The 230,686-nt window shown below is 36.0% G+C and carries 216 protein-coding genes, 1 pseudogene and 1 riboswitch (2 of these 218 only partly in view); of the genes and pseudogenes, 150 read left to right on the top strand and 67 right to left on the bottom strand.

The window, feature by feature from the left end; translation table 11 throughout:
• A protein-coding gene (locus tag U8526_RS09850; protein ID WP_334341790.1) for an LVIS_2131 family protein crosses the window boundary here: on the top strand, positions 1 to 412 show its 3' portion. 215 nt of this gene lie to the left of the window's left edge; the window shows 412 of its 627 coding nt (coding positions 216-627); its start codon lies off the left edge, out of view; the stop codon is at positions 410 to 412.
• Between the two features lie 57 nt (positions 413 to 469).
• Here U8526_RS09850 and U8526_RS09845 read toward each other — a convergent pair whose 3' ends face one another.
• Positions 470 to 679 (bottom strand): hypothetical protein, encoded by a 210-nt coding sequence (locus tag U8526_RS09845; protein WP_025085017.1) that lies wholly within the window; start codon positions 677 to 679, stop codon positions 470 to 472.
• Between the two features lie 83 nt (positions 680 to 762).
• On the opposite strand from U8526_RS09845, the gene U8526_RS09840 reads away from it, so the two are divergent.
• The 3 genes from U8526_RS09840 (at position 763) to U8526_RS09830 (ending at position 3,002) form a co-directional block, all read left to right on the top strand.
• Complete coding sequence (locus U8526_RS09840; protein ID WP_334341789.1) at positions 763 to 1,320, top strand: guanylate kinase; 558 nt, start codon at positions 763 to 765, stop codon at positions 1,318 to 1,320.
• Between the two features lie 217 nt (positions 1,321 to 1,537).
• Entirely contained in the window at positions 1,538 to 2,254 is a 717-nt protein-coding gene (locus U8526_RS09835) for a C40 family peptidase (RefSeq protein ID WP_334341788.1), read from the top strand.
• Between the two features lie 94 nt (positions 2,255 to 2,348).
• Positions 2,349 to 3,002 carry a ribose-5-phosphate isomerase A gene (locus tag U8526_RS09830; RefSeq protein ID WP_334341787.1) on the top strand — a complete coding sequence of 218 codons (654 nt, stop codon included), beginning with the start codon at positions 2,349 to 2,351 and terminating at the stop codon, positions 3,000 to 3,002.
• 231 nt (positions 3,003 to 3,233) lie between these two features.
• Here U8526_RS09830 and U8526_RS09825 read toward each other — a convergent pair whose 3' ends face one another.
• The 11 genes from U8526_RS09825 to hflX form a co-directional block, all read right to left on the bottom strand.
• Entirely contained in the window at positions 3,234 to 3,734 is a 501-nt protein-coding gene (locus U8526_RS09825) for a hypothetical protein (protein WP_334341786.1), read from the bottom strand.
• A 21-nt stretch (positions 3,735 to 3,755) separates the two neighbouring features.
• Positions 3,756 to 5,093 (bottom strand): replication-associated recombination protein A, encoded by a 1,338-nt coding sequence (locus U8526_RS09820; RefSeq protein ID WP_334341785.1) that lies wholly within the window; start codon positions 5,091 to 5,093, stop codon positions 3,756 to 3,758.
• Positions 5,093 to 6,418, bottom strand: a complete 1,326-nt coding sequence (locus tag U8526_RS09815) for an MFS transporter (RefSeq protein WP_334341784.1) — start codon at positions 6,416 to 6,418, stop codon at positions 5,093 to 5,095. The genes U8526_RS09820 and U8526_RS09815 overlap by 1 nt, the downstream gene beginning before the upstream one ends.
• Positions 6,419 to 6,426: 8 nt before the next feature.
• Positions 6,427 to 6,939, bottom strand: a complete 513-nt coding sequence (locus U8526_RS09810) for a DUF1440 domain-containing protein (protein WP_334341783.1) — start codon at positions 6,937 to 6,939, stop codon at positions 6,427 to 6,429.
• Positions 6,940 to 7,887: 948 nt separating this feature from the next.
• A complete protein-coding gene (locus U8526_RS09805) occupies positions 7,888 to 9,849 on the bottom strand; it encodes a translation factor GTPase family protein (protein ID WP_334341782.1) in 1,962 nt (653 codons plus the stop codon).
• A gap of 934 nt (positions 9,850 to 10,783) precedes the next feature.
• Positions 10,784 to 11,713, bottom strand: a complete 930-nt coding sequence (locus U8526_RS09800; protein WP_334341781.1) for an ABC transporter ATP-binding protein — start codon at positions 11,711 to 11,713, stop codon at positions 10,784 to 10,786.
• Positions 11,713 to 12,759, bottom strand: a complete 1,047-nt coding sequence (locus U8526_RS09795; protein WP_334341780.1) for an ABC transporter ATP-binding protein — start codon at positions 12,757 to 12,759, stop codon at positions 11,713 to 11,715. The genes U8526_RS09800 and U8526_RS09795 overlap by 1 nt, the downstream gene beginning before the upstream one ends.
• Positions 12,760 to 12,775: 16 nt before the next feature.
• Positions 12,776 to 13,801: an ABC transporter permease gene (locus tag U8526_RS09790; RefSeq protein ID WP_025085029.1), complete on the bottom strand. Its 1,026-nt coding sequence runs from the start codon at positions 13,799 to 13,801 to the stop codon at positions 12,776 to 12,778.
• On the bottom strand, positions 13,801 to 14,733 hold the full coding sequence (opp3b, locus tag U8526_RS09785) for an oligopeptide ABC transporter permease (RefSeq protein WP_334341779.1): 933 nt from the start codon (positions 14,731 to 14,733) through the stop codon (positions 13,801 to 13,803). The genes U8526_RS09790 and opp3b overlap by 1 nt, the downstream gene beginning before the upstream one ends.
• Before the next feature lie 22 nt (positions 14,734 to 14,755).
• The gene (locus U8526_RS09780; RefSeq protein WP_334341778.1) at positions 14,756 to 16,390 is read right to left on the bottom strand and encodes a peptide ABC transporter substrate-binding protein; all 1,635 of its coding nucleotides are present in this window, start codon (positions 16,388 to 16,390) and stop codon (positions 14,756 to 14,758) included.
• 139 nt (positions 16,391 to 16,529) lie between these two features.
• Entirely contained in the window at positions 16,530 to 17,825 is a 1,296-nt protein-coding gene (hflX, locus tag U8526_RS09775; RefSeq protein WP_334341777.1) for a GTPase HflX, read from the bottom strand.
• A 246-nt stretch (positions 17,826 to 18,071) separates the two neighbouring features.
• Between hflX and U8526_RS09770 the strand changes: the two genes are divergently transcribed.
• Positions 18,072 to 18,356 (top strand): bacteriocin immunity protein, encoded by a 285-nt coding sequence (locus U8526_RS09770; RefSeq protein ID WP_334341776.1) that lies wholly within the window; start codon positions 18,072 to 18,074, stop codon positions 18,354 to 18,356.
• Between the two features lie 83 nt (positions 18,357 to 18,439).
• Here the strand turns inward: U8526_RS09770 and U8526_RS09765 are convergent, their stop codons facing one another.
• Positions 18,440 to 18,640 carry a hypothetical protein gene (locus U8526_RS09765; protein WP_334341775.1) on the bottom strand — a complete coding sequence of 67 codons (201 nt, stop codon included), beginning with the start codon at positions 18,638 to 18,640 and terminating at the stop codon, positions 18,440 to 18,442.
• A 118-nt stretch (positions 18,641 to 18,758) separates the two neighbouring features.
• Between U8526_RS09765 and U8526_RS09760 the strand changes: the two genes are divergently transcribed.
• Positions 18,759 to 19,103: a hypothetical protein gene (locus U8526_RS09760; RefSeq protein ID WP_334341774.1), complete on the top strand. Its 345-nt coding sequence runs from the start codon at positions 18,759 to 18,761 to the stop codon at positions 19,101 to 19,103.
• 626 nt (positions 19,104 to 19,729) lie between these two features.
• Here U8526_RS09760 and U8526_RS09755 read toward each other — a convergent pair.
• The 4 genes from U8526_RS09755 to U8526_RS09740 all read right to left on the bottom strand — a co-directional run bounded on the left by U8526_RS09755 (position 19,730) and on the right by U8526_RS09740 (position 23,751).
• The gene (locus U8526_RS09755; protein WP_334341773.1) at positions 19,730 to 20,314 is read right to left on the bottom strand and encodes a hypothetical protein; all 585 of its coding nucleotides are present in this window, start codon (positions 20,312 to 20,314) and stop codon (positions 19,730 to 19,732) included.
• Between the two features lie 133 nt (positions 20,315 to 20,447).
• On the bottom strand, positions 20,448 to 21,194 hold the full coding sequence (locus tag U8526_RS09750) for a response regulator transcription factor (protein ID WP_334341772.1): 747 nt from the start codon (positions 21,192 to 21,194) through the stop codon (positions 20,448 to 20,450).
• A gap of 3 nt (positions 21,195 to 21,197) precedes the next feature.
• A complete protein-coding gene (locus U8526_RS09745; RefSeq protein WP_334341771.1) occupies positions 21,198 to 22,469 on the bottom strand; it encodes a GHKL domain-containing protein in 1,272 nt (423 codons plus the stop codon).
• Positions 22,456 to 23,751, bottom strand: a complete 1,296-nt coding sequence (locus tag U8526_RS09740) for a GHKL domain-containing protein (RefSeq protein WP_334341770.1) — start codon at positions 23,749 to 23,751, stop codon at positions 22,456 to 22,458. The genes U8526_RS09745 and U8526_RS09740 overlap by 14 nt, the downstream gene beginning before the upstream one ends.
• Positions 23,752 to 23,934: 183 nt before the next feature.
• Here U8526_RS09740 and U8526_RS09735 point away from each other — a divergent pair, with 183 nt between their 5' ends.
• Together U8526_RS09735 and U8526_RS09730 are read left to right on the top strand one after the other, a co-directional pair.
• Positions 23,935 to 24,144 carry a hypothetical protein gene (locus tag U8526_RS09735; RefSeq protein WP_334341769.1) on the top strand — a complete coding sequence of 70 codons (210 nt, stop codon included), beginning with the start codon at positions 23,935 to 23,937 and terminating at the stop codon, positions 24,142 to 24,144.
• Between the two features lie 105 nt (positions 24,145 to 24,249).
• A complete protein-coding gene (locus U8526_RS09730) occupies positions 24,250 to 24,945 on the top strand; it encodes a hypothetical protein (RefSeq protein ID WP_334341768.1) in 696 nt (231 codons plus the stop codon).
• Here U8526_RS09730 and U8526_RS09725 read toward each other — a convergent pair.
• Positions 24,935 to 25,516, bottom strand: a complete 582-nt coding sequence (locus U8526_RS09725) for a hypothetical protein (protein WP_334341767.1) — start codon at positions 25,514 to 25,516, stop codon at positions 24,935 to 24,937. The two genes, U8526_RS09730 and U8526_RS09725, sit on opposite strands and share 11 nt — an antisense overlap.
• A 184-nt stretch (positions 25,517 to 25,700) precedes the next feature.
• On the opposite strand from U8526_RS09725, the gene U8526_RS09720 reads away from it, so the two are divergent.
• The 7 genes from U8526_RS09720 to U8526_RS09690 all read left to right on the top strand — a co-directional run bounded on the left by U8526_RS09720 (position 25,701) and on the right by U8526_RS09690 (position 30,552).
• Positions 25,701 to 26,075 carry a GntR family transcriptional regulator gene (locus tag U8526_RS09720; protein WP_334341766.1) on the top strand — a complete coding sequence of 125 codons (375 nt, stop codon included), beginning with the start codon at positions 25,701 to 25,703 and terminating at the stop codon, positions 26,073 to 26,075.
• Positions 26,068 to 26,775 (top strand): ABC transporter ATP-binding protein, encoded by a 708-nt coding sequence (locus tag U8526_RS09715; protein WP_334341765.1) that lies wholly within the window; start codon positions 26,068 to 26,070, stop codon positions 26,773 to 26,775. Before U8526_RS09720 ends, U8526_RS09715 begins: the two co-directional genes overlap by 8 nt.
• On the top strand, positions 26,772 to 27,569 hold the full coding sequence (locus U8526_RS09710; protein ID WP_334341764.1) for a hypothetical protein: 798 nt from the start codon (positions 26,772 to 26,774) through the stop codon (positions 27,567 to 27,569). Before U8526_RS09715 ends, U8526_RS09710 begins: the two co-directional genes overlap by 4 nt.
• 9 nt (positions 27,570 to 27,578) lie before the next feature.
• Positions 27,579 to 28,313 carry a hypothetical protein gene (locus tag U8526_RS09705; protein WP_334341763.1) on the top strand — a complete coding sequence of 245 codons (735 nt, stop codon included), beginning with the start codon at positions 27,579 to 27,581 and terminating at the stop codon, positions 28,311 to 28,313.
• Between the two features lie 329 nt (positions 28,314 to 28,642).
• The gene (locus U8526_RS09700; RefSeq protein WP_334341762.1) at positions 28,643 to 28,849 is read left to right on the top strand and encodes a hypothetical protein; all 207 of its coding nucleotides are present in this window, start codon (positions 28,643 to 28,645) and stop codon (positions 28,847 to 28,849) included.
• Positions 28,850 to 29,007: 158 nt separating this feature from the next.
• A complete protein-coding gene (locus U8526_RS09695) occupies positions 29,008 to 29,601 on the top strand; it encodes a hypothetical protein (protein ID WP_334341761.1) in 594 nt (197 codons plus the stop codon).
• Between the two features lie 69 nt (positions 29,602 to 29,670).
• A complete protein-coding gene (locus U8526_RS09690; protein ID WP_334341760.1) occupies positions 29,671 to 30,552 on the top strand; it encodes a helix-turn-helix domain-containing protein in 882 nt (293 codons plus the stop codon).
• Positions 30,553 to 30,570: 18 nt separating this feature from the next.
• On the opposite strand, the gene U8526_RS09685 is transcribed toward U8526_RS09690, so the two are convergent.
• The 3 genes from U8526_RS09685 to U8526_RS09675 form a co-directional block, all read right to left on the bottom strand.
• On the bottom strand, positions 30,571 to 30,999 hold the full coding sequence (locus U8526_RS09685; protein WP_334341759.1) for a GNAT family N-acetyltransferase: 429 nt from the start codon (positions 30,997 to 30,999) through the stop codon (positions 30,571 to 30,573).
• 63 nt (positions 31,000 to 31,062) lie between these two features.
• Positions 31,063 to 31,344 (bottom strand): LasU family protein, encoded by a 282-nt coding sequence (locus tag U8526_RS09680; protein ID WP_334341758.1) that lies wholly within the window; start codon positions 31,342 to 31,344, stop codon positions 31,063 to 31,065.
• A gap of 75 nt (positions 31,345 to 31,419) precedes the next feature.
• A complete protein-coding gene (locus U8526_RS09675; protein ID WP_334341757.1) occupies positions 31,420 to 31,698 on the bottom strand; it encodes a hypothetical protein in 279 nt (92 codons plus the stop codon).
• A gap of 174 nt (positions 31,699 to 31,872) precedes the next feature.
• Between U8526_RS09675 and U8526_RS09670 the strand changes: the two genes are divergently transcribed.
• Both U8526_RS09670 and U8526_RS09665 read left to right on the top strand, forming a co-directional pair.
• The gene (locus U8526_RS09670; protein ID WP_334341756.1) at positions 31,873 to 32,085 is read left to right on the top strand and encodes a helix-turn-helix transcriptional regulator; all 213 of its coding nucleotides are present in this window, start codon (positions 31,873 to 31,875) and stop codon (positions 32,083 to 32,085) included.
• Entirely contained in the window at positions 32,072 to 32,527 is a 456-nt protein-coding gene (locus U8526_RS09665; protein WP_334341755.1) for a hypothetical protein, read from the top strand. Before U8526_RS09670 ends, U8526_RS09665 begins: the two co-directional genes overlap by 14 nt.
• 134 nt (positions 32,528 to 32,661) lie before the next feature.
• On the opposite strand, the gene U8526_RS09660 is transcribed toward U8526_RS09665, so the two are convergent.
• On the bottom strand, positions 32,662 to 33,609 hold the full coding sequence (locus U8526_RS09660; protein ID WP_334341754.1) for a DHH family phosphoesterase: 948 nt from the start codon (positions 33,607 to 33,609) through the stop codon (positions 32,662 to 32,664).
• Between the two features lie 232 nt (positions 33,610 to 33,841).
• Here U8526_RS09660 and U8526_RS09655 point away from each other — a divergent pair, with 232 nt between their 5' ends.
• From U8526_RS09655 to U8526_RS09590, 14 genes are all read left to right on the top strand, one after another.
• The gene (locus U8526_RS09655; protein WP_334341753.1) at positions 33,842 to 34,594 is read left to right on the top strand and encodes an ABC transporter ATP-binding protein; all 753 of its coding nucleotides are present in this window, start codon (positions 33,842 to 33,844) and stop codon (positions 34,592 to 34,594) included.
• An 11-nt stretch (positions 34,595 to 34,605) separates the two neighbouring features.
• Positions 34,606 to 36,396 (top strand): FtsX-like permease family protein, encoded by a 1,791-nt coding sequence (locus U8526_RS09650; RefSeq protein ID WP_334341752.1) that lies wholly within the window; start codon positions 34,606 to 34,608, stop codon positions 36,394 to 36,396.
• A gap of 442 nt (positions 36,397 to 36,838) precedes the next feature.
• On the top strand, positions 36,839 to 37,573 hold the full coding sequence (locus tag U8526_RS09645; RefSeq protein ID WP_334341751.1) for an amino acid ABC transporter ATP-binding protein: 735 nt from the start codon (positions 36,839 to 36,841) through the stop codon (positions 37,571 to 37,573).
• Positions 37,574 to 37,586: 13 nt separating this feature from the next.
• A complete protein-coding gene (locus U8526_RS09640) occupies positions 37,587 to 38,417 on the top strand; it encodes a glutamate ABC transporter substrate-binding protein (protein ID WP_334341750.1) in 831 nt (276 codons plus the stop codon).
• A complete protein-coding gene (locus U8526_RS09635; RefSeq protein WP_334341749.1) occupies positions 38,410 to 39,048 on the top strand; it encodes an amino acid ABC transporter permease in 639 nt (212 codons plus the stop codon). Before U8526_RS09640 ends, U8526_RS09635 begins: the two co-directional genes overlap by 8 nt.
• 13 nt (positions 39,049 to 39,061) lie before the next feature.
• Positions 39,062 to 39,715: an amino acid ABC transporter permease gene (locus tag U8526_RS09630; RefSeq protein WP_334341748.1), complete on the top strand. Its 654-nt coding sequence runs from the start codon at positions 39,062 to 39,064 to the stop codon at positions 39,713 to 39,715.
• Positions 39,716 to 40,104: 389 nt separating this feature from the next.
• Positions 40,105 to 41,514, top strand: coding sequence for a Na+/H+ antiporter NhaC (gene nhaC, locus U8526_RS09625; RefSeq protein WP_334341747.1), 1,410 nt, complete (start codon positions 40,105 to 40,107; stop codon positions 41,512 to 41,514).
• Positions 41,515 to 41,891: 377 nt separating this feature from the next.
• Positions 41,892 to 42,803, top strand: a complete 912-nt coding sequence (locus U8526_RS09620; RefSeq protein ID WP_334341746.1) for an efflux RND transporter periplasmic adaptor subunit — start codon at positions 41,892 to 41,894, stop codon at positions 42,801 to 42,803.
• A gap of 12 nt (positions 42,804 to 42,815) precedes the next feature.
• Complete coding sequence (locus tag U8526_RS09615; protein WP_334341745.1) at positions 42,816 to 43,490, top strand: ABC transporter ATP-binding protein; 675 nt, start codon at positions 42,816 to 42,818, stop codon at positions 43,488 to 43,490.
• Positions 43,487 to 44,638, top strand: a complete 1,152-nt coding sequence (locus U8526_RS09610) for an ABC transporter permease (RefSeq protein WP_334341744.1) — start codon at positions 43,487 to 43,489, stop codon at positions 44,636 to 44,638. Before U8526_RS09615 ends, U8526_RS09610 begins: the two co-directional genes overlap by 4 nt.
• A 6-nt stretch (positions 44,639 to 44,644) precedes the next feature.
• Positions 44,645 to 45,097: a hypothetical protein gene (locus U8526_RS09605; RefSeq protein ID WP_334341743.1), complete on the top strand. Its 453-nt coding sequence runs from the start codon at positions 44,645 to 44,647 to the stop codon at positions 45,095 to 45,097.
• Positions 45,098 to 45,107: 10 nt separating this feature from the next.
• Positions 45,108 to 45,596: a prolyl-tRNA synthetase associated domain-containing protein gene (locus U8526_RS09600; RefSeq protein WP_334341742.1), complete on the top strand. Its 489-nt coding sequence runs from the start codon at positions 45,108 to 45,110 to the stop codon at positions 45,594 to 45,596.
• Between the two features lie 70 nt (positions 45,597 to 45,666).
• Positions 45,667 to 46,452 (top strand): hypothetical protein, encoded by a 786-nt coding sequence (locus U8526_RS09595; RefSeq protein WP_334341741.1) that lies wholly within the window; start codon positions 45,667 to 45,669, stop codon positions 46,450 to 46,452.
• Positions 46,453 to 46,561: 109 nt separating this feature from the next.
• Complete coding sequence (locus tag U8526_RS09590; protein WP_334341740.1) at positions 46,562 to 47,314, top strand: hypothetical protein; 753 nt, start codon at positions 46,562 to 46,564, stop codon at positions 47,312 to 47,314.
• Positions 47,315 to 47,438: 124 nt separating this feature from the next.
• On the opposite strand, the gene U8526_RS09585 is transcribed toward U8526_RS09590, so the two are convergent.
• The 3 genes from U8526_RS09585 to U8526_RS09575 form a co-directional block, all read right to left on the bottom strand.
• Complete coding sequence (locus U8526_RS09585) at positions 47,439 to 49,136, bottom strand: phosphoenolpyruvate carboxykinase (protein ID WP_334341739.1); 1,698 nt, start codon at positions 49,134 to 49,136, stop codon at positions 47,439 to 47,441.
• A 234-nt stretch (positions 49,137 to 49,370) separates the two neighbouring features.
• Entirely contained in the window at positions 49,371 to 50,030 is a 660-nt protein-coding gene (locus tag U8526_RS09580; RefSeq protein ID WP_334341738.1) for a histidine phosphatase family protein, read from the bottom strand.
• Between the two features lie 39 nt (positions 50,031 to 50,069).
• On the bottom strand, positions 50,070 to 50,720 hold the full coding sequence (locus U8526_RS09575) for a histidine phosphatase family protein (protein ID WP_334341737.1): 651 nt from the start codon (positions 50,718 to 50,720) through the stop codon (positions 50,070 to 50,072).
• Between the two features lie 108 nt (positions 50,721 to 50,828).
• Between U8526_RS09575 and U8526_RS09570 the strand changes: the two genes are divergently transcribed.
• A complete protein-coding gene (locus tag U8526_RS09570; protein WP_334341736.1) occupies positions 50,829 to 51,449 on the top strand; it encodes an NAD(P)-dependent oxidoreductase in 621 nt (206 codons plus the stop codon).
• A 10-nt stretch (positions 51,450 to 51,459) separates the two neighbouring features.
• Positions 51,460 to 51,900, top strand: coding sequence for a flavodoxin domain-containing protein (locus tag U8526_RS09565; RefSeq protein ID WP_334341735.1), 441 nt, complete (start codon positions 51,460 to 51,462; stop codon positions 51,898 to 51,900).
• 82 nt (positions 51,901 to 51,982) lie between these two features.
• Here U8526_RS09565 and U8526_RS09560 read toward each other — a convergent pair whose 3' ends face one another.
• From U8526_RS09560 to U8526_RS09550, 3 genes are read right to left on the bottom strand one after another with little or no spacing between them, the layout of a single operon-like run.
• Complete coding sequence (locus U8526_RS09560) at positions 51,983 to 53,080, bottom strand: SIS domain-containing protein (protein WP_334341734.1); 1,098 nt, start codon at positions 53,078 to 53,080, stop codon at positions 51,983 to 51,985.
• A 13-nt stretch (positions 53,081 to 53,093) separates the two neighbouring features.
• Positions 53,094 to 53,891: an HAD family hydrolase gene (locus tag U8526_RS09555; RefSeq protein ID WP_334341733.1), complete on the bottom strand. Its 798-nt coding sequence runs from the start codon at positions 53,889 to 53,891 to the stop codon at positions 53,094 to 53,096.
• Positions 53,884 to 54,957, bottom strand: coding sequence for a LacI family DNA-binding transcriptional regulator (locus U8526_RS09550; RefSeq protein ID WP_334341732.1), 1,074 nt, complete (start codon positions 54,955 to 54,957; stop codon positions 53,884 to 53,886). Before U8526_RS09550 ends, U8526_RS09555 begins: the two co-directional genes overlap by 8 nt.
• A gap of 173 nt (positions 54,958 to 55,130) precedes the next feature.
• On the opposite strand from U8526_RS09550, the gene U8526_RS09545 reads away from it, so the two are divergent.
• From U8526_RS09545 to U8526_RS09525, 5 genes are all read left to right on the top strand, one after another.
• Positions 55,131 to 56,075, top strand: coding sequence for an ROK family protein (locus U8526_RS09545; RefSeq protein ID WP_334341731.1), 945 nt, complete (start codon positions 55,131 to 55,133; stop codon positions 56,073 to 56,075).
• 12 nt (positions 56,076 to 56,087) lie between these two features.
• The gene (locus U8526_RS09540; RefSeq protein ID WP_334341730.1) at positions 56,088 to 58,463 is read left to right on the top strand and encodes a glycoside hydrolase family 9 protein; all 2,376 of its coding nucleotides are present in this window, start codon (positions 56,088 to 56,090) and stop codon (positions 58,461 to 58,463) included.
• The gene (locus U8526_RS09535) at positions 58,453 to 59,766 is read left to right on the top strand and encodes a PTS sugar transporter subunit IIC (RefSeq protein WP_334341729.1); all 1,314 of its coding nucleotides are present in this window, start codon (positions 58,453 to 58,455) and stop codon (positions 59,764 to 59,766) included. The genes U8526_RS09540 and U8526_RS09535 overlap by 11 nt, the downstream gene beginning before the upstream one ends.
• Positions 59,767 to 59,878: 112 nt before the next feature.
• The gene (locus tag U8526_RS09530) at positions 59,879 to 60,592 is read left to right on the top strand and encodes a sunset domain-containing protein (protein ID WP_334341728.1); all 714 of its coding nucleotides are present in this window, start codon (positions 59,879 to 59,881) and stop codon (positions 60,590 to 60,592) included.
• Positions 60,592 to 61,431 carry a DNA/RNA non-specific endonuclease gene (locus tag U8526_RS09525; RefSeq protein ID WP_334341727.1) on the top strand — a complete coding sequence of 280 codons (840 nt, stop codon included), beginning with the start codon at positions 60,592 to 60,594 and terminating at the stop codon, positions 61,429 to 61,431. Before U8526_RS09530 ends, U8526_RS09525 begins: the two co-directional genes overlap by 1 nt.
• Positions 61,432 to 61,465: 34 nt before the next feature.
• On the opposite strand, the gene U8526_RS09520 is transcribed toward U8526_RS09525, so the two are convergent.
• The gene (locus U8526_RS09520; RefSeq protein WP_334341726.1) at positions 61,466 to 61,870 is read right to left on the bottom strand and encodes a MerR family transcriptional regulator; all 405 of its coding nucleotides are present in this window, start codon (positions 61,868 to 61,870) and stop codon (positions 61,466 to 61,468) included.
• A 290-nt stretch (positions 61,871 to 62,160) separates the two neighbouring features.
• Between U8526_RS09520 and U8526_RS09515 the strand changes: the two genes are divergently transcribed.
• Both U8526_RS09515 and ppk1 read left to right on the top strand, forming a co-directional pair.
• The gene (locus tag U8526_RS09515; protein WP_334341725.1) at positions 62,161 to 63,531 is read left to right on the top strand and encodes a DUF2252 domain-containing protein; all 1,371 of its coding nucleotides are present in this window, start codon (positions 62,161 to 62,163) and stop codon (positions 63,529 to 63,531) included.
• A gap of 7 nt (positions 63,532 to 63,538) precedes the next feature.
• On the top strand, positions 63,539 to 65,542 hold the full coding sequence (gene ppk1, locus U8526_RS09510; RefSeq protein ID WP_334341724.1) for a polyphosphate kinase 1: 2,004 nt from the start codon (positions 63,539 to 63,541) through the stop codon (positions 65,540 to 65,542).
• 344 nt (positions 65,543 to 65,886) lie between these two features.
• On the opposite strand, the gene U8526_RS09505 is transcribed toward ppk1, so the two are convergent.
• Complete coding sequence (locus U8526_RS09505) at positions 65,887 to 66,792, bottom strand: proline-specific peptidase family protein (RefSeq protein WP_334341723.1); 906 nt, start codon at positions 66,790 to 66,792, stop codon at positions 65,887 to 65,889.
• Positions 66,793 to 66,981: 189 nt separating this feature from the next.
• Between U8526_RS09505 and U8526_RS09500 the strand changes: the two genes are divergently transcribed.
• From U8526_RS09500 to U8526_RS09490, 3 genes are all read left to right on the top strand, one after another.
• On the top strand, positions 66,982 to 68,292 hold the full coding sequence (locus tag U8526_RS09500) for an LPXTG cell wall anchor domain-containing protein (protein WP_334341722.1): 1,311 nt from the start codon (positions 66,982 to 66,984) through the stop codon (positions 68,290 to 68,292).
• A 75-nt stretch (positions 68,293 to 68,367) separates the two neighbouring features.
• Positions 68,368 to 69,132, top strand: coding sequence for a threonine/serine ThrE exporter family protein (locus U8526_RS09495; protein ID WP_334341721.1), 765 nt, complete (start codon positions 68,368 to 68,370; stop codon positions 69,130 to 69,132).
• Positions 69,133 to 69,134: 2 nt separating this feature from the next.
• Complete coding sequence (locus tag U8526_RS09490; RefSeq protein ID WP_334341720.1) at positions 69,135 to 69,590, top strand: threonine/serine exporter family protein; 456 nt, start codon at positions 69,135 to 69,137, stop codon at positions 69,588 to 69,590.
• A 486-nt stretch (positions 69,591 to 70,076) separates the two neighbouring features.
• On the opposite strand, the gene U8526_RS09485 is transcribed toward U8526_RS09490, so the two are convergent.
• From U8526_RS09485 to U8526_RS09465, 5 genes are read right to left on the bottom strand one after another with little or no spacing between them, the layout of a single operon-like run.
• Positions 70,077 to 70,496: an Asp23/Gls24 family envelope stress response protein gene (locus U8526_RS09485; RefSeq protein WP_334341719.1), complete on the bottom strand. Its 420-nt coding sequence runs from the start codon at positions 70,494 to 70,496 to the stop codon at positions 70,077 to 70,079.
• 15 nt (positions 70,497 to 70,511) lie between these two features.
• Positions 70,512 to 70,925 (bottom strand): Asp23/Gls24 family envelope stress response protein, encoded by a 414-nt coding sequence (locus U8526_RS09480; RefSeq protein WP_334341718.1) that lies wholly within the window; start codon positions 70,923 to 70,925, stop codon positions 70,512 to 70,514.
• Positions 70,926 to 70,928: 3 nt separating this feature from the next.
• On the bottom strand, positions 70,929 to 71,123 hold the full coding sequence (locus U8526_RS09475; protein WP_334341717.1) for a hypothetical protein: 195 nt from the start codon (positions 71,121 to 71,123) through the stop codon (positions 70,929 to 70,931).
• A gap of 10 nt (positions 71,124 to 71,133) precedes the next feature.
• Positions 71,134 to 71,679, bottom strand: a complete 546-nt coding sequence (gene amaP / locus U8526_RS09470; RefSeq protein ID WP_334341716.1) for an alkaline shock response membrane anchor protein AmaP — start codon at positions 71,677 to 71,679, stop codon at positions 71,134 to 71,136.
• Between the two features lie 10 nt (positions 71,680 to 71,689).
• Complete coding sequence (locus U8526_RS09465; protein ID WP_334341715.1) at positions 71,690 to 71,947, bottom strand: GlsB/YeaQ/YmgE family stress response membrane protein; 258 nt, start codon at positions 71,945 to 71,947, stop codon at positions 71,690 to 71,692.
• A 397-nt stretch (positions 71,948 to 72,344) separates the two neighbouring features.
• Between U8526_RS09465 and U8526_RS09460 the strand changes: the two genes are divergently transcribed.
• The 5 genes from U8526_RS09460 to U8526_RS09440 all read left to right on the top strand — a co-directional run bounded on the left by U8526_RS09460 (position 72,345) and on the right by U8526_RS09440 (position 76,962).
• A complete protein-coding gene (locus tag U8526_RS09460) occupies positions 72,345 to 74,246 on the top strand; it encodes a heavy metal translocating P-type ATPase (RefSeq protein WP_334341714.1) in 1,902 nt (633 codons plus the stop codon).
• Between the two features lie 145 nt (positions 74,247 to 74,391).
• The gene (locus U8526_RS09455) at positions 74,392 to 74,622 is read left to right on the top strand and encodes a heavy-metal-associated domain-containing protein (protein ID WP_025085558.1); all 231 of its coding nucleotides are present in this window, start codon (positions 74,392 to 74,394) and stop codon (positions 74,620 to 74,622) included.
• Positions 74,622 to 75,176, top strand: coding sequence for a ferritin-like domain-containing protein (locus U8526_RS09450; protein WP_334341713.1), 555 nt, complete (start codon positions 74,622 to 74,624; stop codon positions 75,174 to 75,176). Before U8526_RS09455 ends, U8526_RS09450 begins: the two co-directional genes overlap by 1 nt.
• Positions 75,177 to 75,189: 13 nt before the next feature.
• Complete coding sequence (locus tag U8526_RS09445; RefSeq protein ID WP_334341712.1) at positions 75,190 to 75,876, top strand: Crp/Fnr family transcriptional regulator; 687 nt, start codon at positions 75,190 to 75,192, stop codon at positions 75,874 to 75,876.
• 324 nt (positions 75,877 to 76,200) lie between these two features.
• Positions 76,201 to 76,962, top strand: coding sequence for a formate/nitrite transporter family protein (locus tag U8526_RS09440; protein WP_334341711.1), 762 nt, complete (start codon positions 76,201 to 76,203; stop codon positions 76,960 to 76,962).
• A gap of 51 nt (positions 76,963 to 77,013) precedes the next feature.
• Here U8526_RS09440 and U8526_RS09435 read toward each other — a convergent pair whose 3' ends face one another.
• On the bottom strand, positions 77,014 to 79,035 hold the full coding sequence (locus tag U8526_RS09435; RefSeq protein WP_334341710.1) for a urocanate hydratase: 2,022 nt from the start codon (positions 79,033 to 79,035) through the stop codon (positions 77,014 to 77,016).
• Between the two features lie 201 nt (positions 79,036 to 79,236).
• Between U8526_RS09435 and hutI the strand changes: the two genes are divergently transcribed.
• Both hutI and U8526_RS09425 read left to right on the top strand, forming a co-directional pair.
• A complete protein-coding gene (hutI, locus tag U8526_RS09430; protein WP_334341709.1) occupies positions 79,237 to 80,526 on the top strand; it encodes an imidazolonepropionase in 1,290 nt (429 codons plus the stop codon).
• Between the two features lie 426 nt (positions 80,527 to 80,952).
• Positions 80,953 to 83,985, top strand: a complete 3,033-nt coding sequence (locus tag U8526_RS09425; protein ID WP_334341708.1) for an AAA family ATPase — start codon at positions 80,953 to 80,955, stop codon at positions 83,983 to 83,985.
• 216 nt (positions 83,986 to 84,201) lie between these two features.
• On the opposite strand, the gene glmL is transcribed toward U8526_RS09425, so the two are convergent.
• Positions 84,202 to 85,581, bottom strand: coding sequence for a methylaspartate mutase accessory protein GlmL (gene glmL / locus U8526_RS09420; protein ID WP_334341707.1), 1,380 nt, complete (start codon positions 85,579 to 85,581; stop codon positions 84,202 to 84,204).
• A gap of 624 nt (positions 85,582 to 86,205) precedes the next feature.
• On the opposite strand from glmL, the gene ftcD reads away from it, so the two are divergent.
• The 10 genes from ftcD (at position 86,206) to helD (ending at position 98,811) form a co-directional block, all read left to right on the top strand.
• A complete protein-coding gene (gene ftcD, locus U8526_RS09415) occupies positions 86,206 to 87,105 on the top strand; it encodes a glutamate formimidoyltransferase (protein ID WP_334341706.1) in 900 nt (299 codons plus the stop codon).
• 10 nt (positions 87,106 to 87,115) lie between these two features.
• Positions 87,116 to 87,742, top strand: coding sequence for a cyclodeaminase/cyclohydrolase family protein (locus U8526_RS09410; protein WP_334341705.1), 627 nt, complete (start codon positions 87,116 to 87,118; stop codon positions 87,740 to 87,742).
• 15 nt (positions 87,743 to 87,757) lie between these two features.
• Complete coding sequence (locus tag U8526_RS09405) at positions 87,758 to 89,428, top strand: formate--tetrahydrofolate ligase (RefSeq protein WP_334341704.1); 1,671 nt, start codon at positions 87,758 to 87,760, stop codon at positions 89,426 to 89,428.
• Positions 89,397 to 90,035, top strand: a complete 639-nt coding sequence (locus U8526_RS09400; RefSeq protein ID WP_334341703.1) for a HutD family protein — start codon at positions 89,397 to 89,399, stop codon at positions 90,033 to 90,035. Before U8526_RS09405 ends, U8526_RS09400 begins: the two co-directional genes overlap by 32 nt.
• 77 nt (positions 90,036 to 90,112) lie before the next feature.
• Positions 90,113 to 91,453 (top strand): APC family permease, encoded by a 1,341-nt coding sequence (locus U8526_RS09395; RefSeq protein WP_334341804.1) that lies wholly within the window; start codon positions 90,113 to 90,115, stop codon positions 91,451 to 91,453.
• Positions 91,454 to 91,483: 30 nt separating this feature from the next.
• Positions 91,484 to 93,028, top strand: coding sequence for a histidine ammonia-lyase (hutH, locus tag U8526_RS09390; protein WP_334341702.1), 1,545 nt, complete (start codon positions 91,484 to 91,486; stop codon positions 93,026 to 93,028).
• A 426-nt stretch (positions 93,029 to 93,454) separates the two neighbouring features.
• Positions 93,455 to 94,327: a YitT family protein gene (locus U8526_RS09385; protein WP_334341701.1), complete on the top strand. Its 873-nt coding sequence runs from the start codon at positions 93,455 to 93,457 to the stop codon at positions 94,325 to 94,327.
• Between the two features lie 40 nt (positions 94,328 to 94,367).
• Positions 94,368 to 94,464: riboswitch (THF riboswitch) on the top strand.
• 27 nt (positions 94,465 to 94,491) lie between these two features.
• Positions 94,492 to 95,028, top strand: a complete 537-nt coding sequence (locus tag U8526_RS09380; RefSeq protein WP_334341700.1) for a folate family ECF transporter S component — start codon at positions 94,492 to 94,494, stop codon at positions 95,026 to 95,028.
• 15 nt (positions 95,029 to 95,043) lie between these two features.
• Positions 95,044 to 96,330, top strand: a complete 1,287-nt coding sequence (locus U8526_RS09375; RefSeq protein ID WP_334341699.1) for a bifunctional folylpolyglutamate synthase/dihydrofolate synthase — start codon at positions 95,044 to 95,046, stop codon at positions 96,328 to 96,330.
• Between the two features lie 168 nt (positions 96,331 to 96,498).
• A complete protein-coding gene (helD, locus tag U8526_RS09370; RefSeq protein ID WP_334341698.1) occupies positions 96,499 to 98,811 on the top strand; it encodes an RNA polymerase recycling motor HelD in 2,313 nt (770 codons plus the stop codon).
• Between the two features lie 319 nt (positions 98,812 to 99,130).
• Here the strand turns inward: helD and U8526_RS09365 are convergent, their stop codons facing one another.
• On the bottom strand, positions 99,131 to 100,039 hold the full coding sequence (locus tag U8526_RS09365; RefSeq protein WP_334341697.1) for an SDR family oxidoreductase: 909 nt from the start codon (positions 100,037 to 100,039) through the stop codon (positions 99,131 to 99,133).
• A 160-nt stretch (positions 100,040 to 100,199) separates the two neighbouring features.
• Between U8526_RS09365 and U8526_RS09360 the strand changes: the two genes are divergently transcribed.
• The gene (locus U8526_RS09360; protein ID WP_334341696.1) at positions 100,200 to 100,700 is read left to right on the top strand and encodes a TetR family transcriptional regulator; all 501 of its coding nucleotides are present in this window, start codon (positions 100,200 to 100,202) and stop codon (positions 100,698 to 100,700) included.
• 146 nt (positions 100,701 to 100,846) lie between these two features.
• On the opposite strand, the gene U8526_RS09355 is transcribed toward U8526_RS09360, so the two are convergent.
• Positions 100,847 to 101,086: a hypothetical protein gene (locus tag U8526_RS09355; protein WP_334341695.1), complete on the bottom strand. Its 240-nt coding sequence runs from the start codon at positions 101,084 to 101,086 to the stop codon at positions 100,847 to 100,849.
• A 179-nt stretch (positions 101,087 to 101,265) separates the two neighbouring features.
• Between U8526_RS09355 and U8526_RS09350 the strand changes: the two genes are divergently transcribed.
• On the top strand, positions 101,266 to 102,264 hold the full coding sequence (locus U8526_RS09350; protein WP_334341803.1) for a tRNA dihydrouridine synthase: 999 nt from the start codon (positions 101,266 to 101,268) through the stop codon (positions 102,262 to 102,264).
• Positions 102,265 to 102,418: 154 nt separating this feature from the next.
• On the opposite strand, the gene U8526_RS09345 is transcribed toward U8526_RS09350, so the two are convergent.
• Both U8526_RS09345 and U8526_RS09340 read right to left on the bottom strand, forming a co-directional pair.
• The gene (locus tag U8526_RS09345) at positions 102,419 to 103,054 is read right to left on the bottom strand and encodes a GPP34 family phosphoprotein (protein ID WP_334341694.1); all 636 of its coding nucleotides are present in this window, start codon (positions 103,052 to 103,054) and stop codon (positions 102,419 to 102,421) included.
• A gap of 11 nt (positions 103,055 to 103,065) precedes the next feature.
• Positions 103,066 to 103,647: an SGNH/GDSL hydrolase family protein gene (locus U8526_RS09340; protein ID WP_334341693.1), complete on the bottom strand. Its 582-nt coding sequence runs from the start codon at positions 103,645 to 103,647 to the stop codon at positions 103,066 to 103,068.
• Between the two features lie 92 nt (positions 103,648 to 103,739).
• Between U8526_RS09340 and coaA the strand changes: the two genes are divergently transcribed.
• The 7 genes from coaA (at position 103,740) to U8526_RS09305 (ending at position 111,417) form a co-directional block, all read left to right on the top strand.
• Positions 103,740 to 104,666, top strand: coding sequence for a type I pantothenate kinase (gene coaA / locus U8526_RS09335; protein WP_334341692.1), 927 nt, complete (start codon positions 103,740 to 103,742; stop codon positions 104,664 to 104,666).
• Between the two features lie 73 nt (positions 104,667 to 104,739).
• A complete protein-coding gene (guaA, locus tag U8526_RS09330; protein WP_334341691.1) occupies positions 104,740 to 106,290 on the top strand; it encodes a glutamine-hydrolyzing GMP synthase in 1,551 nt (516 codons plus the stop codon).
• A gap of 162 nt (positions 106,291 to 106,452) precedes the next feature.
• Positions 106,453 to 107,376 carry a macro domain-containing protein gene (locus tag U8526_RS09325; RefSeq protein WP_334341690.1) on the top strand — a complete coding sequence of 308 codons (924 nt, stop codon included), beginning with the start codon at positions 106,453 to 106,455 and terminating at the stop codon, positions 107,374 to 107,376.
• A gap of 3 nt (positions 107,377 to 107,379) precedes the next feature.
• On the top strand, positions 107,380 to 108,423 hold the full coding sequence (locus U8526_RS09320) for a DarT ssDNA thymidine ADP-ribosyltransferase family protein (RefSeq protein WP_334341689.1): 1,044 nt from the start codon (positions 107,380 to 107,382) through the stop codon (positions 108,421 to 108,423).
• 103 nt (positions 108,424 to 108,526) lie between these two features.
• Positions 108,527 to 109,318, top strand: coding sequence for a hypothetical protein (locus U8526_RS09315; RefSeq protein WP_334341688.1), 792 nt, complete (start codon positions 108,527 to 108,529; stop codon positions 109,316 to 109,318).
• A gap of 302 nt (positions 109,319 to 109,620) precedes the next feature.
• A complete protein-coding gene (locus U8526_RS09310; protein WP_334341687.1) occupies positions 109,621 to 110,394 on the top strand; it encodes a zinc ribbon domain-containing protein in 774 nt (257 codons plus the stop codon).
• A gap of 138 nt (positions 110,395 to 110,532) precedes the next feature.
• The gene (locus U8526_RS09305; protein WP_334341686.1) at positions 110,533 to 111,417 is read left to right on the top strand and encodes a restriction endonuclease; all 885 of its coding nucleotides are present in this window, start codon (positions 110,533 to 110,535) and stop codon (positions 111,415 to 111,417) included.
• A 96-nt stretch (positions 111,418 to 111,513) separates the two neighbouring features.
• Here U8526_RS09305 and U8526_RS09300 read toward each other — a convergent pair whose 3' ends face one another.
• Positions 111,514 to 111,858 carry a helix-turn-helix domain-containing protein gene (locus U8526_RS09300; protein ID WP_334341685.1) on the bottom strand — a complete coding sequence of 115 codons (345 nt, stop codon included), beginning with the start codon at positions 111,856 to 111,858 and terminating at the stop codon, positions 111,514 to 111,516.
• Positions 111,859 to 112,051: 193 nt separating this feature from the next.
• Here U8526_RS09300 and U8526_RS09295 point away from each other — a divergent pair, with 193 nt between their 5' ends.
• Positions 112,052 to 113,134, top strand: coding sequence for a hypothetical protein (locus U8526_RS09295; RefSeq protein ID WP_334341684.1), 1,083 nt, complete (start codon positions 112,052 to 112,054; stop codon positions 113,132 to 113,134).
• A gap of 121 nt (positions 113,135 to 113,255) precedes the next feature.
• Here the strand turns inward: U8526_RS09295 and U8526_RS09290 are convergent, their stop codons facing one another.
• Both U8526_RS09290 and U8526_RS09285 read right to left on the bottom strand, forming a co-directional pair.
• Positions 113,256 to 114,356, bottom strand: a complete 1,101-nt coding sequence (locus tag U8526_RS09290) for a CAP domain-containing protein (RefSeq protein ID WP_334341683.1) — start codon at positions 114,354 to 114,356, stop codon at positions 113,256 to 113,258.
• A 218-nt stretch (positions 114,357 to 114,574) separates the two neighbouring features.
• On the bottom strand, positions 114,575 to 114,874 hold the full coding sequence (locus tag U8526_RS09285; RefSeq protein ID WP_334341682.1) for a hypothetical protein: 300 nt from the start codon (positions 114,872 to 114,874) through the stop codon (positions 114,575 to 114,577).
• Positions 114,875 to 115,041: 167 nt separating this feature from the next.
• On the opposite strand from U8526_RS09285, the gene U8526_RS09280 reads away from it, so the two are divergent.
• A complete protein-coding gene (locus U8526_RS09280; RefSeq protein ID WP_334341681.1) occupies positions 115,042 to 115,590 on the top strand; it encodes a hypothetical protein in 549 nt (182 codons plus the stop codon).
• Positions 115,591 to 115,899: 309 nt separating this feature from the next.
• Here the strand turns inward: U8526_RS09280 and U8526_RS09275 are convergent, their stop codons facing one another.
• Complete coding sequence (locus U8526_RS09275) at positions 115,900 to 116,367, bottom strand: hypothetical protein (protein ID WP_334341680.1); 468 nt, start codon at positions 116,365 to 116,367, stop codon at positions 115,900 to 115,902.
• A 102-nt stretch (positions 116,368 to 116,469) separates the two neighbouring features.
• Between U8526_RS09275 and U8526_RS09270 the strand changes: the two genes are divergently transcribed.
• Entirely contained in the window at positions 116,470 to 116,976 is a 507-nt protein-coding gene (locus tag U8526_RS09270; protein ID WP_334341679.1) for an AAA family ATPase, read from the top strand.
• An 85-nt stretch (positions 116,977 to 117,061) separates the two neighbouring features.
• Positions 117,062 to 117,601 carry a dihydrofolate reductase family protein gene (locus tag U8526_RS09265; RefSeq protein ID WP_334341678.1) on the top strand — a complete coding sequence of 180 codons (540 nt, stop codon included), beginning with the start codon at positions 117,062 to 117,064 and terminating at the stop codon, positions 117,599 to 117,601.
• A 55-nt stretch (positions 117,602 to 117,656) separates the two neighbouring features.
• Here U8526_RS09265 and U8526_RS09260 read toward each other — a convergent pair whose 3' ends face one another.
• On the bottom strand, positions 117,657 to 118,370 hold the full coding sequence (locus U8526_RS09260; RefSeq protein WP_334341677.1) for a VIT1/CCC1 transporter family protein: 714 nt from the start codon (positions 118,368 to 118,370) through the stop codon (positions 117,657 to 117,659).
• A 618-nt stretch (positions 118,371 to 118,988) separates the two neighbouring features.
• Between U8526_RS09260 and eutM (U8526_RS09255) the strand changes: the two genes are divergently transcribed.
• The 18 genes from eutM (U8526_RS09255) to eutM (U8526_RS09170) are packed head-to-tail and all read left to right on the top strand — an operon-like array spanning position 118,989 to position 133,042.
• Positions 118,989 to 119,273 carry an ethanolamine utilization microcompartment protein EutM gene (gene eutM / locus U8526_RS09255; RefSeq protein WP_334341676.1) on the top strand — a complete coding sequence of 95 codons (285 nt, stop codon included), beginning with the start codon at positions 118,989 to 118,991 and terminating at the stop codon, positions 119,271 to 119,273.
• Positions 119,274 to 119,286: 13 nt separating this feature from the next.
• Entirely contained in the window at positions 119,287 to 120,306 is a 1,020-nt protein-coding gene (locus U8526_RS09250; protein ID WP_334341675.1) for a DMT family transporter, read from the top strand.
• The gene (locus U8526_RS09245) at positions 120,303 to 120,584 is read left to right on the top strand and encodes a hypothetical protein (RefSeq protein ID WP_334341674.1); all 282 of its coding nucleotides are present in this window, start codon (positions 120,303 to 120,305) and stop codon (positions 120,582 to 120,584) included. Before U8526_RS09250 ends, U8526_RS09245 begins: the two co-directional genes overlap by 4 nt.
• 17 nt (positions 120,585 to 120,601) lie before the next feature.
• Positions 120,602 to 120,898: a BMC domain-containing protein gene (locus U8526_RS09240; RefSeq protein WP_025085270.1), complete on the top strand. Its 297-nt coding sequence runs from the start codon at positions 120,602 to 120,604 to the stop codon at positions 120,896 to 120,898.
• A gap of 17 nt (positions 120,899 to 120,915) precedes the next feature.
• On the top strand, positions 120,916 to 121,221 hold the full coding sequence (locus U8526_RS09235; protein ID WP_056951036.1) for a BMC domain-containing protein: 306 nt from the start codon (positions 120,916 to 120,918) through the stop codon (positions 121,219 to 121,221).
• Positions 121,222 to 121,237: 16 nt separating this feature from the next.
• Complete coding sequence (locus tag U8526_RS09230; protein ID WP_334341673.1) at positions 121,238 to 122,665, top strand: aldehyde dehydrogenase family protein; 1,428 nt, start codon at positions 121,238 to 121,240, stop codon at positions 122,663 to 122,665.
• 27 nt (positions 122,666 to 122,692) lie between these two features.
• The gene (gene cutC, locus U8526_RS09225; RefSeq protein ID WP_334341672.1) at positions 122,693 to 125,239 is read left to right on the top strand and encodes a choline trimethylamine-lyase; all 2,547 of its coding nucleotides are present in this window, start codon (positions 122,693 to 122,695) and stop codon (positions 125,237 to 125,239) included.
• Positions 125,240 to 125,262: 23 nt separating this feature from the next.
• Positions 125,263 to 126,213: a choline TMA-lyase-activating enzyme gene (gene cutD, locus U8526_RS09220; protein ID WP_334341671.1), complete on the top strand. Its 951-nt coding sequence runs from the start codon at positions 125,263 to 125,265 to the stop codon at positions 126,211 to 126,213.
• A 24-nt stretch (positions 126,214 to 126,237) separates the two neighbouring features.
• Positions 126,238 to 127,362, top strand: coding sequence for a 1-propanol dehydrogenase PduQ (locus tag U8526_RS09215; protein ID WP_334341670.1), 1,125 nt, complete (start codon positions 126,238 to 126,240; stop codon positions 127,360 to 127,362).
• 4 nt (positions 127,363 to 127,366) lie between these two features.
• The gene (locus U8526_RS09210) at positions 127,367 to 127,882 is read left to right on the top strand and encodes a hypothetical protein (protein ID WP_334341669.1); all 516 of its coding nucleotides are present in this window, start codon (positions 127,367 to 127,369) and stop codon (positions 127,880 to 127,882) included.
• A 2-nt stretch (positions 127,883 to 127,884) separates the two neighbouring features.
• Positions 127,885 to 128,721 (top strand): ethanolamine utilization protein EutJ, encoded by an 837-nt coding sequence (eutJ, locus tag U8526_RS09205; protein ID WP_334341668.1) that lies wholly within the window; start codon positions 127,885 to 127,887, stop codon positions 128,719 to 128,721.
• Between the two features lie 12 nt (positions 128,722 to 128,733).
• Complete coding sequence (locus tag U8526_RS09200; protein ID WP_334341667.1) at positions 128,734 to 129,033, top strand: BMC domain-containing protein; 300 nt, start codon at positions 128,734 to 128,736, stop codon at positions 129,031 to 129,033.
• Positions 129,027 to 129,290 (top strand): EutN/CcmL family microcompartment protein, encoded by a 264-nt coding sequence (locus U8526_RS09195; protein WP_056951051.1) that lies wholly within the window; start codon positions 129,027 to 129,029, stop codon positions 129,288 to 129,290. The genes U8526_RS09200 and U8526_RS09195 overlap by 7 nt, the downstream gene beginning before the upstream one ends.
• Positions 129,291 to 129,305: 15 nt before the next feature.
• Positions 129,306 to 129,893, top strand: a complete 588-nt coding sequence (locus tag U8526_RS09190; RefSeq protein WP_334341666.1) for a hypothetical protein — start codon at positions 129,306 to 129,308, stop codon at positions 129,891 to 129,893.
• A gap of 25 nt (positions 129,894 to 129,918) precedes the next feature.
• On the top strand, positions 129,919 to 130,473 hold the full coding sequence (locus U8526_RS09185; protein ID WP_334341665.1) for a BMC domain-containing protein: 555 nt from the start codon (positions 129,919 to 129,921) through the stop codon (positions 130,471 to 130,473).
• Between the two features lie 21 nt (positions 130,474 to 130,494).
• Entirely contained in the window at positions 130,495 to 132,036 is a 1,542-nt protein-coding gene (locus U8526_RS09180) for an acetaldehyde dehydrogenase (acetylating) (protein WP_334341664.1), read from the top strand.
• Positions 132,037 to 132,044: 8 nt separating this feature from the next.
• Positions 132,045 to 132,728 (top strand): phosphate propanoyltransferase, encoded by a 684-nt coding sequence (locus tag U8526_RS09175; RefSeq protein WP_334341663.1) that lies wholly within the window; start codon positions 132,045 to 132,047, stop codon positions 132,726 to 132,728.
• A 23-nt stretch (positions 132,729 to 132,751) separates the two neighbouring features.
• The gene (eutM, locus tag U8526_RS09170; RefSeq protein ID WP_025085283.1) at positions 132,752 to 133,042 is read left to right on the top strand and encodes an ethanolamine utilization microcompartment protein EutM; all 291 of its coding nucleotides are present in this window, start codon (positions 132,752 to 132,754) and stop codon (positions 133,040 to 133,042) included.
• A gap of 156 nt (positions 133,043 to 133,198) precedes the next feature.
• On the opposite strand, the gene U8526_RS09165 is transcribed toward eutM (U8526_RS09170), so the two are convergent.
• On the bottom strand, positions 133,199 to 134,035 hold the full coding sequence (locus U8526_RS09165) for a MerR family transcriptional regulator (RefSeq protein ID WP_334341662.1): 837 nt from the start codon (positions 134,033 to 134,035) through the stop codon (positions 133,199 to 133,201).
• Positions 134,036 to 134,427: 392 nt separating this feature from the next.
• Here U8526_RS09165 and sufC point away from each other — a divergent pair, with 392 nt between their 5' ends.
• The 9 genes from sufC to U8526_RS09120 all read left to right on the top strand — a co-directional run bounded on the left by sufC (position 134,428) and on the right by U8526_RS09120 (position 143,486).
• Complete coding sequence (sufC, locus tag U8526_RS09160) at positions 134,428 to 135,219, top strand: Fe-S cluster assembly ATPase SufC (protein ID WP_334341661.1); 792 nt, start codon at positions 134,428 to 134,430, stop codon at positions 135,217 to 135,219.
• A gap of 9 nt (positions 135,220 to 135,228) precedes the next feature.
• The gene (gene sufD, locus U8526_RS09155) at positions 135,229 to 136,410 is read left to right on the top strand and encodes a Fe-S cluster assembly protein SufD (protein WP_334341660.1); all 1,182 of its coding nucleotides are present in this window, start codon (positions 135,229 to 135,231) and stop codon (positions 136,408 to 136,410) included.
• On the top strand, positions 136,382 to 137,611 hold the full coding sequence (locus U8526_RS09150; protein WP_334341659.1) for an aminotransferase class V-fold PLP-dependent enzyme: 1,230 nt from the start codon (positions 136,382 to 136,384) through the stop codon (positions 137,609 to 137,611). Before sufD ends, U8526_RS09150 begins: the two co-directional genes overlap by 29 nt.
• A complete protein-coding gene (gene sufU / locus U8526_RS09145) occupies positions 137,608 to 138,054 on the top strand; it encodes a Fe-S cluster assembly sulfur transfer protein SufU (RefSeq protein WP_334341658.1) in 447 nt (148 codons plus the stop codon). The genes U8526_RS09150 and sufU overlap by 4 nt, the downstream gene beginning before the upstream one ends.
• A complete protein-coding gene (gene sufB, locus U8526_RS09140; protein WP_442886227.1) occupies positions 138,047 to 139,438 on the top strand; it encodes a Fe-S cluster assembly protein SufB in 1,392 nt (463 codons plus the stop codon). The genes sufU and sufB overlap by 8 nt, the downstream gene beginning before the upstream one ends.
• Before the next feature lie 11 nt (positions 139,439 to 139,449).
• A complete protein-coding gene (locus tag U8526_RS09135; RefSeq protein WP_334341656.1) occupies positions 139,450 to 139,758 on the top strand; it encodes a metal-sulfur cluster assembly factor in 309 nt (102 codons plus the stop codon).
• A gap of 1,026 nt (positions 139,759 to 140,784) precedes the next feature.
• Positions 140,785 to 141,762 (top strand): inorganic phosphate transporter, encoded by a 978-nt coding sequence (locus U8526_RS09130; protein WP_334341802.1) that lies wholly within the window; start codon positions 140,785 to 140,787, stop codon positions 141,760 to 141,762.
• A 12-nt stretch (positions 141,763 to 141,774) separates the two neighbouring features.
• A complete protein-coding gene (locus U8526_RS09125) occupies positions 141,775 to 142,401 on the top strand; it encodes a DUF47 domain-containing protein (protein ID WP_334341655.1) in 627 nt (208 codons plus the stop codon).
• Between the two features lie 188 nt (positions 142,402 to 142,589).
• Positions 142,590 to 143,486 carry a serine hydrolase gene (locus tag U8526_RS09120; protein WP_334341654.1) on the top strand — a complete coding sequence of 299 codons (897 nt, stop codon included), beginning with the start codon at positions 142,590 to 142,592 and terminating at the stop codon, positions 143,484 to 143,486.
• Between the two features lie 43 nt (positions 143,487 to 143,529).
• Here U8526_RS09120 and U8526_RS09115 read toward each other — a convergent pair whose 3' ends face one another.
• Complete coding sequence (locus U8526_RS09115; RefSeq protein ID WP_334341653.1) at positions 143,530 to 144,231, bottom strand: MgtC/SapB family protein; 702 nt, start codon at positions 144,229 to 144,231, stop codon at positions 143,530 to 143,532.
• Between the two features lie 186 nt (positions 144,232 to 144,417).
• Between U8526_RS09115 and U8526_RS09110 the strand changes: the two genes are divergently transcribed.
• From U8526_RS09110 to U8526_RS09050, 13 genes are all read left to right on the top strand, one after another.
• Entirely contained in the window at positions 144,418 to 144,750 is a 333-nt protein-coding gene (locus U8526_RS09110) for a PTS lactose/cellobiose transporter subunit IIA (RefSeq protein WP_334341652.1), read from the top strand.
• The gene (locus U8526_RS09105) at positions 144,743 to 146,059 is read left to right on the top strand and encodes a PTS sugar transporter subunit IIC (protein ID WP_334341651.1); all 1,317 of its coding nucleotides are present in this window, start codon (positions 144,743 to 144,745) and stop codon (positions 146,057 to 146,059) included. The genes U8526_RS09110 and U8526_RS09105 overlap by 8 nt, the downstream gene beginning before the upstream one ends.
• Before the next feature lie 21 nt (positions 146,060 to 146,080).
• Positions 146,081 to 146,392 (top strand): PTS sugar transporter subunit IIB, encoded by a 312-nt coding sequence (locus U8526_RS09100; RefSeq protein ID WP_334341650.1) that lies wholly within the window; start codon positions 146,081 to 146,083, stop codon positions 146,390 to 146,392.
• A gap of 13 nt (positions 146,393 to 146,405) precedes the next feature.
• Entirely contained in the window at positions 146,406 to 146,669 is a 264-nt protein-coding gene (locus tag U8526_RS09095) for an acylphosphatase (protein WP_334341649.1), read from the top strand.
• A 321-nt stretch (positions 146,670 to 146,990) separates the two neighbouring features.
• Complete coding sequence (locus U8526_RS09090) at positions 146,991 to 147,878, top strand: MurR/RpiR family transcriptional regulator (RefSeq protein WP_334341648.1); 888 nt, start codon at positions 146,991 to 146,993, stop codon at positions 147,876 to 147,878.
• Between the two features lie 3 nt (positions 147,879 to 147,881).
• On the top strand, positions 147,882 to 148,967 hold the full coding sequence (locus U8526_RS09085) for a DUF871 domain-containing protein (RefSeq protein ID WP_334341647.1): 1,086 nt from the start codon (positions 147,882 to 147,884) through the stop codon (positions 148,965 to 148,967).
• A gap of 182 nt (positions 148,968 to 149,149) precedes the next feature.
• Complete coding sequence (locus U8526_RS09080; protein WP_054643007.1) at positions 149,150 to 149,458, top strand: PTS lactose transporter subunit IIB; 309 nt, start codon at positions 149,150 to 149,152, stop codon at positions 149,456 to 149,458.
• Between the two features lie 33 nt (positions 149,459 to 149,491).
• Positions 149,492 to 150,727, top strand: coding sequence for a PTS sugar transporter subunit IIC (locus U8526_RS09075; protein ID WP_334341646.1), 1,236 nt, complete (start codon positions 149,492 to 149,494; stop codon positions 150,725 to 150,727).
• Between the two features lie 26 nt (positions 150,728 to 150,753).
• Positions 150,754 to 151,092 (top strand): PTS lactose/cellobiose transporter subunit IIA, encoded by a 339-nt coding sequence (locus U8526_RS09070; protein ID WP_056951081.1) that lies wholly within the window; start codon positions 150,754 to 150,756, stop codon positions 151,090 to 151,092.
• 11 nt (positions 151,093 to 151,103) lie between these two features.
• Entirely contained in the window at positions 151,104 to 152,558 is a 1,455-nt protein-coding gene (locus U8526_RS09065) for a glycoside hydrolase family 1 protein (RefSeq protein ID WP_334341645.1), read from the top strand.
• 30 nt (positions 152,559 to 152,588) lie between these two features.
• Positions 152,589 to 154,502 carry a BglG family transcription antiterminator gene (locus tag U8526_RS09060; protein ID WP_334341644.1) on the top strand — a complete coding sequence of 638 codons (1,914 nt, stop codon included), beginning with the start codon at positions 152,589 to 152,591 and terminating at the stop codon, positions 154,500 to 154,502.
• Positions 154,503 to 154,698: 196 nt separating this feature from the next.
• Positions 154,699 to 156,117, top strand: a complete 1,419-nt coding sequence (locus tag U8526_RS09055; protein ID WP_334341643.1) for an NAD-dependent succinate-semialdehyde dehydrogenase — start codon at positions 154,699 to 154,701, stop codon at positions 156,115 to 156,117.
• Between the two features lie 186 nt (positions 156,118 to 156,303).
• Entirely contained in the window at positions 156,304 to 157,149 is an 846-nt protein-coding gene (locus tag U8526_RS09050; RefSeq protein ID WP_334341642.1) for an aldo/keto reductase, read from the top strand.
• A gap of 67 nt (positions 157,150 to 157,216) precedes the next feature.
• On the opposite strand, the gene U8526_RS09045 is transcribed toward U8526_RS09050, so the two are convergent.
• A complete protein-coding gene (locus U8526_RS09045; protein ID WP_334341641.1) occupies positions 157,217 to 158,050 on the bottom strand; it encodes a hypothetical protein in 834 nt (277 codons plus the stop codon).
• On the bottom strand, positions 158,043 to 158,378 hold the full coding sequence (locus U8526_RS09040) for a PadR family transcriptional regulator (protein WP_334341640.1): 336 nt from the start codon (positions 158,376 to 158,378) through the stop codon (positions 158,043 to 158,045). Before U8526_RS09040 ends, U8526_RS09045 begins: the two co-directional genes overlap by 8 nt.
• 116 nt (positions 158,379 to 158,494) lie before the next feature.
• On the opposite strand from U8526_RS09040, the gene U8526_RS09035 reads away from it, so the two are divergent.
• Entirely contained in the window at positions 158,495 to 159,622 is a 1,128-nt protein-coding gene (locus U8526_RS09035; RefSeq protein WP_334341639.1) for a DUF389 domain-containing protein, read from the top strand.
• Positions 159,623 to 159,789: 167 nt separating this feature from the next.
• Here the strand turns inward: U8526_RS09035 and celB are convergent, their stop codons facing one another.
• On the bottom strand, positions 159,790 to 161,136 hold the full coding sequence (gene celB, locus U8526_RS09030; protein ID WP_334341638.1) for a PTS cellobiose transporter subunit IIC: 1,347 nt from the start codon (positions 161,134 to 161,136) through the stop codon (positions 159,790 to 159,792).
• Between the two features lie 316 nt (positions 161,137 to 161,452).
• Positions 161,453 to 162,322: an AraC family transcriptional regulator gene (locus U8526_RS09025; protein WP_334341637.1), complete on the bottom strand. Its 870-nt coding sequence runs from the start codon at positions 162,320 to 162,322 to the stop codon at positions 161,453 to 161,455.
• A gap of 99 nt (positions 162,323 to 162,421) precedes the next feature.
• Here U8526_RS09025 and U8526_RS09020 point away from each other — a divergent pair.
• The 3 genes and pseudogenes from U8526_RS09020 (at position 162,422) to U8526_RS09010 (ending at position 173,368) form a co-directional block, all read left to right on the top strand.
• Positions 162,422 to 163,165, top strand: a pseudogene (locus U8526_RS09020) (sulfite exporter TauE/SafE family protein).
• 85 nt (positions 163,166 to 163,250) lie between these two features.
• Positions 163,251 to 163,790 (top strand): dihydrofolate reductase family protein, encoded by a 540-nt coding sequence (locus U8526_RS09015; protein ID WP_334341636.1) that lies wholly within the window; start codon positions 163,251 to 163,253, stop codon positions 163,788 to 163,790.
• Positions 163,791 to 163,990: 200 nt separating this feature from the next.
• Entirely contained in the window at positions 163,991 to 173,368 is a 9,378-nt protein-coding gene (locus tag U8526_RS09010; RefSeq protein ID WP_334341635.1) for a hypothetical protein, read from the top strand.
• A 334-nt stretch (positions 173,369 to 173,702) separates the two neighbouring features.
• On the opposite strand, the gene U8526_RS09005 is transcribed toward U8526_RS09010, so the two are convergent.
• Positions 173,703 to 174,569, bottom strand: a complete 867-nt coding sequence (locus U8526_RS09005; protein WP_334341634.1) for an NmrA family NAD(P)-binding protein — start codon at positions 174,567 to 174,569, stop codon at positions 173,703 to 173,705.
• 147 nt (positions 174,570 to 174,716) lie between these two features.
• Between U8526_RS09005 and U8526_RS09000 the strand changes: the two genes are divergently transcribed.
• Positions 174,717 to 175,004 carry a hypothetical protein gene (locus U8526_RS09000; protein WP_334341633.1) on the top strand — a complete coding sequence of 96 codons (288 nt, stop codon included), beginning with the start codon at positions 174,717 to 174,719 and terminating at the stop codon, positions 175,002 to 175,004.
• A 215-nt stretch (positions 175,005 to 175,219) separates the two neighbouring features.
• Here the strand turns inward: U8526_RS09000 and U8526_RS08995 are convergent, their stop codons facing one another.
• Positions 175,220 to 176,554, bottom strand: a complete 1,335-nt coding sequence (locus U8526_RS08995) for a dihydrolipoyl dehydrogenase family protein (RefSeq protein ID WP_334341632.1) — start codon at positions 176,552 to 176,554, stop codon at positions 175,220 to 175,222.
• A gap of 141 nt (positions 176,555 to 176,695) precedes the next feature.
• On the opposite strand from U8526_RS08995, the gene U8526_RS08990 reads away from it, so the two are divergent.
• Positions 176,696 to 177,445 carry an alpha/beta hydrolase gene (locus tag U8526_RS08990; RefSeq protein WP_334341631.1) on the top strand — a complete coding sequence of 250 codons (750 nt, stop codon included), beginning with the start codon at positions 176,696 to 176,698 and terminating at the stop codon, positions 177,443 to 177,445.
• Between the two features lie 282 nt (positions 177,446 to 177,727).
• Here the strand turns inward: U8526_RS08990 and U8526_RS08985 are convergent, their stop codons facing one another.
• Positions 177,728 to 178,378 (bottom strand): nitroreductase, encoded by a 651-nt coding sequence (locus U8526_RS08985; protein WP_334341630.1) that lies wholly within the window; start codon positions 178,376 to 178,378, stop codon positions 177,728 to 177,730.
• 120 nt (positions 178,379 to 178,498) lie between these two features.
• On the opposite strand from U8526_RS08985, the gene U8526_RS08980 reads away from it, so the two are divergent.
• From U8526_RS08980 to U8526_RS08970, 3 genes are read left to right on the top strand one after another with little or no spacing between them, the layout of a single operon-like run.
• Positions 178,499 to 179,041, top strand: a complete 543-nt coding sequence (locus U8526_RS08980) for a sugar O-acetyltransferase (RefSeq protein ID WP_334341629.1) — start codon at positions 178,499 to 178,501, stop codon at positions 179,039 to 179,041.
• Positions 179,041 to 179,790, top strand: a complete 750-nt coding sequence (locus U8526_RS08975; RefSeq protein WP_334341628.1) for an SDR family oxidoreductase — start codon at positions 179,041 to 179,043, stop codon at positions 179,788 to 179,790. The genes U8526_RS08980 and U8526_RS08975 overlap by 1 nt, the downstream gene beginning before the upstream one ends.
• 44 nt (positions 179,791 to 179,834) lie before the next feature.
• Complete coding sequence (locus tag U8526_RS08970; RefSeq protein WP_334341627.1) at positions 179,835 to 180,701, top strand: aldo/keto reductase; 867 nt, start codon at positions 179,835 to 179,837, stop codon at positions 180,699 to 180,701.
• A gap of 83 nt (positions 180,702 to 180,784) precedes the next feature.
• On the opposite strand, the gene U8526_RS08965 is transcribed toward U8526_RS08970, so the two are convergent.
• Positions 180,785 to 181,186, bottom strand: a complete 402-nt coding sequence (locus U8526_RS08965) for a cupin domain-containing protein (RefSeq protein ID WP_334341626.1) — start codon at positions 181,184 to 181,186, stop codon at positions 180,785 to 180,787.
• Between the two features lie 124 nt (positions 181,187 to 181,310).
• On the opposite strand from U8526_RS08965, the gene U8526_RS08960 reads away from it, so the two are divergent.
• Both U8526_RS08960 and U8526_RS08955 read left to right on the top strand, forming a co-directional pair.
• The gene (locus U8526_RS08960; protein ID WP_334341625.1) at positions 181,311 to 181,970 is read left to right on the top strand and encodes a GNAT family N-acetyltransferase; all 660 of its coding nucleotides are present in this window, start codon (positions 181,311 to 181,313) and stop codon (positions 181,968 to 181,970) included.
• 459 nt (positions 181,971 to 182,429) lie between these two features.
• Positions 182,430 to 191,366, top strand: a complete 8,937-nt coding sequence (locus U8526_RS08955) for a beta strand repeat-containing protein (RefSeq protein ID WP_334341624.1) — start codon at positions 182,430 to 182,432, stop codon at positions 191,364 to 191,366.
• Between the two features lie 399 nt (positions 191,367 to 191,765).
• Here the strand turns inward: U8526_RS08955 and U8526_RS08950 are convergent, their stop codons facing one another.
• A complete protein-coding gene (locus U8526_RS08950) occupies positions 191,766 to 194,519 on the bottom strand; it encodes a cation-translocating P-type ATPase (RefSeq protein ID WP_334341623.1) in 2,754 nt (917 codons plus the stop codon).
• A 338-nt stretch (positions 194,520 to 194,857) separates the two neighbouring features.
• Here U8526_RS08950 and U8526_RS08945 point away from each other — a divergent pair, with 338 nt between their 5' ends.
• The 8 genes from U8526_RS08945 to U8526_RS08910 all read left to right on the top strand — a co-directional run bounded on the left by U8526_RS08945 (position 194,858) and on the right by U8526_RS08910 (position 202,427).
• The gene (locus U8526_RS08945) at positions 194,858 to 196,318 is read left to right on the top strand and encodes a hypothetical protein (protein WP_334341622.1); all 1,461 of its coding nucleotides are present in this window, start codon (positions 194,858 to 194,860) and stop codon (positions 196,316 to 196,318) included.
• A gap of 114 nt (positions 196,319 to 196,432) precedes the next feature.
• Positions 196,433 to 197,302, top strand: a complete 870-nt coding sequence (locus tag U8526_RS08940) for an aldo/keto reductase (RefSeq protein WP_334341621.1) — start codon at positions 196,433 to 196,435, stop codon at positions 197,300 to 197,302.
• Positions 197,303 to 197,508: 206 nt separating this feature from the next.
• Entirely contained in the window at positions 197,509 to 198,012 is a 504-nt protein-coding gene (locus U8526_RS08935) for a cyclophilin-like fold protein (RefSeq protein ID WP_334341620.1), read from the top strand.
• Between the two features lie 4 nt (positions 198,013 to 198,016).
• Entirely contained in the window at positions 198,017 to 198,904 is an 888-nt protein-coding gene (locus U8526_RS08930) for an alpha/beta hydrolase family protein (RefSeq protein WP_334341619.1), read from the top strand.
• 222 nt (positions 198,905 to 199,126) lie between these two features.
• Positions 199,127 to 200,089 carry a zinc-binding alcohol dehydrogenase family protein gene (locus U8526_RS08925; RefSeq protein WP_334341618.1) on the top strand — a complete coding sequence of 321 codons (963 nt, stop codon included), beginning with the start codon at positions 199,127 to 199,129 and terminating at the stop codon, positions 200,087 to 200,089.
• A gap of 83 nt (positions 200,090 to 200,172) precedes the next feature.
• Entirely contained in the window at positions 200,173 to 200,451 is a 279-nt protein-coding gene (locus U8526_RS08920) for a helix-turn-helix domain-containing protein (RefSeq protein ID WP_334341617.1), read from the top strand.
• Positions 200,452 to 200,649: 198 nt separating this feature from the next.
• Positions 200,650 to 201,432 carry an SDR family NAD(P)-dependent oxidoreductase gene (locus U8526_RS08915; protein WP_334341616.1) on the top strand — a complete coding sequence of 261 codons (783 nt, stop codon included), beginning with the start codon at positions 200,650 to 200,652 and terminating at the stop codon, positions 201,430 to 201,432.
• Between the two features lie 11 nt (positions 201,433 to 201,443).
• Positions 201,444 to 202,427 carry a helix-turn-helix domain-containing protein gene (locus U8526_RS08910; RefSeq protein ID WP_334341615.1) on the top strand — a complete coding sequence of 328 codons (984 nt, stop codon included), beginning with the start codon at positions 201,444 to 201,446 and terminating at the stop codon, positions 202,425 to 202,427.
• A gap of 43 nt (positions 202,428 to 202,470) precedes the next feature.
• Here the strand turns inward: U8526_RS08910 and U8526_RS08905 are convergent, their stop codons facing one another.
• The gene (locus U8526_RS08905) at positions 202,471 to 203,352 is read right to left on the bottom strand and encodes a LysR family transcriptional regulator (protein WP_334341614.1); all 882 of its coding nucleotides are present in this window, start codon (positions 203,350 to 203,352) and stop codon (positions 202,471 to 202,473) included.
• A 118-nt stretch (positions 203,353 to 203,470) separates the two neighbouring features.
• Here U8526_RS08905 and U8526_RS08900 point away from each other — a divergent pair, with 118 nt between their 5' ends.
• From U8526_RS08900 to U8526_RS08890, 3 genes are all read left to right on the top strand, one after another.
• On the top strand, positions 203,471 to 204,328 hold the full coding sequence (locus tag U8526_RS08900) for an aldo/keto reductase (protein WP_334341613.1): 858 nt from the start codon (positions 203,471 to 203,473) through the stop codon (positions 204,326 to 204,328).
• Between the two features lie 14 nt (positions 204,329 to 204,342).
• Positions 204,343 to 204,990: an NAD(P)H-binding protein gene (locus tag U8526_RS08895; protein ID WP_334341612.1), complete on the top strand. Its 648-nt coding sequence runs from the start codon at positions 204,343 to 204,345 to the stop codon at positions 204,988 to 204,990.
• 188 nt (positions 204,991 to 205,178) lie between these two features.
• The gene (locus U8526_RS08890) at positions 205,179 to 205,355 is read left to right on the top strand and encodes a hypothetical protein (protein WP_334341611.1); all 177 of its coding nucleotides are present in this window, start codon (positions 205,179 to 205,181) and stop codon (positions 205,353 to 205,355) included.
• Between the two features lie 150 nt (positions 205,356 to 205,505).
• Here U8526_RS08890 and gap read toward each other — a convergent pair whose 3' ends face one another.
• Positions 205,506 to 206,534, bottom strand: a complete 1,029-nt coding sequence (gene gap, locus U8526_RS08885; RefSeq protein WP_334341610.1) for a type I glyceraldehyde-3-phosphate dehydrogenase — start codon at positions 206,532 to 206,534, stop codon at positions 205,506 to 205,508.
• A 124-nt stretch (positions 206,535 to 206,658) separates the two neighbouring features.
• Here gap and U8526_RS08880 point away from each other — a divergent pair, with 124 nt between their 5' ends.
• A complete protein-coding gene (locus tag U8526_RS08880; protein ID WP_334341609.1) occupies positions 206,659 to 207,507 on the top strand; it encodes a LysR family transcriptional regulator in 849 nt (282 codons plus the stop codon).
• Between the two features lie 104 nt (positions 207,508 to 207,611).
• On the opposite strand, the gene U8526_RS08875 is transcribed toward U8526_RS08880, so the two are convergent.
• Positions 207,612 to 207,956 carry a hypothetical protein gene (locus U8526_RS08875; protein WP_334341608.1) on the bottom strand — a complete coding sequence of 115 codons (345 nt, stop codon included), beginning with the start codon at positions 207,954 to 207,956 and terminating at the stop codon, positions 207,612 to 207,614.
• A 209-nt stretch (positions 207,957 to 208,165) separates the two neighbouring features.
• On the opposite strand from U8526_RS08875, the gene U8526_RS08870 reads away from it, so the two are divergent.
• The 3 genes from U8526_RS08870 to U8526_RS08860 all read left to right on the top strand — a co-directional run bounded on the left by U8526_RS08870 (position 208,166) and on the right by U8526_RS08860 (position 209,390).
• Entirely contained in the window at positions 208,166 to 208,672 is a 507-nt protein-coding gene (locus U8526_RS08870; RefSeq protein WP_334341607.1) for a DUF2798 domain-containing protein, read from the top strand.
• A 150-nt stretch (positions 208,673 to 208,822) separates the two neighbouring features.
• Positions 208,823 to 209,050, top strand: a complete 228-nt coding sequence (locus U8526_RS08865) for an antitoxin of toxin-antitoxin stability system (protein ID WP_334341606.1) — start codon at positions 208,823 to 208,825, stop codon at positions 209,048 to 209,050.
• Positions 209,043 to 209,390: a type II toxin-antitoxin system PemK/MazF family toxin gene (locus U8526_RS08860; protein ID WP_334341605.1), complete on the top strand. Its 348-nt coding sequence runs from the start codon at positions 209,043 to 209,045 to the stop codon at positions 209,388 to 209,390. The genes U8526_RS08865 and U8526_RS08860 overlap by 8 nt, the downstream gene beginning before the upstream one ends.
• A gap of 22 nt (positions 209,391 to 209,412) precedes the next feature.
• On the opposite strand, the gene U8526_RS08855 is transcribed toward U8526_RS08860, so the two are convergent.
• Positions 209,413 to 209,826, bottom strand: coding sequence for an Lrp/AsnC family transcriptional regulator (locus U8526_RS08855; protein WP_334341604.1), 414 nt, complete (start codon positions 209,824 to 209,826; stop codon positions 209,413 to 209,415).
• 121 nt (positions 209,827 to 209,947) lie between these two features.
• The gene (locus U8526_RS08850; RefSeq protein ID WP_334341603.1) at positions 209,948 to 210,790 is read right to left on the bottom strand and encodes a LysR family transcriptional regulator; all 843 of its coding nucleotides are present in this window, start codon (positions 210,788 to 210,790) and stop codon (positions 209,948 to 209,950) included.
• Between the two features lie 124 nt (positions 210,791 to 210,914).
• On the opposite strand from U8526_RS08850, the gene U8526_RS08845 reads away from it, so the two are divergent.
• The gene (locus U8526_RS08845) at positions 210,915 to 211,754 is read left to right on the top strand and encodes an alpha/beta fold hydrolase (protein WP_334341602.1); all 840 of its coding nucleotides are present in this window, start codon (positions 210,915 to 210,917) and stop codon (positions 211,752 to 211,754) included.
• A 365-nt stretch (positions 211,755 to 212,119) separates the two neighbouring features.
• Here U8526_RS08845 and U8526_RS08840 read toward each other — a convergent pair whose 3' ends face one another.
• Both U8526_RS08840 and U8526_RS08835 read right to left on the bottom strand, forming a co-directional pair.
• Positions 212,120 to 213,748 (bottom strand): SIR2 family protein, encoded by a 1,629-nt coding sequence (locus U8526_RS08840; protein ID WP_334341601.1) that lies wholly within the window; start codon positions 213,746 to 213,748, stop codon positions 212,120 to 212,122.
• A gap of 61 nt (positions 213,749 to 213,809) precedes the next feature.
• Positions 213,810 to 214,730 carry a helix-turn-helix transcriptional regulator gene (locus U8526_RS08835; protein WP_334341600.1) on the bottom strand — a complete coding sequence of 307 codons (921 nt, stop codon included), beginning with the start codon at positions 214,728 to 214,730 and terminating at the stop codon, positions 213,810 to 213,812.
• Positions 214,731 to 214,811: 81 nt separating this feature from the next.
• Here U8526_RS08835 and U8526_RS08830 point away from each other — a divergent pair, with 81 nt between their 5' ends.
• The 7 genes from U8526_RS08830 (at position 214,812) to U8526_RS08800 (ending at position 220,734) form a co-directional block, all read left to right on the top strand.
• A complete protein-coding gene (locus U8526_RS08830) occupies positions 214,812 to 215,459 on the top strand; it encodes an FMN-dependent NADH-azoreductase (protein WP_334341599.1) in 648 nt (215 codons plus the stop codon).
• A gap of 71 nt (positions 215,460 to 215,530) precedes the next feature.
• Positions 215,531 to 215,764 carry a cytochrome b5 domain-containing protein gene (locus U8526_RS08825; RefSeq protein WP_334341598.1) on the top strand — a complete coding sequence of 78 codons (234 nt, stop codon included), beginning with the start codon at positions 215,531 to 215,533 and terminating at the stop codon, positions 215,762 to 215,764.
• Positions 215,765 to 215,902: 138 nt separating this feature from the next.
• Positions 215,903 to 216,754: an SDR family oxidoreductase gene (locus U8526_RS08820; protein WP_334341597.1), complete on the top strand. Its 852-nt coding sequence runs from the start codon at positions 215,903 to 215,905 to the stop codon at positions 216,752 to 216,754.
• A gap of 21 nt (positions 216,755 to 216,775) precedes the next feature.
• The gene (locus U8526_RS08815) at positions 216,776 to 217,816 is read left to right on the top strand and encodes a zinc-dependent alcohol dehydrogenase family protein (protein ID WP_334341596.1); all 1,041 of its coding nucleotides are present in this window, start codon (positions 216,776 to 216,778) and stop codon (positions 217,814 to 217,816) included.
• A 12-nt stretch (positions 217,817 to 217,828) separates the two neighbouring features.
• Positions 217,829 to 218,425, top strand: coding sequence for an NAD(P)H-binding protein (locus U8526_RS08810; protein ID WP_334341595.1), 597 nt, complete (start codon positions 217,829 to 217,831; stop codon positions 218,423 to 218,425).
• Positions 218,426 to 219,391: 966 nt separating this feature from the next.
• Complete coding sequence (locus tag U8526_RS08805; protein WP_334341594.1) at positions 219,392 to 220,270, top strand: LysR family transcriptional regulator; 879 nt, start codon at positions 219,392 to 219,394, stop codon at positions 220,268 to 220,270.
• A gap of 92 nt (positions 220,271 to 220,362) precedes the next feature.
• A complete protein-coding gene (locus U8526_RS08800) occupies positions 220,363 to 220,734 on the top strand; it encodes a nuclear transport factor 2 family protein (protein ID WP_334341593.1) in 372 nt (123 codons plus the stop codon).
• Positions 220,735 to 220,941: 207 nt separating this feature from the next.
• Here U8526_RS08800 and U8526_RS08795 read toward each other — a convergent pair whose 3' ends face one another.
• Positions 220,942 to 221,400, bottom strand: coding sequence for a nitroreductase family protein (locus U8526_RS08795; RefSeq protein WP_334341592.1), 459 nt, complete (start codon positions 221,398 to 221,400; stop codon positions 220,942 to 220,944).
• Between the two features lie 186 nt (positions 221,401 to 221,586).
• On the opposite strand from U8526_RS08795, the gene U8526_RS08790 reads away from it, so the two are divergent.
• From U8526_RS08790 to U8526_RS08780, 3 genes are all read left to right on the top strand, one after another.
• Positions 221,587 to 224,115: a M1 family metallopeptidase gene (locus U8526_RS08790; RefSeq protein ID WP_334341591.1), complete on the top strand. Its 2,529-nt coding sequence runs from the start codon at positions 221,587 to 221,589 to the stop codon at positions 224,113 to 224,115.
• 201 nt (positions 224,116 to 224,316) lie between these two features.
• Entirely contained in the window at positions 224,317 to 226,668 is a 2,352-nt protein-coding gene (locus U8526_RS08785; protein ID WP_334341590.1) for a hypothetical protein, read from the top strand.
• A gap of 193 nt (positions 226,669 to 226,861) precedes the next feature.
• Positions 226,862 to 229,117 carry a hypothetical protein gene (locus U8526_RS08780; protein WP_334341589.1) on the top strand — a complete coding sequence of 752 codons (2,256 nt, stop codon included), beginning with the start codon at positions 226,862 to 226,864 and terminating at the stop codon, positions 229,115 to 229,117.
• Positions 229,118 to 229,286: 169 nt separating this feature from the next.
• Here the strand turns inward: U8526_RS08780 and U8526_RS08775 are convergent, their stop codons facing one another.
• Together U8526_RS08775 and U8526_RS08770 are read right to left on the bottom strand one after the other, a co-directional pair.
• Positions 229,287 to 229,985, bottom strand: coding sequence for a Bax inhibitor-1/YccA family protein (locus U8526_RS08775; protein ID WP_334341588.1), 699 nt, complete (start codon positions 229,983 to 229,985; stop codon positions 229,287 to 229,289).
• 634 nt (positions 229,986 to 230,619) lie between these two features.
• A protein-coding gene (locus U8526_RS08770) for a PTS sugar transporter subunit IIC (RefSeq protein WP_334341587.1) crosses the window boundary here: on the bottom strand, positions 230,620 to 230,686 show its 3' portion. It continues 1,211 nt past the right edge of the window; 67 of the gene's 1,278 nt are visible here — the last part of the coding sequence; its start codon lies off the right edge, out of view — the gene reads right to left on this strand; the stop codon is at positions 230,620 to 230,622.

The raw sequence follows: 230,686 nt of genomic DNA, 5'->3' as shown, positions 1-230,686 counted from the left end.
TGATTTAAACGATAAGGAGAATATTGCAGTCACCTATAAATACAATCCAATGATCGTTCAAACAACTGATGATGGACAAGGCTACTACGTTAAGATCAATAAGCAGGAGTCAAGTTCATCTACAGATGTTTATCAATATTGGTTGAATAATTCTAAATATACAGTTTCAAGTCAGAATGCTACTATCTCTGACGCAACATTGCCTTTTACCGTTTCGGGGTTACGTTTGAATTGGCCAGTTAAGAAAATTAAGAAATTAGATTCTAAGTACCAAGATGCATACGTCATTACCATGCAAGCTAAGTACAAGAATAATTTCAAGAACGGTCTAGGTTTGAAGGCTAATCGTTATGCTATGGAATACCGTGTATTAAGAGTACCCGCTAGTTCATTCATTAATGTTGAGAAATAAGGGAATAAAAAAAGAAGCTGATTAATTAAAATCAACTTCTTTTTGTTTGAAACATAATTACTTAGCTTTTTTAATCTTCTTGATACTTACAACAATTTTGTTGTTAAGTTCAGTTTTATTAGCATTATCTTTAGGATCATTTTTTACAATTTCCATTAAAGCAGAGTGTTCATAAATCTTTTCAACTTTGCCTTGGAATGGGTAATCCATATCTTCATCAACGGAGCAGTCGTAAACAGTTCCAACCTTTAAATCTTCTATTTTCATATGTAAAATCTCCTCGGATTAATTACTTAACAGACTAGTATATTAATATAGTAGAAGAAATATTTCAAACATAGGGGTTCATAATGGATAAAAAAATTATTGTTATTACCGGTGCAAGCGGTACCGGCAAGACTACCATTAGCAAATATTTGAAAAATACTTATCGTATACCAAGTGTCATCACTCACACTACTAGATTACCACGTGATGGCGAAAAAAACGGTGTAGATTATTATTTTGAAACAGAAGATTCCTTTTTTAGGAATCATTATCTAGAAAAAGTCGAATATAGTGGTCATTGGTATGGATCTTCAGAGGAAAGTCTCAATAAAACTTGGGAAAAATATAATATAGCCAGTATTGTCGTAGATACTCAAGGTGCCATTTCTTATAAGGAAAAATATGGGGAAAAGGCGATTGTGATATTTTTAGAAGTGGACTTCGATACCGTCGCTCAACGATTAAAATTACGCGGGGATGATCAAAAACGTCTAAATATGCGTATAAATAGCGATGAATTCCTCAGAGATTTAAGAATTCCTAAAGAATTAGAGGGAAAATCCTATAAAATTATTAATAATGACATCGAAACGACTAAGAAAAAGGTTGATCAAATACTAAAAAGTAAAAAAGTAAATTAATTTGATTTTTCACAATAGGGCAATAAACATTGATATATCAGTGTTTATTGCCCTATTTTTGTCAAAGATTCCAAAGTGTAACATTCTTATACAATTGTTGTAACAGTTCTGCAATATTCGGGGAGTAATATAGTGGTCGTTGAGTGATAAGAAATTAATAAATTATAAAAATTAAAAACATTTAAAAAAATATACCAATTCATGGGGGATTTCAATTTTGAATACTAACGTTAAAAAAAGTCTAATTTCATTTACAGCTGCTGCAGCAATGGCAGTTACAGGTTTAGGTCTATCAAACGCTTCTTCAGCTAAGGCTGCAACAACTGTCCAAAATGCTCCTTCAGTTGTACGTACAAAGAACAATTCAGCACTATTCAGTACACCATCTACAGATTCAAAGATTGCTAACCGTATTCTTGGATCAAACACAAGCTGGCGTGTAGCTAAGGCTGTTGTAGATGACAACGGTACTACATGGTATCTTGTAGGTAGCAACGAATGGTTAAGAGGTGCTGATGTAACAACTGCTAGTCAAGCAACTACAGAAGCTGCTTCAACAACAAATACTACACAAGCAACAGCTGCTAATGTTATTAGTACTGCTAAGAAATATTTAGGAACACCTTACGTATGGGGTGGTAAGACACCAAGTGGTTTTGACTGCTCAGGTTTCACATCATATGTTTACAACGAAGCAACAGGTAAGAATATTGGTTCATACACAGTAGCTCAAGAAAGTGCCGGTACACAAGAAGCTGTTTCTCAAGCATCAGCCGGAGACCTTCTATTCTGGGGTGGCAGAGGTTCAAGTTATCACGTAGCTATCTACTTAGGTAACAACCAATACATCGCTGCACCACAACCTGGTGAATCTGTAAAGATCTCATCAATCTCAAGTTACTTCATGCCTTCATTCGCTGTTAAGGTTCTATAATTCAAAATTGAATAAACCCTTAAGACCACTTCGGTGGTCTTTTTTTGTATCTACGGATAAAATAATTACAAACTAGTTTTTTGAGGAGAATATAATGGAAAAGTTAATCGAGGAAGCACGAGCTTTAATCAAGCCAAATATGAATGTCAGTTTTGGCGGTGGTAGAACCGTTGGACGTTTAATTAAATCAATAACTGATAAATCAATTAAAGTTTCAAGTCCATCAGAAATGACAAGAGATCTTTGTCGAGAATTGAATATTCCAGTAGTTCCATTGGATCAAGTAGATAAATTTGATTTAGCTTTTGATGGTTGTGATAGTTTGGATGCCGATTTAAACGTTTTAAAGAGTAATGGTGGTATCCATACGTTTGAAAAGTTGTATGCTAATTTGGCTAAAAGATATATTATCTTAGCACCAGAAGCTCGTTCTACCAAAGAACTTAATAACGATATTCCCTTGTGCTTGGAGGTTATGGAACTAGCTATACCTCAAGTAAAAAGTGAAGTTGAAAAATTAGGCGGTAAGATGGAAGTACGCCAATCTAGTGAAATGGCAGGGATAGTTAGGACCGTTAATGGTAATGCACTAGTAGATTGTCATTTCGAAGATTGGAAGAAGATTGATGAAATAGATGCTACATTAGGTCGAATGACGGGTGTTATTGGAACTTCTTATTTCAAGAACTTGGTTACCGACGCTTTGTTATCATCTGGTGATGATGTTATTCATTTACAGAGAAAATAAAAACAGACCCATTAAGTATTTCAAGACATGCAAATATGCTTGAATCTCTTAATGGAGTCTGTTTTTTTGATATATATGTAGTAGAAATGAGTGTTCTTGTTCCACTCTCTAATAAAAACGAGTTCCACAAGTCAGATTCCTGTGTTTTGCCTGACTTCACGAACTGCCTGCTTTGCAGCCAATTCGCAAAGTCCTGCAAATGCTCAGAGTCTAAATGACTTGCTCCACTCTCTAATAATGTATATTCTGTATCCATTCGTTTGGCCCAACTTTACAATAGGATATTCCACGTGGTAGCTGAATTCTTTCATCACTTGCCCATGTACCAGCAGCTAATCGGCGTCCAGTATAGGTAAATTCATAGGTTTTATGATTAAATTTCCAAATATTATGTCCGGTTGAAATAGTGATAGGGCGATTTATACCTTTATTTATTAAAGCCACGTCGTCAGTACTGACCCATTCGTTAGTCGCAACTCGATAATAATGGTCGTTGCCTGAATTCTTGCCTATTTTATCGGTAAGCCAATCAGTTTTGGCTTTAAGTTTACGTTTCTTTATTCGAGAAAAGTCGTAAGTAAAATCATCGTTTTGATCACTTCTGGAAACTAATGTGGTCTTTTTGAATGTATGAACAAAACTAACAGCTTTAACTTCAGTCGGATTAGAAAAGCTAAATATTCCAACTAATAATAAACATAAGCCGAGTAATAAATTACGTCGTTTCATCATATGAAACCCCTCAATTCTGAATTACTCATTATTATCGTGCTCTTGGTGCCATTTTTCAATGTATTCTAAACGTTGCTTAAAGAGACGTTCTTTACCTTGTTCGGTTGGTCGGTAGTATTTACTGTTTTCAACTTCTTTAGGTACGGTCTTCATTGATGTTAACTTGTCGGCGTAGTCATGAGCTAACTCATAATCCTTTCCATAACCGAGGTTCTTCATAAGCTTCGTTGGAGCGTTTCTGATTTGGAGTGGTACTGGAAGATTACCATACTTCTTAACGTCTTTCTGGGCTCTTAATAAAGCCTTATAAGTGGCATTAGATTTGGGAGCGACTGATAAATAAATTACGGTCTCAACTAAGTGAACGTTACATTCAGGCATACCTAGAAATTGGCAGGCTTGAAAGGCATTGATTGCAACGTTTAAAGCATTTGTATCTGCCAAGCCAATATCTTCACTAGCAAAACGAACTAGACGTCGGGCAATGTAAAGAGGGTCTTCGCCGCCTTCGAGCATCCGAGTAACCCAGTAAATAGCTGAATCAGTATCACTGTTGCGCATTGATTTATGTAAAGCAGAAATAATATTATAGTGTTCCTCGCCATTTTTATCGTAACGTAGAGATTTGGTGTTGAGTAATTGACGAATATCTTCCAGGTCTACTTTGGCAACCTTATCATGAACCGTTGAGTTGATAACGGCCATTTCTAGGGTATTCAAAGCTACTCGAGCATCACCGTTAGCGTAATTACCAATCAATTCTAAAGTGTCATCGTCAATTTCAACTTTTAATTTTGGAAAAGCTTTAGGATTGGCGAGAGTTTTTTTCAAGAGATCGACTAAATCATCTTTAGTTAAAGACTTTAAGACGAAAACTTTACATCTCGATAGTAACGCAGAGTTGATTTCAAATGATGGGTTCTCAGTTGTGGCACCAATCAAGGTAATACTGCCTTTTTCGACGAAAGGTAAGAAAGCATCTTGTTGAGCTTTGTTGAAACGATGAATTTCATCAATAAAAACAATAGTCTTTTGACCCATTTCTCGATTCATTTCAGCTTCCTTCATAACCTTCTTAATGTCATTGATACCACTAGTAACAGCACTAAAAGTAATGAAATTAGCCTTTGTCTTCTTGGCAATAATTTCAGCTAGAGTAGTTTTACCCACCCCAGGAGGTCCCCAAAAAATCAAAGAGGGGATTTTATCTTGATCGATGATTTCCTTCAAAATTTTGCCATCACCGATTAAATGTTGTTGACCGACAAAACCCTCTAGTGTAGTTGGGCGAACCCGATTAGCTAGAGGGCTATTGTTGTCATCATTTTTGTTAGTTGCAAAAAGTGATTCTTGTTGCATTATTTACCTTCTTTATTAATAGCTTGTTGAATTTGTTTCTCATTATATCCTAGCAAGATTAAAAACATGATTAAATATAACCCCAATGGGATCAAAGCGTAATTCAAGTTAATTGCTGAGATAGTGGTGGCCGATTGAGCCTTGTTGGAAACGTAGCCTGATAACTCTAAAGATTCAGCGGTAATCAAACCACCCAATCCTAAACCAAGATTAACACCAAAATCGTCAGTTGATGCTAGGACACCTTCAGCTTGAATACCCATTGAAGTACCATAACGAATAGTATCGGCAATCATAATTGAGACTAAGCCGATAATAAATCCGCCACCGATACCATTAATGAAGATACCACTGAAGATGAGGGCCAAATTTTTTGAATAGGCACCAGCAGTGATAATTACCTGACCAATAAAGGCGATAATGATACCTAATAGCATGGTATGTTTTTTACCTAATTTGGCGGAAACAAAGTAAATAGCGACAACGCCAATTAAAGCAGTCAGAGTAAAACTATTAGCGATTGAGACTAGATTTTCATCATGTAAGACGTATTTAAAATAGTAAATAGTCGTTTGATTTTTAATGGAAGTGGTTAGCCAATAAAGAAAGATAACGACAGAAATAACGATCCAGGGTCGATTTTGTTTAAGCATCTTCCAAACTTTAACGAGTGGCTGGTGACTGATACTGTCATCCGTATAACGTTCACGAACATGGAAGAAAGTATTCAAAATCAAAGCCAAGGAGATGATCCCGAAGAGAATGATCGTACCTAAAAATCCCTTTTGTTGGTTACCATTGCCGAAAAGATTAACTAGAGGGATGGTAAAGACGGCCACGATAATTTGGACAGAGCTACCAGAAAACTGTCTGATAACGCCTAAAAGGGTAGTTTCCTGCTCATTATTAGTCATGGTTGGCAAAATGGATGTGATAGGTAGATTAACGGCGGTATAAAAGAATCCTAATCCTAGATAAGTTATATAGGCCCAGATTAATTTTCCAGAATGTGGTAGAAAATTAGGTGTGACGAAAGTTAGGATAGCAAAGATGACGTAGGGAAAGGAGTACCACAGGAAAAATGGTCGACTCTTCCCCCAACGAGAATGGGTGTTGTCAATCAAAATACCGATGATCAGACTTTCAAAAACATCAGCGGCTCTGGCAACGACGAAAAGGATTGCAACTTCGCTAGCTGTCAATCCAAAAACATCAGTGTAAAAGAAGAGTAGATAAGTTGTCATCATTTGAAAGACGAGATTATCTGCGGCATCACTTAGGCCATAGCTGATTCTTTCAGTTATTGAGGTGTCCCATTTATTCAAAGGAGACCCTATTTCTGTGCAGTTAAGCGACGATAAAGTTCACGGCCGACAATATCGTTTGTCCACATCCAAGCAATGTGACCGAGTGCTTCAGAAAGATGTTCTTCAGTAGGTTGGTCTTTAGGACTAGGAACAGTCTTCATCATTGGCATGATACCAATATGAAAGGCTACCCAGATTGCTAGACCAAAGATAGCTCCGGAACCCTTTCTGATAAATGGTTTGTATTGTGATAAAACTTCATAAATAATGGCAAACGATGTGGAGAAACCAAAGTGCATCATGAAACTTGCCCAAGACATTTGGTGACCAGAATAAGTATAAGTGCCACGAGTAATACTTTGAGGAATACCCATTTGTTCCATTAAGGTTTGAGGTGGGTTAACAGCATCACGGGCAGGTGTACGTGGTGGTAAGACGTTTTCCCAACCTAGTTTAACGAATCCAGAAATGATTCCGGCAGCTGTTCCAGCAATAATAGCATCCTTTAAATTAGCTTTTTGTTCTTTACTCAAGTGCATAATTTAGTACCTCGCTTCTATCATTATTTTAATCTCAGTATAAATCAGAGTGAGGATGAATTCAGGTAATAGGTCTTGCCAAAGGTAGTAAAATCAGACGTTTTGGAATATTGAGTCCGTTTGGTCATAAATTCTTCACATATTATTATAAATTAATTCGTAATTTGGCAATCGTATATTCATAAATTCCCGTTATTATTTAAGCATAGTCAAATAACAAAGAGGTGACCGGATGAACAAACAAATTCTTTAGAAATAATCCTTTTTAAATATACTTATTGAAAACATAAAATGAATAGAAATAAACCCCTTATAACTTATATACAAAATTAAAACCCTTATAAATTCAATTAATATATCTCCCCCCTATAAAAGATATATTTACAGATAAACTTGGAAGAAGTGACCGGATGAAATTGGAAGCTAGTTTTACTAATTAGATGATGAATTTAGATTACTCACTTAACAAATAGAATAAACCCTTATATTAATTTAAACCCTATTTTTAAAAGTTTAATCCCCTTATTAAACACAAATAAAACTTTATTTATCTCCCCCCTTAAGATAAAAAGTTAAATAAGATATTTATCCTACATATAAATATCGTAAACAAAAAGCCTGCTTGTTTAGCAGACTTTTTTGTTAGTTGTTAAATCTTGGAATTGTGCTTTAAAATGCCGTCTTCCGCAAAAAATATGTGGGCCGCTGGAACGTAGCGGACGCGACTTGAAGCTAATAATTTTCCACTTCGTGTAAAATTATGGATCTTCAAGCTCGGTCTTCTACTAACCTTGCTTCGCAAGCTAAGTAGAATTTCGCTACTTAGGGCCCACATATTTTTTACTCCAGACTAAATCCTACTTCTTTTGTTAGTAAATCTGGATGAATATTTCTAATTTCGTTACTACAAAGTTAAAAAGTTAAAGATTAAATCATTGGAAAGGAAATCTAAGCAAGTTCATTTCCTTTTTCTAGATTTTCTAATGGATAAGTATAAGGTAGGTGAGCTGTTTGTGGGACTTGGTCCCAAGCTACGGGATAGCCGGCACCGTGGGCACAGAAAACGGAATCGGGGGTATTTTCTAGATCGGAAACGGGATGATATTGTGTTTTTTCTATAATTTCATCGGCGTTGTGGCAAGGGCGATAACCGAGAACGATGCATTCTAGTTGTCCTTGACCATGTGTGTAAGCTCGAACTTGTTTACTGTAGCCTTGCATCTGAGATACTGGAGCAATACCGGTTAAGATATTGGTCTGATTATTGGTTACTTCTGGTGTGTCAAAAGTTCCATTCATCTTTTGAATATCATTCATGGCACGACCTACTTGGTCTTGATCTACTTCTAGTCGGAATTGATACCATGGTTCTAACAATTGGCAACCGTTAAATTGTTTAAGCATCATTAATCCTTGTCTGACAGCTCGCCAAGTTGCTTCACGGAAATCGCCACCGACTGAATGGACATTGCTTGCTCGACCACTGATCAGTGTTATTTTCATGTCAGTGATTGGGGCACCGATTAGGACTCCTAAATGTTCTTTAGCGCCTAAATTAGATAAAACTTGATGTTGCCAATTTTTACCGAGGGTGTCGAGATTACATTGAGAGTCAAAGGTTAATCCGCTACCTGGTTTATCGGGTTCTAATAATAGATGAACTTCGGCGTAATGACGTAGGGGTTCAAAGTGACCGATACCCTCAACTTTTTTAGTGATAGTTTCTTTGTAGAGAATGCTGCCTTGACTGAAATCGACATCTAAATTAAATCTTTGTAGAAGTAATTGTTGAAGGACTTCTAATTGGACTTCACCCATTATTTGTACACGGATTTCTTCAAGTTGATTGGACCAAGTTACACGAAGTTGAGGATCTTCATCTTCTAGTTGTCTCAGAGCAGTTAAACATGTGTGAATATCGTTATCTTTAGGATCAACAGTATAGGTGAGGACTGGTTGAATTGTTGGATCACTGGCGTTAATTTCTTTGCCTAAACCTAATCCAGGAAAAGTTTCAGTTAAACCAGTGACAGCACAGATTCCTCCAGCAGCGACTTCTGGTTGTAATTCAAATTTAGAACCATTGTAGATTCGTACTTGATTGGCTTTTTGATCTTTGAACAAAACATCCTTATTATGTAAAATTCCGCCGGTCACTTTGATCCAAGTTAAGCGTTCGTCGTTTTCATCATGAGAGATTTTAAAAACTTTGGCTCCAAAAGTGTCATCATATGTAGATTCGTTTGTCCAGTTCTCAAAGCCTTGAAGAAACTCATCAATTCCAGAAATTTTCAAAGCTGAACCAAAGTAACAAGGGAAAATTTGACGTTTTTGAATCATGTGACGAACAGTATCGTCCGATAAAGTGCCGGATTCTAAAAATTGATTGAGGATGTCATCGTCTTGAAGGGCAATCTCTTCGTAAATATCATCCGTTAAATCGTTAAAAGCTATACAACCAGGAGAAAGTTTATTCTGTAATTCTTCCAGTACTTGAGTTTGGTTGACACCAGCAGCGTCAATTTTATTAACAAAAATAAAAGTTGGTATCTGATAGTTTTGGAGTAGGTTCCAAAGCGTTTTGGTGTAACCTTGAACACCATCAGTGGCAGATACGACCAAAATAGCATAATCAAGGACACTTAAAACTTGTTCAGTTTGGGATGCAAAGTCGACGTGTCCGGGAGTATCCAAGAGTGTTAATTTCAAATTATCGTATTGTAAGTTAGCTTGATGAGAGAAGATAGTGATACCACGCTTTTTTTCAAGATCATCTGAGTCCAAAAAAGCATCGCCGTTATCGACACGACCGAGTTTACGCAATTGACCAGCTTTGTAGAGTAAAGCCTCAGAAAGAGTAGTCTTGCCGGCATCAACATGTGCCACGATTCCAGTTACAATGTGTTTCATGAATATTTCTCCTCTCAAATTTGGGTTAAGGATGCCCGTCGGCAGTAGAGAATCTGTGGGCCACTGGAACGTGGTGGACACGACTTGAAGCTAATAATTTTACACTTCGTGCAAAATTATGGATCTCCAAGCTCGGTCTTCTGGTAACCTTGCTGCGCAAGCTAACCAGAACTTCACCACTGAGGGCCCACAGATTTTCTACTGTCGACTGTATTTCTGTTTCTATTGTTATTTATTAAAATTGCAGTATTTGAATTGTTTTATGTAATCAAGTAATGATTATGATTTTTGGTTCAGAAAAATTATATAAGTAATGGAATGGGATATTAGTCCGAAACAACAAGCTTAATTGGTCTTAGATGTGAAATTATATTTATCGATTCCTAAAATAGAAAAGAAACCAGATTAAAGAATTCATCTCGGATAAAACAAATGAAGTACTCTCTAGTCCGAATAGTGCCCATAGCGTTCCAACAGCATTCCCAATTTTCGCGGAGGACGGCAGTCACTACACTATAATCAATCAAACAGAACTTATAGTACATTTTACTATCACTTTTGTCTAAAAAAGACGGTTCGTCAAAATTTCTTCACAATTAATTATTATTTAATTCGTAGTTTACTAATCATATATTCATAAATTCTGGGTATTATTTAAGCATAGTCAAAAGCAAAGAGGTGATCGATGATTACAAAACATTCTCCAAGAATTACTAAATTACATAAATAAAAAATTAACGATAAATAATCTTTTTAAACTCTAATCTCCCTAAAAAATAGATATATCTCCTCCCCAAAGATATAAAATTTTACAAATTTAAACAGAAAGAAGAAATTGTTATGAAAAAGACAAATACAAAAAGAGCTCGCCTTATGGCAAGCTCTTTTCTTTATGTAAATAACTTTTAGGATTTGATTTGTCAGATGTTATTTACTAATTCTTTTTAAAACTAGCAGCTTTTTCATCGTTGCAGTATAAGAAGTGTCCGGGAAGTACTTCTTGTAGTCTTTGATCATCTTCAAATGGACGTTTGTGATCGAAATCGATTCTAGTTCTCTTAGTTTCAATTTCAGGATCAGGAACGGGAATAGCTGATAGCAAACTCTGTGTATAAGCATGAAGTGGATTGTTGTAAATTTCATCTGAGTCTGCTAATTCAACGATTTTACCACGATACATAACGGCGATACGGTCTGAAATGTATTTAACCATTGAAAGGTCATGGGCAATAAATAGGTAAGTTAATCCTTGTTTCTTTTGAATGTCTTGCATCAAGTTAACAACTTGGGCTTGGATAGACACATCCAAAGCTGAGATAGGTTCATCAGCGATGATGAATTGAGGATCAACAGCTAAAGCTCTAGCAATACCGATACGTTGTCTCTGTCCACCAGAGAATTCGTAAGGGTAACGAGTCATATGTTCAGGGTTCAAGTTAACCATGTCGAGCAATTCACGGACACGTTTGTCACGTTCGTCGTCATTTTTAACTAGGTGGTGAACATCAAGTCCTTCAGCGATGATATCTTTAACCTTCATTCTAGGATTCAATGAAGCGTATGGATCTTGGAAAATCATCTGCATTTCACGACGGAATTCCTTCATCTTAGGACCGTGACTCTTGATTTTACTAATATCTTGGCCATTGAAAAAGATATGACCGTCAGTTGGATTGTAAAGTCTGATAATACTACGTCCAGTAGTACTCTTACCAGAACCAGATTCACCAACTAGACCAAAGGTTTCACCCTTATAGATATCAAAGGAAACGTCATCAACAGCCTTAACCATGTTAGGTTTGCCAATGTTAAAATACTGTTTTAAATTCTTTACGGATACAATTACTTCTCTTTCGTCAGCCATTATTTCACATTGCCTCCTAACTTCTTAAATTTTTCGAAACGGTTAAGGATACTTGCTGGTGGTGTTACCTTTGGTGCATTTGGATGAAGTAGCCATGTTGCAGCGTAATGGTGCTTTGAAACTTTGAAGAATGGTGGTTGTTCTTCTTCATCAATCTCCATAGCGTAAGCATTACGTGGAGCAAAGGCATCACCCTTTGGTGGATTCAAAAGGTTTGGTGGTGTACCAGGAATAGAATTCAAACGATCGGACTCGTTAGTTTCTAGAGTTGGCATTGAATCTAGTAATCCCCAAGTGTAAGGATGTTGAGGATTGTAGAAAATGTCGTTAACTGAACCGAATTCGACTAAACGTCCGGCGTACATAACGGCGACACGATCAGCGATACCAGCAACAACACCCAAATCATGGGTGATGAAGATGATTGAAGTACCGATCTTTTGTTGTAATTCTTTTAATAGATCAATAATTTGAGCTTGAACAGTAACGTCAAGGGCAGTTGTTGGTTCATCAGCGATTAGGATTTCAGGGTAATCAACGATGGCAATAGCGATAACGATACGTTGTCTTTGACCACCTGAAAATTGATGAGGGTAGTCATTCATTCTGGCTTTAGGATTAGGAATACCTACTAAGCGTAAAACTTCTTCAGCACGCTTGAGAGCATCTTTTTTCGAAACGTTATTGTGGATCAATAGTGGTTCCGCAACTTGCTTACCAATAGTCATAGTGGGATCAAGCGATGTCATAGGATCTTGGAAGATCATAGAAATTTTATTTCCACGGATCTTGTCCATTTGTTTGTCGCTCTTTTGTAAGAGGTCATCTCCATGATAGAGGACTTCCCCTTGTGAGATTGTTCCGTTCTTAGCTAGTAATTGTAGGATCGAACGAACTGTGATGGACTTACCAGAACCAGATTCACCAACAATTGCTAAGGTTTCACCGGCGTTTAAATGGAAGCTAACACCACGGATGGCATGAACGACACCATTATAGGTATCGAAATCAACATGCAAATCTTTTACTTCTAAAATTTTATCCATTGTGATTTCTCCTTAGTTAGTTTTCTGATGATTGTGGGTCAAAGGCATCACGTAGACCATCACCTAGAAGGTTTGTGGCGATCATGATAACACTCAAGATAATAGCCGGAGCCCACATTTGATATGGTAAGAATCTAAAGGCTTTTTGACCATCTGATAGAAGGGTACCTAATGAAGCGTTTGGAGCAGGAATACCAATACCAATGAAACTTAGGAAAGCTTCGAAGAAGATGGCATTTGGAATAGTAAACATTGTTTGAATAATAATTGTTGATGAAAGGTTAGGAATTAAGTGCTTTGTGGCAATCTTCATTGAAGGTTCACCTAAAGTTCTAGCAGCTAAAATATATTCTTGTTCTTTCAATTGGAAGGTTTGCGCCCGGACCAGACGAGCCATCGTGACCCATCCAGTAATAGCAATCGCAATAACGATTGATGTCAAACCTGGTTTTAGGATGATCATCATTAGGATAACAACGATCAAGTTAGGGATAGATGAAACAATTTCAACGATACGTTGCATGAATGTATCAGTTTTGCCACCTTTCCAACCAGAAACGATACCGTAAGGCACACCGATTAGAAGATCAACTAAAGTAGCAAGCACGGCAACAACTAGTGAAAGTCTTGTACCGTAGATAATTCTTGATAGTAAGTCACGTCCAAGGTAATCAGTACCTAGGATGTAGAAAGTACCTTTAGGAGCATCGGCTTGTTTATAAGCGTCAACCATGTGTCCACCCATATTTTGATAACCGTTCATACCAGGGATATTTAGGTTACCCAACTTAGGAGGCAAGTTGGACATTGTAACTTGTTGTGCATTGGGATTATGTGGGGCAATGATTGGAGCCAAGATTGAAATAACAACGATGATTGAAATTAATGCCAAACATACGACAGCTACTTTATCTTTGAACAAACGACGACGAACATCCTGCATATATGTAAGTGAAGGCGTACCAATTTTTTCTTGGTCTTTATTATTTTCGTCGTGAATTAATCTGAATTTTTCCTTAGGAATTTGAGGAATCTGTTCCATTATTCTTTACCTCCGTTTCCTAGTCTGATTCTTGGATCGATGAGACCATAAAGGATATCAACGATTAAGTAAACTATGATCAACAAGAATGAATAGAAGATTGTAAGTCCCATGATTGTAGGGTAGTCATTTGTAGTGATTGATTTAACGAATTGTTCACCGATACCAGGAATTGAGAAGATGTTCTCAACAACCATGGAACCAGTCATAACTGAAACAGCCATAGGTCCGATGATAGTAACAACTGGGATCAATGAGTTACGTAGCGCATGCTTTGCAACAACGCCCCAGTTTGAATTACCTTTTGATTTAGCTAATTCAATGTAGTCACTACTCATAACATCCACCATCTCGGTTCTCATGAATCGAGCAACAGTACCTAATGGTAAAGCTGATAGGGCAAGTGTAGGTAGGATACTTGATTGGAAGTTATCCCAAAGAGCAACTGGGTAGATCTTCCATTTGTAGGCTAGGTAGAACTGAAGTAAAACGGCTAAAACGAAAGATGGAATTGATAGACCTAGGATTGAAATGAATGTTGCAAGTGTATCAACCCATGTGTTTTTACGGATAGCAGCGAGGGCACCAAGAAGGATACCACCGATAGTACCAACGACCATAGCTTGGGCACCAATTTGCATTGATGGAGCAAGTCTTTGACCGATTAATGATGTAACAGGTTCGTTATTGAATTGGAAAGAAGTACCAAGATTACCTTGTAGTAATCCCCCAATGTAACGAATATATTGAACAAATACTGATTGATCCAGTCCATATTGGGCTTTAACGATCTTCAGTTGCTCCGCGGACATACGGTTTTGGTTGGAAAACGGAGTACCAGGAAGCATCTTCATCATGAAGAAAGTTATCGTCGCAATAATGAAAAGGGTCAAGAATAAATAAAGAATTCTTTTGAGAATATATTTAGCCATTATTTAATCTCCCTCAACATAATTATTTTTTGTAGGCTGTAACTAGATTATAACTACCATTTGGTGTGATACGGTAACCCTTAACGTTACTTCTAGTTAAGTTAGCTTGATATGATTGATACAAAGGAATAGCGCCTTGTTCATCAGTTAAGATCTTAGTTGCTTGTAAGAGATCTTGCCATCTAGCTTCTTCGTTTGTAGCATCGGTAGTCTTAGATTTATTGATCAAAGCATCGTATTGAGCATTTGAATACTTACCGTTGTTTTGAACGTTGCCAGTTGTAAAGATATCTAGGAAAGTAACGGGATCTGGGTAATCGGCGTTCCAACCAGTAACAACAATATCGAAGTTACCAGATGTTGATTTATCTAGACGAGACTTAAATGGTACGTTTGATAAAGTGATCTTGATACCTGGCAAATTCTTTTCCATTTGTCCTTGAAGGTATTCGTTTTGTTTCTTGGAATTATCTGTATCATCACCTAGAAGAGTGAAACTAAGGTTCTTTTGACCAGTTTCCTTGATACCTTCCTTCCAAAGTCTTGTGGCTTCTTTAGGATTGTATTCAGTGTATTGATTTGATGATTGAAGCATCTTTTCTTTAGTGAAATCAACTTTAGTTGTTGGGTTGAATGACATACCGACAGGAACAATAGTATGTTCGATACCACCAGTCTTACCAAGAACGTTGTTAGTTAATTGACTACGGTTGATTGACATTGAGATAGCTTGTCTAATTTTGGCATTTCGGAAGAACTTGTATTTCTTTTGGTTCAATTCAAGATAGAAGTTAGCTGTTTGTTTATCCATTGAGAAAGTCTTGTAACTGGATACTTGACGAGCTGTATCTCCACCAAGTTTTTCGTAACGGTTGATTCGGTTAGCATCGTAAAGGTTTAAACCAGTATTGGCATCCTTAACAACGTAATATTTCAAAGTCTTTAATTTAACATTCTTAGCGTTCCAATATTTGTTGTTCTTAACTTCAGTCCAACTATTTTTAGAAACGTTCCAGTTAACTAGTTTGAAAGGTCCGTTGAAGACCATACCAGTACTACTCAAACCATATTGTTTACCAGCTTTTTCAACTGAAGGTTTGTATTGAGGGTAGAAAGTTGAACTTGCCATCAAAGTATTAAAGTATGGAATAGCATTTTCCAAAGTTACTTCAAGTTTATATTTACCTAAAGCTTTAATACCTAAAGTATTTACAGGCTTTTTACCGGCATTGATCTTGTCAGCATTTTTGATACCGGAATAAATATAAGCGTATTGTGAAGCAGTTTTAGGATCAACGGTTCTTCTCCAAGCATAGACAAAATCATTAGCTGTAACGGGTTTGCCGTTTGACCATTGAGTGTGTCTCAAATCGAAAGTATAAGTTTTACCGTTATTAGTTGGTTTAACAACCTTTTTAGCAATTGCAGGTTTTAATTCACTGCCATCGTATCGGTAAAGACCTTCCATTGTGTTTGTTAAGTGTTGAGCACCAATAGCATCAGTGTTCATAGATGAATCCATGGTTGCAATAACATCTCCGGAGTTAATTGCAAGTGTATTTTTACTGTCTTTTTCAGTAGCGGAACCACAACCGCTTAGAACTAATACGAATAGAAATATCGGTAACAATGCAAGTAAATACTTTTTAGATTTCATTGTTTAACCTCCCTAAAATTATTATTCTTAGAATGTACTAATGAACATTAAAAACAAATCGCCCTTAATTAGAAAAATTCTAATGTTTTATAAAATAATAATACATTATGTATAAAAATGCAAAAAAAAATAGAGCCATCTATTTGTGAGATGACTCTATTTCGACGTAATTATTAAATCTTTCTAATTCTTCAGGGCTAAGATTGGCGGTAATTAAAGATCCGTCATTAGTAAACTCTTTTTTGAGTACTTGAGAATTTCTTAAAATTTCTTCTGTAATTTTTTGTTTATCATAAGGAATTAAAAGGGTTGTCTCTTTATAATTAGCGAAAATCTTTTGTTTGATCAATTGAATCAAGGTTTCGATCGACTTGCTATCGAGAGCTGAATAATAAATATTGTCGCCTTCGATAGAAGGGAATTGTTGACCAGGTTTGAGATCAGCTTTGTTGAAAGCATAAATCATTGGTTTATCAACGACGCCAACTTCCTTCAAAGTTTTTTCGGTAACTTCTAGCATATTCTTCCAATGCTCGTCACTGACATCAATGACCTGAATTAAAATATCAGCGTCTTGAGCTTCTTTTAGAGTGGTCTTGAATGATTCAACTAAGTTGTGTGGCAACTTGCTGACAAAGCCAACAGTGTCGGATAAGAGGAAACTAGTATTATCTGCCAAGTCAATACGGCGGACACTAGTATCTAGTGTTGCGAAAAGCATATTTTTTTCGAAAACTTTACGATCGTCAGAATCTTCTTTGTTAAAATTCAATAGTCCGTTCATAGTCGTTGACTTACCAGCATTGGTGTAACCAACTAAAGAAACTAAAGGTAAAGTCGTATTTGTGCGACGTCTGCTTTGAACGTTGACCGTTTTATCGACTGTCTTAAGTTCGTTACGTAAAGCAGTGATACGTTTACGAATAACTCGACGATCAAGTTCCAGTTTTGATTCACCAGCACCACGGTTAGCTAAACCGCCAGAAGCAGATTGTTGATCCAATGGATTACCTGACGGGTGAATTCTTGGAAGTTGATATTGTAGTTTAGCAATTTCGACTTGAAGCTTGGCTTGTTTGGTTTGTGCTCGATTGGAGAAGACTTGAAGGATCAATTCGGTACGATCCATGAAACTCAATTTAGTTTCTTTTTCCAAGTTTCTGATTTGGGATGGTGTTAATTCGTCATTTAAAACGATAATTTGAACGTCATCAGCATTGGCGATTTCTTTGATCTCAGTAACTTTACCAGAACCAAAGTAAGTTGCGCCACTGACAGAATCTGATTTTTGAGTGATCGTGTCAGCAACTTCCATATTGTTAGCTTCGACTAATGAAGCAAGTTCTTGCATTGTGTACTCGAAGTCAGGTTGTAGGTGGCTAACTCCGGCGATAATAACGCGTGTTTTTTCGTATGTTAATTTAGATTCAGTCATAAATCCTCCTGGTGGCACTATTTACCCCAGGGATAATAATGCCTTTTTATTATTTGTGTGCAATGATATTTATTCTTAAGCGCATGATCTCAATACCATCCTTTCAATAAACTGTATAAATAATAACATGTAAGTTGTCTTCACGCTATATAATAGGTAGATAACGTTTACTTAATTAATATTTGAATTAGAAATTGACTATATAGAGTATAATTACAAATATATTTATATTTGGGGGGATTAATTATGAATGCTAATACAGAAGAGTTAATGAAATTAGTTGATGAAGCTGCTCAAGAAGAGGTTGTGAAAAATGATAAGAATCTTTATGCGGCAGTGGTTAAGGCTTATAAAGAATTGAATGAAGATCAGAATATCACGATTATCAGTGGCAATTTAAGTGGGGAAATCAATCGTTATTTGTTAACACATGATTATAAGGCACCAAAATCAGTTGTCGATTTAGGCCAGAAGTTACAGAAGTATGCGGCCAACCGTTGGGGACATGTTAATCCGATTAACTTGGGATAGAAATGAAAACAGCGACTATTAAGTATTCAAGGTATTTTTACATATCCTGAATACTTAATAGTCGCTGTTATTTTCTTCATAAATTATAAACGTAAATCAGTTTTTTTCTTAGGCTTTGGTTTATGGAATAAACTTAGTAAGAAACAAATAATAGCTGAAATAATAAAAATAGCATCGATCAAGCCCCAGATTTGTTTAGTGGAGTGATCGATAAAAATAATTCCGACAATTAAAAGAATAACGCCGTACCAAAAATTCATGGTCTTGTAAAATTGTTTATTCATAAATATCTCCTGAGCAGTAATTAAGGTATACTTTAAATTATACACCATCGGGTAATAGTTAATTTTGGTATCTATTGAAGTGAAAATCGTTTATATTGATTGGTGGGTGAATAAATAAATGGATCATTCAAAACAGAGATTATTGCTTTCATTGTTGGTTGAGTTCAGTAATGCTTTTTCTAAACAGATCAATGAGTCAGCGATTAACCAAAAAATGGAACATTATATTAAGGATACAGTTCGGGGATTTGTTGAAAAACAATATCGTGGAACTATTTTTGATAAAGAGTTTAAAAAGATGGTCGAAGAAGTTAATGATGCTAGAGACAAAAACTTGGTTTTCAATTATTACACTGAAAAACTTTGGAAAGAGATAACGCAGTTATCACAGAAGACAACTAGTTTCTCCAATGCCTATTCGATTATTGATATTCTAGGAAAAAATAAAGATGCTTTCTTCTAATTAGAAATCACGATTCTTGATCAATGTGGTTGAAATATGCCGTCGGTAGTAAAAAATCTGTGGGCCGCTGGAACGTGGTGGACACGACTTAGAGCTAATAATTCCGCACTTTGTGCGTAATCATGGATCTCTAAGCTCGGTCTTATACTAACCTTGCTTCGCAAGCTAAGTATAATTTCACCACAGAGGGCCCACAGATTTTTTACTACCGACTAGATTTTTAGTTCTAATATTATTGAGTAAATTGCAGTATTTAGAGATTTTTTAGTGCTGTGTAATCAAATAGGAATTTTAATTCTTAAATAAAATAACAGCTTCCATTAAGTATTCAAGACATGTAGATGTGCTTGAATTTCTTAATAGAAGCTGTTTTTTGTTTAGTATTTAGATTTTAAAATGATTGATAAACAGCCTGGTTTAGTATGGAGCTACGAGAAAATTGACTTAGCTATGAAATCATTGTTACCGGCTTTGCCGGTTACAATGAGGCCGACTTCGAAGATCCATTATTTTGCACGAAGTGTAAAATAATTAGCTCCGAATCGCGCCCATAGCGTTCCAACAGCATTCCCAATTTTTGTGGAGGACGGGAATTTAGATCCTACCCTCCACTCTGTAATCTGTAATTAGTAGCCTAAACTAACGTTATGATTAGCTTTATTAATAATTTTTGCTGAATCAAGACTGTCGAGAAACTTGTCTAATTTTTCGATAGTCTCTTTTTGGTTGTAAACGAAATCTCTTGAATAATCGAGATTAATTTTTTGTCCGTTATTCAAAACTACATCTAAACTGTTTTGACTTTTGGCAATTGCGATGGAACTAGAGAATAAGCCCAAAGCTCCAGAAAAAGGAACTGCCATGGGTGTAGATGCGGATTTTAAATCACCATTAATAGTAATTGATTGAATATCTTTAATTGAAAATGTTTTTAGCGGACTTGATAAAGGCAATAACATCATCAATAAAACGTTGCCTGGATTGTTAACGTCATTATACTTGACGATTCCATCGTTAACTTGCCAATAATTAAACAATACTGATGAAGCTCTCCAATAGTGGCCTAAAAATACTAGGAGAAAGAATGTTGTTCCAAAAATGAAACCAACGCTGCCAGAGAAAATATCCTTAACCATAACCCCGATTAATAAACCAAGTGCAAGACTCACAATAAGTGGTCTGAAACTAACTTTTTTCCCGAATTTCAACATAATAAACATTCCCTTCAAAATACATTAGATGGTATGAATCTATGACTAAAACTTTGGTACTTTTGATAGTTTAAATATACATCTTTATTGTAATACAAATAAAAAAATATCTTGAACAATAGTAAATTTATTCTTAAAGAGTTTCTTTGATAATACTTTTAAGTTTGCGAGATTTACCAATGGAAAATTTTCTCGTTTCACCATTAGAAAAACCGATCTCTCGAATGGCGAAGTTGATGTGGTGAATGTTTTCAGGATTGATAAGACAAGAGCGACTGATTTTAAATAGAAAATCGTACTTTTGTTCTAAATCGGTTAACTTGCCATAGAATTCGAATTTGCCATTAGTTGAGAAAATGTTGAGGCGATGAGGGATATCAGATGCTTCTACAAAAATAACTTCGGATTTGTCCAAATTATAGACTTGAGTTCCGACTTCAAAAGAGAAGCCACGTTTTTGAACAGTTCGAGTTTCATCAATTAATTGTTGTGCATAGGTTAAAGTGTCGTAAATTTCCTGACGGAATTTCTCTAAAGACTGATCCTTTTCGATGAAGTCGATAGCCGCTACTTTTCGTTTCAAGGTTAAGGGCGCCAGTTCGTCGTGGGTCGTAACAAAGATGATTTTGGCTTGCACATCGACCTTGCGAATCTCTTGTGCTAATTGGATGCCATCAATTTTGTTTTGTAAATCGATATCTAAAAAATAAATACCATTTTCAGGTTCATTTTTCTCAAGATAGAGCAGAACATCATCAGGATTGTTAGCCGTTAATTCGATTTTGAATAAATTGCTGTGAAAAAGGATATAGTTTTTGATCAAAGTGTGAAGCTGCTCAAGTTGGGCGGCGTCATCTTCACAAACAATTATTGGATACATAATTTAATCCTCCTTGGTGATTAAAATAATGTTGAAACGAAACCACTTCTGACTTTGGCTAGATTGAATGAATAAATTAGAATACTTTTTCCTAAGTGCCTTAATATGTAATTTATTGAGGTGCTTTTTCTCTTCTCTGACGGTATCAGGTTGATTATCGATGGAATTGTAGATTAGAAAGGCCAACTGTTGACCTTCTTGGTTAATACTGAGATAGATTTCACCGTTATCTTGTTTTTGCGTGAAGAAAATGGCGTTGTCAATGGCATTGTCGAGTAGATTAATGAAATCAAAAATATTAATAGGTAAGTCGTTTAATTCTTGATTGCAAGTGAAGTGACAGACAATATTCTTTTGGTTGATAGTATTGATTTTGCTGATTAAGAGACTCTTTAAGTAAGAATTGTGAACATTTTTTAAATCTTGAAATAATTCCATCGACAGGTTGCTCAAATAATCATCGGAGTAGTTTTCCAATTTCTTCAGTGCTAGATTCATAGCGTCATAATCTTGTTCATCGACGACAGTTTTCAAACTAAATAGTAAGTTTTTATAGTCGTGTTTGAAATGACGTAATTTTAATTGGTCACTTTCTAACTGATCAGTATAAATTTTAAGATTTTTAACTTGTTCTTCAGCAAATTTATCTTGATAAGCCTTACGATTTCGCACTCGCTGATAGAGGAAAACTATGATAACGAAGATGGATTGAATGACGATGAATAAAAGAGTTATCAAAATAAATATCGGATAAGTGGCGAAACTTTGTACGAGTGTCAGGATGATGTAAAAAATTAAATAGACGTATCCTAAGACGATAGTTGTGAGCGGCGTTTTCGTATCTAAGTGTTTGTTTAGTTTGAAAAAATTATAAATTAATATAAAGATGACTGAAATGACGATGATAGCTAGGTAAATAACCGATAATTGGAGAAAAGATTGAGCATTTAATTTATCCACGGTCACAATGACGGCAAAGACGGTACCAAATAGAAAAATAGCGATAACCTTGACCGCCGCTGTAACGATAAGGATGTTAAGTAAGTAATAGTCAATGTCTTTAGATTTACGCAGATAAAAATAAGTGAATACATCTAGAAATATTTTAGATATTGGAAGCAAAATTTCTATAATTGTGAAACTGAGAATGAAGCTAGGATAAATGATTAATTTTTTCTTATTAGAAAGGCGATTCTGATAAAGATTTCCGAAAAGAAAGAAGAAAAGGAACCAATTGGCAAAGATAGCAAAGAGGCGGGGACTAATGAATGTCATGAATATCACCTCCTAAGGCTAGCAAAGTGATATTCAGATTGAACCAATCATTATTTTTTCGATACTGGACGAATAGATTAGGATACTTCTTTTTAATGTCTTGGACGTTGACCATTCCTAAGCCAGAGTGATTCTTTTTGGTAGTGAATCCTTCTTGCATCATGGTTTGAATCTTAGTTTCAGAATGAATCGTATTATTAATTAAAAAAGATAGTTGTTGCTGCTCTTCAACGATGGCGATTTGGATTTGCGCACCGGTTTGACCCTTAGTGGCTTCAATAGCGTTGTCGATTGAAATACCCAAGAGTCGGACCAGATCAAAAATATTAATATTGACCTCTTTAATAGTATTGCGACATTCAAAGTGACACTTGATATTATTTTGATGGATCAAAGCTAATTTGCTGATAAAAAGACTCTTTAAATAATGGTTCTGTACGTTATTTAAATCTTTGAACAATTGCATGGAAATATTGTCGAAGTAACTGTCGGAATAAACTTCTAGTTTTTCTAAAGCTTGTTTCATAGCGGTATAGTCGCCGTCGGTAGCCACAGATTGAAGAGATGCGATACCGTCTTTATAACTGTGTTCAAATTTGCGTAGATGCAAATGATCTTTTTCGAGTTGATCGGTATACATTTTCAGATTTTTAAGTTGTTCTTTAGTTAATTCACGTTTGTAAGCTAATTGTTGTGTTTGACTAGCCTTACCAAAGAGAACCGCGATGAAAATGCACTGAATGATGATAAAGGTAAAGATACCAATAGTTAAGTCTGAGTATGCTTTGTTTTTTTGAATAAAGTGCATGAATACATAAATTGCGATAAATAAGTAAACTAATAACAAACTGAGTAGAGCTGACTGATCAATCTGCCATTTTTCTTCAATTTCAAAACGTTTATACAAGAAAACAAAGATTATCGCAATAAACATTTTGATCAAAAGGCCAAGGGCCACAAAGAGAAGAACACCTGAGATGGTTCGAGTAGATATTTTGATAAGTATAGTACTGGTTAAAGTTTCATAAATCAGACGGATCAGGGATGTTAACAGAAGGGCATTTATTAAGGCTAAATTCCATTTTTTGTGACGCCAAAGAGTGAGGTAGACGATGGCAAAGGTGATTAAGTATGAATAATCGTTTAAAAAAATTTCAGATAAAAATGAAATTAGAACGAATACTGGTAGATAATATTTTTCTAATTTAAATAGTGAATAGAAAATGCCATAAAAGATTAACCATGCCAGTAATTTCCCTGTATCGTAGATTATTGATTCCACCTCAAATACACCCCCCTTATATCGATATATTAATTATTACATAATATTCAGAGAAACAATTTTTTTGTCACGAAACGGCTGAAATTTATTCATGAACCAAAACTGCCTACTTCAGGATATTATTTACATTCAAGTTCAAAGTGATGCTATATTTTGGTCGAATAAATGAGGGGAAGTAATATTATGGGCTTTACAATAGGAAAATATATAGTCGGTGTCGCGATGATATTACTCGGTATTTATCAGATTTTTAATTCACATAAATACGTTCGTGAGATTCAAAAGGATGGCAATAAAACCACTTCCCATTTTGTTGGTTATGCGGTCTGGTCTAGTTTTGCTTTTGGCCTAATAATCATAGGTATTGGTATGTCGATAATGTCTATGAAGTAGTCGCAATAAAATACGCAACAAAACAATTTTAAGTTGTTTTGTTGCGTATTTTTGTATCTAGAAAAATGTACTTTTGATAGCATAAAAAGAAAAAGGATGAATTTTATGAGTAGGATCTATTTGTTGGTAATCCTGGGTTTATTAGCTCTATCAGGATGTAGCAAACAGGAATCTAACAACGATTTACCCGAGAAAATCAATTTGGAAACCAATGTTAGAACTCGCTTGCAGCAGAACCGATATAATTGGCGTCACCAAGTTAATCAAACTAAGATAATCAATCGTCAATTTTTGGATATAGCGGATGACTACAGTGGAATTACTTTGGAGCAGTTCAAACATCAGAATCGTTACGTAATTAGAGCAACCGTACTGAATTTGCAAAAAATTAAATGGATAGCACCACAGCCAGAGACGAAGCTGACTTTGAAGGTTGATCAGGTTATTAGTGGTAACAAAGGATTGGAAGGTAAGCGTCTCTATTTGAATTTTCCTGGTGGTTTTGGTCGAGAACGTGATATTTATGCGCAGCCAACTAATCCCGATAGTGAAATTTTCTATCATATTCCTAATTCTCCATTGCCAGAAATTGGATCAAAAGTTATTTGCGGATTAATCAGTGATGTTCACCACAACAATGATCGGTTAGATCAGCTTCATATATCTGACGTGGAACATACTTTCTGGGTAAAGAGAAAGGGCAAATACGAATTAAATAATCCCGCTTTTAAAAAAGTTAAGCGTAATTTAGCCATTTTTGAATTAACTACGGAATTTAATGAAGATAGGATTAGTAAATGAGATGTCTAGTTGCTGGAGTCAGGTCGATTTGATTTTCGTGAAAGTCTCGCAAAAAAATTCTCAGTCTACCAGCTGTTTGAGTGGGGTGACGAGCAAAGTCTCTCGACAGATTGAGAGTAATAATCGTGCCATTATTCAGGATCAATTTTAATTTAACGGGATTACGTAACATCGACATCAAATTGTAGAGAAGTCCACGTTCAGAAGAGAGCAACAGGGTAGATGATATTAATTTTTTTATTGGTAGGCCAGTGATCTGAATAGTTTTAACGTCTTTTTTAGCAATGATTTTTAACTTTTCTGTGTGAGGAAAAATCATGATGATTAATCGTTTAAAATAATTACTTTTATCGCTATAACGGATAAATTGGTCCGTCGAATCCCAGTAACTAAAAATGATAGGCAGGATAGTGAAATAGTGTCCAATGAAAATTAACAAAAAGATGATGAATGCGATTCGTAATCCTAATATTCTAGAGATATTCAATCCAAATAAACCACCAATTAAAGTTGCCCAGAAGAGACTGATTAATAGAGGACGGTAAGTTAATTTTTTTCCGAATTTAAGCATAGTAGGTCAGTTCTTTCCAAACTACCCGATCCCAATTTGGTTTTAATTTACCATAATTATTTAACTAAGGTTCTATAAATATTAATGACATTGTGTATAAGAAATTAGTTAAGAAAAGTGGTTGCTTCAGGATGAATATTTCGATACTGTATTAGTGTACTAGTACAGCAAGGATGTGTATCTGATGGAATATATCGAAAACATACCAATTTATTTACAAATTAAGGAATATTTAGAGGAAAAAATCATTACAGAGACTTATCCCTTGGGCGGACAAATACCTTCAGTGAGGCAATTGGCATTTGAATTAGCAGTGAATTCTAACACTGTTCAGAAGGCTCTCAAAGTGATGATTGAGGAGGGAGTCATTATCACGTTACGAGGTAAGGGTAATTTTGTGACTGAAAATGCAGCAATAGTTGAAAGATTAAAAGAAGAAATTGTCAATGAAACCTTTGATTCGGCCTATGACAAACTACATTTATTAAAAATGAATAACCAAGAAATAACCGATAGTTTCTCAAATTATGTGAAACAGAAGGAGAAAAATCATGAGTAATGTACTGACTATTGAGAATCTCACCTATAAAAGAAGTGGTAAGCAAATTCTAGCTGACGTTAATTTGAAACTTGATAGTGGCAAAATCATTGGATTACTTGGAGAAAACGGAGCTGGAAAAACTACTTTAATGCGGGCTATAGCTGGAGTTAATTCAGCTTCAGAAGGCGTTATAACGGTTAATGGCAATACTGATAAAGTGACCATTAAAGAGAATGTCAGTCTGAATGATCATTTGGATGGATTCAAAGTTAACAGTAAAATCAATGAGATCGTACATTTTTATGACGCAGTCTACCAAGATTTCTCAATTGAGAAATATGAGGAAATTGCTAGTTTCCTAGGAGTGGACATGACTGAAAAGCTATCAGCACTGTCTACCGGAACCAGAGGTAAACTGATTGTCGCTTTAACATTAGCCAGATCGGTTAAATTATATTTGTTAGATGAACCTTTGAGTGGAATAGACAGTATTTCCCGTAAAAAAATTATCAGCAGTATCATTCGTTGGAAAGATGACGATGCCACCATTGTTATCAGTGATCATTATGTAACTGCTATTGCCAGTCTATTGGATGAAATTGTAATCATTAAAGATCAACAGATTAGAGAACTTATTCCAGTTGAAAAAATTCAAACTGATTATCATTTGGGGATAGAGGCATATTTTGAAAAAGTCTATACGGGAGAGATTAAATGACGAGAATGCAGACTTTAAATAGCCAGCTCTTTTTCAAGCGTTGGAAAATGGTCAATCTAATATTTTTAATAGATTTGATTGTACTCAGCATGATTATGCTAGTAGATATGATATTCAATAAGTTAGTTTTTAAATCAGCAATGGTTGACCGGTGGTATACGTACTATGTTCTAATAATTTTTATCTCTTATATTGTTTCCTTTATATTGTTGGCAAAAGATAATGAACGGGTACTTTTTAGCAATAAGTATCGAATGATTCCCATTGTGGAATGGAAATTATATTTAAGCAATATTCTAAGTTCTTTCTTAGCAGTACTTTATTTATGGTTCTTAGAAAGTTTAGGTAATACTATTTTTAGGTCCATTCAAGTACATAAATTTATGGTTGGAAACACTCTAAGCAATCTTTTGTACACGAATGATCTTTATAGACAATCTGACTTTGAGATCATTACCACAATGTTTGCCGTCGGATTTTTTTTAATGGTTTTGATCTGGAGCATCATTACATTAGTACACTTTTTAATCAGTTTGATTGCTGAAAGATTTGATTTAAGAAAGAAGAAAGTAATTAGGACTGTGTTGTATATCGTAATTACTTACTTATGCCTTATGATTTTTAATTCCTCAGTCTCAGGCGTTTTTGTTTTGATGTACGGCGATGGCTTTAATGTTTTTGCGAAAATAAATCGCATGTTGTTGACGAGCATTTATATCTTCAGTGGTTGGATCGTAGTTTTGACTGCAATAAATATTTATTTGTTAACAAAACATGTTGAGACGGATTGCTAGGAGGATCAAATGAACAGTACATTAGGATTGAATAAGTATTTGATATGGAACAAATTCAAATTGATGAATTTTATTTTGATAGTTAATGTCATAGAATTAATTTTAATAACGCCCTTAGACTGGGGTGCAATGTTTCGTCCAGGTTATCAGCTAGGAAAAGTTATTTTTAGTTCACTAATAGTTTATCTATTGGGAGTGATATTGCTGATAAGAGAAAATGAGCACGTATATCTTAATGGCAAATATAGTTCAATTCCTGTTACAGAGACAAAAATCTATTTTAGTAATTTGTCGACAACACTTTTAGTTTATTTATATCTTTGGTTTCTAGAAACGGGAATTTTTCTAGCAGCTTTTTGGATTATTGATAGAAAAAGTTTGACTGACCATTTAAAAAGCATTCTAGAAATGAATCAAATTGGACTGATCATTAAAGTTATTATTATGTGCATGTTAGCAATTGTCTTAATTTGGACATTAAGCACTTTTGTTCACTTAACGTCCCAACTTTTACCGTTGCAAAATCCAAAATTAACAATGGTAATTTTTTATTCACTGGTCGGGGTACTAGTTTTCTACATCGGTTACGTTAATTTATGGCAAGCCGATGCTATGAGAGTCGATTGGTATATAGAAGCGAAAAATCACATCTTCATTCAGATGGTCAGCATGGATTTGATTGGGATAGTTGTCTTTACTTTCTGCAATTTATTGATATTGAAAAAATATAGCTCAATAAGATGATTTCACTCAGGATTAGAAACGATAGTGTTGAGGTAATTATTTTATTTTTTCACAGGCGATAGGGTACTATGAAAATAATCTAAGAGAAAGGGAGAAAGACATGTGAAGTTCAATAATGATTTTTATAAAAGTAAATATTTTTGGCTAGGATTAGTTGGAATTTCATTCACTGCAGGTTTTCCATGGAAAAATGTCTGTTCAATACAGGGGATTTTTTACTTAATAATTATTGTTATAGGGGCTACATCGATTATCGGATCAATTTTTAATTTCTCTAGATATTTTTCGTAACGAGAGTATAACGATAAAACTGCAGTAAAATGGAATTAATGAAAGAAGCTGATTCCATGAATGGAAAATTTATTGGTATTTTAGCAATATTAATAGGAATTTGGCAGATAGCTGTCGCTCAAAAAATGTATCAAGATATTAGAAGAAATGTTAAGCAACCTAAAATGACAATCTTTTTTGGAGTGACTGTTTGTTTGATAATTGGCGTTATATTCCTAATGGTCGGGGGATCGCTACTGCGATAAAGGATAAATCTAATAGGCGTGATGAATCTGAAGAGATTCATCACGCTTTTTTGTACTTTGACAACTGATAAGTGCGTGCAAAAAAGGCTAAATCGACAATATAATTTGGGTGCAATCAGGAAATCATTGGGATTAAATTTTGAAAGAAGGTAATTTCTATGATCAAGTTCGGTAAGAGAGTAAATTATAGACCTTTAATAATTAGTTTAGTTTTGGGCCTGTTCCCAGGTTTGATATTCGCTATGGTGGGGTTTGGCAAGATTCCATCTATATTAGTTGGAATTGGTATTTTTCTTGTATTTTTTGTTGGTTATTACTTCAGAATTTTGCCAGTTCTTTTCAATTATTGGGAAGTAGGAAATGGCTATGTTCAATATATCAATTTGAATAAAACGTCAGCACGTTTCAAGGCTTTACTGTTACCATTTTCAGTTCATATGAAGACGATTGATTTTAATTCTATTAAATCGGCAACTATTAAGGGAGACTTATCGAAATTAGAGCAAGAACCGATGGCAATTCCTTACAGTGGATATCTAGCAGTTATTACGGCGGTACTTTCAATTATTCATAATCCTGTCGATATAACTTTTGAATTGACTGATGGAACTTCAATTACTGTCGGTGCTGCTCGTGATATGGTTTATGGAAAAGATAAGGCTATCAAGAAATTAGAGAAAATGCTCAATCAGATGTCTGACGCAAAGATTCAAGTCATTGATCAGACTGATCACAAGGTCAAATTAGTTTAAAGTGTTGATGAAGGTACATTCTCGTATCCTTTATGGTTATAATTCAATTAATAAGAGGGTGTGGGAAAAGTGGAATTAGCCAAAAATATCGTCAAATATCGGAAAAGGAACAAACTGTCCCAAGAACAATTAGCTGAAGCTTTGAATATTTCCAGACAGTCGATTTCTAAGTGGGAAACAGGGGAAAATCTACCTAGCATCGATAATCTGATTTCTCTAAGTGGATTGTTGGATATATCTTTGGATGAATTGATAACAGGTGAACCGTATCTTCATTTTCCATTTGATTATGGAAAGCCAAAAAATCGTTGGCCACAGGTGATTTTAGTTTTGGTGATGGTTCTTGTTGCGACAATAATAACGATACTATTTGGTAAAACTCCCTTAATAGCAACCTTTGATATCATTTTGGGAATTCTAATATCGTACTTTTTCATGACGAGAATGGGTTTCTATGATTATAAAAGGTACTGTGATTATTGGACTCTGGAAAAAAGTGGTATCAGTTATTCGATAGATGATGAGGATGAGATTTCTTTTGGAAAAGATTTTATTATGCCGCTATTGGGACTTTTGAATATCCGCTCAACAAAATTCATTTCTTACAAACAAATTAAGAGTGTGGAAATATACTTGAAACTCTATGAATACGATCCTAGTAAGGAATTGACGTTAATGGGTGGTTCTGGTATCTCAGCTAGTTCAATGGTGGAACAATTCGAATTGAGAATAACGTTGCTAGATGGTAAGAGGGTTAATTTGAATCTCAATCAGTATTATTGGAAAGACAGTAAAGAACGAAAAATGTTAGGAACAATTGTTACTTTCCTTAAACGAAAACATTTTGAATTCATTGATAAACAGGGAATTGCAGATCTTTTGCGAGATGATGAAGGTAGTTTGACCCGTGAACTTTACAAGCAACGTGACGATAAACAAAAAGAGCGCTAATTTATAGCGTTCTTTTTTCTACCACCATTTAATATAATTGATTTCTTTTTTTCTAATTTCATAGCCATGTTTCTCGTAAAAATGATGAGCCGACTCTCTTTCAAAGCCAGACACGAGACGAATGCCCAAGCTGCCTTGAGATTTAGCCCATTTTTCAGCTGCTTCCAATAAAGCCGATCCGATTCCAATGTGCTGATATTGATTATCAACAGCTAAGGTAATAACATTTTTAAGACTTTGATGATAGGTATTTTCGTAGTCCCCCATTTGAATATATCCGACCACTAAATCATCTTTGCAAGCCACGAATAATTTGTTATTAGGTAGAGAAAGAATTTTTTCTATTTGTTTGGTAGTTTCATCTAGTGGAAAATCATATTCCAAACTATCACTGTTGATCCGATGTATTGCTTTGGCATCGTTTATATTTGCTTCTCTGACATCCATTTTTTGGCCTCCCAGCTCTATATGAGGCGATTATATATCAGATGCGGAATTGTAGAAACAAAATTAGTTATGTCCCATCAAATAAATAGCCAAAATGACAAAGAAGGTAGAAACAATACCCAAATACCAAATAAGGAGTGCTTCAGGGAGTGGTAACTTCTTATGAGTTTGCATGCCATTTCGAATGCCTTCTATAAAAAGTGCTACGGGTGAATAGACACAGAGAAGAGTCAGACTAAAGGCAAATAGGTTAACCCAGGCATGTCCGGTATTTTTTTGAATAAGACTGAAGACAAGTAGAGCCATTAATACGATTGTTGGAGTTACTACTAGTACTTTACGCATAGATTTTCCCTCCTATCTTTTTATCTATATTAGGCTCTTATTTCATTTTTTTAGCAATATATTTTTGACGAAAGGTTATACAACCATTAAGTAAGTAGTTAGAGATAGGAATAGAGCTGCGACTATCGCCAAATACCAAATTAGAATGGATTCGGATTTAGACATTAATTGTTTTTTATCTGATCTCGTTCGGATACTTTCTATTACTAAGGTCACGGCCGGATAGATACATAATCCTAATAGTCCTAAAGCAAATGGATAGATCCACGATCGACCACTAGCTCTTAGAATGAGGCTAACAATCATCATGATTAATAAGATAATTGTTGGTGCTATTTCAATAATTTTACGCATGAGGTTCACCCTCTTGAGATAATTATTTATTTTTGCACCGCTATTAAGCATCCAAATGTGTCTTTTATCAAATTATTTTTTCTAGAAAGTGAGTTCTTTTTGTATATTGAATAAAATGTAAAACATGTTATACTAAAAATGTAAAAAGGATTTGACATTTTTACGGAGAATAAAATGAAAAATATTATTAAACAAAAGCGGAAAGAATTGAAATTATCACAAGATGAGTTGAGTAAATTGGCCGGTGTGACTAGACAGACTATTAATGCCATCGAAAATGACAAATATGATCCTTCTTTAAGTTTGGCTTTTCAATTAGCTGCCATTTTACATATTCGAGTTGATGAATTATTCAAATTTGGAGATGAGCGTGATGACCAATACTAGAAAATATTTTCTCAAAAGAGCTTTATTAGTAACTCTTTTAGCAATCTTCTTCTTACTATGGTTATTGTCCAAAGTAACTTTGAATCAAGATTTATCACCAATTTTCTTTATACTGATATTGATACTATTTATCTATCAACAACGTAAATTAGATAAAGATGGTAGTACGAATATTTTTAAAATAGCTCGTGATGGTTTTCCTCAAGGGTTGAAGCATGACGATGAACGTGAAGCCAAGAATGCTTTGACAGCTAGTTTCTTCAGTCAAAGATTTACGGCGGGATTTATTGTTCTAGCTATCGGTATTCCCTTGATTATTACTAGTTATAAGCTAGTAGATACAAGCATTTTCAATATCAATGCTTTTGGTATCTTAGGTGTAGTTACTTTGATAGTCCAAGAGTGGAGTTTTTATTATGAATATAGTCGTTTAGACAAATAGTATGTTGGTTGTTTGGTTTGAGATAAATTATTTGATCTACGACGCTTCGATTCAAAAAGAATTTCAAATTAAAAAGGCAATCTCTGTCAGGTTTTCAATACCTTAATAGAGGTTGTCTTTTTCGTTGTTCAAAACTATGCTTTTAATTTTTCTTTATTGAGATTGTCCATATCAGTTATCAGTTCTTTTACTCTATCAATACTGCCAACATAAACACCACTAGCTAATGGATGACCGCCACCGCCGTATTTTTCAGCCATTCCATTGATCGAAATAGATTTGGAACGTAGGTTAACGCGGAAACGATTTAAATCTTTTTCACTGACGACAATCCAGGTTTTAACTTTGTCGATGCGACCAATCAATGGCACAGCATGATCAATTTCACCATCGTTTAAATTGAATTTATCCAAAGTATCTTTGCGAATAATGATGTAACCAAAGCCGGAATCAGTGATTTTTACGTTGTTGAGGATGTAGGCTTCAAGGCGAGCAACTTCGAGAGACATTTGATCTTCTTGCAAACTGATCTCAGAAATATTGATGCCTGTTTTAGCTAATTTGGCAGAAGTGATGAGAGTGCGATAGCTGGTTTCGCCGTTTAAGAAACGAACAGTGTCACCAATGATTCCAGAATACAATTTGGCAGCAATCTCTTTTGTTAGTTGGAAATTATTTATTTCTTCGGTGAATGAAAAAATCATTTCAGCACAACTGGAGAAAGTATCGTCGACCCAATTCAGGTCACCAAAGGGATCAACATTGGGATGGTGATCTATTTTGATAACTTCAGCGGCATTTTTATAAGCACCGTCATTATCAATTCTTCTAGCGTTAGCTGTATCAACAGTAATTACTAGAGAGTCCTTATAGGTAGAATCCGGAATTGCCTGCATTTGACCGATCCAATTTAATACTGGTAGATCGATTCCGGTCACATAGATGTTTTTTTGCGGGAAGACTTCTTGAAGAATAGCGGCTAAACCAGTCTGTGATCCAATGGCGTCAGGATCTGGATTACGATGTCTGAGAATAATAATAGTATTGTATTGTTCAACTTCTTTTAAAATGTCATTGATCATAAGACTTACTCCCCAACGATGATTAAATTATTTATGGTTAAAACTTACCTAAAACTAACCTGTAAACACTAGATAAGTCAACAAAAAGACACTAGATAAAAATATCTCTAGAAAATACTATATCACTTCACCTAACAACAACTTACAAAAATGTAAGGAAATGTAAGAGGAATCGCACGACCCAAAATACCTGAGCAGTTATGATAGATATATCAAATGGAGGGAAGAACAAATGCAAAAAATTGTCGATGTACAAAACGTTGAAAAGATTTATGGAAAAGCTGGGGAAAAACAATTCAAAGCTTTGTCCGATGTTAATTTTGAAGTTAAGCCTGGCGAATTCGTTGGAATTATGGGCGCTTCAGGTTCAGGTAAAACAACACTCTTAAATATTTTATCTACATTAGATACACCAACAAGTGGTCAAGTTGAGATTGCTGGTGAAGATATTACTAAATTAAATAACAACCAAATGGCTGATTTCCGTTCTAATAAAATTGGTTTCATTTTCCAAGACTTTAACTTACTAGAAAATTTAACAGCCTATGAAAATATTGCTTTGCCACTAGCCTTACAAAATACAGCCACAAAAAAGATTAAGCCAGCTGTTCAAAGTATCGCTGAAAAATTAGGTTTAACTGATATTTTAAATCACTATCCAACTGAATTATCTGGTGGTCAAAAACAAAGAGTTGCGGCCGCTCGTGCCTTAGTTCATGAACCATCAATTGTTTTTGGTGACGAACCTACTGGTGCCTTGGATTCCAAGAGTGCCAGAGCATTATTAGATACTTTAACTAAGATCAACCGTGAAGATAACGTCTCAATTCTACTTGTAACTCATGATCCATTTTCAGCTAGTTTCTGTGACCGTATCTTATTCATCAAAGATGGTGAAATTGGTCAAGAATTAAAGAAGGAAGAGAATTCACGTGCTGAATTTTATCAAGAAATCCTAGATTCACTAGGAACATTTGCAGAATAGGGGAGGAAAACATGTTAAACAAATTAGCTTTGAGCGGAATTAAGCACCGTCTCCGCGACTATACCGTTTTATTTTCAGGTTTGATGATTGCATCGGCTATCTTCTATATGTTCATGTCCCTAGCAACTAATCAGGCTTTTCTTAGTTCTAATTCTCCAGCCGCCGCTACTAGTTTTATCTTCGGTTTTGGAATTGTTTTACTAGCAATTATTACGATCGTTTATGTTAATTACGCTAATACCTTTTTACTAGGTATGCGTCAAAAAGAATATGGGATGTTTATGATGCTTGGTGCCAAGAGTAGTAAAATCTCACGTATGATTTTTGTTGAAACATTTGCCATTGGTGCGATTTCAACATTGATTGGTTCAGCTATCGGTGTTTTAGCTACTGGTTTTGTCGGCCGTTGGTTGATTGGACTTCTTGATATTCAAGTTAAGCATTTTAATAGTTTCTATTTACCAGCTTTACTCTGGACTTTGCTTTTCTTCACAATTATCTTCATGTTTTCCGCTATTAGAAATTCAGTCTCGCTACGTCGTACTAAAGTTCTAACTTTGCTAAATCGTGACAGTCAACCAGTAAAAATTAAACGTAACGGCGTTATGAAAGCAGTACAAGCATTACTTGGTTTAATTTTACTTGCAGTTGGTTACTTCACCATGTACTTTTCTGGTCATAATCCTGGCACTATCTATCTGGGTATTCCAGTTGCCTTGGTAACAATTGTTGGTGGTACTTACTTTACGATCAATGCCTTTGTAACAGCTATTATCATCATGCTAAAGAGAAATACTAAGTATTCACAAAAAGGCTTGAACAATTTTACACTTTCACAGTTAAGTTTCCGTATTAATGACTATACTAAGATTCTCTCAATGGTTTCAATCATGTTTGCCTTAGCTTTAGGTGCTATTACAGTTGGTTTAGGCTTTAATAATCAAATCGACAACATCGTAAATGGTCAAAACTATTATGATGTGCAAGTGACAAATCCTAATGCTGCACAAAAAAAGAATATTAAGGAATTGAGTATTTCTAAAAAGGGTACTTATAACTTTAAATCAGACGGTAAGAATGTTTACTATCGTAGCAGTCAATTCAAGAGTCAACCAATTGGTTATGCCAACATGAATGTTGATACTATGGTATTTAAGCTTTATACTTCATCGGATCCAGCTAAAAACTCAAATGCTAGATATGAGTTGATGAATACACGTCTTCCAAAGTATAGAACGATGGAAGCTCAATTTGTCAGTGATGCTAAATACAGTGCCATTAAAGGCCAGGAATCAACAACCGTTTTAGTTAAAACTACTTCATTCAAGAATAATCTGTCGACAATTAAAAAGATTTCAAAAGATGAAATCAAACGTTTCCCAGAATTAAAGAATGCCGGCGGCGATAAGTATTCTTCATATACACTAATCAATGGTTTCTTCTCAGGACTAGAATTTATGGGCTTCTTTTTAGGAATTGCTTTCTTAGCAATGTTAGCTAGTTGCTTGATGTTCAAGATCCTTTCTGGTGCTAACGGTGACGTTAAACGTTACAACATGCTTTATAAGATTGGTACAAGACAAAAAGTCTTACGTAATACGATCAATAAAGAAATCGGTGTACTCTTTGCAGTACCAGCAATCCTCGGTGTTATCCATGTGTTAATTGGTTTACAGTTATTCGTTAAACTTTTGTATAAACCATATACAAATATCGAGATACCATTCGCAATTTTCCTAGTTCTCTATTTAGGTTATTACTTCTTAACCAGATATCTCTATAAGAAAATTGTTCTCAAATAATAGATTCAGTTCCTTCCGGGGAACTGCGATCGACGGGTATTTACCTTTCGATCGCAGCTTTCCGGAAACGGGAAGCACTTCCCCCAATAAAATAATTTCAATAGTTAGACATGTCTAACCCCTTAATAAAGTAGAATAAGGATCACTCAACAGTTCCTAATCTACGATTCGAAATAACAAAATCACGTTTGTGGTTTTGTTATTTTTTTTGTAATTTTGTTAAAAATTGGCTTGCTCGATAAAAAAATATTTGATTTATTTTATTAATTTTATAATTACGATAACCTTAATCTAATAGCTTTTTGCGACCGTAATTCAAGAGACACCCTGTCTAGCAGTAATTTCACAAAAGAAATAATTGTTGCCAAAATCAAAAATACACATTAAAATTTTCTTAATAAACAAAAAGAAAATTTAACAATAGGGAAAGGGGAACTAGATTATGTCAATGATTGAATTCCGCGATGTGCAAAAATATTATGGAAATTTCCATGCATTAAAAGACGTCAATTTAAAGATTGATAAGGGGGAGACCGTTGTACTAGTTGGTCCCTCTGGATCAGGTAAAAGTACTTTGGCTCGTACAGTCAATGGTCTAGAAACAATTCAAGCAGGACAATTGATTGTTAATGGCCGTGATATTGCTGACAAGAAAACAGATATTAACCGAATTAGAAAAGATGTAGGGATGGTTTTCCAGCATTTCAATCTCTATGCAAATAAAAATGTACTCGAAAATGTAATGTTGGCTCCGAGAATCGTTTTAAAATTGGATGAAAAAGAGAATAAAGAAACGGCGATGGCCTTGTTAGATCGAGTTGGTTTGGCTGATAAGGCTCAGAGTATGCCTTCACAAATTTCTGGTGGTCAAAGACAACGTGTGGCGATTGCTAGATCCTTAGCTATGAAACCTCGTTGTATGTTGTTCGACGAACCCACAAGTGCTCTAGATCCAGAGATGATCGATGACGTATTGGGCGTTATTAAATATGTTACTAGCCAAAGTGATATGACATCTTTGATCGTTACTCACGAAATGGGATTTGCTCAAGAAGTTGCCAACCGCGTTATCTTTATGGACGATGGACAGATTCTTGAAGATGATCCGACAGATATTTTCTTCAAACAACCATCAAATGAACGTGCAAAGAAATTCTTGAGTAAGATCATCCACTAAGGAGGACCCGATAATGAAACGTTTAAAATACTTAACTCTGATTATCACCTCGTTGCTCCTAGTATTGGTCTTGAGTGCCTGTGGTGCTAAGCCACTGTCAGATCAAAATGTTTTAACTAATGCTAAGGAAAGTAAGACGATTACTTGGGGTGTTAAGGCTGATACGAGATTAATAGGTTTGATCGATGTTAAAGACGGTAAAGAAAAAGGATTCGAAATTGATTTAGCCAAGGCTATCACTAAGAAAATGTTAGGCAAGGATGCTCAAGCTAAATTTGTTACCGTAACTTCACAGTCTAGAATTCCATTATTGAAGAATGGTAATATCGACGCTATCATCGCTACAATGACCATAACGCCTGAAAGAGAAAAAACAATTGATTTTTCAAACTCTTATTTCGATGCTGGTCAATCAATTTTAGTTAATGAGAACTCTTCAGTTAAGAGCGTTCAGGATTTGAATAATAAAACTATCATCGGTGTAGTTGGCTCTAACTCCGTTGAAAATGTTAAAAAATTTGCTCCAAAAGCCAGGGTGTTACAACTGCCAGATTATGCTCAAGCATTGACAGCTTTAAAATCTGGCCAAGGGGACGCCTTAACAACTGATAATGTCATCCTAGCTGGTATGGCAGTTAATAATCCAGGTTATGTTTTAAGAGGTGAGCCTTTTACTACAGAACCATATGGTATCGGTGTAAACAAAGGTCAAACAGAGTTTAGAAAAGCTATTAATAAAGCTTTAAGTGAGGTAGAAAAAGACGGCACATACAATAAATTGATCATCAAGTGGTTCGGTAATGTGCCAGGATTCAATTACAAGGAGGTGCTACGCAATGATTAATCTTTTAACTAATAATTGGGACGCCTTTATCACAGGATTTGGTTGGACGATTCTATCCAGTATATTAGCTCTGTTTTTCAGTTTAATTATTGGATCTCTAGTAGCCATCCTTGAGGTGTTGCCTAATAAGTTTTTACGAATTATCGGTAAAATTTATGTTGAGATTTTTCGTAATATTCCGTTGCTAGTTATTACAATGTTCTTCTATCTGGTTGTACCGTTATACGTAGTGAAAATAAATGGTTTCACGGCAGGAACAATTGGTCTAACAATTTATACATCAGCCTTTATCGCTGAAACGGTTAGAGCTGGTATCAATTCTGTTGATGTTGGTCAGATGGAAGCCGCTCGATCACAAGGGATGACTTTCTGGCAATCGATGCGTTATATCGTTTTACCACAAGCTTTCAAACTGGTTATTCCACCGTTGGGTAATCAATTCGTTAACTTGGTTAAGAATTCTTCGATTTTAGCTTTCGTAGCTGGATTTGATCTAATGTACCAAGGAAATGCAATTGCATCACAAACTTTTGATACGATCAATACTTATTTGATTGTTGGTTTGTTCTACCTAATTATCACAATGCCTATTAGTTACTACATGCAATATCTTGAAAGAAAGTTAGCTTAGGAGGGGAAAAATTATGCAAAATTGGATAAATGCTTATTCATGGATCAACATCAGATTTCTTCTCCAAGGTTTGGAAGTCACGATTTTGATCTCCGTTATATCGGTGTTACTAAGTTTTGTCATTGGATCAATCTTAGGAATTATTCGTTATTCAAAGATTCGCTATATCTCAAATATTGTCGGAGTGGTGATTGATGTAATTCGTAATTTACCATTACTTTTGATTATCTTCTTCGTTTACTTTGGCCTACCTGCCTTTGGATTCAAGCCGGACACGATTCCTGCAGCTATCTTGGCAATGACAGCCTTTGAATCAATGATGATTGCTGAAATCATTCGTTCAGGTATTATGGCAGTCGATGTTGGTCAAATGGAAGCTTCTAGATCAGTAGGGATGACTTATATTCAAGCCATGTGGCATATCGTTTTACCTCAAGCTTATAAGAAAATGATTCCTGCATTGGTAAGTCAATTCATCTCCTTGATCAAGGATACTTCTTTGGCAACAATCATTGTGGTACCAGAGTTAACACAACACGGACAAGTGGTTTATGGACAAAATCCAAACTACATTATTCCGGTCTTTGTCATGATGGCCCTGATGTATTTTGTGGTTTGTTACGCCTTGTCGCTGTTATCCAAATATATCGATCACAAATTAGCTTAAATTATTTTATTAGTTGACAGAATAAAAAAAGCCGTTTATAGTGAGTGTCAATCAAATAAACAAATATAAGTGTCTGAAGCAAGTAGTAATGTATCTGGGCGTAAGAAAGCCGGTGGTTGATGCGAACCGGTCAGGGTGCAGTTATGAAATACCAGGCATGACTTGGTTTTCCAAGCGGAAAAAGAGATCCGTTATTCTCAAGAGTGGAGAAGCTTTTTTTGAATACTTCTCAAGCTGGGTGGTACCACGGTAAATCGTCCCTGTTGCATTGTTGCAGCAGGGACTTTTTTTATACCAAGGGGTAAGTAAAATGATAATAAATACATGCGGGGGCAATCCTCGATATTAATTCTTCAAGTAAAATCAGACAAAATTTGGAGGAATTAATTATGAGTAAAAAGAGTATAAGTTTTAGAGAAGCCATCATCATGTTGGCTGTAATGTTAGTTATTTTGGGAGTAGGTGTTATCAAATTTGGACTTTCACCACAGACTCCCGTTCTAGTAGTAATCGCCTTGTTAGTTTTATGGAGCAAACTTCGTGGCAGTAGTTGGGATGATATTTCTGACGGAATCATCAGCGGCGTTAAAAATGGTATTATACCAATCTTTATTTTTATCCTGATCGGTGCTTTGATCGGTACTTGGATCGCAGCTGGTATTATTCCATCAATGATGGTCGCAGGATTCCACATGATCTCCGTACGTTGGTTTATTCCATCAGTATTTCTAGTTTGTGCTTTGATCGGTACCTCTATCGGTAGTGCTTTTACCATTATTTCTACAATTGGAATTGCTCTTTTCGGTATGGGACAAACTTTAGGGATGAATCCTGCTTTAGTAGCTGGGGCCATCATTTCTGGAGCAATTTTCGGAGATAAGACGTCACCACTTTCCGATTCAACTAATTTAGCCGCCGCTATTGCAGAAGATGATCTTTTCGCCCACATCAAGAATTTAATGTGGACGACAATTCCAGCATTCATTATTTCTTTAGTACTATACGCAATCGTTGGTAATAGTGGAACTAATGCAGGAATGGGCAAGATCAATACAACTTTAAATGTTTTAAACAGTAATTTCGTAATTTCATGGTGGGCCATTCTACCAGTCGCATTGTTATTCATCTGTGCCATTATGAAAATTCCCGCTATCGCTACATTGCTTTTGAACGTTACTGTAACGGTAGGAATGATTTTCATTGAAAAACCTAATACACCGGTAAAAGATATTGCCGGATTTATCGAAAATGGATTCGTATCTAAAACAGGTAATGCCAGTGTCGATGCTTTATTAACCCGTGGAGGAATTACTTCCATGATGGGTACAGTTTCATTGATTTTCCTAACCTTGTCGTTAGGTGGCTTATTAATGAAGTTTAATGTTATTCAAACAGCCATGGAACCATTAGCAGAACGTCTCAAGACACCAGGCTCAGTAGTAACCGCAACAATTCTTTCCGGAATTGGCGTTAATATCTTCGTTGGTGAACAATACTTATCAGTTATTTTACCTGGTAAAGCCTTCAAAGGAACTTTCAATAAACGTGGATTAGATAACTTAGCACTAAGTCGTGTACTAGAAGATGGTGGTACCGTAATTAACTACTTAATTCCATGGGGCGTTGCCGGTGCCTTTGCAGCCAATACCTTAGGAGTACCAACATTGTCATTCTTACCATTCTGTTTCTTCAGTCTACTTTCACCAATTCTTTCTATTATCAGCGGATTTACAGGAATTGGTTTGAGAAAGTTACCTGAAAGCGAAAAGGCGAGCAGTGACAAAGTAGCTACAGCTTAATAATGGTGGTATTCGGATTAATTCACAAAAATTAACGGTTGATGATGAGATTGGTCGTTTAAAAGACGGGATGATTATTCAAGTGGGTAAGAGAAAATTTTTAAAGATAGCATTAAAAAAGCAGGATTAAATATTTTATTTCAAATCAAATAATAGAAACACTATTTAGTTCGGAATAAAAACTGGGGAATGCATTCCCCAGTTTTTGTGGAGAACGGAAATTAAAGTACATTCCCGAATTAATTAAATTTTAATAAAAACCAAAATAAAGAGCAGAAATGCTCTATTTTTTTATTCCCGAGTTTGACAGAATGCCAATTAATCGCTAGCTTAAGACTGTTAAGCTTAGAAAGACAAGCAAATTTGGGGAGATTATTATGAAGAAAATTAAAATAGCTATTTGGGGAATCAACGTTGTTTTAATTGCAATTATTCTTTTTCTAGTTTTTGGAAACGGCTTCAAGAATAATGACAATAAAAATAATTACAGCACTTATACTGTCCAACGAGACAATACTAATTATTTCAATGGTATCGTCCAAGAAACGGACAAAAAGGTAGTCAGCGACGAGCCTAAGTCAGAAGACGAAACATTAGTCGCAACACACGTCTTAAACGGCCAGCGCGTAACTAAGGGTCAGGTACTATTCAGTTTTTACAAAAATATGAGTAGTGATATTAGTAGTGTCAATGCTGAAATTCATCAGGCACAACTTGCCATTCAAGAATACAACTCATCTGATAAGAAGACTGATGATCAAATTGAATTGAGTAAGAATCAAGAAATGCTAACAGAAGCACAGGCTAAATTAGCTAAACTTAATCAAGCACAAAATCGCCAAGTCACTGCACCAATCGATGGTACTTACTATAAGGATGATACTGGTCGTGAGTTCATTTATGGTGCACCAGTTATTCAAGGTAACGTGAACGAATATAGTTTGGATAAAATCAAGGTCGGTAGCAATGTAACAGTAATTGAAAACGACGGCACTAAGATCTCTGGTAATTATGAACAAAAGGATAGTATTCCTTACAGTACTCACAATGTTTCTTATTACCACTTCCGAGTTTCAACTGACGAAAAATTACCATACGGAATGCATGTCCAACTAAAGACTGATTCAGAAGGTTATAAGATTCCAGAAAAGGCTGTTTGGTCAGAGGATACAGTTTATCTTTTGAAGAATAATAAGAAGCACAAACGTACACTTACAATGACGAAAAAAGGCCATTATTACTATGTAATGGACGGAATTAAAACTGGCGACAAATTAGTTTTGAGATAGGACGGTGGAGTAATGCTTAAAGTTACCAATATAGGTAAAACTTATGGCAAGTTCATCGCTCTAGAGAATATCAATTTAGAAGTAGCTGATGGCGAATTCTTAGCTATCATGGGGCCTTCTGGATCTGGTAAATCAACTCTGATCAATATTTTAGGTCTATTGGATCAAAGTTATACTGGTGAATATTTGCTGAAAGATAAAAATTATAAAACGGTCAGCGACAATTTTTTGTCACGTATTCGAGGCGATCAATTAGGCTTCGTCTTTCAAAATTTTAAATTGTTGACGACTTATAGTGTTTACGAAAATATTGAAGTTCCGCTTATTTATAGTAAGAAAGAACAAAATAATAAGCGTGAATTGATTGAAGATGTAATTGAGAAAGTCGGTTTAAAGGGTAAGGAGAAGAATCTTCCTTCAGAATTATCCGGTGGTCAACAACAAAGGGTTGCCATTGCTAGAGCTATCGTTAATCATCCTAATTTGGTGATTGCGGATGAACCAACTGGAGCACTGGACTCGAAAACTAGTAAGGAAATCATGGATATCTTTACGAAACTTAATCAAGACGGCACGACGATTATTATGGTTACCCATGATAGTGAAGTAGCTGAATATGCAATGCGAACCGTCTATATTCGTGATGGTCGTTTATACAACGATGAAAAGAGCGTGAAAAAATCATGACAGATAAACTTTTGATCGCTTTTAAATCCATTGGAAAGAATAAGAATCGTAATTTCTTAACTATGCTAGGAATTATCATTGGAATTGCCAGCGTTATTTGTATATTGGCGATTGGGGATGGATTTGCCCACACGGTAACTAAAGGTATGGGAAATCATAATACCCGCAACAAAGTCGTTATTCAGTATCAACCAACGTCTGATGATGATACCGATGGTGGTTTTACTAATAATGATGAATCAGTTTTGGAAAAGATACCTGGAGTTGAGCACGTTAAATTGACTAGTAGCGTTGTTGAAGCCGGAGCTAAGGTTCAATACAAGACCAAGAACGTTACGATGAGTTTGAATAAACAACCTAAGCATTTGAAATTGGTTAAAGGTAGCTATTTTCAGATGAGTGGTGCTTCTAATGGAGTTTATATTTCAGAAGATTTAGCACACAAATTGTTTAAAAAGAATGTTTTGAATCGTTTGATTTCAATTGATGGCACAATCTTTGTCGTCCAAGGGATTTATCATATCAGCGATATGAATTATCGCCCCGATGCTTATGTTTCCAAAACAGTCTTCAAACAACTTTTTGCCAATCAGATATCGAAAGATCAGGCACGATTATCGGTTGAACCTAAAGCCAACAAAAAGTGGATCGGTAAAAGAGCGGTTAAACAAATGAAGAAGATGGGTGAACAGAAGAATATTGGAACTTATGAAGTTTCTAATCCAGATCAAATCAGTAAACAATTTACGAAGATTTTGAATGACATTACTTACTTCATTGCCTTTATTGCTGGAATATCACTATTGATTGCCGGTATTGGAGTTATGAATGTCATGTACATAACGGTATCAGAACGCCGTAAGGAAATCGGAATTCGTCGAGCTTTTGGTGCCACATCCAGCGACATTAGAAATCAATTTTTAATTGAAAGTGTCGTTCTATGTATAATTGGGGGAATTATTGGAATAATATTCGGTTACTTGCTAGTGGCAATTATTAATGCATTCTTACCATTTAAGGCCGTTATAACGGCTTATGCAATTATACTATCCTTATCGGTCTCAACGGCTGTAGGATTGATATTCGGATTTATTCCATCAAATAAAGCTGCTAAATCAGAATTAGTAGGACTCTTGAAAGAGGAATAGGGGAAAATGAAAAAATTATATGAATTAGATAAGGTGTCACACGTCGGGATCTTCCTGATATACTTTTTTATGGCTGTAATAGAATTATTAGTAAGTGACTCTAATTTAAGCGAGATGCCAGCTATGGGTAAATACCTTAAGTTATTACTCTTTGCTCTGGGCGCTCTGATAGTATTTGGGATTGCCTATGGATTGTTCAATCTATTGTTGAGAAACAATAACAATTACAAAAATACTTTGTTAGTTAATATGTCATTATGCCTAGCATTAGATGCTTTGTTGTCAGCTATTGTTTATCTAATTGCTGGTAAAACTAACGTTTGGGTCAATGGAATCGTGGGTTTCATTAGTTTAGGTGGTCTTGGTTTTCTAAATTGGAAGACCTTGGAAGTGCCACAGTCAGATAAAATTAAAATAACTGTTTTAACGGCGATAATGTTTGTCGTATCTTTAGTCTAGGGTGAAATAAATGGTCGGTTATTCGCAAATTAGGGCAATATTAGATGATTTACAAGTTGATTTTCAATTGATCGAGCATCCGGCAGTCTTCACAGCTGAAGAGGCTGATAAATATGTTGAAGACATTGCTTGTATGAAAACCAAATCGTTGTTTCTAACGGATAGGAAAAAGACGGCCTATTATTTGATTTTCGTAAAAGATGATCATCGTTTGGATATGAAGAAGTTCGCTCAAATAGTAGGCAAGAAACATTTGAAATTTGCTTCAGAAGCTGATTTGTTGGAAAAATTAGGAATTAAATCAGGTTCGGTATCGATTTTTAGCTTATTAAATAATGAAGCTAAAGATATACAGGTTTACTTTGAAAAGTCAGTTATAGCTGATTTACCGCTGACTTTTCACCCCAATGACAACACAAAAACGTTGCTATTAAAACCAGAGGATTTATTTAAATTTCTGGATAATATCGGATTTTCTTATCAAATAGTAGAATTATAAAGCCAAGACACGGGTCTTGGCTTTTTTGCTGACTATATTCATGAGATAATGCGCTTAAAGGGGTGAGATGATGAAAAAAGTACTTCTGTTATTGTCTTTGGCAACATTAGTTTTTCCATTATCTGCGTGTAGTAATTCAAAGACTTCAAGTGATCAAAGGAATCAAGTGTCTGTGAAGAAAACGGGCAAGGATACAAAGACGATCGAACAAAATCAACGGATCTGGAAAAAGAAGACGTCGGGGATCAAATCAGTTTATAAAGATGGCTACTCAGGCGATTATATAGGGATTGCTAATAATATGAACCAATTGCTCCATCCATCTTTTAATATTAAAAATTATCTTGTCATCAAAGGAACCATTTATAATTTAGAACAAATGAAGAGTCCCAAGGGAGTTCCGTTAACGAAAGCTTCAATTTATGTTGATAAAGTTATCAGTGGTAAGAAATCATTGCATGAGAAAACTATTCAAGTTCCATTAAAGGGTGGGATAGTTTCGACGGACGATTACTATTTAGATGCAACTACCAACCAAACTAAGCAGGATCTTTTAGTACAGGAAAAATTAGCTCCGTTACCTAGAATTGGTGCTCAAGTAATTGTCCGTTTGACAAAAGTAGATCTCAATGAGAAAAATTCATTCAATAACTATTTAATAAAAGCGGACTTCAGTACCAGTAAATCTTATCAACCGATGTTAGAGCAATACAATTATTGGATCAAGAATCCCGATAAGAAGGAATTTGTTTTAGCAAACAGTCTGTACGAGAATCAACAGGAAATTTCAGAAGAATATCGTGCAAGTCAATTCCAAAAACTAACGGAAGAACTCAATGAAAAATATAATAAATAAAACTTTTTACTTATGGATTTCTAACAAATAATTCTGTAAATTATATAAACAAATCGCGGTACAATAACGTTTTCATTCGTGCGATAATTGTGCTCGAGGAGAAACCGCGATGAGAAAAACACTAATGATTTTAGTCTTATTAGTATTCGCATTACCGCTATCCGCGTACAGTGTTAATACAATAAAAGATTCCTTACGCCAAGACTTTCCAAGCAGTGCAGCTGTTATCAGAAAGAACCAACGTGAATGGAAAAGACGTATTGCAAAAGCTGATGTTATTCATAGTGAAGGTAACAGTAGAGAAAAAGTCCCAGTAGGAATGTCTTTAGATAATCTCAAAAATTATAATAAGTCTGTAATTAAAGGGACTATTTATAATTTAGAAAAGATGCGCAGTCCAAGGAGTATGGCTTACACCAAGGCTTCAGTCCATATCGATAAAGTTATTAGTGGCGATAAGTCTTTAAAAGACACAATTGTATATTTGGCTTTGGATGGAGGCTTGGTTTCAGCAGACGATTGGTACAGTGAAGGTAGGCATAAAGATTACAATCACGATATGCTGGTTAAAAATGATGAATTTCCTTTGCCATCAATTGGAGCCAAAATTATTGCGGGGCTGATTCCAATTAACTTGGATGAGCCGATTGAATTTAACAATGATTTGAAAAGAAGCGGTTTTACTAGTAAGAATTCCTTTGCTATCAATACCCCACAATATAATTTTTGGGTCAAAGAACCCAAAGCCAAGAAGTATCGTTTGAACAATCCTAAATTACGTAAGAAAAATATTAATGGTGATTACTTAGCTGAATCCTTGCAACAACTAACCAAAGAAATTAATAAAAAATATAATGATTAAAAAATAAGGACGATAACTCAATTTTGAGTTACCGCCCTTATTTTTGTTCCGCGTTTGTGCTGCAATATTAGAGATAAAAATAGTAATGCTCCAAACGCTTCTTCTGTTTTAAAAATATAAAATTTTAGTTATTCATCAATTCATTAAGTAATTCTTTAGCTGATTCATGTAAGCTATCTTTTGACTTGTCATAACCCAAGTGAGTGTAGATCTCACCAACATAAATCTTATCCTGATAGAGTTTATTGAAAACTTTGTCGATAATTGGACGAGTACGTTCTTCTTCTTGTACTGGTCCAAATGGATTAGCAAAGAAGGTAGTACTCATTCCGACTTCATCAGTTGTTCCCAAAGCCTTACGTTTACCAGCAACGAAAGTTGCTTTAGCTTTTTCTTCATCAGGGAATTGATGCAAACCGATTTCGGCGTCGTAATTATTAGCATAGACCCACATGTCGATGGCATGGTGCTCGACGATGTGTTTGTAAGTATTAGCTGGTAAGATGACACGGGCATTCTTTAATTCGGGATTCAAGTAAATGCCTCGATCCATATTGTTAAAGGCTACAGAACTGCTTAGATCATCCAAACGAACGAAAGCACCGGTTTCAGTACCTTGAGCGTAGACGTTACCTTCATCATCAAAGGCAAAACTACCCATGTCGTCAAAAATCGTCTCGATGTTAATGATTTTATCATCGGCAACTTCTTCCAAAGCTTCAATGGATTCGGACTTGCCGGCACCAGAATCGCCGAAGAAGACAACGGACTTAGTTTTTCCATTTGAGAAACTAATTTTAACCATTGAACCATGGATTGGAAGACGGTTTTCGTAAATCATATGTAAGTTGTGAAGTGTTAAACACATCTTCTTCATGTAACCAAAGTAAGTCGTTTTATCGTTATAAGGAACTTCACCGACCCAAATATCATTGGCTTCGTCGTGATAATAATGGCTAACATCGCCTTCAGTTTCACTTAAACCAAAGAGTAAGATTTCGTCAGGCTTTTGTCCGGCAATACTTTCTCTGTCAGCGACTTCGAAGAGGTTGGCTAAAGCAATACCACTGACAAAATAATCACGATGGAAGTAGATGAAAGTTAAACTTTCGCCAATTTTAGCAGGGAAGCAGTACCAATCTTGTTGAGTACCATCAAATTTTTCAATAGGATTATTAGGAACTTTGCTGAAAGTACCTTCACGTTTATTACTCTTAGTGTGCATCATCATTGGTGGACGAAGCATCAAAGTATCTAAGAATCTAATGCTTTCCAGTGATTGATACTTTTGGGGAGTATCCCATTTGATTGATTGTGTTAGGACACAAGCATTAGTTCCGGCGTTTACTTGACGATAAGTACGGTTAGTAAAACCTTGTAACTTCTCTTCAATAGCACGGTAGAGATGAATAACGACTTCGTTAAAGTGATTATCGATATTCATAAAGTTACTTTTGACAATAGCGCTGTCATGTTTGTTGATTAAAGAAACTCTGAAATAGGAACGGTAGTATGAATAAAAATCTTCGATACTCTTCAGAATTTGTTCGTTGCCATATTTTTCATAGCTAGCCTTATCATCGATCAAAATGGCTTTCAAAATGTTGATATAGACTTTGGCATCTAGACCTTCGACCTTATTTGTAACAGCTAATTGACTTTCGTCTAGATATAAATGAACGAGATTGTAAAAGCCCTGACTATTAATTAATTGAAAAACATCTTGAATGTATTCCTCATTATAATTAATCACAGCGACTGAACGATCTGGATTTATGTAAAAGGCGCTAGATTCAACCGCCTTGGATGATAATTCCGACATACTAGGGTTCTCCTTTCAATTCATGAACTTAAGTAACAGTTTATATCAATTTTCAGGAAACTGATAGCATAAAATTAAAATCACTCTAATGTAAGAGTGGCCTGGTGACTGGTATATAAAGAAAATCACATGAAAAAATATTTATCTCGAAGAAAAAAATTATTTTATTAGAAAACATGTAATACAAATAAAAAACGCTCATATCAACCACATTGGTCAATATGAGCGTTCTTTTTAGCCTAGTATTTGGCTATAACTTGTAACGGTATTAACACCGTTATCACGTTCAAGCATTGTTAAGCTAGAATTTTTAGGACTTTGTGTCAAATCAAATTTACCATGTCCGTAACGTTCAGTAATAGAACGAATAGTTGTTCCATGTGTAACCAGAAGAATTTTGTCACCATCTTTGGCAACCTTATCAATATTTTCAAAGCCACGATCAATTCTAGTCCAGTATTCTTTGGCATTTTCAGCATCGTGGAATGGATCAGCTTCTTTCATGAAATCCCTTGTGGCATCAAGTCCGTATTTGGAAAGAATGTCGCTAAAACTTCTTTCACCATGTGGTTGGCCAACAATGAACCAAGCCTCATCAGAATTCATACCTTCGAAATAACCGTAAAATTGTTCTCTGAATTCCATTAACTTAGTTGGGTGAAGTTGTTCCTTATTTTTGTTGTTATCAACAATCAATTTGCAAGTATCAATTGCACGACGTGCATCGGAAGAAAAAGCGGCATTGAAGTCCACATCTCCTAAAGCTTTAGCAGCCTTTTTAGCAACTTCCAATCCTTCTGGTGCAAGGGGAGTATCGGACCAACCTTGCATTTTATTGTATTTGTTGAACCAAGTTTTACCGTGGCGAATCATGTAAATTTGGTATTTAGCCATTAGTGCCCTCCTCAAAGTTTGTAGTTTAATTCTACTACATTAGAGAAGAGATTGATTGTATTTTGTAACACGGTTAATACCATTGTCTCGTTCTAACATTGTTAAACTGGCATTTGATGGAACTTGGTCTACTTCAAAATCTCCAGCTTTATATTTAAAAGCTAAACCGAGAATCGTAGTACTATGAGTGACTAGTAAAATTTTGTCGCCGTCTTTAGCAAATTTGTCGATCTTTTTGAAACCTTGATCGATACGATCCCAATATTCTTTGGCATTTTCAGCGTAGTGCAGAGGATCAGCCTCTTTAACAAAGTCCATCGTGGCGTCAAAACCATGATCCTGAACGATTTGAACGTAGTCTTTGGCATGGTGAGCCTTACCAATGTCTGTCCATGATTCATCAATATCGCGTCCCTCGTAATAACCATAAAATTGTTCCCTAAATTCAGGCATTTCTTGGGGTGTTAAATTGTTTTGATTTTTGTCTGTAATAATTCGATAAGTATCGATTGATCTCTTCATATCTGAAGTTAGTGCCGCAGCAAAATCAACATTTTTCAGAGCCTCGGCGGCCTTTTTAGCAACTTCGATACCGTCATCAGTCAACGGAGTATCAGACCAACCCTGCATTTTTTGATAAATATTGTACCAAGTCCTACCATGTCTAACTAAATAAATTTGATATGCCATAATAAGTATCCTCCTGTACGTAATTTTACAATAGGCAAGCCGCATCTTTAGTAATTTTGCTTGTGATTGTGTAAAGTAATCCTAAGAGTTGATTTGGAGGTAAATCATATGAAAATAGCTGTAATTGGAGCTAACGGTAAAGAAGGTTCGTTGATTGTTAAAGAAGCTGTCGCACGAGGCTTAGATGTTACTTCCATTGTCCGTGACAGTAAGAAATCACCAACTGATCAATATTTAGTCAGGGACGTCTATGACTTAAACGCTGATGATGTTAAAGGTTTTGACGTGTTGGTCGATGCTTTAGGATTTTTTGGTCCTAATGTGAAAGAATATGTACCAGCTACAAGGCATTTAATTGAAATTTTGAATGGCAGTGCAACAAGATTATTGGTCGTTGGTGGAGCAGGCTCGCTTTATCTTGATCCTGACCACACCCATCAACTTTACGAACAAGACGACTTTCCTGAGGCAGTGAAACCTTTAAGTGAAGAGATGAGTAAATCATTAGATGAGTTACGTCAAAGTTCAATCAACTGGACCTTCATTAGCCCAGCAGCCGCTTTCGATGCACAAGGTAAGCGAACTGGCGATTATGTCTTAGCCGGTGAAGAATTGACTTTTGACAAAGATGGAAATTGTGAAATTAGTTATGCAGATTACGCAATCGCTATGGTTGATGAGATTGTTAATGCAGAACACCAAAAAGAACGTATTAGCGTTAGATGGTAGGTAAAGAAAGATGAATATTCTTGTAACTTATACGAGTATGACCGGACGTAACGAAAAGATTGCTAAGCACCTTGTCGATTATTTAGAAGAACACAATGCTGATGTGACTTTGGAACAAATAATTGAAACAGATGCTTTTGCTTTGAATAGTTATGACGCCGTTATAGTCGATACATATACTTATAATGATGGAGAAATTCCTGATGAAGCCCAAGATTTTTATGAAGATTTGAAAGATGTTGATTTGAATCATACTAAGTTTGCTGTACTAGGCTCTAGTTCCAAACAACACCTCCATTTTGGTCGTGCAGTCGATTACTTTACTATGCAACTCAATTCCAGCAACGGTGAACAAGTGGCCGATTCAGTAAAAATTGATCAAGATCCTGATGAGGATGACTTTAGACGTATTGATCAATTAGCAGATTATGTTTTAAAGAGTTTGGCATAACAAGCGTGTCTAGGTATCTTGTATAGTTTTATATAAAAAATGTTCATATTAACCAATACGGTTAGTATGAACATTTTTTGATTTATATGTAATTTTGAAATTCTGTTTTGTTATGAACTTTATCAGAGAAGTCAGTGAAGATCTGTTTTGCTAAGTCAATCCCACGACTCTTTGTGATGTACCAAGCTAGAACTTGAATAGGCAGACCGCCAAGGAAGGGAACCTTAGTTTCGTCAGCAATATTCATAAGATTTAATACTTTTTCAGAACTGTTTGCTTGATCGGTATAATTAATTTCAAAAATGTGTTTTGTATATTGATTCTCATATTTGATCAACGAGTCAGCTTTACTTTTGACGTTTGGTTTAGCATTAGTCGTAATGAAGAATAGTCGATGCTCAGGATTGATGGATAAATAAGGACCATGCATGAAAGCTTCTAATTCATTGCCGTCAGCAGGAATACGAACAGTTTCTGTAAATTTAGTTTCTAATTCTTTGATTGACCCTACACTAGGACCGTAGGCGATACCAGAGAATTGATATGCTTTTTGAAAATCAGCTTCGTTCTCTTTAAAGAAATCTGTTGTCTTAGTAATTGTTTCACCAAAGTGAGAGACGATATCTCTGAATTCTGAGATTTCTGTAGTTTCTTGATCTAGTGAAATTAGACCTTTTTTAACGCCGACTCTTAAGCCTAAAAGCATAAGAGTTAAAACAGTAGCAGTAAACCCAAGAGACACGTAACCAACTTGTTCGCGACCAGTAAGGATATCAAGCGTCTTTTGACAGGCATCTGATAGTTCTTTTCCCGGCTGGCTAGTGACACCGATAGTATAAATATTGGACTCGGACAATTTTTTTATAGCGTCAATGGTAGAAGTACTTTGACCACTTTGTGAGATACCAATAGCAACTTCCAAATTAGGGTCAATCATGTCGTAATTGCTGTAGTTGTACGGTTGTTGCAAGTCAACGAGCACATTGGCTGTCTTTTCGATATAGTATTTAGCACTTAGAGCGGCGTTATAACTAGAACCAATTCCTAGTAATAGCCAAGAATTGCTGGTTAAAAGTTTATTGTCGATCACTGTGTCGATTTGTTGCGGATAGGTATCTAGAATTTTGTTCATTACTGAAGCTTCTTGATTAATGTAGGTTAGCATTGTTGGATTATTCATTGTTTTTTCTCCTTTAGCTCAAATACTTTTGTAAAAATTTGGCAACTCCGTCATTTAAATATGAATCTGTCACAAAGTTGGCATGAGATTTAACTAGATCATTGGCGTTAGCCATGGCTACAGAGTATTCTGAAGTGTTAAACATTTCGATATCGTTTTCTCCATCACCAAACGTAAAGGTATGCTCAGGTGCAACATGGTATTCCTTTTGAATCTGCTTAATGGCAGTAGCTTTGCTGACATGTTCAGGAATTAATTCAATATTGTTCTTGAATGATGAAGATATGTTTAGATCAGTAATATCTTTTAATTTTTCCTTAGCTGTATCAAGAATATCCGTATTAGTGTCTTCGATAATTATTCCATTAATAATTTCATCACTGTGTTGCAATAAAGATGGCAAATCTATTTTTATGTAGTCGTTAGGATTAGGACTAGCTATTCTATTATTTGTGCTGTGTTTGAAATACTTTGGAAGGGATTGATTGTAAAATACTTGATGACTGCTAAAGAAGAATGCAGACAAACTGTATTCCTCTAAAACATGATAGATGTTTTCCAAATTTTGTTTGCCTAAGTGAAAGGATACTAATTGAGAACCTTTTTGAAAAATACCGCCATTTGAAGCTACAACGTTAGCGTTTATTTCGTCAGCAATAACTTTGGCCGAAATAAACATTCTTCCTGTTGCCACATAAAAAATAGTATTAGTTTGATTTTGATTAATGATGTTTTTGGTGAACGTCGATATTTCTTGATGATTATTTACCAAGGTATCATCTATATCCATAAATACTAGGTTTTTAAGCATTACTCTCATCTCGTTTCTTTGCACCACAGGATTCACGAATAATTAATTCTGGTAAGTGAGTTTCCTCTGTTCGATTTAATTCTTTGTTATCGATAAGTTGAAATAGAAAATGTAAAGCAATTTTTCCTAAAGATTCATTGTGTTGATTAACCGTGGTAATTCTAGGTGTCATGAATTCACCGTTTGGGAATGCATCACAACTACCAACAGCAATATCGTCGGGTGAGTTGAGATTATGATCGTGAAGGGCTCTAAAAATTCCCCAAGCAACACGATCATTTATTGCTACAACAGCATCAGGTAATTTCTCCTCAGAATTAAGTAAAACATTCATGCCATCATATCCAGATTGAGGATAGTAATCATTTAATATTATTAGATGATCATCTACTTTAGAGTAGATATTCATTGTTTGTTTAAAAGCTGCTAAACGTTGGGATGTTATTTTTATTCCAGGTTCTCCGCCAATAAAAGCGATTCTCCTATTACCTAGGGCTAGCAAATGCTGAGTAATGATTTCAGCACTTCGGAATTGGTCACGTTCAACAAAAAGAGCATTACAACCATCTATTTTTTGACCGATTATGACTACGGGTATTTGATCGTTCAATTCATTAAGGGCGTTTAAATAATCAGTAGCAACTGATTCACGATCAATTTCTCCACCAAGAATAAGAACACCATCAACATGTCGTTCAAGAATATTTTTAAAGGCATCAATTTCTAATTGAGCACTATTAGCTTTGTTCATTTTTCCGGCGGTCATTGTATTTATAAGTAGGAGAGTGTATCCAGCATTTCTACTGATTATTTCAATTTGAGATATCAAATCTGTAAAGTAAGGATTATTAATATCTGAAACAACAACGGCTAGAGTTTGTGTTTTGTTGGAAACCATACCACGGGCCAACATGTTGGGTTGAAAATTATTGTCAGCGATTACTTTTTTGATGTGATTTCTTTTCTCAGCTGATACCGAAGGGCTGTCATTTATTACTCTTGAAACTGTTGATACAGATGTGCCAGCTAATTTGGCGATATCCTTAATTGTGATTTTACTTTTCATATTGTCACCCCGTTAAATTAACTAAAGTGTAAAACAAAGCTAAAAAATTAACAACAATTTTTTGGTAAGGTTTCCAAAAATGGTATTGACATATTAATCCTATGGAACTAGTATTTGAGTGTAAAAAGAAAGCGCTTAACTAGATAGAAACGTTTTCAAAAAGGAAAAGTGCTATGAAGAAAGAAACGATATTAACTGTAGATGTTGGCGGAACCAAAGTTTTGATTGGTGAAGTTGACAAAGAAGGACAGATTTTAAGTCAAAATAAGTTCAAATCTGATATTTCATCTCAAGAAACAGCCTTGAATCAAATTATTGATGCCATTATTAATTATTTTTCTAAACAAGTTATCGGTGATATTAAAGCTATTGCAGTTGATATTGTTGGTAGAGTTAATAGTGATAAAGGCATTTGGTACGAAATTGATCCAACAAACAAAAATGAAATAAATGTTTCAAGAGAAATAGAAAAGAGATTTAATCTACCATGTTTCATAATCAATGATTTAACTGCTGCAGCTGAAGCTGAAAATTTGCTCGGAATTGGTAACGTTACCAAAAACTTCATCTATTTGAGTATTGGTACAGGCATTGCAGGTCGAATGGTTGTAGATGGCCAAATTATCTTAGGTAAAAATTATGATGCTGGTGAATTTGGTCATATGGTTGTTGACTCTGCGAGCAAAGTTAAATGTGTTTGTGGAAGATATGGCTGTGTTGAACCTTTAGCCTCAGGTTTAGGAATGTCCAATCAGGCGCATGAATTGAAGAAGTTCAACGATACTAAGTTGGAAGTATTACCTGATCAGCGTGTTGGAGCTAAAGAACTTTTTGAAGCATACGACCAAAAAGATCCTTTGGCACTGGCGGTAGTAAATCAGTCACTTAAGGCTACAAGCAATATGGTGATGAACTTGGTTCGAATTATTAATCCGCAAGCTGTGAGATTCGGTGGAGGCGTTACAACAGGAGGATGGTATCTAGATCATTTGCAAAGGTTGTTGGATCCACAAACAATGCGTTTTGTTAAATACGGAGTTAAGAATACAGAATTAGATCCTAATTTAATAGCATTACAAGGGTGTGCGTTGTTTGCCTTTAGTAAGTTGCTTAACTAAGGAGAGAAAAGAATGACAGCAGTAGATGAATTATTAGATCAGACTGATTTGTTACATAAACTGATTCATATTCCCGAAAATTTTGATAGCAGCGAGAATAATAAAAAGGTTGTCAACGAGAAGAATATAACTACATCCGAAACAAATACTTGGGAACATTCCAAAAGAGGGAGCATAACTAACGTTTCTAAAAATGGATTTATTCTCGAAGCTCCTTCAAGGTACGAAACATGGGCTCCTGGAGATCCGGCTGATGGTGATTATGTAGGATACGGGAATACTAGAGCATCTTTGAAAATTAATAATGAGAACTGGCAAGATTATAATCGACTAGCTTTTAAGATTAATACAAAATGTTCTGAAATTATAAATCCCAATATAATTTTTGAAATACATAACGATGGTGAGCATAAAATACCTGATCAATACAATCGAGAAGGTTATCACGTAATAAATTTAAGCAATAATTGCGAAAAAACTTACTTTCTTAACATTTCGGATTTACCTAGAGACAAAGTAACTGAAATTGGTTTTAGCTATGAGATAAATGGTTCTTATATGGATATTCCAGGAGAATACAAAGTTGAATTAGAAAATATTTCTCTTCAAAAAGTTTTAGATGCAACTTCCACACATGGATGGGAACCTAACAAAATTAGTTATTCCCATGATGGATATCAAAATGATGAAAGAAAAGTAGCGGTTGTTTCAAGTGACAACGTTAATGATGAATTTTCAATAATTGATGCCGAAACTAAAAATACGGTTTTTAATAATAAAATTAAGAGTTTGAATAATAAATTGGGAGAATTCAAAATTTTAGACTTTACAGATTTCGACCAGTCGGGGACCTATCAAATCAAATTAGGAAATATAACTACTGAACCATTCACGATTGGAACTTACAGAGACATTTGGAAAGAAAGCATTCCTAAGGTTTTGAATTTTATTTATGGTGAACGTTGCGGTTACCCAGTTCCTGGAATTCATGGTACTTGTCATGAAGATGTCATTGCTAAAAAAGATAGCAAGACTATTAGCTACAACGGAGGTTGGCATGATGCTGGTGATCTGTCGCAACAACTTATTCATTCTGCGGAAGCCACCCAAGCATTGTTCAAGATTGCCAATATTACACACAGTCACAAATTGTCTGAAAGATTATTAGAAGAAGGAAATTGGGGACTAGATTTTATATTTAAGACCGACTTCGGTAACGGATATCATGCTACCAGTGCAGGCGTTTCAAGATGGACCGATAACATGATCGGTACTATGGACGATGCCTTAGCTAGAGTTCATGACAATCCGTATGAGAATTTTCTTTTGAGCAGTATTTTATCTGATATCTCACAACAAAAAGTAATTGATCAAGATATGAGAAAACGTCTGCAAAAATTAGCAGTTAGTTATTTTGATATTGCTTTAGCAAGATTCAAGCAATCACCTTATGAAAAAGAACCAATCATGTGGGAACACACATATAACACATCTAAAGCAACTTATGATGCGACAATTGTTGCTGCAGCTGGTAATTGTTATTTCATTACAAAGAACGAAAAATATTTAACTACGGTTATAGAATTTATGAATCGTATGATTAGTTGTCAAGAAAGTAAAGGACTGAAATTGTTTGATGGCACTCTTCTAAAGGGAATGTTCTATCGAGATATTAGTCATAAAGTATTTCAACACTTTAATCATCAAGCGAGAGAAATGCTATTCGCCCAAGCATTCGCAATAGCACTTAGATTACCAGTTTCTGATGTTTTGCATGATGTGTGGAAAGAAAAAGCTCAAGATTACGGATCATATTTACTTTATTTAAGACAATTTACAGATCCTTATCCAATGATTGCGAGTGGAGTATATCTGGATACCGAAAATAGTGATAAGGAAAGTTTTGATGTACAGCATTTATTAATTGATGATTCAGCATATTCAGAATATAACGACCAACTTAAAGCTGGCGTACAAATTGCTGAACATCTTTATATAAGAAGATTTCCAGTTTGGTTCTCATTTAGAGGCAATGATTCTATCATTCTTTCAACGGCCAATTCAGCTGCCATTATGGGAAGAACATTGAAGAATAAGGAACTATTGGATTTAGCTAATGCACAATTACGTTGGATCATTGGAAACAATCCGTTTGACCAATCATTGATGTTTGGTGAGGGAAATAATTATCAGCAAGAATATTCTAATTCATCAGGGGATATGGTCGGAGAATTGCCCGTCGGTATTGAGACCAAAGATGATGAAGATGTTCCATATTGGCCACAATTCAACAATGCAACATATAAAGAAGTATGGATAGTGGCAGCCACTAAGTGGTTATCGACAATTTCAGAATTGTTAAAGGGGGAAAAGGAAGATGAACGGTGATAACAAGTTTGTTGAGAGCATTTCTAGGATTTCTGGGAAAATAGGTAGCAATAAATTTATTTTAGCGATTCGTGATGCTTTTGCTGATACTATTCCTATCACAATTACAGCAGCTTTGTTCTTACTGATCAATAATGTTTTATTGATTCCTAAGACAGGTATTTTAAGAAATATGCCTGGACATCAAATTATTACTAATATTGGTATTCAAGCATACAACGGAACTTTTGGTATTTTGGCTTTGTCTATTACGTTCCTAATTGCAGCACGTTTGGCTAAATCATACGGTAGCCGTGACGGTGTAACTGAAGGTATTGTTGCTTTAGCTAGTTATGTCTCATTAGTGCCAAACACAGTAAAGGTTTTAACACTTTCTGGTAAATCATATTCAGCTAGCGGTGTTTTAACTCAAGATTATTCTTCTGCCAGTGGTATGTTGGTTGCTATTTTAACTGGTATTTTCGCTACAATGATTATGACCAGATTACAAAAAGCAAAACATTTGAAGATTCATATGCCAGATTCAGTTCCTCCTGCTGTTGGTAATTCATTTAGTTCTTTGTTCCCAGCAATGATTACTATTACTATCTTTGCTGCAATTGAAGGTACTTTGAATACAACCACTGGAATGAATGTTTCAGAAATTATCATCCGTGTTCTACAAGTACCACTAGTTACTGGTTTCCAATCATTACCTGGAATATTATTCTATGTTCTATTATCAACCTTTGTATTTACACTTGGTATTCACGGTGCAGATGTCTTTGGATCAATTGCAGGACCAATTCTTTTAGCATCATTGCAACAAAATATTGATGCTATTCATGCTGGTAGCGCTGCACCTAATATTGTTACACAACCCTTCCTAGACGCTTTCGTTTATATGGGTGGAGGTGGTACCCTAATCTCCTTAGTTATTGCCTTATTGATTTTCTCTAAACGTCCCGATGAAAAGGCAATTGTTAAATTAGGTGGTGTTCCTAATCTATTTAATATCAGTGAACCATTAATGTTCGGATTACCAATTGTTTTCAATATTACTTATGCTATTCCATTCTGTATTGCACCATTGATTTCAACGATTGTAGCCTATGCTGCCACAGCTTTTGGATGGATGCATGCAACTTATATCCTGATTCCTTGGGTAACACCACCAGTTTTGTCTGGTTATTTAGCAACAGGTGGAGACATAAGAGCTTCAATAGTTCAGATAGTTATTATTGCTATTAATGTAGCTCTTTATATTCCATTTGTACTTGTTTCTAATCATCAATATCAAGTTAAAATGAGTCAAGAAAAATAATAAAATAACAAAAAATAGGACATACAAGAATGTCCTATTTTTTGTCTTGTTAAGCGTTTCCCCCTCATATATCATTAATATAGTTAGACAAAAATATAAGGGGGTCAAGGGGATGACAACTTTCATGGTATTAGTTCTGCTAATTTCTTTGATAGCTATTTTCGTTTATGCCTTCAAATGGTTTAAGCATAGGCAAAATACTAAAATCAGGCAACGTGATCAAAAGAGATTGCTGATCAGTGTCGGTGTCATGATTATTTCTTCTATTATAGTTGGGGCTACAGGGGATAGTACTGATGAAAAGAGTTCTAGCTCGGATAGTTCTGCTAAGACGGAAAAGGTAGCTAAGAAAACTAAGTATATCGGCAAGGACAAATATGATATTGCCAAAAAGGAAAATGTAGCACTTCTTGCTAAAAAGAAAAAATTATCTAAGCAAGAAGATAAGTTACAGAGTCAACGCGACGATATAGAGACTCAAGAGGCTGAGGCTAAACAAAAGGCTGAAGAAGAGCAAGCTGCAGCTAAGAAACAACAGGAAGAACAAGCTAAAGCAGCACAAAAACAACAAGAAGCGGCTCAAAAGCAACAAGAAAAACAAGCTCAAGAAGCTCAACAACAGTCACAGCAAGCACAATCGCAACAATCAAGTTCTCAAAGAGGAGACATGAATACCTCCAGTTCGGGAACGATCGTTGGTAATTCAAGAAGTCATATTTACCACGTACCTGGTCAAAGAGGTTACAACATGAATTCTTCTAATGCGGTCTACTTTAAGACTGAGCAAGATGCTATCAATGCTGGTTACAGGAGGTCGAAAGTCTAATGAAAAAAGCAGTTAAATTATTGGTTTTATTAGCCTTGATACCTTCTGTTACAGCATGTGCTAATCAAAGCCAAGCAGCTGAAAACAGTCATAGTAAAGTAGAAGTTGTCAAAGACTATTCTTATCAAAAGAAGACTAAAAAATTAGTTGCAAAAAATAAGAGATTAAAGAAATCGATTGAATCGCTCCAAAATCAGATTTCAGACGATCAGAAATTTATCGATGAACACAATAATAAAGCAACTCAAAGTACATCTAACACATCCGATTTAGCCAATCTCGATTACAATGGAACGCAAGAAATTATCGTCAATGGAAATAAGCCTAATTTCTCTCAAGAAGATTTGAGTACTGCTAAGGGAGCTTGGGACCAATACGGTGATCTGGATAATCTTAATCGGGTTACAGCCGCCAACGCTTTATTGAACGTTTCAAAAATGCCGACTGCTAAAAGAGAGCCATTACACTGGAATCCAACTGGTTGGCATAACAAACGTATCAGTGGCGGTTGGTTGTATAATCGTAGTCACTTGATCGGTTATCAGTTAACAGGCCAGAACAATAATCCTAAGAATTTAATGACTGGAACCCGTTCATTAAATAGTCCAGAAATGTTAGCTCATGAAATGGATATCGCTTATTATTTGAAACAAAGTAGTTCGCATTATGTCAGATATCGTGTCACACCAATCTTTAGAGGTGATGAATTATTAGCTCGTGGAGTTCAAATGGAAGCACAATCTGTGGGTGATGATTCTGTTCATTTCAACGTTTATATTTTCAATGTTCAATCAGGCGTTACTTTAAATTACGCAGATGGAACGAGTCAAGTAGGATAAAAATAAAAAATCGACCAAAAATGGTCGATTTTTTTTATTGATTAAATCTACGAGCGGGACTTAAACTATCACGTTTATGGCCCTTGATGATTTCGTCTTCTAGGGTTATCCGACGTTTTAACTCATCCAGATTGGTTTGTGCTTTTGTAACGTTGTCTTGGGCTTTTTGTTCTTGCTTAATTAGTAATTGATGTCTTTTAACTAAAGCTGCTTTACCATCTTTTTGGCTGAGTTGGATGTATTCTTGAATCTCGGAGATAGGCATGCCTAATTCTCGAAAGAATTTTATACCTTCAAGCCAAGCAATTGATTCGTCGTCGAACACACGTTGATTTTCGAGATTTCGCTTTAAAGAAGGAATCATATTTAATTCGGCATAGTAGCGAATTGTGGCGACAGGTAGGTCTACTTTTTTACTAGCTTCAGAAATTTTAAGCATACGATCACACCCTTCTTGTGCGACCTTATAATTACACTTTTTTAGTCAGAAAGCGTAAAATTAGACGTTATGGAAAAATTCATTTTGAAAACATTAAAGTTTTACAAATCATTCACCGTTTTTCCATCTTTAAGGCGCAATATTGAAGAGAAATATATTTCTTTTTTGATAAAAGTTAAACTATACTTAAAAAATATATTTGGCTAATATAATATTTTTAGAAAAAAGTACTTAAAGACAATAGTTATCATTGTCAGCTATTGTATAATACAAATTGAGGTGATAGAGGCATGATTAATACACCATATACTTTCCAAGATACTGATGCGTTTAAGAGTACTGAACGCTTAATTATTAAAGGTCGCTTTTTTGCGACGGCAGTATCTGATTCATTCAATACATTTAAACCTAAAAAGAGAAACATTCATAAAATATTAAATATCAAAAACAAACTATTAGTTCCTGAATTGTTAGAAGTTAAACGTGAAAGAATGTCCAAGTCAGTTTTTGCTTTTTTCCGCGGAACTGTTGATGTGATGCATTATGATCTCTCAAGAAATGAGAACAGTGGTATTCGTGTTCTAGTTGGTGGGGATGCTCATTTGGGAAACTTTGGTTTCTACGGTTCATCTGAAGGACAACTGTTGTTTGATATGAACGATTTTGATGAGGCGCATTTAGGACATTGGGAATATGATCTAAAACGTCTTTTAGTCAGTGCCCTTCTAGTTGCTCGTGCACATGGATTTGATGAGGATGAAGTCCAAAAATATCTTTTAACAGTTGTGAATACTTATTTTGATACTCTAAAGCACATGACAAAGATTTCGGAAATGAAACGTTTTATTTTACCGAATACACTTCAAAATATAACGGAGATATTTGGTAAACTTAAAGATAACGAAGAATATTTTCAAGAGTCTTTCAATAATATGATTGCTAAAAGCATCAAGAAGGCTCAGAAGAGTAATTCTAAGTTAGTTATTGAGAAATATACTGAAATGCATGATGGTCAGCTTCGTTTCATAGAGAATAAACCTGTTACGCAACATATCAGTAAGAAAGATTACAAGAGTGTTGCTCGCGGATACGAAAAGTATAAGAAAAACCAACGTAGCGATGTTAGACTGTTCTTAGAAGACTTTAAAATTATAGATATTGCTCGTCATATCGTTGGAGTCGGCAGCGTTGGAACACTTTGCTATTTAATTCTATTGAGGGATTTGGATAGTAACTACTTGGTTTTACAAGCTAAACAGGCTTTACCTATCTATAACAATGATGAATTGTATTTCGATAGTAAAATTAGTCAGGGTCAGAATATTGTTAACAGTCAATTGATTCTGCAGAGTGCCTCCGATCCGTTTTTAGGAGCCTTTGATACTGAGCAATACAGTTTTTACATGCGTCAATTTAAGGATATGAAATCATCTATTAATTTAGATAAACTAGATTTTGAATCATTCAAGGATTATACAAAGGTCTGTGTCATTCTCCTTGCCAGAGCGCATTCACACTCACCAAATTATCCATTGATCATAGGATTTGGCGAAGAATATACTGATATAGCTAATTCATTGATGAATTTCACCAACAGTTATGCTCAACAAGTGGAGTACGATTTTGAATCATTCAAGAAGGATTTAAAAGATGAAGGGTAGTCATTAAATGAAACGGAAATTTTATAATCGCGATTTAAGCTGGATACTATTTGATAATCGAGTAATTGATCAAGCCTATGATAGTGATGTGCCACTTTTAGAAAGACTACGTTTTTTGTCCATTGCTTCAAACAACTTAGATGAATTCTTCCGAGTAAGAATGCACAATATTGATAGTATGGTTATTAATAATAAGACTGAGAAAAGAACTGATCTAACTGGTGATGAGGTTCTTAGTTTGGTTTATGAATTTAACTCTAGAAATATTGCTAAGCAGTACAAAAAATATGATGCGTCGATGAAAGATGCACGTGATAGAAAATTGTTCTACATTCTAAAGTACGATGAATTGAAGGATTCTGAAAAGAAAACTGTTAAAAAGTATTTTAGTAAGAAAATTTTGCCTCGACTTGATATGCAACGATTCTCGAAAACTTATAAGTATCGTCGCAATTTAAATTTATTAATGGAAACACCGCATCATATTTATACCACCCCGATTCCAGAAGATTTGGATCGGTTAGTAGAGACTGGCGTCGACAATCACTATATTTTGATTGAGGACGTTATTCGTCATGTTGCGACTGATTTGATCAGAAAATACAAGATCAAGAAGACTTACGTTTTCCGTGTGACTTACGATCAGAACAAGCCATATGACTTTTTAAGCAAAGATATGACAGATGACGAATATCTGAATAAGATGATCAATTACGTTGATACCAGAGAATTGCGGAATATTATGCGTGTGGAATTTGCCTGCAACGGTGAAAGTCACAGTCGTGAATACTTTGCTAAATTGTTTGATATCAGCAAGAAGAGTGTCTACAAGATACCAGGTCCCGTGGATATTAAATTTCTTAATACATTGTTCAAGCGTTACCGTGATCATGCGGAGCTTGTCTTTCCACCTTTCAAAGCTTTGAAGTGGAATCCGTCGAAGAATATCTTGGACTATTTGAAACATTCTTCATTATTAGTTCAGTATCCATATGACTCTTACAGTGTCTTTATCGATTATTTGGAAGCGGCTGTACAGGATCCAAAGACGACAAAAATTTTTATTACCATTTATCGAACGGAGAAGGATTCCGATTTGTTGAGACTGTTGAAAGAAGCCTCTGATAAAGGTATCGAGGTTACCGCTGTTGTTGAACTGAAAGCTAGATTTGATGAAGTTCATAATATTGAAGTAACCAAATTCTTACGTGAAGCCGGCGTCAAAGTTTTATTCGGTGATAAGGTTAATAAAGTTCATTCAAAGATCTGTTTGGTCTTACATGGCGACAATAGAGGGTATGTTCAAGTTGGAACGGGTAATTATAATGCTATTACTGCTAATGGTTTCTCCGATTTGAGCTATTTCACAAGTAATCAAATGTACATCGATGACGCAACGAGATTTTTCGATCATCTAGTGAATGAAACTAAGGTTGAATATAATCTACTAGTGACATCGCCAGATGGTATTAAAAATATGATAATTGAAAATATCAGATTAGCCACTGAAGCATATCTACGTGATGGTCAAGGTGGAGTCTTCATGAAGGTCAATGGTTTAACTGATGTTGAAATCATTAGTGCTATTTATAAAGCTGCTCGACAAGGCTTGCCATTTAGAATGATCGTCAGAGGTCCATGTTCTTTGAAGATTGGTATCTGTGGTCCTAAAGAAGATATTCGAGTTAAGAGTATTGTCGGACAATTATTGGAACACAGTCGTATCTTTAAATTCCAATATGGTAAGGATCATACTGATGTTTGGATCTCATCAGCTGATATGATGACGAGAAATTTGGATCGTCGTGTCGAGTTGGCCGTTCCGATCGTTGAGGAAAAATCTAAAGTGAAATTAAATAAGATTATCAATACTTTCTTGAAAGATACAGAGAACTCTTATTGGTTAGATTCCGATGGAGATTATGTCAAAGAAGAGAATGATAATGGAATTTCTGCACAGCAGACTTGGCTAAGTCGTTTGAAGTGGAGAAAGTACGTTAAAACAAATTAAAAATTTGGGGATTTTTTATAGAATTCGTCATGAGTTCTATTTTTTTTGCCTTTTATTTGAATATTGGATATAAAAATAACCACCCATTTCTGGGTGGCTATTTTTGTTAGATTTGAAAGACTAAGTTTAACATGTTTTCTTGGTTATTGCTAAGTTTGGATTTTTTTAGGGTAATTACCAATGTACTTAGGGAGATAACCATGGTTCTATGCAATATAGTGGAAACGCGTTCCACAAGGGCAACCTCCTGTGGTTTGCTACAGAACTGAAATCATCCGCAAGTTCGGCGGCTAATTCCAGTTCTTAGGCAAATCCTCGGAGGCTGAGCGCCCTTGTTCCACGCTCTAATCTTTGAAATTGCCGCTTTCAACGTCTTTAATAAATTGTTCCAAATGATCGAAGTAAACTGGTGCATTGTCGATCATATGATGATGTCCACCGTTGGGTGTTGTTACTAATCTTGCATGTGGAATTTCTTTTTGCATGATCTTTGCTGTTGCGATTGGCATTGTTTCATGTTCACCGAATGTTAACAATGTTGGTACTGTGATTTCTTTAAGGTGTTTTCTGAAGTGCCAGTCTTTTAATTTTCCTGTAATAACGAATTCGTTGTCGCCTTGGAATACGTTATAAACGGCTGTGGCTGTTGTGTCGATTAAATGTCTGATGGCTGTTGGTTGTTTACGATCAACGTATTCAGCATTTAAAATATCAACGTAACTTTGATATGTAGGGTCTGACAAGTCGTTCTTTGCTTCGATGTCTTGCATATACTTAACTTTGTCGGGACCTAATGTGTCTAAGCGGCACTTGTTAACGTTTGTGACATATTCGTCGATTTCGTCAACCATACTTGAAATGATAGCACCTTTAAGGTGTTGTCCGTATTTAGCAGCGTACATTTGAACTAATGCGCCACCCCATGATTGTCCGATTAGATAAAAGTTATCTAAGCCTAGCTTTTGTCTAACTTCTTCAACTTCTTCTAGGAAGTAATCGTATGTCAGATATTTTTTAGCGATTTCGGGGTCGCTATAGTCGGGTTGATCTGAATACCATGATCCTAGTTGGTCGTACATGGTTACTTGAACGCCTAAGTCAGCTAACTTTTCACCAAAGTTTTCCCAATATTCGTGATTTCCACCAGGTCCACCATGGAGGCATAGCAATTTGATGTCGCCATGTCCTTGGGTGTTAGTCCAAAGATGGTAGCCATTGTCTAGTGTCAAAATTGTTGTTCCTTGTTTCATATATGTCACCTTCCTGCAAATGATATTAATAAGTATATATCTATTTCTAAGGCCATTTCAAATGTTCTATAATATTATTTTAATAATTCTAACGAAAATCTTATTTTTATTATGAGAAATTATAGTGTAAATATTTTAAATCGATATAATATATATGATAAAATTGGTATACGTTTATAAAGGGGCGATATGATGAAAAAGTGGGTTATTAGTCTATTGTCTGTGGGGATGCTTTTGGGAATATTTGGCGTGTCAGGAATCAGTGATTCAGATTCACCAAATAAAATTGTAGAAACAGTTCAAGCAGATACTAATAGCAATAATGAACGAACAATTAATTATTTAGTTTATAGGGGAAATTCTAGTTTACTGTCACCGATGGATGCTTTCTTCACGAAGAGTGCAACTATTACACCCAATGATGATGGTAGTTATAAGGTTACATTAACAGCTGAAGTTTCAAATTTGACCAGTTTAAATGTAACTACAATTGATAATCAACAACCAAACATTTCAAGTACTTACATGAAGAATGCTAAGAAGTATGTTGATATAAGTTTTAAAATTAAAAGTTTGAGTGAATTGGATAATCCTATTTCAGCGACAGTTCAAACTAAGTTATTGAATTTCAACGTTGATAAGGCAACGGTTAATTTCAAATTTGATTCCAGCAGTTTAGATAGTCAACAGTCTAATACATTTTTAAATGGTTTAAAGTCAATTACTGATGCAGAAGATGAAACTAAATCGACTTTAAATGATGCTCAGAATACGATCAACAATATTAAAAGTGATTTGAGTGGTGACAACAATAATGAGATTATCACGACACCACAAACTGGTAATGCTCAAGCAACAAATACTACTAATAATAGTAATAATTCAACTGCAAATGATAAAACTGTTATTAAAGAACTAACTTATCAGGTTGCTAAAAATGATGGTGATGGTGCTTTGATCTCGCCTTATTTTACTAATACGGCCAAGGTGATGCAAAATTCTGATGGCACTTATTATGTAGAAATGACGATCAAGTATCCGAAGAAATTCGGTAACAACGCAATTCAGTTAAATTATATTAATCACGAAAAACCAATTAATTTAAGTTTTACGAGTTCAGGGGACAGTAATTATCTTAAATTTGATTTTCCAATTAACAATTTAGGTGATTTAGGCAAGGCAATCTCTGGTAACGTATCTTTGAACTTACCGGATTTTGGTCTTGATAAGAATCTCGATTTTGATTTGAATTTCGATGGTCTTAATCCATCGGATATTTCGGGAATCGTAAGCAGTTCCGATGTTTCAGGATTGTTATCGGATTTAAGTAGCTTGAGTAGTGCAGGAACTGTTAAGGCTGACAAATCAGCGACTGATAATAAAGAATTAGGTACGTTGCCTCAAACCGGTGAGCAAACTGATGCAGCTTTGGTTGTTATCGGTGGTCTAATTTTAGTTTTGTGGATTGTTCTATTGAAAGAAACATATTTGAAGAAATAAAAGTCTGTAGCATATTGCAGGCTTTTTTTATATAAACTTGTATGATTAAGTAAAAATCGACTTGAGGATACGACTATGGATAGTTTTGATGAAAAAGATGTCGTGGCCCTTTGTGGTCAAGTGGGGGCAGTACTTTTAGAAAATGGTGCTGAAACTTCACGAGTAGAGAATACAGTAGAATATATCGGTCGGGCAGTGAATTTACCGATAGTTTGTCATGCGACGATGACAGCTGTTTTTGTGAACTCAGAAAAGAGTGCCACGACTAGAATCTTTAAGGTCCGAGTTGGCGACTTCAATCTGCAAAAAGTTGATCGAATCAATACGTTGTCACGAGAATTTTCGCAACATAAAATGACTTTTAAAGAATTAAAAGCGGCCGTAACAGATGTCGAATACGATACTTCTGACTTTAACTGGTTTGAAAAATATTTAGGAGCTGGTTTAGTTTCAGTAGCGCCAATGTTATTATTCAAAGCAACTTGGTTTGATCTATTTCTGTCATTCTTTGTTGGTATTTTGGGATATTTTGTAGCACGAGTTGTCGGTAAACATTCTAAGATTCCTTACATCGCCGTGGCTATGGGTGGTTTGACTATCAGTATCTTGGCACACGTCTTAATGGATGTAGGAATTGCGGCTAGTGCTAACAATATAATTATTAGTGCGTTGATGCCTTTAGTTCCAGGAGTTCCAATGACTAATTCGCTTCGAGAGATTATTGAAAAAAATACTATTTCCGGTCTTGTCAGAGCAACCGATGCGATTATGTCAGGACTTTCTATCGGAAGTGGTGTTGTCATTGGCCAAATTTTGATTAAAGCAGCTATGGGAGGATAAAAATGCAAATATTGTTAGGCTTTGTTTTTGGCTTTTTGTCCAGTGTCGGTTTTGGAATTGTGACTAATAATCCCAGAAGAACACTGATGCCAGCTGGTTTAATCGGTGCGATTGCCTGGGTCGTGTATATTATTGCTGATAAGAGTAATCCTGGAGTAATCATGCCGAATCTCTTATCTGCGGTTGTGATTGGACTATTAGGGAATCTAGCTGCTATTTTAGTAAGAGCACCAGTTAATATTTTTTATGTTCCGTGTTTGGTATCCTTGGTTCCAGGAGCAATCATTTATGACAGTATGAAGAACTTTACATTAGGAAATGATTCTTTAGCAGGACATGATCTAATTAAAGCTTTGACAGTCGGGTTGTCATTGGCAATTGGTTTTATCATCGCAGAAGCAATTGCCAATAAGATTTATCCACCTTTAAAGAGGTATTTAGAACGAAAAAATCACTGATGGATTCTTACTCGAATTTGGTTGAGACGTGAATACTAACTGATGTGGTGAAATGTGCCGTCGGTAGTAAAAAATCTGTGGGCCGCTGGAACGTGGTGGACACGACTTAGAGCTAATAATTCCGCACTTTGTGCGTAATCATGGATCTCTAAGCTCGGTCTTCTTCTAACCTTGCTGACGCAAGCTAAGAAGAATTTCACCACTTAGGGCCCACAGATTTTTTACTACCGACTAGATACTTGGGTTTAATATTACTGTGCAGAGATGCAGTAACTAGGGACAGTTATCTCTATATGATGACAATGAAATGGAAATTTTAAATTAAAAATACCACTACTATTGGTTATTCAAGATATACATGTTTGGATTTCTTAATAGAGGTCGTTTTTATTTGTTATTTAAAAGCTTTATTTAATAGTGTAGAACCAAAAAAGCTGTTGATATGATTATCAACAGCTTTTTTATTTTCCCTGAAGGAGGAAGAATTTATTCGGATTCTTTTGAATCTTCGTTCTTATTATTAGATTGTTGTTTTTTCCATTCAGCATTAGTCATCAAATCATCGACGTTTAATGTGATTTTATCGACTTCTTTACCGGTCATTTCTTTTACAGAATGGGCAACGTTATTCACGATTCTATCAAAAATTTGAGGTGCTGATTTGCCATATTCTAAAATGGCTTTTAATTCGAATGATAATTTGTCATCATCGTTATCCACGTTCACACCTTTGGTAGGATTATCAATGAAGCGGTCGGTTAAATTACTGATAGCACCGCCGTTTAAAGACAGAACTCCATCAATAGAATGGGCTGTTTGGCTAGCAATTCTTTCTAAAACTTTATCTGAAAAATTTAGTTCCTTTTGGATTGAATTTTCTTGATTGTTTGCTTGTGCGTTAGTCATAGTTAGGCCTCTTTTCTAATTTACACGATTATTGTCGTTATTTTTGTTCTGTTGTTGCCATTCCTTTTTGGTCATGACGTCACTGATATAAACGTTAGTTTCAATGACTTTGAGTCCAGTCATGCTCTCAATGGCAGAACTAACTTCATGCAAGATATTTTTGAAAACTTGATGTGCATCTTTGCCGTATTCGAGAATTACTTCCAGATCCAATGCGGCTTGTTTTTCTCCTACATCGACATCGATGCCCTTAGTAATATCTTCTTTACTACGAATTTTATCAGCAATGTTGTCAAAGACGTTGCCATTCATTGAAAGGATGCCGTCGATATCTCGGATCGCCATGCCAGCAATTTTAGCGATTACGTCTTCATTAAATTTTAATTTACTATTCTTTATTAAATCGGCGTTTAACGGTTGTACTGCCATGATTTACTCCTTTATTTGTAAAATTTTGGTGATCCTAGTTCGTAGGTCTGTTTTATCTTGAGATGATCCAGTTATCGTAGCGATTAGATAACCCACTAATCCGGCTAAAACTATTAATAATAGATTTCCAAAGCCGAGGACTATCCAGATAATGACTAATGCGCTTCCGATAATGGAACCGATTATGCCTCTTTTCATATTATTATCCTCACACAACTTTAACTTTTTCGCGGCTTAGATTAGGTTTTAAATCTACTGTTGTCCTCTTTATGGGAATACTTAAATGTTTGGCTAGTTGTTCATTAGCAACTCGTTTAATTGTTTCACCTTGGCGATGTAAATTTTGTTCCTCAGTGCTGAGTGCAGAGATGAACATTTTGGCCTGTCGGTTTTTACCTAGAATCTTGAGATCAACGTCTACTTTAGTAAGGTTAGGAATTTCTTTTAGTTTATTTCTAACTATTTTTTCCAAGGAATCTTTAGAAATTCGTAATTTACCATTAGCGGAGTCGAAACGGACTTCTTGATGTTTGACAGGTACAAAAATCGCATACATAAGCAGTATTAAAAAGATAAGCGTCGATATACCTGCTAAAACTAGGGAAGTGTAGAGTAAGAAATCTTGAGGAAGTTGAAATCTTTTGATTACCTCTACAACTGGTTTCAGAGGATATGCCAAAGCAGTGAACCAAAATACTTGTAGTAATCCCAATATGGAAGCAACTATCAGAATACCCTTTGATATCTTTTTCATAATCTTCCCCTTATGAACGTTTTCCCATAGTGCTAAAGAGCCAAGTGGTTAATAATACAACGACTACGGCTCCAACAATAGCCGGTACGATTGCCATACCTGCAACATTTGGTCCCCAAGCCCCGAGGATACTTTCACCGAGCCAAGCGCCGACTAATCCTCCAATGATATTACCAACCCAGCCCCAAGGCATATCCCGGTTGATAATCATACTAGCGACAGCTCCAATAATGGCGCCGACGATAATAACCCATATAGCATGTAGCATTTTAACCATCCCTTTCTTTAAAAGAAAAACATCTTTTTCTTTTATTTATGAGTTCATCTTAAATAATTACTTGTGAACTTGTCCACAAATAACTAATCAAAATGATAAATGAAAAATAATTCAACAAAAATAAGTAAACTTGACAGACATCAAGTTTTTTAATCCCCATTCTCAGTAGAATATGTCTTGTAAGTTGAGAGAACGAAGTAGAGATGCCCAGCTCTTGAGGATTTATATGATATTTGGAATTGCACACGAAGTGGGCGAGGCCAAATGTTAGATAAACCGGAGAGAGTTATCTCTACGTAGTTCATTTAATGAGAGAGCGAAGCGGAGATGCTCAGCTCTGTGGAATATTTTTTAGGAAATTAGATAAATACGAGAAGGGAAAATTAAAATGAATAAATTAAACATTTGGATTCAGAAACATCAAAATAAATTGACTGCTTCAATCGCTGTTTTAATTGCTGTAAGTTTAGCTGCTAAGTTTTTAGTGAACTTACCAACAGTTAGTACAATTGCAATGATTGTTGCCAGTATTATCGGGGCGATTCCCGTGGCACTACATGCGATTTCCGCATTACAAAATAAAGTTATCAGTATCGAATTACTAGTAACAATTGCGGTTATCGGTGCTTTTATCATTGGGGAATATGAAGAATCAGCTGTTGTTACATTCCTCTTTCTCTTTGGTAATTACCTGGAACAAAAGACTTTGGAGAAGACTCGTTCTTCTGTTAAGAGTTTAACGAAGATGGCACCAACGACTGCTGAATTGGTTAACGAAGATGGTACTACTGAAGAAGTCGATGTTGACGATTTAGACGAAGGTGATCATGTTGTTGTAAAACCTGGTGGTCAAATTCCTGTCGATGGAAAAATCATCGATGGTACTGGTTATATGAATGAGGCTTCAATTACTGGTGAATCTACTCCTGTTGAAAAAAGTGTTGGTGACAGTGTCTTTGCTGGATCAATTACTGATAATGGGACAATCACTATCGAGACGACTTCTGTTGGTGAAGACACTACCTTTGGTAAAATCATCGAATTAGTTGAGGAAGCACAAGATAGTCAATCACCTGCTGCTCGTTTTATTGATAAATTTGCGACTTATTACACACCCGCTGTATTGGTCATCGGTATTCTAGTTTGGATCATCACGCAAGACTTTCCATTGGCTATTACCGTATTAGTTCTAGGATGCCCTGGTGCTTTGGTTATCGGTGCTCCTGTTTCAAACGTTGCCGGAATTGGTAATGGTGCTAAGAATGGTATTTTGATGAAGGGTGGCAATGCCGTTAATACCTTCTCACACGTTGATACTTTGGTTCTTGATAAGACCGGTACTTTGACGACCGGCAAGATGTCAGTTACTGATATAAGTAACTTTGGCAAAGATAAGAATAAAATGATGGCTTTACTTTCAGCCGTTGAAAAAACTTCAGACCATCCTTTGGGCCAAGCTATCGTGAAGTATGTTCAGGATTTAGGTGTCACAGATAAAATTGAACTGCCTGAATTAGATACAGTTAAGGGTCAAGGATTAGTTGGTCAAAATGATGATTTCAAGATTCTTGTTGGTAACGAACGTTTGATGAAAGCTAATGATGTCAAAATTTCCAAAGAACAAAGAAGAGCAATCAATGATCGCATGAACGATGGAGATTCCGTTGTTTTGATGGCTATCGATCAAGAATTACGCCTAGTTGTTGGTGTGAACGATCAATTGAGACCAGATGCTAGAGAGGGACTTCAAGCTCTAAAAGATGCTGGATTAAAGAGAATCGTTATGTTGACTGGTGATAATAAAGTTGCTGCGCAAAGAGTCGCTGAAAGATTGCCAATCGATGAGGTACACGCTGAACTATTACCTGAAGATAAAGTTGAATTCGTTAAGAAGTTTAAGGAACAAGGTAGTACCGTAGCCTTTGTTGGTGATGGTATTAACGATAGTCCATCACTAGCAACTGCTGACATCGGAATCGGTATGGGTACTGGTACGGATGTTGCTATTGAAACTTCAGATATTATTTTAGTTAAATCTAGTTTTGACGCTTTAGCACATGCCTATAAGTTATCTAAGAAGACAGTCGCTAATACAAAAGAAAATATTATTATCGCTGTGGGAACAGTTGCCTTACTATTACTCGGCTTGATCGTCGGTGTAATTCATATGGGTAGTGGAATGTTCGTTCACGAAATCAGTATTCTAGTAGTTATTTTCAACGCAATGAGATTAATTCAGAATAAATCTTCAAAACTTGATTCAAATCAAGTTCTTAAAACAGCAAACTAAGTAAGATAGTATTTGTAAGTTAGTTGAGCAAGTAATTGTCAGAGATTACTTGCGAGCTATAAGTGTTTCAACTTGGAACATTTATAGCTCGTAGGTAGTCAACGACGATACTGGCGAAGAATTAAGAAATATGGAGGAATCAATTATGGCAAAAGCAATTTTACAATTAGGTGAATTAACATGCCCATCATGTTTAACAAAGATTCAAAAGGGTGTTGAAAACCAAGATGGCGTTTCAAATGTCAAGGTTCTCTTCAACGCTGGTAAAGTTAGAGCAGATTTTGACGAAGATAAGACTTCTGCAGATCAGATTTCCAATGTAATTACAGATTTAGGATATGAAGTTAAAAAAGTTAAGGTTAAGGAGAGTAAATAATGACAGAACTAACAATCGATGAGAAGTTTGCAGCAGAACAAAAGCAAGCTGATGCAGATCACCACAAACCAACCGCAGGGGCAATGACAGGACATATCGTTTCTAATCATTTCTTGCTAAATATCAAGTTGCACCAAATCAAGTGGTTCGTTAAAGGTCCTAATGCTGAAAACTATAAAGCAGTTTTGAAACAAACAATTGATGAAAATAATGCTTGGTATGATAAGATAGCCGATGAGTTACTAGATGAGGGCGAATTACCACCTTCAACAATGAAAGAATATACTGATTATTCAATGCTTGAAGAAGACGGTAAGAACAAGTACATGAAGGCTGAAGACATGATTCAAACAGTCGTCAATGACTTTGCGACAGACAACATGTTCGTTACACGTGCTATCAAGTTAGCTGAAAACGAAGATCGTCCATTTATGGCTCAAGTTCTAGTTCAATTACTTGGCTTTAACAATCATCAAATCAGAATCTATCAAGCACTTCTAGGCAATTCAGCTAAAGAAGGCTTTGAAGAAGAAGACGATGAAGACTTCGATTAAGGAGAGATAATTAATGGCAAAATTAGCGCATGACCATACAGCAGAAGATTGTGTCGAGTTAGTTCCAATTTTTAAGACCTTGTCGCAAAAAGATATCGAGACGGTGGCTACCTTAGTTACCCATCACCACTATAAGAGTGGCGAATATATCTTTTCTGCTGGGGATGTCGCTGATTCATTGATTATTGTGGCCCATGGACAAGCCAAAGTATTTCAAATGTCCGCAAGTGGTAAGGAACAAATGCTAAGAGTCCTACAGACAGGTGATTTTGATGGGGAAGCGACACTATTCTCAGATGCCGAGCACAGTAATTTTTCCCAAGCCTTGATGGATACAGATGTGTGCCAGATATCACGCCAAGATTTCCAAAAATTAATGCAAAAGGCTCCAGCCTTGGCCGTTAATATGGTCAATGCCCTAGGACGCAGAATTGTTCAGTTAGAGCAACAGACAGCTGAAGTTACCACAGCAAGTGTTGAGAGTCGCTTAGCTAATTATCTGTTAGAAACCAGTGCTGGTTTAGATGAGGACGTCTTTACTTTGCCACTCAAGAAAAAAGATATCGCTACCTACCTTGGAACTACCCCCGAAACAATTAGTCGAAAGTTAAGTGCTTTGACTAAACAAGGTATGATTGAAAAGATTAGTAATAATAAGTTTAGAATTCTGGACGCAGATCGATTAATGATGATCGACTAGAGAGCGAAGCAGGGGCGGTCAGCTTCCGAGGATTTGCCTAAGTACTGAAATCGCACGCGTATTATGCGTGCAATTCCAGTACTGTAGCAAACCGGAAGAGGTTGCCCTCATTTCACGCGTTTCCACTATTTCGAATAGAACGAACAGTTAATTCCAAACAGACAGTAAAAATACATAAGACAAAAAATAACACAGATTATAAGAAAATCTGTGTTATTTTTATATACATTAATAACACGAACAATAATTAAATTTAAATTGACATTGTTCGTGTATTGGTGCTATCTTTAATGAAACAAATCAAAAAAGATAGGAGAATTATATATGTTTACCCCTGAGGAGATCTTAGAGAAGAGCATTAACGCTGGTGTGGGGAAGTTGAAGAAGACACTGGTTGCCAAGATGATACTGGGTTTTATCGGCGGGGCAATGATTTCCATTGGTTTCTTAGCTTATGTTAGGGTGACTGCTTCTATTCCCAAGGATTTAGCTAGTGTTAAATCTTTAGTCGGTGGATCAGTCTTTCCAATTGGTTTAATTGTCATTCTATTGGCTGGTGGTGAACTGGCTACAGGAAATATGATGGCAGTTGGAGCATCGTTTCTATCTAAAAAGGCTTCAATACTAGATTACGTAAAGAATTTATTGATAATTACCTTATTCAATTTTATCGGTGCTATTTTCGTTGCTTACTTCTTTGGACATGTGGTCGGATTGACGCATGCAGAACCATTTAAGCAAGCTGTGATCGCTGTAGCTGCCAGTAAGACTAGTGCTGGTTTTTGGCCAGCCTTTGTTTCAGGAATCGGTTGTAACTGGTTGGTGGGATTAGCAGTTTGGCTCTCCTTTGGGGCTAAAGATGCTGCTGGAAAAATTCTTGGAATCTGGTTCCCAATCATGATTTTTGTCGTTGTTGGTTTTCAACATAGTATTGCCAACTGTTTCATTATTCCGGCTGCTATTTTTGAAGGTGGTAGTACTTGGGGCCTATTTTTACAAAATTTTGTTCCAGTCTACTTAGGTAATATCATCGGCGGATTGATTTTTGTCGCTGGATTCTATTGTCTGAGTTATCAAAAAAAATAATAAGAAAAACGGGTTAATTCGAAGAGGAATTAGCCCGCTTTTTTGATGAGTTTAATTAAATAATTGATCAACGGCTGCATCAACTTTATCTTGTTCTGCAAGGTAAGGAATTGTGATGTAACTAGAACCGTTAGCTGTCTTGTTATATTCGATTGATGTTTCAATAGCATGTTCGTTTCTAGCCCAACTACGACGCGCAACTCCGCCCATAGTGTCCCAAGCGATAGCTGATTTGATGATTTCGTCGATTCTTTCGGAACCGTCTAATACTAGTCCAAATCCACCATTGATAGATTTACCAATACCAACGCCACCACCGTTGTGTAGTGCAATCATAGTCATACCACGTGCGGCATTACCGGCATAACATTGTGTTGCCATGTCCGCACAAACATTACTTCCGTCTTTGATATTTGATGTTTCACGGAATGGTGAGTCGGTACCAGAAACGTCATGGTGGTCACGACCTAACATAACTGGACCAATCTTGCCTTCACGAACTAATTCATTGAACTTCAAGGCAATGTTGATACGTCCAATACAATCTTGATAGAGGATACGTGCTTGTGTACCAACAACTAATTGATTCTTTTCAGCGTCACGAATCCAGTTGTAATTATCACGGTCTTGGTAACGTCTGTTAGGATCGATTGCACCCATAGCGGCGTGATCAGTTGCAATCAAGTCTTCATGTTTACCACTTAAGCAAACCCAACGGAATGGTCCATATCCGTAATCGAATAACATTGGTCCCATGATATCTTCAACGTATGATGGCCAGATGAAGCCGTCTTTATCGTCGATACCATTCTTAGAGATTTCTTTAACACCAGCATCGTAAACAGCTTTCATGAAAGAATTTCCATAGTCAAAGAAGTAAGTACCTTTGCTAACTAATGATTTAATAACGTTGAAGTGGCGATGGAGAGCATCATCAACTAAATCATGGAATTTAGATTTATCAGTAGCTAATAATTCAGTTCTTTCTTCGTAGTTTATACCAACAGGGCAATATCCACCTTCGTAAGCATTGTGACAAGATGTTTGGTCAGATAATAGATCGACATGAATATTATTTTTATCAATATATTCAAGTAGGTCGACGATATTTCCATGATAAGCAATAGAAGTTTTTTCTTTCTTGTCGAGATATTCTTTAGCAATGCTCATAGCTTCTTCAGGAGTTTCAGCAAGATTGCTTACCCAGCCTTGTTCCATACGAGTATCGATACGTGATTTGTCGACTTCAGCGATGATAGCCACCGCGTTAGCAATTTCACCAGCTTTTCCTTGAGCACCACTCATACCACCAAGTCCTGATGAAATAAATAGTTTGCCTTTCAAGTCGCCGTCATCAGGAATACCTAACTTGAGACGTCCGGCATTCAAGAGGGTATTGAAAGTACCGTGAACGATACCTTGAGGTCCGATGTACATCCAACCACCAGCAGTCATTTGACCGTAGTTAGTTACGCCCATTTCTTCAGCAACTTCCCAGTCGTTGATATTGTCATATTCACCAACTAATAGTCCATTAGTAATAACAACTCTTGGAGCATCTTTCTTTGATTTGAATAGTCCTAGCGGATGACCTGATTCAACAACCAAAGTTTGTTCGTCAGTCATTACTTCCAAATATTTCTTGATTAAGTGATATTGCATCCAATTAGCACAAACAGAACCAGTTTCACCATAAGTAACTAATTCATATGGGTAAAGCGCTACGTCAAAATTCAAATTGTTGTCGATCATAACTTGAATAGCTTTGGTAGCTGTACAAGTTCCTTTATATTCGTCAATTGGTTTGCCGTAAATTCTTTCTTTTGGATACCAACGGTATCCATAGATACGACCACGAGTTTTTAATTCTTCTAGGAATTCTGGAATCACGATGTCGTGATATTTAGGATTTACGTAACGTAAAGCATTCTTCAAAGCTAATTCAGTTTGAGCCTTAGTTAAACGGAAACCACGGTCAGGTGCACGTCTAATTCCTTCTTGGAAAACTGTTTTTTCTGGTAATTCATCATCGAGTTGAATAGTAATTGCTTCTTCATTCTTATAATCGATCATTATGTTAACCTCCCAGTACTCGTCTTGAATTGATCATTTAAGTGCTGCTGCAATTTGAATTATATCCACCGAAGGTCAATGGAAGGTCTATAAATATAAAAAGATTGATTTGGTTCATTTATTAAGCGCTTACAATATTTTTGACAAAAATTTGACAACTTACTATTAGAATGAGGAAAAACTAGAATTGGAGTGTTTGTGATGAAAGCAGATAAGATTCTAACTAATTTCAATCAAATTTTTAGCCCAATTGATAAGGGACATCCATTGAGAGGCTCAGAAATGAGTGAAGCCAACGTAATTGAACATGGATACATCGCTATTAAAGATGGAAAAATTTTAAAAGTTGGTTCCGGTTCCCCAGATAAAGAATTGATAGGTGACCAAACAGAAATAATTGATTATTCTGGCAAGATGGCTACTCCAGGTCTGATTGATTGCCATACGCATCTAGTCTATGGTGGCAGTCGCGAAAATGAATTTTCTAAAAAATTAAATGGAGTTCCATATCTAGATATTTTGGCTCAAGGTGGCGGAATTCTCAGCACCGTAAATTCAACGAGATCAGCAAGTTTTGACGAATTATATGCTAAAACAGAAGATCTCTTAAATGAAATGGTAATTCATGGTGTCACAACAGTTGAGGCTAAGAGTGGTTACGGCCTGAATTGGGAAACTGAAGAGAAACAGTTGAAAGTAGTTGAAAAACTCAATCAAGATCACGTAATTAGCCTAGTCTCAACATTCATGGCAGCTCATGCTATTCCTCCAGAATATAAAGGAAAATCCGATGAATTTATTGATTTAGTCATCAACGAAATGTTGCCAAAAGTTAAGGAACAACACTTAGCAGAATTTTGTGATATTTTCTGTGAAACAGGCGTCTTTACAGCAGAACAATCACGTCGTCTTTTACAAGCAGCCAAAGATCAAGGATTCAAATTAAGAATTCACGCAGACGAAATTGACTCAATTGGCGGGGTAGATGTAGCTGCAGAACTACACGCTACTAGTGCTGAGCATCTAATGATGATTACTGATGAAGGTATCGACAAATTAAGTCAGGCCCAGGTTATCGGTAATTTATTGCCCGGAACGACTTTCAGTTTGATGGAAGATACTTATGCTCCAGCTAAAAAGATGATTGAAAAAGGCATGGCAATCACACTGACAACTGACAGTAATCCCGGAAGTTGTCCAACCGCTAATCTTCAATTCATCATGCAATTGGGATGCTTCCAAATGCATCTAACTCCGATTCAAGTTCTAAATGCCGTAACAATCAACGCTGCATACTCGATTTCACGCAACGAAATGATTGGTAGTTTTGATGAAGGCAAGGATGCTGATATAACAGTCTTTGACGCTCCAAATATTGATTATCCATTCTATTTCTTCGCTACTAACTTAGTAGGCCAAGTTTACAAAGCAGGACGATTGGTTGTAAATGATCGTCAAATCGTAAAACAAGAGTCAGTAGAGTCAATTTAAAAATTGATATAGGGGATCCTTTCAAGTTTGGATAAATATGTCATTCTCCACAAAAAAGCCGATTGGTCGGAATGTAGTGATTTCACTACGGAGCCATCGGCTTTTCTAGTCTGAATTAGAATCATATGTAGGCTAAGGATGCCGTCGGTAGTAGAAAATCTGTGGGCCGCTGGAACGTGGTGGACACGGCTTGAAGCTAATAATTTTACACGAAGTGTAAAATAGTTAGCTCCGAATCGTGTCCATAGCATTCCAACAGCATTCCCAATTTTTGTGGAGGACGGGAAATTTACACTATATACGATATGTATACATGTCATATCCACGATTGAAAAGTAAGCGCTAACAAAACATGGTAGTCTTTGGGTGCTTGATAACGTAGAATTAATAAAAGATGGTATTGAATAAGCAAAAGGAGGATGAAACATGCGGAAAATTTTGAAATTTAAGTTATTTGGTAATCCTCAGATTTATCTTGAAGACGAACCAGTATTCTTTTCTTTTTCAAAAATAAATGCGTTACTTTATTATTTAGCAGTTAATCCGGTTATCAGTCGTGATGAAATTGCCGGTTTGTTGTGGCCTAATAAATCTGAACAAAGCGCTAAAAAGAACTTACGCAATACGATCTATCAAGCAAATAAAGCTTTAAATGCTGAATACATTGTTTCACCTAACAAGTCTATTCTGCAATTGAACGAAACGCTCGTTGTTCAAAGCGATGTTGCTAGCTTTATGTCGGATCCAGAAAATAATTTGGATGAGTATCAAGATGAATTTTTGAAAGGTTTCTTTTTGAAGGACTCTGATAATTTTGATCTGTGGTCGACGAAGATGGCTAATTTTTATGAACAGAAGTTTATGCAATACTGCTACCAAAAAGTACTGAATGATATCAAGTTAAAACGTTTTATCGACGTGGAAAAAAATATTCGACGTCTAATTTCCTTGGATGAGTTTGACGAACGGAATTATCAATTATTAATGCAATTTTATCAAGACCAGAATAGTAACGGTAAGGTTCTGGAAGTTTATTACGAATTATCTAGTATTCTGAATGAGGAATTAGGAATTCAGCCAAGTGAAAAGACGCGAAATATTTATGAGAAAACGTTGGAGATAGTCAACTGTGCTAAAGAACGTCAAAAAAAGAAGAACGAGTTGAAATTCTTTGGAAGGACTGATGAAATTGAACAGTTGGAAACTAATTTTGACAGTTTTCTGCACGAGAAACCTTTTCATTCCGTAGTAGTACAAGGTGAATTAGGAGTTGGAAAAACGGCTTTGTGCAAGCTGCTATTAAGCAATATGCATACTAAAATTAACTTGATTCAGGCAACTTGTTTCCAGACGGAACAGGATTTTTTCTTGCGTCCATGGCGTGATATTTTGGACCAATTGAATAAGATTTTAGAGCAGGAGAATTTAGTTAAACCGAAACATTGGCAAGAACTGTATCAAAAGTTTTTCCCGTCGTATGGTAACGAAGAACATCAAATTCCAGATCTGAAGTCTTGTAATGTTAATTGTTTATCACAAATAGTTTTGGAAGCTGTTCGTAGCTTGAAACAGGAAAGTCATGTAGTAGTTTATGTCGAAAATTTACAGTGGATGGACGATTTAAGTCTGGCATTAATGACAAGTGTGATTCTACATCAGGAATCAGTGTTATTCATTTTTCCATTGAGAAATAATTATCGTAAAGAGGTTGCCAACTTCGTCAATTCGGTAGGACATTATAATCGTTTGATGACAATCAATTTAAGACCGTTCACTTTCGATCAAAGTCTGGCATTTGTTAAACATCAGATGCCTAATAATGATTTGGATAGTCGCGTGCTACAAAGAATTTGTACGGAATCAGCGGGAAATCCACTTTTTTTAACGGAATATATAAAACAGATCCAACAAAATTTGAAAATTAATTACTTACCTCAAAAAATCAAAGAAGAATTAGAATTTTCTATTATCAATATTTCAGATATTCAAAGAAGAATTTTGCAGATAATCTCCTTCTTCCGCACGGCCGCACCCGTATATATGCTAAAAAGTCTGCTTGATATGTCGGATGGCGATATGGTCGATGGTATCTATGATTTGGAACGACAAGGTGTTCTGCAAGAATTCATTATTGCGGACGATATCAGTGTTCAGTTTTGTCAAAAGAAACTTCAAGAATACATTTACAGTGAGCAAGCTCCGTCACGGATACGGGTTATTCATGAGGAAATAGCACAATTGTTAGAAAAGCAAGTGGAAAATGAGAGCGATGAAGAATTACTGTCACGCATTGCATATCACTACAATTTGGCTAATCAGGAATTGAAATCGTTAGATTACGAATTGTCGTATTTGCAAATAACATTGAAGTTTCAACATGAGCTTTTCCCAATTTATAATGAAAGTCGCGAAAATTTGGTAGATATGCAGCCAATAGAGTTTGAACATGAATTTGAACGGTTCAAAAAAGTTGGTCAACGTATGAAGGCAATCGAACATCAGTATGAAGGTTCTAGCGATTATCAACACTTATTGATGAAATATTTATATTTGGAAGGCAGGTACCTGATTAATCGTGGTAATTATGGTCAAGGAATCAATAATATTCAACGCGTAATTGTTAAGGCCAAGAATTATCATAATGATCGTTATTTGGTCAAAGGCTATCGTCAAATGATTTATTACTACATTCAGACTGATAATGCCACCGATATGGAAAATTATATTGACCTAGCTATGGATATTTCCATAAAATCTAATGATCATGAATCCATTGGAATATTGTTGCGATTGAAGGGCCTGTATAATTTGATGATTGGCAATTTGGATGAAGCCGAAGAGTTGTCACGAGAGTCAATTACGATTTTTTCAATTTCCAATGATAGTAAAGAAAAGTATTCCAGCAATATCGCTGCTGCCTACGATTATTTAGCGGAAATTCAACGACTAAAGGAAAATTATGCACAGGCAGTTATTTATCAGAAAAAGGCTATTCAGCTTTGTGAAGAAATAGGTCTTAATAATAGTTTAGTTATTTTCTATGTGGATATGGGTGTTTCATTGTTCGCCAAAAGGGAATATGAAGCAGCTATGAGTTACTTTAAGAAAGCCAACAAACTTTATGCCAACCTGACTTCACCTTGGAAGAGAACCCAATTGAATGTTTATCAAGCTTTGATTGAGTTGAAGAATGGTAATTTGGATAATGTGGTGAACTATTTCATCATTGTGAACGAGCAATTAGAAAATATTACCAATCCTCGTGATATGGGGTTAATTTATCTGTTAAGAGCTATTGTTAAGCATTTATTAGCTGTAAAAGCTATTCAGAATGAGGATTTGGAAAGAATGTTGCAGCAGAGTGAAGAATTCTATTTTGAAAAAGCTCAAGACAATCTGAATCAATATCGTGATGTTTATGAATTGAAGTATTTGGATGAGATATTCGCTACGGTGTAGGGTACGTGCGAAGTATCCCGTCTTCCGCAAAAAAATCTGTGGGCCACTGAGGGCCCACAGATTTTTTACTCCAGACTAAATTCTGCTTTTATACAAAATAGCGTCTATTCAGAATTCCCACGAAAGTATAGTGGAGTTCTGAATAGACGCTATTATTTTTAATTTAAAATATAAATTTCAATAGAATTAAGATTTTGGAGGACGGGACTTTAAACACTAAATAAGTGCTTCTTTCAACAGTTTCAAAGCGGCCTCAGGATATTTCTGTGAAAGGATTCCTAATGTAGAAATCAAGTATTGCTTATCAACTAAACATTTTGGGTCTGTGGGTTTCAAGATGTCTTCTTCTACTTGGAAGGAGGCCTTTAAGATTTTAACGGGGTCATCGTTATGAACAATAACGCCGCCAGTACCGATAACGGTGTGGAATTGACGTAGGTCTTTACCGGTTTGATAGTAGACCATTCGATTGTCTGAATGTTGTTTTCTTAATCGACCGGCGTGTCGTTCCATTGCAAAGTCGGCTGCGACTAGTGCTAAATTATTATCAAAGTATTTTTCTCGGTCAGTCGGTGCTATATAGTCAGCTTGGCCGGTTCTAGTTGAGCAGGCTGATTCTATATCTTCAATTGTCCAATCGGGGCCCAACTGTGTTTGGAATTCGGCAAGACCTTTGCTTTTAACTAGGCTTCGAGCGGAAGAGCGCATGCCCAGATCTCCTTCAACGGTTCGTTTAAGATAAGGCTCGGCTAAGCCTTCAAAGAAGGTGTCGTCAGTCTTTGGTAGGCCATTTCCTACTGAATGGATATCCGTTGTGGCTCCACCAATATCGACGATCATTAAGGGTCCGATGCCTTTTTCAGATTCAGTACCTTCGGCTAAAAGATGGGCTGCCTTGAGAACGGCTGTTGGAGTAGGGATGATGGGTAAAGTACTGTGTTGAGCTACGTCACTGATACCCTCTGTTTGAATGATTTTTTTCATAAAAATTTCTTGAGCAATCGTTCTGACGGGTACCGGATTGAGGACGTTAACGGAAGGCATAACATTTTCGGTGTAATAAACTTTTATCTTGGGATTAGTGAAGATCTGTTTAATTTCGGAGACGGCATCCTGATTTCCAGCGTACAAAATTACACCGTGATCCAAAATTCTATTGAGGACAGAGGCATTATCGCAGGTAATATCATGATTGCCGCCGTCAGTGCCACCAGTTAACAAGATGACGTCAGGATCGGCGTCTCTGATCTCTTCAACTTGAGCATCTTTGAGACGATAATAGTAAGTTTTTAAAATTCTTGTGCCCGCACCTAAGGCAGCACGTTGAGCGGCCTGAGCAGTCAGAGTGGCTGTTAGTCCAATAGCGACCATTCGAAAACCACCCCAAGCGGACGAACAAAAATATTCTTCAATAGGTTGATCAGTTTCAATCTGTTGGAGGATTTTTTCTTTGCCCTGAGAATAACAGTTTATTAGATTTTTTTGACTATCTGTTGGTAAAGTAACCCGACCTACGATTTTAACAGAATCTAGATCAACAGCCGTGAATTTGGAATAGGTACTTCCGAAGTCAATCATCAAAGCTATTTTTGACATTTTTTATCCCTCCTGAAAAGCAATTCTTTAAGAAAATCAAAGATTAGAAAAAATTAATTTAACTTATGATTTTTCTAATAAAGATATCTATTTATCGTCAAATTTTGTTAGAGCTAGGAATCTTGAGAATTTGGAGAACAAAAATTGAATTTGACAGAAATCACTAGTTTTTCTCGATATAACCTAAAAAGTTCCATATTTACTGATATTAAAGAGATTTGGAGAAAAATAAGTGAATCACTGTTAAAGCAAGTCCCTCAATCAAAACATTGTGAATCCGTTTCCAAAGTCATTTTAATTATAAAGGTTATAGTCAAATTTGTGTCAAAAAATTAAGACGGTCATTTTTTTCGCAAGTGACTTCACAAGTTTTCATTTTGACGTTTAAAAAATCGATTTATTAGAATTGCTGTTTCTCTTGTCGCACAAGGGATTGACGGGTATGGAGTCAGATGATAAGCTGATTACGAAAAAATGAAAGCGCTAACTAGATGCTTGCTGCTGCCGCTGTGAAAAATATTTCACCGGGTATCTTTTTAGGTTAGAGTCCATTTAATTGATTCTGGAGCTATGTTTTTTCACCATGTTTTTTTAAATAAAGAATAAAAATACGAGGTGTTTGAAATGGCAAAATTGATCGAATGTATTCCAAATTTTAGTGAGGGACAAAACCAAGAAGTAATTGATGGTTTAGTCAAAGTTGCTAAAAGTGTACCAGGCGTTAACTTGTTTGATTATTCATCTGACAAGAATCACAACCGTAGTGTTTTCACTTTGGTTGGAGATGAGGACGGTATCCAAGAAGTTGCTTTCCAATTAGTTAAGTATGCTAGTGAACATATTGATATGACTCAACATCACGGCGAACATCCACGTATGGGTGCAACCGACGTTGTTCCATTCGTTCCTATCAAAGATGTCAGCGTGGAAGAATGTGTAGAAATTTCTAAAAAAGTTGCTAAGAGAATCAATGATGAATTGCATATTCCAATTTTCTTATATGAAGATTCAGCATCTAATCCAATGCGTAAGAATCTTGCCAAAGTTAGAAAAGGTCAATTCGAAGGTATGCCTGAAAAACTTCAAGAAAAAGATTGGGCACCTGATTATGGTGAAAGACAAATACATCCAACAGCCGGAGTTACAGCAGTTGGTGCACGTATGCCATTAGTAGCATTCAACGTTAATTTGGATACAGACGATGTTGCTATCGCCAAAAAGATTGCTAAGATCATCCGTGGTTCAAGTGGTGGTTACAAGTATTGTAAGGGTATCGGTATCATGCTTGAAGACCGCAACATCGCTCAAGTCTCCATGAACATGGTCAATTTTGAAGGTACACCACTTTACAGAACTTTCGAAACAATCAAATTTGAAGCTAAGAGATATGGTGTAAATGTTATCGGTAGTGAAGTTATCGGTTTAACACCAGCTAAGGCCTTGGTAGATTGTGCTGAGTATTATCTCCAAGTTGAAGATTTCGATTATCAAAAACAAGTTCTAGAAAATCACTTATTAGGCTAAGGAGAACAAGATGAAACTGACAGACATGAAGGTAAATGAGTTTATGAATGTCCTCGGTTCAGACGAACCGGCACCAGGCGGCGGGTCAGCTTCTGCTCTAGCTGGATCGATGGGAATATCATTAACCAAAATGGTTACAGAATTGACTATCGGCAAAAAGAAATACGCTGACTATGAGGATCTCGTGCAAGAAACTCAACAAAAAGCACAAGCATTGCAACAAGAATTGTTAGAGGACATTGATAAAGATACAGAAGCTTTTAACGTTGTTTCCGCAGTCTTTTCAATGCCAAAAGATACACCAGAAGAGAAAGCAAAACGTTCTGAAGCTCTTCAAAAAGCTTTGCAAGGAGCCGCTGTTTCACCATATGAAATGATGGAGACTTGTGTGGAAGCTTTAAGAGTTACAGAAAAAATCGTTGGCAAATCAAATACTAATGCAGCCAGTGATCTTGGCGTTGCTGCTTTAAATCTTAAATCAGGACTACAAGGGTCATGGTTGAACGTTCTAATTAACTTATCAAGCATTAAGAATCAAGATTTCATTGCTGAATATAAGGAAAAAGGGACGGCTTTATTACAAGAAGGTTCGCAATTAGCAGATGACATTTATAACGAAATTCTAAAAACTATCTAGAAAAGGGGAATAAACATGGCTTTATCAGATATCGAAATAGCAAATCAAGTAAAGATGGAACCAATCGAAGACGTCGCTAAAAAGATTGGAATTGAACGCAAAAACCTCTCACTTTATGGCGACTACAAGGCAAAAATCACAATTGATGATGAAGAATTAGAAAAAGCACCTAAAGGTAAGCTGATTTTAGTTACGGCCATTACCCCAACTCCAGCTGGTGAAGGTAAAACAACTGTTTCTGTTGGATTGGTTGATGCTTTAGCTAAACAAGGTAAAAAGGCCGCAATTGCTGTTCGTGAACCATCGTTAGGACCGGTTTTCGGTGTTAAAGGTGGAGCTGCCGGCGGTGGTCATGCCCAAGTTGTACCAATGGAAGATATCAACTTACATTTCACAGGTGATTTCCATGCTATCGGCGCAGCTAATAATCTTTTGGCAGCCATGTTAGATAACCATATTCATCAAGGAAATGCTTTAAGAATCGATACTCGTCGCATTACTTGGAAACGTGTTGTTGATATGAACGATCGTCAATTACGTCACATCGTTGATGGACTTCAGGGCCGTGTTAACGGTGTTCCTAGAGAAGATGGTTATGACATCACAGTTGCTTCTGAAGTAATGGCAATTCTTTGTTTAGCCAATAATATTACGGAGTTAAAGGATAAATTACGCAAGATTATCGTAGGTTATAACGAAGATAATGAACCAGTTACAGCCGGTGATTTGAAGGCCGAAGGTGCAATGACCGCGTTGCTTAAAGACGCTATTCATCCAAATATCGTTCAAACTTTGGCACATACACCAGCATTCATTCACGGTGGACCTTTCGCTAATATTGCTCATGGATGTAACAGTATCTTAGCAACTAAACTAGCTTTGACACACGCTGACTATGCAGTTACAGAAGCTGGTTTTGGTGCTGATCTAGGAGCTGAAAAATTCATCGATATCAAGTGTCGTCTATCCGGACTAAGACCTGACGCTGTGGTTTTAGTGGCAACAGTACGTGCTTTGAAGATGCATGGTGGCGTTGATAAGAAAGAATTAGGACCTGAAAATGTTGATGCTGTAATAAAAGGACTACCAAACTTAGAGAAACATCTTTCAAATATTCAAAATGTTTATGGTCTACCTGCAGTTGTAGCTATCAACAAGTTCCCAACTGATACAGATGCCGAAATTGATGCTATCAAACAAGCTTGTCAAAAATTAGGCGTAGACGTTTCTCTATGTGACGTTTGGGCTAAAGGTGGCGACGGTGGTAAAGAGTTGGCTGATATGGTTGTTGAATTAGCTGACAAACCAAACAATTTCCAATTCGTTTACGACGATGAAGATTCAATCGAAGAAAAAATGAATAAGATCGTTCAAAAAGTTTATGGCGGAACAGGAGTTGAATTCACTCCTAAAGCTAAGAAACAATTGAAACAACTAACAGATTTAGGATTTGCAAATTACCCAATTTGTATGGCTAAGACACAATACTCATTCTCTGATAATGCAAAATTGCTTGGCGCTCCAAAGGACTTCCCAATTACCATCAGTGAACTCAAAGTTTCAGCTGGTGCTGGATTCATTGTTGCTCTGACAGGAGCTGTTATGACAATGCCAGGATTGCCAAAATCACCAGCTGCAGAAAGAATTGACGTCGATGCGCAAGGAAATATCACAGGTCTCTTCTAGTGTTAATTTGACCACATTAACAGAAAATGATTATCAAGTGTCGAACTGGAGTGGTGGCAAAACTAAAGAACTCTATATGCGTCCACAGACCAGCAAATATTTAACTAACGATTTCGATTATCGTGTTTCAAGTGCCACAGTCGAACAGGATCAAACTAGGTTTACCTCTCTGCCAGGGTATAAAAGAATCATTTTGCCTTTGCATGGAGAGTTAGCTTTGGAACATACAACGCAGCGCGTTAATTTAGTACCTTATCAACAACATGCATTTGATGGTGGGGAAATAACTAACAGTTACGGCAGATGTACCGATTTTAATTTAATTTATCGCCGTAATTTTCATGGAGAAATTATTCCAGTCCGTCATCAACAAACTTTCGAGATGGATAAGGGAATAGATATTGTTTGTTATTTCTTAACTGACTGCACTTTTAAATATTCTGATCCAGTAGAATCTCTTCAAAAAGAACTTCATGCAAATGAAACTTTAATAGTTAATTCAGTCAAACAGAAATCAAAGCTGACTATTTCTAGCGATGAAAAAAATTCATCAGAAGTATTGGCACTATTAGTATTAATTGACAAAAATAGAAAAACTATCACATGAGTTCTCAAAAAAAGAGGTGCATATAAATGAATGCTGAAGAAAAAAATCTCGGTACGTCAGATGTAACCGCTTCCGAAATGGAAGATGCAGGGATGGAATTAGAAAAAGATAAATTTAGTCTTGGTGGAGCTACTCTTTACGGTATTAACGCTGTAATTGGTTCCGGAATTTTCCTACTCCCAAGAACAATTTATAAGGATTTAGGTCCAGCTTCACTTTTGGCCATGATTGTTGACGTGTTGCTCGTTTTGATGTTAGCAGTCTGCTTCGCCGAAGTTTCCTGCTATTTCTCTAAAAATGGTGGAGCTTTCCAATATTCGAAAGCAGCTTTTGGTAATTTTGTTGGATTCAACGTTGGTATCTTAGGATGGTTCGTTACCATCGTAGCTTGGGCCGCCATGGCCGCTGGATTTGCCAAGTTGTTGATTCAAACATTCCCATCGTTAGAGGGAAGAAACACATTGATCAGTATCTTATTAGTTTTATTCTTATCAATTATTAACAGTACTGGTATTAAGACTTCAAAGATATTCACGATTACGATTACTATCGCTAAATTGATTCCAATCGTAGCGTTCACATTATTTGGAATTTTCTTTATCAAACATGGCTTTAATGCAGGGAATTTCACACCGTTCTTACAATTAAATCCAGATATGTCGCTTTCAAAAGCGATGGCTTCAACATCTCTAACTGTTTTCTATGCTTTTATTGGATTTGAAGCCTTACCAATCGTTGCTGGTGAAATGAGAAATCCTAAGAAAAACGTACCAAAAGCTATTATTGGCTCAATCAGTGTCGTTTCCTTCTTATATTTTATGATTATCGCCGGAACAATTGCCATGTTAGGAACAGGAATTTTACAAAGTAACGCTCCTGTTCAAGACGCATTCTTCAAGATGATTGGACCTGCTGGTAAATGGATCATCTCTATCGGGGCCTTGATCTCAATTGCCGGATTAAACATGGGGGATTCAATGATGATTCCTCGTTACGGTGCTTCCATTTCCGATGAAGGATTACTTCCTAAAATTATCGGTAAGAAGAATAAAAAAGGTGCTCCAATCGTCGCAATTATTTTCTCAGGTTTAGTAACTGTTGCCTTTCTTTTGAGTGGATCATTCGAACAATTGGCAGAATTGAGTGTTGTCTTTAGATTCTTCCAGTATATTCCAACAGCTTTAGCTGTTATCTTCTTACGTAAAAAAGGTATGAATACTGAACCAGCCTTTAAATTACCATTCGGACCAGTTATACCAGTTATTTCAATCGTCGTAAGTATTTGGATGGTTGCAGCAGCTAACCCAATTAACCTAGTTGCCGGTGTGATTGGTGTTATTGTCGCTAGTGGTTTGTACTTCATTATGAATCGTGGTCGTCAACGCGAAGATGATGATGTTGATATTTCAGAAGATTAATAAAAAATATTATTAATGGGGGAACTAAAAATGGCAGATATTATTGTACTAGATGGGAACAGTTTAACTTTGGATGATGTTGTGGCAGTAGCTAGAGATAATGTCAAAGTGACAATTGCTCCAGAAGCTGAAGAAGCAGTTAATGAATCTCGTAAGATCATCGACAATATTGTTAAGGAAAAACGTGTTGTTTATGGTGTTAACACAGGTTTCGGTTCACTCTGTAATGTAAGTATTTCGCAAGAAGACACTGAACAGTTACAAGAAAACTTAATCAGAACTCACTCATCAGGTTACGGCGATCCACTTTCAGAAGATATCGTTCGTGCCATCATGTTGATTCGTGTTAATTCATTAGTTAAAGGTTATTCAGGAATTCGTTTAAGTACTGTAAAATCCTTGATGGGAATGCTAAACGCGGGCGTACATCCATTTATTCCTGAAAAAGGTTCATTAGGTGCTTCTGGAGATTTGGCTCCATTAGCACACATGGTTCTACCACTACTAGGTTTAGGTAAAGCTTATTATCAAGGCGAATTGCTACCAGGAAAAGAAGCAATGGAACGTGCAGGACTAGAAGTGATTCGTTTAAGTGCTAAAGAAGGTTTAGCTTTTATTAACGGAACCACCGTTCTAACAGCCATCGGTGCTTTGACAACTTACGACTCAATTGAATTGCTCAAGTTATCAGATATTGCCGGAGCTTTATCACTAGAAGTTCATCAAGGAATCTCCAGCCCATTTGAAGAAAATCTTCATACAATTCGTCCCCAAAGTGGTCAATTAGCAACAGCCAGAAACATTCGTCGTTTGGTTGATGGCAGTACATTAGTTGGAGAAGCAACACCAGATCACGTTCAAGATCCATATACTCTTCGTTGTATTCCACAAATTCATGGAGCAAGTAAAGATACGATTGCTTATGTAAAGAAGAAAGTTGAAATTGAAATCAATTCTGTTACTGATAACCCAATCGTTACACGTGACGGCAAAGTAATTTCAGGTGGTAATTTCCACGGTGAGCCAATGGCACAACCATTTGATTTCTTAGGAATCGCCGCTTCAGAAATTGGTAATGTATCCGAAAGACGTGTTGAACGCTTGGTAAATACACAATTAAGTAAGTTGCCATCATTCTTAGTTAAGTATCCAGGCTTAAACTCAGGATTCATGATTACACAATATGCATGTGCTTCATTAGCATCAGAAAACAAGATTTTGGCACATCCAGCCAGTGTTGACTCAATTCCATCATGTGAAAACCAAGAAGATTTCGTAAGTATGGGAACAACAGCTGCAAGAACAGCTAGAGATATCGTTAAGAACTCACAACGTATAGTTGCAACAGAAATTATGGCAGCTTGCCAAGCACTTGATCTAAGCGACCGCACAGGTGGATTAGGTAAAGGTACAAGACCTGCTTATGAAGTATTCAGAAAAGCCGTTGATTTCATCGAAAATGATAAAGATATTGAAATCTATGATGAATTAAACAAAGCTTCAGAAACATTAACAGACGGTAAGTTACTCGCAGCTGTAGAAGATGTTGTTGATTTGGATATTCAATTTGATTAGTTGTGATTAATATCAACTAATGTGGTGTTAAGTATGCCCGTCGTCCGAAGATTTCTGTCACCAACTATATTCTGTTTCTATTGATGTTCACTAAAATTGCAGTATTTGGAAAGTTTTTAATTTTATGTAATTGAATAGAATCTATGAATGTATCTAAGTTTCTTAGTAAGGATTGTTTTTACCATTCAATGTTTTGAAGAATAAAAAATAGAATAGGACATTAGTCCGGAGCAAAAATTGGAATGCGTTCAGCTATGAAATCATTGTAACCGGCTTTGCCGGTTACAATGAGGCCGACTTTGGAAATCCATTATTTTGCACGAAGTGTAAAATGATTAGTTCCAAATCGCGCCCATAGCGTTCCAACAGCATTCCAATTTTTGCGGAGGACGGCAAGCAACGATAGGTAATTAAGAGGTGAGCACGATGTTGCAAAAGCAAAGTGTATGGCAAGACATTGTTACCAAACTGACGGTATGTCTGATATATGCACTTTTGTACTCCGTAGCGCTGAATTTCTTTTGGCAACCAGGACATATTTATGCTGGTGGATTGACAGGTATTTCGCAGATCATTGTTACCTTAATTGACAAAGCAGAGACGATCAATCTACCTTTCTCAATCATTTATTATTTATTAAATATTCCAATGATTCTGTTGGCCTGGTTCAAGATCAGTCATAAGTTCGTTATTTTCACTGTCATTGCTGTAACTTTTGCCTCAATTGCTACATCAGTAGTGCCCAACATGGTATTGATCAAGGACCCAATCATTTGTGCCATCTTTGGTGGTGTTATCAACGGCTACTCTTTAGGATTGGCTTTGAAGCATGGAATTTCTACTGGTGGAATGGATGCTTTAGTCGTTACTTTGCGGCAATGGACCGGCCAAACAGTTGGCCTGATATCGATGGTTCTAAACGGCATGATTATTCTTGCCGCTGGATTCCTTTTCGGTTGGCCATATGCTTTTTACAGTCTAGTATCAATTTTTGTTAGTGGAAAAGTGACTGATTTGGTTTATGTTAAACATCGCAAGGTACAAGTAATGGTGATCACGCAAAAACCAGAAGAAGTTATCACGGCTTTACAAAAAGAACTGACACGAGGAATTACCGTTTTACCACAAGCCTATGGAGCATATAAGAATGCTACGCAGACAGTATTAATTACCGTAATTACGTTTTATGAAATGGAAATTCTCGATGAAATTATGAAAAAAGTTGATCCCAAGGCTTTCGTCAGTGTATCGCAAGACATCATGATTTTAAGTGAATTTAAGGAAAAAGATATTGTTTAAAAACCTCTTTAAATGAGGATGTCACAAATACAAATAAAATATCAGAGTAGAAAATGAAGCGTCAAGTGTCAAAAGATGGGATGTTGCTTTTGGACGAAGGGAACTTTATCCACGGTTTCGTTTTCGCATTCGCTGCATATAATGTGTAGCAGCTCTAAAAGGAGATGCTCGAAGTGGATAAGAAGATTAGTGTTTACTCAATTTCAACAATGGGATTATTAGTTGCTTTGATGGTTGTGTTATCGCAGGTATTTGGTTTTGAAACACAATTGATCAAAATAACCTTTGATTTTATACCGCAAGTTGTTTTAGCAAGTTTATTTGGACCATTTTGGACTGGAATTTGTGCCGCCGTGGCTGATATCATTGGCGGAACTTTACTAGGTAAGGGAACATTCTTTATCGGCTTTACACTTAACTCATTTATTTCTGGGTGGTTGTACGGTAAGTTCTTCTACAAGAAGGAAATAACTTTGAAGAGTGCCTTTATCTGCGTGCTACTAAACACTGTTATCATCAGCCTTTTCTTGACACCACTATGGTTGTCGATCATGTACAATATTCCGTTTACTGATCCAAAATTGTGGGCCATCCGCTTGGTTAAAGCAGCTATCATGTTGGTCGTACAAACTGGGGTAATTGTTTTCTTCGGTAAAGCAATTCCATTCAAGACAATCGCCCACCGTTACGTTGCTAGATAAAAGGGGGAGTTAGGAATGGTTACGACGGGCAAACAAGCAATTGCATGGATCGATTCGCGTGTGAAGCATGGAAGTCGACCCGGTTTGATCAGAATTGAAGAATTGTTGAGATTAGACAATAATCCGGAAAAAGAGGTTCGTAGTATTCACATTGCTGGGACAAATGGAAAGGGTTCAACTGTGATGTATCTGCGCTGCTTATTGGAACAGAAGAATTTGACTGTCGGAACTTTTACCTCTCCTTATATCGAAAGTTTCTATGAAAGAATTTCTATCGACGGCCAAATGATTCCTGAAAATGACTTTGTAGAGTTATCAAATAGATTCATACCTTTAGTTGAACAAATGGATCAGTCAGAAAAATATTCTGGCATCACCCAGTTTGAAATTTTAACAGCAATGGCTTTCGACTATTTCAAAAATCGCGTGGATATTGCCATTATTGAGACGGGAATTGGCGGTTTGCTGGATAGTACCAACGTTGTACATCCTGAATTAGCAGCCATTACCACTGTGGGATTAGATCACACGGATATTTTAGGGGATACAATAGCTAAAATTGCCTGGCAAAAAGCTGGAATTATTAAAGAGAATGTTCCAATTGTCAGTGGCAATATTCCGGAAGAAGGACTAGAAGTTATTCAGGCTGAGGCTAATAAAAAGAATGCACCAAGTTATGTTTGGAAAAAAGATTACAAAACAGATTACTTAGGCTTTAAGGATCAATTTGAGATGTTCAACTTTCAAAACCAATACGCACAGTTCAAAAACTTAAAAACTCCATTAACCGGACATCAACAAGTTGAGAATGCGGCCGTAGCAATCGAATTATTCTATCTATATTGTCAAAAACATAACTATTCAATAAGTATCCAAGAGATTCAGACAGCATTATTGAAGGTACGTTGGCCAGCGAGAATGGAAGTTATCAGTCAAAAACCTTTGGTTATCATGGATGGAGCGCATAATCCGCATGCCATCAAACGTTTAAAGGACAATATTTTAACAGAGTATCAGGACTTTCATATTCACATCTTATTTTCTGCCATTACAACGAAAAATATTGATTCGATGTTGGAAGATCTGCTCACTATACAAAATGTCGATTTAACGTTAACAACGTTTGACTATCCTAATGCCTTACACTTAGCTGATTATCAAGATTTAGCTGATAGGATAACGATTGAACCTGATTGGAAGAAGGCTCTTGGAGAAAAGATGCAACAACTGGGTTCAGACGATGTGCTCTTCATTACGGGTTCACTTTACTTTGTATCAGGTGTTAGAGATCTATTGAAATGAAAAACAGACAGTAAGCAATCGGCTTACTGTCTGTTTTTTTTGAGTAAAATCATTAAATTTTTTATTTGTAATGTAAGCACTAATATCCCATTATTAAAGTAATAGTTCTTTTTTGAATTACCCTAAAAATAGTGGTAACATTATATAACTTTAATTTAAGAGGTTATTATGACAGATAAATCTATGGTTAATGAACTAGACGAAAAAAAGCTTGAACAGGCACATTTAAATGATGTGGTTGAGAAGATTAAAAAGTCTGAGAGCCAACTCCGTGAACATATGGAAGTTGCTGAAGAAGATTTAAAAGTTATCAATAATGCTTTTGATGACATTCATTTAGGCATGGATGGAGACTCGATCTCTATGGATGCTGCACTTTCCATTCATCAGCAACAACAGATGTTGGACGAAAGAAATAATAGTTGGCAACAATCCAAACAACGTTTGGGTATTTTGAAGAAGTTGGAAAAGAATCCCTTCTTTGCTCGACTTGATTTCCAAGAAAAAGGTGAACCTAAGAAAGAGACTGTTTATATTGGATTAAGTTCTTTTACCGATAAGAACGACCATTTCTTAGTCTACGATTGGCGTGCGCCAATTTCCTCAATTTACTACGATGGTAAGTTGGGCAAAGTCACATATATGACGCCAGATGGGGAACAGGAAGTTAATCTTTTTTTGAAGCGCCAATTTTTAGTTGAAGATGGCAAGATCAGGGCTTACTTTGATACACAAGAGACTATCGGTGACCAAATGTTGCTGGAAGTCTTAGATGGTAAATCTTCTACTCATATGAAGGGGATTGTTAAGACAATTCAAAAGGAACAAAACAAGATCATTCGTGATACTAAGTCGAAGCTCTTGTTTGTTCAAGGTGCCGCCGGTTCTGGTAAAACATCTGCTATTTTGCAACGAATTGCGTTCTTACTATATAGATACCGGGGAACGTTAACTTCTAGTCAAGTAGTCATGTTCTCACCAAACTCACTTTTCAACGACTATATTAAAGATGTTTTGCCTGAAATGGGTGAACAAAACATGGTCCAAATGACGTACAAACAATTCTTGGCACGTCGTTTGCCTAATCTGACTGTTGAAAGTTTGGCACAACAATTCGAAACGGTTGTTGATACGGAAAATAAGAATATCAGTAAATTTGTTTCCGACGTTGAATTCTTCAATATCATGACCAATTACAGTAAGTTGTTGGATCAAAGTGGGATGGCCTTTAAGGATATCAAATTCCAAGGCAAAGTTTTCATTTCTAAAGAAAAGATTCAAGAAATCTATTACAGCTATGGTCCTCAATATAATTTAGGTAATCGACTAGATGCGACTGTTGACCGTTTGATCAAATTACTTCATCGTAAGATCGGTGCTGAGATGCGTTCGAAGTGGGTCGCTGAAAGAATTGAGAACTTGAGTCAGGAACAGTTACAAGCACTCTATAGTACGGCTGATCAAGAATTCAAGAATGGCGATGAAGAGACAAAATTCTTAGCTCGTAAGATTGTTACTGCTATGTTGCAGGGTGTTTATAAGAATATTAAACGTTTGAGATTCCTAAATGTGGCAGCCAACTATTTGAATTTCTTAAAAGCTGTTCCACAAATTACTGATTTAAGTAAGTGGAATATTACCAAAGAACAATGGAAGGGTTATGTTGATAAATTTGTTAAGTCATTTACTGATAAGCAAATTTCAATGAACAATTTGAGCCCATACCTTTACTTATATGACTTAGTAACTGGTCGTCATGGTGAGCTTGATATGAAGTTTGTCTTTATGGATGAAATTCAAGATTACACACCATTCCAGTTGGCTTATATGAAATTCAAGTTCCCACGCGCTAGATATACCATGTTAGGGGATTTGAATCAGTCGATCTTTACAAAGAAGAACAGTCAAACTCTGCTTTCTGAAGCTCAAAAATTATTTGATGCTGACGAAACAAGAGTTGTTCAATTGGTTCACTCATATCGTTCGACAAAACAAATTACGGACTTTACAAAGGCAATTTTGACAAATGGTCAAAAAATCGAACCATTCAATCGTGATGGGGACTTGCCTAATATGTACTGTGCCCAAAATGAGCAAGATTCACTACAAGATGTTAAAACACAATTGGCTGAAAATGATAAGCAGAATTATACGACTGCGATTATTGCTAAAACTTTGGAAGATGCTGAGAACTTGCATAAGCAGCTCAAAGAAATCGGTGTTGAATCGACACTGATTCGCTCAGAAAACCAACGTTTAGCAGCTGGAACAATTGTCTTACCATCATTCTTGGCTAAAGGTTTGGAATTCGATGCGGTCATCATGTGGGATGCTTCAAAGGATAAGTTCTCTGAAGACGAACAACAATTAGTTTATACAATTGCTTCACGTGCAATGCACAAGTTGACCATTACATCGATTGGTGATTTTTCACAACTACTTCAACGTGTACCTGAAAAGTATTATCAATTGATGAAGTAACTGAAGGGTGCCGTCCTCCGCAACAAGAAAATTTGGCTGGAACGCCATGGGCCGACTGGAAGCTAATAAATTTGCACTCTGTGCAAATTCATGGATCTTCAAGCTCGGCCTTTACCTAAGCGATAAATCGCTAAGGTAAATCTCATGGCTGAGCCAATTTTCTTGTTGCTCCGGACTGAATAACGTGTTTTATCTTTATCTCACTTAACTTAGAAATTAAAATAGCGTTTATTCTTGAATGTTGGTCTCTACGTTTTCAGTAGGGATTGAAATTCAGAATAGACGCTATTTTTTGACGGCAATATTCTATTACTTAATCTTATAAGTTCTTTTCCAAATCGGCAATTAAACTTAGATTAATAGGTTGCCAATTAAGTTCTTTTTGAGTCAATTTACTATCAGCTGGAATGTCTAAACCAAAGAGATTATTTACATTGAATGCATCTTCATCGGATAGACTATCAAAATCAATATTAGGTTGTGATTCTAATGGTAAATTCAGTTTTTGGCTGATAACTTTTGCAATTTCAATGGTCTTTGTCTGGCCTTCACCTACTGCATTAAAGATATGTAATGAATGGTTGTCACTTAAAGCATAATCTAAGGCTTTAACAAATAATTTGGCTGCATCTTGATAATTGACTGCATTCCAACGATTCTGTCCATCACCGAAATAAGGAACTTTATCGGTCTTTTGTGCTTGGGCAATGATCATTGAAATGATTCCATAACGACCATTACCGTGAACTGATGGTGCTAAACGGACTACATAGGCATTAATACCTTGGTCTACTAATTCTCGGGCTAAAAATTCTGAGCGGCGAGGCATCACTTTTTCTACACCCTCAAAACCAGTATCTTTTTCTGTTAAAACGTGATTAGGATCAAGTCCTGCCGTTCCAGCGGTTACGATCAGAGGCCTATCAGTTCCATTCAATACTTCACCAAAACTTTCAATTGCTTGGGCATCAATACGACTAGCCTGAGCAAAATGTTCAAAGTCGTTGACGAAGCCTAAATGTAAAACAGCATCGGCGTTTTGGGCTGAAGTTTTCAAAGTATCTATATCTTCTAAAGTTCCCATTACTGGAACTCCACCCATTTTGGTTAGTTTGTCGGCACTTCTTTGTGATCGAGTTAATCCTAAAACTTCTATTCCATTATTGATCAGATCTTGGGCAACTAATGTCCCAATGTAACCTGTGGCTCCAGTCATAAATACACGCATTTAAAATACTTCCTTTTTACTAATTAATTTAAAAATTCATTGGTTTATCCTTAGAACGTGTTTATAATATAACACCGTAGAAATATTAAACCATGTATAATAATTCGATGATGTAGTAATAATAGACACTGTCGATTAATTGTAGAAAAGGACGACAATTTTGGCTAACTTACAAAATGAAAGAACCAAGAAATTAATTTACTTAGGATTCAGGGATTTGTTGACTAAAGAATCTTTCAGTAAAATCACTATTAATGAGATTGCTGAACAAGCGATGATTCATCGTTCTACTTTTTATACTCATTTCAATGATAAGTATGACTTGTTGAATCAGTATTTGAACAGTCAACGAACTGATTCGAATTTTGAGATGGATGACTTTTTTGATCATCCTTTTACTACTGTAGCAACAATTAATAATCGGGAGTTATTGCCTTTGTTGTCACTTCAAAGTAATGACGCTGATTTTCGGACGGGATTTTTTCAATTTATCATTGATACCGTTATGGAAGATCAATCAGATAAAACCGAATTGGACCGTTTCTTTTTTATCGGCCGCATTAAGGCTATTAATTTGTGGATTGAAAGAACTCATCAACCGTATAATCCCTTTGTTGATTATCGCTATTTGGATCAAGTCTTTAAAACTGGAAAAAAGTGATCTGAAAATAATTTTTAAATAAAAAAGAACAGTATTTATTAAGAAATTCAGGTATATTTACATACCATGAACACTTGATAAATACTGTTCTTTTAATATTTGTTGTGGCAGACGGTATATTTAGTCAAATGTCGCCCAAAAGATTACTAATTGTTCTTAATAATATCCTTAAAGAAATCAACAGTAATATCGAATAATGGCTTTAAAATAGCTAAGATTAATAACAATAGATCCACAAATAATAGTTGTACTAACCATGTAACTGACATATTAGTTGTGAAGTGGAAGTAAAGTGCAAATAATCCTAGGAATACTGCCACGAAAACAAAAATATAGGTCATCACTAGTCTAGTGATTCTTTCTGAATTTGTTTCTTTATTTTCCATGGCTTTTTCCCCCTTAAATATAAATAAATAGTTTAATTGTTAACGCTTACATTATAACATTCTCAAGGATTTTGTGCAGAATACTATCAGATAAAACAGAGTAAAAACTTGCACATGACCTTTTGAAATAGGTATAGTTGAGAGTATTGTAATTGAAAACTTTGATTGGAAGTGAGAGAGTGACCCAGTCAACTTACTGGAATCGCATTGCCGAGAAAGCTAAGAAGGAAAATCGTCCTTTCTTCAGCTTGGCACCAATGGAGGCTGTAACCGGATCAGTCTTTAGAAGAGTGGTTGAAAAAGCCGCTGCTCCGGATGTTTTTTATACTGAATTTACAAATGCTTTAGCCATCACGCATCCTTTGGCTAAAGAAGCAACTAAGGGGAGATTGTATATTGACCCTAAAGAGGATCCTAAACCAATTGTTCAACTCTGGGGTAACTCTGGTGAAGATTTCGCCAAAGCAGCCGTAGAAGTGAAAAAACAAGGTTATGAAGCTATCGACATTAATACTGGCTGTCCTGATATTGCTGTAATTAAGAATCACAGTGGTAGTGATTTAATTCGTCATTTTGATACTGCAAAAGAAGTTATTGAGGGTGCACGTGAAGCTGGATTGCCAGTCAGTGTCAAAACTCGTTTAGGCTTCAGTGAAATCTCAGAATATAAGAAATGGATTCCTTTCTTATTGGAACAACAAGTTCCTGTTTTAACAGTTCATGTCAGAACTAAAGAAGAAATGAGTAAAGTTCCAGCTCACTACGAATTGATCGACGATCTAGTTAAGATGCGTGATGAAATTGCACCAGATACATTGTTACAAATCAACGGTGACATCATGAATTATCAGGATGGAATCAAACTAGCGCAAGAACATCCTGGTGTGGATGGAATTATGATTGGACGAGGAATTTTCTCTGATCCATTTGCCTTTGAAAAAGAGCCACAACAACATTCAAGTACTGAACTCTTGAATTTGTTGCGTTACCAACTCGATTTGTACGATGAATTTGTGGCTAAAGGAATTCCGGGTCATTTTGCACCATTGCAACGTTTCTTCAAGATTTATGTTCGTGGAATGAAACATGCCGCTGAAATTAGAAATGATTTGATGCAGACAAAGACAACGGATGATGCACGTAAAGTTATTGATAAAATTGAGAATAACGAATACTAGAGAGCGGGACATAACATGTTCAGCTTTCGAGCATTAAAACAAATAGGACCAGGTAATCGTATTTTGATTACCTGGTCCTATTTGTTTTAAGCGGAAAAAGTTATGTTATGCTCCGCGTTTATGCTGCATATATTAATCAATAAAGCAGTTTTGTTTAACTTAATAAGGTTAGTGTGACACGATTCAAACGTTGCGACAGTTCAAACAATTTGTCATAAGTTGGATCTTTTTGATAAAGAGCAATCTTATCTTTCAATTGTTTCTGTTCGAATTGTGAGAAGTAGAATTTCAAGTCGTGGTTACCATAGAGGGTAGCTAATAAAGCAAAGGCTTCGGGAGAAATTTTATCCGCCGTCAGAATTTCTTTTCTTAGATCAGCTACTAATTCACGTTTCACTCTGCGGTTAGGTAAATAGTTATTTGTTTTGAAAACTAATCCCGTAACTGCTTTAGTTACATCGACTTTGTTGACGAGTGAGTCACCAATTTCGTTGTAAATGATTCGTGTGATTTTTTCATTTGTAGCCATGGCTCTCAAAACATGAGTGACACTTTTACCTTGGTTCTTGTTGATGATCTGGAAGAACTCGTTGAGGTACTTCTTGTCGTCAGGCAAAACTTTGTTAATGATGACACTGTTGTCAGTTAGATCGATGATATCGTTTAAAGCTAAATCAAAAAATGAGCTTTCAGCTAGATAGGCACGACGTCTGGTATTCTTAAAGATTCGGATACTACCTTTTTCATTACACGATAAAATAAAATATTTTTGAGGAATATTTAACTCCATAAAGTGCTCCTTCAATTCGACACTAACTCAATTTGTTTGGCCAGTGTGGCTTTAATTTCTGGTATTAATTCGTCTTCTAAAAGATTATAACCTTGTTTGGTAAAGTGCAAACCGTCGGCTTGTAGCAAACTGTCCAGATTAGCGCTATTTGCCATATTGTGCAACAAATCGATATACGATACGTCTAGTTGTTTACTCAAATGTTCCGTCACCAATTCAAATTGTAGTTGGCGAGTCCAAGGTCGTTTTGGATCTTTGCGCCAATCGGTGAATGGTGGAGAAAGTAGAATAACCCTCTGATTTCCTAGTAGATCAATCATACTCATCAAGTTAGCAGCAAATTTACCAGGCTTAATTTCATCATCTACTGAAATATCATTGATACCAAATCCTAAAATAACGATCCTAGGATTTAATTTTCTTACGCGATCAACTCGTGTCATAGCATTATTGGTTTTGTAGTCGGCAATCGACATATTAATAACTTCATAGCCTTGAAAATCTTTGCGGATGCGCTTAGCCAATGTATCGGTAGCTTTACCGTCACGTAAACCCATCAAGGTTGAGTCCCCAAATAATACTATTCTCTTCATATATTATTTCCTTTTTTAAAAAAGTTCTATACTATACTAGAATACCAGAAAATAAATAAAAGTTAATTACTATATTAGGTAGGTTTAACAATATGCAAAGTTTAGCTAACTATGATGAGTTCTCAAGAAAAGAATGGGAAAACTTTCATGGCGAGTATAAGAAACAAGCCATTACTGATGGAGAATTGCGGAAGATCAAGTCTTTAGACGATGAAATTTCAATCGATGATGTTCGTTCGGTGTACGCACCAATTCGCCATTTACTACATATTTACTTAAAGAACTATCGCAAATTAACCAAATTAAAAAATGAATTTTTGAATAGTAAGCCTCGAAAAGTTCCATTTGTAATTGGTGTTTCCGGTTCAGTTGCTGTAGGTAAGAGTACAACGGCTCGTTTGTTGAAAATTATGTTGGAGCGTTCATATCCACAATATAATGTGGCTCAGATGACGACTGACGGTTTCTTATATCCCAGTAAAGTTTTGAAAGAACGCAATTTAATGAATAAAAAAGGATTTCCAGAGACATATGACATGTCCAAGCTGTTGGATTTCATGGGTGAAGTCAAAACTCGTGGCGGCAAAATACGTTATCCTTTATATTCACATAACATTTATGATATTATTCCAGGAAAATATGAGGAGTTAGATAATCCAGATATTTTGATCGTAGAAGGGATAAATGTACTACAATTGCCTCAGAACGAACAAATCTATGTCAGTGATTTCTTTGATTTTTCAATTTATATTGATGCGGAAGTCGATGATATTGAGGAATGGTTCTTAAATCGTTTTGAGACGCTATTGGATTTGGCGAGAAATGATCCTAACAGTTATTACTATCAATTCACTCAGATTCCTGAAACTGAAGCGATGGATATGGCAAAGAATGTGTGGAATACGATCAATTACCCTAATTTGCGCGATTATATCAAGCCAACTAGGAACCGTGCTGACCTTATTTTGCACAAATCTGAGGATCATCAGATCGACAAAATTTATCTTAGAAAATATTAAGCGTTAACAATATATGACATGGAACTAATTTTCGTATACAATAGAATAAATAAAAAAAGTGGGGGAAATTGATTTGAGCAAGCAATGGCCAGATGCTGATAGCATCATTGTTCTAGACTACGGTAGTCAATACAATCAATTGATTACTCGTAGAATCAGAGATATTGGCATATACTCTGAATTACTACCAAATACTATTACTGCTGCAGAAGTTAAAGAAATCAATCCTAAAGGTATTATCCTTTCTGGTGGACCTGATAGTGTCTACGATAAGGGTGCCTTTACAATCGACCAAGACATTTACAAGTTAGGTATTCCTATTCTTGGTATTTGTTACGGTATGCAATTGATGTCTTATAACCTTGGCGGTAAAGTCGAATCAGCAAGTAACCGTGAATATGGTCACGCTGATATTACAGTTACTGATAAAGATGCTGTATTATTCAAAGACTTACCTGAAAAACAATACGTTTGGATGAGTCATGGTGACCTTGTTAAAGAAGCTCCAAAAGGCTTTAAAGTAGTTGCTACAAGTAAGAACGCACCTATTTCATCAATCGCTGATGATGAACGTAAGATGTACGGTGTGCAATTCCATACCGAAGTTAGAAATACTGAATTCGGTTCAGAAATCTTGAAGCATTTTGCATTCGACGTTTGTGAAGCAAAAGCTAACTGGTCAATGGATGATTTCATTGAACAACAAATTCAAAAGATTCGTGAAACTGTTGGTGACAAGAAGGTTCTTCTTGGTTTATCCGGTGGTGTTGATTCTTCTGTTGTTGGTGTTTTACTACACAAAGCTATCGGTACACAATTGACAAGTATCTTCGTTGATCATGGTCTTCTTCGTAAGAATGAAGCCGATCAAGTTATGGACAGTTTGGAAGGCAAGTTTGGTTTGAACATCATCAAAGTTGATGCTCAAAAACGCTTCTTAGACAAACTAGCTGGCGTAACTGATCCAGAAAAGAAACGTAAGATTATCGGTAACGAGTTTATCCAAGTGTTTAACGATGAAGCTCAAAAGCTTGATGGTATTGACTTCTTAGCACAAGGTACACTTTATACTGATGTTATCGAAAGTGGTACAAGTACTGCTCAAACAATTAAATCTCACCATAACGTTGGTGGACTTCCAGAGGACATGCACTTTAAGTTGATCGAACCTTTACGTACATTGTTCAAGGATGAAACACGTGAATTAGGTGAAAAACTAGGTATGCCACACGAATTAGTATGGCGTCAACCATTCCCAGGCCCAGGTCTTGGAATTCGTGTTATCGGTGAAGTTACCGAAGACAAGTTACAAATCGTTCGTGATAGTGACTGGGTTCTTCGTGACGAAATCGCAAAGAATGGCCTAGATGAAAAGATTTGGCAATACTTCACAGTCTTGCCAGGTATCAGAAGTGTTGGTGTCATGGGTGATGGTAGAACATACGATTACACAATCGGAATTCGTGCCGTTACATCTATTGATGGTATGACAGCTGACTTCGCTAAGATTCCTTGGGATGTACTTCAAAAGATCTCAGTTAGAATCGTAAACGAAGTAGATCATGTCAACCGTGTAGTTTATGATATTACTTCTAAGCCGCCCGCAACAATAGAGTGGGAATAGGATTCCATAGAAAATAAAAGAGCATCTCTGATAAAAATTAGAGATGCTCTTTATTTGTAAATATAGAATAAATTGGCGTAGAAAGTAAGAATACTTAATTAATTCGTAATATTATAAGAATTGATTCTAGATTTTATGTATTCATACTGGAGGAAAAAGCGAATGCTAGTATATGTCGAATCGAATCTTTTTGATAGTCAGGCTCAGGTACTCGTAAATACAGTAAATACTGTTGGTGTCATGGGTAAAGGTATTGCTTTACAATTCAAAAAACTTTATCCAGATATGTTTAGAAAATATCAAAGTTTTTGTGATAACGGAAGTTTAACTATTGGAAAATTGTATTTGTATAAGACACCCAATAAGTGGATTCTTAATTTTCCAACTAAAAAAAATTGGCGTAATAAATCGAAAATAGAATATATAGATGAAGGTTTAAAAAAATTCGTAGAAACCTATAGTGAAAAAGGAATAGAATCTATATCTTTTCCACAATTGGGTACAGGAAATGGTGGCTTAGATTGGGAAAAGGAAGTTAAGCCACTCATGGAGAAATATTTGCGAAAACTACCCATTAAAGTTTATATCCATATATATACGGGGTGGGAAAAGGAACCAGAATATAAAGATATAAAGTCAATGAGAAAATGGATTGAAAGTGAGCCGAAGTCTTTAAGCTTGAATGAGTTTAAGAACGATTTTATATCTGTTCAAGATGGTAGTAATTTTAATCTTGCTGATAGGCATGTTGTTATCTCAAATAATCAGGATTCTATAGATGAAACTGCAGGTTCATTTATGGCGATAACAAACGAAAAGAATGGTAAAGAGTATTCTATAACGCAATCTGATATAGCTGATTTATGGACAAGGTTAAGAGATCAAGGAGCAATTTTGGATATTGATTTGCCACAGAATATTTTAAAGTTTAAAGATAAAAATTTTTTCAAGAATTTGCTATTAAAGCTTCCATATATTGGTGTGGAACCTGCAATTGTTAGTGGTGAAAGAATGGATATGCTCGTATTAAAGAAAAATAATTTAAGTCAGCAAAATACTCAAACAATAAACTTAATGGAGGGATAATTCATGGATTATCAAACTACTATTAATAAATTGCTTGATGGAGTTATTCCAATAAATTTGAACCCCTTGAAGAGAAAATATTGGCCTAGGTTTGCATTTCATTTTACTGATATAGAGAATGCAATCGAAATTCTAAAACTGGGATTTATTTGTTCGAGAAACTATGCTAGAAATCATAATATTATGATTAATGATAATGCTAGTGAAAAAGTTCTAAACAATACTAATCCAAGGGTCAAGGATATGGTCAGACTCTATTTTAGACCTAGAACCCCTACTCAATATTATAATGAAGGGTTTCAAACTAAAAGAAGTAGAAATAATAGTGAGTTCAGTGCAAATTGTCCCGTGCCAATATTTTTTTTATTTGATTTGAATAAATTACTGATTTCATCAGGTGTAAAGTTTTCGGATAGATCTTTAGCATTATCAGAAAATGTGCCTTTGATGGATACTCCTGAAGAGTTCAGTAAATTGCCTTTCAATGATATATACCATGATTCTGGGTTAGGAGATATGTCTTCGGAAAGAAAGACAGAAGTCAAGCATCATAAGCATGCTGAGATAGTGAAAAGGGATATTTTACATTTAGATTATTTAAAGTGGATATATGTAAGATCAGTGGCTGAAAAAGAGACACTGATTAATTTATTACATGATGCAGGTATTTATAAATACGATAAAATTATAACAGTCAGTGACGAGACAACCTTTTATATGGATAGAAATTATATTAAACGTGTGGTTCTTGGCGAAAATGATATAAAGATCGATAGTAGTGTTAAAGATCCATATCCAAAAGAATGGGGCGATTCACAATACGCCGTGAATCCTGAAAATACAGAAGATTTTTTGGAATTCAAATTGAAGCTGACCCAATCAAATGGAAATACCTATTATTGGCCGAAATCGAAAGAAAAGAAGGCACTTCTTCAAGATAGAGTGGGATTTATAAATCCTCAAAGTGATTATAAATTGGAGATTTATATTGATGATCATATAGCCTATAAGGGAGCATATAATGTAGGGGATGATTTACCATTCTGATATTTTGTATTGTGAATAAAATAAAAGGAACATTTGGATTAAAAACCAAAATGTTTCTTTTTAATATATATTTAAAATAGATTAAATAAAAGGGGAGAAATATATGGTGCAGAGATTTTATCATTACACTTCAATAGAAACATTGTTTAAAATTATAAATTCAAAAAAATTAAGATTTCGTAATTTGACAGAAATGGATGATCCCGATGAAACACAATCATTAGAATTTAAAAATATAGGAAAATGGAATTTTATATCTAGCTGGACATCACTTCGAGATGAGTTAGTGATGTTCCAATCGTATGGAGGATTGGATGGTGTCTGTATCTCATTACCTGAATTACCTTTTTATACAGAAAATATAGTTCCTTTTGAGGATAATCCTAAATTTGATAAAGACAATAATATGATTTTATTTGAAAAATTAAAATTAACTACGGGATTCAATTATTATACGAATAAATATAATGTATTATTTTATCCAAACGAAGTTCAAAAGTTGGATATTGAATATACGAATGAAAAAGAAAAACTCTATCCTAAGATTATTACGTATAATGGATCGCAATATGTTTTTAGTGGAACTAAGATGGGGAAATACAAAGATAGACAGTGGTCGTTTCAAAAAGAAGTGAGATATACAATACAAGTTACACCATTTTATCCAGAATTACTTCTCAAACTTAATCCTGAAGATCCTGGTAGTGCGTTTATATCAGGTAAAATAGAATATAATCCACCGTTTAGTGTAATAGATATACCAGTCTCATTAGAAGGTATGGAAGTAGTTTTTGGTCCCAAAGTACCTGATTATGAATATAAAATGTCAAGTAAGGAAATATATGATCTTGTTCCAAATGTAAAAATTTCTAAGAGCAATATTAGAGTCAGGTAAGGGTATTATAAAAAAATAATTAATTAGGAAAGCAAGTAACGTTCACCAGAAACGAGTTATTTTGATGATTCAGAAACAGGAGAATAATTTTGGAGTTACACATAGAGAATAAAAATCTGAAGATAAAAAAGATGCTTGTAAACTAGTTGAATCTGGATATTCTTCGCAGATGAATAAACACTTTCATTATAAAGATAGTTGTTTATTTAAATAAATGAATAAAAGGTTATATCAAAGTTAAATGGAATATACCAATTCTTTTGGTTAAAATAATATTATTAACTAAAAGAAGGGGTATTTATATGGATTATTGCACGGAATGTGGCAATGAAATTGGTGAGGGAATTAAATTTTGTTCTAATTGTGGACGAAATGTTTATAAAAATGAATTATTAGATAATACTGGTTCTGAGAAAAGATTTAGAAATATAATCGGCTATTTTAAATGGGTTAAAAGTACAATCCTACATCCATCAGACGAAGGATTACATAGCAGCGCTGTCGAATTTGGAGTGACTTCTTTTGTCATTCAATCCTTATTATCATCTTTTGCAATTTTTGTTTTGGGTAAAACAATAACTGAATATATAATCGAATTATTTTTAATTTATTCACATACTGATTATTCTGAAGTGACTTTGCCTAAATCAACTGAATTATATATGAAATTGCTTCTTTTGAGTATGATTTATTATTTTATTTTTGCACTGGTTGGTTTTTTATGTAGAAGATATCTTATTGATAGAAGAACTAATTTTAAAAGTTACTTAAATCAACTAGCTGGGTATAGTAATTTGATGATCTTTTTTCTTTTACTATTGATAATATTCATATTGGCATGTAATCCTATTAATGGAACGGGGAGTTCATCTAAGGATGCTTGGGATTTTGTTAAAAATCTAATAGTTATAGGAACCATTATTTCGAATTTCTGGTTCATAGCTTATAATGCATCTATCATTACTGTAAGTGGAAAAATGAAAATAGATAGGCTTTATGCAGCTCTTGTAGCTTTTATTGTAGATGGTATTGGCCTCTATGTATTATTTAAGATTATTACAAATGCTATTTTATAAACCAAAAAAGTATCTCATAAAAATTCAGGGATGCTTTTTTTAGTTCTTTTGTGGATTTCTAACTAAGCGTGAAAATATGTCGATATAATGGATGGTAGAATTATTATAAGTAGAAAACGAAAATCTCTAGGAGATAACATGCCATATAAAAGAAGATCAGTTGAAAAAGCGATAATATTGGCCTTACGTGAATTAGGTGCTGTGGCAAATAGAAAAGATATTCGTAAAACAATAGCGGATAAAGAATACGATGGATTAAATTATAATGATGTTTATTCTACAAAAGAAGGAAAAACAGGAAGATATAGTCCGTTTTTATTCGATTTCAATTTTGGAATGAGAAGCTTGTACAGTGTCGGCTATATTGAAGAACCCATACGAGGGAAAGATATAGTACTAACTGATTTAGGTAGGAATGATGATGTTGATAATTATCCTACAAAGGAACAACAGGAACTAATTAAGAATTACTGGGATAAGAAGAATAATGAACACAAAAAGAATGATAAGCAGCAAGTTCCTGATAATGATGCTGCTGAAAAAGAGGATATTGATAACAACAATTGGAAAACAGAACTGCTAAACTGTTTGATGCAGTTTGATCCTGGTAAGTTTGAAAGCTTTTCTAGATTATTAATTTCCAAAATGGGAGTAGTTATCGATAAAGAGCGTGGAGTTGTTCGTTCCGGTGATCACGGTATTGATGGATTTGGTTATTTTACATCAGATGAGTTCCGGACAAGTAGAGTCGCTATACAGTGTAAAAAATATACTGAGGGAGCTGTTTCAGAACCGGAGATTGATAAATTTAAGGGAGTTATGGACGGATTTAATGCTGAATATGGAATTTTTGTTACAACAAGCCATTTTACGGATCGAGCCAAGAAAAAAGCTACACAAGGAAATAATACTGTGACTTTAATTGATGGACAGGAACTCACTGAATTGGTAGAGAAATATCAATTGCATATCACACCAATTACTACATATACTTTAGATAATTATTACTATAAAAGGGATTAGATGATAGAGTCCTCTGTGTTTGCAGAGGTTCTATTTTGTTATCGATAGTTATATATCAAAAAAGCTCTGCCGTTGATGGCAGGGCTTTTGTTGCACTTATTTATTTGTCTTCTGGCTAATCTTCAAAACTTCTAACAATTTTTTGCTAATCTCTTCGCTCTGATCGGAATCCAAACCGTCCAAAAATTTAATCAACTGGCGTAAATTTGGTCCAAATTCTTTAGATGACTTTATATCATTACCCGTCATTAAAGAGTCCATTGTTACTCCAAGGGATTTTGAAATCCTATAAAGTGTGTTGGCACCAACTTGTTTAACTGTTCCACGTTCAATTTTAGACAAATAGTTGATAGTCAAATCACTAAATTCTGAAAGCTGTTCTTGAGTCATGTTCTGATTATGACGTTCTCTAGCGATGTTTCCACCCACATTATTCTTCATATTTGCCCTCTTATTTTCATTTAGTATCTTAATTTAAAGCCTAATGAAGAATAGAGAGTGTTTTAAGTTCTTGTAATACTTATTTTTAAATAACCATATAGTAATACAAATCCTAAAAGAGTATCATATATATAGTTCTAAAAGAACATAAAGCGATTTATATATAAGGGAAAATATTTTTTAGGGGGAAATAATGAAACATAAATCAATAATCGCATTTTTTGCATTAGGATTGACTCTAGTGTTAGCTGGGTGCTCGTCTAGTAGTGGTGCCAGTGGTGGTAGCAGCATTACCACACCCAAAACCATTTCATTTGTACAACAAGCTAAGGGACCGGGGACTCATGTATGGGTTCAGGCTTGGTCGGACACTGGTGACGTTGAAAAAGACAGTATCGTAAATTACGTTTATCTTCTTAAAAATCACAAAATGATTAAGTATAGAATTTTTGATCGTTCTGTTACATTAGGCAAAATTAGTTCAATGACTGATGATCAAACTATTAAGCTAGCACGGGATCAGGATAAAAAATATAATACTTCTGGTGCGGTTTCCGTAGTGGAAGATTATATAAATAAAAATAAAGGACATAATTTAGAAAATGATTTTGATGGTGCAGCTGAAAATGTTGTTGACGGTCAAATACGTGTCTATACGAACGCTGACAATACGAAGATTGTTGCGCCATCGGGTCAGGCAAGTTTTTATTCGCCGTATCAATTAAATCCAGACGATGCATATGAGCCCAACCCTGTCATAGATAAAGCACTTATACAGGATATTAAAAATACGCCATATCAGGAACCCAAGGCGCAAACAATTTCTGTAAAGAGTAGAACGGATAATTCAGGAAATAAAATTGTTTCTCAAAATATAAGATATAAATCTATTCAATTATTTGATGGAAAACAGGCTGAATATAATTTATATAAACTTGCATTGAAGAATGAATCTGATTTTCTACAATTGATCAAATTCTCTGAAGCTACTGATTATCAATCGTCAGAATCATTTTTGAAAGAGAACGATGACACTGGTACATTAAATTATAAATTAAAGGGTAGAGAACTCTATCGTACTTTATATAAAGAACATGAAAAAGAATTAGTTAAAAATGTTTTTGGTTATCACTCATACAATGGTGGCATTAGTTTGTACAAGCCATTCGTAAATCAAAGGATTTATAAAACTCGTTATATTGGTTATCACAATAATTCAGGTTATCTAATTACAAAAGCACAAAATGATACTCAAAAAGTATCATTTTCAAAATAGAAAACTAAAATTTTAAAAGACCGCTATTATCATTAATACAATAGCGGTTTTTTGCTATCCGAAAAATATAAGCATAAAAAAATCCCAAGCTGAATATCAGCTTGGGATTTGAGATAATATGTTAATTTGTGAATTCTTCTGCGACATATACTACGCCGTCTGATGTTTGATATACACCGATACCAACTTTATTGAAGCTAGGTAACATTAGATTTGTATAGTGGTTACTTGTTGTATTGCTACCACTCATTTCACCACGGTAGTTATCCATAACTACTTTAGCGTAATGTTCAGGTGTTCTCACTGAGAGTTGATCCCATGGAGTACCAAATAAGTTTTCACCATAGTATGTTGAACTGTTTCCCACTTCAGTAAGAACAGTTTGAGCATTGGTTCCATTTGGACGTGTATGACCAAATTTTCTAGTTGTTTCTTCAACACGAATTGAAGCGGCTTTTGTCAAAGATGAATCTTGGATTAAAGGACTGATTCCTTTGCTTTGGCGTTCGGCATTAATTGATGCGAATACAGCAGATTGAACTTCCGATAAATTAGGTGTTACTGTTTCTGATTGATTTGAATTATTGTATTCCGGATGTGGATCAATGATGGGAGCGTTAGGATCCGTATTTATATTGTAATTAGTATTTGGATCGGTCGTTGGGCCATTAAAGTTATTTCCCATACCAAAATCTTCAATATATGTTGGTGTTGGCAAGGTTTGATTAAATGTCATGTCAGCAGCGTTGGCATATTCATTTGTTGAAACCTGAACAAAAGTAATACCTTGCTTATTTTTGAAAATCTTACCAATTTGCCAAGAAGTTCCTTTACCCAAAGAACGACTAGCCATTGAACTTTGTGGTCTGTCATAAAGAGCTAAACGAGTTTTGGCTGTACCAACTAGCTTGGTAGTAGACTGTTGTGGCTTGAATTTTCCGTTCAAAGACGAGTCTCTGGCACGAAGATATTCGTTTGTAGCAACTTGATACATTTTCTCACCATTGATAGTAAGAATTTTACCAACTCTCCATGGAGTATCTGGTCCAAGAGCACGGTTAGCAATGATGGTTCCATTAGATCTATAAAGACTTGAATATGTTCCTGGATGTGTTGTGGCGACAGTGGCAGCATCTGCATTTGTTTGATTCAATGCAAGTACTCCAGTAGTAGCCATGGCTAGTGCGGCAATGACAGAAGCTGATTTTGTGTTAAATTTCATGATATTTTCTCCCCTAAAATTTTCATCTTATTTACTAAAGCATCTTGATTATACTGCTTTTTATATCCTTATAGAAGTATTTTTATAATATTCCTATGAGAACATGTTACTAAAGGAATATTTGTATAAAGGTACTATTGGAATTTGAAATGTGCTGGCTATTGAAAATCAAACTGACTAGAAAAAGAAACCTCAACCGAATTGGTTGAGGTTTTTTGCTATTCGTTTAAGTCGACAGCACTGAAATAAATATAAGGAGATTCCAGATGTATGGTGATAACACAAGTATTATCAGATAAAATTTTGTAACAATTCCAAACTCTTTCACTAGGGGATGTAACAGTTAAAAACTCGGTTATGTCCCTTAAATAAGGTTTGATTTCTGATTCAGTGAATACAACACGATGATTAAGGTTTAATGACTTTATTTGAGCATCGCTAAGTACAAATCCAGCCTGAATTTCCAAATCCTCCTTAATCTCTTCAGTGATTTTATTAAATTTAATATCTAGTGTCATAATGTATGACCTCCGGTTTTTTATTTTGTTCCGGAAGTTAAAAAAAGACGCCCGTGGCGTCTAGATTTGTTGAACTTTAAAAAGTATGTAAAATTTATCAGGCAGAAGTTATCTTGTAAATTCAAATACGGGGATAATATAATTATCGAAAAGGTAGGGGAACAATATTGGAATTTACGCAAAGCAGTGAATATAAGGTTTTATACGATTATCCACAATCAATATTAAAAACGACTATTGAAGTAATTAATGATTTTGAATTATTTCAACAGTGGGATGAGGATAGTATTCCAAAGTTTTTACGATTATTGGAAGGAACAGCTACTTACAGTGATAATCCAGAAGCAGATGGTGCTTTATTAACTGTATATAATATCGTGAAAGCCTACTTTAATTATTTGATAACCGAAAATGAATTGAATATGTCACGAGAAACATTACAAGGTTTACAAGAATCTTTTGAGAAGAGAAATGAACTTTATGTTGCTCCAAAATTTAGTAGCATGCAAACAGGGCAAAAACCATGGAATTGGCAAGCCACTCATCAAATTGATCAAGAATTGAAATATTTTTATGAATTTGAACCAGAAGTTGTTTATGCCGAAAAGGTTAGAGATTTCAGTATTACAAATGAAGGCTTTATTTTAAGATTTCTACATGATGTTGATGAATACGCTGTAGACAATGGAGTAGAAGAAGATGTACTACCATTTTAGGCAGTAGAGACAGCAGAATAGAGAAGGGCTTCGGCTTTGGATATAGACAGGGGACGAAGCTCCTATGGGTTATTAGTAGCGTTTGATGAAGTGTATATTTGAAAAATCTATTTAAATTGTTTCGATATAAATTGAGGAGGTCAGTAAACATTATGAATAAAGAAAACGTATATGAGGATTTGATTGCATTTCACCCAGGATCATATGATCGATGTAATTGTTACTTGAATCCATCAGATTAAATGGGACAATATGATGCTTATTTAAAAAACTCTGTTTAGTAGCAGAGCTTTTTTAGAATATATAATCTTATCCAAGATAAGGTTTAGGAATGTCACGCTTAATATAATCTTCAGAATACATATCATAAATGACGTTACAGGTTTTCCAATCTTCATTTGGAAAGTACTTTCTTTCAGATAGATGATTTAAGGACTCATCAAGTTCTATTTTGGTAGGACGTTCTAGCTTATAGTCAATGGAAATACCATCTAAATAATAGCCTTTGTGATAGTTGGTTACCCGACCATTGAAGAAAACCTTCTCGCCTACTTTTAAAATGCCTAATTTTTTGAAGCCGGATGTTAAATTGAACCACAGATGATCCGCCACAAGGATTTCTTTATTATCTGAATCAATCAATTTAATGTTTTTTAGTATCATCGTAGGTTTAGCATGATTTCTTTGCCTATCGGCATATTTGTATCCATATTTTGCGAAAGTACCACTGTATCTGTGTCGTTCTTTGTTCCCAATTTTTTTCAATTCTTCTCTCATATGAATTACTCCCCCTACATTTGTATTCTTTATACTAAATTACGAAGATAAATTCATAAGATGCTAGTATTAAAGGGAAAAACTATTTGAAGAGGCAAAAATATGAAAAAGAAGTTGATCCTAATCGGAGGTCCGATGGGAGTGGGCAAGACAATATTGGGTAAATACTTGGTTGAAAAGAAACTAAATAACGCCATATTTCTCGATGGAGACTGGTGTTGGTACATGCATCCTTGGACTTTTAATGAAGAAAATAAGGCAATGGTCCTACGCAATATTCAATTTTTACTCAATTCGTATCTTGCCAATAGTCAATTTGAAACAATTGTGTTCGTTTGGGTTATGCATCAACAAACTATCGTTGACGATATTCTACGTGGTTTGCAAGGTGACTTCGACGTCTATTCTTATTCACTAATTCCATCCGAAAAAGAACTGACCAAACGTTTTGAAAAAGATATCAAACAAGGGGTCCGCTCTCCAGAGGCACTGCCGGGTGCTATTGATCGAATCAAAATGTATCAGGATGTCAATTCAATCAAAATTGATGTCACCAATCGAGAGTACCCTCAAGTATCCGAAGACATTTTGAAGAACTCTAATCTTTAGCTTAAGAATAAATAGCATTTTATTAGTAACTTCAACCGCAAGAATATACAATAGGCTTAACCAAAAAGAACCGGAGGATAGATAAATGTCACGTAAAGTTATTCTATTCATCGCGGAAACCTTAGATGGATATATTGCGGAAGAAAATGGCAACATTGATTATTTGATCAATAATGATTTTATGGCCGGTGATGATAATGATCGTGAATATGCAAAATTAGTTAAACATGTGGATGCAGTGGTCATGGGACGCAAAACTTATGATCAGGTAGCTAATAAATTGTCACCAGATAGTTATCCTTATGATGATTTTGATAATTATATAATGACTCGTCAGCCAATTGATGATGTTGGAAATATGCATTTTGTGGATGGAGATATTATCGACTTGGTTAATGGATTGAAAAAGAGATCATCTTCAAAAGATATCTGGATCATCGGTGGCAGCAGTATCATTGCCCCATTAGTGAACAGTGATTTGATCGATAGTTATCAAATAGGAATCGTCCCCGTTATTTTGGGGAAGGGTATTCCATTATTCTCGGACAAGACAAAGTTTAAAGAATTGAATTTGATATCTGCTAAAAAAGTTAACGGTATCGCCTATCTTGAATATAGTAAGTAAAAAATAAGAGCATCTCTGATTGAATTCAGGGATGCTCTTTTAGTATTCAAAATGATTAAGTTAAAAGTGTACCGATAAGGTAGGTTACGACCATCGTTCCCAACCCAACTAGAAGATTTCGCAAAATACCTTTGATGACATTAGATTTACCCAATCTACTACTGATATAACCTGTGAAAGTTAAAGCAATAATTACAGCAAACATGGTACCTGAAACTTTATATGGATAAGGGATAAAAGTGATTGCCATCAGTGGTAACAACGAACCAATAATGAATGAGAAGAATGATGAGAAGGCTGCTTGCCAAGGACTGAAGTAGTCTTTAAATTCGATATTGAATTTAGATTTTAACGTAGCAGCAAGTGGATCTTGTTCCATTAAACTGGATGATACTTGTTTTGATAATTCTAAACCTAAGCCCTTATTTTCATAGTAACTAGTTAAGGCATTTTCTTCACGGTTAGGGTTTGCAGCAATCATTGCTTCTTGCAATTTAACCATATTTCTCTGTGTATCTCTTTGAGTACTAACTGAGACGTATTCACCGCCACCCATTGATAGGGCACCAGCAAACATGCCAGCTAGTCCAGAAATGAATAGTGTCATTTGACTTTGTTGAGCGCCAGCTACTCCGGTTACGATTCCGGCTACAGAAATAATACCATCGTTAGCTCCCAAAACACCGGCTCGAATTACGTTTAACTTTTCAGATAAACGTAATTTTTTAATTTCCTTCGGTACGATTGAATGCAATAAATAATTAGTCATAATTGGTCTCCTTCGATTAGAGCATCGGAAATTATAATGTCAATGCAAACGTTTAACTAAATATATTATATTTGGACACAGAAATAAAGATAAAATTTCAAAAAGCAAGTAATATGCTCAGTAAAAAAACGAGAAATTGTGCGAATTATTTCACATACAAACATTAGATTAAAGGCATTCTTAGAAGATTGAACGATCTTCCAAAAATGCCTTTTTTAGTAGAAGAAAATTTTGGGGATAAATTTATTTAAAAAGTGACAAGTGTAGTCAGACGGGCTTTCTTCACGTAAACCTGTCCCTAGGGTCAGGGTCTTATTTCAGATTTTGAAACGTTGTTAAATCGGCATTTTCAAAAATTAACTCAAAAAATATTCCCCAAAAATGATTTTTTTAAAAATGATTGTGAAATTTTCTACATGTCAAGCAAAATGCTCTTGCTGACGTAATTATTTCTAAAAAAATAAAATTTTACGTAAAAAGCCCATTCTACGGCCTTTGATGACAGTTAAGTTGTATTTTAAGAAACAATTTAAAATGGAGTGTTGACCTGAACCGTAGGGTTCGTAAATATAATGGCACCATAACAAAAATGCAAACGCTCACAAAGGAGAGATTATCATGAAATATGACGCACTTGGAATGATTGAAACTAAAGGTTTAGTAGGATCTATTGAAGCGGCTGATGCAATGGTGAAGGCAGCCAACGTATCTCTTATCGGTAAAGAATTAGTTGGTGGAGGTTTGGTTACTGTCATGGTTCGTGGTGATGTTGGTGCCGTTAAAGCCGCTACAGATGCTGGTGCCGCAGCTGCTCAAAGAATTGGTGAACTACTATCAGTTCACGTTATCCCTCGTCCACATGCAGAAGTTGAGAACATTTTACCAACTCCAGACAATAAATAAGGAGTAAGTGACCATGGACATAAATAAAGAATCTATCAACGGACGCATTAGTCTAGCAGATACTAAGAAGAATGCGTTAACTAAGAAATTTCATACTACGGGATTAGTTAATGGAGCAATTTCCGGCTTGACCTATGGTGTTTACTCCACATTGGTAATGGTTGCCAGTGGTTACGATCCTTTAGTAAGTGCAGCCGGATTTTTGGCAGCACCTTTTGTCTGTTCAGGACTGAATGATTTTATCGCAGGACTTTGGTTGTTGATCTACAACGCTAAAAAAGGTCGTTTGAAAGAATTAGGCAGAACGCTTAAGACTAAGCCAGGAAAGATGTTGGTTATTGGATTCCTTCTTGGAGGGCCAATTGCTAACGGTGCTTACTTAGTTGGATTAGCCATGGCTGGTGCTTATGCAATTCCGATTTCTGCTACATGTAGTTTGTTTGGAGCCTTGTTCGCTTGGATGTTCTTGAAGCAAAAGCCAACCAAACGTGTTGTTTTAGGTATGGTGCTCTGTGTTCTTGGCGCAATTATTATTAATTTTGTAAAACCCGAAGGGGCACCTAACTTCACACTTGGAATTATCTGTGCTTTGATTGCCGCAGTTTGTTGGGGTCTTGAAGGTGTCTTCTCAAGTTTTGGTGGTGCAATGATTGATACCGACGTTGCTGTTAACTTGAGAGAATTAATTTCAGGTCTAGTTGTTCTAATTCTTATGGTTCCTGCAGTTGGCGCTCTTAAATTACTTGGTGGTACTATTTCAGCCGGAATTCCACTAATTTGGTTAGCCGTAGCTGGATTGAGTGCAGCCGTATCCTTCGTTACTTGGTACAAAGCTAATGCAACTGTTGGATGTGCAATCGGAATGTCACTTAACGTTACTTATGCTTTCTGGGGTGTTCTGTTCTGTGTCTTGTTCTTGGGACAGACTTTAACACCAACAATCGTTATTGGTTCAATTGTTATCGTTTTAGGTGCCATCATCGTTACGATGAATCCTTTAGATCTATTTAAAAAGGGAGGCGTTGAAGAATGAGTTTACCAAGTAGAATGGCTGTTTTGAATTACATGAACAACAACGAAGCCGTTGATGTAAAAACCGTTATGGCAGCTTTGAAGCCGCTTTACGGCAATGAAAAACAGTTTAATGAAGACTTATACATGGAACATTTTATGGCTCTAGAAGCCAACGGGTTAGTGGAATTAGATAGTTATGAACTAGATAAAGACGACAACCTGGTTATGAATTATCGAATCAACGCTGATGGTCGTGATGCTGTTGCAAAATATGTTGATAAAAAGTATAGCAACTAAACTAAGAGGTTGAATTTATGAGATATAAAGGTGATGAAGCATTGGGACTCATAGAAACAGTTGGTTTGGTCCCTGCATTGAAAGCAGCCGATGAAATGTTGAAAGCTGCAGAAGTCGAATTGATTTCATATGAAAACATAGGATCCACTTTAGTTACAGTTATTGTAAAAGGCGATGTTGCCGCGGTTAAATCAGCCGTTGAAGCTGGTGCCAAAGCGGCATCAGAGATCGGCAAACTAACAGCTAGCAATGTAATGCCACGACCAATACCTGGAGTTGGCGACATTGTTTCAGTTCATGATATTGATCAATAACTTAGGAGTAAACAGATATGGAGAATTATAAAGCAATAGGATCAATTGAAACATTTGGTTTGGTGTTTGTTCTACAGGCTGCGGATGCTATGTGTAAAGCAGCAGATGTCGATATTGTCGGATACGAAAATGTTGCTTCAGGATATATTTCTGTAATTGTTCAGGGTGATGTTTCAGCTTGCGAAAGTGCAGTAGCTGCTGGAATTAAAGCCGTAGAGAATATGAATGCGGAAGTTTATAGTTCGGTAGTCATTCCTAGTCCTCATCGCGACCTAACAAAAATAATTGATCGATATGCATTGAATAAACTATTGCCTGAATAATAAGGGAGCAATAATTATGCAATTAATAGACAATGATTTGAAATCGTTACAGGAAGCAAGAATTGTTTCAGAGACAGCTAGGGATTCGTTTGGAATGTTAAAAGGATATGGTCAAGATGAACTGAACCTTACCCTAAAAAAAGTAATCGATGATTTAACTAAGATTTTGCCAGATTTATTAAAAATTGAGTACGCCAATAAATCCATCGGATCATGTGAAGATAAGTTAGATCTATACAATCAGTTCATTGAACTATATAAGAAGAATATCGACAACGAAAAAATTATTGGACCACTTTTATTCAATGATAAGAATCAAATTGAAAAAATGGGAATGCCCTTAGGTCCAGTCGTTACACTCTTACCAATTGAAAATACCGTTTTATATAGTGTTTACGCATTATTGATGGCTATTAAATCAGGAAATACTTTAGTGATGGTTCCACATCCAAAGATGTCATCAATTTCTTCAAAAATATATCCACAGATTCAATTGATCTGTACTAATGCAGGCTTACCTCAAGGGTTTTTAGGATATATGAACAACGTAACTTTCAATGGTGTGAAAGAGTTAACTGCTAGTTCAGAAATAGCCGCTGTGATCAACGTTGGTTGTGCTGAATATTACGATCAGATCAATATTCCAAGCAAACCAGTATTGTACGCAGAGACAGGTTCAACACCGGTTTTCATTCAAAAGACAGCCAATATTGCTAGCGCTTGTTCACAGATTATTAAGAGTAGAGCTTTTGATAATGGTTTAGCTCCAGCCTCAGAACAATTCGTGGTTGCTGAAAGCTCCATTTCTGAAGATGTCAGAACACAATTGACCAACGATGGAGCTTACTTCATGAGTAAAGAAGAAGAAGCTAAGTTGAGACAAACATTGTTCCGTAAGGGTATGGAAGTTAGTGAAGAATACATTGGTAAAAGTGCTAAGTGGATTGCTAATCGATCCGGATTTTCAATTCCCGATGATGCCTTGGTACTAGTATCTGAACAACCTTACATTTTCGAAGATGATCCTTTCGCAGTGAAGTTGAAATGTCCAATCATGGCTTTCTATAAAGAACCAGATTGGCGACATGCGTGTGAAAAGTGTATTCACCTTTTGAAAGAAAAACGTAATGGACACACACTAGTAATTCATTCTAATGATGACAAGATCATCAGAGAATATGCTATTCAAAAACCAGTTGGCAGAATGATCGTCAACGATGCGGCTTATCTAGCAGGTTTAGGTATAGGTTCAAGTTTCCCACTTTCAATGTTCTTAGGCGGACAGACAACTGGTAGAGGTTGCACGGCTGAGAATATCGTGGCTGAAGACTTAACTTATCAACGAATGATCTATTACAACGGTGATTCCAAAATCTCATCTGACAACAACAGCTTTGATGAAGAGGTTTTGAAGAAGTTCCTTAATAAGATTTTAGAAAATTAATTCCACGAGAAGTGAGGGAATAATAACATGGATATTAAAGATTTTTCAGCAAAATTATCTGAAGCTACTAAAGATTTAAGCGATGAAGAACGCCAAGCATTAGTGAAAATGTTTAGTTCAGTTTCAAACGAAGTATCTAAAGATGCTGAAGCAACACCTAGTAAAGTTGTTGTTGAAGATGAAGAAACTGAAATTCCAGACGGAATTACAAGTAGATTGAAAGCCCTAAAGGATAACTACTTGAAACAAGTTCCATCGATCACAACTTATCGTGCACGTGCCATTACTAAGATTGCTAAAGAAAATCCTGGTATGCCAAAGATCATGTTACGTGCTAAATGTTTCAAATATTGTTGTGAAACAGCACCACTAGTTATCCAAGATAACGAATTGATCGTTGGTGCTCCAAATGGTGCTCCTAGAGCCGGTGCTTTCTCTCCTGATATTGCTTGGAGATGGATGGAAGACGAAATCGACACAATCGGTACAAGACCACAAGATCCATTCTACATTTCAGATGAAGACAAGAAGATCATGCGTGAAGAACTTTTCCCATATTGGAAAGGTAAGTCAGTAGATGAATATTGTGAAGATCAATACCGTGAAGCTGGCGTTTGGGAATTATCAGGTGAATCATTCGTATCTGACTGTTCATACCATCAACTAAATGGTGGTGGAGATTCAAATCCTGGTTACGATGTTATCTTAATGAAAAAAGGTATGATCGATATTCAAAATGAGGCTAAAGCTCATCTTGAAAAACTAGATTATGAAAACCCTGATGACATTGACAAGATTTACTTCTACAAGTCAGTTATCGACACAACTGATGGTGTAATGATTTACGCTAAGAGAATGTCAGAATACGCAAAGCAAATGGCTGACAAGGAAACTAATCCTAAGAGAAAAGCTGAATTGCTAAAGATTTCTGAAATTAACGCTAAGGTACCTGCACACAAACCAGATACTTTCTGGGAAGCTATCCAAGCTGTTTGGACAGTTGAATCACTACTTGTTGTTGAAGAGAACCAAACGGGTATGTCAATTGGTCGTGTTGATCAATACATGTACCCAATGTTTAAGCATGATATTGAAAGCGGTAACATGACTAACTATCAAGCCTTCGAACTTGCTGGATGTATGTTGATCAAGATGTCAGAAATGATGTGGATCACAAGTGAAGGTGGATCTAAGTTCTTCGCCGGTTACCAACCATTCGTTAACATGTGTGTCGGTGGTGTGACACGTCAAGGTCTAGATGCAACTAACGATTTGACTTACCTATTAATGGATGCTGTTCGTCACGTTAAGGTTTACCAACCTTCACTAGCTTGCCGTATTCACAGTAAATCACCTCGTGCTTATCTCAAGAAGATCGTTGATGTTGTTAGAGCCGGAATGGGATTCCCAGCATGTCACTTTGATGACACGCACATTAAGATCATGCTTGCTAAAGGTGTCTCCCTTGAAGATGCTCGTGACTACTGTTTGATGGGATGTGTTGAACCACAGAAATCTGGTCGACTATATCAATGGACATCAACAGCTTATACACAATGGCCTATCTGTATCGAACTTGTTCTAAACCATGGTGTTGACCTATGGTACGGCAAGAAAGTTTGTCCAGATATGGGTGATCTATCGAAATTCAAGACATACGAAGAATTCGATGCTGCTGTTAAGGAAGAAATTAAGTACATTACTAAATGGACTGATGTTGCAACTGTTATCTCACAAAGAGTTCACAGAAGCCTAGCACCTAAGCCATTGATGTCAATCATGTACGAAGGTTGTATGGAACATGGTAAAGACGTATCAGCCGGTGGTGCAATGTACAACTACGGACCAGGTGTTGTTTGGTCAGGATTAGCAACATACACAGATTCAATGGCTGCTATCAAGAAGTTAGTCTTTGATGACAAGAAATACACACTTGAAGAATTAAACAAGATTCTTGTTTCTGACTTTGAAGACAACGATCAAGCTCGTAAAGATTGCTTGGACGCTCCTAAGTACGGAAATGATGACGACTACGCTGATTTAATTGCTGCTGACATCATTGCTTACACAGAAGAAGAACACAAGAAGTACAAGACATTGTTCTCAAACTTAAGTCACGGAACATTGTCAATTTCAAACAATACACCATTTGGTCAAATGACAGGTGCTTCTGCTAATGGTAGAAAAGCTTGGACTCCATTATCAGATGGTATCAGTCCTACACAAGGTGCCGATTACAAAGGACCTACAGCTATTATCAAGTCTGTTTCTAAGATGTCTAACGACTCAATGAACATTGGTATGGTTCACAACTTCAAGATCATGTCTAGCTTACTAGATACTGCTGAAGGTGAAGAAAGTTTGATCATGTTATTGAGAACAGCATGTGCTTTAGGAAATGGACAAATGCAATTCAACTATCTAGACAATAAGACATTGATCGATGCGCAAAAACATCCTGAACAATATCGTGACTTGATCGTTCGTGTTGCTGGTTATAGTGCCTTCTTCGTTGAATTATGTAAGGATGTTCAAGACGAAATTATCAGTCGTACAGTTCTTACTCACTTTTAATTAACAATCAGGAGATGAAAACAATGGACGCAAAGGTAGACGATGGCATTGAACGTCAAGCGATGATTTTCAATGTTCAGAAATATAGTTTATACGATGGACCTGGTATAAGAACCATTGTATTCATGAAGGGTTGCCCATTGAGATGTAGATGGTGCGCTAATCCTGAAGGTATGAACAGAAAATACGAAGTTATGTACAAAGAAAGTTTATGTAGTGATTGTATGGCCTGTGTTGAAGCCTGTCCTCGCGGAATCCACTACATAGATGAAAATGGTCAACATCGTGTTAGACGTGATATTTCTTGTATTGGTTGTCACAAATGTGAAGAAGTTTGTCCAATGAATGCACTCCATATTACCGGAGCTATTAAAACCATACCTGAATTAATGAAAGTTATTCATGAAGATGATGCCTTCTATCAACAATCAGGCGGCGGCGTAACCTTGAGTGGCGGTGAATGTACTTCTCAACCAGATGCTGCATTAGCTTTATTGAAAGCTTGCAAGGCAGACGGTATCAATACAGCCATTGAAACTTGTGGACACAGTCGCATGAATAAATTGATGGAAATGGCAGATTACATTGATTTGTTCTTATATGACATGAAACACATGGATCCAGTAAGACACAACGAATTAACAGGAATCAGTAATGAAAGAATCTTAGCTAATTTGAAAGAACTTTTCGAACGTGGATATCAAGTTAAAATCAGAATGCCAATGCTTAAAGGTGTTAATGATAGTGAAAAAGAAATTCATCAAATCATTGATTTCCTAATGCCATATCGTGATTACCCTAACTTCCAAGGTATTAATTTACTACCATATCATAAGCTCGGAGTTAACAAGTACGGACAACTAGGAATCGATTATCCAGTCAAAGGTGATCCAAGTTTATCCGATGCTGATTTGGACCGTATCGAAGGTTGGATCAAAGAATACGATTTTCCTGTAAAAGTTATAAGACATTAATACCAAATGAAAGGAGGGAATCATATGACTGAATTCAGTATGAAAACAGAAATAATTAGTGGAAACAATTCGATCAGCGAACTTTCCAATATGCCTATCAAGAACGCCTTGGTTGTCTGTGATCCATTCATGGTCAAGTCCGGCAAGGTTTCAGCAGTTACTGATGCTTTAGATAAATTAGATGTTAAATATGACATCTTCTCTGAAGTAGTTCCTGATCCTTCTATCGATGTAGTTTCAGGCGGGTTATTCAAAGGAATAGCATTGAAACCTGATACGATCATTGCTTTAGGCGGCGGTTCAGCAATGGACACAGCCAAGGTAATCAAGCATCTGATGGACAATATCGACATCAAGTTGATCTGTATACCTAGTACCAGTGGAACTGGTAGTGAAGTTACATCCTTTGCAGTTATCTCAGACCCAAGTGTCAATGGTAAATATGCTTTGGTAGATGAAGATATGATTCCAGATATTGCCATATTAGATCCAAGTTTGACTATGAGTGTTCCTGCAACAATCACAGCCGACACGGGGATGGACGTTATCACCCATGACTTGGAGGCTTATGTATCACTGAATAGCACTAGTTTTACTGATGCTTTAGCTGAAAAATCCATTCGAATCGTTTGGAACGAGTTACCAAAAGTTGTTAAGAATGGTAAAGATGTAGAAGCTAGAAAAGATATTCACGACGCATCTTGTATGGCTGGTATGGCCTTCAGTGGAGCTTCATTAGGAATTTGTCACAGTTTGGCTCATGCCTTAGGTGGTAGATTCCACAAGGCTCACGGAAGATTGAACGCAATGTTGTTGCCATATGTCATTCAATATAATTCAGGAATTGATGGATCAAAAGAGACAGAAGCGTTACATCGTTATGCAGAAATTGCTCGAGTATTGAATATTTCATCATATACAGATAGATCCACTGTTAATTTATTGATCGGCAACTTGAAGAGATTAACTGATCAAGTTTCAATTCCAAAGACAATTTCTCAATTAGGAATTGATGTTGATGAATACAAAAAAGCAGTTCCGGACATGGCTAAAGCAGCACTAAAAGATAGATGTACAGTAACTAATCCTGTTGTTCCTACACAAGAAGACTTAGAAAATATATATCTTAAGTTAGTTAAAGGAAGCTAAAGATATGTTTATTACGGAAAGAGAATTGCAGGGTCTCTACCATAAAGCAGAATTTTCAGAATATCTGATTTCTAAGAACGACAGATTAACACCTGAAGCTAAGAGTTTTTTAACAGGTAAAGGAATAAAAATAATCGAAAAAGATCATTCGAAAGATGTCCATAAGACGTCAATCACAGACAGCCAAGATGTTGCTAATGAACTTTTAAAGTTAGATCTACAGGCTGCCATCGTTGAAGCTTATGAAATAGATGTCAAATTAGGCAACAGTCTTTATGAAACATACGAGTTGCTTGATCAAGAAATGCCACCAAATTTACATATATATTCATGTGACGCAAGTGAAGTACTTAGTAAACCTATAACAAAAGAAACGTTAAGAAACCCTAAGTATAAAGTGATTATTTTACTTAAGAAGTGTTTATCAAGGATATGTGAGATTCAGTTAGATTCAAGAGATCAATTGAATTTAGTAAAGGTTGAGCTGGTAGATCAGATTCGTAAACTAATGGAGGATTAATTATGGGTGAAAGTATGCAGGCTTGTAACGATTTAGTTTCAAAATTTGAAGCCGTTGTTGCCAATCCAGTAATTGATAAAAGTGAAATATATTACACAGGTGTCGATCTAGGAACCGCTTGTGTAGTTCTAGTAGTTATGAATTCTGAATATGAACCAGTTGCAGGTGCATATGAATATTCAGACGTGGTAAAAGATGGAATGATCGTTGATTATTTCGGAGCTATTACTTTAGTGAAAAAGCTGAAAAAGAAATTAGAAGATCTGCTTGATACAGAACTTGTTTATTCTTCCGCAGCCATTCCACCGGACACAGAGTCCCTGGATGGCGGAGCAATCAAAAATGTAATACAGGGTGCAGGATTTGAAATTACATCTATCTTAGATGAGCCAACAGCTGCTAATAATGTTTTGAACATTAAAAATGGCGCCATTGTAGATATCGGTGGTGGAACAACCGGAATTTCCATTTTAAACAATGGCAAGGTTGTCAAAGTATCCGACGAAGCTACTGGGGGGACCCACTTAACTTTAACAATTGCCGGAGCGATGAATACCTCGATTGACGACGCTGAACTGTATAAGAGAAATAAAGATCATCACAAAGAGCTCTTACCAATTTTGAAACCAGTCATCGAAAAGATTTCAACCATCATAACGACACAAGTTGCCGGATATGATGTGAAAGATCTGTACTTAGTAGGTGGAACGGCTTGCTTAGGCGGTATTGAAAAGATTATTGAAAAGAAAACTGGAATAACAACACATAAACCAACGAACCCAATGTTTGTTACCCCGTTAGGAATTGCCAAAAGTTGTACAAATATAATCATAGATTAGGAGGCAGTAGATATGGATTGTAGAATTATCAAGTCACCTAGTGAAGGAACCATGGCGATCTTAAATCGTCGTAAAGGTTCTGGAATTAGGGATCAAATCGAAAATATCGATGCAGTCGGTTTGGTTCAAGGAAGATTGATCGAAATGGTTGTAGCCTCAGATATCGCTGAAAAAGCTGTCGGTGTAACTACAGAAGACATCAGGGGTAGCTGTCCTCAAAATATGATTATGCTTGCCATCTTTGGTGATACTGCCTCCGTCACTTCAGCAATCGAAGAGATCAAGAAAACGTGGGAAACTGAACAATGGTAATAGCTAAATTAATAGATAATGTCTGGGCAACCAGAAAAGCTGATAATATGAACGGCTTAAAATTAATGTTGGCAGAGATCACGGGTGGTAGAAAGAATGGAGAACAAATCGTAGTTTGTGATGTAATTGGTGCCGGTATTGGCGACAGAGTCATCATAGCTAGTGGCACTGCAGCCAGACAGGCGTTAGGGGACAATACCATACCAATAGATTCAGCTGTGATTGGAATCATCGATGATAGCTGTAAACCAGTTTAGTGGGGGTGTTGGCAAATGAAAAAAGCATTATGTGCAAGCACCATTGAAAACGCTTACTCTGATGGTCAAACCAACATTGAGATTGATCAAGATACGATCATCACACCTTTAGCCCAAGACTTAATTGAAGAGTATGGCCTAAACGTCAAAGTTGTTAAATCAGAAGAGAAAAAAGATGCGAGTTCTAAAAATATTTCCGAAGAATTGATCATGTCAATCATTAAAAAGATTTTGAAAGATTCTTTGAATAATCGATATGTTATGAGACTCGATTCTAATGGATTGAAAGTCATTGATGGAAGCAGTATTCATTTTACTGATATTCCTAACTGTACTGATGGTGGTTCTGGTAAATATTGCAGTATATCTTACGGAAATTCTAATAAATCAAAGTTTGGCTTAGCCAGACTGAATCATACTGAACTAACTAAAACCATTGGAAATGACACCTATCTATACATATCCAAAGGAGCATTAGATATCTCCATTGATGAGAATTCGTGTGTATCAAAAGAAGGCGACATCATCTTTATTCCTAAAGATGCCAATGTCACGGTCAAAGCCTTTAAAGATGTCGAACTTGTTTATTCTTTAACTGAATAATTCATAAAAATTAATGGAGGTAATTATGCAAGCATTAGGGTTAATAGAAACCAATGGACTGATCGCCGCTATTGAATCCAGTGATGTCATGTTAAAAACTGCTGAAGTTGACTTGGTATCAAGAGAATTCGTCGGTGGCGGATTAGTAACAGTATCAGTTGTCGGGGATGTCGGAGCTGTAAAAACAGCCGTTGACGCTGGAGCTAGTGCAGTCGAACAATTAGGAGATTTCCTAGTATCCAAACACGTCATTGCCAGACCTGATCCAGAGATCGAACCACTTTTGGACGATCCCAAAACTAAAAAGGTTCCAGAAGAAGTTGCTGAAGAAGTAGTTGAAGCTGAGCCAGTCGTTGAAGGTGTGGAAGAAACACCCGTACCAGAAGCACCATTGGCAGCAGATGAACCAAAGGCAAAACCAATTGGTTTTAAACCAGAGGAATTGGAACCAAAACGAATCGCTGAATTAAGAAAAATAGTAAAAACTAAAACGAACTTGAACATATCAGATGCCGATTTACAAAAGATGAGTAAGAAGCAGATTATTACTGAAATATTGAATTCTGATAAGGAAGGTTAGTAATTATATAGGAGAGCGAACATGGAGAATTTTGATAAAGATTTAAGATCAATTCAAGAAGCCAGAGACCTTGCCAGAGCGGGCCATCAAGCCGCAGTTGATATTTCAACTTTTAGTCAAGAACAAATCGATGCCATTCTAAAGGCAATGAGCATTGCTGGAGAGAAACATGCTGTTGAGTTAGCACAATTAGCAGTTAAAGATACTGGATTTGGTAATGTTGCCGACAAGACTTACAAGAATCATGCCGCAGCAACTCTGTTATACGAACAAATCAAAGACGAAAAAACAGTCGGAATTATCAGTAAGGATACTGAAATGAAGACTATGGATGTTGCAGAACCAGTTGGTTTGGTAATGGGAATCGTGCCATCAACTAACCCAACATCAACCGTTATTTTCAAGTCAATGATTGCTTTGAAAGCTAGAAACGCTATCGTCTTTGCCCCACATCCAGCTGCTGCTACATGTACTTTTAGAGCTGCAGAAATCATGAATGAAGCTGCTAAGTCAGCTGGAGCACCTGACAATATCATTACTTGTGTTTCAAATTCAACAATGGGATCAACTAATGAGTTGATGCATGCTAAAGAAGTTAAGCTAATCATTGCTACAGGTGGCCCAGGAATGGTTAAGGCAGCCTATAGTTCAGGGAAACCTGCTATTGGGGTTGGAGCTGGTAATTCTCCTTCCTATATTGAACGCAGTGCCGATGTAAAAGAAGCCGTTTCACAAATCATCGCAAGTAAATCATTTGATTACGGAACAATTTGTGCATCAGAACAATCAATCATTTGTGAAAAATGCAATGAAGGCGAAGTTGTCAGTGAACTTAAGAAACAAGGCGGCTACTTCATGAACGAAGCTGAAACAGATGCTGTCTGCAAGCTATTGTTCAAGAATGGTGGACATGCCATGGATGCTAAATTCGTTGGTAGATCACCACAAGTTATTTCTAAAGCTGCCGGATTTGAAGTTCCAGCTGATGCCAAGATCTTGATCGGTAGACAAGCTGGCGTTGGTGAAGGAAATCCACTTTCATACGAGAAACTAACTACAGTGTTGGCATTCTATGTCGTAGAAGACTGGCAAGAAGCATGTAAATTGAGTATCGAACTTCTTCAAAACGGAATCGGACATACAATGAACCTTCACACTAACCGTGAAGATATCGTTTTGAAATTTGCTGCTAAACCAGCATCAAGAATCCTTGTAAATACTGGTGGTAGCCAAGGTGGTACAGGTATCAGTACTGGCTTACCAATTTCCTTCACATTAGGTTGTGGAACATGCGGTGGTAGTTCTGTTTCAGAGAATGTTAGTCCTAAACACTTACTTAACATCAAGAAAGTAGCCTTTGGCTTGAAAGATATTACAACTTTGGTTGAAGACGACAAGAGCTTCAATCATCCAGAGCTCAAGGATGTTGTTAAGGAATGTGTCAACAAAACTCAATGTGACAGTAACAGTTCATTAGAACATGTAACAAAAGATATGTCAGATAAAGAACTTAAAGTACTAACTGAACTAGTTAGAAAAACATTATCTGAAATGAATGCGTAGGTGTTAACATGGAAGACTATGAAGAAATATTAGGTAAATTGGTCGAGAAATTATCTGGACCAAACGTCTCCGAAGACGTAATTGCAGAAGTTGCTAAAAAAGCTACAGCAAATACAACAACAGATGAAAAGACAATTCCAGTTGGGGTATCTAACCGTCATATTCATTTATCCCAAACAGATTTGGACAAATTATTTGGCAAAGGTTATCAATTGACTCCTTTAAAGGATCTATCACAACCTAGTCAATACGCTAGCAAGGAAACAGTTATCATCTGTGGTCCTAAAGGTTCAATCAGTAAAGTGAGAATTCTTGGACCAGTAAGAAGCAGGACTCAAGTTGAAGTTCTAAGAGGCGATACCTTTAAATTAGGTATCAAAGCTCCACTTAGAATTTCAGGTGACTTACTTAATTCAGGACAAGTTACCGTTGTTGGTCCTAAGGGATCAGTTGAACTAGAAGAAGGCGTTATTGTAGCGCAACGTCACATCCATATGTTGCCAAGTGATGCCGACAGATTTGGCGTTAAGAATGGCGATATCGTTACTATCGTTATCGAAGGCGACCGTGGTGGAGAACTTAACAATGTGGCCATCAGAGCTAACGATAAGTCTGGCTTAGAGTGTCACATTGATACTGAAGAAGCCAATGCTCTAGGGATGAATTCTAAAACTAGGATTCGTATTAAATAAACGAAAATTTGGAGGAAATTATAATGAAATCTGATGCATTAGGAATGATCGAAACAAAAGGACTAGTAGGTTCAATTGAAGCAGCCGATGCTATGGTAAAGGCAGCTAATGTTACTTTAGTAGGTAAAGAATTTGTAGGTGGCGGAATTGTCACAGTTATGGTTAGAGGCGATGTTGGTGCCGTTAAAGCTGCTACAGATGCTGGTGCCGCAGCAGCACAAAGAATTGGTGAATTGCTATCAGTTCACGTAATTCCTCGTCCACACGCAGAAGTAGAAAACATTCTACCAAAGACAACAACTACAGCTGAATAAGAAATAGTATAGATAGTCAATTTTTTATCAAGTTACAACTCCATATTCACACTCCATATAATAATTAGAGCTGAACTAGCACATTCAACTCTTAAATAAAAAAACCAGCAACTCGGATTAGAGTTACTGGTTTTTGTTTATATATTGCGTTATAAATTAGTTTTTAACAATGGGAATCAGTATTTCAGTGACAAACATGTTGACGTCAGTAGTGGTCCAATAATCAACTACGAATCTTTCATAGACATTAGGTCCGCAGCTATAGCCATTTTCTTTGGCCCAAGATTCCATATCGGCGTATTTCTTATACATTTGAGCGTGGTCACCAATATAATAAGAAGAAATAAACGTTTTACCACCAATATTTTCTAACGGTAGGTTACTGTCATTATTTCTAACAGGTTTTTGCATGATAGTGACACGGTTAGCCAATTCCATGGATTTCTTCTGACAATCATCAAAGGCTAAAATCACCGGACCGGTTATTTCGGCATTATTTTCTTCCAAGTATCTGATCCAGGGGACATTGATGACCGATTCTTTGTAGTCATAATCGAAATCCTGATTTAAAAAGAAATACTGAGCTGGCTGAATGTACTTAATATTGATCGATTCAAATTTGTTATTGGTCACATTCATGCCTTCGTGAATCAACTCCAACCAATCCATCAGTGCCTGGCGAGAGTTTTGAATTCTTTTTTCCTCATCTTCTAAGAATGAAATTTGATTTAAAAAGTTTCTTTCATGAAATAAACAACTGCCATTATCGCCAACGCCATTCATATCCTGCAACTTAAATCCCATCTGTTTATAGTATTTTAGGATTGGCATTAACTGAATAGTAGAATCACTATAATATCGATAACCGTTAGATGGACAAATATAATCCGGTTTGAGAATTCCTAGTTCTTCGTAGAAAATTAAAGTCTTACGGGAAACTTTGCATATTTTTGCTGTTTCGCCTATGGTATGCAAATTTTTTGAATTAACCATATTAGCCTCCATGATAATTACCGTTCATAAGTGTATTATATAACAGTAATGGTGCAAGCGCTTGCATCGTTTCAAGATAAATTATTTTTAGACCGAATATGTAATGAATAGTGACTAATTTAATTTTGAAAAATGATCTTAATTTTTGGCATATAAAAAATATGATATTAGTCTCGATTCCTTGTTCTTCTTTGTTTAGCGTTGCTGTAAAATGATAAATAAAAGATGGTATAGAGTCGATTTCGGTGAGTATGCAAAGCAAAAAGTGATTGCCAATGTTTATAAATAATGTCTTTAAATCACTCAAAAGTGCATTAAATCACGAACTAACGACGCAGAGGAATCATTTTCAAAGTTTATGAACTGATTACTATCGGAATGGGAGAATAAAAATGGCGGAATTGTTAATAAAAGAACTTCATGTTGAAGTTCAAGATGAAGAGAATAAAACAAGTAAGGAAATTCTCAAGGGTGTTAACTTAACGATGAAGACTGGTGAGATCCATGCCATCATGGGACCTAATGGAACGGGTAAATCAACTTTGTCTCAAACCATCATGGGCCAAAAAAATTATCATGTGACTCACGGCGATATTCTGTTAGATGGTCAGAGTATCTTGGATATGCCAGTTGATGAACGTGCTCGTAAAGGCTTATTTTTAGCAATGCAATATCCAGCTGAAATTCAAGGTGTCACAAACGCTGAATTCTTACGTGCCGCAATTAATGCTAGACGACCTGAAAATGACAAGATTTCTGTTATGGATTTCATTAAAGAACTCGATAAAAATCTGGAATTATTAGATATGAGTGAAGCCATGACTGAACGTTATTTGAATGAAGGCTTCTCTGGTGGCGAAAAGAAACGTAATGAAATTTTACAATTGTTGATGATCAAACCTAGTTTTGCTCTATTAGATGAAATCGATTCAGGACTTGATATTGATGCACTTAAAGTTGTTTCCAAAGGTGTCAACTCCATGCGTGGCGATAACTTTGGCGCTTTGATCATTACTCATTATCAAAGATTATTGAATTATATTAAACCGGATGTTGTTCATATTATGATGGACGGAAGAATCGTCAAGACTGGTGACGCTCAACTAGCTCAAAAACTGGAAGATGAGGGTTATGCAGGCTTGCGTGATGAATTAGGACTTGATGTGAATCTGATTGACGACTAAGGGGATATTATGACACTAGAAAAATTTGCGATGACAACAGATGAACCAACGTGGTTCACTCAAAAAAGGCAAACAGCTTTCGATTTAATTGATAAGTTGCCCTTGCCACAAATGCAACGCTTTAATTTTCGTAGTTGGCAATTGACTCCAGCAACTGAGACGATTATTAAGACCGATGTGCCAACAACTTACGACGATTATGTTTTAATGGATATCTTCGATGCGATGACAGCGTATCCAGAAATGATCAAAAAGTATTTTATGAACAAAGTTATAAAATATGACGAAAACAAATTGACAGCTTATCATACAGCTTTCATGAATCAAGGTATTTTCCTATATGTTCCTGAAAATACTGTGGTCCAAAAACCAATCGAGATCGAATTGAAACAAGATTCCAATCAACCATTTGTTTCGCATATTTTGATTGTCGCCGGTGAAAATTCGAAGTTTTCTTTCATTCAAAAGACAACAACTGATGGTGACGTTGAAAGTGTTGCTAACTGCGTGGTTGAAGTAATGGCAATGCCTAACAGCGAAGTGAAATATGCCGCCGTCGACGAATTGGGTGAAAATGTTACTTCTTATTTAAGCCGTCGAGCTTATGTCGACCAAAATGCTTATGTTGATTGGTCGATTGGTTTGATGAATTCCGGTAATACTGTGGCTGATTTTGATACTGATTTGTTTGGCGAAGGCGCCCATTCAGAAATTAAAGTCGTTGATATTACTTCAGGCGACCAACAAGAAGGCGTCAATACAAGAGTAACTAACTATGGAAAGCATTCGATCGGTAACATCAATCAACGTGGGGTTATTATGGATCGTTCCCGTCTGATCTTTAACGGAATTGGCCACATTATCAAAGGTGCTTCCGGTGCCAATGCTGAACAACAAAACCGTGTCATGATGATGTCGAGTGAGGCTCATGGTGATGCTAATCCAATCTTGTTGATTGATGAAAATGATGTTTTAGCCGGACATGCGGCAAGTGTTGGTCAGGTTGATCAGAAACAACTGTACTATTTAATGAGTCGTGGAATTGACCGCCAAACAGCTCAACGAATGGTTATTCGAGGATTCTTAGGTGACGTATTAGTCTCGATTCCTTCCAAAGCTATCCGTGAAGAACTAATTCAAACGATTGAGAGGAAACTAGCCGATGGACAAACAGTTGTTACAAATTCGTGAGGATTTTCCAATTCTCAATCAAAAAGTAAATGATGAACCATTGGTTTATTTAGATAACGCGGCAACAAGTCAAAAGCCTAATCAAGTTATCGATGAAGTAGTCCGTTATTATAAGAATGATAATGCTAATACTCGTCGTGGGGTTCACACTTTGGGCGAGAGGGCTACGGAAGAATTCGAAGCTGCTCGTCAAAAGGTTCAAAAGTTCATTAATGCCAAAGAAAGTCGTGAGATCATTTTCACTAAGGGTGCGACAGATAGTTTGAACTTGATTGCTAGCACTTACGGTGAGGACAATATCGAAGCTGGCGATGAAATTGTTATTTCAATTATGGAACATCACAGCAATTTGATTCCTTGGCAACAATTAGCTAATCGTAAAAAAGCTGTGTTGAAATATATTGGATTAACAGCTGACGGTCAATTAGATATGAACGACGCTAAAAAGCAAATTACTGATAAAACAAAGATTGTGTCTATCGCCCATGCTAGCAACGTTCTTGGTGTTACTAACGATATTAAACAACTGGCTAAAATTGCTCACGCACATAACGCTATTATGGTAGCTGATGGTGCTCAAGCTGTTCCGCATATGCCAGTCGATGTGCAAGATTTGAATGTTGATTTCTATGCTTTTTCTGGACACAAGATGATGGGACCCATGGGAATCGGTGTTTTATACGGGAAGGCTGATTTGTTAAAAGCCATGTCGCCTTATCAATATGGTGGCGAAATGATTGATTTTGTGGAAAAGTATCAGAGTACTTGGACTGATATTCCATGGAAGTTTGAAGCAGGTACCCAAAATGTTTCCGGTGCCGTTGGTTTGGGAAAAGCAATTGATTACTTGAGTGAGATTGGTATGGCAAACGTTGAAAGCTATGAAAAAGAGCTAGTTTCGTATGTTTTACCAAAATTGCTTGAAATTGATGGCATAACTGTTTATGGTCCACACGATGTTGATCTTCACAGTGGCGTAATTTCCTTTAATCTTACAGGTTTACATCCACATGATGTTGCCACAGCTTTAGATATGGACGGCGTAGCGATTCGAGCAGGCCATCATTGTGCCCAACCATTGATGAAATATTTAGGATTAGTAGCCACAGCTCGAGCTAGTTTTTATATTTACAATAATAAGCAGGATGCTGACGAATTGATTCAAGCAATCTGTGACACAAAGGAGTTCTTCAAAGTATGAGTTTAAATGGTTTGAACAGTTTGTATCGTGAAGTTATCTTGGATCATTCTGAACATCCACATCATAAACAAAGTTTGTCCGCTGCGACTAACAAGATTACTTTGAAAAATCCGACTTGTGGCGATGTGATCAATTTAGAAGTAAAAATAGACGATGATAAGATAACCGATATTGGTTTCACAGGCGAAGGTTGTACGATCAGTCAGTCTTCAGCCAGTATGATGACCGATGCGGTATTAAATAAAACAACAACCGAGAGTTTGGAAATGGCACATATTTTTTCAGATATGGTCATGGGTAAAAAACACTCTCAAAGTGATTTAGATAAGTTAGGCGATGCTGCAATTTTATCCAGTATCATGCAGTTTCCCGCTAGAATTAAATGTGCCACATTATGTTGGTGGGCATTGAGAAAGTCGTTAGGAGATGAAGACGATGATTGATTTAAATGATTCAGATTACGAATACGGTTTTCATGATGACATCAAACCAAAGTATTCGACAGGACGTGGCTTAACCGAAGAAACCGTCAGAGAGATCTCAGCTGAAAAAAATGAGCCACAGTGGATGTTGGATTACCGTCTGAAATCCTATGAGGCCTACAAGAAGTTGCCAATGCCAGCATACGGCCCAGATCTTTCGAAACTTGATTTGAAAAATATGCTTTACTATCAAAAAATGACGGATAGAAAGTATCGTGATTGGGAAGATGTTCCCGATAAAATGAAGGAGACCTTTGATCGTTTAGGTGTCCCCGAAGCGGAAAGAAAATATTTAGGCGGTTCATCTGCTCAGTACGAATCTGAAGTGGTTTATCACAACATGCGTGAAGAATTTGCTAAATTAGGAATTATCTTTACGGATACTGATACAGCTTTAAAAGAATATCCTGAATTATTCAAGAAGTGGTTTGGCAAGTTAGTTAAACCAACTGATAATAAATTTGCAGCTTTGAACGGTGCCGTTTGGTCTGGTGGGTCATTTATTTACGTACCAAAGGGTGTTAGAACGGATATTCCAATTCAATCTTACTTCCGTTTGAACTCTGAAAACTCTGGTCAATTCGAAAGAACTTTGATCATTGTCGATGAGGGAGCCAAAGTTGATTATGTTGAAGGCTGTACAGCACCAAATTATTCATCCGACAGTTTACATGCGGCTGTAGTTGAGGTTAACGTCCAAAGAGACGCTTATTGCCGCTACACTACGATTCAAAATTGGTCAGATAATGTTTATAGTTTGGAAACAAAACGTGCCGCTGCCGAAGAGAATGCCACAATGGAGTGGGTCGACGGTAACCTTGGTTCGAAAGTTACAATGAAGTATCCAAGTGTTTACTTAAATGGTGAGAATGCTCGTGGAACGATGCTATCAATTGCGGTCGCAAGTAATGGTATTCATCAAGATTCAGGTGCCAGAATGATTCACAACGCCAAGAATACTTCCAGTTCAATTGTTTCTAAGTCGATTGCCAAAACCGGTGGTTCAGTTGATTATCGTGGAACCGTTCGTTTTGGTAAACACTCTGATGGATCAAAAGCCCACGTTGAATGTGACACAATTATTATGGATGATCAGTCATCATCTGATACAATACCTTATAATGAAATTGATAACGCTAACGTTTCAATGGAACACGAAGCTCGAGTTTCTAAGATTTCAGAAGAGCAACTCTATTACCTAATGAGTCGTGGAATTTCAGAAGAAAAGGCCACAGAAATGATTGTTATGGGATTTGTGGAGCCATTTACTAAAAAACTCCCAATGGAATACGCCGTCGAATTAAACCGTTTGATCAGTTTTGAGATGGAAGGTTCAATTGGTTAAAGGATAAGATTATGACAGAAAAAAAGGATCTAATCATGGAGGCCTTGGAGGATGTGATCGATCCGGAATTAGGGATCGACATTGTTAATTTAGGTTTGATCTATGGTGTAAATGTTGAAAATGGGAAAAAGGCTACAGTTACAATGACTTTGACTACTATGGGATGTCCTTTGAGTGATATGTTGCATGATTCGATTGTGGAAGCTGCTGAGTCGGTTGATGGGATTGATGAGTGTGAGGTTGAGTTGGTTTGGTATCCAACTTGGGATATTTCACGAATGAGTCGTTATGCTCGTATTTCACTTGGGATATTTAATTAGGATATAAATATAAATATAGATATAACCATTGATAGTAACTGAATTTGCTTAGGATGCCGTCGGTAGTGAAATCTCTGTGGACCTCTGGAACGTGGTGGACACGACTTGGAGCTAATAATTTTACACTTCGTGCAAAATCATGGATCTCCAAGCTCGGTCTTCTGGTAACCTTGCTTCGCAAGCTAACCAGAATTTCACCACTTAGGGTCCACAGAGATTTCGCTACCGACTGGGTGTTGTTCTTTTGTTTGGAATAATTAAATCTGCGGTGGAATTTGGTTCTATTAATTGAATTTTGAAACATAATATTAAAATAAAGCAGCATCTATTAGGAATTTGCTTATGTATAAAATTACGTAAACAAATCTAGAATAGATACTGCTTTTTTTGTTTGAAATTGTTTATGAATCTAAAAAAGTATATTGACTGTATCGTTCAATAGAAGAGAACATACTGTTTACATATTTAGGTTTAGATATATTTTAAAAATCTAGGGCGGAAAAATCTAAATTGAACAAGTATTTAACCCGGAGCAACAAGCCCGATTGGTCTCAGCCGTGAAATTACTTGGTGGGTTTCCCGGTTCTTCAAAAAGTTTGGTTAAAATACATATTAACGAAATAACTTTAATTCACTACTGTCTTACTATCTAATATTTAAAAACGTACAAACAATAGAAACACTCTTTAGTCCGGAGCAAAAATTGGGAATGTGTTCAGCTATGAGATCATTGTTACCGGCTGTGCCGGTTACAATGAGGCCGACTTCGAAGATCCATTATTTTGCACGAAGTGTAAAATAATTAGCTCCGAATCGCGCCCATAGCGTTCCAACAGCATTCCCAATTTTTGTGGAGGACGGCATATTTCCTCCACACCATCTTTTGACCACAACTAAAAAATTTTAAAGACAAGCCACAATGAATGCGCTATCATGAAATTATATAGTGAAGAATTTATCAAAATATCTTAGTTAAAAGTGGGTGACATTTTGAATATTGCCTTAATCGTAACTATCATACTTGTCATGGGCGTTATCTTTGTTAATGGTTGGACTGACGCTCCAAACGCTATTGCCACGGCTGTTTCTACACGGGTTTTGCGGCCGAATGTTGCTATTGGTATGGCGGTTGTAATGAATTTTTTAGGTGCCTTAGTAATGACTTTCTTTAACGCTCAAGTTGCGGAAACTATCAGTAATATTGTTAGTTTCGATGGCGCGGGGAATACTAGTCAGATTGCTTTGGCGGCTTCGTTATTCGCTATTGTCAGTTGGTCAGTTTTGGCCTGGTGGTTTGGGATTCCTACTAGTGAGTCACATGCCTTGATTGCTGGCCTAACAGGAGCTGCTATGGCATTGGGTGGTTTGAATGCGGTCAATGCTACTGAATGGTGGAAAGTCTTGATTGGACTGGTTATATCGACTGTCTTTGGTTTAGGTGCCGGCTATCTGATTACTAAATTGATCATCTATCTTTGTCGTGGTCTGAATCGAATTTTTGCCAATAAATTATTTACTGTCGGTCAGGCTTTAAGTGCGATGGCGATGGCTTTTTTGCATGGGGCTCAGGATGGTCAAAAATTTATGGGTGTCTTCATGTTGACACTCTATTACAACAATTTGGTCGATAAGACCGGCAATGGCTTCGATATTCCTATTTGGGTAATGTTGCTGTGTTCGGTGACGATGGGAGTGGGAACTTCGATCGGTGGTCGTCGGATTATCAAATCAGTTGGGATGGATATGGCGAAGTTGGAGAAATATCAAGGCTTCTCAGCTGATCTTGGTGCGGCCATCACATTATTTATGTGTTCCTTGTTTGGGATTCCCGTTTCAACGACGCATACTAAAACTACCGCCATAATGGGTGCCGGCGCCGCAAAAAGATTGTCATCCGTTGACTGGAGTATTGTGAAAGAAATGGTATTGGCGTGGGTATTAACTTTTCCAGGTTGTGGCTTGATTGCCTACTTGATGTCTAAATTATTTATCGTCATTTTCTAGGAGGGGACCAACATGATTCGAAAAAAGAAGTTTGATTTTTTTGATGCAATGCAAGATCTGGCCGATGATGCCTTGAAAGCTAGTAGTATTTTGACTGAAATTATCAATGATTATGATCCTGACCAGTATCAGGAAAAAATTAAATTGATTAATAAAATTGAAACTGATGGCGACGATGACGTGAAAGAGATCATGGGTGAACTGTACGTTGCCTTTATCACGCCGATTGATCGTGAAGATATCGTTCAGTTAGTTGATAAACTGGATAATATTATTGATGGGATTAACGGATTGACCTATGAATTTCACTATTTGAATATTCAGGAGATGCGTCCGGATACTGATAAATTTATGAAGTTGATCAATGAAGCTATTCGGTCAGTTCAACAGTCAATGATCGAATTTTCTCATTTTAAAAACTCTAAGACACTAGTACAAAATATTGATAATACTAATAGAATTGAATCATTGGGCGATAAATTATATACCCAACATCTGCGAACACTTTTCTGTGATGAAGAGAATGACCCGATTACCGTTATTAGTTGGCAAAAAATTTACGGTGGTTTCGAGAAAGTTCTCGATGCCTGCGAAGATTGTGCTGACGTTATGGGCGGATTAGTTATTAAAAATAGTTGATAGGAATTCTGGATTTATTTCAGGGTTCTTTTTTTTAACCAAATATTAAAACAGATGTAATGAAAACGTATAAAGAAAATTCACAATTACCTTTTATAATGGATGTTATTAAATTTTTACAATTAATGAGATGAGGTAATCTTATACGAGTCAAAAGAAGGAAGTTTAAAAAATATTTGAGGATTCTTTTGATTGCGACGATAGTGATCATTGGTGGTTTGAGTTATCTCTTTAACAATTCAAGTGCATCAACGATTATTGAGAATTTTAGAACTACACAGGCAATCAAAAAGAAGCAAAAAATCATTAAAACTAATCTGACCAACTATCTGAATACCGTTACCAAAGATGGGACTGTGAGTGTCAGTTTTTACAATTTAGGCGCAGAAAGTGGCAGTTCCGCTGCAAGTAGCAAGTATGCCAAACTTTATCAAGCTGGTAGTTTGGAAACTGAATCAAACGCTCATGCAGTTAAAACAGCGGCTAGTACTTATAAACTGTATTTAACAGCTTATCTTATGAACCAGAAGCAAAATGGTGATTTTAGTTGGACAGCTGAAAATACAGATGCCTTTAGTAAGATGATCGTCAACAGTGAAAATGATTTTGCGGAGGCCCAACTTGAAAAGTATGGTGCTAGTACGATCAGCTCCTTTATCAAGAAACAAGGTTGGTATCCATCAGTTTTCCAAGAGGGACAAGCTGCTAAAACAACCAGTTATAGTTTGCAACTGTTATTGAAAGATTTAGCTACGGGAAACGGTGTGTTTGAAAATAAATCCGATCAGACTAAGATTTTGGATTTGATGGGTCAACAAATTTATCGAACCGGAATTCCGACTGGTGCCAACGCCGCCAATGCTGGAACCACCGTACAGGATAAGGTTGGTTTTTTGAATGACACTAACAACGATGCGGGTATCGTGACTTTGCCAAATGGTCAAAGATATATCCTAGTTGTCATGACTAATGGTCATAATCAAAGTGGTTTGAGTGGATTCTCAAGAATTGCTGAAATCACCAAGAATGTGCAGAAGATTGTTTATGGATCTGATGCAGGAACTAAAATTGAAAATTATTCTTAAAAAAGCCGAGAATCTTCTCGGCTTTTTTATTATGGAATTTTTATTAAACAGTTATAAGCCGAATTTGTAAGATATTGTCATTCTTAGACAATTGATACATAACCTTGGGATAAGTTAAACTTCTCGGTAAATCTACGGTATATATGTTGGTATAAATTGGATTGGTTTCTAGAGTATCCGTACGTAAACTGCAGTTGGCGATTCTTATATGATTTGTGTCAAAGTAACTTTGTAGCATAGAATTGGTTTCATTTCTTTGTTTATACTTTATTTCTATTTTTTTGTAAGTATGTACTTTTAGTACACGTTTTAAGATAACAAGAACAAGTAATACGATGACCACAGAAATAAGAGCAATCTGATAATAGCCCATACCAATGGCTAATCCAATACCTGCTGTAGCCCATAAGGAAGCAGCAGTGGTAAGACCAGTAACAGAGTGCCTAGTAATAACAATTGTTCCTGCACCTAAAAATCCAATTCCACTAACAACTTGTGCAATTAGTCTAGCTGGATCGGCTCTGATAACTCCATTAATTTTTGGTAAAACTTGTGCTGTATTAATAACTTGTAAACTAATTTCTTGTTGGATTAATGCGATTAAACACGCTCCTACACACACTAGAATGTGAGTTCTTATGCCAGCAGGATGATTTTTTTGCTCTCTGTCATATCCAATCAATCCAGCAAAAAAGGTTGCTGAAACAAGCCGCAATACTATTTCGGCTGTATTAAGTGTTGTCATTGAAAGTAACTCCATTGGATAAAGATAAACGCTTTTACATTTATCATAGTAATCTCAAAAAAGGACTAGTACAACCATTTTTGTACTTTTTATACATAAATTTTAAATGATACTTGTATTTTTTTTACTTCGTGATATTGTTAATTAGTGAAAGCGCTTTTATAAAAAGTTTTTGTGGAGGAGTTTATGGATAATGCTGATTTAGAGAAGCAATTTAATTTGATTTCTTTAGCGGGGACAGCAAAATCTCTTGCCTACGATGCAATCAATAAAGCAGCCGACGGGGATTATGATGGTGCCAAAGAAGATTTAAAACAATCTGATGAAATACTTGGTAAAACTCATGATATTCAAGTTGGCGATATTCAAGATTTAGTAAACGGAGATGATAGTAAAAAAATAAATTTAATTGATGTTCATGCACAGGATCATTTGATGTCAGCAATAGAAGTACGTAATTTATCAGAAATTATTATCAATATGTATCAAAAACTAAGGAGTGAGAATAAGCATGAATAATATATTGAGTTGGGTAGAAGATAAATTAATGCCGCCTATGGCTAAGTTGTCTGAAGTACGTTATTTAAGAGCAATACGTGATGGTATTGTTTCTACAATGCCTTTAATCATGTTGGGAAGTTTATTCTGTATGATTGCTCAGTTTCCTATTGCAGCATGGACAAAATTCATCGCTCCACATGTTCAAATGGTAATGTTGCCATACCGTATCAGTGTTGGTCTTATGGCGGTCTTTGTTGCATTTGGTGTTGGTTATTATCTAGCCGAATCCTACAAGTTAGATGCACTATCCGGTGGTTTTGTAGCATTAGGAACATTTTTAATGTCTAACTTACCAGTACAAGCTTCATTAACAGAAGCACCTAAAACAGTTTTAGGATTTGTATTACCTATGACATATACTGGTGGATCAGGTATGTTTATCGCTATTTTATCAGCAATTATGGGTGTCGAAATAATGCGGTTTTGTAAGATTAAGAACATTACTATTAAGATGCCAGAACAAGTGCCAGAATCCGTTTCTCGTTCATTTGCTGCAATTATTCCAGCAGCAATTTCAATAACAATCATGTGGGTTATTGTAGCTCTACTAGGTATTGATATGAATAAGCTTATTATGGACTTCTTTAAGCCTATCTTGAACTTAGGTATGAATTCTTACTTAGGTGTTATCATTCCAACATTATTGATTGCTTTACTTTGGTCAGCTGGTGTTCACGGAGTTTCAGTTATTGGGTCTATTTTACGTCCGTTTTGGCTTGTACTATTGCAACAAAACATGGATGCTGTTGCTGCAGGTAAAGTGGCACCTAATATTGGTGTTGAAGGATTCTATTCATTTATCTGGATTGGTGGTGCCGGCGGTACCTTAGCACTTTGTCTTTTGTTTATGATGTGTGCAAAATCCAGTTATTTAAAACAAATTGGTCGTTTATCTTTAGTACCTGGATTATTCAATATTAATGAACCTATTATGTTTGGTGCACCTACAGTTCTAAATCCAATCTTAGCTATTCCATTTATTGTTGGACCATTTATTACAGGTACATTGGCATACATTGCATGTAGTTTGCACTTAGTAAATAATGCCTCAGTAATAGTTCCGTTTACCATTCCATCACCGTTCAAAGTTTACTTAATGACAAATGGTGACTGGCGTGCAATTATTATCGTAATTATTAACTTTGCCATTTATATGGGTCTTTATTACCCATTTGTTAAGGTTTACGACAAGCAAATGGTTGCTCAAGAAAAGCAAGATGAAAAAGAAGAACAAGAAGAAGCTGAAGGAGTAACTGCAGAAATTTAGTTTGGAGAGGAAGTTTTTAAGATGATCAAAGTACTATTCGTTTGTTCACAAGGAATGTCCAGTGCGATAGCCGAAAAAGCTTTAGTTGATGAGGCTAAAAAAGAAAGTGTGGAATTGGATGCTAATGCGGTTAGCACACAGCTTGTAGAAAAAGCACTAGATACAAATCAATATCAAGTATTATTAGTAGCTCCGCAAATCAAGCATAGATATCCAATTATGAAACAATATGCAGATGCACATAATATTCCAGCAGTTCAAATTGAACCAATGGCTTATTCACCATTGGGTGGCAAGAAATTATTAAAGGAAGTGCATGACGCACTGAAATAATCAGGTGAATATAATGAGAAAAGAAATTTACTTATATGGAGATACTTCATTTGGTGGTGCAAAATATTTTGCTCAACAGAATGCAATGACACTTAATTTGACAGGATTATCTAAGAAAGATAAGGAAAAAATTATAATCGAAGTACAAGGACCAGAGAGTACTTTGGATAAATACTTGAAGAAAGTATCAAAAGGAAGTCCATTTTTCAAAGTAACGAAGGTAGAAAGTAAAGATATTGATGAAGTATCTAAAGAAAAAACATTTGCAATTAAATAGTTAGGACTGAGAACAATGTTAAGATTCTGGATAATGATAATCTTCTTTGGTGCCATATTTGTAGTAGGTTTACAAGCAGATCGTTTAATTACGAAGAATATTAAAAATGACTGGTTATTTTATCTAATATTTGCCTTGGCTGTACTAGTAAATGGTTTTGGAATAATATTAGTTCAACAAGTTTTGCTAAAATATATAATGACATTCTTGTTGGCAATATCATTATTAATCCTTTACTTACGTCTTAATCGTGTATTTAAGCATAAGTTAGAAATAATGGAACAACATGGAAATGTAAAACGATAAGGACGTGAAGGTTGTATGAATATTCTACGATTGATTGCACAATCAAAATCATTATTTTCTGCTTCTGAATGGAGGGTGGCACAAATAGTACTGGATTCTCCAGAAGAGGTTCAAAGAATGACAATAGAAAATCTGGCTCAAAGGGCAAATGTCAGCACAACTACAGTAATCAGATTTTATAAGACTTTGAATCAATCTAGTTTTTCTGAATTTAGAGTACAACTGGCAATGGTAATAGCTGATAGCAAAATCAGTAAAAAGAAAATCGATGATGTTAAATTCAAAGACCTTGAAAAAGATGATGGAGTAAAAGGTATTGCTAAAAAATTGGTAGACAATACGGTAGCAGCTTATCAAGAAACAATTGATCGACTTTCTAGTGTGTTAGTAGATGATGTTTGTAAAGTACTTCATAAAGCAAATGAGATTTTTGCATACGGCGTAGGACTCTCATCTATTGCCTGTATGAATATGATGCAAAAATGGAACAGTATAGGTGTAAGAATAAACTATACGGCTGATATAAATACATTATTGACGACCTTATCTACGGCAAAAAAAAATACAGTTTTATTTTTGATATCTAATTCTGGTGAATCATCAGAACTACTCTATGTGGCTAAATTTGCTAAAGAACGTGGACTAACTTTGATTTCATTAACGGAACCTTCCAATAATACTCTTTGCAAGATGAGTGATTATCAGTTACAAACGGCGCTTTCTTTTGAAAGTGAGTACAGAATTGCGGAAAGCACAGCATTGTCGGCACAAACATTAATAATAAATGTTCTTTTCTATCGTTATGTGAATAAATTTGAGGATGACTATACAGAGTTTCTTAAAAATATCCATGGGTCATTATCGGATTATAAGAAGGGAATTAATATCAAAGGGGGAAAATAGGGATTGAAAAAAATTGGTATTTCCATTTATCCCAATAGAGCCACTTTAGATGAAAATGAGAAATATTTAAGTATGGCTCATAAATATGGATTCAAACGAGTTTTTACTTCATTATTAGAGCTAAAAGATAATAGTACGATTAATGATTTTAAGGAAATAAATCTATTTGCTAAAAAACTTGGAATGGAAGTAGAAGTAGATATAAATCCAAGGCTTTTTAAACAATTGAATGTTTCCTATGATGATCTATCTTTCTTTAAAGATTTAGGTGCATGGGGACTACGATTAGATCAAGGATTTACAGGTAAAGAAGAAGCTCAAATGACTTATAATCCTTACAATCTAAAAATTGAAATAGGTATGAGTTCTACACCGGGAAGAATCAACCAAATTTTACAGTACAACCCAAAAGTGGAAAACTTAATGGGCTCACATAATTTTTATCCACATCGTTTCACTGGTTTGAAATTATCACATTTTGAAAAATGTAATGAGATTTATAGAGCAAAGGGCGTCAATACAGCAGCTTTTATTACTTCTCAAAGTGGACACCAAGGTGCCTCACTGATGAATGAAGGGTTACCAACACTTGAAATTCATCGTGATATTCCGTTAGAAGACCAATTCAAATATTATTTATTAACTAATCAAGTAGACGATGTTTTGATTGGAAATGCATTTGCATCAGAAAATGAACTGAAAAAAATTGGTGCTTTATTCTCCTCACTGTATCCAGTCTTTAACGTTCAATTATCAAATTCAACGACTGAATTGGAAAAAGAAGTATTATTCAATAATTTGCACTATTATCGTGGTGATGTTTCAGATTATCTGATTAGATCAACTATGACACGTGTGAAGTATCGTGAACAGTCGTTTGAAGAGCATGATACTGTTGATATCCATAAGGGAGATATACTTATTGATAATAATAAGTACGGACAATACAAAGGAGAGACACAGATAGCACTAACAGATATGCCAAATAATGGATTCATTAATGTTGTAGGACATATTGTTCCAGAAGAAGTTTATTTGTTGGATTATCTGAAACCGTGGAGTCATTTTAATTTCGAACAATCTGATTAATAATATTATTAAAAAACAGTTAGATAATAGAGTCTAACTGTTTTTTTGCGTCTAAAATGTTTTGTCACTGGGGAGGTGACAAAACTAAATGTAACCGTATTCAAGAATAACTTACTATATAACCGTAAAGAGAAACGAATAACAAAGCATATAAATTAAAAAATATTACGGAGGTAAGTATTATGAGTAAAAGTATTCTATTGATTTGTGGTTCAGGAGCATCATCAGGTTTTATGGCAGCTAACATGAGAAAAGCTGCTAAAAAGGAGGGACTTGATTATAAAATTAAGGCTCGTAGTGAATCAGAACTAGGCGATTATATGGATGATATTGATGCTTTAATGGTTGGACCACATTTAAAGGCAGAATTTGATGCTATCAAGGCACGTGTTCCAGAAAACGTAACGGTGGTTTTAATGCACTCTGACTATTATTCAATTCTTGATGGTAAAGGTGCTATTGCGCACCTGAAAGAAGAATTAGGAGATTAGTAGCGGAAAAAGAAAATTGGGGAGTGTGCCAAGATGAATAAATTTATGGATTTTCTCAATAATAAATTTGCACCAAAAGCTCAAGTTGTTGGGAATAATCAATGGATCGTAACATTAAAGAATTCCGTACTTGAAGTATTGCCTTTCATTTTAGTCGGTTCAGTAGTCAGTTTATTAAATATCCCAGGTAATTTTTGGAAATGGTGGCCCGATTTCTCACCAGTAAGTAATTTTACTTTTGGATTATTGTCTATATTTGTAGCATTTTTAGTTCCATTTAATTATATGGAGTTTAAAAAATTAAAGAAACAAAGAATTATTGCAGGATTAACATCAGTCGCTTTATTCTTAATGCTGATTAATCCTAAATTCACTAATTCCGGGGCTACTGCTTCATTTAGTTTTAGTGAATTTGGTGCCGGTGGCATGTTCGTTGCCATTATTGTCGCTATCTTTGTCAGTTTGATTATGGAAGGATTTGGAACATTTTCATTCTTTAGTGAAGATACAGTAATTCCTGATTTTGTTACATCCTGGTTTGATTCAATGTTGCCAATTGGAATAATCATTATTATTGGTTGGCTATTGGTTGATGTGGCTCATTTCAATATGTATAACGCAATTCAATCAATATTTGCTCCATTGGCAACAGGTGCCGATACGATTTACGGATTTACATTTATTCTTTTCCTAGATTGTTTTATTTATTCAATGGGTATTTCAGGCTGGGTTCTATCGCCAATAACACAACCGCTAATGCTCGGTGGTATTGCTGCTAATGTTGCTGCAGTTGCAGCTGGAAATCCCGCAACACATGTCTTTACTAGTGAAGTTATTTATAGTGGTTGGGCATGGATTGGTGGTGTTGGATGCACAATGCCATTGGCACTAATGATGTTATTAATGGCAAAGTCTCAACGTTTAAAGGCTTTAGGAAAGGCATGTATTGTTCCGTCATTATTTAATATTAATGAACCACTTGTTTTTGGTACTGTTGTTTGGAATCCATATTTGATGATTCCGCTATGGATTAACGGTATTGTAATTCCAATTATTACATGGTTAGGTTTAAAGATGGGGTTGGCCGCTATTCCAAAGGCTCTTATGCAAATGTGGTACATCCCATTCCCAATTTCAACATGGATTGTTAGTCCTTCTGTTGGAGCAATTATTTTAATGGCAGTTATCTTTGTAGTGGCTTGGGTCATCTGGTTCCCATTCTTCAAAGTTTACGATGGACAAGTAGTTAAAGAAGAGGCACAAAATTAATTTAAAGGGTTTAGGAGAAGAGACATATGTCAGAAGAAGAATTTGATAATAAATCGGTCAAAGACACAATGGATATTATTATTAACGCTGGTGATGCCCGTGCATTTATTGCTGAAGCGTTAGATGATGTTGGTGATTTTAATTATGAAGAAGCAAAAGAGAATATAAAAAAAGCGGATGCTAAGTTAGTTGTGGCACATCGTCTACAAACTAAGAAACTGCAGGAAGAAGCCGAAGGAGATAAGGTTCAGTATTCGGTTCTGTTCACACATGCTCAGGATACTTTAATGACTATTATGAGTGAATATAATTTGGCAAAACATCTAATTACTGTATTTGAAAAACGCGATCAAAAGTCTAAATGAGGAGATAAATTATGAGAGACAACAAATATCCATATTTTCCAGATAATTTCCTATGGGGTGGTGCTCAAGCTGCTAGTCAGGCTGATGGTGCCTATAAAGAAGATGGTAAAGGATTAAATTCATCAGATGTTCAACCATATTTGAAAGGATTATCTAATGATAAAATCCAAGAACTTGAAACAGAAGGTATGACCCTGGCACAAGTGAAAAAAAATGTTAAAGATACGGTTGATTATTTTCCAAAACGTTTTGGAATTGATTTTTACCATACTTATCCAGATGATATTAAACTGTTAGCCGATATGGGATTCAAAACATTTAGAACGTCATTGGATTGGTCAAGAATTTTTCCTAATGGAGATGACGAAGAGCCTAATAGGTCAGCTTTAGAGCACTACGACAAAATGATTGATTGTATGTTGAGTTATGGAATAGAACCAATCATTACAATGAATCACTATGAAACTCCAATTAATATAACTATTGAATATGGTGGTTGGCCTAACAGAAAAGTAATTCCTATGTTCGAAAAATTTGGTAAGACCTTATTGGACTGGTTTGGTAAAAAGGTTAAATACTGGATTGTTGTCAATCAAATTAATATGGTTCAAATTGAACCGTTCTTATCAGTCGGTGTTTGTTCAGATCAGTATGAAAACGAAGAAGAGGCACTTTATCAAGCTGTTCATAATCAAATGGTCGCAGCTGCATGGATTAAACAATATGCTAAATCATTAAATAATCCAGATATTCATATTGGAACGATGGTTGCCGATGGTACGGCTTATCCTGCTAGTTGCAAGCCAGACGATGTAATTTTAACAATGCGTCAAAATCGGTTACAGTACTTCTTCACTGATGTTCAATTCCGTGGCTACTATCCTGAATATGCTAAGAACTACTTTGCTGAACGTGGGGACAAATTGGACATTGAGGATGATGATATGGATTTGTTAGCCAATAATCATATGGATTTCTTAGCTATTTCGTACTATTATTCCAAAGTTGTAGACTCAACTAAGAATGAATATCGTCCATCAGATACTAGTAAAAATCCTTATCTGAAGGAAAGCCCATGGGGGTGGGCGGTTGATCCTCAAGGTTTGTATAATACGTTAAGTCAATATTGGGACAGATATCAAAAACCTATTATTATAGCTGAGAACGGTATTGGTATGTATGACAAGATTGAAGATGGAAAAATTCATGATCCTTATCGTTCAGAATATATAAGTTCACATATTGAACAAGTTGGTAGAGCAATTCATGATGGAGCCAAAGTAATTGCATATTGTGCTTGGGGGCCAATTGATATTGTAAGTTGTTCGTCGCAACAAATGTCTAAGAGATATGGATTCATCTATGTAGATAAAGATGATGAAGGTAACGGTAGTGGTAAACGATTATTAAAAGATAGCTACTATTGGTATAAGGATGTTATTTCATCTAATGGTAAAAAAATATAAATAAAAAAGACGTATACGGAGATGAGTTATTTGCGTAAAGACCATAAGAAAGAACTATGGGACTATTTACAAAATAACCCTGGATGGCATACTTCTAGTGAATTGGCTGTGGTAATTGGTGTATCTCAACGTAGTATTAAACGCTACGCAAAGGATTTAATCGATACTGCAGCTATTTTTGTAAGTAATGAAGGTTATAAAGCTAACCAAAAAAAGGTAAATAGTACTACTAAAAGAAATTCAGATTATGAAAGTATAAAAAGGGTTTTAATTAATGAATTTACTCAACAGAACCAGTTAAATTTATATGATTTAGCAGATCAATTTTACTTGAGTGAGTCAACAATATTGAAGTTATTAAAAGAGATACAGCTTTATGTAAAGCCTTTTGATTTAGATTTAAAGCAGAATGCTGACAATTGGTCGTTGTTAGGTAGTGAAATGGATAAGCGAAAATTGATCAGTGATATTTTATACAGAGAATCAAAACAGACATTTATTGGTAATGATACGATTCAAGATAGTTTCTCAGATATAAATGTAGTGAAAATTTCAGAAGCTATAAAGAAGTTAACAATGTTAGAAAATATTTATTTAAATACATTCGATTTTAATAATATTTTGTTACATATTGCAATTGCTACTCATCGAATTAAGAATGGTTATCAGCCCCAAAATTCAGAAGAGGATAATAATGAAAACATTACTATTAATAATAATGATGACAAAGAAATCATCCAAGAACAAAACTTTGGGAATAAATTGATTGATTTTGTAGAAAATACAGAGGATATTCATTTTTCTAAATCTGAGAGACAGAGTTTAATATTGATCATTCAGTTTTCTATAACCAGAAAACATAGAGACTTAGAGGATAATGTTAAGCACAGTACGATAGTTTTAGTGGATAATCTTATTAAATATGTTAATTCAATGCTTAATATTGATTTGAGAGTATTGAACTTTAGGGAGCAATTTGCAATTCATATTCAGAGATTGTTGGAACGTTCATCGCATGGCTATGTGGAACGTAATCCAATGACCGAAAAAATAAGAAAGTCATCACCGATAATATATGAATGTGCAGTGCTTATTTCTAATCGTATGGAAGAAATTGAAAATATTACTTTAGAAGATGATGAGATTGCTTATATAGCAATGCATATTGGTAATGCGGTTTCTGAGTATATCAATGATTTGCATAAATTGTACGTGGTGGTATTAATGCCGGACTATCAAAGTGATAACGATGAATTTATGAGTAGACTTGAACGGCTCTTTAGTCAGGATATAGTAATAGGCAGGGTAATTAACAGTCCAGATATGATAAATGAGGTTGATTATCCAAGAAAGGTAGATTTTGTAATTCAGGTTAATTCAGAATATTCATTGTCTGGTATAAGGCATGCTAATATTTCACAATTCTTAACACAGGTTGATTATAAAGAGGTCAATCAGCTAATAGTTTCTTTAAAACATAAGCAAGAAAAGATAAATTTTACAAATAATTTGGAAAAATTTTTTCCAAAAGAAAACTTTAAAATAATAAATGATGAAACAAGCCGAGATGAATTATTTAAAGTGATTTGTGGAGAACTAGAACAAAAAGGTATTGTGACAGCCGATTTCAAGAACAGATTGGAAGCCAGAGAAAGAATGTCTAGCACTGCCTTTGGCAGCGTCGCTATACCCCATTCCTTACAAATGGTTGCTTTAAAGACTCAGGGATATGTTGTAATTGATCCTAAAGGAATAAGGTGGGATAAAGATAATAATCATGTTAATTTGATGTTTCTGTTAGCGATAAATGAAAGCAATAAGCAGGCATATCGGAATATTTTTGATGATTTGTCACAAATAGCGGTAGATCCTAAAAACATTGCCTTATTGGTTAAAGCAAAGACATACGATGAATTTATTAAACAGTTAACTGAACTACTATAGTTATGACAGATACGCTTAATGGTTGAGAATGCCATTAAGTGTATTTTTTTATTCTAAACTTTCATCGCAATACCATTGGTACGATACAATTCTTACAAAAAGTTCATAAGTAACAAAAAGGTGGGTATTTCTTTTATAAATGATAGGGCTTACAATGATATTGCGAGATATTAAATAAACCTAGGAGGCATTGATTATGGCTTATAAAACCGTCAATCCTTATACAAATGAATTAGTAAAATCCTATCCTGATGCTACTGAAGAAGAAATCCAATCCGCTTTGAGTACGGGCTATGCTCTCTACAAGAAATGGCGTGATGAACCTGTTAGCAGTAGAGCTGTCACATTACATACAATCGCTGACTTGTTACGTGAGAACGAAGATGAGTTAGCCAAAATTGCTACAATTGATATGGGTAAACTCTACGCTGAATCAAAAGGTGAAGTCGAACTCTGTGCAATCATTGCTGATTACTATGCTGACAATGGTGCCGATTTATTGAAGCCAACACCAATTAGCAGTCGTAATACCGGTGATGCCGAAATTTTGCACCAAGCCACTGGTGTTTTGATGATGGTTGAACCATGGAATTTCCCATACTATCAAATCATGCGTGTCTTCGCACCTAACTTTATGGTCGGTAATCCGATGATCTTGAAGCACGCCTCAAATACCCCAGGTTCCGCAGCTGCCTTTGAAAAAATTGTTTTGGAAGCCGGAGCTCCTGAAGGGAGTTTGACGAATCTTTTTGCCAGCTATGACCAAGTTAGTGAAATCATCGCTGACCCTCGAGTTCAAGGCGTTGCTTTGACTGGCTCAAAACGTGGCGGCCAATCAGTTGCTGAAACCGCTGGTAAGAATCTTAAGAAGAATTCGATGGAATTAGGTGGCTCTGATGCCTTTATCGTCTTGTCAGATGCTGATGTTGATAAGGCTGTTGATCTTGCCTGGAGAGTTCGTATCTACAATGCTGGACAAGTATGTACTTCAGATAAGAGATTTATCGTCGCTGATAATTTGTACGGCGAATTCTTGAAGAAACTCAAAGAAAATTTTGAGAAGTTGGTTCCAGGGGATCCAATGGATCCTAAGACTACCATTGCTCCTATGAACTCCAAACGTGCCAAAGAAAAACTTCAAGGTCAAATTGATAAAGCAGTTGCCGGTGGTGCCAAAGTTTACTATGGTAATCAACCAATCGACTTACCAGGTCAATTTCTTCAACCAACTATCCTAACCGATATAGATAAGGACAATCCAGAGTTCTATGATGAAATGTTTGGACCAGTTGCCCAAGTCTTCAAGGTAAGTTCTGATCAAGAAGCCATTGATTTAGCTAATGATTCCGAATTAGGATTAGGTGGAATTGTCGTTTCAGCCGATCCACAACATGGAAAAGCTGTTGCCGAGAAGATTGAAACAGGAATGGTTTTCGTCAATTCATTCCTAGTTTCTCTACCTGAATTACCATTTGGTGGTGTTAAAGGCTCAGGCTATGGTCGTGAAATGAGTCAATTAGGATTAACAGCCTTCACAAATGAAAAATTAGTCGTGACTGCCCAAGAACCAGATTGGAATAATCCAGCTGGTGGACTAGCAGTGTTCAAGAAATAGTTAGTAATTAATGCCTGATCGAGAGATCAGGTATTTTTTTGTCAAAAATACTATTGACCAAATCGTTGATATGACTCAATAGGTACTTTTTGGTAAGTGACGAACAAAAAAGTGGGTACTGTTTTAATGACTTAGCGGGGTATATATTAACAATATGTTTTTTACAGATAATTGGGAGGAAACAAAATGATTAACTCAATAAATGACCGTGTAACACTAAATAACGGTACAAAAATTCCAGGATTGGGACTAGGTGTTTTCCAAATTCCAGATGAAGATACAGCAAAAGTTGTAGCTGAAGGAATTAAAAATGGTTATCGTCTGATCGATACCGCTCAAGTATATGGCAATGAAGTTGGTACTGGTGAAGGCATTCGTCAAGGCTTAAAAGAAACAGGCTTATCACGTGAAGACTTATTCGTAACTTCAAAAGTTTGGAATGATCATTTGACATACGATCAAACCGTTGAAGCCTTTAATTCTAGTTTGAAGAAATTAGGCTTGGATTATCTAGATTTATATTTGATTCATTGGCCGGGTGACAATTCATTTAAGGAATCTTACCAAGCACTAGAAGATCTCTATAAATCAGGAAAAATTAAGGCAATTGGTGTAAGTAACTTTGAAATTCATCACTTGAAGGAATTGGCAGAATACGCTGATATAACTCCTGTTTTGGATCAAGTTGAGTCACATCCAAGATTGAATCAAGATAAGTTGCATGAATATGCAAAAACTCAAGATATCAAGATTCAAGCTTGGTCACCACTTATGCAAGGCCAAATTTTGAAGGATGAAACTTTACAGGCAATTGCCGACAAGCACAATAAGACCGTAGCTCAAGTAGTTTTGAGATGGGATATTCAAAGAGATGTATTATTGGCTGTCAAATCAGTTCGTTCTGAAAGAATGCAAAGCAATGCGGATGTATTCGATTTTACATTGGATGATTCTGATATGGAAACAATCAATAATATGAATCAAGATTTCCGAGTAGGTCCGGATCCAGATGAATATAATTTTGAAGGTTAATTATTAATGGATTAATCGAAACAAAAGGCGCTGCCAGATTAAATTCTAGCAACGCCTTTTTAGGTAGTTATTGTCGTTTGCGATTGTTCCACCAGAAACAACCGATGAACCAGGTACAACAGAGTACACTCAAAATAGCAGTTATGATCAAAATGGGTTTGTTCATATTCGAAGGTGAACAGACTTTGAAAATATTCGATAAAGCAATGAGCCAAACCATCGGACCAGCCGCAATCATAATCGGACGCCATTTTGCTTTGATCAAAAATAAGGCAATGACGGAACCGATGATGATGAGACTGTTGATAACGATGATGACATTGATCGTGATAGGGATGTTGAAGTTAGCTGGCTTTGTAAATTGAATAGTGGTAAAGACAACGACGGACAGAATGCTGACAATCCAAGCACTCATGAAACCTATAGCTTTGTGTTCAAAAATTTTAGAGTAGATGGTTTGATGAATGAGCCAAAAAGCCCCAAAGATGAGAAGCAGCATGAAAACACCATTCAAGATGAAAGGAACAAGATTTAGTTGTTGCTCCTGCCCATTAAGTTGAATAATCAACGTCCAAATAGCTGTAATACCGAAGAGTCCGCCGAAAAACTTTAAACGATCACGGAAACTGACTTTGGTAAAATTAGCAGTCAATTGATTGGCAGTATCAGTGGGAGCCTGGCCAAAATACTCTTCAGCGCTAGATCCATCATTTTGAGCGTCGATAATATCTTGAAGAATCTCTAACAACTTACTTTCGACCTCATAGTCATCATAGAACAGGCCAGCAGTGCGGACATAAATCAGTAGGCTACTGTAATATTTTTCGTTAACGGGATTAAGCTGTTTACGTAAATCATTGTTACTGGAAATTAGTTCCTGTACTTCGTCAGATTTAGTCATCTTGTCCACCTTTTTTCGAAATAATTTGGTTAACTACCAATTCTAGTGACTGCCATTGGCTGGCAAATTCGGTCATCTGTTTCTTGCCTTGTTCGGTCAAAGCATAATATTTCCGAGAGGGTCCCGTTGAAGATGGCTTAAGGCGACTACTTAAATCACCGCGTTTTTCCAATTTTTGTAGCAACGGATAAACGGTACCACCAATCAAATCAGTGAATCCTAACTTATTTAGCTTTTGGACCAATTCATATCCATAAACTTCGCCATCGGAAATGACAAATAAGACGCAACCTTCCAGAATTCCTTTGAGTAATTGAGAATTGTTCATTGTTTGTGACCTCACTATTATGTAATACATACTACTCGGCAACGTCTAGTATGTAAAGCATACTAGTGGAATCTTTGGTAAAATAGACCTGAAAATTAATAAGTGGGGAAGAAACGATGGATAGTGAGGAACTTTTAAAGTCAGATATTATTGACCGTCATGTGCGGCAGGGATTAGGACTCAGTTGGCTCAACTTTGCGGTGTTATTTTGTGCCACAATCATTGCCTGTGTCGGTTTAAATATGAATTCGACGGCTGTGGTCATCGGTGCTATGTTGATTTCGCCAATTATGGACCCGATCATCGGAATGGGATATGGTTTTGGGATTCGGGATACGAAATTGATCAGAAAGGCAGCGACACTCTATCTTATTGAGTTGGTGGTTGCCTTGTTGGCGGCTACGATTTACTTTTCTTTGTCACCAATTAAAGATGCTAGTGATCAGATTATTGCGAGAACACAGCCAGCAATTTGGGATGTTCTAGTGGCTTTCTTTGGTGGTGTTGCTGGGATTATCGGTTCTGCCAAGAAGGATCCTGGCAACATTTTACCCGGAGTAGCAATTGCAACAGCTTTGATTCCACCACTGTCGACTGTCGGATATGGTCTAAGTCAATTCAAGTGGTCTATCGTTTTTAGCGCTGGATATTTGTTCTTGATCAATACTTTTTTCATTGCTTTGGCAACAATGATTTGTACATTGATCTTCAATTTCAGAACCAAACGAGCAACTGGTATACCTCTAAAAAATCAAATTTTGATCATTGCGGCCGCAATTGTTATCACGATTCCTAGTTTGATTTCGGCTTCAACGTTGGTTAAACAGACCTATAATGAGACACAACTAACGAGTTTTATCGATAATGAGTTGCCAGAATTGTATGTTGTTAATAAAAAAATCACTGATGGAAAAATCAAATTAGTGGTAATCGGCAATCATTTGAGCAATTCCGAGATAAATAACTTGGACAACCGCTTGAGTGATTATCAATTGGGAAGTTATAAATTACAATTTCAACAGCTTTCTAAAGGAAATTACCTCAGTGTGAATGCCTTTAAGAAGTATGTCGACCAAGAAAAGAGCGACAATGCTCAGACTACAAACACTGATAACAGCGATAAAACTTTATTGAAGTTGAAACAACAATTAACCAAGAAGTATCCTGACGATATTTCTAAAGTTTACGTGGGACAGTTAGCAAGCAAGTCTAAGAATAAACAATCGTTAGTTTTATTAAACTGAACGAGAATAGTGAATCTAAACAGGCTGAAATTAAGAAGTATGCGGAGAATTTAGCTGATAAATTGGGGATTGATGTGACAGTTCACTTTACTCAGGATTAATATTTGGAACACAAAAAAGTCTTTCGATGATTGATTTCATTGAAAGACTTTTTTAATACCATTGTTCTATGCAGCTGCTTCTTGTTCTTGTTTGAGCAATCTCTTGTCGTAACGTTTGATAAATGGGAACCAAACTAGGAATGCGACGAATGCACAGACGATTGAAAGAACAGCACCTTTCCAACTTGCAGTACCGATAAATCCACTCAAACCAACTGGTGTAGGCCATGGTTGTTGTGTGATGATCTTAGGTACTAACTTCGATGTAATGGCGAAGTAACCAACAAGTCCGGAAACTAATGGAGCTCCTAAGAATGGAATAAACAAATCAACGTTATAAACGATTGGTAAACCGAATAGTAAAGGTTCATTGATATTGAAGATAGCTGGAACTAGTTCAACTTTACCAATTTCCTTTAGTTGAGCTGATTTAGAGAAGAATGCTAACCAAATGGCAACACCTAGAGTAGCACCTGAACCACCGATGATAACGAAGGCGTTCATTGGATCACCAGCAAAGAAGTTGTTGGCACCTTTAACATTGGCAGCCATGTTGGCCAAAATAATTGGTGTGTAGAATGAACTCATGATTGTAGCACCGTGAATACCGAACCACCATAGGAAGTGGATAAGGAAGATGATAATCAAGAATCCCCACCATGTGTTTGTAATGTCACTGATAAATGAAAATGGAACGTATAATACCTTGAATATATCTGTTCCCATAAGAATGAGAATTAAGTTAAGTGCCATAACGACGATAGCAACACAAGCACCAGGAATCAATGAACTGAATGAGTTAGAAACACCAGCTGGAACTGATTCTGGCATCTTGATTTGCCAGTTATGTTTAACAGTAAAACGATAAACTTGAACTGTGATCCAACCAACAACTAAACCTGTAAAAATACCTACAGCAGCGATTCTTGTAATACCACCAGTAGATACGGCGTAGCCACCGCCGATAATGTTATCTGGTTTTAGAGATTGTTGAAATTGAATAACACCGTTTTTCCAAATTAATTGTGGAACGGTGATGAAAAATGCCATAAGAAACATGAATAGGGCATTTAGTGGAACTAGATTCAAATTTTCTTCTTTTTCATAAATCTTAGTATAAGAAAATGTGAATTGACCTGCGAAGATCAAAGCCAAAATACCCATTGTGGCGTTATAGCCAGTTTGGAATAAATTAGAAAAACGACCCAAACTGTTAGCATATACTGCCGCAAACCCAGGGATTGGAAAGGCCTGGGGTAAAACATTCAAAATAAGAAAAATGGAACCAATAATGGTGAATGGAATAACACTATAACCAGCATCCATGATGGCTCTAACAAATCTAGTAGCCGCAAATTTACCGGCAAGGTTAATCATTCGATCCTTAAAAGAACCTGTATCCTCACTTGACATATAAATCCCTCCTTCAAAAAGTTACGTCTATTATACTAATGCAAACGGTTTCAAAAGTAAACCGGTTTTGGAATTTTTTTAAACAAAAAAGTCCACATACTCCAATTGTATCAAGATGTCAAGACTCGTTCGAATCTCTTTTTAAAGAAAATTGGTATACCTCTAAATTTAAGAAATAAAGTAATTGAGTGCACAAAAAAAGCGCTAGGTGACCACACCCAACGCTTCTTTGGATACAAGATAACCGAGAATAGTTACCTACAAATGCTGTATCAAATTAAGTATAACAGAATTTATGAAAGAAATATATCTATTTTCAACTATTCCGGTATTTACTAGGAGTCAGTCCAGTTTTACTTTTGAATACTTCGGTGAAGTGACTAGCTTGGGGGAAACCTACTTTAAGTGCAATAACGTTAATCGGTAAGTCAGTTTCCTGCAACAATTTAGTAGCTTGATTTAATCGGTATTCAATCAAGTATTCATAAGGAGTTATCTTTAAAGTTGTTTTGAAACAGCGTAAAGATTCAGATTTGCTGACATTAGCACTAGCAGCCAAAGTTTCTAAAGTGATTTTTTCAGAAAAATGATTCTGAATATAGTTTAGGAAAATATTCATTCTTTTGGTAATTACTTTATCAGTTTTCTGATCTTGAATAGGATGAATGTGTTGAGCCATATCTAACCAAATAGTGACCAGAGTGACCAAAACTTGATAAGAATAGAGATTGTTCTTATTATTCTCGAAACCAATTAATTTTTTCAATAATTCAAGAATATCTTTTTTCCATTCAGCATCAGATTTAAACATGTAAAAATTGAAATCTTCGTTATTGAGTACGGAACTGACAATAGTTTGAGCAGGACTATTGAAATAGAATTCTAGAAAATAATCAGGAAAAATGAAACTATGATAGTGAGAATGTGGTGCAGGGATAATCAGATGTGCAACTTCTTTATTGATAAAAAGACCCTCACCGCCATGTATAACTAAATTAGTTTTTCCTAATATGGAAAAGGTTATTTTGCCAGAGGAGACATACACAAATTGTAAATCCTCATGCCAATGCATAACTTTGAAGCCGGGATTGAGTGGAAAACTCTGTGCGTCTTTTACATTTAATACAAGATAGGGGAAATTACTTTTTTGCTTTAAATTGATGGAATTGATTACTTTTTTGGCCATAATGTCACCTCTTTGACGATATTATGATATTTTTTGCTACTTTACTATCATTATAGAACAGCCAGATTCGATACGATATTGGGTAGAAAGGAAGTTACTATGCTCAATTTTACTTTAGTTTTAGTTTTTTTCGGTGGTATCGTGGGTGGAATTATTTCATCAGTAGCCGGTGGAGCGTCAATTGTTTCATATCCAGTTTTGTTGATCAGTGGTGTTCCTCCACTTTTTGCCAATATTACTAATCATGGGGCCTTGATTTTTGATTACCTAGGGGCAGTTGCCTCGTCAGCTCAAGAATTAAAAGGACATTGGAAACAAGCTTTTTTCTATGCCATATCTGCGACAATCGGTGCCGTATTCGGAACCTATCTATTATTGGCTTTTCCCTCAAGTGTTTTTGAAAAAGTAGTACCGATCTTTTTGGTGATCTCTGGAGTAATGTTTCTTTGGGGAAAAAAGCAAAATAGTGGTGCTAAGAAAACTTACTCAAATATCTGAATCATCGTCATTATGGCTCTTTTGGGTTGTTACACAGGCTATTTTGGCGGTGCCAACGGTGTTATTGTTCTAGCTGTTTTACAATATCTTACTAATGAAGATTTCTTGGTGAATAATGCAATAAAGAATGTTATTTGTGGCGTAGCTAATATCAGTGCATTCATTATATTTGTCTTTAGATCGAAGATTTATTGGCAACAGGGAATCTTTTTGGCGGCTGGCATGTTGATTGGAGGATTTTTAGGTCCTAAAATTTTACGACATGTCTCAGTTAAGGCTGTTCGTTGGATCGTTGCCATTTTAGCTTTTATTCAAGCAATTTATTTTTTCACTCAGGTTTATTAATACTTTTTGTATTATATTTCGCATTTATTAACTAATTTATGTGGATAGATATATAATTGTAGAAAATAAATCGGGGGTCAGAAATATGGCACGTAAAGTTATCCTATTTATTACACAAACACTAGATGGCTATATTGCCAATTCTGATGGCAAAATTGACTTTTTATGGAATGATAAGTTTTCAACGGGGAATGTTATTGACCGTGAGTATGAAAAATTATCTAAGCGGGTTAATACTGTTATCATGGGTCGGCACACATATAATCAGATCGTCAACGGCTTGCCGTCTAATAGTTATCCATATGCCGAATATGAGAATTATGTAATGACGACACATCCCTTACCAGACAGCGAGAATATCCATTTTATCAACGGAGAAGTTGCCAAATTAGTAAGTGATTTGAAAGAAAAATCATCCAAAGGCGATATCTGGATCATCGGTGGCAGCAATGTGATTGCTCCATTAGTCAACGCCGACTTGATCGATATCTATCACATCGGAATTGTACCTATTGTATTGGGTAAAGGAATTCCATTGTTTTCCGACCGAGTTGTTCCTAAGGAATTAAGTTTGGAATCTGTCAAAAAAGTGAACGAGATTGTGTATGTTGAATATACACGTTAAAAGTTAAATAAATGTTATAAAAAATAGAGATATCGTTGGCGAAACGATATCTCTATTTTTTGGATTCTATTAAAATAATACTGCTTTTCAATTATTAAATTACATAATAAATCACAAAAATATTTTTTTGAAAGTGCTAAAATCAAGAGTATATGTAGGGTTGTGCGTTTGATTTGAATTCGGGGGAGGGTCTTTTATTCATGAATAAAAAAACAAAATATATAAGTGGAGCTGTTGCAGTAGCACTCCTTACTGCGGGCTCACCAATTATAGTTCCTATGTTGAATCCGATAAAAGTTGTTAAAGCGGATACAGATATAATTAAGGGACACAATGTCATGAATGATAAATTGTCACCCAGTGGTATGTTAGCCGCTTTTAAAAATCAATTTGATGATCGCTATGTTGCTAGTCCGGAAAGTATTACTACGGTTTTAAATAGTTTGGCAGAAGATTCAGGAAATAACTTCAACTATTTTGATTTGAATAATCCTAAGTATATACATGATTTTCAAAATAACGGTCACATAGCAATGCTTAAGGACGCGAAGAATCCATTAGCATCGAGTTATTTTTATGCAGGAAGTAACGATAATTACTATTATCGCGATATGTTGGTTGCTATGACTATAGCTGATAAAGATGGAAATAATATAGATATTTCCGATACAGATAAGTTAAAAAATTTAACTATGAATGATTCTGAATTTCCATTAACAGCAACAATCCATATAAGTGAAAGTAAAGATAACGATCTGGCCCCACTGACATCTATTGCTACAGTGACTGATCCGTCATTATTGGAATTTAGTTTTAAGATTTCTTTAAGTAGATTTGATATATCTAAAAATCAAAGTATGGTTCCAATTACCGTAGGTTCTTCATTAGCATCTTTGTCAACGGAGGGTAATGGACTTAAGATCACTGATAACTATACGAATGATTCTAATTATAAAAATAGCTTGGCTCTCGCTGAGAAACCTAAATTTGGTCAAAGTTTGTTTGTCAGCTCAAAAAGAGCTGCAGAATATGCAGCAGAATCAGATTTTGATCCGACTGCTACAGATGAAGGTGATACGTCAGCAGATCAGTTCAGTGATGGCAAAATCAAATCATCTGGGGATTATTATCAGACAGTCTCTTATGACCTTAGTGGAGCAGATTCAGCTATTGAAGATATGTTAACGGGTGAAAAATCTAATGTAACTGGTACTACCGTGAGCCCTTATCAAACGTTTATCAATGGAAGTAATACAGCAGCAACTCCTGGAGAAGATTATGTTTTGAATCGTGATGCGAAGACTATTACGGTAATTAGAAAGTTGTCTACTAATGCAACAATCAATGCCAAATTATCAACTCCGCAAGTTAAAGTTAACTCTTTGATAAGTGATGTAAAACCAACAGCAGATGATTATTTGAGCAATCAATCAGGCGAAGATGCTGTAAACAACATTCCTACAAGTAAGGTTGAAGTAGGGTCAGAGTATTACACCGATTCAAACTTAAAATTTAAGGCTACAAAGGATGAAGTATCTGCAACTAATTTCCTTAAGCCCGGTAAATATTACCGTACAATCAAATTTACATTGAGTAATGGCAGTGTTGGTGACTACTCTGCTTTTCCCCAAAGTATAGATTCAGATGTCAATGGAAATACTGTAACGTATGTTCAAGAAGTTGACGTCAGAAACGACGCTACAGCAAATTATGATAATCCATTAGATGCAAAAATTGGGGATACAAGTAATACCATAAGTAAAAATGATACATTGACAAGCGTCGATTCTTCAACTGGATTAAGCACTGATCTAATACAGGATAATGGCATAAGTTTTGGCAACGAATATTATCAATATATCCCTGAACAAGAAAGTACATTACAAGATGACATTTTAAATAATAGTGATAGTTTATCAGCCACTGATGATGTAGTAGATAATAATGGTGAATTTGCTAAATCAGGGGATTACTTGAGAACGATTACTTACACCCTTATTGCTAATTCTATTGATACGAATACATTTGATACGACTAATTCTAAATATAAATTAGGTACAGATTCAAAAGGAAACGATACGATAACTTATATACAGAAAGTTCATATCGCTCAAATACCTGTAAAAGTTAGTATTAGTGATCTGACTGTAAATCTGGGAGCTAAAAATCAGAGTGATCAATTGGCGCTGACTAGAGAGAGAGGATCAGGTGATGATATAAACACTAATGGGGATTCTAGCTCTTCGTTGTTGGACCCAAGTAAAGACTTAAGTGATGGAGAAGTAACCGGAATCGTTTTTGGTAATGAATACTATACAGATCCTAGTTTGGGGGAGAATTTTATTTCATCCACTGGATTATCCACGGTAGGGAATTATTATCGTAAAATCACATTTTATCTTACCGCCAATATTGATACGCTTTCTTTTGGTGATAATATTCCGTGGGCAAAGGATGAGAAAAATAATAGTGTAACGTTTGTTCAAAAAATTAGAGTACTTACAAATGAAGTGAAAGCTTCCGTACCTGATGTTACATCTCAAATAGGTATAGATTATCAGACAATTTTTAAAGCGGCTGATGCTAATTTAAGTTTGACGACTGATTCAGTAAGCATTGCAAGTTTAGAGGGCGATGATGACGAGTTCTATAGTAGTGAAGATGATGCTCAAAAGGGAAAGAACGGAATAACTTTTAATCAGTTCCACACTGTACTTACGGTTCCAGGAACGTATTATCGTAAAGTTGGTTTTCATTTAGGTGCTGGTACGGATGTAAAGAATTTTGTTTTCCCTCAGGTAAATGATCTTGATCCAGTATTCTCTCTGGTAGTTGATGGCAGAATTCCAAAGGTTGAATATTTACAAAAAATTGTGATAAATTCAGCAAAACTAATACCGCAGACTGATCATTTCCCTTCTGATGTTGTAACTGTTAATGAAGATATGAGCAAAGTAATAGATGATAGTATGCTTACTTCTTTAAGCGCTAATGGGAACATTATAGCGAGTGGAACGGTAGGAAAAGAATATTTTGATGACGTTACTCATGCAGTGAGAAATGAAAATCCGGTGAGTGGTACTACTTTTACGGAGGCTAAACCTTACTATCGTAGAGTTACTTTCAAATTACCGGGTGATATAAGTAGATATACTTCGTTTTCTGGTGAGGAGGGTGTTGACTATACAATAGATAAAAGCAACAACACCATTACCTACGCTCAAAAAATAAATGTAATAGATCCTAGGGTAATAGTAACGATACCCGATATATCAATAGACGTTAATGCTCCATTGTCGGCGATTGATAATAATACAGACGGCATAAGTTTCATATCAAATGAAACTGATAAACCAATAGTTAATCCGGATAAGATATCCGTATTTCAAACAGATGGAAATGATCTTTATTTCAAAGATTCGAGTCTTACAGATATAGTAACTGATATACAAAATCAACAATGGATGTTTAAAGATGGTAATCGAGTCTTTACGGCTCCCGGAACATATTATCGTTTGATTATGTTTACTGCTGAGAATTTACCTGACTATTATACATTCGGTAATGCTAATAATGGTTTGGAACATATGACGGGTAAAACAGATGGTACTACGGCAGGTTATTATATTCAAAAAGTTAATGTAGGTTATCCAGTAACGGTGAATATTGATCCTGCTTTCTCCGAAGTAGGTAGTGACATAAAATCAGTTGATGCTGGTAATAACGATTTAACTTCAGGTGAAGAATCAGGAAAATCGATTGTAGACACTAGTTCTACCTCATATGGGACAGAATATTATGATATTTCTGATGATGTGAAAGATATTTTAGATAAAAATGTTAAACCTATTTTGGACGTGACAGATGGTGAAAAATTCACTAAATCTGGATCCTATTATCGAGTAATTAAATTTGTACTAAAGTCTGACGAAACCTCTAGTAATTATTCTTTTGGCAATGGTAAATTGTCTAGTGATGGTAAAAGTGTTGAGTACGTTCAGAAAGTGAATATTGCGACTGGTAAAGTTGAGACTGTTATTGATCAGGGAGTAACAAAGGTTGGTGAAACCTTACCTTCTGACAGTTTAGACGGAAAAGTCGACTTGATACTCAGTGATGGAGGGGGATCGATAATGTCCGATGGCAAGATTACGTATGGTAACGAATATTATAAAACTGCCGATAATGCAGTAAATGGCAATGAACCACTGGGTACAGTTTCTAATACTGCAGATACTTATTATCGAGCAGTAACCTTTACGTTAAAGAATCCTGTTGATTCTTATACGTTTAGTGGTGATTACCATATTGATGAAGATCACAATACAGTAACTTTTGCTCAGCAAATCAAAGTTGAACCTACTAATGTGGTGTTCTCAGTAAAAGCTTTAAATGTAAAAGCAAAAACTTCAATAACAGATAAAAAGGTAACTCAAACTGATAGTTATACTTTGGTAGGGGCAACGTCTGTTAAAGTTGGGGATGTATATTACAAGTCACGAGAAGGTGCATTGAAAGATGCTTTAAACCCTGGACAGGATAAGTCACTCATAGCAATTGATGCTATAAGTGGAAACTACCTCAATGAGGGAGATTGGTACCGTCTAATATACTTCACAGTCAACGATGATTTCTTCAACAATTATGAAGTATCAGACGATAATATGAAGAAAGTCGATTCCCATACGGTGGTTTATGCTCAACCAGTAAACGTTAGTCATTCAACTGCGGTAGCAAAACCTAAAATTACTAATGGAACGGCGATTGTCAATAATAGTATTAATACCGTGCAGTCTGGAGTAAATCAATTATTCGATAGTAATGGTATATTAATTTCAAAAAACCCAAGCTTTGGGTCAGATTATTATGATAATTTTGACGATGTTTTTGATGTTGATGCCACAAAGTCAGCTTATGTAGTTGATGGAAAATTCGACAAATCTGGAACTTACTATAGAAAAATCACTTTTACATTGACTGATGACGCTTTAGCAGCTAATAACTTTGATACAGATGCACATATCTCTGGTAATACGGTATCTTATGTTCAGACTGTAAATGTTGCTGATAAAACTAATATCAATATAGATGCTGATGAAACTGTTAATGTAACAGCTGGTTCCGCCGAAAATACATTGACTAATAATTATAAATTAACCGATGACGATAATAATAGCGTCGGAACTTTGTCAACATCAGACAAGATTGCTTATTATGGAGATTTAACAGATGCGTTAGCTCAAAGTACGAAAACCGATAGTAATGCCATTAGTGGTGGTAAGTTCAATGCAGGTAAGTATTACCGTCTACTCGTCTTTACACCAAATGCTGGAGTAAATAAGGAAAATTATAGTTTGAATAACTCTAATTTGGCATGGTCTGCAGATGGGACCAAGATACTATTTGCTCAAGAAATCAATGCTAGTGCAAATGCAGTTTCGAAATATAATGTTTCTACACCTAAAGTGACGATCGGTTCTTCAGAAAAAGACTCTGAAACTTCAAACGGTAATCAAATATTTGATCATTCTGGTAATGAAATATCTGCCAATGTTACTTTTGGAGATAAGTATTACGCTAATTCAGGAGACGTTTTTGATGAGAACGCTGAACCAATAGATGGAGTAGTTGAAGATGGAAATTTTGTCAAAGTAGATACATATTACCGTGAGATTGTCTTCCATCTAAGTCATGCCGATATAGTTAATAATTCTTTTGGAACTAATGCTAAAGTTGATACGACAGAAAACACTGTATCTTATGTTCAAACTGTGGTCGTTTCACAACCAAATGCAGCCAGAATCAATGTAAATCCAATATCAGTTAATGTCGGAACATCAGTTGATTCGGTTAAGAATACAGATACGTTAACGGATATAGCTAATAAATCATTAGGAACAGCTACCGTAGATAATAGTAAATTCTATGATAATGCTAAGGATGCGTTGAATGGTGCCAATGAAGATACTAATGCAGCAACTAAGGGCCTCTTTAATAAAGGAACTTACTATCGTTTGGTAACGTTTAAGACGGTTTCTGATTTTGCAAAGAATTACACTTTGAATGATCCAAATGCCAAAGTAAATGATGATGGTTCAGTTACTTACGCTCAAAAGATCAACGTAAAAACTAATGGAGTTGTAACACATAACTTCGGAGATATTAATGCAAATATTGGTGAGTCAACGGATAAAATAGCTACTGCAACTGGTACATTAACTGACACCGCTGGTAACGAAATCAAAGCATCAGTTTTTGCTGAATCGACTTACTATGATAAGGCAGATGATGTTTTCTCAGGTACTGGAAAAGTAACCGAAGGTATTGACTCTGAAAAACAATTCACTAAAGCTGGAACCTATTATCGTAAGATTATTTTCAAGTTGACTAATCCAGAAGATGCCAAGAATTATGATTTTGGTACAGATGCTCATGTTTCTGGTGACACGGCATCCTTCGTTCAAACTGTGAATGTGGCTAAGAATGAGAATACAGGTGCTGTTCAAATTACAGTTGGACCATTGAATATCAAGACAGGTACTAGAACAAATGACCTATCTGTAACAAGCAACAAGGGCTACGTCCTAAATGCTGGTAAAGATAGTTTTACTGATCCAACATTAGGCATATCTTATTATAAGAATGCTAAAGGAGCTCTAGATAAATCAAATGGCGAAGAAGTTGATCCTTATGCTGCAACTGATGGTGCTTTCAATAAAGGTACTTATTATCGTCAAGTAATATTTAAAGTTGGTACGGATTTTGTTGATAAGTATGGTTGGTCTGACTCTGACTTTGCCATGTATAAAGATGGATCAGTAATCTATGCGCAACAAATCAATGTCAGTGATAGTGTCATTTCAAAACACATTGTTGAAGATGCCAAGGCTAATGTCGGCGATCAAGCTGACACAGTAACTTCAACTGGTGATGCTTTGATGGATGCTGCTGGCAACAAACTTGATGCAGCTGTTTCATATGGAACGGACTATTACGATAATTATGATGATGTCTTTACATCAGGTGCTGCTAAGACTGCAGATATCGTCAACGGTGCCTTCACTAAGGCTAAAACGTATTATCGTGTTATCAGTTTCACGGTCAGCCCTGAAGCTATTGCACAAAACGACTTCGGTAGTGAAGCTCATATTTCTGGCAATACCGTATCCTTTGTTCAAGCCGTTTCAGTCGATACTAAGGCTAATTTAGCTGTTGATATTAATGCTGCTCCTATCACGGTTAGTGCTGGCACTTCCACTAATGATGCCAAATTGACTGGTACAACAGGATATACTTTGAATAATAAGTTAGGTGCTGTTTCGGCCACAGTTTCTGCGGGAGATAAGTACTACACAGATGTTCAAAATGCTTTGAAACAGGACAGCGATGGTTTGGCTGACGTGAACGGTCAATTCACAAAGGCTGGCACTTATTACCGAATTATCACGTTCACACCTTCTACACCAATTAGCGTGGATAGTATTTCTGATCCAAATGCTATTGTGAATGCAGATGGAACTATCAGCTACGTTCAAGCTGTTAATGTTACAAAGAATGATGCTAATATCAATGCTTCAGTTAACAAATTGGACCTAAAGGCTGATCCTGATGAGGATAATCCAGCTTTGATCAATACGAAGGAATACTTCTTGAAAGATGCTGCTGGTGACTCATTGGTTGATAAAACTAAAGGTACATATGGCGTTAAACTTGGGCAAGAATTCTTTACAGACAGTGATTTAACTCAAAAGACTGCCGACGCTAATGGTGCTAGAATTTCTAAAGCTGGTACTTATTACCGTACAGTGAAGTTCTATCTAACTGCTGGTGCTAATGATGCCAATGAATTCAAGAACATCGGCGGAACTTATGATGCAACTGACAACAGTGTGACATTTGTTCAAAAGATTAACGCTTCAGATGCCCAATCCAATATGGCGATTGCTAAAATCAATAATGTGACTGTCGACAATGGCACTGACACTGCTGATAAGGCCTTGCAAAATCCTGATGATGTTTACATCGTTGATAGTAATGGTAAGTCAATCATTGCTGACGGTGGTATTAACTTTGATACGACGCTTTACAATTCAGATGGTCAACCAGTAACTGGTCTAAAAGATGCTGGAACTTACAGTCAGGTTATTACCGTTAAATTAATTGCTGGTGCTGCAAGTACTTATAAATTTGGTAAGGGTTATAAAGTAAATCAAGCTGATAACACAGTATCTTATGTCCGTACAGTTACCGTTAAACCTGCTAGTTCTACTGGTGGCAACACTGGTGGTAATAGTGGAAGTACAGGTGGTACAACCGGCGGCAATACTGGTTCTAACACAGGTTCTAACACAGGTTCTTCAACAGAAACTGGTAATGGAACTGATGTTGTTGATGATGATTGGAATTACTCAGACATTAAGGGTGTTGTTACAACTAAGAGTGATAATCCATACTACACTTTGAACAATCAAGATAACGAGAAGATTCCTAATCGTGTATTGGGTAAGGATTCATCTTGGAAAGTCGATCAAGTTCGTGTTAATAAAGCTGGTGTCACAGAATATCGTGTTGCAACTGGCGAATGGATTTACGCTGACGATGTGGTTCTTAACCAAAACAACGCTGAAGATGGCGATTGGACTTACACACCAGTTCAAGGTATTGTCACAACTAAGACTGATCAAAAACAATATCAATTGAATAATCAAGAAAATGAAGCTATCGCAAATCGTAATTTGAAAGAGAACTCTTCATGGAAGACTGATCTTTATCGGACTAACAAGGAGGGTGTCAAACAATATCGAGTTGCGACTGGTGAATGGATTGATGCCGGTAATGTTGACTTCAATCAGGCTAAAGCTGATTTTTGGACTTACGCATCTGTAAGTGGTGTAGTTAAGACCAAAGCTGGTCAAACTGAATATCAATTGAATGATCAAGAAAACAGAGCTATTGCACATCGTGAGTTGGATGAAGAAACTTCATGGAAGACGGATCTCTATCGTACTAATGAAGCGGGAGTAAGACAATATCGAGTTGCAACTGGCGAGTGGATTGATGCTAATGACGTTGATTTTGTAAATAGTAGTAAGACTAACGATGAAGGCTGGATTTACACTTCAGTTAATGGAATCGTTACAGTTGAATCAAAACAACCAAGTTATCCATTGAATGATCAAAATAATAATGCAATTGCTAACCGTGATTTGATTAAAGACTCATCTTGGAAGACTGATCAATATCGGACTAACCGAGAAGGGGTTAAACAATATCGCGTTGCGACTGGCGAATGGATCGATGCTAACGACGTTGTCTATGAACAAGCTGTTGATACAGGTATTTTCAGAGATGGCCGCAAGGTTAGTGGAATCATTAATCTCGATAGAACGAATATTCTATATACGCTCTATTCTAGAGAGAATGAGGTTATCGAAGATTATTCTCTAGGCGAGGAAACATCTTGGAAGACTGATTATAAAGCTCAAGATGTCAATGGCGATACTTATTATCACGTTGGCGACAATGAGTGGATCAAGGCTGAAAAGGGTGTTCACTTCAATAACTACGCTTGGTATTAAAATTTTTTTAGAGCGGGAATGCGATTAAATTCCCGTCTTCCATAAAAATTGGGAATGCATTGGAACGCTATGGACGCGATTTGAAGCTAATAATTTTACACTTTGTGCAAAATTATGGATCTCCAAAGTCGGTCTCAATGTAAGTGGCAAAGCCACTAACATTGATTTCATAGCTGAAGGCATTCCCAATTTTTATTCCATACTAAATAGTATTTAGAGTGTTTAGTTAGAGAGAAATAATTATATTCGATATATTTTGTTTTTAAAGTAAAAGACGTTCATATCAACCGTAGGGTCAATATGGACGTCTTTTTTAGTATGAGCGATCCTATTTTTATTGAACAAAGTAATCTTGATAATCTTTAACGTAATTTGTAATTGTACGAGGTGCGTGACCTAGGATTTTCGCTGTTTCGTTAGTAACTGTCTTCGCATTTCCGAGTTGGGTGATTAAATAGAGCATTACCATAACATTGACGAAATTTTTTGGTAGACCACGTTGCAACATCGTTTTCCTAAATTTCAATAGACTAGGTTTGCTGTAAGTAATTTTAGTGCCTAAAACTTTAGTCATAACTTCAGCGATTTCATAGTAATTCAAAGCAGCGGGGCCAGTGATGTTTAGTTTTTGATGAAGATATTTATCATTTAACAAAACAATTCCAGCCACTTCGGCAATATCTCTGGTATCGATGAAACTGGTCCGTGATCTACCAGCAGGGATGAAGAGGTCGTGATTTTTGACGATATCTTCACAGTGAGTTGTATTCAAGTTTTGCATAAAGAAGCTAGGACGGATAAAGGTGTAAGGTAGGTTCAATTCTTCAATCATGTTTTCAATTTGATGATGTGGGGTTCTCGGGTTCTTTTCGACGCCTAAGAGTGAAACGAAAACAACTTGTTCGATTTGTTGGGTCTGCGCATATTTCAAAAATGGCAACATATCAACTTTGGGATTAGCTAATTGTGGAGGACGGACGAAGAATACTTTGGATACGCCATCGAATGCTTTTGGAAAGGTTGATGAGTCTAAAAAATCAAAATGTTCTATCTCTAAGTTAGGTAAGCCGTCGAATTTAGGCAGATCTTTGGCTAAATTGTGTACGCCAGCGACGACTTCAACTTTTTGAGTGGCACATAGATATTTGATGAGTGGAAAACCGATATTACCATTTCCACCAATGACTAATATTTTCTCCATAATCTTGCCTCGTTTACGTAATTTATTTTTGTACGACCAAACAATAGTCCTTTTTAAAAAATTATCAATATGGATAATAAAACGCTTGCTATAAAACGCGTTCGAGGGTCTACATTATACGTGGATCAAGAAAGGAAAGTGACAGTAATGTTTGCATATGTACAGATTTTTGATGGTAAGGATAATGTTTCGTATGGTTATGTTGATCTTTCTTTTGCTAAGAATGTACTTTCTATTTCGGGTTTGAAAGGAAATCTGCGTAAACGTGTTATTGAAATTCCGGCTGATCAAATCAGTGGGATTGAATCGGGTAAATATCAAAGCTGGAATCGAATGAGTTTCATGTATCAAGGTTTGAAGTATGTTTTTGTTTATAGTGGCTATGGTGGTTATAACTATTTGGAAGAACATCTTATGACTGAGATGATGGAATAGAAAAGACCAGTTTGCCTTCCATTTGTTTTTTTGTGTGGTTGGTTTGCTGGTCTTTTTTTCTTTCTTATTTTAATAACCATGGTTCTTTGCAATATAGTGGAAACGAGCTTCACAGGCCAATTTCTTCCGGTCAAGTCAACTATCTCTGCCAGCGCTTCGCTGCTGACTGAGATAGTAGTCTTGATCCTCGGAAATTCCCAGGCCTGTTCCGCTCTCTATGCCCTGTGCCAAGCTGCGTATCCTATTGTTGGGAAAATTCCAATTAATCGGTTAATTTGTTCACGGTCGAGTTGGAACTCTATTGCTGGTAACAATGCATTCACAGCATCTTGGGCTTGATCACTGACTTCTGTTACACCAAGTAAATGGCCGTCTTTATCGTGGATCTGTTTGCTTTCGGCAATTGGTTCTTTATCAACTTTGTAATACCAATAGTCAGCTAGGTCGTTGGTACTGATCTTGTAATCTTGTTTTTTAGCTTCATCCACGGAAATTCCTGCTTGGGCAATTCGTGGTGAGGTGAAGACTACTGATGGGATAACGGGATACTTGATGGCATCGGTTGTTTGTCCGGAGAATAGTTTCATTAGATACATGGATTCGAAGTAGGCTGCTGGTGTGACTTTTGGTAGGTCATTGGAAAGGACATCCCCAGCTGCGTAAATGTTGTCAACGTTTGTTTGTAGATGATCGTTAACAAAAATTCCGGTCTTGTCGAATTCTACGCCGACTTTATCCAAACCAAGTCCACCTAAATTAGGGATACGTCCGGTTGCGTCTAAAATCCAGTCGGTATCGAGAGTTTGGTTGTCGCCGTATGTTACTTGATAACCACTGTCAGTTTTAGAAAATTCTTGAACGTTGGCATTTTCGATGAATTTTACGCCACGTTCTTTCAAGTCAGCGACGACTTTTTCAACGTATGGTTGATAGAAGTCTCTTAACACTTTGTCCGAATGAAGCATCATGGTGATGTCAGCACCAGCTTCGTTGGCGATGGTAGCGAACTCCATCCCGATATAGCCAGACCCGACGATAGTGATTTTTTTAGGTAGATTCTTGAGATTCATGAAGTCTTCACTGTCATGTGCGAGTTCTGTTCCGGGAATATCCAAACGATGAGGTTTGAGGCCGGTCGCAATCACGATTTTTTCGGCAGTGATTTCAGTTTTGCCGTCGACTATTACGGTGTGATTGTCTTTGAATTCGGCGTGTCCATGAATGATAGTGGCGCCAGAACTTTCCAAACGGTTAGTCAAACCTTGTGGCAAAGCGTCGATGATTTCTTGTTTATGTTCGACATTTTTAGTCCAATCAATTTTTAGTTCACCTTTAAGGATACCGTTCATACGTTGGGCTTCACGGGTCATTTTAACTGGTTCATCTAGTGTGATCTTGGCATTACAACCACGATTGGGACAAGTTCCACCAACGAGTCCACTTTCAATCACACCAACGGAAACACCTGTTGCGGCAAGTGGTGCACCACCATCGAATGTTGCGTGTCCGGCACCAATATAGAGCACATCATAATCGTATTTTTTTGACATAGTATCCCTCCAAAATTATTTTATATTTCCAATGTAAAGCATTTCTGATGTCATGACAATTAATATGGTATGCGGTTACGAAGATTTTTTTGTCAGATGAGTTTCCCAGTATTAAAATAATCAAAAAGAAGGAGAACAGAAATGGATGTTGAAATAAAACGTGACGGTTTAACTTTGCGGGGGACACTGGTTAAACCGCAAACTGAGGAATTTAATTTGGTTGTTTTGATGCATGGATTTACTTCCAACCGGGGAATAGATCCAGATCAATTGCTTTATCAATTGGCACAACGTTTTGAAGCCGAAGGGATGGCTACTTTGCGTTTTGATTTCAATGGTCATGGTCAAAGTGACGGTCGTTTCCAAGATATGACTGTCTTGAATGAGATTAGCGATGGCAAGGCAATTTTGGATTACGCCCGCAGTATCAAAGGAGTTAAGAAGCTCTATTTGGTGGGTCATTCTCAAGGTGGAGTGGTCGCTAGTATGATTGCTGGTTACTACCATGAAAAAATTGATAAGTTGGCACTGTTGGCGCCAGCCGCAACCCTACGAGATGATGCTTTGAAAGGCAGCACTCAAGGATACACATACGATCCGCAAAATATTCCGGATACATTACCAATCAAAAAAGGGTTAACGTTAGGCGGCTTTTATCTACGGACAGCTCAAACTTTGCCAATTTATGACGTTGCCAAAGAGTATCAAGGTCCAGTTTGTTTAGTACATGGTTTGAAAGATACCGTTGTTGATAAGATTGCTTCAACTCGTTACGATGATGTTTATCAAAATGATCAGTTGCACTTATTAGATGATGCCGATCATGGATTTTCAGTAGGCAACTCACGTCAAGAAGCTTTAAATATTACGACTGATTTTCTTCTAAAATAAAAACAGACTCATTAAGTATTCGAGACACATAAATGTGTTTGAATTTCTTAATAGAGTCTGTTTTTGTTTAGTATTTAGATTTTGAAATGATTGGCAAACGAGTTGGATTTAGTCCGGAGCAACAAGGAAATTGGCTCAGCCATGAGATTTACCTTAGCGATTTATCGCTTAGGTAAAGGTCGAACTTGAAGATCCATGATTTTTCACGAAGTGGAAAATTATTAGCTTCTAGTCGGCCCATGGCGTTCCAGCCAAATTTCCTTGTTGTGGAGGACGGCAGTTTTAGTCCTTAAAATTAAGAATATTTTCAATTGATTCACGTTTGGATTTATAAGTATTAATAGTAGCGTTTTTAGGATAACCAATAGAAATACCGATAACTAAGGATTCATCGTCGGGAATATCCATTTCTTGGCGGATAACTTCAGGGAAACGAACACTGTTATACGTGGGAATGGTATCAAGTCCCTTATCTTTAGCCGCAAGCATTAAAGTTTGGGCAAAAGAACCGATGTCAAAAATTGACCAGAGTGAAGAGTTCTTAGGAATCGTTAGAAAAATTATGGTTGGTGCGTGATATAAGTTGGTGCTGGCGGAACTCATTTTTTCGTGAGCTTCGTTAAAAGTTGCAAAGTGATGCACAATCTCATGACGCCATTGCTTCATATTGGCTTGTGTTTCAGCGCTCCAGTCTTCACGATGCATGACAGGAAAGTCAGGATCACCTTTTTCATCTTCTCGTTCGACATAAATATCCTTAATCGTTTGTAACGTTTGACCTGAAGCAACGTAAACTTTCCAAGGTTGCGAATTGACCCATGAAGGTGCACGTTGAGCTAATTTGATAATTTCAGTTAAATCAGATTTGGAAACAGGCTGATCTTTGAAATCACGCACTGAATGACGTTTTGATACGGTATCTTTAAATTCCATATGGTTTCCTTTCTGGTATTACTAAAAGTTATAGTAAGCCATTGTTAATAAGTATTTAACATTATCATAATCAATCTCTATAATGAAATCAATCAATGAGTTAGGAAATGAGGTAGTCGTTTGGCATCGAAATTAGATTTAGAAACACCAGCTTATAAAGAGATTCAAAAGTATATTGATATCAATCAGAGATTAGTTCAAGAACTGAATACTGGTGCACATGATACTGATGAAGTTCGTAAAGTAGTCAGCCAAATCACTAATGAGAAAGTTGATTCAGCGACTGAAATTCGTTTACCTTTTTACACTGATTATGGACGTAATTTACATATAGGTAAGAATGTCTTCATTAATGCTGGTGTAACTTTCACTGATTTAGGTGGAATTTATCTAGGCGATAACGTTCTGATTGGTCCTAATGTGACGATTGTTTCGGTTAATCATCAAATTGACCCCAGTCAGAGACGTAACTTAGATTTGAAACCAGTTCATATTCACGATAACGCTTGGTTAGGTGCTAATGTCACAGTTACACCGGGAGTAGTTATCGGAGAGAATTCAGTCGTTGGTGCGGGAGCTGTAGTAACCAAAGATGTCCCCGCTAATACGATTGTGGCTGGAGTACCAGCTAAGATTATTAGAAAAATTGAGGTAGAAAATTAATGAGTTTAACAGATAAAGTAGTTGTAATTATGGGAGCTTCTAGTGGTATTGGTGCCGCTACCGCAAAACTTTTAGCCAGTGAGGGTGCTAAGGTAACTATCGCTGCTCGAAGAATGAATCGCTTGGAAGAAATTAAAAAGGATAATCCAGATGGTGATATTCTGGCCGTTGAAGCAGATGTTACTAAGGCTGATGAAGTTCAAAATGTGATTGATAAGACCGTTGAAAAGTATGGACGTGTCGATGTCTTATTCAATAACGCTGGAATTATGCCAGTTAATAATTTGGATCAAATTGCACGCGACGAATGGCAAAATATGATGGACATTAATGTTAAAGGTGTCCTAAATGGTATCGCAGCTGTTTTACCAACTATGAAGAAGCAAAAAAGTGGTCATGTGATTACGACATCATCAGTTTTGGGCTATGAAGTTTTGCCAGGATATGCGGCTTATTCAGGTACTAAGTACGCTGTTCGTGCAATCATGGAAGGACTTCGCCAAGAGGAACATCAGAATAATATTAAAACCACGATCATTGCCCCAGGTTCCGTTAAAACAGAACTTTTTAATTCGATCAACAATGACGAAGTACGTAATGGTTTGAAAGATGCCATGAAACAACCGGGCTCAGAAATGATGGCTCTTCAACCAGAAGAAATCGCTTCAGCAGTGGCTTTTGTGATTAATACGCCAGCTAACATGGCAGTGAATGAAATGGTAATTCGTCCAACAGGACAAAAAGTATAGTTTAAATCTATAATAGAAGCGGTTACAAACAAGGAGGATTTTAAATGACAGTTTTTGATGAAACATTTACGATGAATAATGGTGTTAAGATTCCTAAATTAGCTTTAGGTGTTTGGGAAATTCCTGATGATCAAACAGCTGACGCTGTAAAGAATGCAGTTAAGATAGGCTATAGACATATCGATACAGCTCAAGCTTACGGCAATGAACGTGGCGTCGGTGAAGGTGTTCGCAATGCTGGAATACCTCGTGATCAACTTTTCGTTAATTCAAAGGTTGCGGCTGAAATTAAGAATTATGATGAGGCTAAGAAATCCATTGATGAAACTTTGAATAAGATGGGCTTAGATTACTTGGATATGATGATTATCCACAATCCACAACCTTGGAAAGAGGTTAATCAAGGCAACGACCGTCACTTTGAGGGTAATTTGGAAACATGGCGCGCAATGGAAGACGCTGTTAAAGCTGGTAAGTTAAAGACTATCGGTGTATCAAGTTTCCAAAAGGAAGACTTAGATAATTTGATCAAGAATAGTGATACTAAACCCGCTGTCAATCAAGTTCAAATTCATATTGGCGATACACCAACTGATATTATCAAGTATTCACAAGATAACGGGATTGTCGTTGAGGCATTCTCACCAATTGCTCATGGTGCCGCAATGAATAATGATCTAATCAAGAAGATGGCTGCTAAATATAACGTCAGTGTGCCACAATTGTGCATTCGTTACGATTGGCAATTGGACGTAGTTGTTTTACCTAAGACAGCCAACCCAGATCATATGAAGTCAAACGCTGATATCGACTTTGAAATTTCTGAAGAAGATATGAAGACTTTGGCCAAACTTGACCAAATGGAATATGGCGATGCCAGTGTATTTCCAGTCTTTGGTGGAAAAATTTAAAATATAACAATTAGTACAAAAAAACGTTTATATTGACCGATGTTGCGGGTTGATATGAACGTTTTTTGATTTAAAAATATTTTTCAAGATAAAAGATTATATTCAGCATCACTAACTGGATCACTCCAGATCGGTTTACTGTTAGACCAATCTTCAAGAATTAGATGAGTGAAATAACTATCCTTAGTAGCACCGTGCCAATATTTGACTCCAGCGGGAACCTTAACAATGTCGCCAACAGTTAGATGTTTAGCCGCTTTTCCTTGCTCCTGATACCAGCCTTCTCCGTCAGTAACCATCAAGATCCGTGCTGATGGTTGAGAATGCCAGTTGTTGCGAACACCAGGAGAGAAAGTTATGGAACTGGCAATCATAGGATACTCAAAGTTAGGGATTTCATGGGTCCATATAGTTCCATTGTAATAAGGATTGTTGGTGATTTTTTGACCAAGACCAAATTGACTTTTAGGTTCTGTGATATTCATGATTTCCTCCTAAGTTGACGAATAATAAATAACATGATATTTTTCAAATAATAATTAAAGTAGAGGAACGCTTGATGATTGATTAGAAATAACCACAACCGAACTATAATACAAAGGAAAAATAATGAAAGATATTAGATTTAGACTTGAAGAAAAATCCGATTATAGAGAAACGGAGACTGTCTTGCGTGAAGCCTTTTGGAATCAGTTTGCACCAGGCTGTATAGAACATTTTCTGTTACACAGTATCCGCGATAGCAGTGACTTTTTACCTGAATTAGACATTGTGGCAACCTATAATGGGAAAATAATTGCTAACATTGATTTTACTAAAAGCATGATCATTTCCGATGACGGGAAGAAATACACTACCTTATGTTTGGGACCAATTGGAGTGTTGCCAAGCTTTCAAAAAGAAGGAATCGGTGGAGCACTGATCGATTATGCTAAAAAACTAATTAGAGAAATGGATTACGATTACCGAGCAATTTTCTTATTTGGAGATCCTAACTATTATTCTCGACAAGGATTCGTGCCTGCTGAAAACTATACGATTAGAACTTCAGACAATTATTTTGCGGCTGCACATCAAGTTTGTCCACTTTATCCAGGTGCCTTAGATGGTATTACTGGAAGGTATTTTGAAAGTCCAGCATTTGTCGCTGATGAGTCTGCAGCAGAAATATTTGATAAACAATTTCCAGAGAAAGAAAAGCTGACAGGAGTGAAACTTCAACCAGTATTTAACAAGTTAGTTAAGATGGTCAAAAAGTATCAAGATTAAAACATTTATTTAACACGGAATAAAAGCATAATTTCTTCCGCTTAAACCAAATAAGGACGGTAACTCAAAATCGAGTTACCGTCCTTATTTACATTACCCACTAACGCTGATCTAATTGATGATTTTTTTGATGCAATTAATTTTTCACATATCTTAAAAATAGATGGTAATCAAAATCCCTCTTTTTCTATATTAGGCTCTTAAATTGTGATGATTTAAAAATAATAACTTTTGCTTATATTCCAATCAATAATGAAGGAAAATCATTAAAAAATAAAATGATTTCAAAAAAATGGTGTGTTCAAACTCCAATTAAGTCAAAACATCGTTTATTTTATAAATTAAATCATTTGAAGTATATAAGTTTATCGAAATATGGGCTATTTTTATTTTTATAGTGCTAAAATTTAGGGTATTAAGCTAATTAATTGCTCGTCGAAAATCGGAGGGGATTTTGTGATGAAAAAAAAGAATATTAAATATATAGGTAGCGCCGTCGCAGCCGCACTGCTTGCCGCCGGTTCTCCAATTATTATTAATCATGTGGTGCCTACAATTGTCGTTAAGGCAGCTGGAGAAATTCTTCCTCCAGATAAGGCACCTGCACCGGCAAAGGATATGCTGACAAATTTTAGGAACCAATTCGATGATAGATATATTTCAAGTACAGATAGTTTGGTAGCGGCTTTACAAAATATGATAAATACAGATAAGGGAACTAGTTTCTTTTACTTTAATCCCCAAAATCCACAGTATCTTTATGATATCCAAAATAATAAAGGTATAAGTGGATTAAAAGATCGAGATAAAGTTACGGAATTAGGCACGTCACCTGGATATTTTGGGACATCTGATAGTTGGGATTTAACAGACTATTATTATCGTGATATTAAGGGCTATTTATCAATTACTGTCGATGGTAAAAACTCCCCAGAAACACTTACTCATCTTGGTACGAATTCTAATGATTCCAATGACCCTAATGATCCTGATAGTCTTGCACAATTGGCATATGAAATTAAAAATAAAAATATTAAGTTGCCTATAACTGTTGGGGTTCACTTAGTTCAGAGTAAAGATTCTAAAGATGGTTATGGGACAACTTATCCACAAGGTTCTTTGTATGGTGTAAAGAGCGATTTAACAGATTTTTCTTTCAAAGTATATTCAAGTAAATTTGATATAACTAAAGATACTAATCAAGTGTCGGTATCGCATGGTACATCTATTTCGGATCAGAATAGTCCATTACAGAGTGGAAATGATTCACTTTCTGTAACTGATAATTTTTCTAATTTAACTAGTGATTCTGAAGATATGGGCAGAAAAGCTATTTACGGAAAACATCTCTTTAATTCAGCTAGTGCTGCTTTAGGGTATGCTCAAAGTAATACCTTTGATCCAAGTGATTCTACGAGCAAAGTAGAGGGCACTGTAGATAAAGATGGTAAAGCTGTTACGGGTGGACCATATTATCAAACTGTTTCTTTTAAGTTGGATAATGGAAAAGATAAAGCCATTGAATATATGTTAAGTGGTGCAGATGATGATTTAACAGGTACTGTAATTCAACCATATGAAACATATATCAATGGCAGTGATACTCAGGCCAAAGATGGTAAGGACTATGCTTTCAACAGGTTAACAAATCCGACAACCAAGCAAAATATCGGAATGTTGACTATCGTTCGACCAGTTGTTGTTGAGGGTACTATTGGTTCTGATTTAACTAACCCTAAAGTTGCCATAGGTTCTTCGGCTTCTTTAACGGATAATTCTATTTTGTCAGATACCTCTGGTGATGAATTAAAAGATGAATCAGGAAATGAAATTGCTAATAATGGAATTGAGATTGATCCAACTTATTATTCTGATAATGCAGCACAAAATGTGGCAAAGGATGCAGTTGTTGATGGAAAATTTGCTAAGACTGGAACGTACTATCGTAAAGTGATTTTTACCCTAGCTAGTGGGAGTACAAAGGGTCTTACATCCACAGATGGCAAAATCGATAGTGTCAATAATACTGTTACATTTTTACAGCCAGTTACAGTTCAAAATGGTGTCTCAGCTAATATTGCCAGTCCAGGTTCAACAGTTGGCAATCCAGTATCGGGTACTACCAGTGACGTTTCAGGGGATACATTAGGTAACGGAACTGATGAGACATTAATTGATCCTTCTCAAGGTAGTAATAAAGGAATTAGTTTTGGAACCGATTATTACGCTGATGATGGAAACAGCACTTATAGTGACATTCTAGATGGTAAAGCCAAAGCTGAACCTGGGGTTGTTGATGCCAACAATAATTTTGCTAAAGCCGGTGATTATCTACGTACGATTACCTTCTACTTAGTCAAGGGTACAATTGATACCAATAATTTTGAGGCCAGTGGTCAAACATATAGTCTGAATACAGATAACAACACTGTAACTTATATTCAAAAGGTTCATATAGCTCCTTCAGCCAACGTCACTAAGAGTATTGAGACTGTGACTGTAAATATAACTGGACAGGATGCCGAATCTGTTAAAAATTTAGCAGCGACAACAAATGATACATTAGGTTTGAAAAATTCAGCCGGCGATGTAACTAGTTTGATCGATACAACAAAAAATGATGACGGATTTACTAACGGTGTCAAATTTGGTACTACTTATTACACTGAAAATAGTATCGATAGTTCAGTTGGAGATTTGAATACTGCTGATACTACGCGTTATAGAGAGATTACCTTCTATTTAAACAAAGATATTACCAATATTGATTTTTCAAATAGTGGAGTAGTTGCTTCAACATCTAACACAGTAACCTTCTTGCAATCTATCTCTGTGAAGGAGGGAGTCAAAGCTGATGCAACTGCCACACTTAAGGAAAGTAATGTATCGGCTGATAAAATAGCTCCGACTGTAATGGAAGGTAACAATAATCTTATTAAAAGTATTACATATGAAACAAGTTGGTATGACACCCCTGAAGAAGCTTTGAATAGTGATGGGACTAGTATAGGATCATCCTCCCATATTTATGAACCAGCTGGTAGTAAAAAACTATTTGGATTAAATGGACAAGCAGTTTATCGTAAAGTTACTATCACGTTAAATGATGGAACTAGTTTAAGGGATAATATCCAATTTGATGCGAATGACATGAAATATACTATTAACGGCGATACAATTACCTATGCTCAAAAAGTTAATTTTATTTCTAGCACAGCAGAAGTAACTATCCCTGATAAGGATGTTAGTATTGGCTCAGTTCTTTCTGATAGTGAGATAAAAAACACGGATGATGCTGGGATGTCTATCGATATTACAGGAATATTTTCTATAGCCACATCGAAACCTTACAGTTTTGATGATGGCGCTGCAGTTGCTTATTCGGGTAAATTTTACGACAGTGTTGATGCTTTCAATAATGGCGAAGTGGATGACGGTGTGGTCAACAATGGTAACTTTGCCAAATCAGGAAGCTTCTACCGTGAAATAACTATCTCACTATATGATGGATGGGCTAGTGGTTTTGATTATAATGATCCTGATAGTAATTTTGTCAGTGTTGATACAACAGGGAATACAGTTACTTATCTTCAAAAGGTCAATGTAATAGCTCCAACTGTAACGTCTAGTATAACTGCAGCCAATGCTAGCGTTGGCGAAACGGCAGATAATGTATCAGATAATGGAACAACAGATATAACTACAAAGACAACATTAGATGATGGAACGACTCAAACAAGTTCAATCATTGATTCAACAAAAACAAGTTATGGAAATCAATACTTTACTAGTGCAACTAATGCTTTGAGCAACACTGATGGTACAGAGGGTCCATTTACAACTGCATCTGCCACTGATCCATATTATCGTCGCGTAACACTTACATTAATTACTGGTAAATTGCGTGATTATAATATAAATGGAACAAGTGGAACGGATTATATTGATAATGATGATGGCACAGTAACATTTGCCCAACCAGTTATGGTGGGTACTGCTGAAGTTACTCCAACACTTAAAGGAGATGTCACAGTTACTTCTGGTGAAGATATTTCTTCAGAGCAGGGTGAAGAAACTAATACGATTACAGGTGTTAACGGTACTTCACTCGTGGATAAAGTTACATTCGGAGATTATTATCCAGCAGATAATGACGATAAAGCTACGGCTTTAGCAGACATTCTAAATGGAAAGACAAGTGCAACAACTGACCCAGTAAATGGAACAGTTTATGGCAAAGCTGGAGCTTACTATCGTACAGTTATCCTTCATTTGAAGAAAGATGCCTTGAATTCTTATACAATCAAGGATGCTACAGATGCCCAAATTAATAAGAATGATAATACCGTAACTTATCTTCAAGAGGTTACTGTAACAGTCCCAAAAGTAACATCTAAAATAACTGGAGCCACTGCTAAGGTTGGCGAAACTGCAGGTGATTTAAAAGGTGAAAATAATGGGACAACAGATATAACATTAGATGACGGAACGGGTTCAATCATTGATGCAACAAAAACTAATTATGGAAATCAATACTTTACTAGTGCAACCAATGCTTTGAACAATATAAATGGAACAACGGATTCATTTACAGCAGTAACCACACCGGATAAACCATACTATCGTCTCGTGACGTTAACATTAGCTAATGGCAAACCGTTGCGTGATTATGCAATAAATGGTACAAGCGGAACAGATTATATTGATAATGGTGATGGCACAGTAACATTTGCTCAACCAGTTACTGTAGGTACTGCAGAAGCAACTCCAAAACTTAATGGCGATGTTACAGTTTATTCTGGTTCTGATGTTGCCTCAGAGCAAGGTAAAGAAACAAATACGATTACCGGTATTAATGACACTAAACTTGTGGATAAAGTAACATTTGGAGATTATTATTCAGCTGATAATACCGATGAAGCTGCGGCTTTAGTTGATATTCTTAGTGGAAAGACAAGTGCAACAACTGATCCAGTAAATGGAACAGTTTATGGCAAAGTGGGAACTTACTATCGTACGGTTATTCTTCATTTGACGGAAGGTGCCTTGAATTCTTATACAATCAATGGTGCTACTGATACTCAAATTAATACGAATGATAATACCGTAACTTATCTTCAAAAAGTTACGATAGCACCAATAGTGACAGTTCCAACCGTAACTTCTAATATGACAGGAGCCAAAGCTAAAGTTGGCGAAACTGTAAATCATTTAACAGATGATGGAGCAGCGAATATAACGTTAGATGATGGAACAGGTTCTTCAATCATTGATTCAACAAAAACAAGTTATGGAGATCAATACTTCACTAGTGCAACTAATGCTTTGAACAATATCGATGGAACGACGGGTGCGTTCACAAAAGTAACTACACCAGGTAAACCATATTATCGTCTCATAACATTAACATTAGCCAATGGCAAAACATTGAGTGATTATAAGATAAATGGAACGAGTGGAACAGATTATATTGATAATGGTGATGGAACAGTAACGTTTGCTCAAGAAGTGACAGTAACAGCACCAACAGTGACAATTCCATCTGTAACATCTAATATAACAGGAGCCAAAGCTAAAGTTGGCGAAACTGTAAATCATTTAACAGATGATGGAACAGCAAATATAACATTAAGTGATGGAACAAGTTCAATCATTGATCCAGCAAAAACAAGCTATGGAGATCAATACTACACTAGTGCAGCTAATGCCTTGAACAATATCAATGGGATAACGGGTGCATTCACAACAGTAACCACACCAGGTAAACCATATTATCGTCTCGTAACATTAACATTAGCCAATGGCAAAACATTGAGTGATTATAAGATAAATGGAACGAGTGGAACAGATTATATTGATAATGGTGATGGAACAGTAACGTTTGCCCAAGAAGTGACTGTAACAGCACCAACAGTGACAGTTCCATCGGTAATGTCTAATATAACTGGGGCCAAAGCTAAGGTTGGCGATTCTGTAAATAAATTAACAGATAATGGAACGGCAGATATAACATTAAGTGATGGAACAGGTTCAATCATTGATCCAGCAAAAACAAGCTATGGAGATCAATACTTTACTAGCGCGTCTGATACTTTGAATAATATCAATGGGACAAAGGATCCATTTACAACAGTAACCACACCAGATAAACCATATTATCGTCTCGTAACAGTTACATTGGCCAATGGCAAATCGTTGAGTGATTATGCACTAAATGGAACAAGCGGAACAGATTATATTGATAATGGTGATGGAACAGTAACATTTGCCCAAGAAGTAACTGTAAATAAAGCAGATCCAATAGCGGCAACAGTTAATACAGACACAGTAACTTCTACGGTTGGTAGTTCAGTATCAACATTACCTGGAGTTAACGACAAGTATACTGTGAACAAGACAGATGATAAGACACTTATTACATCTGTAGCGAGTGCGGGTGCTGTTTATAGGAGCTATGATGCTGGGCAATTAAGTGACCCTGTAACAAGCTTTGACATAGCTGGAAAATACTACCGTGTAATTACTTTCAATGCGGCTGATGCGGATAAGTATTCGTTTGCGGATAGCAATGTTATCTCTAATGAAAATGGAATAATCACTTATGCTCAACCAATTATCGTAAGTGAAGCAACAGTCAATCCAATAGCAGCAACAGTTAATACAGACACAGTCACTTCAACGGTTGGTAGTTCGGTATCAACATTACCTGCAGTTAATGGTAACTATACTGTGAACAAAGCAGATGATAATCAGACTATTACATCTACACCGATTGCTGGTGCTGTTTATAAGGGTTATGACGCCAAGACAAAGGAACTTAGCAATTCAGTAACAAGCTTTGATACAGAGGGAACTTACTACCGTATAATTACTTTCGAAGTTGCCAACGCGGATAAGTATTCGTTCGCTGATGGAAATGTTATCTCTAATGAAAATGGGAAGATAACTTATGCTCAACCAATTACCGTAAATAAAGCAACAGTCGATCCAATAGCAGCAAAAGTTAATATAGACACAGTAACTTCTACGGTTGGTAATTTGATATCAACATTACCAGTAACTAACGATAAGTACATTCTAAAAACTGTTGATGGGAAGACTATCAAATCTGAAGCAAGTGCAGAAACAACTGTATATAAGAATTACGATGTCGAAACAAAGAAGCTTAGTGATCCTGTAACAGGCTTTGATGCAGTTGGAAAATATTACCGTGTCATTACATTCAAAGTTATCAACGATAATGATCAATATACGTTCACTGATCCAAATGTTATTTCTAATAAAGATGGAGTAGTTACTTATATTCAAGCGATTACTGTAACAGCTCCAGAAGTAACTGCGGCAACGGTTAATATTGATAAAGTAACCTCTACAGTTGGTAGTTTGATATCAACGTTACCAGCAACTAATAAGAACTACACTTTGACCACTGCTGATGGAAAGACCATCACATCTACAGCAAGTGCAGGAACATCTGTATATAAGAATTACGATGCTACGACAAAGAAACTTAGTGATTCAGTAACAAGCTTTGATACAGTGGGAACTTACTACCGTGTTATTACATTCAAAGTTGCCGACGCTGATAAATATTCGTTTGCGGATGGCAATATTATCTCTAATGAAAATGGAGTAATAACTTATGTTCAACCAATCTCGGTCGGACAAGAAAGTGGAGCCAAAGTAAGTCAAGCTGTTACTGATACTAAGAATGTTAAGGTTGATGTTAACGGTGATGATTCAAGCTTAAGTTCTAAGGTCGGCTATTCATTAACGGATGCTGACGGAAATAGTTTGATTGATGCTCCAACTGCTGTTGCTGGCATTAGCTTTAGTCCTGAATACTATATTATGAAAGATAATACCTTAACGCCGGCTACTTCTAGCGATGCCCATGACTACACAATCTCCAAAAAGGGTACTTATTACCGTAGGGTTATCTTCAAAGTTTCGGCTAATACGATTGCTAACTATGACTTCAGTGCTATTAAGGGAGAAGTTAATAAGACTGATAGTACGGTTAGTTTTCTTCAAAAGATTGATGCTTCAACTAACCCTGCTACGGCAACTATTACCAGCCCAAGTGTTAATTACGATACTTCATCTGATGCAGCCAGTTTGAAAGATCCAACTGGTGTAACTTTAAAAGATGATAAGGGAGATACTATTAACTCTGGCAATCCAACCTTTAGCGGTATTTTCAGCACCAAGGAAAATGCTCAGAATGCTACATCTGATAATGGTAATGTTACTGGTGATTTGAAGGAAGGTTCTTACTATCAAAGAGTTACCTTCCCATTAGCTGAAAATGACAATAATGCTTATGACTTTGGTGATGGAATAGTTTCTCAAGATGGTAAGTCAGTAACTTATATTCGTGAAATCACTGTTAAACCAAGCACTGGTGGTGGATCAAATACCGGTGGTAATACAGGTAACAACACTGGAAATAACAATGCTGGTACTGGAGATGAAGATGATTGGACTTACTATTATGACAATTATGGTGTGGTCACAACCAAGACTGGTCAAGATTCATATCAATTGAATAACCGTGCAAACGAAGCGATTGAGAATCGTGAATTAGCTAAGGACACTTCATGGAAAACTGACCAATATCGTACAAATCGTGCGGGAGTCAAACAATATCGTGTTGCAACAAACGAATGGATTGATTCTAACGATGTATACTTTGCCGAAAAATCAACTGGAGATGAAGATGACTGGACCTACTACTATGACAGTTATGGCGTAGTCAAAACTAAGGCTGATCAAAATTCATATCAATTGAATAATCGTGCTAACGAAATGATTAAGAACCGTGAATTAGGTAAGAATACTTCATGGAAAACTGATCAATATCGTACAAATCGTGCGGGAGTTAAACAATATCGTGTTGCGACAAACGAATGGATTGATTCTCGTGATGTATACTTAATTGATAATGAAGATGATTGGACATATTACAAAGATGCTGGTGTTGTTAGAACAGTTATTGGACAAGATTATTATTCCTTGAAAAACTGGACGAATGAAACAGTAAAGAATCGTGCTCTAATTAAACAATCATCATGGAAAACTGATCAATACCGTACAAATCGTGCAGGAGTTAAACAATACCATGTTGCAACGAACGAATGGATTGATTCACATGATGTAACTTTTATTAAAGATATTAAAGGTATCGTCAATGTCGATGAAACTAGTTCTTATTACACGGTTTACAATATCGATCGTGAAGTTGTAACGAATCGTGCACTTAAAAAAGACACTTCATGGTTGACTGATAGACAGGCTATTGATCCAGCTGGAAATGTTTATTATCGAGTAGCAACAAATGAATGGATAAAACAAGTTAAAGGTGTTTATCTAGACACTAATGCTTGGTATAAGTAAAAATAAAACGTTTATTCAAAAGAAGACTCTAGGGTCTTCTTTTTTCGTAATTAAATATAGCCCTAAAATATTATTTGATGAAAATAGATTTGCGATAGCATATACGCTACCATAAGTCTGTTATTTAAAATATTCGTGTGAGATTTCCTTAAGAAAGGGCGTATTGATTATGAGTAAATTAGAATCTTATATAAATAATAGAAGTAAGAAAAGTCAAAAATTTTCTCAATCGTATAGAGAGGAATCAAAAAGACTGGATGTTGCTTTAGCAGTTAAAGATTTAAAATGAATGTTAGTTTGGATATTTTGAATGAAATTGCTGATGCTACTGGAACTAGGCTAGAAATTAAATATGTTGAAAAAGTGAAAAAAAAGAAGGCCTGTAGGTCTTCTTTTTTTTCACCAAATTTTAATTTTGAAAAGTTCCTTTAAAGCGGAGAGAATCAAGGTTGGCAATGCGGGAACAAAGATAACTACTGGATAGATCCATCCTGGTAAGGTAGCTGTACCCATAACTACGTGGAAGAGTGGAATTAAGGTAACAAGAATGGAAGTGACAGCGGCAAATGCTACAGCTAACAACAATCTATGATTTTCAAAAGGATTTCTTCTGAATAAGGTGTAGGAACTACGTGCATCAAAGACTTGCCATAACTGTCCGAATGCTAAGGTCAAGAAGGCAACTGTTTGTGTTTCGTTAACACTCATGCCGGATCTAGCTGACCAGATGAAACTGAGATAAACGAGAAGCCCCATGGCACTACCTCTGATTAGAACACGTGACCAAGTGTAATTGGCCAAGATTGATTCGTTAGGATCACGAGGCTTTTCTTTCATAATATCGGCTTCGGCAACGTCATAACCTAGAGCAAATGAAGGTACTGAATCACTGATCATATTGATCCAAAGAACCATTAAGGCGGTTAGAGTTGGTGTCTCAGCGGGAACATTTCCAACTCTGCTATTGAAGAATAGTAAACCTAAGAATAGACTCAAAATTTCGGCCACATTGGTGATCAATTCGTGGCGCATGAAGTTTTTAATATTAGCATAAACAGTTCTACCACTTTGAACAGCTTTTTCGATAGTTGTAAATTGATCATCTAGCAAAATTAAATCGGCAGAATCTTTTGTAACGTCGGTACCATTAATACCCATGGCGATACCAATATCGGCTGCTCTCAAAGCAGGGGCATCATTGATACCATCACCAGTCATAGCGACGACTTGCTTGTGTTTTTGTAGTTGCTTGACGATTCGCTGTTTGTGTTCTGGAGCGACACGGGCATAAACGTTAGTATTAACAACTGTTTGATAAAGTTCATCATCGGTCATCTTTTCAATATCGCTACCACTAACTACTTTGGCATTTTTTGAATCAACGATACCTAGGTTGTAGGCAATGGCACGCGCGGTATTGGCATGGTCACCAGTAATCATAACGACGGAAACTCCAGCATCATGAAGAGTATTGACGGATTCATTAACTCCAGGACGTGGAGGATCCATAATACCAGCAACTCCGACAAGTGATAAGTTGGTTTCAAGACTTTCGAGGGTACCATTTTTCGCTTCATCTTCAGTAAGTTCGCGGTAACCAACGGAAATGGTTCTTAAAGCGTCATTGGCAAAGTTGTCGATAATACCTAAAAATTTGGATAGTGCTTCTTGAGTGGTAACTTGCACATTGTTCAATAGAATATTACTACAGTTGCTTAAAAGGACATCAGGAGCTCCTTTAGTATAAATTCGGTAACCATCATCGTTTTTAACGACAACACTCATCATTTTTCGTTGACTAGTAAATGGGAAAGTTCTAGTTATAGTATTAGTTTTTAATAATTCATCTTTGGTTAAACCAGCTTTTTTACCTAAGACATTTAAAGCTATATCAGTTGGATTACCAAAAGGAACCACTTGACCGTCCTCTTCTCTGATAACTGACTCATTACAGAGGACGGCACCTTCTAGGAAAGTGGAAGGTTTGGCTTCGATACCATCTTCAGTTTCAATTTTTCCAGTTGTGGAGTAACCAGATCCAGAAACGTTATAAGTATATTGACCATCATAAAGTCTGGTGGCAGTCATTTTGTTTTGTGTTAATGTACCGGTTTTATCGGAACAAATGTAAGAAGTACTGCCCAGTGTTTCCACACTTTTTAGAGATTTGATCAAACCTTTGTTCTTGGCCATTTGAGCGGCTCCAATGGTTAAAACGATAGACAAAACGGCGGGTAAAGCATCTGGTATAGAGGATACTGCCAACGCAATCGAAGTGGATAGGATATTGGTAATTGATTCAACACTCAATTCGCCGGCTCTGAGGATACCAATAACTAAAGTAAGAATAACGATAACACCAGAGAAGTACATTAGGATTCTGGTTAACCTACTGATTGTATTTTGTAAAGGAGAAGGTTTTTCTTCAACTGATGAAATAAGGTCGGCAATATTACCAAGTTCAGTATTTGTACCAATGCCGACAACGATGCCGACACCTTGTCCATTAACGACAGTGGAACCGGAATATCCCATGTTAACCCGGTCGGCGATACCAACATCTTTATCAATGACTTTAGTGTTTTTTGAAACGGCATCGGATTCACCAGTAAGGTGTGATTCGTTGACTTGAAGTTCATCGGTTGTTATCCAACGAACATCAGCTTCAACGAAATCACCGATTTTGACTTGAAGTAGGTCACCAACAACAACTTGATTGGTCGGAATTTGTCGCCATTCACTATTACGAAAGGCGGAAACGAAACGATCATTCATTTGTCTCAAAGCGTTCAGACTCTTTTGGGCATTAACTTCTTGCCAAAAACCTAAGAGTGCATTAATGATGATCAAAATCAAAATGGATATGGCCTCATAGAGTGATTCCATACCATGTTCCGCGTCTCCTTGAGCTTGAAAAGCATAGACAGAGCTTGCAAGAGATAGAATGACTGCACCGAGTAAGACGATAACAATTGGCTCTTTGAAACTCCTTAGAAAAATTTTCCAATAAGGATCATTCTCTTTTTCAGGTAACTTGTTCTCACCATATTTTTCACGACTCTGCTTAACTTGCTCGTCAGTTAAACCCGTATTCTCATTGACTGATAATTGTTTTAGAACTTCGTCTTTAGTTTGTTCATAAAATTGTTTCATAAGGTTAATTCCCTCCATCATCAAAGTGAATAAAGGCTATGTTCATAAAAGAATTCTATTTGTGAAAGATTGTGTTGTTTCAAATTGGAATCCATTTATGTGAGCGATTATAGCAGTGGCCTTGTGATAATTCTATAATCCTGTTTAGACATATTATTAATAGGATATTTATTGTGAAGTTATTGTTGCCATCATAGGTACTTAAAGAAAAAATATTAGTTATAGATAGGTTGTATAGAGAATATTTTTTAGTTTGAATCTAGATAAACAATTAGGAATTTTGTGAATGAGTAGGTATGATTAAGTTATTAGAATTCATACTGATTAGGAGAAACATTATGGCTGAAAAAATTGATATCGATCAACTAACAACGGAATTCTCAAAGAGTTTTAAATACGCTTCTATATCCGATTACGATCCAGAAATGATTAAAAATATTGTCGGTGGATTCTACAAAATGATGGAAGAAACGGGATATCCGGACATTACCAAGTGGGATGGCGGCTTGATTTTTGATGTGCTGATGGGTGTTACTGAAGAAGCTGTTAAAGACGGGGATGAACGTGATGTCGATACCTTGTTAGTCTTCTTAGAAGTTATTCAATCCTTTATAGGCTTTTTGTCCGATACGAAGAAGATACCCTTGAGTTCTCAAGAATTAGATAGAGTGTTTTCCGAATACGATGATCAAATGGATTCACTTTTAGGACCCGAAGAGTATCACGAATATGACGATCCCAATTTACCTCAGTGGTTGGAGTATGTAGCAAACGATATTTCAGAATATACTGACGATTGGGTTGATGCCTATGTTGAGAGTTCAGCCTGGGAAAAACGTCAAAAAGGTGTCGATGAGTCAATCTTGAGAATGGCAATGGCAGCTTTGACCGATACGGCTTATAACCAGTACCGTAAAACTCCTAAGAGTTGGACAAAAAAAGCTATTCACGGAGTTTTGACATCTTACTTTATTAAAAATGTTAATTTTGAAGCCGATGAATACGCTCATATTGTGCCAGCATTGTCAGGTCTATTGGATTATGTTGTTGATCAAGGATGGCTTAATAAAAAGCGAGCAGCTGATTATCAACGTTTTTTGAAAGCATCTGAAGCTGAAATGATTGAATTGTCCAAGGACAGTAACAATTTTGGGGATGCCAAGTTATTAGCGGTGAAGATGCTTGAAAGTGGGATTGATATCAGTGATGAAAAATCGGTAAGAGATTTTATTACCGATATTAATAAGCAAGGTGGCGTGAGTTACCTAAGAAAGTTGGATAATGATTCAAAGAAAACTAAAGATATCGGCAATGTAGAAGAACTGGCTAAAGATTTTGATCCTGATCCTCAACGAAAGTTTTTAAATTCACCCCATTTACCAGAATTAGATGGTAAAAAATGGAATCAAGCTACAGCAATTCATGTACACGAATTGGGCGTTGATTACGGAACCGAATTAGCTTTGAAACGAGATAAATATGTTTTGCCCGTTGAAATTAGTGTGTCTGTCGTAGTACTTTCAATCAGTCAGATGATCGATGTCTTATACGCACAACATTTACAAGCACCAGATGAATGGACAATCGCCACATGGCAAGAATTCAGTAGTTGGTTAAAAGAGAATCAGACTAAGGAACAATACGATCGAACGGTTAGACTATTAGAGTCATTGATGATGTTTTTAAAAGATAGAAAAGTTCTTTCTTCCAAGAATGCCAAAGAAATAAATTCTGTTATTCAAGGAAAAGTTGTTTCACTAGACGAAGCTCGTGGTCGTAAAAATCGCGACAAAAAGTGAGTATACATCTTTTGTATACTACCATGTCATTTTAGTAATTTTTTTATTCAAGATTGGGCCTTATACTAATGTCATTGATTAAGAAATGATCCATTAAAAGAGAGGTTCAATTATATGACAGACATTACAAACTTTAAATTAAACGACGGTACAGAAATTCCATCTTTCGGTTTCGGTACTTTCCAAATTCCTGCAGATGGTTCAACTTACAAAGCAGTTAGTGATGCTTTGAAATTGGGTTATCGTCACATTGATACAGCTGTGGCTTATTTCAACGAACAAGAAGTTGGTAAGGCTATTAAAGATAGCGGTATTGACCGTGATCAAATCTGGGTTACCTCAAAACTTTGGCTCCAAGATTTTGCCTATGAAGACGCTAAGAAAGCTATTGATCTTTCACTTCAAAAATTAGGTTTGGACTACATGGATCTTTATTTGATTCACCAACCATACGGCAAAGTTGATGAAGCTTGGAAGGCTATGGAAGAAGCTAAAGCAGCTGGCAAGATTCGTTCAATCGGTGTTTCTAACATGACACCTAAGATTTGGAACAAATGGGTACCAAACTTTTCTACTATGCCAAGCGTTAACCAAATTGAATACAATCCTTATTTCCAACAAAAAGAATTGCGTAAGATCATGGCTGAAGCACACGTAACGCTTGAAGCTTGGGCACCACTAGGCCAAGGTAGTAAAGATTTATTTGCGGAACCATTATTGAATGATTTGGCTAAAAAGTATGGCAAGGATGTTGGTCAAATTATCCTTCGTTTCGAGCATCAAGAAGGCGTGATCGTCTTTCCTAAGTCTGTTCATGAGGCACGTATCAAGTCGAACAAAGAAATCTTTGACTTTGCTTTAACTTCAGATGAAATGGATGCTATCCGTAATTTGGATCGTAATGGTAAAGGAATGCACAATCCTGATGACGATGGCGTTGAAGAAATGTTGTTGAACGCTTTCGATGTTCATGCAAATGATTAGGTAAGTTTTTCTAAATTATGAGTAATGCTTCTACAAAATAAGGATTTAAAGTTTAATGGTTATCCACACTGATGATTTCAATCAGACTGTGGGTAACCATTTCTTGTATTACTGAAAGTAATGATTATCTATAGAATATAAGTATTAGACATAATAAATATTTGATTCTATCATATAGATAATTTCAGAAAATGGTGGGATAAAAGATGAAACTTTTCAAAGGTACTCTACTCATTGTAGCTGCATTGATATTATTGATAGGCTGTGGTCAGAAAGGAGAACAGACATCTAGTCAAGCTGATTCAAAAAATAGAATTGGCCGAGTAACGACATCTGAACCAAGGACTAATATGAAAATTATAGTTTCAATTAATGGTACAAGACTAAAAGCTCATTTAAATAATTCTAGTGCGGCTAAAGCTTTTGCTAAAGAATTACCAACTACTTTGAGTTTTAGGGATTATGCAGGCTTGCCAGAGAAAATTGCTGATTTAAATCATGGTTTGCCAACTAAAGGTATGCCTAGTGGACATACTGGAACTAAAGGATCAATTGGTTATTGGTCCCCAGATCAAAGAATTGTCTTTTATTGGGGAACGGAAGAGTACTATGAAGGAATTCACATTATTGGTAAGTTTGATTCTACTAATTATCAAGATGTAATTAAAAATATGGGTAATAACGTCAAAATTACAATTTCTAAGGATTGATTCTATGAAGAGAATAATTATGAATGTCTTGTTATTAGGAGTGCTATTGATGACTGTGGGATGTAATAAAAAATCTATTAGTGAAAATGGTAATGGACCATCTGCGGGTAAGGTTACGAATGTTAAAACTAAATCTGTTAATGATCGAGTCTGGCATGTGAAATATAAGGGTGAGGATATTTACGGTCATATATATACAGCTAAAGATCACCCTAAGAAAATGCCGATTGCCATTGTTTCTCATGGCCTGGGAGGCAATTATCAAGAACTAGAAAGTTATGCAAAAAATTTAGCTAATCAGGGATATTTAGCATATTCATTTGATTTTCCCGGTGGAAGTTATGATGGTCAAAGTACTGGTGTAAAGCAAACACAAATGTCAATCATTACAGAGGAACAAGATTTGTTGGCTGTGAAAGAGGCATTGCAAAAAAGAGATGATACATTAGAACATCAGGTCCTTTTAGTTGGTGGTAGTCAAGGGGGCGTCGTTTCGGCTTTGACCGCATCAAATCATCCACAAGATATTAAAGGATTAGCTCTAATGTATCCTGCATTTTCAATTACGCATGACGCTCAAGAACAATATAGTTCATTCGATCAGGTGCCTAAAACATATAATTTGATGGGATTCACGGTTGGTAGCAATTATTATAGAAATTTGTTGGATATGGATATAACTAAGACGGCTACTAAATATAAGGGGCCTGTTCTAATCGTTCATGGGAATAATGATGATATTGTTCCCATTAAGTATTCTAGACAAGCAGCGCATAATTTTAAAAATGCTGATTTTATAATATTAAAGGATGCTGGCCATGGTTTTTATGGCAAAGATTTGAAATTGGCACTAAAAGATCTTGATAAATTTGTAAGAAATCAAAATTTTTGAAGCTATTGAAGTATTTGCTCAAATGATTAATTAAAATATTCAAATTGTCATTTAATAATTTAAAAAGCTCACTATCGAGAAACTATCCCGAATATTCGGGGTAAATTCTGCATGATAGTGGGCTTTTTTTGAAGGAAAGGGTAATCCAATTAATTGATGTTTAAACATGATGATGATACTTTTTTGTTATAAAACTAGTTTGAAATGAAAGAAGGTATCAGTATGAAAGCTGCAGTTATTAATAGTAAAGGCATTGCCCCAGTCTATGATGATTTTGCAAATCCAGTTGCTGATGGAGATAATCTACTGTTGGCAGTTAATAGTGTTTCATTGACGATGATGACACGCCAACGTGCTTCAGGACAATTTATTCCTGGTCAAGTTTATCCATTTGTAGCTGGAATGGATGGAATCGGTACTAAGATTGATGGCGAAAGAGTTTATTTTGTCTCACCAACTTCACCGTTCGGTTCCTTAGCTGAAGAGACAATCGTTAATTATAAAAATATGACAATTGTTCCTGATGGAGTAAGTGACGAATTGGCCGCAACAATTGCTAATCCTGGGATGTCATCTTGGACTGCCTTGATGGATCGAGCACATTTTGTTCCCGGACAAACAGTTTTGATCAATGGAGCAACTAGTACTGCTGGAAGTTTGGCTGTGAAAGTTGCTCGATATTTGCGTGCCGGAAAAATCATAGCGACAGGTCGTAATTTGGAAAAATTAAGTAAAGTTGGCGCCGATGAAGTAATTGCCTTTGATATGACAGCTGATGATGGTATCGAGAAGTTTCAAGATGCTTTAAAAGATGATGTTGTCGATGGTATCGATGTAGTTTTGGATTACCTATGGGGTGACAGTGCCATTTCAATTATGAGTGCTGTGTCAAAATTCAACAGCTTTTATCCTGCCAAATTTGTTAACGTCGGTCTTGCTGGTGGTCAAATCGAATTGCCAATTCCAGCAACATTATTGCGTTTCACGTCTATGGAATTGTTAGGTAGTGGTGCTGGTAGCATTACTAATGAACAAACATTAAAGGCCGTGGATAACATTTTCAAAATTGCGCAAGAAGTGGATATGTCAATCCCAACTGTTACTTATGATCTATCAGATATTAAGGCAGCTTGGGCCGCACCTTCTACACCACGTGGAGTTATTAAAGTAACTCGTGAATCATAAAATTGCCGTCCTCCACAACAAGAAAGTTCGGTTTTATTCATTCAGATATGACATCCAAATTTGTTATCAAAAAAGGATGATATATGACTGAATGGAAAGATTTTAAAAAGAATGTTACAACTATTTCCAAAGATGAGTTAACGATAATTGATACTCTGAGTCATTTACAAGCTGAAAGAATCAATCAGGGACTAACTCAACGTGAATTGGCAGAAAAAATAGGTATGAAGCAGCCACAGTTGGCAAAAATTGAACGAATGGAGTCAACACCATCTTTAGCAACACTGAATCGTTACGCACATGGGTTGGGATTAGAAATTCATATGCAAATCGTTCCGAAAACCGACTTAACTAAACACTAATAAAAAGAAAAAACTCCTTCTAAATGTATTTTCATATTGATGAATATATGTTTGAGAGGAGTTTTTTTATATTAATTAAATGTCGTCTTTTGATAATTATCTGGCATTGTTTGATGTTCAGATGTCATGAATATCCCGTTATACTGTGTTCACAAGTTAAATAACAAATACGAAAACAATATCTTGGAGGATTTCATAATGACAAAAACAGCTTTGATTACAGGTGCTACTGGTGGTTTAGGAAATGAATTTGTAAAATTGTTTGCAGCTAAAAATAATAATTTGGTATTAGTGGGGCGTAACTCGGAAAAGCTTTTATCTTTAGAAATGGAGATAAAAAGTAAGTATTCCGTTGAAGTTGAAACAATTACAGCTGATTTTTCCGATTCAGAGGCGGCAGAAAAAATTTATGAACAAGTTAAAAAAATGAATATAGAGATTGATTATCTTATTAATAATGCTGGTTTAGGTGGTCAGGGCTCATTCATTGAGAGAACAATGACTCAAGATATTTCGATGATGAATGTTAATATGATGGTACCAACTAAGTTAATGAAACTCTTTATTCCAGAATTTGTTAGAAGGGGTTCAGGAAAAGTTCTGAACGTGTCATCGTCGGCAGCTTTAATTCCTGGCCCACTACAAGCCGAATACTATGCAACTAAGGCTTATGTAACTTCATTAAGCAACGCAATCGCCTACGAAGTTAAAGATACCGGTGTAACTGTAACTACATTAATGCCAGGAGCAATCGAAACTGGTTTTGCCAAGGCTGGTGGATTAACTCAAACTAAAATGTTTGCTCATGGGGCAAGTCCCGTTGATGTAGCAAAGAAAGCTCATAAAGGGATGATGGCTGGAAAATTGAATGTCTTCGCTGGTTTGTCACCGGTTCAACGTCCTTTTGTTGGGCTAATGCCAATGATGCCAAAGAAGGCTATTATGGGATTTGTAGCAAATCAACAATCAAATGCAAATTAAGGTGAATATTTATGAAACAATTTATTGTGGATGGTCAATATAATCAGCTTTTAAAGCAGAATAGTTTTAATATCGGAAAAGTGTTGAAAGCTGCCCGTTTACCAGAAAATCTTTTTACACGTGAACAAATAAAACTGACTGAATCTGAATACTACGCTTTAATGAATGCAATTGAGAGTCAGTCTCCGGACGAAAAAGTCTTATTCAATCTGGCAACATATGATGGTATAGAAAAATTTTCTGCGCCAATTTTGGCCGCATATTGTAGTGAGAATGGACTCAAATGTATCGAACGTCTATCTCAATATAAACAGTTGATCGGTCCAATTTTATATCGTATTTCTTCAATCAGTGACGAGGTAACCGTTGAATTGAAGTCACTTAATGATTTGGAAATTGAGTCGAAATTTTATGTTGAAGCAGAATTCATTTTTCTAATCAATTTGTTATCCAAGGCAACTGAACATAAGATTGTGCCTTTGAAGATTATTTCGACATTCTCTGAATTTGATAAAATCTTTGTAGATAATTTTGCTATTAAACCGATAGCTGGAAAAAATAATAGTATTACTTTCCGGAGCGAAGATTTAAATTTACCATTTTTAACTGATAACGGAGCACTTCGTAGTTATTTGACTCCAGAATTAAAACGGCGACTTTCAGAATTGGATGTCGATGATTCGTTTGGTGCACAGGTTCGCAGTGTCTTAGTTGACGCATTGCCAGCTGGTATAAGTTCAGCTGATGACGTTGCTGGCAAATTAAACGTCAGCAAAAGAACGCTACAACGTAAATTAAAAGAAGAGAAGACAAGCTTTCAGCAACAACTCAATAGTGTTCGTGAAATGTTAGCCAAGAGTTATTTAAAAAATACGGAACTATCATCGGATGAAATTGCTTATCTTTTAGGTTATTTAGAAGTGAATTCATTCTTACGTGCGTTCCCAATTTGGACGGGAATGAGTCTTAAGGAATACAGAAGTAAGCTTAATTAATATAGAAAGGCCCTCGGAGTGAATCCGAGGGCCTTTGTGTATATTAATCCAAATATTCGTTCCAAGCCTCATTCATAGCTTGCAAAATAAGATTGATATTCTTTTTTTGATTCTTTAAATAAGCAGCATAAAAATCAACTTTGGCAGTATCATCACTAATGGGAACGTTGACCTGATCATGGCCTTCCATTTCCAGTTTACGGTCAATTTTAGAAATATTAGTCGTGAAGTAGGGGAAATCAGAATATTTAGTAATTTCACGAAAAGCTTCTTGCTGATCTTGATATAAAAATTTAGCATTAGGAATCTGTTTTTCAGTGATATCTTTCCAAATGCCAATATCAGCGATAACAATAAAGCTCAGACCCTTGAGGTCCTTGAAAGAAACGGATTTTTTGTTAGCTAGAAGAGTAAACTGATTTAAATTAACGGTAAGTTTTTCCGTGCCAATAAAGCGTGACTCAATATCATCAGTCATGATTTCCTGATTAGTTAGTACAAAAGAGTAATTGTGATCCAGCAGTTCTCTAGTTACGTCTTTAGGATTCAACAAGGTATCATTAATATCAATTTTTTCCTGAGCCAACTTAGATTTTTTCAGATGACGTAATAATATCAAAGGCCCTGGAGCAACTGCACCGACACGGATATTTCGGTGGTTATAGTCGTATTTTTGTACGGTTTCAATAAAACGGTTATTTTGGTCGATAACCTTTTGTGCCTCTTTAGCGGCCAGTTCGCCAGCCTTAGTGAGAGAAATTTTATTAGGTTGTCGATCAAAAATTTGAACAGCTAATTCGTCCTCCAGCTTTTGCATTCCTCGTGTGACAGTGGGTTGGGTGACCATCAAGTGTTCAGCTGTGGCCGCCAAAGTTCCGTATTTTTTAAATGTTACTAATTCTTCAAGTAGATAATTTTCAATCATGGGATTCACCTCGTAGCATACGTTACGTGTATACTAGCATATCTATCTAGTAATTTTCAAAAGACTATTAAGATCTTAGAATGTATTCATAAAGTTAATAACAGCGAGGTAGAAAATAATGCAAAAAGTTAAATTAAATAATGGAATTGAAATGCCACAATTAGGATTTGGTGTTTTTCAAGTAACAGACTTAGAACAATGTAAGCAAGCGGTTTTAGATGCAATCAATGCGGGTTATCGTTTGATCGATACGGCAGCTGCTTATCAAAATGAAACAGCCGTTGGTGAAGCTATCAAGGAAAGTGGCGTCGACCGCAAGGAGTTATTCATCACTTCAAAATTATGGGTGTCAGATTTTACCTATGACAGAGCTAAGAAGGGTATCGAAACTTCTTTGAATAATTTAGGCGTGGATTATATTGATATGTATCTTTTACACCAACCATATGGCGACACAATTGGCGCTTGGAGAGCTTTGGAAGAAGCCTATAAAGCTGGCAAAATTCGTGCTATCGGTGTTTCAAACTTTTACGCTGATCAATTGAAGAACTTGGAATTGACAACTGAAATCAAACCAGTTGTGAACCAAATTGAAGTTAACCCTTGGTATCAACAAAACTCAGAAGTCGACTTTGCCCAAAGAGAAGATATTGCGGTTGAAGCTTGGGCACCATTCGCTGAAGGTAAGCATGACATCTTCACTAATGAAGCAATTGCCCAAATCGCCCAAAAGTATGGTAAATCAAATGGACAAGTGATCTTAAGATGGTTATTGCAACGTGGAATCGTTGTGATTCCTAAGTCAGTTCACGCTAATAGAATCAAAGAAAATATCGATATCTTTGACTTTGAATTAACTGCTGATGAAATGAAAACTATGGCTAATTTGGATAAAGGTGAGAGTCAATTCTTTGATCACCGTGATCCAGTTACGATTGAACAAATCTTTGGTTCAAGTTTAGCTAAATTAAAATAATGAGGAAAATAAAAATGACAAAAGTATTAATTTTAGGTGCTAATGGACAAATTGCCCGTATCGTCGAACAACGTTTATTGAAAGAACAACCAGATGCAGAGTTGACTTTATTTTTACGTAACAGTCAACGGTTAGCTGATTTGGCTGACAATAAAAATGTAACTGTCGTTGATGGTGATATTACTAACTATGATGCGGTCAATGCAGTTATGAAGGGCCAAGACGTGGTTTATATCGCAATGGTTGACCACACTAAAGATAACGTAATTACTAAAAATGTAATCAAATCGATGAAGGAAAATGGTGTTGACCGTATCATCGAATCAAGTTTGTTAGGACTTTATCATGAAGTTCCTGGTGAATTTGGTCGTTGGAATGATGAAATGGTTCAAAGTGGTTTGGCTGCCGCTATCAACGCTGACAAATTATTGTCAGAATCTGGCCTAACTTATACTACTTTGCGTTTCCCATGGTTGAATGACCGTAACGAAGTTAAGTACACGATTACTCATAGAAATGACCAATATGTTGGCGTTTCAGGTTCTCGTCAAAGTATGGCAGATGTTATTGTTAAGATCATCGCTGATCCAGAATATTTGAAGAATGATTCTGTTGGTATCGCCGATGCTGATACACAAGGTGAAGATCGACCAGTTTATTAGAATTGAAGTAGAAAAAGAAGCTAAAATCTCCTATTTTGAGGAATTTCTTAGCTTCTTTTTTAGTAATTGTTTAAAATTTATTACAAAGACTGTACAATTCTATCTGTAAATTTATCAAAATAGTACAATAAAAATACAAAAACTTAGTGTGTTCCCTTCGCCTATTCTTAATACTGGAGGTGTTGCAAATGGATTTTTTTGCATCGTATCCTAGTCTAATTATAGGAGTTAACTTTGGATTATCTGTCCATTGTATTCTTGATCTTAGTAATCATATTGCTATTGATCGAGGAAACAAAGAAATAGATATGAAAAAGGGCCAGACACTTGCGATGTCTAGCCCAAAGGAATATTTGTTTTCATAACATAGTAGGCGATGACATTAAGATTTTTGGGACTGAAGATTGCCGTCTTCAGTCTTTTTTAATGCCCTCGTTTATAGATAAATAGTAGCACGAAATACTAAATGATATCAATCAATTCTTCTCAATATTCAGGTTTGTAATTGGCTGGATTTATTTCAAACTAGCATATTTTTCAAGTGAACGAATCATTTGAGCAGTGAAGCCAGATTCGTTGTCATACCAAGCAACTGTTTTAACTAATTGTCCTGAACCTGAACCAACAACTTGTGTTTGAGTTGGATCAAAGATTGAACCAAAGCTTGTTCCGATAACATCTGATGAAACAATTTCGTCATCATTGTATCCAAATGATTGACTGCCATCAGTATATTTCTTAACGGCTTCATTAACTTGATCAACAGTAACTTCTTTACCCAAAGTTGTTACCAATTCAGTAACTGAACCAGTGATTGTTGGTACACGTTGAGCATGGCCATCCAATTTACCGTTTAAATCGGGAATAACTAATCCTAGGGCTTTAGCTGCACCAGTTGAATGGGGGATGATATTTTCAGCAGCGGCACGAGCAGCACGGACATTACCGTTACGTTCTGGACCATCTTGCAACATTTGTGTTGCTGTATAAGCGTGAACAGTTGTCATGGAACCTGCTTTGATGTCAAACTCCTTGTTCACAGCATTGGCTAGTAGGGCAATACAGTTAGTTGTACATGAACCAACAGAGGCAATTCTGACATCGTTTGTCAAAGTATCTTCGTTAACGCCGTAAACGATAGTAGGCATTTGACCTGATGGGGCAGAAATCATAACACGTTTGGCACCAGCATCGAGATGAGCTTGGGCCTTTTCAGTTGAAGTATAGAAGCCAGTACACTCAAGAACGATATCGACACCGTCGTTTGCGACCCACTTCAAATCACGGGCATCTTTTTCGGCGTAAACGGGAATACGTTTGTTATTGTAAATAATAGCGTTGTCTTCATTACTGATGGAATCAATTTTAAAGTTACCATGAGCTGTATCATATTTTAACAAGTGAGCCAACATATGTGGTGATGTTAAATCGTTAATAGCAACAACTTCCAAATCTGTTTTACCTTGATCTTGAAGTTCAGCGATTCTTCTAAAAGCTAGACGACCAATACGTCCAAATCCGTTAATACCAATTTTTGTTGTCATAATTAATTCCTCCTCGTTGTCTTTCTCTTAACTTACAAGTACAGTATATGGGGTATTTGATATATAATAAACTACGAGAATGAGAAATTAGATATATGAAAAAGTGATATCCAAGGAGTTAATTATGAATATAGATACTTTTAAGATGATTATTGCCATTGCCCAGAGTGGTAGTATCTCTGGAGCTGCTGATCAGTTGGGTTATGCTCAATCTAATATTTCCGCTAGGGTCCATCAATTGGAAGCAGATTTAGAAACCTCATTGTTTTATAGAACAAATCGGGGTGTCATCTTGACTGACGATGGTAATAAATTCTATAAAAAGGCTGTCGAAATTGTTAATTTGACCGAAGATACTATCAACCAATTGCAACATCCTAAAGTAATTGAGGGTGATCTCAAAATTGGTACCTTGCAGGCCGCATCGGCCACTTATTTGCCACCAATTTTGACACAATATCATCAAGCTTTTCCCAAAGTTCGTTTAACAATCGAAACAGGAAATCCAACTGATAATATTGATCATGTCTTGGATTATGAATTGAATGGGGCAGTGATTGGTGAAAACATTGAGAATCCTGCTTTGAATTTTATTCCTTTAGCAAAAGAAAAACTCTGTATTGTTTCTGTTACACCGGAATTACCAGACTTAAAAACAGCACCATTTTTAGTTTTTCAAACTGGCTGTGTCTATCGGGATGTTGTTGATGATTGGTTGAAATCACAGAATTTAGTCATGCATGAAGCCATTGAGTTCAACTATTTGGATGCTGTTATGGCAAGTGCGTGTGCGGGTTTAGGAATTGCCATTGTACCCGAAAAAATTGCGGATTCATTTGTTGAGAATCATTTATTGTATAAGACAGAATTACCCACAGAATTTTCGGAAATTCAATTACGTTTTATTTATCGCAAGGATTATTTGATCAATAAACCATTTGAAGAATTCATTAACATTCTTAAAAATAATTGATGTCATTTAATGCTATTCAAAGTCATTTACTAGTAAATGACTTCGAATAGCTAATTATGGGGTAGAAAAAAGCTGAGAATAATATATTCCCAGCTTTTTGCGTATTATATTTCGAAAACACCATTATCAAATGGTAATTCAACGACAATATTATCAGTTAAACTGAATTCTTTGACACCTTCAAAGGCTTTCTTAAAGTCAGTTACTTCATCGTCACTGAAAAGTTCCATGATTTTTTTCATGATGTCATCTTTATCCATTGATGTATGGAATTTGTAGAAGTCCAAAACTTTTCCAGTTGAGTTCATGGCAACGAAAGTACTGCTGCTGTTCTTATTAGTGTACAAGTAACAAACATTATCTAGATAACCAGTTTCAACTTTTTTATAAAGTTCCAAGTTATCTAAACCAATATTCGATAATTTAACAAACTTAGTTTGTTTATCCATTGTTATACCTACATTTTCTCTTTTTATTTGTGAAGTCTATGTATAAGCTATTTTGAGTTCGTTTGCAGTTTTTGTCAAATGTCATTCTATTCTCGGGAATGCAAGCGGTTTATTTAATTTGTAACACAATTGTAACTTATCAAGAAATTTTTAACGTGATATATTAGGATTCTGTTGTTAAATATGTAATTAAATATAGGAGTGTGCATATGCCACGTAATTTAAAAGAAGAAATTGTATTCACAGCCATTATGGCCGGATTGATGGTGCTAGTAATGACGGGATATAATGTTGCCATGGCTCAGGGGCTCAGCAGTGAGTTGCCAATGGCAATTTTAAGCGCCTATCCACTAGGTTTGGGTGTCGCTATCGTATTGGATCTACTAATTGTTGGACCAATCGCTAAAGGATTAGCTTTCAAATATATTATTAATGATTATATGAAGAAAAATACTGTTTTGATCGGTATCACAATTTCAGTTTTGATGGTTCTTGGTATGGTAACTTTGATGTCATTTTTCGGAATTGCCGTTGAAGGTAAGTTGTCCCAAGGTCATGTTCTAGCTACTTATGGTCATACTTGGATCTTTAACTTGATCGTTGCTTTACCTCTACAATTGTTGATTGTTGGACCAATTGCTCGTGGAGTATTGGGTAAGATGCAAAAGACAGTTGCTAAAGTTGAAGAAACAAAGGCAGCTGAAGAAGAAATTTAAACTTTATAGCTGTATAAAATAGTCTTAGCGTATTCAAGATTGAATGTGCTAAGACTATTTTTTTGCGTAATTTGAATATGTGATCATAATTCATAATGATTGTTTAAAATCGGTTTTAAAGATATACTTCGTATATACGGAGGTGACAATATGAGTGTCAAAGCCAGAAAAGTAGGTAACTCTAAAGTTTTTACCATTCCTCAAGGGATAAAACCGACAGATGGGGAATACGATGTTTTCCAGGGCCGTCATGGTTCTATCGTATTTGCACCGAAAAAGAATAATATTTTTAAAGATAAAAAGTTCATTAAAACACACGACTTAACACAGCATGAAGAATTTACCGATAAGTCAAAGGGAGAAGAGGAAATTGACTAAGTATATTCCTGAGCGACAAGATGTAGTGTGGTTAGATTTTGATCCATCTTCTGGAGAAGAAATTAAAAAGAGACGTCCAGCATTAGTCCTCAGTAATCGTGGTTACAGTGAATTAACTAAATTGGTTTTGGTTTGTCCAATAACGCACGCCAAGAAAAATCAATTAAAGAAAACGGGTTTACTCATTCCTCTTGCTGGAATATCGGAAATTGACGGATATATTAATCCTTTGCAACTTCATACTTTTGATTATCAGTCGAGAAATATTAGTAAAATTAGTGAATTAGATGATAGTACTTTTTTTGATGTTATTAGAATTGTTAGAGATATTGTTGATTAAATATTTTCGAAAAAGATAATAATCAAATCAATTCAGAAATAACATTGAGTACTTGGTAGTTAGCATATTTATTTAGTTCAGTCAAAAAATCATCTAGTTCAGAATTGGAATGAAATGCGCCGTGAATCATATAATTCATTTGTCCTGATATTTTGTAGTGATGACGGATAAAATTTCGTTTTGATTCAATGAAATCGAGATATTTCTTATTACTGCGAAAATCCATTTTAGTTTGGATGAAGACTTGAAAATGGTATCCCATTTTATCCAAATCAACTTCAATGGTATATTTCTTGATGACTTTTTCATCTTCTAGTTGCTCGATTCGAGTGGAAACGGGTGGTGGAGTGAGATTGACAAGTTTGGCCAATTTATTCTTTTTAATACGGCTGTCACGGTTGAGGTGTTTTAAAATTTCTAGATCAGTATTGTCCAATTTATTCAATTCTTTCTGTGTTTAGGATTCAATGTATATTATACGATAATGTTTTTTTATAACAGAAATAGTGTTTTATCTTGGAGTTAGTAAAGCAGTCATTGGAAAAATCCAGTGGCTGCTATTTTAAATTCTCTAGAAATTGTTTAAACGAATGAGTAATAATGTAATCTTTTCGATAAATAAAAGAAATTGGCAAGGTTGAGAATTGTTCAGGTAGTTCGACTTTCTTGAGGGTCCCTTGATCTAAGTAAGGTTGGACAACTTTTTGTGGTAAGAGACTGATACCTAAACCGGCACTGACACTAGCGATAATAGCGTTCAAGTAATTAAATTCGATGGGATGATGAATCATGATCTGCTTTGAATCTAGCCAACTTTCTAAAGTTTTACGATAAGCACAACCGACGGGAAAAACTAATAGAGAAGAATTTTCAACGTCGATTCCCGATGTATTAGCGGTCACTAAACAGAGTTTTTCAGACATTAAGGGTAGTGCGACGAGTTTTTGATCACTGACTTTACCACCGATAATAGCACCATCCAATTCATAATTGAGGACTCTTTTAGCACTCAATAAAGTAGTTCCAGTTTCGATTGAAAGTTCTACCCGTGGATTTTGTTGGTGAAAATTGGATAGTATTTGAGGCAGAAAAGTCGAAGCCGCCGTCTGTAAAGTGCCGATTCTTAAATTACCATGGATCTCTTCGGGATGTTGCAATTGATTGATGGCATCGTCAGTTAAACTAACAATCTTGATAGCTTTAGCATAGAATTCTTTACCGCTATCGGTCAAAGTAATACCACGATTAGTGCGGAAGAATAATTTCGTGTGTAAATCAGATTCCAGTTGTCGTAGTTTGGCAGAAATGTTGGATTGTGCATAGCCCATCTCTTCAGCAGCACCGGAAATACTGCCCTTTTGGGCGATGGTAATAAACATTTGTAAGGTGTTAGTATTCATATTGAACCTCTGGTATATGATTTTTGGTATGGATAGTTTCTCATTATCATAGTTTATTATATATCCAAACGACCATATACTGTTCTTGTAAGTTAATTCAAATTAAAAAACGAGGTCGTTAAATATGAAATTTTCAACAGTTAAAGTAAATGGATTAGATGTTTTTTATCGTGAAAGTGGGGACAATAATAAGCCAACATTCTTATTACTACATGGTTTCCCAACAGCTAGTCACATGTTCAGAAACTTGATGACAATGTTAGAGAATGATTTTCATGTGATTGCTCCAGACTTTATCGGATTTGGTCAATCAGCTGCACCCGAACATACTAAATTTGATTATACTTTTGCCAATTTAACAAATTATGTTGATGGTTTCTTAGATGCCATGGGAATCGATAAATTTTACCTCTATGTTTTCGATTATGGGGCACCAATTGGCTTCAATCTTGCCGCTAAGTATCCTGAAAGAATTTTAGGAATTGTCAGCCAGAACGGTAACATCTATCAAGAAGGATTAGGCAAAAAGTGGGAAGATCGCAAGGATTATTGGCAAAATCCTACATCTGAATTGCGTGAGAGCTACAAATCAGCATTTCAACCAGCGACAATCAAAGGTCAATATATGGGCGGAGAAAAAGAAGGAAGTGTGTCTCCTGATGGTTATACTTTAGACATTCACTACACAGAATCTCCCGATTATGCTGAAAGACAATCAGATTTGATTTTTGATTATCAAAGTAACGTGGCTAATTATCCTAAGTATCAAAAATATGTTAAGGATTATCAGCCTGAAATTATTGCGGCGTGGGGTAAGAATGATCCTAGTTTCGTCTATCAGGGTGCCCAAGCCTTTGCCAAGGATGATAAGAACGCTGAAGTGCATTTGTTAGATGGCGGTCACTTTGTTTTGGAAACACACTGGCAAGAAATCGGTCAATTGATTTTGAATAAGTGGGCCTAAAATCAGCTTAATTACTGAGTGTTTGAGCAGGAGACATGAAAAAAAGTTGAAGATTATGAGATAATATAGTTGTAAATTATATTTATAAAAGAGTATGATTTATCAATCAAGTTAATTAACAGAGTTAATGGAAAGGATGACATTATGGTACAAATCATGGGGTTATCAATATTATTATTAACACTAATTTTCAAGGCAGTGGAGAGCACTCCCGCATTGTCTCCAGTTAGAATTAATCGTAAATAATTTAGTTAAAAACAATGAATAATGCTTGCTCTATTTTTTTAGAGAGTCTATAATTTCTATTGAGTTAAGGGTCAATCGTTGGAAAACCCTTTACCAGTTGATTGCCAGTATGCTTATGCCTACTGGCTTTTTTTTGTGGAATTATATGGAATCATATCGCCATTTTCGTACAAATCCCTTATAACTAGTAATCTTCTTGTACAACTTGTAAAACCAGTTGACTTTATGACTAAAGTCTTATAAAGATCAGGGAGTATTTCCTTTAGATATTCTTCAATTTCTTCATTGGAAATGTTCTCAATATTCCATGCAATCGTATCTATTTCTCTTCCAATAGGATATTTTTGTTGTTTTATTTCATTTATTGAAGAGAAAGGGATTCTGTATAATTTAGATATGGATTTCTTTGCTTTATCTATAGTGCCGTAAGATTCAATTTTCTTATTTAGACGCATCAAATCTTTATGAGATATATTCAAACTCAATTTATCAGTATTATTCCAATATTTAGCAAATGGGATTTTGGTACTTTGATTGCCTGATCTCGCTACAAAGGAAAGGGCAATACCAGGAGCATAATTAGTTGTATTAGCAATGTAGTCTTTAATGTAAGAGATTGTATCAGGATAGACATAAAAATATTTTTTGTCGCCTAATGCCACCACTATTGGTTTACCCTGATCTATATCTTTAGATAGTGTATCCAATTGAGTGGGGGTAACCAGTACTGAATTAAGATTTCCGGATTGACCGTGTTGCACTATTATTTTTCTAATTAACCCACTGAATTTTCGGACTTCATATGGTGTAGCTCCCTCATTAATAGTTGATAATTGTTTAAAAATATCTTTATAATTATCGGTTTTTATGAGGATATAATTCAAATGATTTAAAGAAGAATCCTTTACTATTTGTTCGGTTATTTTATTTTCATTTTTCTCATACTCCACCACTAATATTCTATTTGCGCTTTTTCGTGGATCTTCTTGAGGGAGCTGTGAACCAAAATCATCCAACACTTGTCTTACATTACGGTCGGTCATTGAGTAACCGAAAAATATTATAGGAGAGTCAATCATAGATGACATGATCTTTGCGCTAATGAGTATAGAATTCTTATTGAAATCAGCATAATCATCGCTATTAATTACTATCGAAGTAGGATCGTTGACACTGCCATGTATATGATATATTTCTGACCATCCATTATTTGAATCAAATAGACTATTTTTACCCACGAATACGTGTGGATTTTGATTGGAATTTTTTCTAATTAAATCCTCAATAAAGGTATCGTAGTTTGTTGTTATAATCATTTTCGCCTTTTCAATCATTTGAACAAAAAATTGGAATTCACCTTCATTAATATCATCACGTAATTCATAGTTACTTAATAAATTGGATATTTCTTTTTTAAATGGAGAAATTCTAGATTCCTGTGCGTTTTTTAAAGTTAAATCCTTAACAAATATTTTTTCCTCAAAAAATAGGTCGTCAAATTTTTGTTGAATATAAGATGCTGCCTCTACGTTAGCTAAAAAATCTTGAGTAATGGCATTTTCATCCTTATATTTTTTCGTTAATTGATGTATGAAGCCAAAAAAATTTCTTTTTTCTCCTATTTGATTCCAAAAGGTTTCTAAAAGAGATGTCCAATTTGGAAAATCTTTAAGATATCGTTTTTCAATACCGGATCCAATAAAAACTATCGGATAATGATTTTCTTGGATAATATTTTTTATTCCCATATTGATCCCTCCGTACAAGTTTTTTATGGTATAAGCATAACAGTTTATTAAAAATTTAGATTTAGTATTGGTCAATAATTTTTTGTAGTTCCTGCAGATAAGAATCTTTTAGCTCTTTTGGATAATTAATTTTGACATTGTTACCTAATGAAAGCAGGTATTGGACCATGTAGTCGAATTCTTCCTGATTGTAGCCGCCATAAAGATAATATTGACCGTTGACTTGTTTTAATTTCATATTGGGATAGTTGTTCTTTTGAAATAGTTCAACGCCAAGTGGTGTTAGGTCACACTCGAAGGGGATATTATGGTAGTTTCTTTCATAGTTGTCTTGAATCTGTTTAAGTTCCTCATGAGTCAGTGTTTTGTGGGTTCGGTTGAGCGAACAATGTTCCATTTGATCACATCGATAAGTAGCCCATTTTTGGCCGTCGAAGTTATAAATATTACAGAACCAAATTCCGTGTCGATACAATAGATCGAATACTTGAATTGTTTGTCTATTACTATGGAAAGTTAAGTCCAGAGCGGTTTCCTCCAAAATTGATTGCAGAATAATATTTAAATCAGTGGGAGCTGAAATGGACGGGATCTTGTAATATTGCACGGACTTTTGTAGTTTAACGACAGCTTGTTGTTGAATCTTTGGTAAAGTTGCCATTAATTTATCGGAGATGTGTTTGTATGGTTTCTCAAATGGAGTCGCGGACATAGAACTCAAGGCGTTGAGGGCAAAGAAAATAGCATTGATTTCTTCAAGATTGAACGTCACGGGAATCAATAATTGGCGATTCACAATATGAAAACCACCATAGCGGCCATTTTTGGTATAAAAACTTAATCCCATATCCTCGAGATCAGTGATGTCACGTAAGGCCGTTCGTTTAGATATTTGAAATTCAGACACTAGATCGTTGATATGAAAAATAGATTTGTTGCTTAAGAAAATTAATTCTTGATTGAGTCGTTCAGCTTTATTCATTTTATTTCCTCAAAGGTGTCATAGATTGTCACCTTTAGATTGTAGTATTAATTTATCAATTAAGACAAGGATGAATTAAAAATGAAAACATTAATTATTAACGCTCAACCCGATTTTCGTAATGGGGATCACTACTCCATCAAGCTTCAACAACAATTTCTTAAAAAATTTCAAGCAACTTTTCCTGATGAAACTGTCGATTTGATCAATCTTTATGATACGGAGATTCCTCAGCTAACGACAGATCAACTTTTAGGAATTTGGGAGAAACAAGCTAATCACGTTGCTTTAACTGATGAACAGAAACGTATTTTCCAAATTAATCAGGATTTGATCCAACAATTTAAAGCACATCATCGAATCGTTATTACATCGCCACTTCACAACTTCAATGTAACTTCTAAAATGAAAGATTATATCGATAATATTCTAGTGGCACACGAAACTTTCAAGTACACTCCCGGTGGTTCTGTGGGGTTGATGACTGACAATTATAAAGTGATGTTGTTGCAAGCCAGTGGCTCAATTTACACTAACGACGATCGCTACACACCATTGGAATTCTCTAGAATGTACTTGCAAGGTATTTTTGAAGAGCTTATGGGCTTTGATAAATTCTCAATCGTACGTGCTCAAGGTTTACAAACTGATGGTGTTGATATCAATGAAGCTATGCAAAAAGCCAAGGATGATTTAGACGTTGAATTTGCTAAATTTTATGAGGTATAAAAGTGTCTTTTTGCGACTGAAACATGGCATAATGAAGCTAGATTCGACAAATGAAAAGTGAGGTTGATTAGATGAAGCAATTTACACTTGAAGAACTAAAGAAATATAATGGCGAAAACGGCCAACCAGCTTATGTAGCAATTGACGGCGTAGTTTATGATGTGTCAGATGTTGATCCTTGGCAAGGTGGAAAACATCATGGCAATGTCGCTGGTAATGATTTATCAGAAGCTATCATGAAATCACCACATAAGCACTCAGTTTTAGCAAAGTTGAATGAAGTTGGGAAATTGGAGGAACGCTAATCGGCGTTCTTTTTTTTATCTATTCATAAGTAAAACTTATCAATTGCTTTGGGATTTGAAATTGGTTCAATCTCAATTTGCTTGTAAGATATCACTTGTAAGTTAAGTTGATAAAACAAGTAAGAGGTAAATATATAAATGAATAACGAAGTTATCGTATTGTTTGGTGCTGGTTCAATCGGTGAAGCAATTGTTAGAAGAGTCTCAGCTGGTCGTAAATTATTACTAGCTGATTATAATGAAAATAAATTGACTGAAATGAAGCAACATCTGACGGAAGCAGGTTTTGTAGTTGAAACAATCAAAGCTGATCTTTCTTCTAGAGAATCCATTAAGGAAGTAGTTATTAAAGCTCAATCGCTTGGTGATATTATGGGGTTGGTCAATGCAGCTGGGGTTTCACCTTCACAAGCTAGTCCCGAGCAAGTTTTGAAAGTTGATCTCTATGGGACTTCCGTTTTATTAGAAGAATTTGGCAAAGTTATGGCTAATGGTGGTGCAGGTATTGTGATCTCATCACAATCAGGCCATCGATTGCCAGCGTTGTCACTTGAAGATAATCAAGCTTTGGCAATGACACCGACTGAAGAACTATTAGATCTACCAATTTTGCAGCCAGATGTAATCAAAGATTCGTTGGCAGCTTATCAATATGCAAAACGAACCAATGTTTTACGGGTAGCATCTGAGTCAGTTAAGTGGCAAGAACGTGGAGCTAGAATCAATGCAATCAGTCCTGGTATTATCATGACGCCGTTAGCCGTTGATGAATTGAATGGACCACGCGGTGCTGGTTATAAGCAAATGTTTGATTCAATGGTTACGAAACGTCCCGGTACCCCAGATGAAATTGCTAATTTAGCTGAATTATTGATGGATCGTCGTGGCGCATTTATTACCGGAAGTGATTTTCTGGCTGATGGCGGCATTACTGCTCAGTATTGGTATGGTAATGTTTCAGAAGTACGTAACAGTGGAGCACAAAAATAAAATTTTGAGGAGATTTTAATTATGAAAGCAGCAACCTTTGTAGAACCAGGAAAAATGGAAATTAGAGAATATGATAAACCAGAAATTCAAAAGCCAACTGATGCAATCATTAAAATTGTTCGTGCTTGCGTTTGTGGCTCTGATCTTTGGTGGTATCGTGGTATTTCTAAACGTGAACCAGGTTCAACTGTAGGACATGAAGCAATTGGTATCATCGAATCTGTTGGCTCAGAAGTTAAGGACGTTAAAGTTGGTGACTTTGTAATTGCTCCATTCACCCATGGTTGTGGTCACTGTGCCGCTTGTTTGGCAGGATTTGATGGTGACTGTTTGAACCAAGAAGCCGGTGGCAATGGTGGTTATCAAGGTGAATATTTGAGATTTACTAATGCTAACTGGGCTTTAGTTAAGATTCCTGGTCAACCAGAAGATTACTCTGACGAGATGCTTAATAACTTTTTAGCTTTAGCTGATGTTATGGCAACAGGTTTCCACGCCGCAACTAGTGCCGAGGTTAAAAAAGGCGACACTGTCGTTGTTATGGGTGATGGTGCTGTTGGTTTGAGTGGTGTTCTTTCAGCTCATTTATTAGGTGCTAAGAGAATTATCGCTATGAGTCGTCACGAAGATAGACAAAAACTAGCCAAAGAATTTGGTGCAACGGATATCATTCCTGAACGTGGTGATGAAGCAGTTGCTAAAGTCATGGAATTAACTGGTACAGGTGCTGATGCAGTTCTTGAATGTGTCGGAACAGAGCAATCAGTTGATACAGCTATTAAAGTAGGACGTCCCGGTGCCGTTGTTGGACGTGTGGGTGTACCTCAAAAAGCCGAAATGAACACTAATAATCTTTTTTGGAAAAATATTGGACTACGTGGTGGAATTGCCTCAGTAACAACTGACGATAAGAATGTCTTATTGGATGCCGTTTTGAGTGGCAAAATCAATCCCGGAAAGGTCTTTACTAAGAGATTTACACTTGATGAAATTCAAGATGCGTATGAAGCAATGGATAAACGTACAGCTATCAAGTCTTTGATCGTTGTAAGTGACAAATAGGAGAAAATTACAATGAAAAAAGTTTTAATTATTGGAGCAACTGGTACAATTGGCGGCGCTGTTCGTCAAACACTATTAAATGAAACTGACGACCAATTAACTTTGTTTGCCAGAAGTGCCAGCCGTTTAAATGTTAGTGATCGTGAAACAGTTATAGCTGGAGATGTAACTAAGGATAGTGATTTGGATAAAGCCATCGCTGGGCAAGATGCAGTTTTTGTCGCCTTAAGCGGTAATTTAGGCCAATTTGCTAAAAAAATCGTTGCAGCAATGGATCGTAATAACGTTTCACGCTTGTTGTTCATCACATCAATGGGTATTTACGATGAGATACCAGCCTCAATCGGTGCTAGTGGTAACTTGAGTAGCAATTCAATGTTACGTTCATACCGTGAAGCAGCTGATGTAGTTGAAGGCTCTGATTTGAATTACACAGTTATTCGACCAGGTTGGTTTACTAATGGTCCTGTTGATTATGAAATCACAAGAAAAGGTGAACCCTTTGGTGGACACGATGTTTCAATCAGTTCAATCGCTGACTTCGTAAAGAATGCAATTGCTGATGAGAATTACTATTCACACGATAGCGTTGGTTTAAATACAAAATAAGAAAAAGTAGCCTCTTTGATAAAGAGACTACTTTTTTTGAGGATAAATTAAGTGATAATAGATATAATCAAACGCTGTGACTAATAGTGTGACTGAGAGAAGAGATCCAAAAGGATCTTTAAAATTAATGCTAATATCGAGATTATAAAGTCCGTGATTTATGGCAATATTTTTAATAACGTATGCAATGATTAGAGCCCACAGTACCATAGTTAGTCTAGAAGTAAATTTACGCATGTTGTCATTTCCTTTGATGAAATTGTTTATAATATTAATAATAGTTTATGGGATTATTAATTGATAGCGAAAATTGGATTCTTACTCAAACTTGGTTGTGGCGTAAATCTGCCGTCCTCCACAACAAGAAAATTTGACTGGAACGCCATGGGCACGACTTGAAACTAATAATTTTGCACTTCGCGCAAAATCATGGATTTCCAAGCTCGGCCTTTCCCTAAGCAATAAATTGCTAAGGGAATCTCATGGCTGAGTCAATTTTCTTGTTGCTCCGGACTAAATCCGGTTTTGTTTATTAATCATTGTAAAATCTAAATACTAAAAAAATACAGACTCTATTAAGAGATATAAGCATATTTACATGAAATACTTAATGGATCTGTTTTTAGTTTAGGATTTAAAAGTTTCTATTTTGACCATGTAAGATTAGATGATATCTAATTGCTGTATTTTTTTCGATAATATTAGAAACGAGTGTCTAGTCGGTAGTAAAAAATCTGTGGGCCCTCAGTGGTGCTATTCTACTTAGCTTGCGAAGCAAGGTTAGTAGAAGACCGGACTTGGAGATCCATGATTTTTCACAGAGTGAAAAATTATTAGCTTCAAGCCGTGTCCACCACGTTCCAGTGGCCCACAGATTTTTTGCGGACGACGGCATATTTCAACTACATCAGTTAGTATTAATGCCACAACCAAGTTTGAGTAAGAACCAAAAATTGAGGTGTGAGAATGTTTCAACAGATGCAGTACTTTATAGCAATTGTAAAAAATCATAGTTTTACGCAAGCGGCAGTTGACTGCAATATTTCTCAGTCAGCTATTTCACAACAAATGAAGGAGCTGGAAAATCGTTTAGGTGTGAGATTGTTGAATCGAAAAGGGCGCAGTTTTGAAGTGACTGAAGCTGGACAATATTTTTATACACACAGTCAGGATGTTTTGGCTGATGTCGATCAACTAGTTAAAAATACTATCAGGATCGAGAAAAATGACGAAGTGGAACTTCGTGTTGGTTATTTGCGTAGTTTCGGTACGGCTGAATTTTTACAGACAGTTTCTAAATTTACTCAGGAATTTCCTAAAGTTAAAATCAAAATCAGTAGTGGGACGCACGAAGAACTTTATGAATTATTGCGGACAGGAAAATTAGATTTGAATTTCTCCGATCAACGTCGTGCTTTGTCGAATGAATATCAAAATGAATTTTTAACGTCTAGTGAGTTCATGGTTGCGGTCAATCGATCTTTGCCAGTCGACGATAAGAAAATTGATGTCGCTGACTTGGCTGATATACCTTGTATTTTGATTATCGATGGGAATCAGCAGGGGACAGAAGAGGACTACTATCGGGATGTTTTAGGCGTGAAAAGTGAATTCATTTTAGCTAAAAATTACGATGAGGCACAGATGTTGATTGCCTCCAACCAAGGTTATTTGATCATTAACCATCGAATGCGCAAACAATTGGATCAAAATATTGTAAAGATGATTCCTTTAGTCAAGGGTGATCGTAAGTTGATTCAAAATTATTACGCCTATTGGCAGGCTGATAATTCTGGTTATTATATTGAGACATTTGCAGATTTATTGAAGCAGAGTTTTGCATAACTTTTACTTATGAATAAGCCTTAATTTTAGAATAGTTTGAACGTGAAAATGTTGGTATCATGCTCTTTGTAAGTTAGGAAAGCGTGATAGAAATGACAGATAAAGAAATGATTATTCAGTTATATCGTGATGAAAATACGGCAATGGTGAAAAAAGATATTAATCGTTTAAACGAAGTCTTGGCTCCCTCAATGACTTTGACTCATATGACAGGTTACGTACAACAAAAATTAGAATGGATCGATCAAATTCAAAATGATGAAATGCAGTATTTATCTTCTAAGGAAGATAATATTAAGAATATTGAGATTGACGGTGATAAAGCCAGTTTGGTAGGTCAGAATCAGGTTCAAGCCAAGATCTGGGGCGGTGGTGTAAATACTTGGCCGCTACAAATGAAAATGTACTTTGAGAAAAAGAATGGTGAATGGGTTATTGCTAATCAAGTTGCCAGTACGTATTAAAAAGGATAACTGATAATATTTTGTACACAAAAGGTCCCTTGTAGATTTAATTACTACTTGGGACCTTTTTTATAACCATTGTTCTTTGTTTTATAGTGGAAACGAGCTACACAGGCCAGATTCCTGTGCTTTGCTACAGTCCTGAAAACGCATGCGATTCCAGGGTTTAGGCAAATGCTCAGAATCTAAGCAGGCCTGCTTCGCTCTCTATTTAACGATATTTATTTTAATACGATCTAGAGGAATTTCACGTGGAACAAATTTTTCATCTGTTTGTCCTAAAGTTAGAGCAAAGATACCTTTGAATCCGGTAGGTAAAATGTTATTAGGGATTGAATCGACGCAGGACATATTATAGTTAGCACCTAGGCCTTGGTCTTCGGCAGCTAATTCCATGTTATGAACAATAGCGCCGGCTGAAATGTCTTCCATAGTGTCAGGTTCTTTAGCGGAAACGACAATAACGGTTGGAGCGTCGTAAATTCCACTCATTTTATTTAGAATATCTTTATCTTGAATAACTGTTAGGCGATAATTTTCGTATTCACCCATGCCAACAGGACCAGCATTAGCGGCAATCAGAATATTGTGCAATTGGTCGTCGGTGATTTGGCCGGTATAGTGACGAACGGCTTTACGTGATGTAATCATTGTTTTAGTTTCCATATGTCAACACTCCCTCATTATATTTCTACTTATATAATAATATAGATATAAATTTATGAACGGATTAATCATAATCAATTTTTTTGACAAAAATCGGCTATAATTGTTTCATTTTTATAGAAAGTCGTATAAAGTTAATATTATAGTAAATTAGAAAAACATTAAAAATAAATTAGAGGTTAGCTCATGACTGAAATCAAACATTTTTATGAAACATTTCATCCAGCACACTACGATATCTTTATAGATATTGATCGTGGTGCCAAAACTATTTCTGGTACAAGTAAGATTAATGGTGATGCCATTGAAAAAACTGTCTCAATTAATCAAAAGTACTTGAACATTAAATCCGTTGAGGCTGACGGTGAAGCCGTACCATTCAAAGTTGATGATGAGAACGAAGGAATTCACATTGATCTTAAAAAGACCGGTGAAACAACTTTAACAATTGCTTATGATGCTAAATTAACTGATTCAATGATGGGTATTTATCCTTCATACTACGAATTGAATGGCGAAAAGAAGCAAATCATCGGTACTCAATTTGAAACAACTTTTGCTCGTCAAGCATTCCCATGTGTCGATGAACCTGAAGCTAAGGCTAAATTTGATTTGGCTATCAAGTTCGATGAACAACCTGGCGAAACAATTTTGGCTAATATGCCTGAAATTCGTAACGAAGATGGCGTTCACTACTTTGATACAACTGTTCGTATGTCAACATACCTTATTGCTTTTGCCTTTGGTGATCTTCAATCAAAGAAGACAAAGACTAAGAGTGGTGTAGAAGTTGGTGTCTTCGCTACTAAGGCTCACAAGGCTAAGGAATTGGACTTCACACTTGATATTGCTAAACGTGCAATTGAATTTTATGAAGACTTCTATCAAACACCATATCCACTTCCACATTCATGGCAATTGGCACTTCCTGACTTCTCAGCTGGTGCAATGGAAAACTGGGGACTTGTAACTTATCGTGAAGCTTACTTGTTGCTTGATCCTGACAACACATCAATTGATACCAAGATGTTAGTTGCTACTGTTGTTACTCATGAATTGGCTCACCAATGGTTCGGTGACCTTGTAACTATGAAGTGGTGGGATGACCTCTGGTTAAACGAAAGTTTTGCCAACATGATGGAATATGTTGCGGTTGATGCTATCGAACCTGACTGGCATGTTTGGGAAATGTTCCAAACTTCAGATGTTCCTGCAGCCTTGCAACGTGATGCTACTGATGGTGTTCAATCAGTTCACGTTGAAGTTCAAGATCCAGCTGAAATTGATGCCTTGTTTGATTCAGCTATTGTCTATGCTAAGGGTGCCAGAATGTTAGTTATGGTACGTGCTTTGCTTGGCGACGACAATTTACGTAAAGGCTTGAAATTATACTTCGAAGCTCATAAGTATGGTAATGCCAAGGGTTCTGACTTATGGAGTGCTTTAGGTGAAGCTTCAGGTATGGATGTTGGTAAGATCATGAACTCATGGCTTGAACAACCAGGTTATCCAGTGGTTTCAGCTAGTGTTGTCGATGGCAAACTTACATTGTCACAAGAACAATTCTTTATCGGTGAAGGTAAAGAAGTTGGCCGTCAATGGCAAATTCCTTTGAACGGTAATTACGATGTTGCTCCTAAGATTATGTCTGAAAAGACAATTACATTAGGCGATTACGCAGAATTACGTAAGGAAAATGGTAAACCATTCCGCCTCAATGTTGGTAACAACTCACACTTTGTTGTTAAGTATGACGAAACACTAAAGAAGGATATTTTTGACAATATCGACACTGTTGATACAATTTCTCAACTTGGTTTACTACAAGACCTACGTCTTTTAGCTGATGCTCGTCAAATTTCCTACGCTGACGTTGTGCCAATGCTTGAAGGCTTCTCAGAAAGTACTTCATCAACTGTCACAGCTGCAATGTACCGCATTGCCAATAACTTGAAGAAATTCGTTAAACCTAATACTGATGAAGAAAAAGCTTTGCAAGCCTTCTATGACAAGTTGAGTGCTAAACAAGTTGCTCGTCTTGGCTGGAAACCTGAAGCTGGCGAATCAATCGATGACCAATTGACACGTCCATATGCCTTGAGTGCTGCTTTGTATGCTAAGAATGAAAAAGCTATCGCTGCTGCTCATGATTTATTTGCCGCTAATAAGGATGACTTGGCTAACTTACCAGCTGATATTCGTCTCTTGGTTATCAGAAATGAAGTTAAGAATTATGGTAGTGAAGAATTAGTTAATAGTTTGTTGAACGAGTACAAGACAACTTCTGACCCAAGTTACAAAGATGACTTGTCAGTAGCTATTCCAAGTACAACTGATGACAAATTGATTGCTGAAATTGTTGCTAAGTTTGAAGATGCTGATATTATCAAACCTCAAGATCTACGTGCATGGTATCGTGGTATTTTGAATAATGACGAAGGTCAACAAGCTGCTTGGGATTGGATCAGAAACGACTGGCAATGGTTGGAAGATACTGTCGGTGGCGATATGGAATTTGCTACATTCATCACCGTTACAGCCTATGCTTTCCATACACCAGAACGTTTTGATGAATTCAAGAAGTTCTTTGAACCTAAGATCAACACACCAGGATTGACTCGTGAAATCACAATGGATATCAGTACCATTGAAACAAAGGTTAACTTGGTTGAAGACGAAAAAAATGCTGTTAATGTAGCAATTAAAAATGCTTAAGCTTTTAAGAATAAAACACTTTACAAAGGTCCTAATAACTCAATTTGAGTTGTTGGGGCCTTTTTTTATACGTAAAGCAGTTAAACACATATTATTTTTCTAAAAAATGAACTATCCCGGAAATAAATATGCAATATGTCTAAACATGACATTACATATAAACGATTAGGGTTTATTATATAAGTAGAGTTATAAAATACGATGATGGAATTTGTGAAGGGAGCGATTGGTATCAAAAAGTTATCAATTTTATATGTGGGAATAATCCTATTAGGATTTCTTTTAATATTAAATTTTTCAACAAATAACGCTTATGCTGCCAATCAAGTGCAGATTTCATTGACTAAAGTATTGAGCAACACGGTAGACAATAAGGGTGTAGATCACACTTTGCCCAAAGGTCTAACTAATATCAACGAGTTATTTAATATTCCAACGATTACTAATAATGACACTGAAGTTTTACCTGCAAATACTGGTGATAATAAGGGCAGTGCCGATGTAGCGGTATTAACACAGTATGGTCAAACTAATAAAGTTGGTGCCATTTGGTCAAAAAGGACACAAACTGATACGGCTAAGCAAAATTATATTGATATAAATAAACGTCAGACGATGTCTATGTGGATGTTTTTTGGTGGTGTCGATAGTTTTGGTGGTGCTGATACTGGTGATGGGATGGCCTTTGTTTTACAAAATGTTTCCGACAATGCCTTTACTAATGCAGGTGATACGTCCAAAGTTCCTGGTGAAGCCTTGGGTGTCTGGGGAGCAATTATCTCTCCAATAGATATTTCAATACCATCCTTGGCTAAAACGGCTATTCAAAAGAGTTGGGCGATGGAGTTTGATACCTATCCTAATTTTGGTGATCCTAAAGATACTAAAACCTATGACAGTGATTTTGACCAGTATGTTAATAGTGGTGTTAATCATATTGCCAGTAATTATCCAGCACTAGAATCAACTTATGCGATTGGTGATAGAGGTGCGTATATGAACCATGATAATTTGATTACAAGCATTCCCACTACATCAAGGCCGACAAACTTCTTAACTGATGGTTATTGGCATCATGTCACTTTGACTTGGAATCCAGCTCCTAGTGGTTCTACTGAGGCTACGATGACTTTAAATTATGATGATAAGAATATGGACGGAACACCTAAATTAACCAGTGCCGGTAAAGTGAATACCAAAGTTATGAAAGTTGATACGACTGCTTTTGATCTCAATGGTAGTAATAAACTTTACTGGGGCTTTACAGGTTCAACTGGTTTGAGTTCTGAAAATAATCTAATTATTTTTGAATCAATTCCATCTTTGGTTGAGGCTGATACTACGACTTCAATTATTGATGAAACTTCTGGAAATCGTGAAATAACTGACGCGACAACTGAAGCTCCCAATGCTAATGTAGTTCATCAAGGCGATAAAGTTAGTGTCAATTATGATTTGAATTACCTAACTGGTTCTAAACCTTGGGCAGATATTAATGCAACAATTAAACTTCCCGATAAGATTGATTACAGTAGTGCCTTAATTACCTATACAGATGATGCTGGTAAAACTACTACTGAAACAATTGGTGAATTTAGCGGGATGACTAATAATCAAATCACGCATAAATTGGGACAGTCTCTGTATAAGACCGGAATTAAGTCCGCCAATATCAAATTTGAAGGAACTGTTAATGCTGGTACAACGGCTACAGAAACTGATGTTGCTGCAGCACATGCTAGTTTCTATGGTAATGATCTGCAAAAGGATGTTATGACGAAAGCCTTTGTTATCAAGCAACCAAATAAAATTACTTTAACGAAGACGGGGAAGGATGTCACAACTAGTTTTAATAAGGAAGTTCTATTGAATGGTAAAGTTTCTTACAGTGATAAAACTAAAACAGTTGATCCTTCTAAATTAACCGTTGTTGCCAACGTAAATGGCGAAATTGCCAAAACCTCAATGAATTCAATTCTAGCTAGCGGTTCAACTGATACTTTTGCCTTGCCAGTATCTTCACAACTATTCTCTAATTTGCATGAAGGTGCTAATACGGTGACAATTTATGTTTATAACAATGATGATTACAATGTTTCGGACGTGATTACTTATACGGTAACCATTTCAGGAACGGTTTCTTTATCCGTTAATCCAGAAAGTAATTTTAAGACGACTCAATCATTTGGCAGTGATTCAATCATTCCCAGAGCTGATGATTGGTCGATTGGTGTGACTGATAGTCGTCAAAAGGGTGCTACTTGGAAACTTTATGCTTCCGCAACGCCATTAGTTAATGGAAATAATCAGAGTTGGACAAGTTCTAAAGATGGTGAAAGTTTGATTTTCATCGACAAGTCTGGTGATACCGATAGTTTGGTTAACAATAAAGTTGAAATCAGTGAGGCGGTTAAGAGTCAAACGGATTCTCAAGTCTTTGATGTTGATAATCAATGGTCAAAGGATAACGGAATCCTGTTGGAGCGTAGTTCATTTGAAACTGCCGGTAGGTACACTTCGACGATCACGTGGAACCTTCAAGACAGTATTTAAAGACAAATAATCTAATAAAAAATCACGGTTATTGAGTAATATCTCAAACCGTGATTTTTTTGTCTATGAAAACGGATAAATGAAAAGATAGTTGTTTAAATATATTTTCATTAGATATAACATAAAGATGTTAGATGGTTTTATTAAATTAATAATAGGTATAGGAACTTAGTTCCTATTGAAGTGAATAATAATGAGGAAATTTTTTTTAAAGGCTTTATTTCTGATGGCTGCAACGGGGGCAGTTATTGGAATTGATGAAACCAGAGTTCAAGCTGGTACGTCGCAACAGGATTCTATGACAGAAACACGGGAGGGGCTGGCTAAAGCACCAGATAATCTTGGATTGAATGAGTCACAATTTTTACATGGTGATTTTTCAGGATTTGGGAGTAGTGCTAAGAATAGTGCTATTTTGCAAAACTCAACAATGCATTCAACGGGAACATCTTATGATCCGTTGATGGCAATTAGAATGACTAATTACACCGATCAGGAAGGCGCTATCTGGTCTAATGTTGATAACGGAAATTACGTTAATATCAATAATAAACAGACTTTGTCATGTTGGTTATACTTTGGACCATCACAGCATATTCATAGTGGTGATTCCTTTGGTGATGGGATGGCCTTCGTATTGCAAAACCCAGCTAACGGTGTTTCATCATTCTCTCACAATGGTACAAAAATTGGGACGGGTGAAACCTTAGGAGTTTGGGGCATGGATACTGATAAATCAGTTACATCGACTCAAACAATTGCTGATACAGCCATTCAAGATAGTTGGGCTTTGGAATTTGATACTAATGATAATAAGTCAGGCGTGTTAAACGATGATTTTGATGCTGAAAGTGATATCACAGGGCAACATATTGCTTATGGTTACCCAGGTGATGCTAGTACATATGTCAGACATAAGGCAGATTTAGTAGGTTTAAGTAACTACTACTCTATGAATCATTCTGGTGTTCAAAATATTACAACGTTGCACGATGATAATTGGCATCATTTAACGATTTCGTGGGATCCCACAACATTCAGAATTACTTATAAGTATAATGATAAGAATTTGGATGGGTCTAAGAGTGATACACCTTTAGTATCAACCAGCGATCCAGTTCATGCGACTGAATTTGGTGGAAAGAATGCTATGTCTAATAAGTTGCAGTGGGGCTTCACAGCAACTAGTGGTGCAGCTTATGAGCCTAATTTGATTGCGTTGGAATCTATTCCTTCTTCTGTTGAAGGGACAGTTACTTCGGACATAACTGACAATACACAAAACAAAACATTCTCTGAAACAGATACTAATCGAAATGTTAATTCTGGTGATAGTTTGAGTTTTAATTACCATCTACGTTTTGATAGTGGCGAAAACAAATGGTTAAATGATGTAGCTCAGATCACATTTCCAAGCAATGTTACTTTTACAAACGGTGACGCTAATCAAGTATTAGGTTATGTAACTTACAATGATGGCAGTGATGCTAAAGCTGAGCCAATCTATGCTAGTGAAATTGATAAAGAAACAGGTAGACTAAAACACGGTATAGCTAAAGATTTATATGTCAGTTCTGATGGAACCTATCGACCTTCAGAAGCTACGATTACAATCAATGGTGTTGCTAATGACGTTAAAAGTGATACCGTAGTTAAATCAGTTAGTGCCCATTTTGATAGTGATAATTTGATTACTGATGCTGATACTCCAGATTTTACTATTAAAAAAGCTAAGGCAATCAGCTTAGCTTTGGATCAAAGTAATATTACGGTATCTAATAATAAGGACGCTAATATTACGGGTAAGGTTTCATATGGTGATGGTAGTACCGTCAACAATTCTGATGTCACAGTTCATGAGAATTTGAACGGCAAAGACTTAACTACTTCAACATTGGACAGTAGCGCTGCCAGTGGTACATTGAATCTAAATATTCCTTCAGCTGAGTTGACCCAAACGACTAACGTCTTAAAAGTTTATGTGGAAGATAGCGATGGAAATGTTTCGACAACTTCTACGGTAACGATTACGAAGAAGGGGAGTTTGTCATTGAAGGTCGACGATTATTCATTTGGAACAGTTAATCAGGCGATGGCTTCGATGTTGATTCCTAGAAAAGGCGATTGGAATATTGTCGTTAATGATGGTCGAGAGAATGGGACTAAGACTCCTTGGCGTTTATCGACCTCTACTTCGGGATTGTATAGTGGCGATACTGCTTTTAATGGGAGTCTAATTTTTAAGAATTCCAATGGTTTAGAATTGCCAATAACTAATGACGAAAGTGTTAATATCGCTGACGGTTACAAGAGTGTCGATGGTGAACAAGTTACTAACATCGGTAAATCTTGGAATGAATCCGACGGTATTATGCTCAAATCGAATGGATTTAACTCCAGTGGAAAGTATACTGGAAAGATGAATTGGGTTCTTTCAGAATCCGTTTAAAACAAAAAAAGACTCGAAAACATAGCATATGAGGGCTGACGTTTTCGGGTCTTTTTCCGTGAATGATGATAATACTAGCATTTTTGTTGGTTTTCAAATAATATGCTTGAGTTTATCTTTAGCAAACAAAAAATGCGAAACGTGTTTTGTCACGCTCTCGCATTTTTGTTTAGTTATTATTTCCAAAAATTTGGATGATACTCAAGAACAAGTTGATGAAATCAAGTACCAAATTAACTGAAGCTAGTAAAGCAATAGCACCAAGGCTCTCTGATGTAGCATTGTTTTGATAAATACGTTTGATATTTTGTGAATCAAAAGCAATGTAGAACAAGAAGAGAATGATGATAACACCACTAACCAGCATCATTAAGGCTGTACTCTTGAAGATGAAGAGGTTGATTGCTTCAACCACAATGACTGAAATAAGGCCAATCATTAAGGTACGGCTCCACTTAGTTAAATCTTTCTTGGTAACGAAACCAATAAAAGCTGAAACAACGAAGATAGCTGATGTAACGGTTAATGTTTGGATAATACTTTTAGCTGAGTACATGTAGAAAACTGGAACTCCGATAAATGATAGTGTAAACAGGAATCCTAGGTAACTTAAGAAAGTTAAGAAGTAAGATCTTGTTGCAAAACGTCCACATAAACTAATGAAGCCGATTGGAACACCAATCATTAAGATCATTGAAATAATACGATGATTTGCCATACCTTGGAAAAGGGCCATGGATAAAGCTGTGTTCTTTGCGATTGCTTGCGCACAGATCATCCAAAAAGCAATTCCCAAACCAGTGTATAAGTAAACTAGGGATGTGAATCTAGCCAGACCAGTGGCTTTTACTTTGTCTATACTTTGCATAGTTTCCTCCTTAAAGACTCTATAATTATTGTACAATAGCATAACATTTATTGATATTGGTAGTAAATAATACGGAATTATTATTTTTGTGAAGTATGCCATCCTCCACAACAAGAAAATTTGACTGGAACGCCATGGGCACGACTTGAAACTAATAATTTTGCACTTCGCGCAAAATCATGGATTTCCAAGCTCGGCCTTTCCCTAAGCAATAAATTGCTAAGGGAATCTCATGGCTGAGTCAATTTTCTTGTTGCTCCGGACTAAATCCGGCTTTGTTTATTAATCATTGTAAAATCTAAATACTAAAAAGACAGACTCTATTAAGAGATTCAAGCATATTTGCATGTCTTAAAATACTTAATGGGTCTGTTTTTGGTTTAGGATTTAAAAGTTTCTATTTTAACCATGTAAGATTGGATGGTAACTCTATTCAAGTTTTATTTTTTCTAAATTTTTAGAGAAAAGGGAGAGAAATCTTTCTTAGGACAACTGATTGGTTTCAATTTTTTGTTAAGGTTTCATCCATGATATAAATATCACAAATGTTACATAGTGTGACAAATTGATAAAAAGAAAAACTGGAATCTCTAGTATGTTCTAGAAACTCCAGTTTATTTGTTGTGAAATTATTTTATGCAGCGTTTAAAGCAGCTTCGCTTTTACGCATTTCGATAGCTGTACTCATGTAGACGAATGGT

The sequence above is a fragment of the Companilactobacillus sp. HBUAS56275 genome, from assembly GCF_036913655.1.
GTDB lineage: Bacteria > Bacillota > Bacilli > Lactobacillales > Lactobacillaceae > Companilactobacillus > Companilactobacillus pullicola.
The sequence above is the reverse complement of the archived record's forward strand: the minus strand, read 5'-3'. Positions and strand labels throughout refer to the sequence as shown.

Bases quoted from the DNA above. Each gene is read 5' to 3' on its own strand.
- U8526_RS09845 (WP_025085017.1), bottom strand. From the start codon at position 679: ATGAAAATAGAAGATTTAAAGGTTGGAACTGTTTACGACTGCTCCGTT.
- U8526_RS09840 (WP_334341789.1), top strand. From the start codon at position 763: ATGGATAAAAAAATTATTGTTATTACCGGTGCAAGCGGTACCGGCAAG.
- U8526_RS09830 (WP_334341787.1), top strand. From the start codon at position 2,349: ATGGAAAAGTTAATCGAGGAAGCACGAGCTTTAATCAAGCCAAATATG.
- U8526_RS09825 (WP_334341786.1), bottom strand. From the start codon at position 3,734: ATGATGAAACGACGTAATTTATTACTCGGCTTATGTTTATTATTAGTT.
- U8526_RS09820 (WP_334341785.1), bottom strand. From the start codon at position 5,093: ATGCAACAAGAATCACTTTTTGCAACTAACAAAAATGATGACAACAAT.
- U8526_RS09810 (WP_334341783.1), bottom strand. From the start codon at position 6,939: ATGCACTTGAGTAAAGAACAAAAAGCTAATTTAAAGGATGCTATTATT.
- U8526_RS09805 (WP_334341782.1), bottom strand. From the start codon at position 9,849: ATGAAACACATTGTAACTGGAATCGTGGCACATGTTGATGCCGGCAAG.
- U8526_RS09800 (WP_334341781.1), bottom strand. From the start codon at position 11,713: ATGGCTGACGAAAGAGAAGTAATTGTATCCGTAAAGAATTTAAAACAG.
- U8526_RS09795 (WP_334341780.1), bottom strand. From the start codon at position 12,759: ATGGATAAAATTTTAGAAGTAAAAGATTTGCATGTTGATTTCGATACC.
- U8526_RS09790 (WP_025085029.1), bottom strand. From the start codon at position 13,801: ATGGAACAGATTCCTCAAATTCCTAAGGAAAAATTCAGATTAATTCAC.
- opp3b (WP_334341779.1), bottom strand. From the start codon at position 14,733: ATGGCTAAATATATTCTCAAAAGAATTCTTTATTTATTCTTGACCCTT.
- U8526_RS09780 (WP_334341778.1), bottom strand. From the start codon at position 16,390: ATGAAATCTAAAAAGTATTTACTTGCATTGTTACCGATATTTCTATTC.
- hflX (WP_334341777.1), bottom strand. From the start codon at position 17,825: ATGACTGAATCTAAATTAACATACGAAAAAACACGCGTTATTATCGCC.
- U8526_RS09770 (WP_334341776.1), top strand. From the start codon at position 18,072: ATGAATGCTAATACAGAAGAGTTAATGAAATTAGTTGATGAAGCTGCT.
- U8526_RS09765 (WP_334341775.1), bottom strand. From the start codon at position 18,640: ATGAATAAACAATTTTACAAGACCATGAATTTTTGGTACGGCGTTATT.
- U8526_RS09760 (WP_334341774.1), top strand. From the start codon at position 18,759: ATGGATCATTCAAAACAGAGATTATTGCTTTCATTGTTGGTTGAGTTC.
- U8526_RS09755 (WP_334341773.1), bottom strand. From the start codon at position 20,314: ATGTTGAAATTCGGGAAAAAAGTTAGTTTCAGACCACTTATTGTGAGT.
- U8526_RS09750 (WP_334341772.1), bottom strand. From the start codon at position 21,194: ATGTATCCAATAATTGTTTGTGAAGATGACGCCGCCCAACTTGAGCAG.
- U8526_RS09745 (WP_334341771.1), bottom strand. From the start codon at position 22,469: ATGACATTCATTAGTCCCCGCCTCTTTGCTATCTTTGCCAATTGGTTC.
- U8526_RS09735 (WP_334341769.1), top strand. From the start codon at position 23,935: ATGGGCTTTACAATAGGAAAATATATAGTCGGTGTCGCGATGATATTA.
- U8526_RS09730 (WP_334341768.1), top strand. From the start codon at position 24,250: ATGAGTAGGATCTATTTGTTGGTAATCCTGGGTTTATTAGCTCTATCA.
- U8526_RS09725 (WP_334341767.1), bottom strand. From the start codon at position 25,516: ATGCTTAAATTCGGAAAAAAATTAACTTACCGTCCTCTATTAATCAGT.
- U8526_RS09720 (WP_334341766.1), top strand. From the start codon at position 25,701: ATGGAATATATCGAAAACATACCAATTTATTTACAAATTAAGGAATAT.
- U8526_RS09715 (WP_334341765.1), top strand. From the start codon at position 26,068: ATGAGTAATGTACTGACTATTGAGAATCTCACCTATAAAAGAAGTGGT.
- U8526_RS09710 (WP_334341764.1), top strand. From the start codon at position 26,772: ATGACGAGAATGCAGACTTTAAATAGCCAGCTCTTTTTCAAGCGTTGG.
- U8526_RS09705 (WP_334341763.1), top strand. From the start codon at position 27,579: ATGAACAGTACATTAGGATTGAATAAGTATTTGATATGGAACAAATTC.
- U8526_RS09700 (WP_334341762.1), top strand. From the start codon at position 28,643: ATGAAAGAAGCTGATTCCATGAATGGAAAATTTATTGGTATTTTAGCA.
- U8526_RS09695 (WP_334341761.1), top strand. From the start codon at position 29,008: ATGATCAAGTTCGGTAAGAGAGTAAATTATAGACCTTTAATAATTAGT.
- U8526_RS09685 (WP_334341759.1), bottom strand. From the start codon at position 30,999: ATGGATGTCAGAGAAGCAAATATAAACGATGCCAAAGCAATACATCGG.
- U8526_RS09680 (WP_334341758.1), bottom strand. From the start codon at position 31,344: ATGCGTAAAGTACTAGTAGTAACTCCAACAATCGTATTAATGGCTCTA.
- U8526_RS09675 (WP_334341757.1), bottom strand. From the start codon at position 31,698: ATGCGTAAAATTATTGAAATAGCACCAACAATTATCTTATTAATCATG.
- U8526_RS09670 (WP_334341756.1), top strand. From the start codon at position 31,873: ATGAAAAATATTATTAAACAAAAGCGGAAAGAATTGAAATTATCACAA.
- U8526_RS09665 (WP_334341755.1), top strand. From the start codon at position 32,072: ATGACCAATACTAGAAAATATTTTCTCAAAAGAGCTTTATTAGTAACT.
- U8526_RS09660 (WP_334341754.1), bottom strand. From the start codon at position 33,609: ATGATCAATGACATTTTAAAAGAAGTTGAACAATACAATACTATTATT.
- U8526_RS09655 (WP_334341753.1), top strand. From the start codon at position 33,842: ATGCAAAAAATTGTCGATGTACAAAACGTTGAAAAGATTTATGGAAAA.
- U8526_RS09650 (WP_334341752.1), top strand. From the start codon at position 34,606: ATGTTAAACAAATTAGCTTTGAGCGGAATTAAGCACCGTCTCCGCGAC.
- U8526_RS09645 (WP_334341751.1), top strand. From the start codon at position 36,839: ATGTCAATGATTGAATTCCGCGATGTGCAAAAATATTATGGAAATTTC.
- U8526_RS09640 (WP_334341750.1), top strand. From the start codon at position 37,587: ATGAAACGTTTAAAATACTTAACTCTGATTATCACCTCGTTGCTCCTA.
- U8526_RS09635 (WP_334341749.1), top strand. From the start codon at position 38,410: ATGATTAATCTTTTAACTAATAATTGGGACGCCTTTATCACAGGATTT.
- U8526_RS09630 (WP_334341748.1), top strand. From the start codon at position 39,062: ATGCAAAATTGGATAAATGCTTATTCATGGATCAACATCAGATTTCTT.
- nhaC (WP_334341747.1), top strand. From the start codon at position 40,105: ATGAGTAAAAAGAGTATAAGTTTTAGAGAAGCCATCATCATGTTGGCT.
- U8526_RS09620 (WP_334341746.1), top strand. From the start codon at position 41,892: ATGAAGAAAATTAAAATAGCTATTTGGGGAATCAACGTTGTTTTAATT.
- U8526_RS09615 (WP_334341745.1), top strand. From the start codon at position 42,816: ATGCTTAAAGTTACCAATATAGGTAAAACTTATGGCAAGTTCATCGCT.
- U8526_RS09610 (WP_334341744.1), top strand. From the start codon at position 43,487: ATGACAGATAAACTTTTGATCGCTTTTAAATCCATTGGAAAGAATAAG.
- U8526_RS09605 (WP_334341743.1), top strand. From the start codon at position 44,645: ATGAAAAAATTATATGAATTAGATAAGGTGTCACACGTCGGGATCTTC.
- U8526_RS09600 (WP_334341742.1), top strand. From the start codon at position 45,108: ATGGTCGGTTATTCGCAAATTAGGGCAATATTAGATGATTTACAAGTT.
- U8526_RS09595 (WP_334341741.1), top strand. From the start codon at position 45,667: ATGAAAAAAGTACTTCTGTTATTGTCTTTGGCAACATTAGTTTTTCCA.
- U8526_RS09590 (WP_334341740.1), top strand. From the start codon at position 46,562: ATGAGAAAAACACTAATGATTTTAGTCTTATTAGTATTCGCATTACCG.
- U8526_RS09585 (WP_334341739.1), bottom strand. From the start codon at position 49,136: ATGTCGGAATTATCATCCAAGGCGGTTGAATCTAGCGCCTTTTACATA.
- U8526_RS09580 (WP_334341738.1), bottom strand. From the start codon at position 50,030: ATGGCTAAATACCAAATTTACATGATTCGCCACGGTAAAACTTGGTTC.
- U8526_RS09575 (WP_334341737.1), bottom strand. From the start codon at position 50,720: ATGGCATATCAAATTTATTTAGTTAGACATGGTAGGACTTGGTACAAT.
- U8526_RS09570 (WP_334341736.1), top strand. From the start codon at position 50,829: ATGAAAATAGCTGTAATTGGAGCTAACGGTAAAGAAGGTTCGTTGATT.
- U8526_RS09565 (WP_334341735.1), top strand. From the start codon at position 51,460: ATGAATATTCTTGTAACTTATACGAGTATGACCGGACGTAACGAAAAG.
- U8526_RS09560 (WP_334341734.1), bottom strand. From the start codon at position 53,080: ATGAATAATCCAACAATGCTAACCTACATTAATCAAGAAGCTTCAGTA.
- U8526_RS09555 (WP_334341733.1), bottom strand. From the start codon at position 53,891: ATGCTTAAAAACCTAGTATTTATGGATATAGATGATACCTTGGTAAAT.
- U8526_RS09550 (WP_334341732.1), bottom strand. From the start codon at position 54,957: ATGAAAAGTAAAATCACAATTAAGGATATCGCCAAATTAGCTGGCACA.
- U8526_RS09545 (WP_334341731.1), top strand. From the start codon at position 55,131: ATGAAGAAAGAAACGATATTAACTGTAGATGTTGGCGGAACCAAAGTT.
- U8526_RS09540 (WP_334341730.1), top strand. From the start codon at position 56,088: ATGACAGCAGTAGATGAATTATTAGATCAGACTGATTTGTTACATAAA.
- U8526_RS09535 (WP_334341729.1), top strand. From the start codon at position 58,453: ATGAACGGTGATAACAAGTTTGTTGAGAGCATTTCTAGGATTTCTGGG.
- U8526_RS09530 (WP_334341728.1), top strand. From the start codon at position 59,879: ATGACAACTTTCATGGTATTAGTTCTGCTAATTTCTTTGATAGCTATT.
- U8526_RS09525 (WP_334341727.1), top strand. From the start codon at position 60,592: ATGAAAAAAGCAGTTAAATTATTGGTTTTATTAGCCTTGATACCTTCT.
- U8526_RS09520 (WP_334341726.1), bottom strand. From the start codon at position 61,870: ATGCTTAAAATTTCTGAAGCTAGTAAAAAAGTAGACCTACCTGTCGCC.
- U8526_RS09515 (WP_334341725.1), top strand. From the start codon at position 62,161: ATGATTAATACACCATATACTTTCCAAGATACTGATGCGTTTAAGAGT.
- ppk1 (WP_334341724.1), top strand. From the start codon at position 63,539: ATGAAACGGAAATTTTATAATCGCGATTTAAGCTGGATACTATTTGAT.
- U8526_RS09505 (WP_334341723.1), bottom strand. From the start codon at position 66,792: ATGAAACAAGGAACAACAATTTTGACACTAGACAATGGCTACCATCTT.
- U8526_RS09500 (WP_334341722.1), top strand. From the start codon at position 66,982: ATGATGAAAAAGTGGGTTATTAGTCTATTGTCTGTGGGGATGCTTTTG.
- U8526_RS09495 (WP_334341721.1), top strand. From the start codon at position 68,368: ATGGATAGTTTTGATGAAAAAGATGTCGTGGCCCTTTGTGGTCAAGTG.
- U8526_RS09490 (WP_334341720.1), top strand. From the start codon at position 69,135: ATGCAAATATTGTTAGGCTTTGTTTTTGGCTTTTTGTCCAGTGTCGGT.
- U8526_RS09485 (WP_334341719.1), bottom strand. From the start codon at position 70,496: ATGACTAACGCACAAGCAAACAATCAAGAAAATTCAATCCAAAAGGAA.
- U8526_RS09480 (WP_334341718.1), bottom strand. From the start codon at position 70,925: ATGGCAGTACAACCGTTAAACGCCGATTTAATAAAGAATAGTAAATTA.
- U8526_RS09475 (WP_334341717.1), bottom strand. From the start codon at position 71,123: ATGAAAAGAGGCATAATCGGTTCCATTATCGGAAGCGCATTAGTCATT.
- amaP (WP_334341716.1), bottom strand. From the start codon at position 71,679: ATGAAAAAGATATCAAAGGGTATTCTGATAGTTGCTTCCATATTGGGA.
- U8526_RS09465 (WP_334341715.1), bottom strand. From the start codon at position 71,947: ATGCTACATGCTATATGGGTTATTATCGTCGGCGCCATTATTGGAGCT.
- U8526_RS09460 (WP_334341714.1), top strand. From the start codon at position 72,345: ATGAATAAATTAAACATTTGGATTCAGAAACATCAAAATAAATTGACT.
- U8526_RS09455 (WP_025085558.1), top strand. From the start codon at position 74,392: ATGGCAAAAGCAATTTTACAATTAGGTGAATTAACATGCCCATCATGT.
- U8526_RS09450 (WP_334341713.1), top strand. From the start codon at position 74,622: ATGACAGAACTAACAATCGATGAGAAGTTTGCAGCAGAACAAAAGCAA.
- U8526_RS09445 (WP_334341712.1), top strand. From the start codon at position 75,190: ATGGCAAAATTAGCGCATGACCATACAGCAGAAGATTGTGTCGAGTTA.
- U8526_RS09440 (WP_334341711.1), top strand. From the start codon at position 76,201: ATGTTTACCCCTGAGGAGATCTTAGAGAAGAGCATTAACGCTGGTGTG.
- U8526_RS09435 (WP_334341710.1), bottom strand. From the start codon at position 79,035: ATGATCGATTATAAGAATGAAGAAGCAATTACTATTCAACTCGATGAT.
- hutI (WP_334341709.1), top strand. From the start codon at position 79,237: ATGAAAGCAGATAAGATTCTAACTAATTTCAATCAAATTTTTAGCCCA.
- U8526_RS09425 (WP_334341708.1), top strand. From the start codon at position 80,953: ATGCGGAAAATTTTGAAATTTAAGTTATTTGGTAATCCTCAGATTTAT.
- glmL (WP_334341707.1), bottom strand. From the start codon at position 85,581: ATGTCAAAAATAGCTTTGATGATTGACTTCGGAAGTACCTATTCCAAA.
- ftcD (WP_334341706.1), top strand. From the start codon at position 86,206: ATGGCAAAATTGATCGAATGTATTCCAAATTTTAGTGAGGGACAAAAC.
- U8526_RS09410 (WP_334341705.1), top strand. From the start codon at position 87,116: ATGAAACTGACAGACATGAAGGTAAATGAGTTTATGAATGTCCTCGGT.
- U8526_RS09405 (WP_334341704.1), top strand. From the start codon at position 87,758: ATGGCTTTATCAGATATCGAAATAGCAAATCAAGTAAAGATGGAACCA.
- U8526_RS09400 (WP_334341703.1), top strand. From the start codon at position 89,397: ATGCGCAAGGAAATATCACAGGTCTCTTCTAGTGTTAATTTGACCACA.
- U8526_RS09395 (WP_334341804.1), top strand. From the start codon at position 90,113: ATGGAAGATGCAGGGATGGAATTAGAAAAAGATAAATTTAGTCTTGGT.
- hutH (WP_334341702.1), top strand. From the start codon at position 91,484: ATGGCAGATATTATTGTACTAGATGGGAACAGTTTAACTTTGGATGAT.
- U8526_RS09385 (WP_334341701.1), top strand. From the start codon at position 93,455: ATGTTGCAAAAGCAAAGTGTATGGCAAGACATTGTTACCAAACTGACG.
- U8526_RS09380 (WP_334341700.1), top strand. From the start codon at position 94,492: ATGCTCGAAGTGGATAAGAAGATTAGTGTTTACTCAATTTCAACAATG.
- U8526_RS09375 (WP_334341699.1), top strand. From the start codon at position 95,044: ATGGTTACGACGGGCAAACAAGCAATTGCATGGATCGATTCGCGTGTG.
- helD (WP_334341698.1), top strand. From the start codon at position 96,499: ATGACAGATAAATCTATGGTTAATGAACTAGACGAAAAAAAGCTTGAA.
- U8526_RS09365 (WP_334341697.1), bottom strand. From the start codon at position 100,039: ATGCGTGTATTTATGACTGGAGCCACAGGTTACATTGGGACATTAGTT.
- U8526_RS09355 (WP_334341695.1), bottom strand. From the start codon at position 101,086: ATGGAAAATAAAGAAACAAATTCAGAAAGAATCACTAGACTAGTGATG.
- U8526_RS09345 (WP_334341694.1), bottom strand. From the start codon at position 103,054: ATGGAGTTAAATATTCCTCAAAAATATTTTATTTTATCGTGTAATGAA.
- U8526_RS09340 (WP_334341693.1), bottom strand. From the start codon at position 103,647: ATGAAGAGAATAGTATTATTTGGGGACTCAACCTTGATGGGTTTACGT.
- coaA (WP_334341692.1), top strand. From the start codon at position 103,740: ATGCAAAGTTTAGCTAACTATGATGAGTTCTCAAGAAAAGAATGGGAA.
- U8526_RS09325 (WP_334341690.1), top strand. From the start codon at position 106,453: ATGCTAGTATATGTCGAATCGAATCTTTTTGATAGTCAGGCTCAGGTA.
- U8526_RS09320 (WP_334341689.1), top strand. From the start codon at position 107,380: ATGGATTATCAAACTACTATTAATAAATTGCTTGATGGAGTTATTCCA.
- U8526_RS09315 (WP_334341688.1), top strand. From the start codon at position 108,527: ATGGTGCAGAGATTTTATCATTACACTTCAATAGAAACATTGTTTAAA.
- U8526_RS09310 (WP_334341687.1), top strand. From the start codon at position 109,621: ATGGATTATTGCACGGAATGTGGCAATGAAATTGGTGAGGGAATTAAA.
- U8526_RS09305 (WP_334341686.1), top strand. From the start codon at position 110,533: ATGCCATATAAAAGAAGATCAGTTGAAAAAGCGATAATATTGGCCTTA.
- U8526_RS09300 (WP_334341685.1), bottom strand. From the start codon at position 111,858: ATGAAGAATAATGTGGGTGGAAACATCGCTAGAGAACGTCATAATCAG.
- U8526_RS09295 (WP_334341684.1), top strand. From the start codon at position 112,052: ATGAAACATAAATCAATAATCGCATTTTTTGCATTAGGATTGACTCTA.
- U8526_RS09290 (WP_334341683.1), bottom strand. From the start codon at position 114,356: ATGAAATTTAACACAAAATCAGCTTCTGTCATTGCCGCACTAGCCATG.
- U8526_RS09285 (WP_334341682.1), bottom strand. From the start codon at position 114,874: ATGACACTAGATATTAAATTTAATAAAATCACTGAAGAGATTAAGGAG.
- U8526_RS09275 (WP_334341680.1), bottom strand. From the start codon at position 116,367: ATGAGAGAAGAATTGAAAAAAATTGGGAACAAAGAACGACACAGATAC.
- U8526_RS09270 (WP_334341679.1), top strand. From the start codon at position 116,470: ATGAAAAAGAAGTTGATCCTAATCGGAGGTCCGATGGGAGTGGGCAAG.
- U8526_RS09265 (WP_334341678.1), top strand. From the start codon at position 117,062: ATGTCACGTAAAGTTATTCTATTCATCGCGGAAACCTTAGATGGATAT.
- U8526_RS09260 (WP_334341677.1), bottom strand. From the start codon at position 118,370: ATGACTAATTATTTATTGCATTCAATCGTACCGAAGGAAATTAAAAAA.
- eutM (WP_334341676.1), top strand. From the start codon at position 118,989: ATGAAATATGACGCACTTGGAATGATTGAAACTAAAGGTTTAGTAGGA.
- U8526_RS09250 (WP_334341675.1), top strand. From the start codon at position 119,287: ATGGACATAAATAAAGAATCTATCAACGGACGCATTAGTCTAGCAGAT.
- U8526_RS09245 (WP_334341674.1), top strand. From the start codon at position 120,303: ATGAGTTTACCAAGTAGAATGGCTGTTTTGAATTACATGAACAACAAC.
- U8526_RS09240 (WP_025085270.1), top strand. From the start codon at position 120,602: ATGAGATATAAAGGTGATGAAGCATTGGGACTCATAGAAACAGTTGGT.
- U8526_RS09235 (WP_056951036.1), top strand. From the start codon at position 120,916: ATGGAGAATTATAAAGCAATAGGATCAATTGAAACATTTGGTTTGGTG.
- U8526_RS09230 (WP_334341673.1), top strand. From the start codon at position 121,238: ATGCAATTAATAGACAATGATTTGAAATCGTTACAGGAAGCAAGAATT.
- cutC (WP_334341672.1), top strand. From the start codon at position 122,693: ATGGATATTAAAGATTTTTCAGCAAAATTATCTGAAGCTACTAAAGAT.
- cutD (WP_334341671.1), top strand. From the start codon at position 125,263: ATGGACGCAAAGGTAGACGATGGCATTGAACGTCAAGCGATGATTTTC.
- U8526_RS09215 (WP_334341670.1), top strand. From the start codon at position 126,238: ATGACTGAATTCAGTATGAAAACAGAAATAATTAGTGGAAACAATTCG.
- U8526_RS09210 (WP_334341669.1), top strand. From the start codon at position 127,367: ATGTTTATTACGGAAAGAGAATTGCAGGGTCTCTACCATAAAGCAGAA.
- eutJ (WP_334341668.1), top strand. From the start codon at position 127,885: ATGGGTGAAAGTATGCAGGCTTGTAACGATTTAGTTTCAAAATTTGAA.
- U8526_RS09200 (WP_334341667.1), top strand. From the start codon at position 128,734: ATGGATTGTAGAATTATCAAGTCACCTAGTGAAGGAACCATGGCGATC.
- U8526_RS09195 (WP_056951051.1), top strand. From the start codon at position 129,027: ATGGTAATAGCTAAATTAATAGATAATGTCTGGGCAACCAGAAAAGCT.
- U8526_RS09190 (WP_334341666.1), top strand. From the start codon at position 129,306: ATGAAAAAAGCATTATGTGCAAGCACCATTGAAAACGCTTACTCTGAT.
- U8526_RS09185 (WP_334341665.1), top strand. From the start codon at position 129,919: ATGCAAGCATTAGGGTTAATAGAAACCAATGGACTGATCGCCGCTATT.
- U8526_RS09180 (WP_334341664.1), top strand. From the start codon at position 130,495: ATGGAGAATTTTGATAAAGATTTAAGATCAATTCAAGAAGCCAGAGAC.
- U8526_RS09175 (WP_334341663.1), top strand. From the start codon at position 132,045: ATGGAAGACTATGAAGAAATATTAGGTAAATTGGTCGAGAAATTATCT.
- eutM (WP_025085283.1), top strand. From the start codon at position 132,752: ATGAAATCTGATGCATTAGGAATGATCGAAACAAAAGGACTAGTAGGT.
- U8526_RS09165 (WP_334341662.1), bottom strand. From the start codon at position 134,035: ATGGTTAATTCAAAAAATTTGCATACCATAGGCGAAACAGCAAAAATA.
- sufC (WP_334341661.1), top strand. From the start codon at position 134,428: ATGGCGGAATTGTTAATAAAAGAACTTCATGTTGAAGTTCAAGATGAA.
- sufD (WP_334341660.1), top strand. From the start codon at position 135,229: ATGACACTAGAAAAATTTGCGATGACAACAGATGAACCAACGTGGTTC.
- U8526_RS09150 (WP_334341659.1), top strand. From the start codon at position 136,382: ATGGACAAACAGTTGTTACAAATTCGTGAGGATTTTCCAATTCTCAAT.
- sufU (WP_334341658.1), top strand. From the start codon at position 137,608: ATGAGTTTAAATGGTTTGAACAGTTTGTATCGTGAAGTTATCTTGGAT.
- sufB (WP_442886227.1), top strand. From the start codon at position 138,047: ATGATTGATTTAAATGATTCAGATTACGAATACGGTTTTCATGATGAC.
- U8526_RS09135 (WP_334341656.1), top strand. From the start codon at position 139,450: ATGACAGAAAAAAAGGATCTAATCATGGAGGCCTTGGAGGATGTGATC.
- U8526_RS09130 (WP_334341802.1), top strand. From the start codon at position 140,785: ATGGGCGTTATCTTTGTTAATGGTTGGACTGACGCTCCAAACGCTATT.
- U8526_RS09125 (WP_334341655.1), top strand. From the start codon at position 141,775: ATGATTCGAAAAAAGAAGTTTGATTTTTTTGATGCAATGCAAGATCTG.
- U8526_RS09115 (WP_334341653.1), bottom strand. From the start codon at position 144,231: ATGACAACACTTAATACAGCCGAAATAGTATTGCGGCTTGTTTCAGCA.
- U8526_RS09110 (WP_334341652.1), top strand. From the start codon at position 144,418: ATGGATAATGCTGATTTAGAGAAGCAATTTAATTTGATTTCTTTAGCG.
- U8526_RS09105 (WP_334341651.1), top strand. From the start codon at position 144,743: ATGAATAATATATTGAGTTGGGTAGAAGATAAATTAATGCCGCCTATG.
- U8526_RS09100 (WP_334341650.1), top strand. From the start codon at position 146,081: ATGATCAAAGTACTATTCGTTTGTTCACAAGGAATGTCCAGTGCGATA.
- U8526_RS09095 (WP_334341649.1), top strand. From the start codon at position 146,406: ATGAGAAAAGAAATTTACTTATATGGAGATACTTCATTTGGTGGTGCA.
- U8526_RS09090 (WP_334341648.1), top strand. From the start codon at position 146,991: ATGAATATTCTACGATTGATTGCACAATCAAAATCATTATTTTCTGCT.
- U8526_RS09080 (WP_054643007.1), top strand. From the start codon at position 149,150: ATGAGTAAAAGTATTCTATTGATTTGTGGTTCAGGAGCATCATCAGGT.
- U8526_RS09075 (WP_334341646.1), top strand. From the start codon at position 149,492: ATGAATAAATTTATGGATTTTCTCAATAATAAATTTGCACCAAAAGCT.
- U8526_RS09070 (WP_056951081.1), top strand. From the start codon at position 150,754: ATGTCAGAAGAAGAATTTGATAATAAATCGGTCAAAGACACAATGGAT.
- U8526_RS09065 (WP_334341645.1), top strand. From the start codon at position 151,104: ATGAGAGACAACAAATATCCATATTTTCCAGATAATTTCCTATGGGGT.
- U8526_RS09055 (WP_334341643.1), top strand. From the start codon at position 154,699: ATGGCTTATAAAACCGTCAATCCTTATACAAATGAATTAGTAAAATCC.
- U8526_RS09050 (WP_334341642.1), top strand. From the start codon at position 156,304: ATGATTAACTCAATAAATGACCGTGTAACACTAAATAACGGTACAAAA.
- U8526_RS09045 (WP_334341641.1), bottom strand. From the start codon at position 158,050: ATGACTAAATCTGACGAAGTACAGGAACTAATTTCCAGTAACAATGAT.
- U8526_RS09040 (WP_334341640.1), bottom strand. From the start codon at position 158,378: ATGAACAATTCTCAATTACTCAAAGGAATTCTGGAAGGTTGCGTCTTA.
- U8526_RS09035 (WP_334341639.1), top strand. From the start codon at position 158,495: ATGGATAGTGAGGAACTTTTAAAGTCAGATATTATTGACCGTCATGTG.
- celB (WP_334341638.1), bottom strand. From the start codon at position 161,136: ATGTCAAGTGAGGATACAGGTTCTTTTAAGGATCGAATGATTAACCTT.
- U8526_RS09025 (WP_334341637.1), bottom strand. From the start codon at position 162,322: ATGGCCAAAAAAGTAATCAATTCCATCAATTTAAAGCAAAAAAGTAAT.
- U8526_RS09015 (WP_334341636.1), top strand. From the start codon at position 163,251: ATGGCACGTAAAGTTATCCTATTTATTACACAAACACTAGATGGCTAT.
- U8526_RS09010 (WP_334341635.1), top strand. From the start codon at position 163,991: ATGAATAAAAAAACAAAATATATAAGTGGAGCTGTTGCAGTAGCACTC.
- U8526_RS09005 (WP_334341634.1), bottom strand. From the start codon at position 174,569: ATGGAGAAAATATTAGTCATTGGTGGAAATGGTAATATCGGTTTTCCA.
- U8526_RS09000 (WP_334341633.1), top strand. From the start codon at position 174,717: ATGTTTGCATATGTACAGATTTTTGATGGTAAGGATAATGTTTCGTAT.
- U8526_RS08995 (WP_334341632.1), bottom strand. From the start codon at position 176,554: ATGTCAAAAAAATACGATTATGATGTGCTCTATATTGGTGCCGGACAC.
- U8526_RS08990 (WP_334341631.1), top strand. From the start codon at position 176,696: ATGGATGTTGAAATAAAACGTGACGGTTTAACTTTGCGGGGGACACTG.
- U8526_RS08985 (WP_334341630.1), bottom strand. From the start codon at position 178,378: ATGGAATTTAAAGATACCGTATCAAAACGTCATTCAGTGCGTGATTTC.
- U8526_RS08975 (WP_334341628.1), top strand. From the start codon at position 179,041: ATGAGTTTAACAGATAAAGTAGTTGTAATTATGGGAGCTTCTAGTGGT.
- U8526_RS08970 (WP_334341627.1), top strand. From the start codon at position 179,835: ATGACAGTTTTTGATGAAACATTTACGATGAATAATGGTGTTAAGATT.
- U8526_RS08965 (WP_334341626.1), bottom strand. From the start codon at position 181,186: ATGAATATCACAGAACCTAAAAGTCAATTTGGTCTTGGTCAAAAAATC.
- U8526_RS08960 (WP_334341625.1), top strand. From the start codon at position 181,311: ATGAAAGATATTAGATTTAGACTTGAAGAAAAATCCGATTATAGAGAA.
- U8526_RS08955 (WP_334341624.1), top strand. From the start codon at position 182,430: ATGAAAAAAAAGAATATTAAATATATAGGTAGCGCCGTCGCAGCCGCA.
- U8526_RS08950 (WP_334341623.1), bottom strand. From the start codon at position 194,519: ATGAAACAATTTTATGAACAAACTAAAGACGAAGTTCTAAAACAATTA.
- U8526_RS08945 (WP_334341622.1), top strand. From the start codon at position 194,858: ATGGCTGAAAAAATTGATATCGATCAACTAACAACGGAATTCTCAAAG.
- U8526_RS08940 (WP_334341621.1), top strand. From the start codon at position 196,433: ATGACAGACATTACAAACTTTAAATTAAACGACGGTACAGAAATTCCA.
- U8526_RS08935 (WP_334341620.1), top strand. From the start codon at position 197,509: ATGAAACTTTTCAAAGGTACTCTACTCATTGTAGCTGCATTGATATTA.
- U8526_RS08930 (WP_334341619.1), top strand. From the start codon at position 198,017: ATGAAGAGAATAATTATGAATGTCTTGTTATTAGGAGTGCTATTGATG.
- U8526_RS08925 (WP_334341618.1), top strand. From the start codon at position 199,127: ATGAAAGCTGCAGTTATTAATAGTAAAGGCATTGCCCCAGTCTATGAT.
- U8526_RS08920 (WP_334341617.1), top strand. From the start codon at position 200,173: ATGACTGAATGGAAAGATTTTAAAAAGAATGTTACAACTATTTCCAAA.
- U8526_RS08915 (WP_334341616.1), top strand. From the start codon at position 200,650: ATGACAAAAACAGCTTTGATTACAGGTGCTACTGGTGGTTTAGGAAAT.
- U8526_RS08910 (WP_334341615.1), top strand. From the start codon at position 201,444: ATGAAACAATTTATTGTGGATGGTCAATATAATCAGCTTTTAAAGCAG.
- U8526_RS08905 (WP_334341614.1), bottom strand. From the start codon at position 203,352: ATGATTGAAAATTATCTACTTGAAGAATTAGTAACATTTAAAAAATAC.
- U8526_RS08900 (WP_334341613.1), top strand. From the start codon at position 203,471: ATGCAAAAAGTTAAATTAAATAATGGAATTGAAATGCCACAATTAGGA.
- U8526_RS08895 (WP_334341612.1), top strand. From the start codon at position 204,343: ATGACAAAAGTATTAATTTTAGGTGCTAATGGACAAATTGCCCGTATC.
- U8526_RS08890 (WP_334341611.1), top strand. From the start codon at position 205,179: ATGGATTTTTTTGCATCGTATCCTAGTCTAATTATAGGAGTTAACTTT.
- gap (WP_334341610.1), bottom strand. From the start codon at position 206,534: ATGACAACAAAAATTGGTATTAACGGATTTGGACGTATTGGTCGTCTA.
- U8526_RS08880 (WP_334341609.1), top strand. From the start codon at position 206,659: ATGAATATAGATACTTTTAAGATGATTATTGCCATTGCCCAGAGTGGT.
- U8526_RS08875 (WP_334341608.1), bottom strand. From the start codon at position 207,956: ATGGATAAACAAACTAAGTTTGTTAAATTATCGAATATTGGTTTAGAT.
- U8526_RS08870 (WP_334341607.1), top strand. From the start codon at position 208,166: ATGCCACGTAATTTAAAAGAAGAAATTGTATTCACAGCCATTATGGCC.
- U8526_RS08865 (WP_334341606.1), top strand. From the start codon at position 208,823: ATGAGTGTCAAAGCCAGAAAAGTAGGTAACTCTAAAGTTTTTACCATT.
- U8526_RS08850 (WP_334341603.1), bottom strand. From the start codon at position 210,790: ATGAATACTAACACCTTACAAATGTTTATTACCATCGCCCAAAAGGGC.
- U8526_RS08845 (WP_334341602.1), top strand. From the start codon at position 210,915: ATGAAATTTTCAACAGTTAAAGTAAATGGATTAGATGTTTTTTATCGT.
- U8526_RS08840 (WP_334341601.1), bottom strand. From the start codon at position 213,748: ATGGGAATAAAAAATATTATCCAAGAAAATCATTATCCGATAGTTTTT.
- U8526_RS08835 (WP_334341600.1), bottom strand. From the start codon at position 214,730: ATGAATAAAGCTGAACGACTCAATCAAGAATTAATTTTCTTAAGCAAC.
- U8526_RS08830 (WP_334341599.1), top strand. From the start codon at position 214,812: ATGAAAACATTAATTATTAACGCTCAACCCGATTTTCGTAATGGGGAT.
- U8526_RS08825 (WP_334341598.1), top strand. From the start codon at position 215,531: ATGAAGCAATTTACACTTGAAGAACTAAAGAAATATAATGGCGAAAAC.
- U8526_RS08820 (WP_334341597.1), top strand. From the start codon at position 215,903: ATGAATAACGAAGTTATCGTATTGTTTGGTGCTGGTTCAATCGGTGAA.
- U8526_RS08815 (WP_334341596.1), top strand. From the start codon at position 216,776: ATGAAAGCAGCAACCTTTGTAGAACCAGGAAAAATGGAAATTAGAGAA.
- U8526_RS08810 (WP_334341595.1), top strand. From the start codon at position 217,829: ATGAAAAAAGTTTTAATTATTGGAGCAACTGGTACAATTGGCGGCGCT.
- U8526_RS08805 (WP_334341594.1), top strand. From the start codon at position 219,392: ATGTTTCAACAGATGCAGTACTTTATAGCAATTGTAAAAAATCATAGT.
- U8526_RS08800 (WP_334341593.1), top strand. From the start codon at position 220,363: ATGACAGATAAAGAAATGATTATTCAGTTATATCGTGATGAAAATACG.
- U8526_RS08795 (WP_334341592.1), bottom strand. From the start codon at position 221,400: ATGGAAACTAAAACAATGATTACATCACGTAAAGCCGTTCGTCACTAT.
- U8526_RS08790 (WP_334341591.1), top strand. From the start codon at position 221,587: ATGACTGAAATCAAACATTTTTATGAAACATTTCATCCAGCACACTAC.
- U8526_RS08785 (WP_334341590.1), top strand. From the start codon at position 224,317: ATGATGGAATTTGTGAAGGGAGCGATTGGTATCAAAAAGTTATCAATT.
- U8526_RS08780 (WP_334341589.1), top strand. From the start codon at position 226,862: ATGAGGAAATTTTTTTTAAAGGCTTTATTTCTGATGGCTGCAACGGGG.
- U8526_RS08775 (WP_334341588.1), bottom strand. From the start codon at position 229,985: ATGCAAAGTATAGACAAAGTAAAAGCCACTGGTCTGGCTAGATTCACA.